153 protein-coding genes are annotated in these 179,153 nt (G+C 38.3%); 71 read left to right on the top strand and 82 right to left on the bottom strand.

Annotation, left to right across the window (positions count from 1 at the left end):
• The 12 genes from AAGF08_RS12580 to AAGF08_RS12525 form a co-directional block, all read right to left on the bottom strand.
• The coding region (locus tag AAGF08_RS12580) for a hypothetical protein (RefSeq protein ID WP_343511543.1) at nucleotides 1-282 on the bottom strand (282 nt) is incomplete at its 3' end.
• Between the two features lie 337 nt (nucleotides 283-619).
• The gene (locus AAGF08_RS12575; RefSeq protein WP_343511542.1) at nucleotides 620-805 is read right to left on the bottom strand and encodes a hypothetical protein; all 186 of its coding nucleotides are present in this window, start codon (nucleotides 803-805) and stop codon (nucleotides 620-622) included.
• A complete protein-coding gene (locus tag AAGF08_RS12570; protein ID WP_343511541.1) occupies nucleotides 802-5,553 on the bottom strand; it encodes an ATP-binding protein in 4,752 nt (1,583 codons plus the stop codon). Before AAGF08_RS12570 ends, AAGF08_RS12575 begins: the two co-directional genes overlap by 4 nt.
• A gap of 475 nt (nucleotides 5,554-6,028) precedes the next feature.
• Nucleotides 6,029-6,661 (bottom strand): hypothetical protein, encoded by a 633-nt coding sequence (locus AAGF08_RS12565; protein WP_343511540.1) that lies wholly within the window; start codon nucleotides 6,659-6,661, stop codon nucleotides 6,029-6,031.
• A gap of 12 nt (nucleotides 6,662-6,673) precedes the next feature.
• Entirely contained in the window at nucleotides 6,674-6,835 is a 162-nt protein-coding gene (locus AAGF08_RS12560; RefSeq protein ID WP_343511539.1) for a DUF6090 family protein, read from the bottom strand.
• Nucleotides 6,828-7,535, bottom strand: a complete 708-nt coding sequence (locus AAGF08_RS12555) for a DUF6090 family protein (protein ID WP_343511538.1) — start codon at nucleotides 7,533-7,535, stop codon at nucleotides 6,828-6,830. Before AAGF08_RS12555 ends, AAGF08_RS12560 begins: the two co-directional genes overlap by 8 nt.
• Before the next feature lie 94 nt (nucleotides 7,536-7,629).
• Nucleotides 7,630-8,091 carry an IS200/IS605 family transposase gene (gene tnpA / locus AAGF08_RS12550; protein WP_343511537.1) on the bottom strand — a complete coding sequence of 154 codons (462 nt, stop codon included), beginning with the start codon at nucleotides 8,089-8,091 and terminating at the stop codon, nucleotides 7,630-7,632.
• Between the two features lie 214 nt (nucleotides 8,092-8,305).
• The gene (locus AAGF08_RS12545; protein WP_343511536.1) at nucleotides 8,306-9,049 is read right to left on the bottom strand and encodes a DUF6090 family protein; all 744 of its coding nucleotides are present in this window, start codon (nucleotides 9,047-9,049) and stop codon (nucleotides 8,306-8,308) included.
• A gap of 4 nt (nucleotides 9,050-9,053) precedes the next feature.
• Complete coding sequence (locus AAGF08_RS12540; protein ID WP_343511535.1) at nucleotides 9,054-9,584, bottom strand: VOC family protein; 531 nt, start codon at nucleotides 9,582-9,584, stop codon at nucleotides 9,054-9,056.
• Nucleotides 9,581-10,306 carry a hypothetical protein gene (locus AAGF08_RS12535; protein WP_343511534.1) on the bottom strand — a complete coding sequence of 242 codons (726 nt, stop codon included), beginning with the start codon at nucleotides 10,304-10,306 and terminating at the stop codon, nucleotides 9,581-9,583. The genes AAGF08_RS12540 and AAGF08_RS12535 overlap by 4 nt, the downstream gene beginning before the upstream one ends.
• 4 nt (nucleotides 10,307-10,310) lie before the next feature.
• Nucleotides 10,311-11,036: a DUF6090 family protein gene (locus AAGF08_RS12530; RefSeq protein WP_343511533.1), complete on the bottom strand. Its 726-nt coding sequence runs from the start codon at nucleotides 11,034-11,036 to the stop codon at nucleotides 10,311-10,313.
• A 26-nt stretch (nucleotides 11,037-11,062) separates the two neighbouring features.
• Nucleotides 11,063-11,806 carry a DUF6090 family protein gene (locus tag AAGF08_RS12525; protein WP_343511532.1) on the bottom strand — a complete coding sequence of 248 codons (744 nt, stop codon included), beginning with the start codon at nucleotides 11,804-11,806 and terminating at the stop codon, nucleotides 11,063-11,065.
• A gap of 230 nt (nucleotides 11,807-12,036) precedes the next feature.
• On the opposite strand from AAGF08_RS12525, the gene AAGF08_RS12520 reads away from it, so the two are divergent.
• Nucleotides 12,037-15,288, top strand: a complete 3,252-nt coding sequence (locus AAGF08_RS12520; RefSeq protein ID WP_343511531.1) for a S41 family peptidase — start codon at nucleotides 12,037-12,039, stop codon at nucleotides 15,286-15,288.
• A gap of 47 nt (nucleotides 15,289-15,335) precedes the next feature.
• On the top strand, nucleotides 15,336-16,079 hold the full coding sequence (locus tag AAGF08_RS12515; protein WP_343511530.1) for a hypothetical protein: 744 nt from the start codon (nucleotides 15,336-15,338) through the stop codon (nucleotides 16,077-16,079).
• 89 nt (nucleotides 16,080-16,168) lie between these two features.
• On the opposite strand, the gene AAGF08_RS12510 is transcribed toward AAGF08_RS12515, so the two are convergent.
• The 18 genes from AAGF08_RS12510 to AAGF08_RS12425 form a co-directional block, all read right to left on the bottom strand.
• Nucleotides 16,169-16,360 (bottom strand): hypothetical protein, encoded by a 192-nt coding sequence (locus AAGF08_RS12510; protein WP_343511529.1) that lies wholly within the window; start codon nucleotides 16,358-16,360, stop codon nucleotides 16,169-16,171.
• Nucleotides 16,361-16,415: 55 nt separating this feature from the next.
• Complete coding sequence (locus tag AAGF08_RS12505) at nucleotides 16,416-18,641, bottom strand: molybdopterin cofactor-binding domain-containing protein (protein ID WP_343511528.1); 2,226 nt, start codon at nucleotides 18,639-18,641, stop codon at nucleotides 16,416-16,418.
• A 5-nt stretch (nucleotides 18,642-18,646) separates the two neighbouring features.
• Nucleotides 18,647-19,129 (bottom strand): (2Fe-2S)-binding protein, encoded by a 483-nt coding sequence (locus AAGF08_RS12500; RefSeq protein ID WP_343511527.1) that lies wholly within the window; start codon nucleotides 19,127-19,129, stop codon nucleotides 18,647-18,649.
• A gap of 328 nt (nucleotides 19,130-19,457) precedes the next feature.
• On the bottom strand, nucleotides 19,458-20,129 hold the full coding sequence (locus AAGF08_RS12495) for a hypothetical protein (protein WP_343511526.1): 672 nt from the start codon (nucleotides 20,127-20,129) through the stop codon (nucleotides 19,458-19,460).
• A gap of 74 nt (nucleotides 20,130-20,203) precedes the next feature.
• Complete coding sequence (locus tag AAGF08_RS12490) at nucleotides 20,204-20,662, bottom strand: nuclear transport factor 2 family protein (protein ID WP_343511525.1); 459 nt, start codon at nucleotides 20,660-20,662, stop codon at nucleotides 20,204-20,206.
• 9 nt (nucleotides 20,663-20,671) lie between these two features.
• Complete coding sequence (locus AAGF08_RS12485; protein WP_343511524.1) at nucleotides 20,672-21,208, bottom strand: DsrE family protein; 537 nt, start codon at nucleotides 21,206-21,208, stop codon at nucleotides 20,672-20,674.
• A gap of 21 nt (nucleotides 21,209-21,229) precedes the next feature.
• Nucleotides 21,230-23,263, bottom strand: coding sequence for a S9 family peptidase (locus AAGF08_RS12480; RefSeq protein WP_343511523.1), 2,034 nt, complete (start codon nucleotides 23,261-23,263; stop codon nucleotides 21,230-21,232).
• 120 nt (nucleotides 23,264-23,383) lie between these two features.
• Complete coding sequence (locus AAGF08_RS12475) at nucleotides 23,384-24,700, bottom strand: APC family permease (RefSeq protein ID WP_343511522.1); 1,317 nt, start codon at nucleotides 24,698-24,700, stop codon at nucleotides 23,384-23,386.
• Between the two features lie 45 nt (nucleotides 24,701-24,745).
• Complete coding sequence (locus AAGF08_RS12470; protein ID WP_343511521.1) at nucleotides 24,746-26,050, bottom strand: APC family permease; 1,305 nt, start codon at nucleotides 26,048-26,050, stop codon at nucleotides 24,746-24,748.
• A gap of 230 nt (nucleotides 26,051-26,280) precedes the next feature.
• Nucleotides 26,281-28,035 carry a gamma-glutamyltransferase gene (gene ggt / locus AAGF08_RS12465; protein ID WP_343511520.1) on the bottom strand — a complete coding sequence of 585 codons (1,755 nt, stop codon included), beginning with the start codon at nucleotides 28,033-28,035 and terminating at the stop codon, nucleotides 26,281-26,283.
• Between the two features lie 27 nt (nucleotides 28,036-28,062).
• Entirely contained in the window at nucleotides 28,063-30,522 is a 2,460-nt protein-coding gene (locus AAGF08_RS12460) for a CehA/McbA family metallohydrolase (RefSeq protein WP_343511519.1), read from the bottom strand.
• Nucleotides 30,523-30,604: 82 nt separating this feature from the next.
• Nucleotides 30,605-32,260, bottom strand: coding sequence for an arylsulfatase (locus AAGF08_RS12455; RefSeq protein ID WP_343511518.1), 1,656 nt, complete (start codon nucleotides 32,258-32,260; stop codon nucleotides 30,605-30,607).
• A 74-nt stretch (nucleotides 32,261-32,334) separates the two neighbouring features.
• Nucleotides 32,335-33,405, bottom strand: a complete 1,071-nt coding sequence (locus tag AAGF08_RS12450; protein ID WP_343511517.1) for a DUF3500 domain-containing protein — start codon at nucleotides 33,403-33,405, stop codon at nucleotides 32,335-32,337.
• A 16-nt stretch (nucleotides 33,406-33,421) separates the two neighbouring features.
• A complete protein-coding gene (locus tag AAGF08_RS12445) occupies nucleotides 33,422-34,306 on the bottom strand; it encodes a catechol 1,2-dioxygenase (RefSeq protein ID WP_343511516.1) in 885 nt (294 codons plus the stop codon).
• A gap of 12 nt (nucleotides 34,307-34,318) precedes the next feature.
• Nucleotides 34,319-35,083: a hypothetical protein gene (locus tag AAGF08_RS12440; RefSeq protein WP_343511515.1), complete on the bottom strand. Its 765-nt coding sequence runs from the start codon at nucleotides 35,081-35,083 to the stop codon at nucleotides 34,319-34,321.
• 282 nt (nucleotides 35,084-35,365) lie between these two features.
• Complete coding sequence (locus AAGF08_RS12435) at nucleotides 35,366-36,406, bottom strand: methyltransferase (protein WP_343511514.1); 1,041 nt, start codon at nucleotides 36,404-36,406, stop codon at nucleotides 35,366-35,368.
• 212 nt (nucleotides 36,407-36,618) lie between these two features.
• A complete protein-coding gene (locus AAGF08_RS12430; protein WP_343511513.1) occupies nucleotides 36,619-37,035 on the bottom strand; it encodes a DUF3052 domain-containing protein in 417 nt (138 codons plus the stop codon).
• 2 nt (nucleotides 37,036-37,037) lie between these two features.
• On the bottom strand, nucleotides 37,038-38,129 hold the full coding sequence (locus AAGF08_RS12425) for a P1 family peptidase (protein WP_343511512.1): 1,092 nt from the start codon (nucleotides 38,127-38,129) through the stop codon (nucleotides 37,038-37,040).
• Between the two features lie 191 nt (nucleotides 38,130-38,320).
• Here AAGF08_RS12425 and nth point away from each other — a divergent pair, with 191 nt between their 5' ends.
• The 3 genes from nth to AAGF08_RS12410 are packed head-to-tail and all read left to right on the top strand — an operon-like array spanning nucleotide 38,321 to nucleotide 41,981.
• Complete coding sequence (gene nth / locus AAGF08_RS12420; RefSeq protein ID WP_343511511.1) at nucleotides 38,321-38,986, top strand: endonuclease III; 666 nt, start codon at nucleotides 38,321-38,323, stop codon at nucleotides 38,984-38,986.
• Complete coding sequence (gene asnB, locus AAGF08_RS12415) at nucleotides 38,986-40,761, top strand: asparagine synthase (glutamine-hydrolyzing) (RefSeq protein ID WP_343511510.1); 1,776 nt, start codon at nucleotides 38,986-38,988, stop codon at nucleotides 40,759-40,761. The genes nth and asnB overlap by 1 nt, the downstream gene beginning before the upstream one ends.
• Nucleotides 40,758-41,981: a glycosyltransferase family 4 protein gene (locus AAGF08_RS12410; protein WP_343511509.1), complete on the top strand. Its 1,224-nt coding sequence runs from the start codon at nucleotides 40,758-40,760 to the stop codon at nucleotides 41,979-41,981. Before asnB ends, AAGF08_RS12410 begins: the two co-directional genes overlap by 4 nt.
• On the opposite strand, the gene gldB is transcribed toward AAGF08_RS12410, so the two are convergent.
• A complete protein-coding gene (gene gldB / locus AAGF08_RS12405; protein ID WP_343511508.1) occupies nucleotides 41,944-42,948 on the bottom strand; it encodes a gliding motility lipoprotein GldB in 1,005 nt (334 codons plus the stop codon). The genes AAGF08_RS12410 and gldB overlap by 38 nt on opposite strands.
• Before the next feature lie 107 nt (nucleotides 42,949-43,055).
• Here gldB and AAGF08_RS12400 point away from each other — a divergent pair, with 107 nt between their 5' ends.
• From AAGF08_RS12400 to AAGF08_RS12345, 12 genes are all read left to right on the top strand, one after another.
• Nucleotides 43,056-44,060: a radical SAM/SPASM domain-containing protein gene (locus AAGF08_RS12400; protein ID WP_343511507.1), complete on the top strand. Its 1,005-nt coding sequence runs from the start codon at nucleotides 43,056-43,058 to the stop codon at nucleotides 44,058-44,060.
• A gap of 129 nt (nucleotides 44,061-44,189) precedes the next feature.
• Nucleotides 44,190-46,778: an SLBB domain-containing protein gene (locus tag AAGF08_RS12395; protein WP_343511506.1), complete on the top strand. Its 2,589-nt coding sequence runs from the start codon at nucleotides 44,190-44,192 to the stop codon at nucleotides 46,776-46,778.
• On the top strand, nucleotides 46,778-47,845 hold the full coding sequence (locus AAGF08_RS12390) for an exopolysaccharide biosynthesis protein (protein ID WP_343511504.1): 1,068 nt from the start codon (nucleotides 46,778-46,780) through the stop codon (nucleotides 47,843-47,845). Before AAGF08_RS12395 ends, AAGF08_RS12390 begins: the two co-directional genes overlap by 1 nt.
• Nucleotides 47,846-47,857: 12 nt before the next feature.
• Nucleotides 47,858-49,147, top strand: a complete 1,290-nt coding sequence (locus tag AAGF08_RS12385; RefSeq protein WP_343511503.1) for an oligosaccharide flippase family protein — start codon at nucleotides 47,858-47,860, stop codon at nucleotides 49,145-49,147.
• Nucleotides 49,131-50,066 carry a glycosyltransferase family 2 protein gene (locus AAGF08_RS12380; protein WP_343511502.1) on the top strand — a complete coding sequence of 312 codons (936 nt, stop codon included), beginning with the start codon at nucleotides 49,131-49,133 and terminating at the stop codon, nucleotides 50,064-50,066. Before AAGF08_RS12385 ends, AAGF08_RS12380 begins: the two co-directional genes overlap by 17 nt.
• Complete coding sequence (locus tag AAGF08_RS12375) at nucleotides 50,057-51,475, top strand: O-antigen ligase domain-containing protein (protein ID WP_343511501.1); 1,419 nt, start codon at nucleotides 50,057-50,059, stop codon at nucleotides 51,473-51,475. The genes AAGF08_RS12380 and AAGF08_RS12375 overlap by 10 nt, the downstream gene beginning before the upstream one ends.
• On the top strand, nucleotides 51,444-52,319 hold the full coding sequence (locus AAGF08_RS12370; protein WP_343511500.1) for a methyltransferase domain-containing protein: 876 nt from the start codon (nucleotides 51,444-51,446) through the stop codon (nucleotides 52,317-52,319). The genes AAGF08_RS12375 and AAGF08_RS12370 overlap by 32 nt, the downstream gene beginning before the upstream one ends.
• A 45-nt stretch (nucleotides 52,320-52,364) precedes the next feature.
• Nucleotides 52,365-53,495, top strand: a complete 1,131-nt coding sequence (locus tag AAGF08_RS12365; RefSeq protein ID WP_343511499.1) for a glycosyltransferase family 1 protein — start codon at nucleotides 52,365-52,367, stop codon at nucleotides 53,493-53,495.
• The gene (locus tag AAGF08_RS12360) at nucleotides 53,492-54,391 is read left to right on the top strand and encodes a class I SAM-dependent methyltransferase (protein WP_343511498.1); all 900 of its coding nucleotides are present in this window, start codon (nucleotides 53,492-53,494) and stop codon (nucleotides 54,389-54,391) included. The genes AAGF08_RS12365 and AAGF08_RS12360 overlap by 4 nt, the downstream gene beginning before the upstream one ends.
• The gene (locus AAGF08_RS12355; protein WP_343511497.1) at nucleotides 54,384-55,544 is read left to right on the top strand and encodes a glycosyltransferase family 4 protein; all 1,161 of its coding nucleotides are present in this window, start codon (nucleotides 54,384-54,386) and stop codon (nucleotides 55,542-55,544) included. The genes AAGF08_RS12360 and AAGF08_RS12355 overlap by 8 nt, the downstream gene beginning before the upstream one ends.
• Nucleotides 55,520-56,695 carry a DUF1972 domain-containing protein gene (locus AAGF08_RS12350; RefSeq protein ID WP_343511496.1) on the top strand — a complete coding sequence of 392 codons (1,176 nt, stop codon included), beginning with the start codon at nucleotides 55,520-55,522 and terminating at the stop codon, nucleotides 56,693-56,695. Before AAGF08_RS12355 ends, AAGF08_RS12350 begins: the two co-directional genes overlap by 25 nt.
• A gap of 88 nt (nucleotides 56,696-56,783) precedes the next feature.
• On the top strand, nucleotides 56,784-57,197 hold the full coding sequence (locus AAGF08_RS12345; RefSeq protein WP_343511494.1) for an OsmC family protein: 414 nt from the start codon (nucleotides 56,784-56,786) through the stop codon (nucleotides 57,195-57,197).
• Between the two features lie 94 nt (nucleotides 57,198-57,291).
• Here AAGF08_RS12345 and rlmF read toward each other — a convergent pair whose 3' ends face one another.
• From rlmF to AAGF08_RS12325, 4 genes are all read right to left on the bottom strand, one after another.
• Complete coding sequence (gene rlmF, locus AAGF08_RS12340; protein ID WP_343511493.1) at nucleotides 57,292-58,245, bottom strand: 23S rRNA (adenine(1618)-N(6))-methyltransferase RlmF; 954 nt, start codon at nucleotides 58,243-58,245, stop codon at nucleotides 57,292-57,294.
• A gap of 128 nt (nucleotides 58,246-58,373) precedes the next feature.
• Nucleotides 58,374-58,865, bottom strand: coding sequence for a CIA30 family protein (locus AAGF08_RS12335; RefSeq protein WP_343511491.1), 492 nt, complete (start codon nucleotides 58,863-58,865; stop codon nucleotides 58,374-58,376).
• 75 nt (nucleotides 58,866-58,940) lie between these two features.
• The gene (locus AAGF08_RS12330; RefSeq protein ID WP_343511489.1) at nucleotides 58,941-59,672 is read right to left on the bottom strand and encodes an SIMPL domain-containing protein; all 732 of its coding nucleotides are present in this window, start codon (nucleotides 59,670-59,672) and stop codon (nucleotides 58,941-58,943) included.
• A gap of 102 nt (nucleotides 59,673-59,774) precedes the next feature.
• Entirely contained in the window at nucleotides 59,775-61,256 is a 1,482-nt protein-coding gene (locus AAGF08_RS12325; RefSeq protein ID WP_343511488.1) for a M14 family zinc carboxypeptidase, read from the bottom strand.
• Between the two features lie 89 nt (nucleotides 61,257-61,345).
• Here AAGF08_RS12325 and AAGF08_RS12320 point away from each other — a divergent pair, with 89 nt between their 5' ends.
• Nucleotides 61,346-62,356, top strand: a complete 1,011-nt coding sequence (locus tag AAGF08_RS12320) for a dipeptide epimerase (protein WP_343511487.1) — start codon at nucleotides 61,346-61,348, stop codon at nucleotides 62,354-62,356.
• Between the two features lie 42 nt (nucleotides 62,357-62,398).
• Here the strand turns inward: AAGF08_RS12320 and AAGF08_RS12315 are convergent, their stop codons facing one another.
• Together AAGF08_RS12315 and AAGF08_RS12310 are read right to left on the bottom strand one after the other, a co-directional pair.
• Nucleotides 62,399-63,094, bottom strand: coding sequence for a response regulator transcription factor (locus AAGF08_RS12315; protein WP_343511485.1), 696 nt, complete (start codon nucleotides 63,092-63,094; stop codon nucleotides 62,399-62,401).
• Nucleotides 63,091-64,806, bottom strand: a complete 1,716-nt coding sequence (locus tag AAGF08_RS12310; protein WP_343511484.1) for a HAMP domain-containing sensor histidine kinase — start codon at nucleotides 64,804-64,806, stop codon at nucleotides 63,091-63,093. The genes AAGF08_RS12315 and AAGF08_RS12310 overlap by 4 nt, the downstream gene beginning before the upstream one ends.
• A gap of 201 nt (nucleotides 64,807-65,007) precedes the next feature.
• Between AAGF08_RS12310 and lysA the strand changes: the two genes are divergently transcribed.
• On the top strand, nucleotides 65,008-66,240 hold the full coding sequence (gene lysA / locus AAGF08_RS12305; RefSeq protein ID WP_343511483.1) for a diaminopimelate decarboxylase: 1,233 nt from the start codon (nucleotides 65,008-65,010) through the stop codon (nucleotides 66,238-66,240).
• A gap of 232 nt (nucleotides 66,241-66,472) precedes the next feature.
• Complete coding sequence (locus AAGF08_RS12300; protein WP_343511482.1) at nucleotides 66,473-67,516, top strand: type IX secretion system membrane protein PorP/SprF; 1,044 nt, start codon at nucleotides 66,473-66,475, stop codon at nucleotides 67,514-67,516.
• A gap of 128 nt (nucleotides 67,517-67,644) precedes the next feature.
• Here AAGF08_RS12300 and AAGF08_RS12295 read toward each other — a convergent pair whose 3' ends face one another.
• The 3 genes from AAGF08_RS12295 to AAGF08_RS12285 all read right to left on the bottom strand — a co-directional run bounded on the left by AAGF08_RS12295 (nucleotide 67,645) and on the right by AAGF08_RS12285 (nucleotide 69,616).
• Nucleotides 67,645-68,571, bottom strand: coding sequence for a mechanosensitive ion channel family protein (locus AAGF08_RS12295; RefSeq protein WP_343511481.1), 927 nt, complete (start codon nucleotides 68,569-68,571; stop codon nucleotides 67,645-67,647).
• 207 nt (nucleotides 68,572-68,778) lie between these two features.
• A complete protein-coding gene (locus tag AAGF08_RS12290) occupies nucleotides 68,779-69,132 on the bottom strand; it encodes a hypothetical protein (RefSeq protein WP_343511480.1) in 354 nt (117 codons plus the stop codon).
• Between the two features lie 262 nt (nucleotides 69,133-69,394).
• Nucleotides 69,395-69,616, bottom strand: coding sequence for a hypothetical protein (locus AAGF08_RS12285; protein ID WP_343511479.1), 222 nt, complete (start codon nucleotides 69,614-69,616; stop codon nucleotides 69,395-69,397).
• A gap of 425 nt (nucleotides 69,617-70,041) precedes the next feature.
• On the opposite strand from AAGF08_RS12285, the gene AAGF08_RS12280 reads away from it, so the two are divergent.
• Complete coding sequence (locus AAGF08_RS12280; RefSeq protein ID WP_343511477.1) at nucleotides 70,042-71,433, top strand: transglutaminase-like domain-containing protein; 1,392 nt, start codon at nucleotides 70,042-70,044, stop codon at nucleotides 71,431-71,433.
• Nucleotides 71,434-71,469: 36 nt separating this feature from the next.
• Here the strand turns inward: AAGF08_RS12280 and AAGF08_RS12275 are convergent, their stop codons facing one another.
• Nucleotides 71,470-71,712 (bottom strand): hypothetical protein, encoded by a 243-nt coding sequence (locus AAGF08_RS12275; protein WP_343511476.1) that lies wholly within the window; start codon nucleotides 71,710-71,712, stop codon nucleotides 71,470-71,472.
• Nucleotides 71,713-71,946: 234 nt separating this feature from the next.
• Nucleotides 71,947-73,056 (bottom strand): hypothetical protein, encoded by a 1,110-nt coding sequence (locus AAGF08_RS12270; RefSeq protein WP_343511475.1) that lies wholly within the window; start codon nucleotides 73,054-73,056, stop codon nucleotides 71,947-71,949.
• 68 nt (nucleotides 73,057-73,124) lie between these two features.
• Between AAGF08_RS12270 and AAGF08_RS12265 the strand changes: the two genes are divergently transcribed.
• Nucleotides 73,125-74,369: a M28 family peptidase gene (locus tag AAGF08_RS12265; RefSeq protein WP_343511473.1), complete on the top strand. Its 1,245-nt coding sequence runs from the start codon at nucleotides 73,125-73,127 to the stop codon at nucleotides 74,367-74,369.
• Nucleotides 74,370-74,642: 273 nt separating this feature from the next.
• On the opposite strand, the gene AAGF08_RS12260 is transcribed toward AAGF08_RS12265, so the two are convergent.
• A complete protein-coding gene (locus tag AAGF08_RS12260) occupies nucleotides 74,643-75,677 on the bottom strand; it encodes a glycoside hydrolase family 43 protein (RefSeq protein ID WP_343511472.1) in 1,035 nt (344 codons plus the stop codon).
• A 402-nt stretch (nucleotides 75,678-76,079) separates the two neighbouring features.
• On the opposite strand from AAGF08_RS12260, the gene ileS reads away from it, so the two are divergent.
• The 5 genes from ileS (at nucleotide 76,080) to AAGF08_RS12235 (ending at nucleotide 85,324) form a co-directional block, all read left to right on the top strand.
• Complete coding sequence (ileS, locus tag AAGF08_RS12255) at nucleotides 76,080-79,454, top strand: isoleucine--tRNA ligase (RefSeq protein ID WP_343511544.1); 3,375 nt, start codon at nucleotides 76,080-76,082, stop codon at nucleotides 79,452-79,454.
• Nucleotides 79,455-79,470: 16 nt separating this feature from the next.
• On the top strand, nucleotides 79,471-80,136 hold the full coding sequence (locus AAGF08_RS12250) for a lipoprotein signal peptidase (RefSeq protein ID WP_343511471.1): 666 nt from the start codon (nucleotides 79,471-79,473) through the stop codon (nucleotides 80,134-80,136).
• A 201-nt stretch (nucleotides 80,137-80,337) separates the two neighbouring features.
• On the top strand, nucleotides 80,338-83,262 hold the full coding sequence (locus tag AAGF08_RS12245; RefSeq protein ID WP_343511470.1) for an SNF2-related protein: 2,925 nt from the start codon (nucleotides 80,338-80,340) through the stop codon (nucleotides 83,260-83,262).
• Between the two features lie 185 nt (nucleotides 83,263-83,447).
• Nucleotides 83,448-84,794, top strand: coding sequence for a PhoH family protein (locus AAGF08_RS12240; protein WP_343511469.1), 1,347 nt, complete (start codon nucleotides 83,448-83,450; stop codon nucleotides 84,792-84,794).
• Between the two features lie 284 nt (nucleotides 84,795-85,078).
• The gene (locus AAGF08_RS12235; RefSeq protein WP_343511468.1) at nucleotides 85,079-85,324 is read left to right on the top strand and encodes a hypothetical protein; all 246 of its coding nucleotides are present in this window, start codon (nucleotides 85,079-85,081) and stop codon (nucleotides 85,322-85,324) included.
• 79 nt (nucleotides 85,325-85,403) lie between these two features.
• Here AAGF08_RS12235 and AAGF08_RS12230 read toward each other — a convergent pair whose 3' ends face one another.
• The 7 genes from AAGF08_RS12230 to AAGF08_RS12200 all read right to left on the bottom strand — a co-directional run bounded on the left by AAGF08_RS12230 (nucleotide 85,404) and on the right by AAGF08_RS12200 (nucleotide 94,174).
• The gene (locus AAGF08_RS12230) at nucleotides 85,404-86,156 is read right to left on the bottom strand and encodes a response regulator (protein WP_343511467.1); all 753 of its coding nucleotides are present in this window, start codon (nucleotides 86,154-86,156) and stop codon (nucleotides 85,404-85,406) included.
• A 133-nt stretch (nucleotides 86,157-86,289) separates the two neighbouring features.
• On the bottom strand, nucleotides 86,290-87,024 hold the full coding sequence (locus AAGF08_RS12225; protein ID WP_343511466.1) for a response regulator: 735 nt from the start codon (nucleotides 87,022-87,024) through the stop codon (nucleotides 86,290-86,292).
• A gap of 17 nt (nucleotides 87,025-87,041) precedes the next feature.
• Nucleotides 87,042-88,094 (bottom strand): histidine kinase, encoded by a 1,053-nt coding sequence (locus AAGF08_RS12220; protein WP_343511465.1) that lies wholly within the window; start codon nucleotides 88,092-88,094, stop codon nucleotides 87,042-87,044.
• 80 nt (nucleotides 88,095-88,174) lie between these two features.
• Complete coding sequence (uvrA, locus tag AAGF08_RS12215; protein ID WP_343511464.1) at nucleotides 88,175-91,006, bottom strand: excinuclease ABC subunit UvrA; 2,832 nt, start codon at nucleotides 91,004-91,006, stop codon at nucleotides 88,175-88,177.
• Nucleotides 91,007-91,158: 152 nt separating this feature from the next.
• A complete protein-coding gene (locus AAGF08_RS12210; protein ID WP_343511463.1) occupies nucleotides 91,159-92,436 on the bottom strand; it encodes a Xaa-Pro peptidase family protein in 1,278 nt (425 codons plus the stop codon).
• 65 nt (nucleotides 92,437-92,501) lie between these two features.
• On the bottom strand, nucleotides 92,502-93,443 hold the full coding sequence (locus AAGF08_RS12205) for a lytic transglycosylase domain-containing protein (RefSeq protein ID WP_343511462.1): 942 nt from the start codon (nucleotides 93,441-93,443) through the stop codon (nucleotides 92,502-92,504).
• Nucleotides 93,443-94,174, bottom strand: coding sequence for a TIGR00730 family Rossman fold protein (locus AAGF08_RS12200; RefSeq protein WP_343511461.1), 732 nt, complete (start codon nucleotides 94,172-94,174; stop codon nucleotides 93,443-93,445). The genes AAGF08_RS12205 and AAGF08_RS12200 overlap by 1 nt, the downstream gene beginning before the upstream one ends.
• Nucleotides 94,175-94,368: 194 nt before the next feature.
• Between AAGF08_RS12200 and AAGF08_RS12195 the strand changes: the two genes are divergently transcribed.
• From AAGF08_RS12195 to AAGF08_RS12180, 4 genes are read left to right on the top strand one after another with little or no spacing between them, the layout of a single operon-like run.
• Nucleotides 94,369-94,935 (top strand): YkgJ family cysteine cluster protein, encoded by a 567-nt coding sequence (locus tag AAGF08_RS12195; protein WP_343511460.1) that lies wholly within the window; start codon nucleotides 94,369-94,371, stop codon nucleotides 94,933-94,935.
• Nucleotides 94,936-94,995: 60 nt separating this feature from the next.
• A complete protein-coding gene (locus tag AAGF08_RS12190) occupies nucleotides 94,996-95,367 on the top strand; it encodes a phage holin family protein (RefSeq protein WP_343511459.1) in 372 nt (123 codons plus the stop codon).
• Nucleotides 95,351-95,740: a hypothetical protein gene (locus tag AAGF08_RS12185; RefSeq protein WP_343511457.1), complete on the top strand. Its 390-nt coding sequence runs from the start codon at nucleotides 95,351-95,353 to the stop codon at nucleotides 95,738-95,740. The genes AAGF08_RS12190 and AAGF08_RS12185 overlap by 17 nt, the downstream gene beginning before the upstream one ends.
• On the top strand, nucleotides 95,712-96,494 hold the full coding sequence (locus tag AAGF08_RS12180) for a geranylgeranylglyceryl/heptaprenylglyceryl phosphate synthase (protein ID WP_343511456.1): 783 nt from the start codon (nucleotides 95,712-95,714) through the stop codon (nucleotides 96,492-96,494). The genes AAGF08_RS12185 and AAGF08_RS12180 overlap by 29 nt, the downstream gene beginning before the upstream one ends.
• On the opposite strand, the gene AAGF08_RS12175 is transcribed toward AAGF08_RS12180, so the two are convergent.
• The 6 genes from AAGF08_RS12175 to panC form a co-directional block, all read right to left on the bottom strand.
• Nucleotides 96,480-97,406 (bottom strand): AraC family transcriptional regulator, encoded by a 927-nt coding sequence (locus AAGF08_RS12175; RefSeq protein WP_343511455.1) that lies wholly within the window; start codon nucleotides 97,404-97,406, stop codon nucleotides 96,480-96,482. The two genes, AAGF08_RS12180 and AAGF08_RS12175, sit on opposite strands and share 15 nt — an antisense overlap.
• A 140-nt stretch (nucleotides 97,407-97,546) precedes the next feature.
• The gene (locus AAGF08_RS12170; RefSeq protein ID WP_343511454.1) at nucleotides 97,547-98,686 is read right to left on the bottom strand and encodes an acyl-CoA dehydrogenase; all 1,140 of its coding nucleotides are present in this window, start codon (nucleotides 98,684-98,686) and stop codon (nucleotides 97,547-97,549) included.
• Nucleotides 98,687-98,783: 97 nt separating this feature from the next.
• Nucleotides 98,784-99,470 carry a zinc metallopeptidase gene (locus AAGF08_RS12165; RefSeq protein WP_343511453.1) on the bottom strand — a complete coding sequence of 229 codons (687 nt, stop codon included), beginning with the start codon at nucleotides 99,468-99,470 and terminating at the stop codon, nucleotides 98,784-98,786.
• Nucleotides 99,471-99,498: 28 nt separating this feature from the next.
• Complete coding sequence (locus AAGF08_RS12160; RefSeq protein ID WP_343511452.1) at nucleotides 99,499-100,503, bottom strand: lysylphosphatidylglycerol synthase transmembrane domain-containing protein; 1,005 nt, start codon at nucleotides 100,501-100,503, stop codon at nucleotides 99,499-99,501.
• Complete coding sequence (gene panD / locus AAGF08_RS12155; RefSeq protein WP_343511451.1) at nucleotides 100,503-100,850, bottom strand: aspartate 1-decarboxylase; 348 nt, start codon at nucleotides 100,848-100,850, stop codon at nucleotides 100,503-100,505. The genes AAGF08_RS12160 and panD overlap by 1 nt, the downstream gene beginning before the upstream one ends.
• A 21-nt stretch (nucleotides 100,851-100,871) precedes the next feature.
• Nucleotides 100,872-101,720, bottom strand: coding sequence for a pantoate--beta-alanine ligase (gene panC, locus AAGF08_RS12150; RefSeq protein WP_343511450.1), 849 nt, complete (start codon nucleotides 101,718-101,720; stop codon nucleotides 100,872-100,874).
• A gap of 130 nt (nucleotides 101,721-101,850) precedes the next feature.
• Here panC and AAGF08_RS12145 point away from each other — a divergent pair, with 130 nt between their 5' ends.
• The 3 genes from AAGF08_RS12145 to glmS all read left to right on the top strand — a co-directional run bounded on the left by AAGF08_RS12145 (nucleotide 101,851) and on the right by glmS (nucleotide 105,955).
• A complete protein-coding gene (locus tag AAGF08_RS12145; protein WP_343511449.1) occupies nucleotides 101,851-102,663 on the top strand; it encodes a glycogen/starch synthase in 813 nt (270 codons plus the stop codon).
• A complete protein-coding gene (locus tag AAGF08_RS12140; protein WP_343511448.1) occupies nucleotides 102,623-103,993 on the top strand; it encodes a DUF4270 family protein in 1,371 nt (456 codons plus the stop codon). Before AAGF08_RS12145 ends, AAGF08_RS12140 begins: the two co-directional genes overlap by 41 nt.
• Nucleotides 103,994-104,113: 120 nt before the next feature.
• Entirely contained in the window at nucleotides 104,114-105,955 is a 1,842-nt protein-coding gene (gene glmS, locus AAGF08_RS12135; protein ID WP_343511446.1) for a glutamine--fructose-6-phosphate transaminase (isomerizing), read from the top strand.
• 31 nt (nucleotides 105,956-105,986) lie between these two features.
• Here the strand turns inward: glmS and AAGF08_RS12130 are convergent, their stop codons facing one another.
• The gene (locus tag AAGF08_RS12130) at nucleotides 105,987-106,211 is read right to left on the bottom strand and encodes a Kazal-type serine protease inhibitor family protein (RefSeq protein ID WP_343511444.1); all 225 of its coding nucleotides are present in this window, start codon (nucleotides 106,209-106,211) and stop codon (nucleotides 105,987-105,989) included.
• A 113-nt stretch (nucleotides 106,212-106,324) separates the two neighbouring features.
• Between AAGF08_RS12130 and prfA the strand changes: the two genes are divergently transcribed.
• On the top strand, nucleotides 106,325-107,401 hold the full coding sequence (gene prfA / locus AAGF08_RS12125; protein WP_343511443.1) for a peptide chain release factor 1: 1,077 nt from the start codon (nucleotides 106,325-106,327) through the stop codon (nucleotides 107,399-107,401).
• A gap of 85 nt (nucleotides 107,402-107,486) precedes the next feature.
• On the top strand, nucleotides 107,487-108,017 hold the full coding sequence (locus AAGF08_RS12120) for a GNAT family protein (RefSeq protein ID WP_343511442.1): 531 nt from the start codon (nucleotides 107,487-107,489) through the stop codon (nucleotides 108,015-108,017).
• A gap of 7 nt (nucleotides 108,018-108,024) precedes the next feature.
• Here the strand turns inward: AAGF08_RS12120 and AAGF08_RS12115 are convergent, their stop codons facing one another.
• Nucleotides 108,025-110,835 (bottom strand): YCF48-related protein, encoded by a 2,811-nt coding sequence (locus tag AAGF08_RS12115; protein WP_343511441.1) that lies wholly within the window; start codon nucleotides 110,833-110,835, stop codon nucleotides 108,025-108,027.
• Nucleotides 110,836-110,993: 158 nt separating this feature from the next.
• On the opposite strand from AAGF08_RS12115, the gene AAGF08_RS12110 reads away from it, so the two are divergent.
• The 9 genes from AAGF08_RS12110 (at nucleotide 110,994) to AAGF08_RS12070 (ending at nucleotide 125,568) form a co-directional block, all read left to right on the top strand.
• Nucleotides 110,994-111,638, top strand: a complete 645-nt coding sequence (locus AAGF08_RS12110) for a DUF3365 domain-containing protein (RefSeq protein ID WP_343511440.1) — start codon at nucleotides 110,994-110,996, stop codon at nucleotides 111,636-111,638.
• 325 nt (nucleotides 111,639-111,963) lie between these two features.
• The gene (locus AAGF08_RS12105) at nucleotides 111,964-115,116 is read left to right on the top strand and encodes a TonB-dependent receptor (protein WP_343511439.1); all 3,153 of its coding nucleotides are present in this window, start codon (nucleotides 111,964-111,966) and stop codon (nucleotides 115,114-115,116) included.
• A gap of 11 nt (nucleotides 115,117-115,127) precedes the next feature.
• On the top strand, nucleotides 115,128-116,987 hold the full coding sequence (locus tag AAGF08_RS12100) for a RagB/SusD family nutrient uptake outer membrane protein (protein WP_343511438.1): 1,860 nt from the start codon (nucleotides 115,128-115,130) through the stop codon (nucleotides 116,985-116,987).
• Nucleotides 116,988-117,229: 242 nt separating this feature from the next.
• The gene (locus tag AAGF08_RS12095) at nucleotides 117,230-120,382 is read left to right on the top strand and encodes a VCBS repeat-containing protein (RefSeq protein ID WP_343511436.1); all 3,153 of its coding nucleotides are present in this window, start codon (nucleotides 117,230-117,232) and stop codon (nucleotides 120,380-120,382) included.
• Between the two features lie 58 nt (nucleotides 120,383-120,440).
• Nucleotides 120,441-121,400, top strand: a complete 960-nt coding sequence (locus tag AAGF08_RS12090) for an SUMF1/EgtB/PvdO family nonheme iron enzyme (protein ID WP_343511435.1) — start codon at nucleotides 120,441-120,443, stop codon at nucleotides 121,398-121,400.
• A 17-nt stretch (nucleotides 121,401-121,417) separates the two neighbouring features.
• Entirely contained in the window at nucleotides 121,418-122,728 is a 1,311-nt protein-coding gene (locus AAGF08_RS12085) for a Gfo/Idh/MocA family oxidoreductase (RefSeq protein WP_343511434.1), read from the top strand.
• Nucleotides 122,729-122,731: 3 nt separating this feature from the next.
• On the top strand, nucleotides 122,732-123,649 hold the full coding sequence (locus AAGF08_RS12080) for a TIM barrel protein (RefSeq protein WP_343511433.1): 918 nt from the start codon (nucleotides 122,732-122,734) through the stop codon (nucleotides 123,647-123,649).
• Nucleotides 123,650-123,657: 8 nt separating this feature from the next.
• Complete coding sequence (locus AAGF08_RS12075; protein WP_343511432.1) at nucleotides 123,658-124,689, top strand: YCF48-related protein; 1,032 nt, start codon at nucleotides 123,658-123,660, stop codon at nucleotides 124,687-124,689.
• 144 nt (nucleotides 124,690-124,833) lie between these two features.
• Complete coding sequence (locus AAGF08_RS12070; protein WP_343511431.1) at nucleotides 124,834-125,568, top strand: 1-(5-phosphoribosyl)-5-[(5-phosphoribosylamino)methylideneamino] imidazole-4-carboxamide isomerase; 735 nt, start codon at nucleotides 124,834-124,836, stop codon at nucleotides 125,566-125,568.
• A 61-nt stretch (nucleotides 125,569-125,629) separates the two neighbouring features.
• On the opposite strand, the gene AAGF08_RS12065 is transcribed toward AAGF08_RS12070, so the two are convergent.
• On the bottom strand, nucleotides 125,630-125,980 hold the full coding sequence (locus tag AAGF08_RS12065) for a hypothetical protein (RefSeq protein ID WP_343511430.1): 351 nt from the start codon (nucleotides 125,978-125,980) through the stop codon (nucleotides 125,630-125,632).
• Nucleotides 125,981-126,060: 80 nt separating this feature from the next.
• Between AAGF08_RS12065 and AAGF08_RS12060 the strand changes: the two genes are divergently transcribed.
• Nucleotides 126,061-126,399, top strand: a complete 339-nt coding sequence (locus AAGF08_RS12060) for a tRNA-binding protein (RefSeq protein ID WP_343511429.1) — start codon at nucleotides 126,061-126,063, stop codon at nucleotides 126,397-126,399.
• Here AAGF08_RS12060 and AAGF08_RS12055 read toward each other — a convergent pair.
• Nucleotides 126,396-126,719 (bottom strand): Rieske (2Fe-2S) protein, encoded by a 324-nt coding sequence (locus AAGF08_RS12055; protein WP_343511427.1) that lies wholly within the window; start codon nucleotides 126,717-126,719, stop codon nucleotides 126,396-126,398. The two genes, AAGF08_RS12060 and AAGF08_RS12055, sit on opposite strands and share 4 nt — an antisense overlap.
• A gap of 108 nt (nucleotides 126,720-126,827) precedes the next feature.
• Between AAGF08_RS12055 and AAGF08_RS12050 the strand changes: the two genes are divergently transcribed.
• Nucleotides 126,828-127,580 carry a hypothetical protein gene (locus AAGF08_RS12050; RefSeq protein WP_343511426.1) on the top strand — a complete coding sequence of 251 codons (753 nt, stop codon included), beginning with the start codon at nucleotides 126,828-126,830 and terminating at the stop codon, nucleotides 127,578-127,580.
• Between the two features lie 54 nt (nucleotides 127,581-127,634).
• On the opposite strand, the gene AAGF08_RS12045 is transcribed toward AAGF08_RS12050, so the two are convergent.
• The 3 genes from AAGF08_RS12045 to AAGF08_RS12035 are packed head-to-tail and all read right to left on the bottom strand — an operon-like array spanning nucleotide 127,635 to nucleotide 130,497.
• The gene (locus tag AAGF08_RS12045; RefSeq protein ID WP_343511425.1) at nucleotides 127,635-128,777 is read right to left on the bottom strand and encodes a cysteine desulfurase family protein; all 1,143 of its coding nucleotides are present in this window, start codon (nucleotides 128,775-128,777) and stop codon (nucleotides 127,635-127,637) included.
• 38 nt (nucleotides 128,778-128,815) lie between these two features.
• Nucleotides 128,816-130,210 (bottom strand): phosphoglucosamine mutase, encoded by a 1,395-nt coding sequence (glmM, locus tag AAGF08_RS12040; protein WP_343511424.1) that lies wholly within the window; start codon nucleotides 130,208-130,210, stop codon nucleotides 128,816-128,818.
• Nucleotides 130,211-130,266: 56 nt separating this feature from the next.
• Nucleotides 130,267-130,497 carry a hypothetical protein gene (locus tag AAGF08_RS12035; protein ID WP_296698292.1) on the bottom strand — a complete coding sequence of 77 codons (231 nt, stop codon included), beginning with the start codon at nucleotides 130,495-130,497 and terminating at the stop codon, nucleotides 130,267-130,269.
• A gap of 72 nt (nucleotides 130,498-130,569) precedes the next feature.
• On the opposite strand from AAGF08_RS12035, the gene mazG reads away from it, so the two are divergent.
• The 4 genes from mazG to fumC all read left to right on the top strand — a co-directional run bounded on the left by mazG (nucleotide 130,570) and on the right by fumC (nucleotide 133,818).
• Nucleotides 130,570-131,370, top strand: a complete 801-nt coding sequence (mazG, locus tag AAGF08_RS12030; RefSeq protein ID WP_343511423.1) for a nucleoside triphosphate pyrophosphohydrolase — start codon at nucleotides 130,570-130,572, stop codon at nucleotides 131,368-131,370.
• Nucleotides 131,371-131,475: 105 nt separating this feature from the next.
• The gene (locus tag AAGF08_RS12025) at nucleotides 131,476-131,856 is read left to right on the top strand and encodes a RidA family protein (protein WP_343511421.1); all 381 of its coding nucleotides are present in this window, start codon (nucleotides 131,476-131,478) and stop codon (nucleotides 131,854-131,856) included.
• A 5-nt stretch (nucleotides 131,857-131,861) separates the two neighbouring features.
• Nucleotides 131,862-132,347, top strand: coding sequence for a hypothetical protein (locus AAGF08_RS12020; protein ID WP_343511420.1), 486 nt, complete (start codon nucleotides 131,862-131,864; stop codon nucleotides 132,345-132,347).
• A 70-nt stretch (nucleotides 132,348-132,417) separates the two neighbouring features.
• The gene (gene fumC, locus AAGF08_RS12015) at nucleotides 132,418-133,818 is read left to right on the top strand and encodes a class II fumarate hydratase (protein WP_343511418.1); all 1,401 of its coding nucleotides are present in this window, start codon (nucleotides 132,418-132,420) and stop codon (nucleotides 133,816-133,818) included.
• 90 nt (nucleotides 133,819-133,908) lie between these two features.
• Here fumC and AAGF08_RS12010 read toward each other — a convergent pair whose 3' ends face one another.
• The 5 genes from AAGF08_RS12010 to AAGF08_RS11990 all read right to left on the bottom strand — a co-directional run bounded on the left by AAGF08_RS12010 (nucleotide 133,909) and on the right by AAGF08_RS11990 (nucleotide 139,735).
• On the bottom strand, nucleotides 133,909-135,237 hold the full coding sequence (locus tag AAGF08_RS12010; protein ID WP_343511417.1) for a dicarboxylate/amino acid:cation symporter: 1,329 nt from the start codon (nucleotides 135,235-135,237) through the stop codon (nucleotides 133,909-133,911).
• An 18-nt stretch (nucleotides 135,238-135,255) separates the two neighbouring features.
• Nucleotides 135,256-136,332: a chorismate synthase gene (gene aroC, locus AAGF08_RS12005; protein ID WP_343511416.1), complete on the bottom strand. Its 1,077-nt coding sequence runs from the start codon at nucleotides 136,330-136,332 to the stop codon at nucleotides 135,256-135,258.
• Nucleotides 136,332-137,774 (bottom strand): BatD family protein, encoded by a 1,443-nt coding sequence (locus AAGF08_RS12000; protein WP_343511415.1) that lies wholly within the window; start codon nucleotides 137,772-137,774, stop codon nucleotides 136,332-136,334. The genes aroC and AAGF08_RS12000 overlap by 1 nt, the downstream gene beginning before the upstream one ends.
• 360 nt (nucleotides 137,775-138,134) lie before the next feature.
• Nucleotides 138,135-139,364, bottom strand: coding sequence for an ammonium transporter (locus tag AAGF08_RS11995; protein ID WP_343511414.1), 1,230 nt, complete (start codon nucleotides 139,362-139,364; stop codon nucleotides 138,135-138,137).
• Nucleotides 139,365-139,396: 32 nt separating this feature from the next.
• On the bottom strand, nucleotides 139,397-139,735 hold the full coding sequence (locus tag AAGF08_RS11990; RefSeq protein ID WP_343511413.1) for a P-II family nitrogen regulator: 339 nt from the start codon (nucleotides 139,733-139,735) through the stop codon (nucleotides 139,397-139,399).
• 278 nt (nucleotides 139,736-140,013) lie between these two features.
• Between AAGF08_RS11990 and AAGF08_RS11985 the strand changes: the two genes are divergently transcribed.
• Nucleotides 140,014-140,919: a sugar phosphate nucleotidyltransferase gene (locus AAGF08_RS11985; RefSeq protein ID WP_343511412.1), complete on the top strand. Its 906-nt coding sequence runs from the start codon at nucleotides 140,014-140,016 to the stop codon at nucleotides 140,917-140,919.
• 23 nt (nucleotides 140,920-140,942) lie between these two features.
• On the opposite strand, the gene AAGF08_RS11980 is transcribed toward AAGF08_RS11985, so the two are convergent.
• Nucleotides 140,943-142,043 carry a DNA replication/repair protein RecF gene (locus AAGF08_RS11980; RefSeq protein WP_343511411.1) on the bottom strand — a complete coding sequence of 367 codons (1,101 nt, stop codon included), beginning with the start codon at nucleotides 142,041-142,043 and terminating at the stop codon, nucleotides 140,943-140,945.
• Between the two features lie 91 nt (nucleotides 142,044-142,134).
• On the opposite strand from AAGF08_RS11980, the gene pdhA (AAGF08_RS11975) reads away from it, so the two are divergent.
• The 5 genes from pdhA (AAGF08_RS11975) to AAGF08_RS11955 all read left to right on the top strand — a co-directional run bounded on the left by pdhA (AAGF08_RS11975) (nucleotide 142,135) and on the right by AAGF08_RS11955 (nucleotide 146,375).
• On the top strand, nucleotides 142,135-143,154 hold the full coding sequence (gene pdhA / locus AAGF08_RS11975; protein ID WP_343511410.1) for a pyruvate dehydrogenase (acetyl-transferring) E1 component subunit alpha: 1,020 nt from the start codon (nucleotides 142,135-142,137) through the stop codon (nucleotides 143,152-143,154).
• 114 nt (nucleotides 143,155-143,268) lie between these two features.
• Nucleotides 143,269-143,982, top strand: a complete 714-nt coding sequence (locus AAGF08_RS11970; protein ID WP_343511409.1) for a tetratricopeptide repeat protein — start codon at nucleotides 143,269-143,271, stop codon at nucleotides 143,980-143,982.
• 85 nt (nucleotides 143,983-144,067) lie between these two features.
• Nucleotides 144,068-144,544: a 6,7-dimethyl-8-ribityllumazine synthase gene (gene ribH / locus AAGF08_RS11965; protein WP_343511408.1), complete on the top strand. Its 477-nt coding sequence runs from the start codon at nucleotides 144,068-144,070 to the stop codon at nucleotides 144,542-144,544.
• Nucleotides 144,545-144,667: 123 nt separating this feature from the next.
• Nucleotides 144,668-145,987: an aspartate kinase gene (locus AAGF08_RS11960; protein ID WP_343511407.1), complete on the top strand. Its 1,320-nt coding sequence runs from the start codon at nucleotides 144,668-144,670 to the stop codon at nucleotides 145,985-145,987.
• Nucleotides 145,988-146,048: 61 nt separating this feature from the next.
• Nucleotides 146,049-146,375, top strand: a complete 327-nt coding sequence (locus AAGF08_RS11955) for a DUF6787 family protein (protein ID WP_343511406.1) — start codon at nucleotides 146,049-146,051, stop codon at nucleotides 146,373-146,375.
• On the opposite strand, the gene recG is transcribed toward AAGF08_RS11955, so the two are convergent.
• From recG to AAGF08_RS11930, 5 genes are all read right to left on the bottom strand, one after another.
• Nucleotides 146,376-148,469, bottom strand: coding sequence for an ATP-dependent DNA helicase RecG (gene recG / locus AAGF08_RS11950; protein ID WP_343511405.1), 2,094 nt, complete (start codon nucleotides 148,467-148,469; stop codon nucleotides 146,376-146,378).
• A gap of 79 nt (nucleotides 148,470-148,548) precedes the next feature.
• Nucleotides 148,549-149,613, bottom strand: coding sequence for an aminoglycoside phosphotransferase family protein (locus AAGF08_RS11945; protein ID WP_343511404.1), 1,065 nt, complete (start codon nucleotides 149,611-149,613; stop codon nucleotides 148,549-148,551).
• A gap of 95 nt (nucleotides 149,614-149,708) precedes the next feature.
• Nucleotides 149,709-150,530 carry a hypothetical protein gene (locus tag AAGF08_RS11940; protein ID WP_343511403.1) on the bottom strand — a complete coding sequence of 274 codons (822 nt, stop codon included), beginning with the start codon at nucleotides 150,528-150,530 and terminating at the stop codon, nucleotides 149,709-149,711.
• On the bottom strand, nucleotides 150,531-150,815 hold the full coding sequence (locus tag AAGF08_RS11935; protein ID WP_343511402.1) for a hypothetical protein: 285 nt from the start codon (nucleotides 150,813-150,815) through the stop codon (nucleotides 150,531-150,533). It abuts the gene before it with no gap.
• A complete protein-coding gene (locus tag AAGF08_RS11930) occupies nucleotides 150,787-151,227 on the bottom strand; it encodes a hypothetical protein (protein WP_343511401.1) in 441 nt (146 codons plus the stop codon). Before AAGF08_RS11930 ends, AAGF08_RS11935 begins: the two co-directional genes overlap by 29 nt.
• 348 nt (nucleotides 151,228-151,575) lie before the next feature.
• On the opposite strand from AAGF08_RS11930, the gene AAGF08_RS11925 reads away from it, so the two are divergent.
• On the top strand, nucleotides 151,576-153,351 hold the full coding sequence (locus AAGF08_RS11925) for a sodium:solute symporter family protein (RefSeq protein WP_343511400.1): 1,776 nt from the start codon (nucleotides 151,576-151,578) through the stop codon (nucleotides 153,349-153,351).
• On the opposite strand, the gene AAGF08_RS11920 is transcribed toward AAGF08_RS11925, so the two are convergent.
• Nucleotides 153,352-153,924: a gliding motility lipoprotein GldD gene (locus AAGF08_RS11920; protein ID WP_343511399.1), complete on the bottom strand. Its 573-nt coding sequence runs from the start codon at nucleotides 153,922-153,924 to the stop codon at nucleotides 153,352-153,354. It abuts the gene before it with no gap.
• 77 nt (nucleotides 153,925-154,001) lie between these two features.
• Here AAGF08_RS11920 and AAGF08_RS11915 point away from each other — a divergent pair, with 77 nt between their 5' ends.
• A complete protein-coding gene (locus AAGF08_RS11915) occupies nucleotides 154,002-154,532 on the top strand; it encodes a DinB family protein (RefSeq protein WP_343511398.1) in 531 nt (176 codons plus the stop codon).
• 53 nt (nucleotides 154,533-154,585) lie between these two features.
• Here AAGF08_RS11915 and AAGF08_RS11910 read toward each other — a convergent pair whose 3' ends face one another.
• From AAGF08_RS11910 to AAGF08_RS11900, 3 genes are all read right to left on the bottom strand, one after another.
• On the bottom strand, nucleotides 154,586-155,188 hold the full coding sequence (locus tag AAGF08_RS11910) for a nitroreductase (RefSeq protein WP_343511397.1): 603 nt from the start codon (nucleotides 155,186-155,188) through the stop codon (nucleotides 154,586-154,588).
• 68 nt (nucleotides 155,189-155,256) lie between these two features.
• Nucleotides 155,257-156,771 (bottom strand): peptidase S10, encoded by a 1,515-nt coding sequence (locus AAGF08_RS11905; protein WP_343511396.1) that lies wholly within the window; start codon nucleotides 156,769-156,771, stop codon nucleotides 155,257-155,259.
• Nucleotides 156,772-156,804: 33 nt separating this feature from the next.
• Entirely contained in the window at nucleotides 156,805-159,045 is a 2,241-nt protein-coding gene (locus AAGF08_RS11900; RefSeq protein ID WP_343511395.1) for a TonB-dependent receptor, read from the bottom strand.
• Between the two features lie 219 nt (nucleotides 159,046-159,264).
• Between AAGF08_RS11900 and AAGF08_RS11895 the strand changes: the two genes are divergently transcribed.
• The 10 genes from AAGF08_RS11895 to AAGF08_RS11850 all read left to right on the top strand — a co-directional run bounded on the left by AAGF08_RS11895 (nucleotide 159,265) and on the right by AAGF08_RS11850 (nucleotide 173,663).
• Nucleotides 159,265-162,369 (top strand): PVC-type heme-binding CxxCH protein, encoded by a 3,105-nt coding sequence (locus tag AAGF08_RS11895; protein ID WP_343511394.1) that lies wholly within the window; start codon nucleotides 159,265-159,267, stop codon nucleotides 162,367-162,369.
• 60 nt (nucleotides 162,370-162,429) lie between these two features.
• A complete protein-coding gene (locus AAGF08_RS11890; RefSeq protein ID WP_343511393.1) occupies nucleotides 162,430-163,608 on the top strand; it encodes a VCBS repeat-containing protein in 1,179 nt (392 codons plus the stop codon).
• A gap of 108 nt (nucleotides 163,609-163,716) precedes the next feature.
• Nucleotides 163,717-165,765: an alpha-L-fucosidase gene (locus AAGF08_RS11885; RefSeq protein WP_343511392.1), complete on the top strand. Its 2,049-nt coding sequence runs from the start codon at nucleotides 163,717-163,719 to the stop codon at nucleotides 165,763-165,765.
• A gap of 112 nt (nucleotides 165,766-165,877) precedes the next feature.
• A complete protein-coding gene (locus tag AAGF08_RS11880) occupies nucleotides 165,878-166,450 on the top strand; it encodes a gluconate 2-dehydrogenase subunit 3 family protein (protein ID WP_343511391.1) in 573 nt (190 codons plus the stop codon).
• Complete coding sequence (locus AAGF08_RS11875; protein ID WP_343511390.1) at nucleotides 166,443-168,152, top strand: GMC family oxidoreductase; 1,710 nt, start codon at nucleotides 166,443-166,445, stop codon at nucleotides 168,150-168,152. Before AAGF08_RS11880 ends, AAGF08_RS11875 begins: the two co-directional genes overlap by 8 nt.
• Nucleotides 168,153-168,523: 371 nt before the next feature.
• Complete coding sequence (gene acsA / locus AAGF08_RS11870; RefSeq protein WP_343511389.1) at nucleotides 168,524-170,239, top strand: acetate--CoA ligase; 1,716 nt, start codon at nucleotides 168,524-168,526, stop codon at nucleotides 170,237-170,239.
• A gap of 4 nt (nucleotides 170,240-170,243) precedes the next feature.
• Nucleotides 170,244-171,230, top strand: coding sequence for a pyruvate dehydrogenase (acetyl-transferring) E1 component subunit alpha (gene pdhA / locus AAGF08_RS11865; RefSeq protein ID WP_343511388.1), 987 nt, complete (start codon nucleotides 170,244-170,246; stop codon nucleotides 171,228-171,230).
• A complete protein-coding gene (locus tag AAGF08_RS11860) occupies nucleotides 171,227-172,213 on the top strand; it encodes an alpha-ketoacid dehydrogenase subunit beta (RefSeq protein WP_343511387.1) in 987 nt (328 codons plus the stop codon). Before pdhA (AAGF08_RS11865) ends, AAGF08_RS11860 begins: the two co-directional genes overlap by 4 nt.
• Nucleotides 172,210-173,418 (top strand): dihydrolipoamide acetyltransferase family protein, encoded by a 1,209-nt coding sequence (locus AAGF08_RS11855; protein WP_343511386.1) that lies wholly within the window; start codon nucleotides 172,210-172,212, stop codon nucleotides 173,416-173,418. The genes AAGF08_RS11860 and AAGF08_RS11855 overlap by 4 nt, the downstream gene beginning before the upstream one ends.
• Nucleotides 173,415-173,663, top strand: a complete 249-nt coding sequence (locus AAGF08_RS11850; RefSeq protein WP_343511385.1) for a phosphopantetheine-binding protein — start codon at nucleotides 173,415-173,417, stop codon at nucleotides 173,661-173,663. The genes AAGF08_RS11855 and AAGF08_RS11850 overlap by 4 nt, the downstream gene beginning before the upstream one ends.
• Before the next feature lie 28 nt (nucleotides 173,664-173,691).
• Here the strand turns inward: AAGF08_RS11850 and AAGF08_RS11845 are convergent, their stop codons facing one another.
• A complete protein-coding gene (locus tag AAGF08_RS11845; protein ID WP_343511384.1) occupies nucleotides 173,692-174,642 on the bottom strand; it encodes a pyridoxal-phosphate dependent enzyme in 951 nt (316 codons plus the stop codon).
• A gap of 199 nt (nucleotides 174,643-174,841) precedes the next feature.
• Between AAGF08_RS11845 and AAGF08_RS11840 the strand changes: the two genes are divergently transcribed.
• Entirely contained in the window at nucleotides 174,842-175,510 is a 669-nt protein-coding gene (locus AAGF08_RS11840; protein WP_343511383.1) for a peptidoglycan DD-metalloendopeptidase family protein, read from the top strand.
• On the opposite strand, the gene AAGF08_RS11835 is transcribed toward AAGF08_RS11840, so the two are convergent.
• Nucleotides 175,507-176,277, bottom strand: a complete 771-nt coding sequence (locus AAGF08_RS11835; protein ID WP_343511382.1) for a type III pantothenate kinase — start codon at nucleotides 176,275-176,277, stop codon at nucleotides 175,507-175,509. The two genes, AAGF08_RS11840 and AAGF08_RS11835, sit on opposite strands and share 4 nt — an antisense overlap.
• A gap of 76 nt (nucleotides 176,278-176,353) precedes the next feature.
• Here AAGF08_RS11835 and AAGF08_RS11830 point away from each other — a divergent pair, with 76 nt between their 5' ends.
• The gene (locus tag AAGF08_RS11830) at nucleotides 176,354-176,830 is read left to right on the top strand and encodes a GNAT family N-acetyltransferase (RefSeq protein WP_343511381.1); all 477 of its coding nucleotides are present in this window, start codon (nucleotides 176,354-176,356) and stop codon (nucleotides 176,828-176,830) included.
• Between the two features lie 145 nt (nucleotides 176,831-176,975).
• Here AAGF08_RS11830 and guaB read toward each other — a convergent pair whose 3' ends face one another.
• Together guaB and AAGF08_RS11820 are read right to left on the bottom strand one after the other, a co-directional pair.
• Complete coding sequence (gene guaB / locus AAGF08_RS11825; protein ID WP_343511380.1) at nucleotides 176,976-178,454, bottom strand: IMP dehydrogenase; 1,479 nt, start codon at nucleotides 178,452-178,454, stop codon at nucleotides 176,976-176,978.
• A gap of 128 nt (nucleotides 178,455-178,582) precedes the next feature.
• Nucleotides 178,583-179,041 carry an ABA4-like family protein gene (locus tag AAGF08_RS11820; RefSeq protein WP_343511379.1) on the bottom strand — a complete coding sequence of 153 codons (459 nt, stop codon included), beginning with the start codon at nucleotides 179,039-179,041 and terminating at the stop codon, nucleotides 178,583-178,585.
• Nucleotides 179,042-179,153: the final 112 nt, after the last annotated feature.

Here is a 179,153-nt window from a genome sequence, read left to right as displayed (position 1 = left end):
ACTAACGGATGAGAAATTCATGCCCTGTTCCCTATCCAGGTATTGAATGCCTGCTATCGCATCATCTTTAAACCTTGCCGGTAGCGCGGGCTTGGGTTGGGGTTGGGTGGTAGGAACGGTTTTGCCCTGTACCTGTACAGGTATGCCGGTTCTTACCGTGTCACCCGTGGAGTTTATCAAGTAATGGGTGGTGTCGTTTTGGGCTATTTCTTCTAGTAAAATAGTGGTTAAGGCATCCTTATTTACCTGAATAATAGTAAGGTCATCCGGTATGGTGTACACATTGGGGTGGGCATTGTAACTGCTGTCGGGGGGCGTCAGCCGTACCACCCTGGGTTTGGCTACACTGTCAGGGTGAATGACTTTGCCTTTTACCGGAATAGGGATTCCGGTTTTTAAGGTATCACCCGATGAATTTACAAGGGCTTGTATGGTATCGCCTGTTACCACATTGGTGATGTAGCTGCCAAGTTCTACGGTTTGGGGTTGCGGAAAAAGGGGCGGGGGGAACGAGTTGTCCTTATCCCCGGACCCACCAGTGCAGCCCGCCAGTACAATCAAGGGCAGGAATACCTTCATCGCCCGAATAATGGGCATAAATGGCGATAGTATTATTTGCTTACACATACAATTCGATTTTAAATGTGATGGCTTGGTTTTTCCCGAAGCTGTAAGGTTTTCTTTCGTCCACTTTCGACTCTACACCACGTACTTTGATACTATCATCAATGGTCTGAATCACGCCTTCCTGCCGGCGAGACAGGGATTTGTACTGATTTTTGGATTGCGCGGATTTCCATCTCATGATCGTGGTATTTGGATGCTGAATGTAGTTCCCTCGCCCTTGGTAGTTTCTACTGTTAACTCCCCACCATGTGCCTTCACAATATCATGGCTGATACTCAGCCCAAGCCCCGTTCCTTCTGTCCCTTTTTTGGTAGTGAAAAAAGGCTGTAGGATTTTGTCTTTGATCTCATCCGGGATGCCAAAGCCGTTGTCCGTTATCGAAAAGATGATTTTATCTTTTTGAAGCGCTGTTTTCACGCTGAGCTTTGGTAAATATTCTTCTGATTCCCCTGACTTGAGCTTATCCCGCATGGCATCAAATGCATTGTTGCAGAGGTTCAAAATCACTCTTGAAAAATCTTCACTGATCAAGTTCACCTCACCCACTTTTGGGTCTAGTTGAAAATCCAGATCTACATTGATAGGAGATTTTCCGGCCCGCATGCCATGAAAGGAAAGGTTTACAAATTCCTTGACTAAAGGGTTAAATGCTTTTGGTTCACGCTTGCTTCCTGTAGCCCGACTATGCTGCAACATGGATTTGACGATACTATCTGCTCTTGTACCATGTTCATGGACTTTGCTGAGATTGGATTTTACATCGTTTAGAATGGCGATGATTTCTTCCTTGGCATCCGATTCGTCCATATTCCCCAACTCCTCAAATACCTCCTCGATAAGCTCTCTGCTGAGGTCGGAGAAATTATTCACAAAATTGAGCGGGTTTTTAATCTCGTGGGCAATGCCAGCGGTGAGCTGGCCAAGGGAGGCGAGTTTTTCCTGTTGTACCAGTTGTTCCTGAGCAGCTTTCAGTTCTTTAAGCGCTTTTTCAGCCCGGGCTTTAGCTTTTTTAAGCTTCTTCAAATCTTCTCTGGCTTGGGAGAGATCCTTAAATCTTGAATAAGCTAAAGAGAAAACCGATGAAGCTCGAGCTAATAGTTCCCAACTTTCAGCGGAAATCTCTCCTGGGGTTGCAGCTCCGATTGCCCCATTAGAAAATTTGGTCAAATGATAGGTGCGTTCCGGTATTTCGGTGCCGTAGTAGCCTTCGAGTTTCGGGGATTGGTTTGCACAGTAATTGATCCACTCTCTTCGATTTTCTCCTTTCATTACGATCGAGGTTTTCGTCTCTTCGCTCTGATAGAAGTTCAGCATTTGTCTTCCCACCCAGGTATCTTGATAATTTAGATCAAAATGGTCTGCTAAATAAGTTTTTGCTCCATCGCGAATATCTTTGATGGAATACCAGCATTCAGCCATACCGCCAGTAGTTTTATTGATATAGATCGAGCTGGTTTCCAGTTCTTCTACCCCCACTAATCCCATTTCCTCACGCATGACTTGCGCTACTTCTATGAGTTCTTCCGGTTCTTGCATAGCCAAAGCCCGGGCTCTGACCCGCTCTAATGCTAGCTCAATTTTCGCTTTTCTGTTTTGCTTTTCAGCAGTGAGCAAGTCTTCAAATCGTCTGTAGGCCAAGTCAAAAACCCCCGCAAAGCGAATCAGTGTTTCGGTTGACTCTTGAGGAGGATAAGGCACTTGGCCTGGCAAACTGAAACCAATCTCACCATGAGTAGTCCGCGCTATGACGAAAGTCAGCCCACCAATGGCCAAGATATCTTCTTCGGAAGGAGCATGGGGATCGGCCTGTTCATACTTGCCATAGGTATTCATTTTGTCAATGTAATCCCAGGCCTCTGGTCCATTTAAATCCAATGCAATGATGGGGGAATCACTCTTTTCCCATTCCGCCAGTCTTGGAATCTCATCGTGTACAAATTTGGGTACGGAGATGATCATGCCTACTCTTTCTCCATCCTCTGAGGTCATTGACATCTGGTAGTTTTCCGGAGTCCATTTCATATGCCAGAAATAGTCAGCTTCATGACCCAACGAGATAAATTCCTTTCGCATAGCTACCACGATATCAAAGAGTTCATCAGACTGCCTCATGGCCGTGACCTGGGCCCGGATTCTCTCCAGAGAGAGTTCGATTTGTCCTTCTCTCGCTTGTGCTTCAGCTTTTTGAAGATCTAAGAATCGAGTATAGGTTTGTTGGAAAACCTTCCCAAATCGCATCACTATTTTGTTTTCTGCCTCTGTGTAAGGAATACCCGAGAAGTTTTCGATATATAAACTAACATTAGTTGACAATACTGTAGTGATAGCCAAACCAGGACAGTTTAAATAAAATGCTTTTACTTCCTCAGATAATCCAGGTACGTGGGTTAAAAGCTCTTTATAGAATTTATTCTTTTCTTCAAAATCAAGATTGGTAGTAAAAAAATCGACCCCATTCTCTTTGGCTTCATTGAATTGAGTTGCCCATACAGATTCGAAATAAGGATGAGTTATTTTCGAGGGAATTTGCTGCTCATCCGCGATCCAAAAATGCCAATCCCCTTGAGGAGTATAGTCCACTACGAATCCCGCATGATCTAGCTTTATATTTAAACTAATGAGTTGCTGATAAACTAGTTTGATTACCTCTTGTAACTCATTACTTTTTTGCATTCCCATGCTTCTGCTTCTGACCCGTTCCAATGCCAATTCAATTTGGGTTTCACGGGTCTGATGCTCCGCTTTTTTCAAATCCTCAAATCGCTTGTATGCCAGATCAAATACCTTCGCAAAGCGGACTAAGGTATCCATAGATTCCTGAGGAGGATTTGGTACAGATCCTGGGAGACTAAATCCAATTTCACCATGGCTCGTACGGGCCATGACAAAGGTCAAACCCTGAATATGTCGAATATCATCCAAGGTTGGAGCTTGAGGATCTACTCGTTCAAAATCACCCCAAGTGATCATTTTATGGACATAGTCAACTGCATTCTCAGTCTCCATTGCTAAAACTAAGATAGGATCGGAGCCTTTTTCCCATTCTGCTACCGACTTGATTTCTCCATGAATACGTCTCGGCAGGCTCATCACCATTCCAATCTGAGTACCATCTCCTGAAGTCATAGCTTTTTCATAGGATTCAGGATGCCAGCGCATATGCCAGAAATAATGTGCCTCATGCCCCAAAGCCACAAACTCACTTCGCATCGTCACCACAATTTCCAGAAGCTCTGTTGACTCTCTCATTGAAGCCACTTGCCCTCTTATCCTCTCAAGAGCAGCTTCGATCTGTGATTCTCTGGCTTGTGCCTCAGCTTTTTGGAGGTCTAGGAAGCGAGTGTAAGCTTGATTAAAAACTTTGGCAAAGCGAATGAAAATATCATGGGCTTCTGGAATTGGCTTATAGGTAATGAACAATAAATGTCCATGGTTAAAAAATGCCACGTGGTCAATTTGATTCTCGGGGAGCGGTACTCCTGAATTGTGTAAATCGGTTAGAGCCTCACCTAAAACCGGCAAAGTTTTGAGGTAATCGTAATGTTGTTTGATTACTTCTGGACCAAACTCTTGGATATAAAGTGGATTACCTTTTTTACTCTCGTTATAATATTGTAGGAATACATTTTCTCTGGGAGTTTTATAAAATGGAAGAAAACCAGCAGATGAAGTGAACCATTCTAAATCCCAAGGTTTGCCACTTGTAGTTTCTTCATCGTAAATATGAAATGCACAGCCCCAATTCTCGATTCCCAGTTTTCTAACTTCTTCTTCTAAAAGGATGGAGGCTTCAGCCAGCTCCTCACTTTTTTGCATAGCAAGAGATCTTGACCTCAGGCGTTCCAAGGCAGCTTCGATCTGAGCTTCTCTGGCTTGTGCTTCTGCTTTTTGAATATCCCGAAATCGCTGGTAAGCAAGAGAAAAAACCTGATGAAATCGCTTAAAAATAGTTAGACTTTGCTCATCCAGAGATTTGTAAAGAGTTAATCCCAAACCTCCTTCACCAATGGAAAGAAAACAGTATCCCAAATTATCCGACTCTTCCAAAAGAGGATCTTTGAAGTGATTTTCCTTCTTGCGATGACTTATGAAATCTTGAAGTTCCTTTCCAGTCAATTCACCCAAAAAATGACTGTCTTTTGCGGCAAGCATTTGATTGACCATTTGCTGCTCCACAGGATTTTTCCGGTATTCAGTACGCTCGATAATATCTCGATCGTAGCTAGGGAAATATTGATAGCATAGATAAATCTCTTCCTGAGCTTCAATAATAGCAGTTTGTACATTTCGGATTTGATCCAACCCGATGACTTCTAATTGCTGAGCGATAACTCGGCAAACCTGGAGCATATCATTCGGGGTATTCATCCCCATGGCCGCGGTTCGCACTTTTTCGAGGGCTGCCTCGATTTCCAACTCCCGGTTTTTCAAAAGAAGTTCGGAAGTTCGCTGATCGACTGCTTCTTGAAGACGTTTGTTTTCAGCTTTGAGTGCATCTGCAGCAAAGGCCTCTCCTTCACTGGCTTTCATGTCTGGGTAGGATCCGTGTTGATGCAAAGCGATCCATCCTGTTTCTGTTTTTGCCAAAAGAGATGACATGCGAAAAGGCCCGTAGAAAATCCATTCTCCATCTATTTTCACATAGAGGTCGGTGAATTCATTGACCATCAAATAATCGTCATAGGGAAGAACTTCAATGGTTCGGTTGCGAATCTCCGCCTGACCGACCATCTGATCTTGCAAGGCATAGCTGTATTCCAAAATTTCCTGTTTGCTATGCCAGATCTCTTCTTTGGTCCCACCGATATTATAGTAATCATCCGCAACAAATGTGGCCCAGTGCTCATAGTCACCTTTGATGTAGGTAGTCCAGAAGGTTTCAAGCCATTCGGCTAACTCTGCTTTAAGTGATTCGGTAATTTTCATTTAGGCATTCTAGGTGTTGATTATTATAGGGCAGGTTTCGCTTTCTATTAATCAAATTCATTTGATGATCATCTTTAAAAAACTTTGAAACCAGCAACCTACTTTAACAAATAGATGCCAATTCTAAGTGGTGCCACCTGAAAAGAAGCCTATTATTCTAATTCTAGAAAATAAAGGTCTAGAAAATCTCAAAATTATAACCCGTAAAAATTCAGTTTGGCATTGACAAAATACAAATTCTTGGGTATAAATCAACCAGAAAATGTTTCCAATTTTTAAATGATTCAGTGATTTAGCCATTGGGGATTTTCTTTAAAAAATCCTGTTCCTAAAAATGTTGTTTCAACAAAAAGGAGATCCCTCAAAACTAACTTTTCTATATTCTATACCCTCAAGAATGATAATTAGAAAAGTCTATTTGGTACTTTCTCCTAGGTTCATATAAGTTGGGTATTCAAGTCTATTATTTTTTAATTTATAAATTCGGGTTTTCTTTGGTTACTATTTCAGAATCTCTTGATTCCAGAATATCAAGTATTTTTGACCGTAAGGATTGTGATTCCACGTTAACTCCTACATTAATTAAGATAGCACTGGATAAAATACCCTCGAGTTTGACATCATTTAATATTTCTTTCACAGATGGCGTGTTTTTCGAGGGTTTCAGGTTGATTCTCGGACTGTTGCTCTTATCCATCAGATAGTTTAGGTTTCTGGGATCATCAAAAAAATAAATATTAAGATCTCGGGAAAGCCAAATATCTATCAAATAGGGGGCTGTATAACCACTATAAAGATTTACCCATTCAGTTTCTTGTTCCTTTAATTCTGTCACATAGGAAGGCCAGTTTCCGAGCATCCTGCGCAATCTGCTATTAGAAATCAACTGGATCTTATCAGATTGTAAGATGTCATTTTGAATAGGGTCAAAAGTAGGTGCTATTAGTATAATACTCATTTTCTGCAGAAGCGTATCTTTGCTAATATCCTTTTCGGTATCAATATAATCCAGAACCTCTGCTGCCTTCGACATAATATTCTCTCTCAATTCTACTTTAATGTCGAGCTGTTGAAGGTTAGATTCAAACTCTTCTTGAAGTTGTTTCAAAATGGCTTGTTCTTAAATTCGCTCTGGTCTGTTGGTGTTCCAATTATTTATAGTCAAGGCTATCAAAATACCGATGACCACCAGCAGAATTTCACCAAGAGCATAAATTAGGTAGCGAGTCACCCGGTTTTGGGAAAGGAGTTTTTGGCGGATTTTACGAAAGAGACTAATCATGGATTAGCTCCTTTCTGATTAGAACCAAAGTCTCATTGCAATTTTGCTGAGCGGCAGTAACAGCTTCCAATTGGGTAACCAAGTAGTTCATTAAAGTTTGATTCACATAAAATGGGTCTTCCAAAAGGCGGTCAATCTCTTCGTTTGTTGGCTGGTTAATGTTTTTTACTTTTTGACTGACATAGTTTACCACAGTTTGTCCCTTTTCCTGGCCAACTTTTAATTTCAAGATCAGGTCATTGTAGTTGTTGTAGAGTGCAACAATTTTTCGTCTCAAGGAGGAATTGGAAATAAGGCTGAGGCTATTTCCACTAGTTAATTCGTCCATCGAGGTGGAATTAGGAATAAAGTCTACCAATATATTATACTGTCCCCTGAAATTGGCATTTACAGAATCTTGATCACTTTCTTTTCCATTAATCCGATTTTCAAAAACCCGTTTGAAACTGACTGCGGATTGCAAAGTGTTGTTTAATTCTTGAAGTCTAAGGGAGTCTGCTCTCAAATCTTCTCGAAGGTTAGTTAAAAATGCTTTTTCTCTTTTTTGATTTTTTACCTCTTCATTCCAATTGTTGATAGCCAAGGCAATCAAAATCCCAATCACCACCAAGAAGATCTCTCCCATTGCATAGATTAAATACCGGGCGACCCGATTCTGAGATAGGAGTTTTTGGCGGATTTTGCGGAAGAAGGAGATCATAGAATCATTGTGTTTGTTTTGTCCCTTTAGGGACTTTATATGGGTAGAAAATTTTATAGCGATGATGACCTGTGCCGTTAGGTACAGGATATAATCATTCGATGGGTTTGAAAATGTAACGTTGATCATATTCCACCCCATGAATCTTCAGAAGCTCTTCATATTCTTCGAGAAAGGATCTTTTCGAATGATGGTTTTCTTGTTCCTGAATGTATTTTACTACCCTTGCTACCTGATCTTTTGAATAGGAAAACGCGCCATATCCTGATTGCCAAGAGAATTTTCCTTTGACAAGACCTTTAGCATTAATCCATTTTGATGAATCTTCCTTTACCATTTGCATCAAATCTGATAATGCTTGGGTAGGCCTGAACCCCATCAGTATATGGATATGATCGGGCATACCGTTGATTTGCAAAACCTTGTGATCATATTTTTGGACAATACCGGTAATGTATTTATAGAGTTCATTTTTCCAATCAGTTTGGATTAGAGAAATACGGTTTTGGACTGCAAAGACTGCTTGAATATGAATTTGGGTGTAGGAGTTTGCCATGATTAAAATTTTATATTCCGTACCTAAAGGCACGGAGGGGGCTTTGCAAAATGGTTTGTTCTACCCATATCGAGTCCCTAAAGGGACTGTTTTTACCAATCATATTGGAACCAATTTTCCTTGCGGAATAAGCCAAATTCCGGGTCACCCGGTTTTGTGAAAGGAGGTTTTGGCGGATTTTGCGGAAAAATGAGATCATAATTTTTGCAGGAAATCAATTCTGGGGCATAGTGCATTTGTTGTCAAGCAGGGGAGTAAGGTCCTTTATTTTGGTCAAAATAGAGCCATAGTGGAGGTTATTTCTATAATTGACCGCGATCAGTAAGGATGCCACGTGTTTGAGTTCTTTCAGTTGAAGAGGGGTTAGTGGGTTTCGGTCGAGCAATTCTTGCCTTACAATGGTCGTGTCTAGCCCTTCTTTCAGAAAGGTGTTATCGATAAAACCTATGGCATGGAAGTCATCTATTTCGAACATTTCGTCAAGGCCAATTCGACCATTGGTGGAGATATTATTCGCTAGACCTTCCGCTTCTTGGAGATATGTCCCTACCTGATCCACGATAGTCTGATCGGTAAATGTATTGAGATTTCCACTAGATTTTAGATCGCTATATCCGGCAGAAATAGGGGTGAACTCGTAACTTATCTTCGATGTAGCTTGAAGCATTAACTGGATAGATTTTTCCTTTTCAGGAGAATCTAATAGTAGCTCTCGAAGTAATTCATTGCTTTTGGTCAATCGGAGTTTGCTTTCCTCCAGTAGGATATTCAGCTGGATTTCATCCTGCTTGAGATCTGCCAAAAATCTGCAATAATAGTCCTGTACAAGGTTTCTGTTTTTAGAGTTTTCATTCCAGTTATTCAGTGCAAAAGCCCCTAAAATGCCGATAGTAATCACCAGAATTTCTAAGATGTATTCTGGCCATTTTTCTTTGAGAATGGAGAGGATTCTTTTCATATTTCTAAAAATCGCCTGAAATAAGCTGCATCAATTCAAGGGTTTCTCCATCAGGTCCTGTAAAGAACGCATTCTTCACAATAGTATCCTCTGTTTCTACCAATGACACTGGTCGGATCATTACCCCACCGGCTTTCAAAATTCGTTCGCTCGCAGCCTCAATATCATCCACATCAATTCCTAAATGGGCGTAGTTGGCCGAGCTATTTTCAGATTGGGAATCAAGATTTTCCCCAATTTCCAAAACAAAGTCCTGTCCAGGAAATTTTAAAAAAGAAAGGGAAGTTTCGAATTCTTCCACAGTACCTTCTACCGATGTTCGTTTTAATTTCTTGATTTGCTTTTCTAGTTTTAGTTCAAATGCAGTGGTATAAAAAGCCACGGATCTGTCCAAATCAGAAACGTTTAAGTAAACATGGTTGAATCGTGGAGAAAGCAATACCTCTTTTGCTTCTTTGGTCTGGCAGCCAAGCAGACCCATTAACAAGAGGAAAAAGGAGGTTGGTTTTTTAAGGCAATTGAGAATTCTTTTCATGGATCTAGTCTTTTAATTTCTTGATCCAAATCATTTATCAGGGACTCTACCGATTTTCTTAGGTTTTCGTAAAAGTAGCTGAGATAAGATTTGGTGCGATTTTGTTGGGTTTTGATAAAATAAATGTACTCCTGATCAGTTTTGAGGGATTCAAAGTCCATTGGTACCATGCTCCCTTCAAAAGTATTTTCCTTACCCTCAAAATTATACCCGGATTCAAACCGACCCGGCAATATTTGCCTCATATGGTATTGCACTTCAGCCAATTCCTCATCCTCCGCTTTTAGGAAAAAATCATATTGGGAATCATAGACAGCGATCAGCTTATTGCGGATTTCATTGTTGGAAATGATATCCAAACCCCTCGATTTAGCTGTTTCGAAGGAACTGGTAGAATGAACGAAATGCATAGGTAGAAGCGTATAAATGAAATGAGAGGCTAGGGAATCGTGGTAGGAGCCATCATTTTCCAAAACTTCAAGGATCACCTTTAGGGCGATCTGGCTTTTCCTGAGCTCATTCATGTTGAAATTGATTTCCACCAGATCGGTCATCAGTTCTGTTTTACAGCCTTTAAGGATTTCGATTTCTGCCCGTTTTCTTGCCTGGTTCTGACCATAGTTTGACAACTCAAAAGCTCCATAAATACCGATGATCAGCACTAGGATCTCAAAAAAGTATTCCGGCCATTTTCCCTTGAGGGTGGTAAGGATTCGTTTCATAAATTCAAGATTTGTCGATCACCTTATTTTCTTCAAGAATAATTGGGTCCAAACTATCTATCAATTTTTTAGTTTGGGTTTGGCACTCATTGTATCTGGACCTTAGTACTCTTAGTAGTTGAACTCTAAATTCGGTCATTGCTAAGTATTTGACTACAAAATCCCGTTCATTTTGAATATTCCACATTACTTTACCTGCGTAGCCGCTACCCTCTTCATTTCCCCAGGTATAATCAAGTTTAAATTGGGAAGTAAGTGTGAAGTAGTTAGTTATCATATCATCCGCGAATGTTTGTTTTTGTATAGCATCAAGAAGAAGTATTTTTCGTTTCAAATCCAGATCCAATAGACTCAGTGTACCTGCAGATACCATCGAGTTAAATGTGCTATTGTTATATGCAAAAACCATATTTATAAATGGATCATGCTCAAATTTAGCGATGTGTTTTACCGTATCGAATGTGGCATTTTCTCCCTTAATTCGGGCGATATTATTTTCTGCAGATTCAATTCGTGGGTCAAGCCAATCAATGTAGTATTTTAGCATAATTGTATCCTTGCCGAGATCATCACGATAGTCTACTAATAATTTTATTGCTTTTTGCTGGTCTTTTTTTTGTTCATTCCAATTATTGAGCAAAAAAGCGCCCAAAATACCAAGGGTAATCACGAGGATTTCCAGAATATATTCGGGCCATTTTTCTTTGAGGGTGGTGAGGATTCGTTTCATTTAGTTTAAGCTAGTGAAAGAATTGTTCATTTGGCCAATTCCTCCATGATCAATTCCTTTAGTTTTTGGTTTTGCGTCAGGACTGTTTCAATGTTGAATTCGGTGTTTTTGCATTTGATGGATGATTCCAAAATCAGTTGTTGAAATTCCGGTGTTTTGGAAAGAAGGGCTAAATCTGCTTCATCAATAAAATCAATGGGTACTTCTCCTTTAGTTTTGAAGCCATTATTATCAAACCAGCTGGACAATTGGTGGACTTTTTTGTCGCTCAAAAAAAACCGAATTCTATTTTCTACCAATTGGGAAAATTCCGAATAAGCATCATCGAGATCTTTTAAATTCCTGGCATAAGTGACAATCTCTTTTCGAATTACCTCATCCGAGATTTTACCAGCAACAGAAGGATCATTCTTTATCGCTACAGGATTATAGTAGATCATGAACCTGATCATATTGGGGTTTTCAATCTCCAAATCCATCCCTTTCACTCCGATTTCATAGAGTACCTTATGCAGGTTATTTATTTTAGTTAGGCTTGCAAGGTTTTCAGTAAATGAGAGAGAATCGGCTCTTAAATCCTGAATAAGATTATTTAATACTGCCATCTCTGAAATTCTTGCTTTGCGGGCCTCATTGGCATTGTTGATTTGTAGGGCTATCAAAATTCCTATAACTACTAAAAAGATTTCCCCAATCGCATAAACCAAATAGCGGGTGACCTGACTTTGAGACAGGAGATTTTGACGGATTTTTCTAAAAAATGAGATCATGGTTAAAAAATCAATTTAGAGGGCTTCATTAATAATCAAGTTTTGTCAAAATACGAGATGAAACTTAGATAAAGTACATCTTTATTAGATTTTTTATATTTTTTCTTTGCTTGGATTGATGCCTTTTGTAAAACCTCTCAAAAATTGCTTCCATTGAATTTTATACCAAAGGCATGGGGAATTCTAGCAGATCAGTTAGATTGAGTACTTTCTGATAAAATCTAGAAACCATGTCAAAATTCTTTCTTCCTCTTTTACTCCTTATTTGCAATTTTTCTATTGCCCAAACTACTCCAGGCTATTTTAGGCATCCGGATTTCAAAGGAGATCAATTGGTATTTGTCGCCGAAGGTGATATTTGGAGAGTGCCTACTTCCGGTGGAAACGCCGTACGATTGACTTCACATCCCGGTGATGAATCTGATCCAAAGATTTCTCCAGATGGGAAATGGGTTGCCTATGCTGCCAGTTATGAAGGACCTACTGAAGTCTATGTGATGCCAATCGCTGGTGGGCTTCCAAAGCGATTGACTTTTGAACCTTCGTCCTCGATTCCCACGGCTTGGAAATCTGCGACGGAAATTGCCTATGTCACTAACCAATATTCTACTCTTCCGAAACTCAACACAATTACGGTTAATGTGGCAAATGGGGAGAAAACACTTCTTCCATTGGAAATGGCAGCTGAGGGAAGCTTTTCTGAAGATGGTTCTACGTACTTTTTTGTTCGGCCGACTTTCCACAATAACGTCACCAAACGCTACGAAGGAGGAACTGCTCGTCAACTTTGGAAGTATACTGAAGGAGCAGCTGAGGCAGTAAAACTGACTAAAGACTACAAAGGCGAGGATCATCATCCAGTGCCACATCAGGGCAAAGTATATTTCCTGTCTTCTCGCGATGGCATCGTGAATGTTTGGAGCATGGATGAAAATGGGGGCTCTCTTACCCAAATCACCCAAGAGCCAAGCTACGACGTGCGGGAGTTCTCGATTTCTGGAAATCAACTGGTTTATCGGGTTGGGGCAGATCTAAAATTGATGGATTTAGGAAATGAAAATGCAAAGACCATTGCCATTCAGCTTATCTCAGACTTTGATCAGCTCCGTGAAAAATGGGTGGATAACCCCATGTCTTATTTAAGTGCTATGGCAGTTTCCAATGATGGCGAACGAGTGGTAATGACTACTCGTGGCCGGGTATTTTCTGTTCCAGTAAAAGAGGGACGAACCGTTCGCCTCAGTCGAAAAGATGGAGTTCGCTATCGAGATGCGATTTTTTCTCCTGACGGGAGGTCGATTTTAACCTTCTCTGATGAAAGTTCGGAGTTTGAAATTCATGAGTACAACAGTCTAGGAATGGATCAAGGAAAGCAAGTATCCAAGAATGGGACCACCTTGAAGTTTGATATGCTTCCTTCTCCAGATGGATCAAAAATAGCCTATCGGGATTTGAATCAGACTATTTGGGTGATGGATAAAGCCACAGGATCTCAGATAAAAGTCACAGATTCAGATGAAGATATCACCTCGAGTATGGCTTGGTCTCCCGACGGCAAATGGCTGGCCTATGCACAAGCGGCAAGCAATACATTTTCGCAAATTCATGCCTTTAATATCGACAGCAAGAAGCGAATTGCTATGACTTCTGATCGGGCAAATAGTCTAAGCCCGCAGTGGAGTACAGACGGAAATTGGTTGTACTTTCTTTCTGATCGTAATTTCCAATCTGTGATAGGTAGCCCTTGGGGTACACGTCAGCCAGAACCTTTCTGGGAAAAGCAGATGAAAATCTATCAAATCGGTTTAAAGCCTGGCTTGGTTTCTCCTTTCTTTTTCAACAATGAACTGCAAAAAGAAGCGGAAAAAACTCCTGAAAAAGTAACGGTGACCATTGAAGAAAATGGGCTTCAGGCTAGACTTCGGGAAGTCCCTGTTCCGGCAGGGAATTATACCAATCTTATAGTGACAGATAAGGCCATTTATTACCATGAAATTGGTACTGGAATGGGTGTCATCTATGGTGCAGGTGCTAGTGGCAATGACAAAGCACCACTCATGATGGTACCGATTTCCAACAAGCCTGAACCAAAAGCTTTTATCGAAAATGCCAGAAACTATACTGTTTCGCTTAACAATAAATACCTCCTTGTCAGAAGCGGATCAAATTATTCTGTCGTGGAATTGGGTACCTCGCCAGTTTCTGACTTGTCCAAAACCAAAGTTGACTTCAGTGGAGTGACTTATTCCATTGATCCTCGGGAGGATTGGAAGCAAATCTACACCGATGCCTGGAGAATGGAGCGCGATTACTTTTATGATGTCAATATGCACGGCGTGGACTGGGATGCAATGTACCAGAAGTACCTTCCCTTGGTGGATCGGGTAACTACTCGAGCTGAACTTTCGGATGTGATCGGAGAACTGGTGGGAGAACTTTCTGTCCTCCACACTTCTGTGAGAGGCGGTGATTTGAGAGATGGGGAAGACAACATCAATTTTGGAATGCTTGGAGCAAAACTTAGTCGAAATGAAAAATTGAGAGGCTATTCGATTGATCATATCTACTTGTCTGATCCAGATTATCCCGATGAGATGTCGCCGCTTGCCCACCCGGATTTGACTATTTCTGAAGGCGATGTCATCACACATATTGATGGAGTGGCGGTGATGGAAGTTCCAGATCTCTATTATTTATTGAGAGACAAGGCAGGTAAGCAAGTTCGAATCTCCCTTCTTTCTGCAGATGGCAATGCCAAAACAGATCAGATTCTAAAGCCGATGACCGCTAGAGCAGAATCAAATCTTCGCTATAACGAATGGGAATATACCCGAAGATTAGAAACAGAGGCTAAATCTGATGGAGCTTTAGGCTATGTCCACCTTCGAGCAATGACCTCGGGAGATATTGGGCAGTGGTATCGGGACTTTTATCCTCAGTTTAAAAAGGAAGGCTTGGTGATCGACATGCGCCAAAACCGTGGAGGGAATATTGATTCCTTTATACTGGAAAAGTTGATGCGCGAGGTGTTTTTCTACTGGAAAGGTAGAACGGGTGAACCCTATTGGAATATGCCGTATGCCTTCCGAGGTCATTTGGTCTTGCTGGTTGATGAGTTTACCGCTTCTGATGGAGAAGCTTTTGCAGAAGGCTTCCGAAGACTGGGCATGGGTAAAGCAATTGGAGCTAGAACCTGGGGTGGAGAAGTTTGGCTATCAGGTTCGAATACACTTACTGACAATGGAATCGCCCGAGCGCCGATGAATGGCGTTTACGGAGAAGAGGGAGAATGGCTCATCGAAGGAGTCGGGTTTATTCCAGATATCGAAGTGATCAATTTACCGAAAGCAACTTTCGAAGGAAAAGATGCGCAGCTGGAGGCTGCTATCGAGCATTTGAAAGAATTAATCAAATCCGATCCAAGACCTGTCCCTCAGGCGCCAGCTTATCCCGACAAAAGCTTTAAAAATGGAAAGAATTGATAATTAGCAGTTCTCGGAAATGCCAGAAATCGGAATAGTTTAATTTTATGCCAAAATCCTTAAACTTAAATCAGGCTTTATATCAAAGAAGTGCGATCTATTTGATCGCCTTCTTTGTATTTATATTACTTGCGTTTTGGAGTAATTACTTTTCGATTTTGGGTCAGGAGATGACATTTTACGTCCATTTTCATGGGGTATTCATGACTTTATGGTGTCTGATGTTGATCGCCCAAGCTATCCTGATTAGGATCAAAAAATATAGGATTCATACAATTGTTGGAAAGGCATCCTATCTGATTTTCCCAATTTTGTTCGTATCAACAATTCTTCTGATTCATGCCACAATACGAAAGAGTCCAGAGGTAAATTTCGGAACTTATTTTTCCATGTCCCTTATGCTTAACGCATCGGTTATTTTATTGATTATTTACGGACTTGGCATCTATTTTCGAAAAGACCGGTTCACTCATGCCCGATACATGATTTGTACGATTTTCCCCTTGTTCACTCCCATTACTGACAGGATTATTTACAAGTACATTTCCCCCATGGTTGAGTTTGCGCCAAAGTTGGAAGGGTTTCCAGTTGTTCCCTTTTTCGGGTTTTTATTAGCGGATATTTTGGTGATTGGATTAGCTATTTGGGATTGGAAAACACACCATAGGAAAGATGTTTTTCTGATAGTCTTAGCCCTGCTCCTGATTTATCATATTTCTTTGTTCACATTCTATAAATTTCCTTTCTGGCAGGATTTCTCAGCATGGTTTTACCAATTAAATCTTACCTGAAAACTATTCTATCTAAGTTTTCCGAGGAGATAAAGTATTTATTAGTTTTTTTTAAACGCAACCATTGATTTTTTAATTCTTGGTTAGGTTTATCCTAACTTTCCATCCCCATCAATATCCTTCCCGATTTCTTTTTCGAGTAAGTGCAAGGTTTTTATTAACAAGAGTCTGGTCTTTTCAAGCTCTTCCTCTAAATAAAGAACGCGCTGCTCTAGAGAAACTGCCTTTTCTTTTTGATCTTCTATTTCGCTTTGCTGTAATAAATCCCAAAACATTCCCATGATTTCTTAATTTTTTGGTTAATATAAACTTCTTCTGAATTTTTCAGAAAATCCATTATGTAGTTTGCCGAATCGATTCTTTCAAATCATTTTTAGAAATCGGCAATTGACGAATTCGTTTTCCAGTTGCATTAAAGATAGCATTTGTCACAGCTGGGGCTATAACGGGAGTGCTGGGTTCACCACCCCCGCCTGGAGGATTGTCAGAATTGATAATATAGGTTTCGATTACCGGTGCCTCGTTCAATCTGGTCACTGGATAATTATGAAAATTATTTTGGGACACAGCTCCATTTTCAATGGTAATTTCTCCTGTCATTGCTGCTGACAAACCATAAATGATTCCACTTTCCATTTGAGCAATGAATCCATTTGGATGAACTACCAAGCCAGCGTCAACTGCACAAACAACCCGATGGACTTTTACATTTCCATCGACGGTAATTTCTACTTCAGCCACTTCCGCCACGATAGTCCCAAAAGATTGAGCGATTGCTATCCCTCTTCCCCAATTAGAAGGAAGAGCTTTTTCCCAGTTGGACTTTTCTTTTGCTAAATCCAAAACAGCTTGAAACCTTGAATTATTCTTACTTAAGTTCTTTCGAAATATAAGTGGGTCCTTTTTTGCTGCGAAGGCCAGCTCATCTATAAATGACTCGGTCAAAAAGCCATGTGTAGAATGGTCCACACTTCTCCAGTTTCCCCAGGGGACATAAGAGGGTGGACTAGAATATCTGATCAATTGATTCGGAACATCATAAGGAATATCTGCAGCCTCTGGAGGATGGTGCTTAAATATAAATTGATGATCATATGCAATCGGATTCCCTGCTTGATCTAATCCAGCCTTTATTCTGCTGAGAGTCGCCTCCCTATACACATCATGCTGCGTGTCTTCTTCTCGGGACCAGATTAGTTTCACAGGAAAATCAACCTCCTTGGCTATCAAAACTGCCTGCTTCATCACATCTGACTCAGATCGACGACCAAAACCTCCACCGAGCAACTGATTGTTAACGATCACATTTTCAGGATCGAAGTCAAGTAGGTCTGCAATTTCTGCTCTGACTCCGAGTGGATTTTGACTTCCGCACCATAGCTCACATTTCCCATCATGAACCCAGGCTGTACAGTTAATGGGTTCCATTGTAGCATGTGCTAAAAATGGGAGTTGGTACTCAACTTCTATAATAGAATCCGCTTCCTCAAAGGCAGCAGAAACATCTCCTTTTTTCGAATGGGTATCTAGATTTCCATCTGCCAAATCCGTAGTCATTGCATTGCGATATCCAGAGATAATTTGATCTTGGCTTAAGGTGTTATTTTCTGTAGTATGAAACTCAATAGCCAAATTATCAAGTGTTGTTTTTGCCTGCCAGTAGCCATCACCAATAACTGCCACAGCATTTTCAAGATTAATAATTTTTAGAATCCCAGATATAGCTGATGGAATTGAAGTATCTACTGATTTTACCTTTGCTCCAAAAACAGGAGAGGATCTAATGGTGGCATATTTCATTTCAGGAAGTACGACATCTATTCCAAATTGGGCTTCTCCCGTGACTTTTTCAGGAATATCAAACCTTGGTTTGGAAGTGCCTATGATGGTGAACTCATTCCGGGATTTTAACTTTGGGTGAGTTGGCTTTTTTATCTTGGCAGCAGCAGGGGCCAGTTCCGCATAAGTTGCTGTCTTCTTGGTAGCCTCATGAGTAATCCTACTGTTTTGAGCTTTTAGTTCGGCTACCGGAACCTTCCAAGACTCGGCAGCCGCTTGAAGAAGCATGGATTTTGCAGCTGCACCTGCTATTCGCATTGCTTGCTGTCCTGTAAACCTTACAGAGGCAGATCCCCCAGTAATTTGAAAATTTAAGGACTTTACTGCAGTTAGAAATACACCATTGATTGACTCATCCAAAAACTTGGGAAGTTCTGAATTTCCAACAATAAAGCCTTTGAGAAATGTAAAGTTTGCATATTCCTTATGAGCCGGAGCTTCCAAAAACCGAACGGTTGACCAGTCTGCATCCATTTCATCAGCAAGCATCATCGCTAGAGTGGTATGAACTCCTTGTCCCATTTCAGCATGGGGAATTATGGCTGTGACTGTATTGTCGGGGGAGATTTTTAGCCAAATATTCATGACAGTTTCACCTTCGTCGGCAATAAATCCGGCAACTTTGGAAGATCTGTTTCCAGGTCGGATAGCTATTCCCAATACCAAGGTACCTCCAGCTAATACTCCCGCACTGATAAATGCTCTTCTAGTCCATTTTTTCATAGCTTTTAAGTTTTAGGATTAGAAGAAGATTGAAGATTTTCAGACGCAAGCTTTATGGCAGATTTGATTCTGGAATACATGCCGCAACGACAGATATTTCCAGACATGGCCTGTTCGATTTCCTCATCGGAAGGTGCAGGGTTTTCATTTAAAAGAGCCACTGCAGACATGATTTGACCGGATTGGCAATAGCCACATTGGGGAGTTTGCTCAGTGATCCAGGCTTGCTGAACGATGTGCAAAGTTCTTTCATCAGGTGCAATGCCTTCTATCGTGGTAATGTTTTTGCCTTCTGCCGAGGTAGCAGGTGTGATGCAAGAACGTATAGGCTTTCCATCCATGTGTACGGTGCAAGCTCCACATTGGGCTATTCCGCAGCCGAATTTTGTTCCTGTTAGCTCACATTGTTCACGAATTACCCAGAGTAAAGGCATTCCTTGGGGAGCATCTACGGAATGATCTTTTCCGTTAATGGTAAGTTTAATCATAGTCTATTCTATGGTAATACTATCAATATCAGTATTTTCCGGGATTTCACCGAGTTTCCAAAGCTCAAATAAATTGATGTGCTTAAACAAGTTGTGTTTTATATGCCATCAAATGCTCCTAGTCTTGATTTAAATGCTCCAATCTATACTTTGCCACTATGAATGTGCCACTTTACTTTCTGGAGGTTTACTTTTACTTAAAATTAAAAAACTTAAATGATTACTGGGAAGAGTATGAACAACTCCTTGATCAAAGAAGCCTTACTCATAGGGTTTTGGGAAAGAAACCTGAATTCTTGATCTATTCTTTTTTTTAGGTTCAGTAAAGCTAGTCCAGTTTATATTCTGACTCAATCAATCCCAATAGATTGACAGCACTGGTTCGAAGTGAAGCAGCGCGCTTACTATTTCCAAAACACATTTTTGACAAATAATGAACTTGGAAAGCCATCTCATTCAGCGTTTGGAAATCGTCCGTGATCAATTGAGGATTATCTTTCGGGACCACAAAATTCATCTCATCATTCATTGTGGCATTTAGTGCTTGAGAGTCAAAAACCCTTCCACCCATTTCCCGAAAAGTGGATTTAGTAAGGCTTTCATTTTCCTCCCAATCAATTAATACTTTTACCTGTTTCTCATATTTGAGTAATTCTTCTACGATGACACGTTTTTTGATCAAGCGAAGGTTTCCAGCATTTTTTAGTTGCTGAATAGTTCCATCTGAATAAACAAATGGGCTTTCATAAAAAACTTGTCTGGCTAAGTAATAAATCTGATTTCCAAAAAGGTGATGATTTCTGTTTACTAGCATTATTGCCAAAGAATCCATCAAATGGCCTTTCACCTTTTTAAATGAAACGTAGCTGTTCAGATTTGCTGTGTCTACTTTCAGGTCCTCGACTAAAGATAATATGTATTCTTTTTCTATGGTTTCATTAGTCAAAGACTCCCGGTAGTTTTCAGCAAGAAATCCACAAAAAACCGCTAGAAAGAGCATAAAAAATTCCTTGAAATAGGATTTCCAATTTCTGGATTGGTGCTGTTGGTTTGGAATTCTCGCCTTGTTCCATGCTATTCAATTGGTAAAGTCACAAACAGTTGGGACTGGATCAACCATGTTCCCGATTTCTTTGTCCATTGGGCAGAATATTTTCCACCTACGACTGATTCTGTAGATCCTTCTACAAACCCTTTCCAGGTACCAGTTTCCCAGGCCAACTTGGTTTCAGGATTCACTTTTATCTCATTTGGAGTTCTTACCCAATACATCCGAGGACCGGTTGCATTTTTTATATAATCCATCAATTCAGCTTTTCCAGACAGTAAAGTTCCTGCTCCTGTGGTGATCAAAACGTCATCTGTAAGGAAAGTACTATTCAGCTCTTCATTAAAATTTCTAAGTGCTAAATTGGAGGACTCTCTTTGGGATTGGATTTCAGTAATTTCAGCCTCTTGCCCGAATAAATCCAAGGGTATCCAAAATAGACACCCTTGTAAGAATAAAATTAGTATTGCCTTTGAGATCTTCATGGCTTTCACTTATAGGACAAACAATAAGTACCCCTTGTTCAGCAGATCTGTAGTTGCTGTAAATCTTGAAACTGCCATTTCAACTCCGGGATAGATCATGCTAGGCTCTAGATTTTGCTTCATCATTGATTGTCCACAGACGATGATTCTTACTCCATTTTTCTTGAACTCCTCTAATATTTCAGCATTTGGGTTGGCTACACCAAATCGCTTTTTGTATTCTTCATTGCTTAGAGCAATTGGAGTAGAACCTGAAAAAACAACAAATACAAACGCAAGATTTTCCTTTGGCACACCAGCATAAATATGCAAATTATACATCCTGGCTGCATAGTCTAAATCACCCGAAATCTTTTTTTTGTCTTCAATTCTTTTGTCGAATTCTACTACGAATTTGTATTGTTGATTTGGATCCGGTTTGATAGTTTCAAATGGAACTTCCTCAACTCCACCATACCCTTGAATAGCCGGGTAAACAATTCCTTGTGCTTGCGTCATTGCTATGAAAGCAACCAAGCTAATTATTGAAAACAGGCACTTTTTCATAGGCAATGTATTTAAATGAATTTATTTCTGGTCTCTATAGTGATTAAACCAACTTAGAATTGAAGCTGATTTACTCATTAGCATACTTGGACGATTGACTAATCCATGGGAGGCATTGGGAATTCGAACCATCGCTGATTCTACTCCTTGGAGCTTCAGCGCAGCATAATATTGTTCAGACTCGGAAATTGGGGTTCGGAAATCCTGCTCACCAGTCAAAAGCATGGTAGGAGTGCTTACATTTCCAACTAGCGAAAGTGGAGATCTTCTCCAATAATTCTCAATATCTTCCCAAGGCATCGCCCCAAACCAATACTTAGCAAAGAAGGCAGCTCCATCTGCATGCAAAACAAAGCTGGTCCAGTTGATAACGGGCTTAGCCACTACAGCCGCTTTGAATCGATCTGTTTTTCCAACGATCCAAGCAGTCAATACTCCCCCTCCAGAACCTCCAGTTACAAAGAGATTTACAGTATCTACATAGCCTTTCTCAATCACCGCATCTACTCCAGACATCAAATCTTCGTAGTCATGGTTGGGATAGTCGTGATGGATTGAGTTTCCGAATTCTGCTCCATATCCCGTACTTCCCCTTGGATTTGAATAAAGCACTACATAACCAGCTGCTGCATATTGCTGGATTTCGTAGGAGAAGGAATTGCCGTACATTGCAAATGGCCCGCCGTGTATCTCCAAGATGAAAGGATATTTCTTGCTTGGATCAAAATTAGGAGGAGTCACGATCCAGCCTTGGATGTCTTTCTGGTCATAGCTGGATTTCCACCAGATTTCTTCTACCTTTCCGATTTCCCGATATGAAAATACGTCATCATTCACCGAGGTAATTCGATTGCTTGTACCGTCCACCCAAACGGCTAAATCGGCCGGATGATCTCCACCTCCAAGCGTGTAGGCAAAACGATTGTTGGAAGAAGCCGAATAGGAACCGGCGTTGTATGGTCTTCCCAAATCCAATCCACCAAGCCCTTCTACAACTGTTCTGACTTTACCTGTCAATGCAACATGTCCAATTTTCGTATCTCCCTTTTCATCATATTGGAAATAGATTCCTTTTCCGTTTGCTTCCCATTGGGGATTGCTTGCACTGCGATCAAGATCTTCAGTGAGGTTTTTCACTCCGGAGCCATCTGCATTCATCACATAGAGATTTCGAACTTGGTAACCTTGGAACGTATCATCAAAACCGATATAGGCAATTTGTTTACCATCTGGAGAGATAGCTGGGTTTCCATCTGGTCCAAAACGGGAGGTCAAGGCTGTGATTTTTCCATCTACCAAGCTAAGCTGGTAAATCTCCGAATTGTTGGGAACCAGCTCATTGTCTTCGTGAAGATTAGCTGAGAAAATCAGGCTTTTTCCATCTACCGACCAAACTGGCGATCCATAATCCTGATCGTCAGAAGTCCACTGCCTAGCGGTTCCGCCAGTTAATCCTATCGTGAAAATCTGTTGATAACCTGGCTTCAAATAGCCTGCACCATCACCTCGATAATTCAACTCATCAATAAAAATCGGAGAAGCATTCCACTCTGCTCCGGCAGGTTTTGCTGGAATAGTCAATAATGATTTGGGGTTAGAAGGAACAAACTGGGTAAAAGCCAAGCTTTGTCCATCCGGTGACCAGCTTACCGAGCCGGGTGCATTGGCTGAATTAGTCAGGGACACAGACTCTCTTGTATCAAGATAAAGAACAAATAGCTTTACCCGATCATCCTGACTATTGGAACGATAGGCAATTTTGCTTCCATCAGGAGACCAAACAGGTCCAAAGTCTCGGTGATTACCTTGGGTCAAAGGGCGGTTTTGTGTCCCATCGATATTTGTAATCCAGAGATTGGAATAATCCCGATCTGTCATGATGTCTTTGAAGTTTCGGACATAAACCACCTTGCTTCCATCTGGTGAGATACTTGGATTTGTTACATATTCCAGATCGAAGATATCTGTTAGTTCCAAATTGGTTTTTTGCTGCGCATTAAGCTGAAAGCTTACAAAGATCGCAAGGATAACAACTAGGGAAATTTTGATTTTCATATTTCGTTTTCTTTTAAAGAATTGAATCGGGATTGTGGTTTTTAACTTGTGCTTAGATCAATGTTTATAAATTTATTTAATACTTTCCTTATAGTATTGCCTATTTGTTTTTGAAAAAAACTAAGGTATTTCTCTTTTTCTTTTGACTTTTAAAAAGTTAAGGAAATAGTAAATGAAGATAAGAACTCCGAGAGAAATAAAGACTCCCTGAATTTCTGTCCATTGCAATCGAGAAAAAACCCACATCAAAGCAATCAAGGCAAAGGTGCCAATGATATATCCCCCCTTTACTTTAAATACTTCAGGACCTGGGTTTTTCTCGCCTATTCTAAATTTGAAAAAGGCCAGAATTACTCCTATATAAATCAGAATAGATACGGCTGTGACCAAAATCAACAAATACTTGAAGCTCCCCGTACTCGCAATCACCAATTCTAAAATTGCTAAAAAAAGAATCGCTAATGCCGGGGTACCATATTTGGGATGAAGTTTTGCGAATATTTTAGGCAAAATACCATCTACGGCTCCGGCATATAATATCCTATTCTTTAGCAAAAAAATGGAACTGAATGTACTCCATACTGCGATAAAAGAGACGATAATGATTAGAAGAAACCCAGTATTTCCTGCCAAACTTTTGGCTAATTCTGCAAGTGGAGCTTCTTGATTTTCGATCAGAGCCTGGCCAAGTACTCCTTGAACAGACAAATGGATCAGACAGAATATCAATACAACTCCGAAAATCCCTATCACAAATCCAATGGGAGCTGTCCGCTTGGGATTTTTCATTTCACCCCCGATACTCAATGCTAATTCACCACCAAGAAATGCGAAGATCAAGAGAAGTGTTGCTTCACCGATTTTGGAAAATTCAGGAAAACCTTTCCATGAAATATTATCGAGGTTTAAAGCAGAAAGTCCAAAGATCACAAGGGCTATAATTGCCAAAACCTTGGAAAAAGTAAGCAGTTTCACGAAGACCATGCTGTCTTTAATTCCCCGAACACTGAGGAAAGATATAACTCCTAAAATCACAGAGAAAAATAGAATTCTAGCCCAACCTTCCTGAAAAATCGGGAAAGAGGTGGAGGCGATATCTGCCATGGCATTAAGTAGTGCAGCACATGCCAAAACACCTACTCCAAATAAATATAGAATATTGGCAAGAAAACCTGCCAGAGGACCAAAAGCCCGTTCAATATAAACATACATCCCTCCAGTATCGGAAATTCTACTACTCACTTCTGCAAAGCAAAGCCCGAGACCTAAAAAGATCAGACCACAAAAAACATATGCTAGGATACTTCCATTGCCCAAAATAACAAATACCAAAGCCGGCAAGAGGAATATTCCACTTCCAATAGAGATGCTTAGTACGTTGGTAACTACACCTAAAATTCCAATCTCTCGTTTTAGGTCTATTTGGGGGTCTTTCATTAATTCATAATTATTTAGGATTGGATCTGTGAAATATATGTTGATTTAGGATTTTGTTTTTTTATCTCTGACGGCTTTTATAAGGAAATAAATGACTGTCAAAGCAACAAAGAATACTGTAAGACCTGTCTTTTCATACCCTGTCAAGTTGGAAAGGAAAAACAGGATAATTAGTGATGATAAAATAGGAACCACTGGTCCAAATGGGATTTTAAAATCTCCAGGTTTGGAAGCCTGCTTTTTTCGCAACCAAATGACAGAGAGGCAAACCCCAAAATACACCAAGAGCATACTGGCAGATGCGATTACAGCGAGTTGACGGAAACCACCTAGGGCTGCCAATGTGAAGCCGAGTCCCGCGTACAATAAGATGGCTAAATACGGGGTTTTAAATCTTGAATGAATGGCAGCTAATTTGTCAACTGGAACTATTCGATCACTTGCCAATCCAAAAATCACTCTTGGCATGTTCAGTATTTCTCCGCTCAACATGCCAAACATAGAGATTCCAGCTCCCACCAATAAAGCTGTGTATCCAATAGGGCCAAAAACAATATTTGCTACTGCTGCCAAAGGCGCTTCTTTATTTTCAGGTAGTGAATCTCCCATCACTCCTTGTGCAACAGTTTGAATTAAGACGTAAAGGATTAATACAAACAGAATACCTATAAAAATCGCTCTAGGGACTGTTTTTTGTGGCTTTTTGATCTCACCTCCGACTGATAATCCTGCATCACCTCCCTGAAAGGCAAAGAATAAAATCAAGCAAGCTTGTCCAAATTGATCCAAAGAAGGAGCCGACTCCCAATACAAATTCGAAAATGAAACATCCTTCCAGCTAAAGCATATCAACAAGATAATAGGCGTGAGTTTTGCAACCGTATTGATTTTAACCAAGCCGATTCCTTGTTTAACGCCAATGACATTTAGGAGCGCCAAACTTGAGAAAAAGACTAGTAATAAGAGGAATCTATTGACTGGGTCTGTAAAAACAGGAAAAGCCAATCCTATTAATTCTACTAATGCATTAGCAACTGCAGCATCAGAAAACACACTTCCAGTGACCATAAAGATGGCTGCTAAAAAACCAGTATAAGGACCAAATGCCGTTTCCACATAAGCATAAGCACCTCCTGACCGGGTGATTTTACTTCCTGCTTCAGCAAAACAAAGCATCACCAGAGCAATCAAGAATCCACAAAAAAGGTAAACTATGATACCTGTAGAACCCATGATTTCCGCTACAATGGCGGGCAACACAAATATTCCTGCGCCAACAATGATATTGACGATGTTGGCAGAAAGTCCCCAGACTCCAATTTCCCTTTTTAACCCTGTTTTGCTTTCCACTCGTGTATTTGACGTTTGATTAATTCTTATTTATTTTTTCTAATGTTTGCCCACTTTAACTTTTTTATCTCTCAACTCATGTTTCAAGCTTTTCCCTTGATTTTTCTATAATCCTCTAGCCTCCTTTTATCAATGCGAGATTGCCGCGTCGTCGTTCCTCCTCCTCGCAATGACGTTTCAAATTTCGAATCTTCTCACTGCCCACTGCACAGTGCTTCCTGTTCACTGACCTAATACCCTCTTGCTCCTCCGTCTTCACTCGATGAATCCGAAGCCCCTACCCATGTTCCTAATTCCGGATCATAGGTAATGCCCATCAAAACACCAAGATTAGTTCTTGGTCTTAAAGTATGTCCCATTTCTTCCAAGGCTTTTCTGGTATCAGGAGAAAGTAAATTTTGCTCATAGAGGATTTGGTCTGGAAGCCACTGATGATGGATCTTCATCGCTTCGATAGCACGGTCTATCCGCATATCATAAACCAAAACATTTAATACCGTCTGAAATACCGTGTTGATGATTGTTCTTCCTCCTGGACTTCCGATCACTAAATAGGGTTTCCCATCTTTAGCTACAATCGTCGGAGTCATGCTGGAAAGCATTCGTTTTTCCGGAGCCACGAGATTTGGATTGGAGCCGATTAACCCCGTGGAGGTGGTTACCCCTGGGATCGGATTGAAATCTCCCATCTCATTATTGAAAATGAAACCCAATTTGGATGAGCCCATTTTCACCCCGTAAGAATTTTCTAAGGTGTAAGTAAGGGAAACAGCATTTCCATCTTTGTCAGTCACTGAAAAATGAGTGGTGTGATCTCCGCCATAGAGTTGTCCGTATTTTGAAGAATCACTTTTCGAGGCATGCTTTAAATCCAGGTTTTCAAATCTTGCTTTTGCAAAATCTTTTGAAATCAACTTGTCTATGGGCATCTCAGGATTAAAATCAGGATCACCTAAAAATTCCGCCCGATCCGCAAATGCCCTTCTCATAGATTCCGCTACCAAATGCACATAAGCTGTGGAGTTGAATTCAACATCCGAAATATCCGCAGCTTCCATCAGGTTCATCATTTCAATCAATGCCACACCTCCTGAACTTGGTGGAGGCATTGAAAAAATCTCATACCCATCGAAAGTAGTACTAACAGGCTTTCTTTCTACTGCCTCGTATTTGGCAAGGTCTTCTTGAGTGATGATTCCTCCATTGGCTTTCATGTAAGCTTCAATTTCTGCCGCTACTTTCCCCTTATAAAATCCATCTCTTCCATGATTACGGATCTCTGTTAAGGTTTCTGCCAAAGCTGCTTGCTTCCAAAGTTCCCCTGGTGCCACAATCTCACCATTAGAATTTCTAAAGTAGTTTTTCATGATGTCCCAGGATTCGTCCGCTTCGGAAATTCTAGTGGCAACTCGATACAATCCCCAAGACATGGGGAATCCTTTTTTTGCAAGTTTAATAGCAGGGTTTACCAGATCCTTCCAGGGTAGTTTTCCATATTTCTGATGTGCTTGATAGAGACCTGCAACAGTCCCGGGAACACCAACGGAAAGTAATCCACGGTGATTAGAATTGTCTTTGATTTCACCGTTTTCATCTAAAAACATGGTGGGACTTGCTGCCAAAGGAGCTTTTTCACGGAAATCAAAAGTGGTCACATCCCCGTCAGATTTCATGAAAACGATAAATCCTCCACCTCCGATATTTCCTGCTTCAGGATGCGTGACAGCCAAAGCAAATGCTGTTGCGACGGCAGCATCAATGGCATTTCCTCCTTTTTTTAGGATTTCAACTCCCACTTCAGAGGCTAAATAATGGTCAGATACGACCATTCCATTTTGTCCGTAGGTTTGTGCTATCGATTTCTCAACTGTTAAGATGAGAATAGCGAATAGAGATAGGAAATACTTGATTCTAGGGTTCATAAATTCTAAGGCAGAAAATGTTTTTAATAGTGTTTTAGGTAATAATTTCTCGGGAAGTGCCATTTCTTATTATTGAAGCTTAACTACAAATCAGTTGTCCATCATTCCTTTCAATTTTCTACGAGCTTCTTCAAATCGACCCAGCATTCGGTCTATCTTTATTTCGCCGTAAGACCTTCTCGCAATTTTTTCGGAAGCGTCTATGGCTCGAATCAGATCATCAGCGGCGGCTTTTCGGGCCATCGGATCGGTACTGCCAATAGCATTGATCCAAATAGGTGAACTATGGGCAAATGGCCTAGCATGCATGGTAGGCCAAGTATCTTCCTTAAGTTCGCTGGAATAGGCACGGATCGCTATCCATCCACCTTCAGGAAGGACGATTTTCCCTTGGTATTGTCGGGTTTCTCCCGCTTTTATTCCAGTTAATTTCTCAACTACTTTTCCATTGACTATAAGTTCTACTACATCTATATCGTTGGTGCTGGCTAGAGTAGCATTCCAATCTTGCCTTCCGTTGCCAATCACATCGCCAGGCTGAGCATCCTGACCAACCTGAAAAAGCAAGGCAGGACCTGTGGTAACAAATCCTTTACCAGCCATCGCTGCCTCAAGAACAGACTGGGCAGACATCTCAGCTCCTTCAAGACGAACATAGTTTCTTCCTGTTCCTGCAGCCATCGTTCGGTGAAAATCCACCCACATATCTGTCCCTGACATGGCAGCAACCTGCTGTCCGATATTAAGCAGACGATACCAAACCTCACTGTTCCCTAGAGGACTTGTCCAGGCGCAAACCATCTCCATACCGATCTGGTCGGCTAGGACTGCATCTGAAATTAGCTCGATGGGAATAGGACCGGTTTCCAGCTGGTCAAAAGGATCAGAGTCTATTTCTATAGGGTGAACATAGGTCATAAATCCTCCCATGCTATCAGCAAAATCCAACACCTCACCATTGCTTCGATCTGGATCTCCGAGTTTTGGATTTGTAGGTCCCCAAAACCAAGGGGAATAAGCCTTGTCAAGACCAAGTAAGCTTACATGACCATGGAAATGCGAGCGTACTTCTTGGCTTTGGTCGATGATACGTCCATCTTGGATCGTTTCTTTTCCAAGAATGGAAGCATCAATCCGTCTTTCCCATCTATTCCAGGACATCGGGGCAAGTAAGTCAAGATCTTCACCAGCTACTACTCGAAGTGCATCAGCATGTGTAGCGCGATGGTGCCCGTCCCCGTTGAGATGAACGTGATGATCAGCTGAAACATACCCTGCTGCTGATGCATCCCAAATAGGCACGAGATTAAGGCTTACTTCTTTTTTAGTATTGGTTTCAACTGAAACGGTTGATTTTACTGCGGATGTCATGGGACCGCGAGCAGCCGATATCTCATAATTTCCAGTAGGCAAATTGAATTCTGCTTTTTCTTTTATATAAAAGTAATGACGACCCGTCTGTGGATCAGCATAGGTAGCATCCTTATGGAAAGCGACAGGAGATCCATCTTCCCGTACAATTGAAACTCGTGCAGTGACTGGCTTACCAGCTGCATCTTTAACTTGAACAGTCAAACTGCCACTTGCTTCACCCAGATCCCAATTTGAAATCATGACCTGTTCAGGCAATCCGCCGTAGGTAGAAATCCGCATCAATCGAAACTGGCGATTTTCGTCCAACTCAACGAAATAAACTTGGTTTCCATCTGCGCTAAATGCTGGTGTCAATGCGAAAGCAGCTCCTTCCGTAAGTCGGTTTTTCACCCGAGGATCGTCCAAATCCATGGTCCAAAGGTGGTAATCATTGTCGATCGGAGCACTGAAAACAATCAGTCGCTGATCAGGATGGGCATCAGCTGTGAAGTGATAAGTCAAAGTCTGTTCCAGGGCAATCGTGTCTGTTCCAGAATCCATGTCTTTTATGCGAAGTACACGATTCGCACCGAGGCCATGAAGGTACATGAGACTTTTACCATCTGCTAGAAGTCGCGAATTACGCTCCACTTGTCTTAAATCAGTAAGTTGCTCATCCACTCCTGTTGTAAGATTTCTTCGTCTAAGATTGATCGAACCACTGTTACCGGAAGAGTAATAGATTGACTCGCTATTGGCTGAAAATTCCGGATCTAACTCAATGGCTTCGGTATCAATCCGGATTTCTGCTCCACTTTTCAAATCCAAAACAATTACTGCCGTATTTTTCCCTTCATCCCGGACGAATGCCAGCTTATTGCCATCGGGGGACCATCGGGGACGTGAATCTATTCCCGGACTTTTGGTCAGTCTTACGGCTTTACCCGTCTCCAGATCCAAGTTCCAGAGCCATCCTCGTGCTGCAATTGCAAGATGTTTTCCGTCTGGAGCGGGGGCCGGGTCTGTTGGGCCGTAGGCGAGAATAGGAAGTTCATGCTGCTCCAGATATACATGATGTCCAAAGTCATTGAGCTTGCTGTATCGATTAGTCCACTGTGCATTTGCCACATTGGAAGAAATGAAAAAGGCTAAAACTGAAATCAGTACTATTGCAAAAGATTGAGTATTAAATCGCATTTCTTATTAGTCAAGGGTTAATTTGAAGAGAATAGCTCTGCAAAATGAGAAGGAAGAATATGCTTCTTTCATAAATTTAAATTTAATCAATATCTACTTTGGGAGTGGGTAGGACCACTCCAACATTTTTAGAATAATTATCCCACTCCGAGAGAAGATCTTGATATTTTTCAGGAAACTCCTCTTTCAGGTTATTTTGCTCCGCCAGGTCGTTCGAGAGATTATACAATTCAAAATTTTTTCTTTCAAAAGGTTGTTTATGGTTCACCAGTTTCCAATCACCCTTTCTGATCAAGACATTGCCTCGATGCTCAAGCCCAAAGACATAATTTGCCACATGAATTTGATCTGTTTTACCAGAAAGGTAAGGGACGAGGGAATTCCCTAGTTGTGGTTTTACAGGTATTTCATTCCATTTCTCTGGGTAAGTAATGCCTGCCAGTTCGAGGAAAGTGGGAGCCAAATCCATAACAGTCAAAAATGAGGCATCGATTTCCGCGGATTTTTCTACGCCTTTACCGGAAATAATCAGAGGAGTTGTAATTCCACCTTCTGTAGTAAATCCTTTGAAATAACGAAAAGGTGCAGATCCAGCTTCTGCCCATTGAGGGCCATAGGAAATGAAACTTTTTTCGGTTCCCATTTCTTCAAACGAATCGGTGTAATGCTCCTGGAGGTAGGGTCCATAGAATGAGCTGTAGTAAAAATCATTTCCTGCGGCTCCGTTATCTGACAAGAAAATTACCAAAGTATTTTTATACAAGTCTTTACTTTTAAGGTAATCAAGAATTTTCCCAATATTCTCATCAAGATTGTCAACCATTCCGGCATAGAGTTCCATTTTTCGAGCTTCTTTGGCTTTTTCCTTGGAGCTTAAACTTTCCCAAGGCTTTATTGAAGGGTGCAAGACAGGCAAATTCATGTTCTGGGAAATCAAACCTGCTTTTTTTAGATTTTCGAGTCTCTTTTCCCGGAGAATTTCGTAGCCTTCATCATACCGTCCCTGATATTTTTTCCAGTATTTTTCTGGCACTTGGAGTGGCCAATGAGGTGAAGTGTAAGCAGCAAAGCCAAAAAATGGTTTACCAGTTTCCAGATTGGAATCTATGTAAGAAATCAATTTGTCAGTGTAGAAATCAGAGGAATAAGCTCCTTCTGGCCAATCGGAGTTCTCTCCGTTTTCTGTATAAAATGACTTGTCCCCATAGATTATTTTGGGACTGTCAGGAAAAAGGAGTCGGCTGCTGAAATGATTTGCTCCACCTTCCAACGTTACAAAGGATCTTTCAAATCCCTTTTTAGCTGGATCATCTTCGGGCCTTAGACCTAGATGCCATTTGCCGGCTATGAAAGTGAAATAACCTGATTGCTGTAGCAGTTCTGGAAACGGAATAATTCTATCAGTCAGGTGCCCTTCGTATCCGGTTACATCTGTTACCAAATCCTGGGAACCCATTCCGGCAATATGATTGTCATTTCCGGAAAGCATCATGGCTCTGGTAACAGCACAGACAGGTCCAGTATAAAATCTACTAAATCGAATTCCATTCGCCGCCAAAGCATCTAAATTTGGTGTGTCAATATCTCCACCAAAAGCTCCAATATCCGCATAGCCTAAGTCATCTGCGACGATTAGTAATATGTTCGGTCGGTTTTCAGATAAGGTGTCCTCCGCTTTTGGATTGCAGAATGAGAAAATGAAGATCATTCCAAAAATTAGGAGCAAAGGATATTTCATAGAAAAGACTAAGGTTTGGCATTTAAAATTTACTGTAAATATCTTAGGGAAGTCCTTTTGGCTTACAAGCTATTTTAATTGTGCTCATGATCCATTCGGTGCTTTCGAAGAATATCTGCTCCGAAATCGCCATCGTTCTTTCTTAAGATTGAATGAATATGGTTGGCATTATCCAAAAAGCCTACGTTGTCATATTCAATAAGGAAATCCGGACTATGAATCAGGTAATAATGGGCTTTCATCGGTTCTAAGCTTCCGATCCAGGAAAAATAGACTTCGTCTAATCCCCTATCATGAAGAATTGCCATATATTCCTCTGCTTTTTGGGTTTCTAAATTTCCGATGTATTCTTCAATAAGATAATGCAGGATTTTCTGCTGTGCAGTGGTCATTTCTGAGCCTTTGATACCTCTGAACTCAGAGATCCATTGTGGCCTATCCGGACTGGTGATGATGTCACCCGGAACTTCGTCTTTAAATACAGCTTTTGCTTTTTGTTCTTCATCCAGTAGGTTCACCAACCAGAAACCATAATCTTCCTCCTTACTTAAGGGTCTTAGGCCGGCATATTGGGTTTGCTCCACCACCGCGGGATCAGATCCGAAAAACAAAGGGGCCAAAGAATACTCTGAATCTGCCATTGTCAGATTGATGGAAATATGGTGACCCTCGAATTTTAATCCCCAAATCCCATTGGCTGATGGTTCTCCCCAGACTACAGCATAATAATTGCCATAATCCCAATTTAGTCCCCGGATCATTTTTATAGTGTTTTCAGGGATTTTTCCTTCTTTATATTGGATTTCAAACAATTCATGCAAAATATCATCCACCTGCATGATACTGAAAGTTTTCAGATAGCCTTGAGAGCTAAATATGGCGCTTAAAATCTTGTGAAATTTGATTTTAGACTCATCAGAGAAATCTCCATATCGGAGACCTACTCTGGGGGCAAGACCCAAAGGTAAATTGGTCCATTTGGTTCTCATGCTGTCTTCCATGGATAGCATCACTTGATTTTTCTGATCCATATCCAAAGTGCTCAAGAAGTCTTGCGTAGTACTAATTAGTTTTTTGGCTGTTTGAGCCTTCAAATTCAATCCTACTAAAAGAAGAAAAGCTAGAGGGAAAATTATTTTTTTCATAAAATAATAAAGTAAGTTAAGAGGCTTTGATAAAGGCTTGGGTTTGTTTATCAGAACCTGGCCGAAACATTTCTAACTTGAAACTGCCGTCGGGTTGGAATATCATCCTTCGATAAGATCCATCATGTAAACCCGGGTATTCGAAAGTATTGTCTCCTAAATAATCGAAGGCGGTTCCAAAGACTTCATTTTTAATCCAGAGTTTCCCTTCTTTTTGGAACAGTTCTATTTTTCCATCCTCTCCACCTTCAGGCTTATAGATACCGACTAATTTTTCAAGAGAAGCCTTTTCCATTCCCAATTTTTTGGAAAGCCCTACATTAAAAGAAACAATGCTCCCGTTATTACCATCGGGTGTGACTTGCAACACTCTGTTTTTTGCAGCATCATTAGAAGCCCAAGGATCGTTTTTAATGTTTTCGTCTCCTGAAAAATATAGTTGTGTTACCAAGGTTTGATACCCAGGTGCTGTTACCATTAGGTGGTAATGAGCGGGACGGATCAATCCTCCACCGGCATCATAAGGAACAGGTAATATGGTGTCGAATGAATATTGCCCTTTAGAGTCCGTCATAACTGTTCCGCGGTAATTATAAGCAGGAGTAGAATTATCATATACCCCATCTGCATCACAATGCCATAATTCAACCTTTGCATTTGGATAAGGAGTGACACAATCTTCATTCATTATCTTCCCGGAAAGGTGAATTGGTTTTCCTTTTTTGCCAGGAATATTCAGATCATTCCTCATGGGACTATCAGGCCTGTAGAAAGGTCCTAAAATATCGGTTGTTGTTTCACAATCGCCCACAAATTTTTTTCCATCGAATTTGATAAATCCGAATGAGCTAACAGCCACAACGCTAATTGCAGAGGCTTCTATAAATTTTCTTCGTTTCATTGTTATTAGGGTTTAATTCAAAAGGAAGTTTACCAGCTTGGAAAAAGGCTCTGTCTTTTGAACAGTTGTATAAAGGATTTGAAATAGGATGTAAAAGCTTAATGCAAAAGTGATTGGCCAAATAGATCTGCCTTTTCTTATGTCAATCATTAGTAGAAAAAGCAAGATTAAATCAATGAGTAAAAAAGAGGCATATTCAGCAGGAACACCCGGTAAAATATATGCTAAGTCAAAAACGAAGTACAATATTCTATCTAGTGTAGGTCCCATAAAAGTCAAGACAGCAGCTATCATAAATCGGGCATGTATCATAGGAGTCTTTCTAAAATAGATAGCCAATCCATAAAAGGTCCCTAACCAAATCAAATAAACAAAACCAATCGCCTGAAAAGATGCCAATAATGATAATCCTTCTTTAATGGACATGCTTTCGTTCCCAAGAATCAAATTTTCTGTTAATGATGAGAGTTGAGATTGATAACTGTATCTCATCATTAAAAAAGAGGTAAAAATCACCAAAGGTATAACCAGGTAGCTCAGCTTTCCCACTTTCTGGTGGAGATTTATTTTTTTATACCGAATTAAAAGAGGTTGTGATATTGCAATTATCATCCATAAACTCATCAGTCCAAAATGAATATGCGTGACACTTGGTAAAGATTCTGTCAGCTTTGAAAAGTAAGTAACATAAAAGCCTCCAAAGACTCCAAGAATAAATAACATCATCCAAAATCCCATTGAAGGGAAAATAGAAGTAATGGATTGTTTGACTTGCATGGTCAGACATTTAGTTCTAGTCGATCCAGTTTTCTTGGATCAAATTTTAAAGTAGTGGTCTAGCTATTAGTTGAAAAAAGGTGGTGTTATATCGATTTAAAAATTCTATATAAAATTTTAAATCATCGATAATATACTAATAAATGCAATTCATATTCAAATAGTCCAAAAATATGAATATTTGTATTCAGCTTTACCCTCTATTCTATTTGATTAAATAAAAGAAAGGATAGAGAAAGTCGATTACCGAATTTTTCCTTTCAATTTTATAATCATATAGGATCATTTATAGGCGACAGCAGCACTTGCAGGTCCTGCTAGAGGGATTAATTTAAATGATTTGAAGCCTACTTTCTTACCCCAATTACTGAAGTCGTTAAAGGTATAATCAAAGCCTCCTTCTGTTTCTATTAGCATGTTTAGGCTCATCATTAATCCAAAGACATTTTGTTTTCTCTCCTCGTCAATGATGTTTTCTATCACGACGAAAACTCCATTTTTAGGAAGCGAATCATAGGCATTTTTCATCAATTTTAATTTTTCTTCTTCGTTCCAATCATGAAGAATGTTGCCCATAACGATAATATCTGCAGTTGGAATTGGTTCGGAAAAGAAGTCTCCACTTACACTTTGAACTCTATCTTCAAAGTTAAATTTTTTAATAGTTGAGTTCGAAATTGGATCAATAGGGGGAAGATCAAAAGTGGTACAAGTCATATGCGGGTTTTCTTTTGCTACCATTAAGGATAAATAGCCCGCTGATCCGCCCGCGTCTGTTAATGTTTTATAATTTGAAAAATCAAATTTTTTAGAGAAAGCCATGAAATTACCAATTTGTACTCCTGTCATTCCATTAACAAAGGTTTCCAGTATTTTAGGATCTTTATAGATTTCAGCAAATATGTTAACTCCATCTTTTGCTTCGTTCTGAGGCTTTCCCGTTTTCAGGCCTTCTTCGAGATTTCCCCAAAACCCATATAATCTCTCATTCATCATTTCCAAAATACCTCCTATATAGGAAGGCTTATTTTTGTCAAGAAAAACTTCGGTATCTGATGAATTGGAATATACAGCGTTTTCCAACAAACCTGCACGCGTAAGAAACCCAAAACCAGTTAAGGCATCCATAAAATCATAAAAATGTCTCTCTGAACAGTTCAGGTCCAATTGTTTCTTAAGCCCTAAAGCTGTTTGATCAGGGTGTGCTGAAAGTTTTGTGAATAACTGGAATTTTACAGCAGTCAATAAAATTTTACAGGCCATAAAGCTAGATCCGATTTTTAAGATGTTTTCGGGGTTAGGTTGATGTGATGAAGTTTCCATAAGCGTTTAATTTGGAGTTTGAGGAATTGGAAAAAGTACTTTATGTATATTAGGTTAGTTTGTATTAGAAGAAAAAATACAAGCCTACACTGATTTAACAACCTTAAAAATTGGGTTATTAGTTTATTAAGTTACCTGTTTTTATTAGAAAAGTTAAATTTCAGACTATAAATATGTCAATTTAAAAAAAAATGGAAGATAGAATTTGCTGTTCACCTGTCTTTGATACGATACATAAATTTTAATCCGCTCCATGATTCATCAATGGCTGCAACTTTGACATCAACTAGCCGAGATTCAAGCCCATAACTCATGATTTGGTACTTATCCACTTCAGTAGGAATACCAGAAGTCTTCTTTGGCCAACTGACCCAAAAGGCTCCTGATTTATTGTGGAAGCGGTGGGCATGTTTAAAACCGACCTCCAACTCCTCCTCACTTTGCACAAATAGGTGAATTAAGTCAGCTTGCTCCGAATATTCCGGTTTGGTCTCCAAATTGACATCGGGTCGGATGGCACCAAAAAAGGAAATATATGGTTTTGGACTAAACAATACCTGAACTAACATCCCTGATTTAATCCCAAGTTTTTTTACCAAAGAGGTTCCCGAATATTCTGCAGCCTCCATGGTTAGTTCTTATTTTTAATCCACTCCAGGACTTTTTCTGTCGGTAATTTTTCTATTACTCTTCCATCTTTCCCTTTCATTGTTTCAGCGGCGAAAAGCGAATTGATAATCGCCTCTTCTGTCGCTTCTATTACTCCTAGAAATAAGGAAGTCATATCATCATTTTGAAGGAATTCACCTTTTAGTAATACTTGGGAAGGTGAAGAATAGGGAATCCTCAGTCCCTTGGCAGTACTAAATGCAATCACATAATCACCAGATCCATTTGAGGCGATTCCACCTGTTTTTGCCAAGCCCATCATTGCTCTTTTTGCCAACCTTTCTAGATTTCTGTCTGAAAGTGGTGCATCTGTTGCTACAACAATCATACAGCTTCCATCTGATTTCTCTAAGGCATCTTTGAACGGATACTTTCCTAATTTCTCACCAACTGGCACTCCGGCAATCTGTAGATTTCCTCCAAAATTGGTTTGCACCAATACTCCAACAGTATATCCTCCAAGACTTTCAGGAAGCTTCCTCGAAGAAGTTCCAATACCACCTTTCCAACCAAAACAAACTGTTCCCGTTCCAGCTCCAACATTCCCTTCTTTCACTGGGCCGGATTCGGCTGATTTAATTGTCTTTATTACCTCTTCAGAAGAAATATGCATACCCCTGATATCATTTAGGTAGCCATCGTTCGTTTCTCCAACTACAGCATTGACCGACTGTACTTTTTCATTGCCAGGCAGATTTAGGTTGTATTTTACTGTCCCCTCGATTCCAGCGGCAACGCTTAGAGTATTTGAAAGAATTATGGGTGTCTCAATAGTACCGAGTTCTTGAACTTGCGTACTGCCAGCTAACTTTCCAAAACCATTTCCAACATAGATAGCTCCTGGAACTTTTTCTTGAAAAATATTTCCACCATGCGGTAAAATTGCGGTTACTCCTGTTCGGATTTCAGTTCCTTGGATTTTTGTGAGGTGACCGACTTTTACACCAGGGACATCTGTAATGGCATTCAGAAATCCGGGAGGTAATATCCCAAAATGGATACCTAGTTCTCTTGGCATTTGTTGGGCAAAATTCGGCGTTGAAATGAAAATCATGAATAACAGGATGAAAAGCCTAAAATGACTGGAAGATTTGAAATTATGTAGCATGTTGAAATATAAATATTTGTGGAGGGTCTTTCCCTTATTGATTTAAAGTTTTCTTAAAGTTCTCTTTAATTTTTGGTATTGACCCTCCTATTTTTTTCAATTTAGCTATCTTCAAATTTCAAAGAGAATTCAACCACATGCTTAAAAAAGAACGGTACGAAGCGTTTATTAAACATTTTTCAGAGAATATGCCAGTAGCCGAGACTGAGCTAAAATATGAAAACCCTTTTCAATTACTTGTTGCTGTTGTACTATCAGCTCAGTGTACTGACAAAAGAATCAATATGGTAACCCCAGCCTTATTCAAAGACTTCCCGGGACCTGAATATCTGGCAGCTTCCAATTTCGACGAACTCTTTCCATATATCAAGTCCGTTTCCTATCCTAATAATAAAACCAAACACCTTTTGGGGTTGGGCAAAATGCTAGTGGAAGATTTTGGCGGTGAAGTTCCGGAGACTGTAGCAGAGCTGATCAAGTTACCAGGGGTTGGAAGAAAGACAGCAAACGTGATTACTTCAGTGGTTTGGAATCAACCCAATATGGCTGTTGATACGCATGTATTTCGAGTTTCTAAGCGACTGGGGTTAGTTTCACAGACGGCAAAGACCCCCTTAGAAGTTGAAAAGCAATTAATTCGCCATATCCCAAAAAAATATGTTCATGTGGCCCATCATTGGTTGATTCTTCATGGTCGATACACCTGTCTGGCTAGAAAGCCGAAATGTGAGGAATGCTCCATTACCCACATTTGTAGATATTTTGAAAAGAATTATGGGAAAGTTTCTAAGACAGAAAAGTAATGTGTGGCATTCATCTGATTTGGGGTAAGGGATCCAATAAGACTGCAATCAATAAATTATTAACCCAAAGTAAACATCGAGGTCCAGATCAGAAAGCTTCGATAAGTCCTTGGCCGGGAATGTGGATCGGAGTTAATAGACTTAAGATCTTACACCCAGGGCCTGATGCAGATCAGCCTTTTTGGTCGACAGATGGAAGTTCTCTATTGGTCTGGAATGGTGAGATTTATAATTACAAATCCTTAAGGAGTCTTTTGGAGAAGATGGGGATTGAATTTATTACGGATTGTGATACTGAAGTATTAATCAATTGGATTAGGATTTTTGGAGCCAAAGGTCTGGAAAAGCTGGAAGGAATGTTTGCTTTGATCTATATAGACCTTAAGGATAATTCCATTTTAGTAGCAAGGGATCCAAATGGAGAGAAGCCTCTTTATTATTCGCAAAATCAGGACCGTTTAATTATCTCTTCAGAAGCTTGTGGAATTGCGAAAATCACAAATGAACAATTAGATCAGCAACAGATTGAAAACTATTATTTTTTAAGATTCCCACTTCCGGGAAAGACATTATATAAAGGAGTGAAAGAATGGAAATCCGGGCGCTATAGCCATATTTTCCAACATTCTACCTTTCGCTGGGATAATATCCAAACAATAAAAACCAAAGTTCAGAAACTTGGAAAGGACGAATTTAAAGAGATACTCAATAAAAGTGTTAGAACTCAGTTTCATGCGGATGTACCGTTAGGAATTATGCTCAGTGGAGGGATGGACAGTAGTTTATTGTATTCAACTTGGTACAATCAAACCGGAACTCCATTACCTGCCTATACCATCCAGGTTGAAAAAAAATATAGGAAAAAGTATGGAGATGGAGATGCTGCAATCGGCTTGGTTAAAAAAATTCCAGCGCAGCATCATGTAATTGAAATGGACCAAAAATCCTTTTGGGAGAATTGGGAAGATTATTTGAATTCTATTGATTTTCCTATAGGGGATTCTGCAGGATATTTAACATGGATGATTGGGAAAGAAGCCAAAAAAGATGTTAAAGTTTTAATTTCTGGAGCTGGTGCAGATGAACTTTGGGGAGGGTATAACAGACATTCAGCATATGATTTCTATCTTCAAAACCAGAAACCTCTTTTAATGAGTAAGCCTTTTTTTCAAGCTCTGCCCTTAGGAAGGAGTATGAAGAAATTTTTCAATTCTATAGACCCTAACGAGAGTAAGACTTTTTTGAATTTTTCGGCACTTCAGCCGGTAAGCGATGATTTGGCGTCTGATTATGAGCGCATATTTAATCCAAAATTAAGCTCTTATAAGAGAACCTTGGATTTCGATAGGCAGGTATATTTGGTTCAGGACGTGCTTAAAATCCATGATCAATCTCTTATGGCACATAGTATTGAAGGGAGAGCACCATACTTGTCGGGGTCAATGATTTCATTTTGGAAGGAGATTACTGACGAAGCTTTCCTGAAAAAGAAAATTTGGATCAAGGAATTATTAAATGAATCAGGATTGGAGCAAGTAACCCAAAGAGAAAAATTTGGCTTTGGTTTGCCTATTCAGGAATGGCTCTCTGAAAAGGGAGAATTTTCAAACAGAGTATTCAATAAGATAATGGCCTTTGAGAAAAGTCATGGTGAGTTTTTCCCACCCGAAATGAGAATACTTGCCAAAAACCCGGAATCTGGAATCAAATTTCATTTTTTAGCACTTTATAATATTTTTCTATTGGCAGAATGGGTAGAATTGAAAAAGCTATGAAAGTCATATACATCCACCAATATTTCCGTACTCCACAGGAAGGGGGAGCAGTGCGTTCGTATCACCTAGCTAAAGGGCTAGTGAAGGCGGGAATTGAAGTGGAGATGATTACAGCTGGAAATCAAAACAACTACGATCAAAAATGGATCGATGGGATCAAAGTTCATTATCTACCGATTCCATACGATCAAAAATTTAATTTTTTTAGGCGTGTGAAGGCCTTTTTGGACTTTAGTGCTCAAGCAAAAAAACTTCTGAAGAAACTCGCTAGGCCAGATCTGCTATACATCACTTCCACACCATTGACAACTGGATGGATTGGCTTATGGGCGAAGAGAAAAATGGCAATTCCATATATTTTTGAAGTTCGGGACCTCTGGCCTCAGGCGCCGATTGAGGTGGGAGCCATCAGAAATAAATTCCTAATTCACTACCTGCAAAAGTTAGAAGCTAAGATTTATAGAAATGCCCTGAGTTTAGTTGCCCTATCTCCTGGAATAGCGTCACACCTGCGGAAAACAAGCCCAAATTCGAATCTGCATTTAGTGCCAAATTTCTCAGACCTTCAAACTTTTTATCCACAGAAAAAGGATCCAAAAGTCTTACAAAAATATAACCTCTCCTCTGAACTGACCATCGCCTATACAGGTGCTTTGGGAAAGGTAAATGCAGTAATAGAGCTTTTGGAACTAGCTAACCTAGCCCAGGAGAAAGATAAGATATGGCAGTTTCTAGTCATGGGAAAAGGCAGTGCCGAAAGGGAGTTGAAAAAATATGCCAAAGAAAATGAGTTGAAGAATCTGAAGTTTATAGAATTTGGATCAAAAAAACTGGTAAATGAAGTTTTATCGGTATCTGATTTTGCGTGGATATCTTTCGCTCATTTACCCGTACTTAAAACCAACAGCCCCAATAAATTTTTTGATGCCATTGCTGCGGGAAAAGCAATTTTGGTCAATCATAAAGGATGGGTTTACAACCTTACAAAAGAGTATGATTTAGGAATTCCATTTCTACCTGAAAAATTGGTAATTGGTTTTAAGCAATTGGAACAACTGGAAAATAATCCTGAAAAATTGCTTCAAATGAAACAAAATTCACGAAAATTAGCGGAAAGGTATTTTTCAAAAGAAATGGCAGTTAACAGAGTTCTTCGAGTCTTAGATCCCGATAAATTTCCTGCTAATTCAGGGGACGAGGTCTATATCCTGACTGCCTAAAGATCTGTTCAGCATCTGGGTTTGCCATCAATTCAGGAAGTGTAACATCCTGATTGAATTGATAATCATCTACAATATTCCAGCCTAACCAGCGACCCAATCTTCCTGGAGCTTTGGTGCTGATCGCATCCGTAAAGGGAGCTTCTCCCAAGTATTTTGTAATGTCAAAAGGATTGGTTTCGTAGAGTAATTCGTTCTCCACAAAATGAGCCCAGATATACTCTTCATTGGCATAACATTCTGCAATTTCATCCTCTGTGTAGCCTATGATAAATTGATCTGAGGTACATGGCAAGATAGCTTTCGTGAAATGGTAAGCCTTTCCATAATAAATCATCTCTGCCAACATGGTGTTGTCTTGAGGATTAATTTCATTAAACCTAGAAGATAGTGCAGTGACAATCATAGGTACTATAAATGGTCTATCATAGCGCTCAGCCATGTAGCGGGGAAGATCTGGCTGGAATTCATGAGTAGTCGGTAAATAGTAATCCAATCCAATCACGATCATATTTTCTGATATGATCAAATCAGAATTAAAACCACTCAGGAATGTGTAGACTTTTGGAACTTTGAATTCCGGGAAATAATATTTGATAGCTTTTAAAGCATTTTCTAAATCTGTTTCTATATCAGAAATATCCTGAAACTGAACTTTGACTGAATCATAGAGAACCGTCATCGCAGAATCTTGATGGATTGCGATCAATTCGGAGATTAAAGAATCAGGACTTGCATAAAGGCTCTGTCCCAAATAGTCTTCCGCAAAGTCCGGATATTTTTCAAGCAGGAACTGGAAGTTTTCTTTTGAGGAAGCGTTGAAAAACTCATCTTCCAGCCTCGTAATTTTTAAGGTGAGGTCTAGATCTAAAATTTCCTGATCGATCTTGCACTCTTCAGTTTTTTTCTCACAGGAGAGAGCTAAAATGATGATAGAGAAAAGAAAAGAAAATCTGACGAACTTCATATTGGGTGCTTTTTCTGGTTCAAAAGTAATTAAACGAACGGAAGTACTTTTTATTAATTCAAATAAATACATTTTGCTGCACCAAGTCATTTCATTTACTTGCCGACGTGAAAAACAAATTCTTAACAGCTTTAGCAATTTTCAATTACCTGACTTTTTCAAAAGTCTGGAATTATTTTCTCTTGCTGGTTTCATTTCAGCTTTCACGTCTTTTTGAGAAGCCCATTTTATGGGGTAAACCAACTACTTTATCAATAGAGCCAACCACGAGTTGCAATCTGAGGTGTCCAGAATGTCCGTCAGGACTCCGTTCTTTTACTCGACCTACAGGGATGCTTCAGGATCAATTATTTGAAAAAGTAATTCTTCAGTCCAAAGCATATTTGACTTGGTTACATCTATATTTTCAAGGTGAACCATTTTTAAACCCTCGGTTTTTAGATATGGTCAAATTTGCAGACCAAAACAAAATCTTTACCTCAACTTCTACCAACGCACATTTTTTAGATGAGGCAAAAGTTGATGAAGTTTTGGAAAGTGGATTGAAACAGTTGATTATATCTATGGATGGGATTACTCAGGAAGTTTATCAGCAGTATAGAGTGGGTGGAAGTTTGGAGAAAGTTAACAATGGGCTTCAATTATTAATAGAAAAGCGGGAGAAAGCTGGGCGAAGTTTCCCACGTGTAGTCCTTCAGTTTTTGGTCACCGGACAAAATGAACATCAGATTCCTGATTTAAAATATTGGGCTAGGAAGATGAAAGTGGATGAATTACAGTTTAAAACTACACAGATTTATGACTATGAAGAAGGTTCAGAATTGATTCCTTCTGACTTGGGTTATTCTAGATATATTCCAGCAGGTGATGGGAAATGGAAGCTTAAAAGGAAGTTAGAGAATAAGTGTTGGAGAATGTGGCAAGGTGCAGTGGTGACCTGGGATGGGCAGGTAGTCCCTTGTTGTTTTGATAAAGATGCGAATCATGTTATGGGGGAATTAAAAAATCAATCTTTGATAGCTATCTGGAATTCTAAAGCTTACCAAACCTTTAGAAATCAATTATTTCTGGATCGATCTGAAATAGAAATTTGTAGAAATTGCACCGAATAGAGTTTTTTTGACTTTTCGGGAAAGCAGGTTTTTGGAACTATATTTGGTAGAATTAAGAAATTGACGGATTTTTAATGTCCATATTTGTTCGACGTACACCCGGGTTGATCGGTACACCAAGCCAATAACATGATTTTAAAGAAAAGATTCTGGTACTTTTTTGCCTTGCTTGCCTTCCTTGGTTTGGCAATTCCTACTTCATATGCTCAGCAAAATACTGATATGACCAGAATACAGGTCGATGAAATGAGTGATGCCGAAGTGCAAGAATTGTTGAATCGAGCCGCATCTGCAGGATTATCCATTGAGGAGTTTTTAGAATTGGCAGAGCTCAGAGGAATGCCAGCTTCCGAAGTTGCAAAATTAAAAGCAAGAATCGGGGATTTAGATCTAGGAGAGCCAGGCTTGAAAAGATCAGCAGATGCTTCAAAAAGGGATCCCAGAAAGCAGGCAGATTTCGATCTGATAACGGCAGGAATGTTTCAGCCACAAGAAGAATTTGAGATAGCAGATCCGGAAAATGAAATTTTTGGAACTGCGATCTTTTATCAGAAAAACAGGAAATTAAGTTTTGAACCAAGCCTTAATCAAGCCACTCCCAATAGCTATATCTTAGGTCCTGGAGACCTTATTTATGTAGACATCTACGGAGAGTCTGAGCAGTACTATGAGGCAACAGTAAATCCTGATGGATTTGTGCTTTTAGATAATATCGGCCCAGTTTCCGTCTCAGGTAAAAGTATTGAAGAAGCAACTGGAATTATTAAAAATCGGGTTGGAAGATACTACTCTGGCTTAAATGGAAGTAGCCCTACGACATTTTTGAAAGTAACCTTGGGTGATGTAAGAACCATAAAAGTCCATATTCTAGGAGAAGTAAGATTGCCTGGTACATTTACCTTGAGTGCTTTTTCTACTGTTTTCAATGCACTTTATGCTGCCGGCGGTCCAAATACCAACGGTACCATGCGAGCTATTAAATTGGTAAGAAACAACAAGCAGATTGCTGTGATCGATGTCTATGATTTATTGATCAATGGAACAGCAGATCTTGATAGACAGCTTCAAGATCAGGATGTGATTTTGGTAACTCCTTTTCTTTCCAGAGCGAAAATAAGAGGAGAAGTGAAGCGCCCGATGACTTTTGAAATAGCTGCTGAGGATACCTTTGAAGATCTTTTAAATTATGCCGGAGGATTTACCGATGAAGCATTTAAGGATCGGGTTGCAATCTCTAGAATTACAGGAAATCAACGATCTGTATCTGATTTATATCAAAGTCAATATAAAATGTTTCCTTTAAAAGGCGGAGATGAAATTACTGTTCAAAGGATTTTGAATCGCTATTCCAACCGGGTACAGATCAAAGGGGCTGTTTACAGAGAAGGAACTTTTGCCTTGACTGAAGGTCTTACGTTATCTCAGTTGGTGAAAAATGCAGAAGGTCTCAGAGGAGATGCATACACCAATCAGGCAAGCATTTTAAGAACCAAAGATGATCTAAGTACAGAAATGGTCCAGGTAAACCTCAAGGCAATTTTGGATGGAACTTCGGCAGATATTCCTCTGCAACGGGAAGATGTGGTGAGAATAGCCAGTATCTATGATATAAATAATGAGAAGTATGTGCAGATTCTTGGAGAGGTCAAACGGCCCGGCGTTTATCCTTATTCTGCTTCCATGAAAGTGGAGGAGTTGATTGTGATGGCAGGGGGGCTTCAGGAATCAGCCAATATCAATGATATAGAAATTGCCAGAAGGTTGGAAGATGCGGACCTAGGGACCTTATCTGAGATTATTCCGATCCAGGTAAATCCTGACCTTTCAATGAATATGGATGGAGAAGTTTTACAGGCATACGATCAAGTAATCGTCAGAAAGCGTGCTAATTTCAATATGCAAAAATTAGTTGCTGTTGAGGGGCAAGTAAATTCACCAGGTATTTTTGCTATCCAAACGAGTCAGGAAAGAATTTCTGATTTAATCAAAAGAGCTGGGGGGTTAAACCAATTTGCTTATTCAAAGGGAGCTACTCTAATCCGTAGAACTGAATTTTTCAATACTGAGTCAGAGCAATTAAGAAGACAGCGCAATTTGGAAGATCTTAGATTACAGCTTTTGGCTGATCCAAATAATTCAGAGGCACAGGAGGAATTGTTGGCAAGGTTATTTAATGATTTGCCAAAAGAGAAAGACTCTCCGGTTGATACTCAATTGGCCCAGAACAAAAAGGAATCATTAGACCAGATTGCTTCCGAAACTCCGGGATTTGCAGTAAAGATCAAACAAACCGAAGCAGTAGCAATTAATCTACAGGAGATTTTGGATAATCCGGGTTCTGAGGATGATTTGCTATTAGAAGAAGGAGATATATTAACCGTTCCAAAGCTGTTACAAACAGTCAGAATGCGAGGAGATGTGGTTTATCCAACTACCCTGAGACATGAATCAAATAAAAGTTTGAAGCATTATATCAATGGTGCCGGTGGATTTGAAAGGAGAGCAAATAAGAAGCAGACATATGTAGTTTATGCCAATGGTGCCGTGAAAAGAACAAAAGGTTTCTTAGGGATTAGAAATTTTCCTCCAGTAGAGCCTGGAGCTGAGGTTATTGTTCCGACAAAAGGACCTAAAGTTCCATTGAGACTGGGAGAAATAGTAGGAATTACCACCGGACTTGCTACCATGGCACTTGTCATATCTCAAATAAATTGGTAATGGCAGGAAATAAGCATTTTTCAGATAATCAATTTACGCTCAAGGAAGTTTTTCAAAATTTCGCAAGTTGGATTAGCTATTTTCTATCTCAATGGAAAATATTGATTCTTGCCGGAGTTATTGGAGTAGCTTTAGGAGCATTGGTTTCCATATTCAAAAAGCCAGTATTTCATGCTAATACTTCTTTTGTACTGGAGGAAGGAGAAGCAGGAGGAATGGGACAAATGTCTGGATTGGCATCTTTAGTTGGGGTAAATCTAGGATCACTGGGTAGTACGAGCGGGTTATTTCAAGGGGATAATATAATGGAGCTCTACCGATCAGATCGGATGCTTGACGAGGCATTATTAAGTCCTTTTGATGAAAGTGAATTATTGATAGAAAGGTTTATTTCTTTTGAAGAGCTTGATCGAAAGTGGTCTTCCAAAGTTGATTTTTCTTCTATGGACTTTTCCATACCTAGAGAAAGCTTTACAGTTTCACAAGATTCTGTGGTAAAGGAAATCTCAAAGCTTATCCGGGAAAAACAATTAAGTGTCGCAAAGCCAGATAGGAAATTAAGTATCATTGAAGTGACTGTCTCTTCAAAGGATGAGTTATTTGCAAAGGTATTTAATGAAAGGTTGGTGGAGAACGTAAATGAGTTTTACAAAGAAACAAAGACAAAAAAGACCAGTGAAAATCTTGCAATTCTTCAATCTCAGGCCGACAGTGTCCGATCTATTTTAGATCAAAGCATTGGTGCCTATGCATCAGAATCTGATAAAATCCCAAATGCCAACCCCTTGCTTTCTTCTGCGACGGTCGATATCAAGAAAAGACAAATTGATGTTCAGGCAACGGGTGCGGTTTATGAGGAAATCGTGAAGAATTTAGAAATTGCCAAGGTAAATCATCGTAATAATTCTCCTTTAATCCAGATTATTGATTCTCCCAGATTACCATTAGAAAGGACTGAGATCAGATTGGTTAAAGGAATGGTTTTCGGAGGTGCAATAGTGGGGTTATTAACATTATTAGTGATCTATTTCCGTCGATTGTATCAAAAGCATGCGCAGGAAAGCTAAATTAAAGCTGCCATGTTAGAAAAACTTTTACTTCTTCCTTTAGGTAATTTCATCAAGAATAAATCCATTCAGAATTTTCTGTTTTTGGCGATTATTCAATCTTCCAATGTGCTGATTTCGATTATTAGCATGCCCTTGCTAATTCAAAATATAGGAGTTGATCAGTTTGGACTTGTAAATCTTGCCCTTTCAGTAATTGTATTGATGAACGTCATGGTAGTCTATGGCTACAACCTTAGCGCACCTAGAGAGGTTGCTATCAATCAAAATGATAAAACCGCTCTTTCCCATGTAGTATCCAATGTTTTCTCAGCGAAGGTCTTGCTTGCTTCGATTGCTACTCTGATCATACTGATAGCCGTTTTTGGTCTTAATCTTTTTAAAGGGTATCAGATCATTCTTGTTTTTTCTATTCTGATGCTATTTTCTGAGGCGACCCTTCCACTTTGGTTTTTTCAGGGGATGGAAAAAATGAAGTTGGTCAGCATTGCCAATATATTCTCAAAACTTTTGTTCCTAATGGGCATTGTGCTTTTTATCCACAGTCCTGAACAAAGTAGATGGGTGAATTTCATGATGGGATTTTTTGGATTGAGTATTAATCTTAGCCTACTGATTTATATCCATTTTTTTCTGGGAATAAAATTTTTTAAACCGGATTGGATCGCTATAAGAAAAAGTCTACAGGAGAACTTCCTTTTGTTTTTAAGTAGTGCTTCCAGCTATATTTCTGTTAATGGAGGCTTAATTATTTTGAGCTTTTTCGCAGCTGCTGAGACGTTGGGAATGTACAGCTTGGCAGAAAGGGTTATCATGGTATTGAGGATGTTTCCAGCTCTGATTATTCAGGCTATTTATCCAAATGCAGCAAAGCTTTATACAAATGATGAGAAAAGATTTTTTAAATTTTTAAGAAATGTTTATTTCCGGGTTTTGGCTTTAGGCGCTTTTATTTCAGGGATTACTTTCTTCTCTGCTCCTTTTATTATTAAAGTTCTATCCAGATCAGATTTGCCTGATTCAATAATCTATCTTCAGATTTTAGCTTTTGTTCCTTTTCTAGCCTGCTTGAATATTGCGAATGTTGTTATGATGCTAGTTGCTGATTTAAAAAATTTACTTTTTAGGGCTTCCTGGATGATGTGTTTGTATATGATAGTTGTTGCCACTATCCTGACTTCCTTATTTGGAGGCATAGGTGTTTCTCTTGCAATTATCTCTACAGAAGTGATCGTCTTTTTGATTTGTATGGTATTGTTATACCGAAATAACAGAAAATTTATTCATGGCTTTTATACCTAATTCATCGGTCGCTATAATTTTAGTGAATTGGAATGGGTTTGATTTTACGAAAGCCTGTTTGAATTCACTCAGGAAAGTTAATTTTCCGGATTATCAGGTAATCCTTGTGGATAATGCCTCCTCTAATTCGGAAGGGAAAAGACTATTATCCACATTTCCAGAAATTATTTTATTGGAGAATAAGGAGAATTTGGGTTTTGCTGGCGGGAATAATGTTGGTATTATCAGGGCATTAGAAGACGGGTATTCTCATATTATGCTTCTCAATAATGACACAGAAGTTGGGCCTGATTTTCTAGGAGAAATGATGTTAAAAATCCAAAAGGAAGAAAAACTTGGTGTCATTCAACCTTTAATCACTTTTTTAAATAAAAGAGACATTATATGGAGTGCCGGGGGAAAATGGAACAATCTATTTGGAAGGGCAATAACATTGGGTGATAGAAGACCAGTTTCTGAATATCAACCAGAAGATTCATATTTGGATTGGGCGACGGGTTGCTGTATGTTGGTAAGTAGAGAGGCGATTTTGAAAGCCGGCTTGTTGAATGAAAGCTATTTCGCCTATTTTGAGGATGTAGAATGGTCTTTGCGCTTTCGTCAGTTTGGTTTTACGATTGCTTTGGCTTCAAAGGCGCTGGTTTTCCATGAGGCTGGAGCATCTTCAAAGAAGGAACATTCCGAAGGGATTCTAAGTCCTCGTGTGTTTTATTTTCATGTTAGGAATCAGTTTTTTTTAATCCGACAACACCTCAAGGGAGCAGCATTTCTTCTTTCCATGATGTATCATACTTTCAGATTTTTGGCTTGGATGGGTTATTTTTGTTTTCGTGGTAGATTTCAAAAATTGAAAGCAGTGGGAAGAGGAATGAAAGATGGGTTGGGAAATAGGTTAGAAAAAGCTCCAATATGGCCTTAATTCTATTTATAATTTTATCGGTGGTGATTGGAATCGCTTTGCTTTGGGTATTGGAGCAAATGGTTTTCAAGGGGAATTGGAGCTACTTCATATTTTTTTTAATTATCTATTTACCTTTTTACATCACCACTCTTAGTGTGGTTTATTTGACCACCAGATCCTCCTCTATCGTCAGTTTATTCCAGATATTGAAGGAATTAGTAGTATTAATTGGAGTTTTGGTATTCCTCTTTTATCAAAAAAAGATCGCAGAGTATCCCATTCGAATGATGGCAACTGACTGGTTCCTTTTAGGGTTCTTGAGTTTGGGTTTTTTGTACTTGCTCCTTCCATTAGGGCAGGCATCGCTTATTAATAAAGTGCTGTATTACAAGAGTATGATTATTCCTGGCTTCGTATATTTTTTGGGGAGAAATACCCGGTTTAATAAGCAAGAAATCCACCTTCTATTTAAAATAATCTTCGGAATCGCGATAGGAGCTTTTCTGGTAAACTTATTAGAGAATTACATTCTGAATGCCCATCTTCAACAATTTACAGGCTATTCTTTGTATAATTTAGTAATCAATCAGATTGAGCCGACTGGGAATTTTGGGCTTACCTGGACCTTTGAAACCCAAGCTGTAACAAAACGTTTGGCTAGTTTTTTCTCGGATCCTTTAGAAATGGCCAGTTCGGTATTGATGGGCTTTGCAGCGGGATTAATTTGGTTTCTGACCACTAAAAAAGAGTATAATTGGTTTTATATTCTAGTGATGTTTTGCTCCCTGGGAAGCTTAGTTTTTTCAGCATCTAGGGCGGCATTTGGTGCTTTTTTCTTAATGATATTCTTTATTGCCTTGGTTTTTGGGCTTTATAAATTGATTGCAGCGGGATTTTTAAGTCTTTTGGCATTTGCGATCTACGTGATATTCTTTGCTTCTGAGGATTTTTACTTTTTTGTTTTGGATACCATCACGTTTGAAAACAGTTCCAGTATTGGGCATGTAGTCGAATGGTTACTTGCCTTGGATTCGATGATAGGTAATCCTTTGGGAATAGGTCTGGCAATGAGTGGAAATTTTGGTAGTGTCAGCGATGAATTGAGGGTTGGTGGAGAAAATCAGTTTTTGATCTATGGAGTTCAAATGGGCTGGTTGGGAATGCTATTATATATTTTTGCACTTGGGTCTGGAATAGTATTAAGTTTGCGGACGTTTTACCGGACAAATAATACGCAAATTGCACGGGTTGCATTCGTCGGCTCAGTAACGAAAGTAGGACTACTATTACCCTTATTTACCGCAAATGTGGAAATCTATACTTATGTCTCATGGATAAGTTGGTGGATGATTGGTTTTTCGGTTCAGGAGTATTCTTATTTAAGAAATTTGACAAATGATTCTATACAAAAAATGCCCTCTTTGTAATTCAGATAGCTTAGCTGGTTTTGCGATTGATACTGTCAGAAAAGGGCCTCATATTTCTCGGGTTTCTTGCAACAATTGTCATTTGGTATTTGCAAATCCTATGGCAGATAGCGAAGAGCTTACAGAATACTATAGCAATTATTACGACAAAGAACACTACGAAGCGGTTGATTATAAAAATCTTATTTTAGAGCATTTTGGGCGAATCAAAAACCTTGAAATTCCATCCATAAAAAAGGAAGCTAGGTTTTTAAAGGCATTGAAAAGCGGAGATAAATTTTTGGATGTAGGGTGTGGATTAGGTTTAGGATTAGCATACGCGCAACAGCTGGAATGTGAGCTTTTTGCTACTGAGTTTGATAAAGGTGCGCTCGAATTTGTAAAGAGCCATTTTCCGGTAAAGACCTATCAAGGGGATATTTGGGATGCGAATTACCCAGATAATTTCTTTGATTTTATTCATATTTCTCACGTGATAGAGCATGTTTTGGATCCAAAAGCTTACATCAAAGAAATGAAGCGAATTTTAAAGCCTGGAGGTAGAGTAGCAATTGGAACTCCAAATATGTCCAGTAATCTTTATCGTTTTCATCGATGGTCAAAATTACTAAGGCTTCAAGTCCCAGATATCATTGATGGCGTTGAGCATACTTTTATTTTTCCCAAAGCATTATTGAGAGATTTATGTGAGGAACAAGGTTTAACTATTGAAGATCATTACACTCATTCTTATGGAGAGAAAATGAGGAATTTAATTAAATATGATTTACCGATTTCAAAAAAGCTCGCTCGATTAATTCAGAACTTTTTTCAGGTTAACCAATGGATAGTCTGTAAGAAATAGTGGAATAAAGATGCTTGTCTGTATATTTTAAAAAATAAAAGTCTAATGAAAGTCCTACTTGATCTACAATATCTCAATGTGGCGACCACAGGTATTAAAACCTATATGATGGAGCTTGCAAATGCAGCTAAGTCTTATCCACATCCAGAAATTGAATGGATTTTCTCTCATGACCCAGACAAACAGTCTAGAGACGAAACGTTTAAAAACCCTTCTTCTAAAGTTCAAAGACTCAATTACCATTTAGACTATTTCCGCTGGAAGGAATTTCAATTACCCGATTTAGTTAAAAAGCATAAACCGGATTTATTGATTTGTTTGGATTTTGTTTCTCCAGCTGCATCACTTCCCTGCAAAAGAATGACTGTCATTCATGATGCATTTTTCTGGCAAATGCCCAAAAATTATCCGCTTTGGTGGAGAAAATATTTTTTGAGTTTGATATCAAAAGGGCTGAAACAAGATTCCAAGATAATTACCACCACCAATTATGCTAAAAATGCCCTAATAGAACACTTAGGAAATAACTTTCCTATCGAGGTGGTTTACCAGAGCCCAAAGAATTTATCTGAAAAGCGCGATACAAGTTTGATCGAAAACAACCAGTTAGATAAATCCCCCTTTTTTCTTCATATCGGTACTTTTGACAAAAGGAAAAACTTGCCTTTGCTTGTCGAAGCTTTTGAAGAATTTATAGAAAAACAAAACAAGGAATTCAAATTGGTTTTGGCAGGAGGTCAAGGCCAAAGTGCGCAGATGAATGATTTCCCTGTAATTCAAAAGTTGATTTCTGAGAGAGGGCTGGAGGATAAAGTAATCCTTCCAGGATATATTTCCGATGCACAGATACGAAGTTTATATGAAAATGCATTTGCTTACATTTTCCCTTCAGAAAATGAAGGTTTTGGAATCCCGATAGTTGAGTCGATGGGTGTTGGACTACCTGTTATCCATTCAGATCAACCTGCATTACTTGAGGTAGGAGGAGGTGCAGGTTTAGTTTTCAAAAAAGGTGATTTAACTGATTTGGTAGAAAAAATGGTACTTTTGGAACGGGATAAGGCGTTGCGGGAAGAACTAATTCAAAAAGGGCTTTCGCGGAGCAAAAATTTTTCCCCTCAAAAATTTATAGAAGATTTTCAGCATTTGATTTTGAATGCCGCTCCAAAAATATGAGGCAAATTGCATGTCCAGTCTGCAAAGTTAAACCTACCGAAACTAGGAAGGAATTTTCAATTATTGATTGCATCAACTGTAAAACATCTTGGACCTACATCCCTAATGAATTGGACGTGGATGCACTTTATGAAGATGAAGTGTATGCGGTTGTAGACAATAGAGAGTCTATTTTTGAGAAGGTAATCTTTAGAGAGGCAAAGGGAGTCTTAAATCGAGCAAATGCCCTTCTCGATAAATCTCATAAAAAAGCATTGGATTTTGGATGTGGAAAAGGACAATTCTTGGCCCAAGCTAAAAAATTAGGTTGGAGTGGAGTAGGTATAGAAACTGCAAAAGATCGGGCAAAATTTGCAGCCGAGAAATATCAAGTAAAAGTGATTAATCAGTTTTATTCGGAGGGAAAGGTTCAAGAAGGAGATTTCCATCTGATCTGTTTGAATCATGTTTTAGAACATTTGCCAGAGCCTATTTCATTAGTGAATGAATTGCTGGAATCCAATTTAGCAAAGGGCGGGTTGCTTTATATCGAGGTGCCAAGAGCTGATTCTTGGCAAGCAAAAATCGCTGGAGATAATTGGATTCATTGGGATATTCCAAAACATTTAACCCATTGGACTGAATCAGGACTACTAAACCAATTTGAAAGTATTGGGTATATAAAAGTCGGAGCGAAACCTTTCTCCATTCATTTAGGTGTATTAGGAATGCTTCAATCGTTATTTAGTCTTTTTGGTTATAGAAAACATTTGATTTTGAGCCTGAAAAAAAAGAAAACAGCTGGGTTAATGTTGGGAGTGGCTCTTTTAACACCTTTCGCATTTTTAATGGAATCGATAGCAGCACTTTTTTCAAAAAGTGGGGTAATCGGTATTTATTTAAAAAAGAATGGCTAAGGAAAGAAACGTACTTTTTCTACAGACCAGCTCAGAGTTATATGGCTCAGGTAAAATCATTCTTCAAGTGCTAAGAATTTATCGAGAACAGGGGTTTAATCCTGTGGTCGTAATGACAGGAAAAGGGCCCCTTACTGATTTATTGGTAGAAGAAGGTTTTAAAGTGAAAGTTCAGAATCTCGGAATTCTTAGAAGAAAATATGTCAATCCTTCTGGAATTGTCAACCGATTTAACAAGAAACTAAAAGCCTATAAGTTTTTAAATAAACTTCACGAGGAATATAAATTTGAGTTGGTTTACTCAAATACCTTGGCCGTGATTGTTGGTTCTTACTGGGCAAAGAAAAATAAGATTCCTCACATTTGGCATATTCACGAAATACTTTTTGGCCCCAAACCTCTCGTGAAATTATTAAGATCCATGTTGGATAAGAATACTCCTTACCCAATTGTGGTATCTGAAGCCGTAAGGAGGCATTGGGAGCCAATGCTAAAAATTGCAAAGCCAGAAGTAATCCATAATGGGATCCCTTATGAGGATCATCTGAAGCCTTTTCCAGATGCAAAAGAGAACCTAGGCCTACCCGTGGATAAGTTAATAATCACTATGATAGGTCGAATCAATCCAGGGAAAGGGCAGCGTTACTTTTTGGAAATCGCTAAAAGAATTTTGGAGATTTACCCAACCTGTCATTTTCTCCTTGTGGGAGATCCATTTCCGGGATATGAATACATTCAAGAGGAATTAAAGTCTTTTGTTCAAGAAAATAGGATGGAAGAATCAGTCAGTGATTTTGGTTTTAGAAAAGATATACCTGAAGTTTTAGCTGCATCTGATATTTTTGTGTTGCCTTCTGTTTTACCTGATTCATTTCCAACTGTAATTTTAGAAGCTATGGCTTCCAGTAAGCCAGTAATTGCTACCCGATCAGGTGGTGCAGAAGAAATGGTGGATAATGGAAAAACCGGGTTTTTAATACCTATTGATGATGTGGAGAAAGGAGTAAAAGCTATTTCTGATTTAATAAATGACCCTTCCAAAATTAAAAGCTTTGGTGAGGCTGGGAGACAGAAAGTACTTAATAGTTATAATTTGAATACCTTTAAAGAAAAAATAGAAAAACATCTATGGAGGCACCTAAGAAGAAGTTAAAAGTAGCAATTATGGGTGCAAAGGGCTATCCTTATGTCTATGGTGGCTACGATACCTTAGTGAAAGAACTTGGGGAGCGATTGGTGGCAAAAGGCGTTCATGTGCGTGTTTATAACCATAAATCACTTTTTAAGGAGAGGCCGAAATACGTAAATGGAATTGAGTGTGTTTATATGGGTGCTGTTGAGTCAAAAATAGGCACTCAACTTTCACACACTTTCTTTTCCATGATCCATGCCTGTTTTTCTAATGTGGATGTGATTTTTGTTGTTAATTCCGGAAACGGACCTATTGGCTGGGTTTCCCGATTTTTCAAGAAGGCTTCCGTAATTAATGTTGATGGTCTAGAGTGGCTACGTCCCAAATGGAAAGGAATTGGTTCAAGGTATTTCTTTTGGGCTTCTCGACTAGCCACCAAGTATTTTGATCAGATCATCAATGACTCGGATGAAATGCAACGAGTTTACAAAGAACTTTTTAATGCTGATTCTAAGGTTATTGCTTATGGAGCTGCAGTGAAAGAAGATGTAGAGGTAGCCCCTATTGAGAAATGGGGGATTGCTCCTCAGGATTATTTTCTGATCGTGGGAAGATTGGTTCCTGACAACAATGCAGATCTCATCATCAAAGGATTTTTAGAATCCGATTCCAAAAAGAAATTGGTAATCGTGGGTGATGTCCCATTTATGGATGAATATGCTACTGTTCTTAAAAATCTTGATGATGAGCGATTATTGTTTTTGGGCTATGTAACCGATCCTCATGAATTAGGAGCATGGTACACACATTGTTATGCATATTTTCATGGGCATGAATACGGAGGTACGAATCCGGCTATGTTAAAAGCTTTAGGGTATGGCTGTGCAATCTTGGCCTTGGATACTCCTTTCAATCAGGAAATGCTTCAAAACGGGAAACATGGATGGTATTTCCAAAAGACCGTTGATTCTGTGAAGGATATTGTAGAGACTGCTGAGGCAAGCAAGGAAAGGATGGAATACTTCAGGAAGACTGCAAGAGAGGGGCTGACTCAAAAGTATAATTGGGACTATGTTACTGAGCAATATCTTGAAGTTTTTGAAAAAGTGGCAGGCTTTAAAGCTACTAAAGATAAAAACCCGAAGAGGAAATTAGAGAAGATAGATACTTAGAATAAAGAAGTAAAATTGAAGTTTTTCTGAACTTTGAATCTCTTAATTTGCTTATAAAGACAATACTTTTAACCCTAAATTAAAAACCATGATTAGAAAAGCAACAGCCGTTTGGCAAGGATCAGGAAAAGACGGAAAAGGTCATTTGACGACTCCCAGCTCTGTTTTGGATAAAACACAATATTCTTTTAAATCACGATTCGAAGATGGCGTAGGTACCAACCCAGAAGAGTTAGTGGCAGCAGCTCATGCGGGTTGTTTTGCGATGAAATTAAGCTTTAACTTACAAGAAGCTGGTTTCACGGCGACTGAATTAGATGTTACATCCAATATTACTTTTGAAGATGGTACTTTAAAGAAATCTCATTTGGTTTTAAAAGCGAAAGTAGATGGAGTTGCTCAGGATAAATTTGATGAATTGGTAAAAGATGCAGAAGCAAATTGCCCAATCTCCAGAGCATTAAATATGGAAATCTCTGTGGAAAGTACCTTGAATGCTTGATCTTTTCTAAAAATCAAGAAATCAGATTTAAAATCGGCACTTATTGGTTAATTTAAGTGCCGCTTTTATTTCTAAAGGGAGTCAATTTCAAATTTTATCCCCAACGTCTTTTTCTCCAGTTTTCTTGCTTTTCTGGATTCAGAAATGTCCAGGCCAATATCCTACTTTTTTTATTTCCTTGGGCCATCTGAATGACTTTCCGCTCTGCAACTCTGGCTTTTTTTAATGCAAGGATCAGTTCTTTTAAATGCTCTTCTTTACTGACCAAAGTAGTAAACCAGAAGCAATTGTATTTGTACACCATGCTTTCCCTGATCATTTTCTGGATAAAAGTAAGTTCGCCTCCTTCACACCAAAGTTCATGGCTTTGTCCTCCAAAATTTAAGGGTGCTTTCTTGCCCACTTTGCCTTTTAGATTTTTCACTTTGCGAATGCTCCCTGCTTCTGCTTCTGCTTGCGATCCATGAAAAGGTGGATTGCAAATGGTAAGATCAAAAACATCATCAAATCGGATGATGTTTTCTAAAATATGCGTTGGGTCTTCCTGGATTCGTAAAATGATTTTTCCGCGAAATTGTGTGTTTGCATACAAATTATCCTGGGCTGCATCCAGTGCTTTAGGATCAATTTCAGTCCCTACGAAAGACCATTGATAAATGGAGTTTCCCAACATAGGATAAATGCAATTTGCCCCAGTGCCAATATCAAGAACTCGTATCTTTTCGGGATTGGGAAGCTTTCCTTCATTGCATTGGCTAAGTAAATCGGCCATGTAGTGAATGTAATCCGCTCTTCCTGGAATAGGTGGGCAAAGATATCCGGTTGGAATATCCCATTCGGAAATTTCATAAAAATGCTTGAGTAAAGCTCTATTTAGCTCTTTTACTGCTTTTGGATCCGCAAAATCAATGCTTAGGTCGCCGTATTTATTTTCAGATACAAACTTTCCCAGATCAGCATGAGTATTAATCAATCTTGGAAAATCGTATCGATCACGGTGGGTGTTTCGAGGGTGAAGACTGGACTTTTTGTTTTCTTGGTTTTTCAATTCAATCTACTAATTGAGAATGCGAGCAAATTAGTGTTAATCCACTGGATTGAAGGCACAGTTCCAAAAGTAATCTACCCTTTTAATTTAAAATTCAAATTTCAGCCTTTACTCTTACACTCAAGTGTTCAGATCAATTGAATAGACTTTATTTCCAGATGAAATTCTTGTTCTTTTTTATTACCAATCAAAAAGGCCAACTCCTCGATTCTATCCTTATCGAAATTTGGAATTGAAAGGATCCTGCCTCGAAAAGCAGGGTACATTTTTGAGAGTTCGATTTCTATTGTTTCCCAATCCCCACTCGTTTTAAATTCAGCGATATAGGAATGGCGGTCATACGCGCTTGCCTTCACTCTAAATTGGTAGACGCTGCCATCTCCTTTCAAATGAATTTTAATCGTTTTTTGAGACTTAATTTGGAAAGTTTCTCTATATCTCACGGAAGAAAAACCTCCATTATTTTCTAAGGATACAAAGCCTTCAAATACACCGTTTCCGGATTCATTGATATAGAAATAACCAGATGATTTACCTCCCATTACTCCATCAACAACAACTCTCCAATCATTTTTTGAAGAATTTTTATCAAATTCATATAGGGTAATATTCGAGGTCATAAGGATTAAAATAAGAAGAGCTTTCACCTACTGTTAAGGCGCTAGGTATCAAAATTGTTTGAAACAAAAGATTTCTTAATCCACTTCAAAAACCAGCTTCATGGTTATGGAAGCAGTTTTGTTTTTATCTGCCGTATTGAATGTGCCACCCCAGGAATAATCTTCTCCAGAGTTTTGTCCTGTAATCTGGAAGATACCCATGTTAGCCGAAATCAAGTCGCCTAATTCTCCCTTAGAGTTTTCCGCAATTCGTTCAGCTCTAATTCTTGCGTCTTCGGTAGCTTTGGCGATCATTTCTAATTTCAGAGATTCTAATCCCGTGTAATAATATCTTGGTGTTTGGGAATAAAATGCAATTCCTTGATTTAAGAGTTCAGTAATTTCTCGACTGATCTTTTCTACTTTCTCTACCTCTGTAGATTCTATCTTAAGGGACTGATTTAAAGAATAACCATCAAAGGTCTGTCCGAGATAACGCCCATCATCCGAGTAGTTTTGCTGATATTTTGGATTGGTATTGACCGCATTGAAAATAAGCTTCTCGGCAGGGATTCCTTTTGAAATCAAATAATCTGAAACCAGTTTTTTATCTTTTTCGAGATCGGAATAGGCTGATTTCAGGTCAAAGCTTTCTCTGGTAAAGTTCCCTTCCCAAACGACCAGGTCAGAGGAAAAGTTGCTTTCCCCTAAACCAGTAACATTAATTGTACCTTGGGGACGATTTCTGTTCATTATAGCATTCCCCAAAACAAGAGATGCGATGACGATAGCTAAGGCAAAGAGTATTGCGGATAGGTTGTTTTTCATAGGGCAGAAAAATCAATACTTGAAAATAAGAATAATAAGCTTCAATAATCAAAAAACCCGCCAAGAAGCGGGTTTTAAGTTTGGAAAAACATTAATTAACAATTAATAAATTCTTTGCATAAAGAGTTGCTCTTTAGGATTTTCCAGATCAATTAGGTATCCGTTTACAATTGCATATTTTAAGTCCCCTTCTTTTGCAAGGTAGAAATTTGGAGCTGATCCGGTCGTCCATACACTAGGGAAGGTGTCAACACTTTTTAAAACTAAAATTGGTAAATGATGCAGCTCTTTTGGCTCACCGTTTTTCACTCTTATAGCCAAGAATCCCTGCTTCAATAAATCCATTGATTTGGTTTCATCTAATTCCGAAATATTCCCAAACGGAATTTCATAAACTTTCCCTTCTACGAATTCAAGTCCGTTAGCATCTAATGTTTCCTGTGCAAAGTAAACCTGCATATCACCCAGATCATCAATCGAACCCGAAACATAATAGCTACCGGGTATTTCGGACTCTCTTCTTCGGATGACCATATCAATAGGGTATTTTTTCCCCTCTACCGTCACTTGCATTTCATTGATCAGTAAATCAGCCAGCTGTGAATCATTATCCGGAATAGCAAAATATTGCTCCGTAGTATATTGCTCGTAACCTTTTGTTGCAATCTGATACAACGCATCCAAAATAATCATGAAATTAAGTTGTCTGATGTATTGCTTATCTGGATCTCCCCAATAGCCCCCTGATTCGATGAGAATGGTACTAGTGCCCCATTTCTGAATGTTATCCCCAAAAGCTCTAGGTTCAAATGCATCATCGTATTTTCCAACTTGCCCAGGCACCACTTGTTGTAAAACCGCATTCATTCCCACGATGGTTTGCATTGCTCTTTTTCGAACCTCATTGATGTCGGTCTCTTTATTAAATGCTGGTGCCAAAACGGAAATAGTTGCCTGCTTTGGAGTACCTTCTACATTGTAATAAACTTGCTGATCATGAAGATTAAATCCAAATTCTGGTTCGAAATCATCTCTCGCTTTTTTGAGAATTATAGCTTCTGGAGATATTTGCGAAATTGCATCCCTATTCAAATCTATATCCAAACTATTTCTTCTTTTGAAAGCTTCAGCACCGTCGGGATTAATCATTGGGATGAACTTGATGTTTAATCCACTTTTTAAGGTGTTTCTGATCTCATCGAATTCATCTCCGCTTCCTTCCAGAAAATTAAACAAGTCAAAAAGGGACATGGTCGCAGTACTTTCGTTTCCATGCATCTGGGACCAAAGCATCACTTTTGTTCCTCCCGTTCCCCAATCCAGACTTGATATACTTCTTCCATCTATAGAGCTGCCCAAATTGGTGACATTAAATTGAGAAGCATGTTTTTGAATCAATGGCTGGAGATCTGCATGATTAAATCGGCGATGTGTGATAGCAGATTCTTTAAATTTTTGGTGTGCCGACTCTAAAGTTGAAATAGAAAGTGGTTCGGTTGCATTTTTATTTGCAGTTTTACACCCAATTAGTGAAATTAAAAACAGCAAAAAAATGCTGTAATAAAAGCCCTTAGAATAACTCATGATGGTAGGATTTTCTTTGAATTGAAAAGTAAAACTAGCCAATGTCATTTAAAATATACATGTCCAAAGCTCAAAAATTAAATTAACTGATGAAGCTATCTTATTTTGTCGAAGATCTCCCCTTAAAACATACGTTTACTATTGCTCACCAAAGTAGAGATATTCAGGATACCTTGATTGTCAAACTTGAAGAGGATGGTTTAATCGGACTTGGCGAGTCTACTACTAATCCCTTTTATGGCATGACCGTCGAGAATATGAGTAAAAGTCTGGATGATTCCCGTGACATTGTCGAAGCTGGAGAATGGGATACACCAGAACATCTTTGGGAGTTGGGAAGGAATAACTTTAAGGTAAATCCTTTTGCCCAATGTGCCTTGGATATGGCAGCATGGGACTTATTTACCAAGAAAAAAGGCAAAAAACTGTATGAGTATTTAGAGTTGAATCCTAAAAATATTCCTACTACAAACTTTACTATTGGTATTGATACCGTGCCAAAAATGGTGGCTAAAATGAAGGAAGTGCATTGGCCTATTTATAAGATTAAATTGGGAACAGACGATGATTTGGAAATCGTGCGCGAGTTGAGAAAACATACAGATGCTATTTTTCGCATAGATGCCAATTGTGCATGGACAGCAGAGCAGGCGATTTCATACTCGGGCGAACTCAAGAAACTAGGCGTGGAGTTTATGGAACAGCCATTGGGTAAAGACGATTTAGATGGAATGAAGGAAGTTTTTATCCATTCTGAATTACCTGTTATTGCAGATGAAAGCTGCATCATAGAAGCTGATGTCAAAAAATGTCATGGTTTATTCCATGGAATAAATGTGAAGCTAGTTAAGGCAGGAGGAATCACTCCCGGTCTTAGGATGATTCATGAAGCAAAGTCATTGGGGATGAAAACCATGGTTGGCTGTATGACTGAATCGTCCATTGGAATCACGGCCATAGCCCATATTGCACCATTGTTGGATTATGTAGATATGGATGGTGCAATGCTTTTGTCAAAAGACCCGGCCAGAGGGGTTACTATTACTCCTGAAAAAGTAACTTTTCCTGAGGGAAATGGTATTGGAGCGAGTTTAGTATAAGGATCAAACAAAAGCGGAGATGAATCCATCTCCGCTTTTGTTTTATTCTTCACTGACAATCAGTTTAAATCCTTCACCATGTACGGTAATGATTTGAACTTTAGGATCGTCTTTCAGTAGTTTTCGGATCTTACTTAAATAAACGTCCATACTTCTCGCATTGAAGTAGCTATCATCTCCCCAAATTTGTTTTAATGCATGGCTTCGATTTACAAGCTTATTGATTTCAGAAGCCAAAAGCCGAATCAACTCATTCTCTTTTGAAGTAAGCTTATGCTTTCCCTTTGGACCTTCTAGGTATTGTTCATCATAGTGAAGGACAAAATCACCAAAATTGTAGATTTTTAAAGGGCTGATTTCTGTGCTTTTTTGTGTTCTTCTTAAAATTGCTGTTACTCTAAGCAGCAGTTCTTCCATACTGAAAGGCTTGGTAATATAATCATCAGCGCCTATTTTAAGTCCTTCAATAATGTCATCCTTTTGATTCTTTGCTGTCAAAAATAGAACTGGCAAATCCTCCTGGACTTTCTTTATTTCTTTGGCTAAGGTAAAACCGTCTTTTTTGGGCATCATAATATCCAAGAGACATAGGTCATATTTATCCTTTTTGAATTTGTTCCAGCCCTCCTCACCATCTCTACAGAGAGTGGGTTCATAGCCTTTCATTTCTAGATATTCTTGGAGAATATCTCCCAAGTTTGTATCGTCTTCGACGACTAGTAGTTTCGCTTTGCTCATTGCTTTTTGGGTAAGTTTATGGTGAACGTGGTTCCTTTTCCAACTTCACTTTCCACTTGAATGCCTCCTTGATGTGCTTCAAGCATGGTTTTTACATATGATAATCCCAATCCAAAACCTTTCACATCGTGAACGTTTCCTGTGGGGACTCTATAAAATTTATCAAAAATCTTCTTTTGGGCATCTTTAGTCATCCCAATGCCATTATCCTGAATTTTAATTATGAAATGATCATAATCTTCAAAGGCCTCTACTTTAATTTTAGGGGCATTTGGAGTGTACTTGAGCGCATTGTCCAACATATTATTGAAAATATGTGTCAGATGAAATGCATCCCCTTCAATAGTTGGGTTTTTAAGCCTATCCCTGAATTCGAGGGTACCCCCTTTATTTTCAACCTGAAGGCTGATATGCTGCATATTTGATTCCAATAATTCACTTAGATTCAATGGTTCAATCTTTAATTTGAAGTCCTGTTTATCCAGTGCGGCAGCTTGTAAAACCTTTTCTACTTGTGCTGTCAATCTTTTGTTTTCATCTTTAATAATCCCCAAGTACCGGTTCCTGAATTTATCCTGAGTGGATAGTTCAGGATCTTGTAGCGCTTCCACTGCAAGACTTACTGTTGCTAACGGAGTTTTGAACTCATGGGTCATATTGTTGATAAAATCATTTTTGGTATCAGATAGCGCTTTTTGCCTAATGATTACTTTAATGGCGTATATAAAACAAAAAATAATGACTCCGATAAAGACGATCGAACTGGAGATAGGTGCCCAAACCTGTTTAATAACATGATAGTTTTTTTCCGGGAAAAAGATATAGAGGAAATTTTCTTTGCCTAAAATATCATTGGGGAACAATTTAGCCTTAATCCCATCCTGAAGTAAAGTTTTTTGATCAGTAACCGGACCCAAAGGCAAAACTTCCCCATTATCTTTCATCAGTCCTAATTCAAAAGATTCTTCAATTCCTCTTTCTAATAAATGATTCCCGAGTAGTTCTCTTACCTGAAGGGTATCAAGTCGATCTAGGATAGCTTTTTGACCTGCTGCTAATTCATTCCAAGTCCTTTCCACCATATCGATTTTTAAATTTGCTCTCCTGATTTTATCTAGAATATCATCTGTAATATTTATTTCTGTCATTACTTCAGGAACTGGAGTTACCATCCTATTTGGCCTGTTTGGAGCAGATTCTACTTTGCTGAGGTAGCTTAATTGTCTTTCCTTCTCTTCTAAAAGAATGGCCATTTCATCCGGTGTGAATAAACTTGAGGCAAGCTCAGGCGTCATGTAGGCAAAAAACATTTCCAATTCCTTCAACGCACTCATATCAAAACCTCTGGACTCCAATATTCTTCGAAAGGTAGGACTTACTTCAGGAGCTTTATCTGTTAGCATCGTATCAACTATGGAGGGGCGACTCCTATACACTGATCTTTGCTGCACCTGAAAAGTAATGGGTTCAATTTTTTCAAATAAGGATTCTTGTAAAACAGGGTCTTTCATTAATGAGCTTAATAAAACATCAGAAGTTTCCCCTTTTTCCAGTTGTTCTACCGTCCCTGATAAAGCCATGTAAACGTTTTGATCAAAACGTTCTCTATTTATCCGGACGGCATTTCTAACCCAATAGTATTGAAAGCCCATTAAGCCAAAGCTGGCCAGGGACATCAAAACAATGATAAGAATTATGTTTCCTTTAGACATTATACAAATTTAGCCTGATTATAAAGCGCGATAAATTGCTTAACAATATTTAACTGGTAATCATTAAGAATGGGTTCGCTCTTGTGTAAACAAATTGAAATTTGATTCCGTTCTTTAAGGCATGATTTCTTAATTACATTTAAGGGGGCTTATGCCTCCTTTTTTTGTTATTTGGCTATCTTTGATCGCAAATTTAAGCACATGCCAGTATCTCAAAATCCTATTTCTATTCAGGGAGTTTCCTTGGAGTCTATTTCTAGAAAATTCGGTACGCCTGTCTATGTTTATGACGGGGAGAAAATAATATCCCAAATTGAAACACTGAAACAGGCATTTTCAGAGGTTCCCTTAAAAATAAAATACGCTACAAAAGCTCTTACCAATGTCAATATATTGAAACTGGTAAAAAGAGCTGGAGCAGAGGTTGATGCAGTTTCGATTGAAGAAATTAAGATATGCATGGAGGCTGGTTTTTCTGCTGCTGAAATCATGTATACTCCAAGCGGGGTGAACTTCCGGGAAGTGCAGGAAGCGGTGGAATTAGGAGTCATGGTAAACCTAGACAGTATTTCCTTAATGGAGGATTTTGGAGCTGCCTATGGAAATTCTATCCCTGCTTGTATTCGGATCAATCCCCATATTATGGCTGGTGGAAATGAAAAGATTTCTGTGGGTCATGTTCAAAGCAAGTTTGGGATTTCGATAGAGCAGCTGACCGATATCTTAGTGATTGTGAAAAAATTTGATTTGAAGATTGTAGGTCTTCATATCCATACTGGATCTGATATTTTAGATGCTGAGATTTTCCTGAAAGGTGGAAATGTGTTGTTTGAGGCTGCTACGAATTTCCCGGATCTCAGATTTCTGGATTTCGGTGGTGGTTTCAAAGTGACTTACAAAGAGGGTGATCCTTCCACAGATGTCCATGAAGTTGGTCGGATTGTATCAGAGGCATTTCAGCAGTTTTGTACGAAGTATGGGCGAAAATTAGAGCTTTGGATCGAACCGGGGAAGTTTCTGGTAAGTGAGTCAGGTTATTTGATTGTGGAATCTAATGTGGTAAAAAATACGCCACAGCTTACTTTCGTAGGAGTGGATTCGGGTTTAAACCATCTGATAAGACCTATGATGTACGATGCTTTTCATGATGTGTATAATCTCAGCAATATCGATGGGGATCAGGAGACCTACAATGTGGTAGGCTATATCTGTGAAACCGATACGCTGGCCAAGAATCGTAAAATTGGAAAAGTTAAAAAAGGGGATTTCTTGGTGTTTAAGAATGCGGGTGCATATGGATTTAGTATGGCCTCAAACTATAATTCAAGACTCAGACCTGCTGAAGTTTTGGTTTGGGAAGGAAAAGCTCATTTGATACGAAAAAGAGAAGAATTTCATGACCTTTTGCGTCATCAGGTAATTTTGGATATTTAGCCAGAATTATTTTAATAATAAACTTCTTTGGTATAATTATTGAACACCGATCATAAGTATTGGCACTTGAAATGCATTAAAATTGTGTTTTGTCAAGATGGTTTGGAACCCAATAAGATTGTAAGCCTCAATCATAAGCCCTAGTAGTTTCACAACCTACATTTCAATTTAAATTCACGGTTTTCCGTTACACTTAGTTTAACTTTGCCGTAATGGGATCGTGATGAAGATTATGTTGAGGAAGACCTTAGGCATATGTGTGTTTTTAATCGTACAATTTTTTGTACAGTTGGATATCTATGCTCAGGATACGCAGTATTCTCAATTTTATGCTGCGCCACTTTATTTAAATCCTGCATTAACCGGCTCAAGTGAACTTACCCGAATTGGAATTAATTACAGAAATCAATGGCCAGGTTTGGATCAGAGTTTCAACTCCTATTCAGCCTACATAGACCATTATATTTTCGATTATAATTCTGGAATAGGGTTGATTTTTAATGGGAGCCAAGAAAGTATGGCTCAACTCTCCACCAATGAAATTGGCTTGTCTTATGCCTATCGATTACAAATTAGTGAAGATTTGTTTTTCAGAGTAGGAGGCCAAGTCAGTTACATGCAGCGAAATGCTTTTTTCTCTGACTTGGTTTTTGGAAGTCAGATAGATATCATTAATGGGACTGTTGGTGGGATTACAGATGAACTCGACGGAGTCCCGCTAGACTCTAAATATAGTTTTATGGACTATGCAGTAGGAGGGATGATTTATTCTGATAAATATTGGTTTGGGGTTTCCGCTCATCATTTATCTGAGCCAAACAGATCTTTTGTAGAAGGACAAATTTCAAAACTTCCCATGAAGCTATCTGCCCAAGGAGGAGTTAAGTTTGATTTAGGAAATGGAGAAAGAGATTATTTTACCCACGCCTATTCTGAAAGATCCATTTCTTTCGCCTTTAATTATAAGCAACAAGATCCATTTAGCCAGTTAGATATAGGGGCTCAGTTATTTCTTGAACCATTGGTTCTTGGACTTTGGTATCGAGGATTACCTACCAAAAATTCACTTCCAAATAATGAAGCAATTATTGGGTTAGTTGGAGTTTCGCTAGAAAGCGGTTTGGATATAGGGTATTCCTATGATGTAACTACATCCAAACTGGGATTAAAGAACAGTGGTGGAGCTCATGAAATATCAATTCGATATACCTTTTTATGGGGAGATCAGAAGAGCAGAAATCAAAGAGGAAGAGTTATCCCTTGTTTCAAATACTAAACGCTTCATAGGGGTTTTGTCATTGAAGAATTCCAGGATTTTTCACTAGGGATGATTAAGAAAACAAAAAAGGATAGGGTCAACCTAAAATTGAATACCTAGGATGAATGTAGAAGATATAATTTAGCCTATGAATTTTTAAAGTTCGGGTTTTCCATTTCCACCCGTGTTTTAGGAAGACATTCTGGGTAATTCTTTTGAATAAATTCTATCATCTTTTCTCTTACATATACTCTTAAATCCCATGCGGTTGGAGAGTTTTTTGCACTGACTAAGATTCTTGTTTCGACAGTATGTTCTTTTGTATCACTTACTTGTAATACCTTTACTTTTTTATCCCAGAGGTCAGTTTTTTCTAGGATTCGATCCAACTCTTTTCGGAGTTCATCAAATGGAATCGTGTAGTCGGTGTATAAAAATACCGATCCTAATAAGTCTGCGGAAGTTCGAGTCCAGTTTTGAAATGGTTTTTCAAGGAAATAAGTTGTCGGTAACACGAGTCTTCTTAAATCCCAAATTCGAACCACTATGTAGTTTAAGTTAATTTCCTCTATCCAGCCCCATTCACCTTCCACCACAACCGCATCTTCCAATCGGAAGGGTTGGGTTATAGCTATTTGAATACCTGCTATCAATGTTCCGATAGCTTTTTGAGCGGAAAAACCAATAATAATTCCAGCTACACCTGCCGAGGCGAATAAGCCTACACCGATCTGCCGTATGGAGTCAAATGACAACAAGACAACCCCCACACCGAATATTATAATAATAAAATTGGCGACCTTCTGAAGTATATTTATCTGGGTATAAACTTTTCTAGCCTTAAGATTATCCTCCTTTGAAATGTCAAATTGCTTCAAAAAAGTAATCTTAAATATTTTAATTAGAATAATAAGTGACCAGGCTATACCCGAAATTATTAGAACAGTATTTAGGTGGGGCAGATATGAAAAAATACCTTCCCAATCTTTAGAATATTCCTTTAAGTAAATTTTTAGAATAATTAGTGTTAGGGTAACGAGGATAGGCAGTATTAGCTTGGTATATCTTTTCATAGGTGTAAGATTGAATAATAAAAAGTCTTAAATCGACGATTGAAGAATAAAATCCGAGATATTTTGGGCTAAAGAGGGTCAGAAAATAGGCAAATAGGTTTAGAATATCAAAGAATCACCTATTGTTAATTATTTATCCCGTTAATTTAAAAAAGGAATGACCACTAGATTTTATCTAGTGGTCTAAGATTTTAAGGTGATCAGCTTTTATTTCCGTGCCATTCCATTCTTTTTCCATTCTTCAAAAAGTGCAATCTCCTCTTCCGTCAAAGCAGGCTTTTTTAACTTAAATGGCATGAAGTCCTCATTATCCTGTGGCAATTTTATTCTTTTAATAATATCATCAATATTTGAAGCTACTGAATTATAGGTGTCAAGATATTTTTTCTTTCCTTCCTCAGGGAAGTGGCAAGGTGTGCAGCTTGCAATCATAATTGGCTTAATATCCTTATCATAAGTAACTTCAGAAAGTGAGGATGTAGTCGCCTTTTTTGTACTTGTACAAGATTGATATATGATCAATCCAAATGCTGTGATCAGTAATAGGTAACGTGTTTTCATAGAGCTTTGGTTAGGGAGTTAAATTCATAAAGTTCATTGGGTTATATAGTTCAAAAATTTGAGCCCAAATGGAAAATTTTTGAAATGTAGTGATTTGTCTGAAAATTAGAAATAAATAACTGTCAAAAAACTATTACCGTTATAATATTTTGCCTAACCTTTTCATATCGAATTAAAATATAGATAAAGATTCCATATCTATAATATTAATTTCAAAAGCAAATAGGATCAGTTTACTTTATTTTTGCTCTCAATTGTGCAATTATTTTTCAAGCATCCCATCTTCCATCCATTTAAAAAATATCGCTAATTCCCCTTCTCTTAGCGCTGGTTTCTTAAGTTTAAATGGCATGAAGCCCTTTCCAGCAGTATCTCTTTGCGTTCGATCTAAGATGTCATCAATTCTTGATAATACTCGATCGTAAGTATCGAGTTGATCTTTTTCACCCCCTGGGAAGTGGCAAGGTGTACAATGGGCCAGCATGATAGGCTTTATTTGTCTTTCAAAAGTGACAGGACACAAGTCATTATTACTAGCAGCTTTTTTTGAACTTAGAACAGCTAATCCCCCTTTGCCAATTATTTTTTTTCTCGAAGATGTCTTTTTATATGATTTAATTCTATCGTGACATTAATTTTTCCCATTCATACGAGATTGGAATAGATTAAATATTCAATTTTGATTTTTAAAGTTTGGTAAAAGAAACCAATCGCTTTCAATCAATTGATTAAGTATAAGCTTTATTCACTTTCCTCGCGAAAGAAATAAAACTATTTGAATGTAAGGGTTTAATGGAAATAGTGCTTTAGTTTAATAAATTAAAATATAGCATCCAGCGAACTGAAAGTGAACGAGAATTTATTTGGCTCACTAATGATTATTATCTTTGATTTAAATCGGATGAAAATATGAAACATAAGATTAAATACATTCTACTTTTTCTAATTGGATCAATATTCTCTTTTAGTTGTAATCAATCTGCCACTAATAGTGAGTCAAATGATACGATGTCTAAACAATTAGAAGATGAGAAATCACTGAAACCAACCAAAAAAATTAGCATTGCGGAAATTGAAGAAGGTATTAAGGCTTTTATAGCAGATAAAACAGAGGAGAATGGTGGAGTATTCCCTGTAAAGGATGAGCAACACGATTTAAAAATGAAATTAGTAAGAGTACATACCGAATATTTATCGAATCTTGGTCCAAATAGTCATTTTGCCTGTGTGGATTTAGTTGATGAGAGCGGAGATGTTTATGACGTTGATTTTTTTATGGAAGGTGAGCCAGGATCCATGTACGTTACATCTACGTCTGTTCATAAATTCAATGGAAAGCCTTTTTATTCTTGGAAGCAAAACAAGGAGGATAAAACTTGGTTTAAGCTACCTTTAGAACAATCCAATAATGATTTGCTTGGAGTAGTGGAAGGAAGAGATGAGTTTGAATTCTACTATTCTGCTCAAATTCCCCAACTGGAAGGATCAGCCAAAATGTGGATTCCTTTAGCTGAGTCTGATGATTTCCAAGAAATCGAGCTTTTAAGCATGGAAATACCTGACGGGGCCAAACAAATTAAAGAAGAGAATTTTGGCAATACCTTGTTGTTTTTGGAACTGGGCCCTGAAAATTCTGGCGAAGAGATCAATTTAAAGTATACTGTAAAAAGAAAGGAAAAGGGTCCATATAATGCTTCAGAACCAGATCTCTCTATTTATTTGGCATCTACTAAGCTTATGCCCACCGGGGGTCGTTTTGAGGAGATAGCAAAAGAAGAAATCGGTGATAAAATAAATGATTCACATCTGATACAGGCGCGTGTACTTTACGATTATATTATCGATAATATGCGCTATATGAAATTTGGTAATTATGGTAACGGAGATTCTAACTATGCCTGTGATTCCAAAACTGGAAACTGTACTGAGTTTCATTCATTCTTTATTTCTTTAGCACGGTCTGTAAATATTCCGGCAAGATTTGCAATCGGAGCTTCAATCCCCTCAGATCGAAATGAAGGAGGAATAGACGGATATCATTGTTGGGCCGAATTTTATGCCGATGGAAAATGGTGGCCTGTAGATATCAGTGAAGGGAATAAATACACAGCACTTGCAACATACTATTTCGGGAGGCATCCTGCTAACAGGATAGAGTTGAGTCGTGGGAGAGATCTAAAAATCAATCCGGGTCCAAAAGCAGGAGCCATCAATTTTTTGGCCTACCCATACCTGGAAATAGATGGAAAAGAAGTTAAAGTAAACTCTCGTTTTTCGTTTCAACGAAAAATAGAATCATAAAAAGAGCTCCAAACGGAGCCCTTTTTTTTATTCAAATTAATTATCTGTTGGGTGTTCTTCACCAGATGAAGGATGTTCTGTGCTATCAGTTTCAGTAGGATGTTCACTTTCTTCATTTGTCGGATGTTCACCTTCTTCTGACGGATGCTCACCACCTTCTGATTGCTCTGTTTGGTTTTCACTTTTAGCATCTTTTTTACCTCCACATGAAGTGAAAGTTAATGCTGAAATTGAAAGGATAATAAAAGCTATTCTGAAATTTGATTTTATGATTTTCATTTTTTCTAGTATTTGGGTAGATAAAAAGGGATTCTTTTAATATTTGAAATATACGGATAAAATATTTTTTAATTTTTATTTCATGCCAAGGCTTGTTGAAATCGAAGTAACAATTATAAATGATTTTCATTTTTTCCCGAAATATTCTTGGTCAGCCATGGGAATAGGTATTATGTTAGAATGTCCTCTGATACTATGAAGATAGAGCTGTCTTAGTGCAATTCTACTTAATAATCAATCACCAATCCATTCGGCTACAAAAAGGTTGGTATCCCTTGTTCCTCCATTATTTCTATTCGAAGAAAACACTAAGTATTTCCCATCATTTGAGAAAACCGGAAATGCATCAAATGTGCCGTCATGGGTTATCCTTGTCAATCCTGTTCCATCAAGATTTATCATAAATAAATTGAACGGATACCCTCTTTCAGTTTGATGGTTTGAAGCAAAAATTATTTTTTCACCAGAAGGATGAAAGAATGGAGCCCAGTTTGCCTTTCCCAGATCAGTGAGTTTTTTCACATTTGACCCATCAGCATTGGCAACGTATAGTTCCATGCTTGTTGGCATTACTAATCCTTCAGACAATAGATCCTTATATTCTTTTATTTCCTCCTCAGAAGATGGCCTGGAAGCCCTCCAAATGATCTTGCTTCCGTCAGGGGAGAAAAATGCGCCGCCGTCATAGCCAAGATCTGACGTGATTTGTTTTACATCCGAACCGTCAAGATTCATAGTGTAGAGTTCTAAGTCACCGGATCTAATAGAAGTAAAAACAATTCTATCTCCTTTTGGGGAAACAGTAGCTTCCGCATCATAGCCAGGTTCGTCTGTTAATTGAGATAGGATATTCCCTTCCATATCTGCTGTGAAAATATCGAAGCTTTCATAGATTGGCCAAACATATTTACCATCGGTTCTATCCTCTGGAACTGGAGGACAATTGTCTCCTCCTAAATGAGTTGATCCATAAACAATGGTTTTATTATCAGGAAGAAAGTAAGAACAGGTAGTTCTCCCCAAGCCCGTACTGAGCCGTTTTGGATGATTGTTTTTTAGATCATCTTCCCTCCAATTGGTATAAAAAATCTGATCACATTCAACACCCCATTCAGAATAATCAGATTGAAAAACCAACATACTGTCATCAAATGACCAATAAGCCTCGGCATTATTACCACCAAAAGTCAGCTGTTTGATGTTTTTCAAATATTTCATCTCTTCCGTGGTAAGTAAAAGAGAGTCAGAAGCTGAATGAACCTCGGTTTCATTCTCGATTTGTACCTCGGTTTTTTGGTTGCAAGCAAAACTCAACAGCACCAAAGCAACAAATAATTGTTTCATAGGATTAAAATTTTTAATAGCAGGGCGAAGATAATGATTATTATCTTTGCCGTAAATATTCAAAAAGCATGAAAGAAAAAGCCAGATATACGCTCGTTATTCTATTAGGATCACTCCTTACTTTTGGTTGTGATCAGACTCCAACTGACACACAATTAAAAAATGGATTGGAAAAAGATGTTTCGTATTTGGCAGCGGATGAGTTAGGAGGCCGGGCAATTGGTTCGGAAGGAGAGGTAAAAGCTGCAGATTATTTAGCTGATCAATTCCAAAAAATTGGTTTGGATCCAAAGGGAACGGAAGGTTTCTTTCAACCATTTACTGTATCGAAGCCTACCAATCCACATGAAGAGGCAGTAATCGGTACGGATGGAGAAGGAATTACAGGAAGAAATGTTGTTGGGTTTATTGATAATCAATCAGAAAATACCATTGTGATTGGAGCTCATTTTGACCATTTGGGAATGGGGGGAAGCGGCTCCCTGCATAGAGGAGATTCGGCAATTCATAATGGAGCTGATGATAATGCAAGTGGCACAGCAGCTTTGCTTGCTTTGGCAAAAATTTTAAAGCATGAAAAACATAATTCTAATTTCCTTCTGATCGCATTCTCAGGCGAAGAAAATGGTCTTTGGGGCTCAAACTATTTTGTGAAGAACCCAACGATTGATCTTTCGACTGTGAATTTTATGATCAATATGGATATGGTGGGAAGAATGAATGAAGAAAAAACACTCGCTATAAATGGGGTAGGGACCAGCCCTTCATTTAATCCTGTATTTGATCAGGTGAATTCGGATAGCTTAAAAATTGTAACTTCAGAATCGGGTGTTGGACCATCAGATCATACCTCTTTCTATTTACAGGATTTGCCAGTTCTACATTTTTTTACTGGTCAACATGAAGATTATCATAAACCCTCCGATGATTCGGAATTGATTAATTATGATGGGTTGCTTCTAGTTGTAAAATATATTGATCGATTAGTTGATCAGTTGGATTCGGAACCAAAATTAGCTTTCACCAAAACTAAAGACAGTACTGGTGATTCTCCTAGATTTACGGTTTCTCTTGGTGTGATTCCCGATTATCTCTATGATGGGAAAGGTATGAGGATTGATGGTGTTTCGGTCGATAAGCCTGCTGAAGCAGCCGGGATGATGAAGGGAGATATTGTGGTACAGTTGGGGGATTCAACAATTGTGGATATGATGAGCTATATGAATGCATTAAGTGCTTTCAAAAAGGGAGATGAGACAACAGTTTCTTTTGAGCGGGATGGTCAAAAAATTGAAGCGAAGATTGTTTTCTAATCTTAGTATTGCTTTTGCATGTTTGGCCAGCTTCATATTAATCAAAAAAAGATTTGAGCCAAGCTGCTTCTTTTAAACCATTTATGATATAAGAGTAAACTAATCTTGATTTAAAATAGAGCTGATATCTAAATGATAATGGCATATTTTTGAAAAATGCAGTTACGTTATAATAATAAATAGTTTAAATATAAAATACTTAAACAGTAAAAAGGAAAAAATCCAGTTGCGTATAAAACAACTGGATTGATTATTGTGCTTTTTATCTAGTTTTTATTCCATTATTGGATTAGCTGCCACCCCTTCGAATGTCATTTTGATTGGCTTGATCGTTCCATCTTCATTAAATTCCATCACATCGATACATGTAACCCGATGGTCTCTTCCTTCATTTGGAATCGGTCTTCTGTGATATACCATATACCAATCATCAGTTCTAGGCTTTTGGAAAGCGGAATTATGACCAGCACCAGTTGCTACGGTTGTGTCGGATTCCAGAATAGTTCCGATTCTTTCCCAAGGGCCATTGATATTATCTGACATGGCGTAGGCTACTTTGTAGCTGTCATTTGTCCAGCCGCCTTCTGACCACATAAAGTAATATTTTCCTTTTCTGATAAATACAAAAGGTCCTTCTACATAACCTTCCGGAGTGATTTCATGAAATAATTCTCCATCTTCCCAAGGTTCAAAACCCGTAAAGCCGGCATTGAGCTTTCCAATGTTACAATGGCTCCAACCACCATAAAGCATGTAATAAGTTCCATCCGTGTCCTTGAATACAAACTGGTCTATTGGCTGTGCATCATTGTAAAATTCCGAAAGTAATGGCTTACCTAGATGATCTTTGAAAGGTCCTCCCGGTGAGTCTGCCACCGCAACTCCCAATCCACCGTAGTGGTTAATGTCATTATTTGGATCCCAGCCTGGACGACTTGGTCGTTGGATGTCATTTGCAGAGAAGAAAAGGTAATATTGTCCGTCTTTTTCAATGGCTGCTGGAGCCCACATGGCTTGTCTTGCCCATTTGATCGCTGCGGTGTCTAGGATATTTTCATGTTTTTTCCAGGTTACCAAGTCTTTAGAAGAGAAAGCGTCAAAGTGTAATTGGTCAGTATATCCTGCCGAAAAAGTAGGGTAGACCCAATATTCGTCTCCAAATACAATCCCTTCTGGGTCGGCATACCAGCCATCTACAATTGGATTACCTGAAAGTTCTGGGGTTTCTGATTCTTCAGTTGTTTTTGGAGAAGAGCAGGCAAAAGCTAAAGCCAAAGAACCTGTAAATAAATAAAAGCTAAGTTTCATAATACTAATTGAAGTCAATTGAATCGAAATTTAAGCAGCACTAATCAAATGAAGATGCGTCTGGTGTAAAAGTGCTGATAAAAAAAGATTTTCTTAGATTGAGCTTTATATCGTCTATTTGGCTCATTTAGTTAACTATTGGTAGCCAAATAATTTTTGTAATTCAGATCGTCTAGATAAAATTAAGACTGCTATATATAAAACATAAAATTACAGAATCTCCATTTTTTACGATTCACCCTCCCAAAAAGGGGGATTTCTACTATCTTTGTGCCTGCTTTTGAGGAGCATGGAAACCTTAGGGTTTTCTTTGCAGTTTTAGACTCTCAGGTTATTTGGAGTCAAATTCTAAAAAGCACTAATCAGAATCAAATCACCTACTTGCCTACAAGAAAGGATATTGTGAAAACATATAAAGAGTTTAAACAAGTTGACTACCCTGCTATAGGGGAGAATGTACTTCAGTATTGGAAAGACAACCAGATTTTCGAAAAATCCATCGCTAACCGTGAGGGAGCCGAAACTTTTACATTTTTTGAGGGACCACCTTCGGCAAATGGTACTCCTGGTATCCACCATGTGATGGCCAGAACGCTAAAAGATATCTTTTGCCGGTATAAAACTTTGCAAGGCTACCAAGTAAAAAGAAAAGGGGGATGGGACACCCATGGTCTTCCTGTAGAACTGCAGGTAGAAAAAGAATTGGGGATCACTAAAGAAGATATCGGTAAGAAGATTTCTGTAGAGGAATACAATAAGAAATGTAAGGAAACTGTCATGCGATTCAAAAATGAATGGGATGATTTGACGGAAAAGATCGGCTATTGGGTTGATCTGGATGATCCTTATATCACTTTTGACTCGAATTATATTGAGACGCTTTGGTTTCTACTAAAGAAATTTTACGATAAAGGACTTCTTTATAAAGGTTACACCATTCAACCATTTTCCCCTGCTGCAGGAACCGGTTTGAGTTCGCATGAACTGAATCAGCCAGGAACCTACAAGGATGTTAAGGATACATCCATCACTGCCCAGTTTAAATTAAAGGGTCAGAATAACACCTATATCTTAGCCTGGACGACTACTCCTTGGACGTTGCCTTCTAATTCAGCTTTGGCTATTGGAGAAAATTTGGATTACGTAAAAGTGAAAACTTTCAATCCATACACCTACGAGCCTTGCAATGTGATTTTGGCAAAGGCTAGGATAAATGCCTATCTCAATCCAAAAGCAAAGGATCTGGAAATCGGAGATTACAAGGCTGGAGATAAATTGATTCCTTTTGAAATCATCGAAGAGTTCAAAGGAAAGGACATGCTTGGCTGGGAGTATGAGCAGCTTTTCCCTATCGAAGCTTTAGCTCTTCCAAGTCCTGCTTTCACGGTAGTTTCAGGAGATTATGTAACTACTGAGGATGGTACTGGAATCGTACATTTGGCAAAAGCTTTTGGTGCGGATGACTTTAGGACTTTGGTGCAAAATAATGTACCTGGCATTTTTATTAAAGATGAGCAAGGGAATGAAATTCCTGTGGTGGACAGACAAGGAAAGTTCATTCCTGTAGTCGGTGAATATCTTCTTGCTAAAATGAAAGAGCATGGAATCACAGCTCATAAAGAGTATGGAGTAAATGATTTCTATGTTAAGAATTATACAGAAGATGATGAGAGTGCGGCCGATTTTAAAAATACGGATGTCATCATTTCCATCATTTTGAAGAATGAAAATAAAGCCTTCAAAGTAGAGAAATATGAGCATAGTTACCCTCATTGCTGGCGAACAGATAAACCAGTTCTGTATTATCCTTTAGAAAGCTGGTTTATCAAAACAACAGCATACAAAGACCGACTGGTAGAATTGAATAAGACCATCAATTGGAAACCGGAAGCAACTGGAACTGGACGTTTTGGAAACTGGTTGGAAAATCTGGTTGATTGGAACCTGAGCAGATCAAGGTTCTGGGGTACGCCTCTACCAATCTGGAAAACAGAAGACGGTAAAGAGGAGAAATGTATTGGTTCTATCGCTGAACTTCAAGCTGAGATTGAAAAATCGGTAGCTAAAGGCTTCATGAATAAGTCACCTTATGAAGGGAAAGAATTGGATCTTCATAGACCTTATGTGGATGATGTGATCTTGGTTTCTGAAAAAGGAGAAAAAATGTTCCGTGAACCAGACTTGATCGATGTTTGGTTTGATTCTGGAGCTATGCCATATGCTCAGTGGCATTTCCCATTTGAGAATCAAGATATTTTCAAGGCCAATTATCCTGCAGATTATATAGCCGAAGGAGTAGATCAAACGAGAGGATGGTTCTTTACCCTTCATGCTATTGCGGTGATGTTATTTGATAGCGTGGCTTTCAAAAATGTAATTGCCAATGGTTTAGTCCTTGATAAAAATGGGAATAAAATGTCCAAGCGCTTAGGCAATGCCATTGATCCTTTCAAGACTTTAAAAGAATACGGGCCTGATGCCGTTCGCTGGTATATGCTCAGTAACGCAAACCCTTGGGATAATCTAAAATTCAATCTTGATGGAGTTGCTGAAGTGCAAAGAAGATTTTTCGGAACACTTCAAAATACTTATAACTTTTTCGCCCTATATGCGAATTTGGATGAGTTTATTTACGATAAATCCAAAGCAGTTCTAACCGATGATCGAGCGGAGTTGGATCAATGGATTATTTCTAAACTTCAATCATTGATTGAAGAAGTGGAGGAGGCCATGGATAATTATGATGCAACTAAAGCGACTCGAGCGATCATGAGCTTTACAGTAGATCAATTGTCAAATTGGTATGTAAGATTGGCTAGAAAAAGATTTTGGAGAGGTGAAATGAACTCAGATAAGCAAGCTGCATATGAGACTTTGTATGAGTGTCTGCTTACTCTTACTCAATTAATGTCCTCTTTCTCGCCTTTCTATTCTGACTGGATGTATCAAAATCTGACCGAGTCAAGTAAGGAAGCAAAAGAATCCATCCATTTGACCAATTGGATGAAAGCGGAGAGTTCTTTAATTAACAAAGATCTTGAAGAGAGCATGGAATTGGCTCAAACAATATCTTCCTTGGTTCACTCTTTAAGAAAGAAGGAGAAAGTAAAAGTACGTCAGCCTTTACAACGAATTTTAATTCCTGTTTTAAAAGAAAAAACAAAGAGTCAAATTCAGCATTTGGAGGAACTGATTAAATCAGAGGTGAATATCAAGGAAATTGAATTTATCGATGATGCATCTGGAATTCTTGTAAAAAGTGTTAAACCTAACTTGCCGATTTTAGGTAAAAAGTTAGGACCAAAGATGAGGTTTGTTGTTGCAGCAATTAATTCTTGGGGGCAAAAAGAAATTGCTACGATCGAAGGTGAAGGGAAGATTTCAATAGATGTAGAGGGAGAAGCTCTTGAGTTACTGCTGGAAGAAGTATTGATCAGTTCTCAGGATATTCCTGGTTGGTCAGTTGCTTCTGATCTTGGAGTTACGGTAGCTTTGGATGTAACAATTTCAGATGAATTGAAACAAGAAGGAGTGGCTAGAGATTTAGTGAACAGAATACAAAATCTGAGAAAAGACATGGGCCTAGAGGTTCAGGATAAAATTAATATTTCAATTGATTCCTCCCTAAACCTTGTCAATGCATCAGTGGAAAGTTTTGGTCAATATATCCAAACGGAAACACAAGCTTTGGAAATATCCTTGGTAGATGAACTCAAAGATGGAATAACTTTGGAGATGGATGATTTTGAAATTGCTGTAAAAGTGGAAAAGGCCTGAGGTCAAAAAGAAAAGAATGAATAAATACGTTAAATATTTTGGCATCTCGTTACTTGTGATTTTGATAGATCAGGCAGTAAAAATGCTAGTCCATTTTGAAATGGACTTTGGTTCGCCTGGGCAGATTCCAATTTTTGGGGATTGGTTTAAGCTTCATTATACTACTAATCCGGGAATGGCTTTTGGGATGGAAATAGGGTCTGAATATGGTAAACTGATATTGACTTCCTTTCGTCTAGTTGCAATGGCCGGTATTGGTTATTATTTATATCACATTATATCAAACAAGAGCCATCCTGTTTTTATAGTATGTATTGCTATGATTCTTGGAGGAGCCATAGGAAACCTAGTAGACTCTATTTTTTATGGTGTTTGGCTAAACAATGCACCTTATAATGCTCCATCTCCTTGGTTTCACGGACAGGTGGTCGACATGTTTTATTTCGATATTTGGGAAGGTTACATTCCTGAGTGGGTTCCCATTTGGGGCGGAGATTATACTGCTCTATGGCCGATCTTTAATGTGGCGGATGCTTCCATTTTCATTGGAGTGGCAATTATATTGATTTTCCAAGGGAGATTTTTCCCTGAGCATAGCGAGAAAAAATCTGAGATCCCTGCTGTTGAAAACCCAGATTCTAAAGTAGAAACTAGTGAAGAGAGTGATATTAAACAAAGTTGAAACCCTAAAATCGTTTAATTTATTTTTTTACTTTTTTTCAACTTTTCTTAAAAAATGGGTCCTTTTCATCGTTTGTGATCAATTTTTATGTAATTTTCAAGCTGCATTTAAAACAAAATGTAACCTTTAACTCATTTTTGGTCGCTTTTATTGAATTCGAGTTTTGATAATTGACCGTACTTTTATTCTTAGATCTCACATATGATAGTTGATCCAGAAAAGCCATTTGAAATAATTTACTCGCTTTTTAGTCATGAATACCTTGGTCTAATACTCGATTCATTTGTGATTCAGTTGGATGAGCAAGGGAGGCTTTCTTTAGCTCATCAAAATATAAGTTATGTTAATGCACACGAGTTTTCCTCAAAATTGGATAAGGCTGATTTTGAATTAATAAAGCTCATGGATAATATGCAGCAAGATGCTGTGGTAAAAAAGTACAATAAACGCAATCTTAAGGCAAAGGAATACCTCCGTAAGATTTATGATGAGAATGGCGGAAATGAGGCCATGCAAAAGCTGATTGAAGATAATCTGGAGACTACCAGAGCAAAGATTTTTCCTCTTCTAAAAGGGAAAAGACTTTTTGAAATGGGGAATGATGGGAACCCAATTTGGAAAGAAATAGAAGTGACAGATCAAAAAGCTACGGTACTATTTCATTTTAGAAAAAATGAAGAAAACACACATTATTTTCCGACCATTAAATATAAAGGGGCAAAACTAGACTGGCAGTACAAAAATGGTTATCTAGTTTGCCATAATCCTGCTTGGTTAGTAGTGAACCAGATGCTATTTAGTTTTGAAAAAGGGATCGATGGAAATAAACTTAAGCCTTTCTTAAAAAAGAAATTCATAGTCATTGATAAGCGTTTTGAACGAGAATATTATAGAAAGTTTATTACTCAGCTTCTGTCCGTATTTGACGTGTATGCACAAGGTTTTGATATCAAAGTCGAAAGGGGAAGTCCGGAACCCGTTCTTTGTATTACTGATTTGCCTGCCAATTCTGGGCAAAATCTTTTTGGAGAGGGAATCGAAAATTCAAATGAGGACCAAGTGGTCTTTTCATTAAAATATAAATATGGGGACTATGTTTTTGATTCGGCCGAATCGATCAATAACTCAGTGAGGTTGGAAGAAAATGGAGAGCATTATATTTTTCATAAGGTAATTAGAAGCAAGGAAAAGGAAAAAGCAATAATAAATTACCTGGCCGATAGGGAGCTGACTTTTGTTCATGGAAAATGTGCCATGAGCAAGACGACTGCCTTTGATTGGATCAGTGAGCATTTGGACAGACTAGAGATTGAAGGGTTTAAGTTTGAGCAAAAAGAAAGTTCAAAAGGTAAAATATACCATATTGGAAGGGCTCAGATTTCCATTGAAGTGCAAGAAAATATTGACTGGTTTGATGTAAATGCTCAAATAAAGTTTGGGATTTATATTGTGCCTTTTGCGAAGCTTCGAAAATTATTGGTGCAGGGCAAAACTGAGTTTGAGCTTCCGAATGGAGAGTTTGCAGTTATTCCAGCCTCTTGGTTTGTCAACTATTCCGAGTTGTTCTCTTTCTTGGAGGACAAAGGAAATACAGGCCAGCTAATGATGCGTAAACATCACTTGGCTTTGGCGAAGACTTTGGAATCTGGAAACCTTGTTCAATTGACTTTGAGCAGAAAACTTGAACAGTTGCGGGATTTTGATTCAATAGAAGACTATGAGGTTCCAAATAAGTTTGCCGGTACTTTAAGACCCTATCAGCACGCAGGATATAATTGGCTCAGATTTTTAAATGAATTTAAGTTTGGTGGTTGTTTAGCGGATGATATGGGATTGGGTAAGACCGTCCAAACGCTGGCCTTGCTGGCACATGAGGCGGAGGTTAATCAAGGACAAACTTCGTTATTGGTCATGCCAACATCCCTGATTTACAATTGGGAGTTGGAAGCAAGAAAGTTTACACCTGATTTGAAAATCCTAGTTTATACTGGAACCAATCGAATAAAAGATCCTTGGAGGTTTAGCGATTATGATTTGGTCCTAACTTCCTATGGTATCATCAGATTAGATATTGAAATTCTAAAAAGCTTCTTTTTCAACTATGTGATATTAGATGAATCACAAGCAATTAAAAACCCTGGTAGTAATATCGCTGCAGCTGTCAATCAATTAAAAAGTAAACAACGCCTGATATTAACAGGTACGCCAGTAGAGAATGGTACGATGGATCTTTGGTCCCAGATGAACTTTGTAAATCCTGGATTATTAGGAACACAAAATTCATTTAAAAAACAGTTTTTATTGCCAATTGAAAAGCAAAATGATAAGAATAAAGCGACTAAGCTCCATTCTATGATTAAGCCTTTCATTTTACGGAGACTTAAATCCCAAGTAGCGACAGATCTTCCGGAAAAAATCACGAATGTGAAATACTCCGCAATGACAACCGAGCAAGAAAAAGTTTACGAGGAAGTCAAGAGTTATTATAGAGAAAAAATAATTTCTGATATCAAAGCTACTGGAAGAAACTCCCAGCAGTTTACCCTACTAAGAGGACTGACACAGCTAAGACAAATTGCGAATCATCCCAAATTAGTCAGAGATGATTATGATGGGGAATCTGGTAAGTTAGAAGATATCACTTACATGCTTCAATCTACCATTTCGGAGGGGCACAAAGTGTTGGTTTTTAGTCAATTTGTTAGACATCTTTCAATTGTAAAAGAGTACTTAATCAAAGAAAAAATCCCGTTTTCGTATCTAGATGGGTCGACAAAAGACCGTCAGGGCCAAGTTGAAGCCTTTCAGGAAAAGGATGAAATAAAGGTCTTCCTTATTTCCTTAAAAGCAGGAGGGGTGGGATTGAATTTGACCAAAGCGGAATATGTATTCCTTCTAGACCCTTGGTGGAACCCTGCTGTAGAAGCTCAGGCGATAGATCGGGCACACAGAATCGGGCAAGAGAATAAGGTGATTATCTATAAATTTATAAGCAGAAATTCTGTAGAAGAGAAGATTATGGCACTCCAAAACAGGAAACTTGCCCTAGCAGGAGAATTGATAAGTACAGAGGAAAGCTTTATGAAAAGTCTGGATCAAGAAGATATAGCAGCATTGTTAAATTAAATTCTAAAAATCTAAGTAAAAGAGGATGATTAAATTATTTGTCGCCCTTTATTATTGGCTTGATAGTCAAATAAATAGGTTTTTTTTAATTTTTTTTAAGGATAATTAATTGTAAAAATCGCAAGAATACAGACATTATTTATCTAAATTAAACCTACTCAGTACCATTACAACCTACCGTACACATGCCAAGAGCAAAAGCCGAGAAAGATCGGAAAATCTTTGTGCTGGATACTTCAGTAATCCTTTATGCACATAACTCAATAATGAATTTTGCCGAACACGATGTGGTCATTCCGATCACAGTTTTGGAGGAACTTGACCAGTTCAAGAAAGGCAATGATACCAAGAATTTTGAGGCGAGGGAGTTTATTCGGCTTTTGGATAAATTATCTAAGGATCAAATGATTCATAATTGGACTCCTCTCAATGGGAAGACCAAAGGAAGCTTTAGAGTTCTGATGAATCCTGAAAATCACATTAACGCCAATGAAATTTTTGGAGAGGAAAAGAATGATCATAAAATCCTAAATGCTGCATTATATCTAAAACAACATGAGAAAAATCGTAAGGTTATTCTTGTAAGTAAGGATATAAATCTTCGCTTAAAGGCTAAGTCCCTAGAGCTTTTAGCTGAGGATTATGAAACTGGTAAAATCAAGAATATATCTGAACTTGAGAATACCGGGAAATATGTACTTGAAAATGTAGATCCTGAAGCGATAAATAAGCTTTATGAAATAGGTTATATCGAGGCAAAAACAGTTCTAGGTACAAGAAAGCGAAAAGCGAATGCTTATTATATTCTGAAAAGTGACAAAAATTCCGTGTTGGCTTATTTCAATCCTGAAGAAAATATTTTAGAAAGGGTTGATAAGAAGTTAGCTTATAATATTAAGCCTAAAAATGCAGAGCAAACCTTCGCCTTAGATGCAATTACAAACCCTAGAATTAGATTGGTTTCTATTCAAGGGGTGGCAGGTACAGGGAAGACATTATTAGCTTTGGCTGGGGCATTGGAACAAAGAAGGGATTACAAACAGATTTTTCTAGCAAGACCGATAGTGCCTTTAAGTAATAAGGACATTGGATATTTGCCTGGAGATATAAAATCAAAGTTGAATCCTTATATGGAACCACTTTGGGACAATTTGAAATTTATTCAGAATCAGTACAAAGACACGGATAAAGAATTTCAAAAGATCACCGAATTAGTAAATCAGGAAAAATTGGTTATTCAGCCATTGGCATACATCCGAGGACGTTCTTTGTCCAATATTTTCTTTATAGTCGATGAGGCGCAAAACCTGACTCCACATGAAATTAAAACGATTATTTCAAGAGCTGGAGAAAATACCAAAATCGTATTTACAGGGGACGTGTTCCAGATTGATACTCCTTATTTGGATTCTCAATCTAATGGACTTTCATATTTAATTGACCGGGTAAAAGATCACCCATTGTATGCGCATATCAAATTAGAAAAAGGGGAAAGGTCTGAATTGGCTAATCTTGCAAATGAGCTGCTTTAAGCATTAACTCTATTTAAGGAAAAAAGATGTTTCTGTAATGGAAGCATCTTTTTTTGTTTTAAAAAATAAAATTTTGTTAAATCGGCAAAAAATTGAATTTTTTTGTAACCTCTAATATGCTCTGATAATTGGTATTTTTTGTTCGAACCCGACAGAGAAGTGTTCACTTTTGTACATCCTATTTTTCGCATACTCACATAAATACCTGTAAATCAGTATTTTGAAAAATTGGGTCGTTTTTTGGCATATAGTAAACATCGAATTTAAACCAACTTATTACTGCCATGATAGCTTCATATTTATCCCAAAAAAACATTTGTGCTGCACTTGGCTTACTAATGGCTTTCACCATAGTTTGGAAAGCGAAAACAGAAGCAAGCTCATACACAGATATACATACTGCCCGATTTGAAAATACTAAACCAACAAATACTATCGGACAAAGGAGTGATGTTTACCACATTTCTCATGAAACATTAAAGCCTGAGATATTAGAAGAAAATCTAGTATTCAGGCCTGTAGAATCTTAAAGAAAATTACTCGTAAGGGTTAATTTGGTTGATTGTTTGGTTATCAAAAGAGGTGAGTTTTGCTCACCTCTTTTGTTTATTAACTTTCTGTAATTGTGTTTAGCTTAGATAGGAAACTATTATAATACTGTCTTCCAACTTGCACTACGGCACCTTGTTTTAACGTAATTTCTTTGGTGTTGAAGAATTCAATCTGACCTAAGTGAACAATGTAAGATTTTTGCACTCGAAGAAAATATTGAGAAGGTAAAATATCCTCGATTTCTTTCATTGATTTACGAATGCTAAACTCTCTTTTTTTAGAAAATATTTTAACCATATTTCCATTTGCTTCAACATAGTAAATGTCATTATAAGGAACCCTTTCAAAGGCATTGTCTGCTTTTATAAAAACCGCATCCGTAACTAAATAAGGACTTTCATTTCCTGAAACTGCAGCTGTTTCCGTACTTGGCTTCGTTCTTTTGTTGTAGAGTACAATCTCAACGATCGCATGGATATCATTTGTATTAAATGGCTTTACGATAAAACCAGCTGGGTTAATCCTTTTAGCTCTTTCAATTATAGTTGGATCACTGTAAGATGTAACATAAACTAAAGGGGCGTCAACCATTTGTTTTACGATCTCCCCAAGTTCGATTCCATCTTTATCACCTTTCAACTTGATATCCATAAATATCAAATCAGGTCTATATTTTTTGATGACCTTGATACATTGATTTGCCGAATTGGCTATATCAATGTTTACATATCCGAGAAGTTCCAGTATTTCTTGGATATTCTCCGCAATACTTAATTCATCTTCTACTATTAAAATCCGCTCTTCTTTCATTAGATGCTTTGAGATATTCGGTTAAGATTAATTTGAGTTAATTTAAAAATTAAAAACATTTATTTTACTTAAATGCAGAATTAAATTTTGAAAAGTAATATTAATATTTTGTTCTTGGTTAAAAGATCACCGATTAAAGACTCATCATTTCTTTAAATCTTGCAGCTTGTCTTCTGCTTACTTCAATTCTATCTCCGCCCTTAAGTGTTACTACTAACCCTCCATTGAACCAAGGCTCTATTCCTTCTACCCATCCTAAATTAATGATGTGCTTCCTGCTCGCTCTAAAAAATGATTTTTCATCCAATCTTTCATCTAAAGCATTGAGTGACTTATGGATCATCGGTTTAAAATTGTCAAAATAAACTTTGATGTAGTTTCCATCTGATTCAAACAGCCGCACATTAGAAAGTCGCACAAACCAACATCTATCCCCATCTTTTACGAAGACCTGATCTTCTAGAGTTAGTTTTTTCTGATTCGCTGAATAGTTAAACTCTTCTTTTTTGGAACTGGCATCTATTTTTAAAGAAAGCTTATTGATAGCTTCCTCCAATCTTTTTGGCTCAATAGGCTTTAATAAATAATCCAAAGCATTTACTTGAAAAGCTTTTAGGGCATATTCATCGTAGGCTGTAGTGAAGATTACATGAGGAACTTGATCTAATTCTTCCAATAATTCAAAACCGGTTTTTTCGGGCATTTGGATGTCTAGAAAAATTACATCAGGGTTAAGCTGATCGATTTTTTCCTTGGCATCGTCAACATTAACAGCTTCACCGACTACTTCTACACTTTCCAATTGATTTAAAAGGGTGATTAGCTCCTTTCGAGCTAGTCTTTCATCATCTATTACAATTGCTCGCATTATATATTTTGATTTTGTTATTTTAAATTAACCCTATGTTTTGGGATTTTAATTTCAGTGATTACATATTGACTTCCCGAGTTAAAGATACGTAATGTACCTTTATTTCCATAAATGAGTTTTAACCTCTGAAGGGTGTTGCTAAGGCCATGCCCTCCTTCCCCTTTCGCTTTTAAAGTCGGAGTGGAATGAAGTCTACCACTATTTTTTACCTGAATATAAAGGTCATCGTCAACTCCCTCACGACATTTAATTTCAATTACTCCCCCTTTGACTAAATTGGATATGCCATGTTTGATCGCATTCTCAACTATAGTTTGAAGCATCATTGGCGGTATTTTATAGCTGTAAGATTCGTCTTCAATAATATACGATACCTCTAATCGTTCTTCAAATCTAATAGTTTCAAGTGCTAAGTAATCCTTAACTGTATTTAATTCATCTTCAAATTCAATTACTTGCTTTTTATCCATCATTAATGAAAACCGCAGAATGTTTGAAACTCTGGTAATTGCAGTTTTTGCTTTCATCGGATCTTCGTCGACGAGAGCCCTTACACTGTTTAATGCGTTAAAAATAAAGTGTGGATTGAGTTGACTTTTTAGGTGATTTAATCTGATTTCATTGATTTTAGCCTCATACTTTAGCGAGGTGTTATAATTATCCAAAAAGTGGAATAAAAAATACGACAAAAACCATATTGCATAAAATAAGAAGCTCAAAAATAGATTTACAGAAATAACAAGAAACTGAAAGTCTTCGGCGGGATTTAAAGTACCAAAAGCCAGATTAATGAATACTTGAGCAATGGTGTTTATTAGGCTTAATGCAAGTAATGCCAATAAGGCCTGGAGTAATAACTGGGAAATTTCAAGTTTAAACCAATGATATGATTTAATTATAAATCTTAAAAAATGAGTCGAGATTAAATAAAAGGCTGCTAGTACTACGAAAGCCCAGATTTGAACGGGAGTGATTCCTTTAGATAAATTGGCAAAGAAAATATTTACAAAGGCAAACAGCCCCCAACCAAAAACTTGTAAAATCCAATATAATCTGAATCTATTCATTCCCTGCCAAAGATAGAAATCACAGAAGATTGATTTCTTTTATTGTGATAAATGGAGTAAAGGCTTGATTTTAATTGAGATCACTGGTTTAATTCTAATCGTAGGAATTTAGCAGTATGACTTTTTTGGTTTTTTGAAACTTGCTCAGGTGTTCCTTCTACCACAATATTTCCACCTTTATTTCCGCCTTCTGGACCAAGATCAATAATATAATCTGCCATTTTAATAACATCCATGTTGTGCTCAATAATCAACACAGTATTCCCCTTATCCACCAATCGATTCAAAACTAACATCAGTAAATCAATATCCTGGAAATGTAAACCGGTGGTAGGTTCATCCAAAATGTAAAAAGTTTTACCAGTGTCTTTTTTGGAAAGTTCTGTCGCAAGTTTTACCCGCTGGGCCTCTCCACCTGAAAGGGTCGTTGCATGTTGTCCTAGGGTAATATAGCCGAGTCCTACATCATTTAGGGTCGTAATTTTCCGAAGGATTTTAGGTTGATTTTCAAAAAACTCTACAGCTTGCTCTACGGTCATATCCAAAACATCTGAAATGGATTTTCCTTTGAATCTTACCTCCAAAGTTTCTCGATTGTAACGTTTTCCTTTGCAGGTTTCACATGGAATATGAACATCAGGAAGAAAATCCATTTCTATCAATTTCATTCCTGCCCCTTCGCAATCTTCGCATCGCCCGCCTTTGACGTTGAAAGAAAAGCGCCCAGGTTTATAACCTCTAATTTTTGCCTCCGGTAGTTCTGTAAACAAGGTTCTGATATCCGAAAATACTCCTGTATAAGTTGCTGGATTAGACCTTGGAGTCCTACCGATAGGAGATTGATCTACCTCAATAACTTTATCGAGTTCTTTTAGCCCATCTATACTTTTGAAAGCCATCGGCTCTTTTTTGGATCTATAAAACTCTCTGCTCAGTAGGGGGAATAGCGTTTCATGGATAAGCGTACTTTTACCACTTCCTGAAACTCCAGTGACACAAATCATAGTGCCTAGTGGCAGTTTCAGGTCTATGTTTTTTAGGTTATTTCCACTAGCACCTTTAAGGATTAAAGATTTACCTTTTCCATCTCGTCTTACTTTTGGAATTGGCAAACCAAGTTCCCTAAGGAGATATTTTGCGGTAGTTCCCGATGTTTTTAATACCTCCTTTGGATTGCCTGCAGCCACAATATGCCCCCCATGCCTTCCTGCCCCAGGTCCCATATCCAGCACGAAGTCGGATTCAAGCATCATGTCTTTATCATGTTCTACAACGAGGACAGAATTTCCGAGATCACGAAGATTTTGTAAAGCTTTAATCAATTTGACATTATCTCTTTGATGAAGCCCGATACTAGGTTCATCAAGTATATAAAGCACTCCTACAAGTTGGGTCCCAATTTGTGTTGCTAGTCTAATCCTCTGAGCCTCCCCTCCAGAAAGTGTCCGAAGAGGCCTATTGAGCGATAAGTAATCCAACCCAATGTCAAGAAGAAAACCAATACGCTTTCGAATTTCTTTTAAAACCTCACTGGCAATAATGTTTTGTTTTTCAGTCAGTCTATCTTCTAAATTATCAAACCATTCTCCTAGACCAGATATATCCATCACAGCAAGTTGCCCGATGTGTTTATTGTCAATTTTAAAGTTTAGGGATTCCTTTTTTAAGCGATAACCTTCACAGTCAGGGCAGACTTGAGTGGTAGTAAATTCACTCACCCATTGCTGGATCTTATCCGACCCTCCTTCTTGGTATTTTTGTAGAAAATTGAGAATTCCTTCGAAGGTCGTATGCCACTTAGTACCAGGGTATTTTACTGAATCTACCGCCACTTCCATTTTGTCTCCATTGAGCAAAATTTCCACTACTTCCTCTGGAAGATTTTTTATGGGCGTACTCATCGAGCATTTATAATGCTTGAGAATAGCTTCAATCTTTTTGAAAATCCAGATGTCACGATATTCTCCTAGAGGAGCTATTCCGCCTCGCGTAATGCTCAAGTTAGGATCCGGAATAATATTTTCTCTTGTGATTTCTTCAATAATTCCCAAACCGTTGCAAGTAGGGCAAGCGCCATAGGGACTGTTGAAAGAAAAGTTATTTGGTGCAGGTTCATCATAGGAAAGCCCTGTCTCAGGATCCATGAGGTATTTTGAAAAATGGTGAATCTCTCCTTCCTCATCCCGGATCATAATCACCCCTTTTCCGTGCTGCAAAGCAGACTTCAGAGATTGAGTGATTCTAAACCGATCTGATTCTTCTGCTACAATTCGATCAACTACTATTTCTATATCATGGATTTTATATCGGTCCACCTGCATTTTAGGAACCATCTCCATAACTACCCCGTCCACTCTCACTTTGGAAAATCCCATTTTTCTGATTTGCTCAAAAAGCTCTCGATAATGGCCTTTTCTACCTTTTACAACTGGAGCAAGGATGTATAATTTTTTGTTTTCAAATTTTGAGAAAAGTTGTTCAATGATCTGATCCTCCGTTTGCCTGATCATTCTTTTTCCTGTGAGATAAGAAAAAGCCTCACCTGCTCTTGCATATAGCAATCGCATAAAATCATAGATTTCAGTAACTGTTCCTACAGTTGATCTTGGATTTTTTGATGTGGTCTTTTGTTCTATGGCAATTACCGGAGAAAGACCATTTATTTTATCTACATCCGGCCTTTCCAATCCACCTAAAAATGATCTGGCATAAGCAGAAAATGATTCCATGTAGCGTCTTTGACCTTCAGCATAAATGGTATCAAAAGCCAAAGAACTTTTTCCGCTACCACTCAGTCCAGTTACTACCACCAACTTATTGCGTGGTATTTTTAGGTCCAGATTTTTCAAATTGTGCTCTCGAGCACCAAAAATTTCTATAAATTCTTCCTGATTAGAAGTAGTTTGACTCATAAATTGATTGGCAAATTCAATCGGCAAAGGTATGAAATTTAGAGGGTAAGCGGTAGCCGAATTCTAAATTGTAACCTAGTTTATGAATACATAGTTTGAATTCAGACAGAATACGCCCGAAAGATTTTTTATATGTGCCTAAAAAGGCGGATTTACTCAAAAGGCTGTGTGATAGAAGGGCTTGGTTTTGAAAACCACTTTGGGCCTGATTCGGTCATAAAAACACAATCTTCATGTCTTATGCCGAATTCCCCTACAATAGAAATATTAGGTTCAATGCTAAAGCACATGCCAGGCTCAATAATCCTTTTGTTTCCTTTCACAGCATTTCCCCATTCATGCCCATCCATTCCTATTCCATGACCCGTTCTGTGAGGTAAGCCGGGCAAATTATACCCAGGTCCGAAGCCTGCATCTGTGATAACTTTCCTAGCGGCTGCATCGACATCTCCTAAAGGAGCACCTATTTTGGCCGCTTCAAATCCGGCTGCCTGAGCTTCTTTCTCCAAATTCCAGATTTCTATTTGTCTTACTGTTGGTTCCGCACCAAAAACAATGGTTCTGCTTATATCCGAATTATATCCTCCAACTTCACATCCACAATCGACCAAAACGATATCGCCTTTTCTTAGTATTTGTGGTTTAATGCTTCCATGGGGGAACGCTGAGGCTTCACCAAAATTAGCCAGGGCAAATGCATGTCTTGCTCCCATTTTTTGATGTGCTTGTGCCACAGCCGATGAAAAATCTGAAGGACTTCCTCCTTCTTTTAAAAATGTTAATCCAAATTTTATTGCCTCAATTGTGATTTCAGTGGCACGCTGCATCAAAGCTATTTCCGCCGGTGATTTGATAATTCTGCAAGGAATAGTAATTGGATCAGCGCTTGTAAGTTCTAGATTAGGAGCAACTTTCCTAAGTCCATCCACTATAAAAAAACGAACGCGTTCCTCTATTCCAATATTGCCACTATTTACCCCAGAATCTTCTAATGCTTTCTTGATTACTAGATAAGGACTTTCATCTTCTTGCCAAGGATAGACTCGATCCCCTATTTTAATAAGCTCATTTAAACGATCTTCTTCAAAACCAGGGCAGACATAGCTTACCTCTCCATTTGCCGGAATAATCGCAATCATCGGGCGTTCACTTCCACCCCAACGTATTCCCGTATAGTAGTCTAATGAAGTTCCAGCATCCAAAAGAATAGCTTTCATCCCGATTTGATTCATCAATTCTTGAGCTTTTGCAACTCGAGACTTCCTTTCATCAACCGTTATATACTGAACATCTGCTGTTCTTGAACTGAATTGATCAACTGGAAGTAGACTTTGCTGTGGATTCTGCGTCGAATCACATGCGGCTGTGCTACCTATAATGGATGCTCCCGCACCCATTAAAGTTACATTCATGAACTTCCTTCTTTTCATTTTTTTAAGGTAGGTGGTTGTTTCAATTAGATTCTAAAATGGAAACTTAAAAAAAGACAAGCTATCTATTTTGGAAGAATAAGGTCATAACTTCTACCTCTTCTGACATTTAAATCTTTATCTCTTAACCAAGGATTATATAATTTTAATTCTTTGTAGGTGCTTCCTTGTTCCTTTGCCCAATTTGCTAAATTCTTAATATCTGAGGTAACATGGATCGATTTCATTTCAGGTTCATTATAATAATCTGACTCCCTTAGATGGAATCCAAATGCTCCCGGGTTTTCAAAAATCACCTTGAATGCTAAGATTCGAAACATATATCTGCTTGTTTCATCATTGAGGTGGAGATCATAATAATCAGTTTGGAGTTGTTCTGACTGTCTCCTTGCAAAACCAGATTGCCCCATATTATAACTGGCAGCTACAGATGTCCAATCTCCAAATTTATTATGGGCTTTCTTTAAATATTTGGAAGCGGCAATAGTTGCTTTTTCTAGGTGATACCGCTCATCTACATCTTTTGATATTTCCAATCCATATTCTTTGCCGGTAGATTCCATGAATTGCCAAAACCCTCTTGCCCCAGCTGGAGAAGCGACATTCATTAGCCCTGATTCTGCCATTGCCAGATATTTAAAATCATCTGGTACACCATTCTCTTTAAGTATAGTTTCAATTTTAGGAATAAACTTGGAGGACCTTTTCATTAAAAGGATCATGTTGGACTGCCAATATGCATTGACGTAGATTTCGCGCTCAAGCCTTTCTTTTACATCCGGTATTTCAAGGGGGACTTTTTCTCCTGCAAAAGACAGTTCAGCTGGGAGATCAAATAACATTAATGAATCCCTGGAAGGTCTAGGCATTGATTCCAACATTCCCACTCCAGCAATAGAATTTGAAATAGGATTGATGGAATTGGGAGTTTTAAAAATAGCATAAGAGGCCATTCCAATACTGACAAAAAGTAAGAAATAAAGCGTAAGTAGATTGTATTTACTCATTAGAAATTTGGACTAAGAAGATATTTACTATAAAATTCATCTATTACTTTTACCGCTTCTGTGGCATCTTCCACGATGCTAAATAATTCTAGATCCTCCTCATTTATATAGTTATTTTCCAGAATTGTATTTTTAATCCAATCTAATAGCCCAGTCCAGTATTTTTTCCCTACCAATACAATAGGAAACCTTCCTATCTTATTCGTCTGGATTAAGGTCAAAGCTTCAAAAAATTCATCCATAGTACCGAATCCCCCTGGTAGTACCACAAAGCCTTGTGAATATTTAATAAACATCACTTTTCTGACGAAGAAGTAGTCAAAAGTCAGCAGTTTATCCCGGTCAATATAGATATTGTTAAACTGCTCAAAGGGTAAAACGATATTGAGGCCCACTGATTTACCACCTTCGGAATGAGCACCTTTATTACCTGCCTCCATAATTCCCGGTCCACCTCCAGTAATTACACCGTATCCATGTCTTACTAGTTTGGCGGCTATTTCCTCAGCCATTTTGTAATGTGAATGATCTCTAGGTGTTCTAGCAGATCCAAAAACAGAAACGCATGGACCTATTTTAGCCAGTTTTTCAAATCCTTCAACAAATTCAGACATTACTTTAAAAATCACCCAAGAGTCCGAACTTTTTATCTCATTCCAGTCCCGTTCTTTAAAGGCTTGCCTAATTCTCTCTTCTTGAATTTTATCGTCTTTTGTATCCATATCACTCATTATTTATTAAAGAAAACGATCTCTGGTTAAAAATGGACAGCCACTAATAAATTATTCCCAGAATAAAAAAGATAAACACTTGATAATCAAAGAAAAAATAAATTTCAACAATAGAATTTTATGTTCATACTTTGTGTAGCTTCGCGGTCTATTTAGACATATCGGTGAATCTCGAAGAAAAATCTCTAGTTGTAATGAATGTTTTCAAAGAGCTGGAGGAGGAAGCTAAGCAATTTACTTCCGAGAGTGGTTTGGGATGTATTTCAGGTTGTGGAGCTTGTTGTGCCAACCCGCAAATACCTGCATCTCCTTTAGAATTCTTGCCACTTGCTTTTGATTTTTATTATAAAGGGATCGCCGAATCTATACTTATTCTTCTTGAGACAGATGAGGAAAATAGTAACTGTATCGTTTACCGGGCAAACTCAATCGATAAAAAATCAGGCTATTGCACAAATTATAATTTCAGAGGAATGATTTGTAGGCTTTTTGCAGCATCTGCCCGAAAGAACAAATATGGGATGAAAGACATTATCATCTGTAAAAATCTAAAAGAAGGAAAAAATGAGATCTTTCAGGAAGCAACTAAAAGAATAAATGAAGATCTTCCTATTCCAAACGCTTCGAAATTCTATATGCTATTGGAGGAGATAGACAATTCACTTACTCAACAAATGCCCATAAACAAAGCAATTGCATTTTCTCTAGAACTTGTTCTGAGATTTAAATTTTATGAGGAGGGCATAGAGGAAGGAGTCTAATTTTTTTGCTCTTTCGATTTCGAGTATATTGTGGTTAGAATTTGAAACTAATTTTAACCTATGCTAAAAATTGGAGAAATAGTCCAAACAATAAAAGGAATCGTCGAGACTAAAATAGACCTGTTAAAACTAGAAATTCAAGATGAATTTCTGGGAATTATTTCGAGAGTTCTCTTGCTCTTTTTTATGAGTGCAATGTGTTTACTCGTTTTGCTTTTCTTCAGTTTCTCTTTGGCGTTCTTTCTGAGCCAATATACCAATTCACCTTACATGGGTTTCTTGTTAGTAGGGTTGATTTATCTTGCGCTACTTGTCTTTATGTATTATACCCGATATTCTAAATCCATCCAGAATAGTGTTCAGAACGGATTAAAAGTTTTTATTTTTAACGCGCGAAAAAATAAAGCGAAAGAAGATGAAAAAGGAACTTGAAAACAAGGCTGAAGAATTAGAACAGACTTTAGCAAAACAGCTTGAGCTTTTAAAGACAGATTCTGGAGATTGGATTAAAATTGGTGGGATAGCAATCGCTGGAGGACTCATTGCATTAGCTATTTTGAAAATTAATAAAAGAAAGAAAAATCGTAGTACAGAAAAAGCACTTGAGGTATTGGAAAGAGAAGGTCTGTTAAATGAAGAAATAGAAAATAAACTTAGAAATCATTCAAATTCGAGAGGTTTTTGGCCGACGCTTAGTCAACGGCTTTTGATCTTAGTTTTGGCATATGCTAAGGAAAAGTATCTTCCTAGTTTATTTAGTAATGAAGACGCCGAAGATGCAGAATCAAAAAGTGAACAGGGTTAGAAGTATTTTAAAAGCACTTCATAAGTCTAGAAAAAAAGGCGTTGCTTGGTTGATTGACCCTGAGAAATGTCCAATAGAGAACTCATTCATTTCACAATATGATTGGGTGAAAAATTCTGATTTGGATTTAATTTTTATAGGAGGAAGTCAGTTCAGTGATAGTAATTTTCATGATGTTGTAAAGTTTGTCAAGCAAATTGCAGGCAATGTTCCTGTAGTCATTTTTCCTGGATCCCATATTCAAGTTACCTCAGGTGCTGATGCCATTTTATTTTTATCCTTAATCTCTGGGAGAAATCCGGAATATCTAATCGGTCAACAAGTAGCAGCTGCACCTAAAATAGCGAGTATGGGAATGGAAGTTCTACCTACTGCATATCTTTTGGTCAATGACGGGGAAATAACCAGCGTAAATTCGATTAGTCAAACCTTACCTATTCCAAATAGAAATCCACAATTTGTTAGAGATACTGCTTTAGCGGGTTATTATTTGGGGATGAAATATGTTTTTATCGATGCAGGAAGTGGGTCAAAAAGTCCTGTATCTAAAGAAGTTATTAAATCAGTAAAAAATAAAATCCCTTGCCCTTTAATTATCGGAGGCGGAATTAATAGCACAGAAAAAATGAAAGATGCTTACCAGGCAGGTGCAGATCTAGTTGTTTTGGGGAATTCTATAGAAAAAGACCCCGGATTTTTGGCCGAGGTCTTAGAATTTAAAGCAACTTATAATTTATGTTTAAACGTTAATTAAGGATTCTCTCCTTCTCATTTTTCCTGCTGGCACACCATACATCATTTTGAATCTTCTACAGAAATAGGCGGTGTCTTTATAACCTACTTCCTTGCCGATGTCTCTAATAGATTTTTTGGTAGTCCTTAGAAGTTCGACCGCAGCTTCCATTCTTTGATATTCGATGTAGTCTTGAGGATTAATTCCTGTAAGCATTTTAAAATATTGGCCTACATAGTCTTCGGAAACATTCGCCACTTTTGCCAGAATTTTATTGGAAAGATCTCCACCAAGATTTGTCTTAATATAATTGAACAAATCAATTAGCCTTGGATCTTTAAAGTAGGTAGAGTTGGTTGAAAGTTCCTCGAGGAATAGTCTGTTTTTTAGAATGTGGCGAAGTAGTTCAATGACCAATATTTCAGTTTGTGCTTTGAGCGCTCTTTCTCTTCCTACATGAGTTTGCTCCATTTCTTTCATCAAGTCCTCAATAATGGTAGCTAATCTATCATTAAACCGGATGATAAAAGGAGGAATATCTAATGAATTAAAGAAGTTTACAACGTCAAAGACTTTTGATTCAAAACTTACCATTGAAATACAATCATCTTCGGTATTCTTGATTTCTCTAAAACTTAAACTTTGAAGATGTTTCTTTTTCGATTCAGTAAACTGATCGAGATCAATCTCGATTTTCTTGGCACTCCCTCCGATAGTAAGTGGAGTTTTTTGTCCTCCTGGTAAGAAAAGGACCTCTCCCTCATTAACCAACTCTTGGTCCTCTCCAAATTTAAGTGTGCCATGGTGCAGTAATACAAGTGTATTGTCAGTTTCTTCGTAATTGACAATTGTCACAGGCTTTTCTACACGATAGTTATTTCCTCTTAAGAAGCGAACATTTATTGATTCAATGACCTTGTTGTAATATTCCATTATTTTTTAGTAAAAAACCAGAATTCAAAAATATGATTTTTCTTACATAATCACTTAAATATTTGATAAAAGGTGTAAAAAAATAAAAAAAGGGGATAATTAGTTGTAATTATACCCTCAAAATTGTCAGGAAAAATGGATTATCTTAATATACTTCTGGATATTACGATTTTTTGTATTTCAGAAGTACCCTCATAGATCTGGGTTATTTTAGCATCTCTCATAAGACGCTCTACATGGTATTCTTTTACATAACCGTATCCTCCGTGTACTTGAATAGCCTCTACTGTTACATCCATTGCAACTTGAGAAGCATAAAGTTTTGCAATCGCTGAGGCTTGTGCATAATCTTCTCCATTATCTTTTAACCATGCAGCCTTGTATACTAAAAGTCGAGCCGCTTCAATTTGAGTGGCCATATCAGCTAATTTAAATTGAATTGCCTGATGCTTACTAATCGGTTTACCAAAAGCTTTTCTTTCCTTTGAATACGACAATGCTAATTCATAGGCTCCGGCTGCAATTCCTAAGGCTTGAGCGGCAATCCCAATCCTGCCTCCATTTAGAGTTTCCATCGCGAATGTGAACCCAAAACCTTCCTCCCCAATTCTGTTTTCAACTGGAACTTTCACATCCGTAAACATTAAAGAATGTGTATCAGAACCTCGAATTCCTAATTTATCTTCTTTTTTTCCAACCACAAATCCTTCCCAATTTTTCTCAACTATAAAAACTGAGATTCCTTTATGTCCTAACTCTGGATGAGTTTGGGCAATAACTAAATAAAAACTTGCTGATGAACCATTTGTAATCCAGTTTTTGGTGCCATTCAAAATATAATGGTCGCCATCTAAAATAGCTTCAGTTCTTTGTGAGGTAGCGTCAGATCCAGCCTCAGGTTCAGAAAGGCAAAAAGCACCGAGTACTTCTCCTCCAGCAAGAGGCTTAAGGTATTTTTCTTTTTGCTCTTCAGTTCCATATTTTTCAAGACCCCAGCAAACCAGGGAATTGTTTACCGACATAGCTACAGAAGCAGAGGCATCAATTTTGGAAAGCTCTTCCATGGCAATTACATAGGATAAAGTATCCATTCCACCTCCATTGTATTTTGGGTTTACCATCATTCCCATAAATCCCAATTCTCCCATCTTTTTTACTTGATCCTTAGGGAAAATAGCGTTTGTATCTCGGTCTATAACACCAGGTAAAAGCTCATTTTGGGCAAAATCTCTGGCAGCTTCTCTAACTGCTAAATGTTCTTCTGTTAATTGAAAATCCATAACAAATTGTCAGATATAAATTATTGGATGGAAGATATACCAAAAAAAGAAGAGGGGCAAAAGCTTGCCCCTCTTCAAATTTCTTATTTGATCTGGATCAATCTCTTCCACCAAAAAAGACCATAATATAATACGCCAAAGTGGTAATTGAGGCTAAAGCTGCAACCACATATGTCATTGCTGCCCATTTTAAGGCATCTTTAGACATTTCATATTCAGAGGAATTAACGATATCTCTCGTTTTCACCCAAGCTAATGCCCTACTACTCGCGTCAAACTCCACCGGCAAAGTTACAATTGTGAAAAGCGTAATTACTGAATAAGAACCTACAATGATATAGCCTATAAAAGGAACAGGTAAGCCTAGAGCAAAGCCACCAAATAAGGAGGCTATCAATACAATATTCAAAATCTTGCTTGCACTATTTTGAATAGGGACTAAAGTAGATCTAACATTTAGCCAAGCATAAGAAGTTGCATGCTGAACCGCATGACCGCATTCGTGAGAGGCAACTGCTGCAGCGGCAGCATTTCTTCCATAAAAAACATCTGGACTTAGATTCACAGTTTTATTAGCAGGATTATAGTGGTCGGTAAGTTGACCTTCCACACAAACCACTTGAACATCATGGATATTATTGTCTGCCAGCATTAACTTGGCAATCTCAGCACCTGATAAGTTTGCCTTTAGGGCGGTCTGAGAATATTTTTTGAATTTGCTCTTCAATTTGCTGCTGACTGCAAAGCCAGCGATTGCAAAGACGATAACAATTAGGATAATCATAGTTTATTAGTTTGCTTTTTATAACGATTTAAGCTTGTTCAGGTTGTTTCCAAGTTGGTAATTTCATCATTACTAACCAACTTATGATACCCAGTATTAGAACAAGAATTAACTGAGTCCCATGAATAATAGCTGCAAATATTTTACCGTCAACTTCACTCACTCCAAATTGGATCAAAATAAAGGCCACAAGTGCGTGGAAGGTACCGATACCCCCTTGAACCGGGGCTACCATGCCAATACTGCCCATCACCATGACTAAAAGAACTTCTCCTGAAGACAAATTGGCAGTGCTTTCGATTCCTAGTGAAACTGTATACATGGTAAGAAAGTAAATGATCCACATCAAAATTGAACTACCCCAGAATCCAATTGGGTTCTCCATTTTGTTGATTCTTTTTAGTCCTCCCCCGATTTCTCTGAAAAAATGCTGAATCTTATTAATCAAGCCATTATCTCTAAACCTCTTCAGTAAGAACCGGATAAAAATAATTGTTATAACTAAAATGCCAATTGCAATAGGAAGGTTTGATTTTAAGCTGTTAAGTAGGGTTTCGGTATTGACTAGTTGCCCTGCTAGCTCAAGAAATAAAGTGTTTTCTAAAATGAAAGCCAAAAAAATAGTCCCCACCAAACAAAGTAAATCGACACTTCTTTCTAATATAACCGTTCCAAGTAAGTGTCCCAGCGATATACCATTAGTCCTGGTTAACACGCCGCATTTTGCGACTTCTCCAGCTCTTGGGACAACCAGGTTAGCAAGATATCCTATCATAGTGGCATGGTAAGCGCGATTAGGCCTTACTTTTTCCCCTTCTTCTGATTGAATCAATAAGGTCCATCTCCAACCACGTAAGAAATACCCGAAAAATGAAATAAAGATAGAAGCTCCAATCCAAACCCAATTGCTGGTTTTGATTTGATCTATAAGACTATCGATTGCTATATCTTTATATAAATACCAAAAGATCCAGACAGCAATCGCCAAAGAAATTGCAACCTGGATCCATTGTTTAAGTTTTTGATTATTCATCAAATAATTTTATTTCTATCATCAGGAAAAATTAGAACAGGTTTATGATTTTTCGCTTCTTCCATCTCCATTCCTGCATAAGATATGATAATTACCACATCTCCAACTTGTGCTTTTCTAGCTGCTGGTCCATTGAGACATACCTGGCCAGATCCTCTTTCGCCAGTAATTACATAAGTTTCCAGTCGTTCACCGTTATTTACATTCACTATTTGAACCTTCTCATTTTCAATAAGATTCGCAGCGTCCATTAGGTCTTTATCAATTGTGATAGATCCCACATAATTAAGTTCTGCCTGCGTAATTTTAACTCTGTGAATTTTAGACTTTAATACCTGAATTTGCATCGTTAGAAATTTGCCGCAAAATTAAGGAATTATTGGAAGGTTGTCTATTAATCTGACATTTCCAATAAATGAAGCCACGCAAATGAATGACTTTTCACTGCGGTCAAATTCCTGATATATCTGAAATGTTTCCGGGTGAACAAGTTCAAAATAATCCAACTTTGCTAAAGGTTCAGCCTCAAATGCAAGCATGATTTGTTTTCGAATTGCCAACCAATTCTTACCGGATAAAAGTTCATTTTTCGCAAATTCAAGATTGTTAAAAAGAATTAAAGCTTTTCGCCTCTCTTGAGTAGAAAGTCGCATATTTCTGGAAGATAACGCCAAGCCATCTTTTTCTCTAACGGTAGCCACAATATTAACCTTTAATGGGAATGATAAATCTCCGACTACTTTTTTTATTACAGCTACTTGTTGTAAGTCTTTTTGTCCAAAAAAGGCAATGTCTGGTCGTATAATATTAAAGAGTTTAGAAACAATAATTCCCACTCCGCTAAAATGGCCAGGTCTAAATTTTCCTTCAAGGACACGCTCTAAATACCCAAAATCAAGATTTATAATTGGCTTTTTAGGATAAATTGCTTCCTGGTTTGGCAGAAAAACGAAATCAACGTTTTCCTTTTGAAGCAATTTCAAATCTTGAGTTGTTAAAACGGGGTATTTATCAAAATCTTCTTGATTGTTGAATTGAATTGGATTAACAAAGATAGAAACTACTGTAAGATCAGTTGATTTTTTAGAAGCTCGAATGAGCTCTAAATGCCCCTCATGAAGAGCCCCCATTGTTGGGACAAAACCTATTGTTTTATCCGTTTTTAGAGCCTGGAGCCATTTTTTTTGCCATTCGGCCCCATGATTGAATACCTGCACAGGATAAGGGTGTTTAATAGGTAAATAGCAGCAAAACTAGATTAATATTTAGAAAAACAAGGCTTTTAAGCCTTTTTTTATTATCTTTGTGCCGTTGTTTATCACCTAATAACGCTAAAATCCAAAGAGCATGTCAAAACTACGTATTCTCTACGTTGCCAGTGAAATCAACCCCTTTCTCCAAACTTCCGAAGTAGCAAATTTCTTAAGATCTCTTCCTCAAGCTATGCAAGAGAGAGGTATGGAAATTCGTATTTTGGTTCCAAGATTCGGATTGATTAACGAAAGAAAAAACAGATTACATGAAGTAGTCCGTCTTTCAGGAATCAATATTGCAGTAGGCGAAGAAGAAAAGCCCTTAGTCATAAAGGTTGCATCTATTCCAAACGCAAAACTTCAAGTTTATTTTATCGATAACGAGGACTACTTCCAGCGTAAGAGTGTTTTCCACGATAAGCATCAGAAATTTTATGAAGATAATGACGAGCGTGCCATTTTCTTCTGCAAGGGTGTAATCGAAACTGTAAAAAAATTAGGTTGGGCTCCAGATATTGTACATTGTAACGACTGGATGACCAGCTTGATACCGATGTATTTGAAAACAACTTACAAAAATGAGCCTTTATTCAAAGATACTAAATCAGTATTTGCGATATATAACAACGGATTTTCTCATACCTTTGGCGATGATTTGTTAAACAAGGTTAAGATGGTGGACATAGATGACACAATTTTAGCACCTTTGAAAAGCAAAGACTTTGAAGGCTTTATAAGCATGGGTATGCAGTACGCAGACATGGTTGTTAAAGGTGGAGAAGTTTCAGATAAATTGAACCAACTAATAGAGGATTTCTCAAAAGACAAGAAGTTTGAAATCAGCATCGAAGCAGAAGAACAGGCTCATGAAGAGCTCTACGGCATATACACAAGTCTCGCCGGTTAAATTGGCCTTTTTGGCCCTCTTGTCCATTATTCTAACAAATTCTTGTAGTGACCCTGCCACAGTAGGTATAGAACTTGCTCCGGAAAATAACCAAATTGGTGTGTTTTTCCAGGACATTGAGTTCTCTGCTGAGGTTGTGTTATTGGATTCGTTTAATACTACCAACAAAGGAAACTTGATAGTTGGGGTGGAAGAGGACAGCTATTTTGGTAAAACCGAAGGAACAGGTTATTCAAGGTTGTATATAGATATTTCGGATGAAAGACCCGAATCTGAAGCTTTTCTTGACTCCATGCTATTTGATGTGGAGATCATAGGAGTGAATGGTTCCGATTTGGATGAACCAAAGTATTTATCAATTCATAGACTTTCTGAGCAAATTTTAGATACAGCTTACTATAATTTTGATAGACTTCAGTATGAATCTGAGCCTATTGCCTCTGGTGAGTTTATTTATGATGTCGTTCAAGATACTATTGTTTCGCTAAAGATAACAGAGGAATTTAGAGAAGAGCTTTTCGGTAAAATTAAAAGAGGATTAGAATTTGAGGATCTCTTTAAATTTCGAGAATACTTGCCAGGTATGGCCTTTAAGGGCAGAGAAGGGGATAATACTTCGCTGCAAATTGAGTTAGGAGAGAATACAAGGATAGCTACCTATTACCACTATGCCGGAGATACTAGCTCTACTTTATACGAGATAAATACAACCTCATCTCGGTATTTTAGCGGAATTGAGAGTGATCGATCGGGTACTCCCACAAGTATAGTCACTGAGCCAGGTGAAAATTATTCTACCGGTACCATGGTAGGTCTAAAATCTGGTTTGGGTATGGTAATCAAACTAGATACTAGTCCATTAGACGCCTTTTTGGACACACTTTCCGGAATTACCTTCAATCAAGTTAATTTATCGATTGGAGAAATTGAATCACGCTCTGAAGGTCAGAATCCACCACAGGCTTTGTCAATCTATTTTACTGACGATAGTAACTCTTTCTTAGAAAGTAGGGGTTCGGTATATTTTACGGTACAAGCTGATGGGCAGTCTCAAGTTTTTATCAATGATGATGGAGATGAAGTGCCCAATGTAACTGCTCCTGCTTCTTTAAACTTTGATTCTGAAAGTAATACATACAGCCAATTAATCACATCTCATGTTAATGCTATCTTTCGCGGTAAATTAATTAGAAAGGATTGGTTACTTTATGGAGGATATATTAGTAGCCGTCTTGGAACTAATAATGACCCTTTTAGACAGTCTATGAGACAATTTAAAGTGGGTACCGATAAAGTTAAGGTGCAAGTCATTTATTCGAAAATTAGATAATAAGACATTTAAATAAATTGACATTAGTCTACTTTTTAATTTTTAGGAAGTAGGCTATTTTTTTTGGTACGATTGCTGTTTATTTGCGTAAGTTTTAAAATCAATTAAGAATTTTTCAATATGTGTGGAATTGTAGCGTACGTAGGACAGCAAGAAGCTTTACCTATAATTATCAAAGGTCTCAGAAGATTAGAATACCGAGGTTATGATAGTGCTGGAGTTGCCCTTCTGGATGAAAGCGGACTTAGTATTTATAAAAGGAAGGGGAAAGTTTCTGAATTAGAGAAGTATTTGGAAGCAGGTGGAAACCTAAAATCTAAGATTGGGATTGGTCATACAAGATGGGCAACACACGGGGAGCCGAATGATGTCAATGCACATCCGCATTATTCCTCTTCTGAGCACTTGGCAATAATTCACAACGGAATCATTGAAAATTATGAGGTATTAAAAAAGGACTTAGAAAAGAAAGGATATCATTTCCAAAGTGATACTGATACAGAGGTGTTCATTAAGTTCATAGAAGATATTTATGCAAATAATGATTGCAGTTTAGAAGAAGCTCTCAGATTGGCACTCCATAAAGTGGTAGGTGCATATGCGATAGTATTGATAAACAAAGATGAACCAGACACTTTGATTGCTGCAAGGAAAGGATCTCCTCTTGTGATAGGTGTTGGCGAGGATGAATATTTTTTAGCTTCTGATGCTACTCCAATTATTGAATATACCAATAAGGTAGTTTACTTGGATGATTATGAAATTGCTGTAATCAGGAATAATAGGCTTCAGGTTAAAACGATTGAAAATGTTGAAACTAACCCTTATATCAATCAACTTGAACTGGAATTAGAAGCAATAGAAAAGGGTGGTTACGAGCATTTTATGCTCAAGGAAATTTATGAGCAGCCTAAATCAATTGCAGATTGCCTCAGGGGAAGACTGGATGCCAAATCGGGTAGATTAGTTTTAGGTGGTTTGAGGGATTATATGAATAAATTCCAAAATGCTGAAAGAATCATCATCACTGCTTGCGGTACTTCATGGCACGCTGGTTTAGTTGCAGAATATCTTTTTGAAGAATTTGCAAGGGTTCCCGTTGAAGTTGAATATGCCTCGGAATTCAGATATAGGAATCCTGTTATTAGTGAAAAAGATTTTGTCATTGCAATTTCACAATCGGGTGAAACTGCAGATACACTTGCAGCAATTGAACTTGCAAAGTCAAAAGGAGCCACCATTTTTGGAGTTTGTAATGTGGTAGGATCTTCAATTCCAAGAGCTACTCATGCCGGATCATACACCCACGCAGGTCCTGAAATCGGTGTTGCATCAACGAAAGCTTTTACCGCTCAGATTTCTGTCTTGGCTATGATGGCATTAAAGTTAGGGTATCAAAGAGGCACGCTTCCAGAAAGTAGATATATTCAATTACTTCATGAGTTGGCTTCTGTACCATCAAAAGTGGAAAAGGCCTTAAAATCGAATGAAGCCATAAAATACATTGCCAGTGAATATAAGGATGTTCGAAATGCCTTGTATTTGGGAAGAGGATATAATTTTCCAGTCGCCTTAGAAGGGGCTTTAAAGCTTAAAGAAATTTCTTATATCCATGCAGAAGGTTACCCTGCCGCTGAAATGAAGCATGGGCCTATCGCTCTTATTGATGAGGAAATGCCAGTAATATTTATAGCTACTCAAGATAGTTCTTATGAAAAAGTAGTTAGTAATATTCAAGAAGTGAAAGCTAGAAAAGGAAAGGTTATAGCAGTAGTGACCGAAGGTGATACCACTGTGAAAGGAATGGCAGATCATGTGATAGAAATACCTGCAATCCATGAAGCTTTTGTTCCGTTGGTAGCAGTAGTTCCTTTACAATTACTCTCCTACCATATCGCAGTCATGAGAAATTGTAACGTGGATCAACCACGAAACCTTGCGAAATCTGTAACGGTAGAATAATTAAAAGGCTGTCACTTAAGGGCAGCCTTTTTTAATTACAAGCGCCTTCTTCCCAAGAAGTAAGACCTGCTAAATCTGCTTCACAAGCATTTCCGTAAGTTTTGCCATCGCAACCACAGACTGGCATATATTCTAAAGTACAGGCACCTGACCTGATTTTTTCAGGATAAATGCAGCTTTTAATTGGTTCTTCATTTTCGCAACCAGCAATGAAAAGGATGCCAAATAAAAGATGAAATAGATGTATTTTTTTCATGCCATATAAACGTATCGTTATTATAATTTTCTACAAAACAACATGCGTTTAGTTTTTTTTGATTTTCTGGCAACCGATAAAATTCCCTACTTTTGCAAAGCGAAAGAAAAATTATGCTGGATAAATTACAAGCCCTAAAAGATCGATTTGAAGAGGTTGGCCAACTGATCGTATTGCCAGAAAGTATGGCAGATATGAATAAATACGCTAAGCTCACAAAAGAATATAAAGACCTTGAAAAGATTGTAAAGGTTTATGACGAATATAAATTAGTTCTTCAAAATATAACTAGCTCTAAAGAAATCCTTGACAAAGAAAAAGACCCAGATTTCAGAGAGATGGCGAAAGCCGAGATAGATGAATTAAAAGAAAGAAAAGAGGTCTTGGAGGCTGATTTGAAGCAATTATTAATCCCTAAAGATCCAAATGATTCAAAGGATTGTATATTGGAAATCCGCGGAGGAACAGGCGGGGATGAAGCTGCAATTTTTGCTGGTGATTTATTTAGGATGTATGAACGCTTTTGCGAAATGCAAGGCTGGAAATTGACAGTGCTGGATTTGACTTTTGGATCTGCTGGTGGTTATAAAGAGATCATTGCCACTGTTTCTGGAGCTGATGTCTATGGTATGCTCAAATATGAATCTGGAGTACATAGAGTTCAGAGAGTTCCGGCGACCGAATCACAGGGTCGAGTCCATACTTCCGCAGCCTCAGTTGCGGTCCTTCCTGAAATGGATGAAGTAGAAGTGAATTTGGATATGAATGATGTACGAAAAGATACTTTCTGCTCTTCAGGTCCAGGAGGTCAATCTGTAAATACTACTTATTCTGCAGTTCGGTTGACGCATGCCCCGACGGGATTGGTAGTGACTTGTCAAGACGAAAAATCTCAGATTAAAAACTTTGAGAAAGCATTGAAAGTATTGCGATCAAGAATCTATGAGATCGAACTGGCAAAGCATAATGAATCTGTCGGTGCTCAACGAAGATCGATGGTAGGAAGTGGGGATAGGTCTGACAAAATCAGAACTTATAATTATTCGCAGTCCAGAGTTACAGATCATAGAATTAATAAAACAGTTTACAATCTTCCTGATGTTATGGATGGGCATATTGAGGATTTTATATCCGCATTGCGAATGGCGGAAAACCTCGAGAAGATGCAATCTTCCGGAATGGAAGAATAGGCAGGATGTTTGCGTTAATAATCTTATCAATTTTATTTTTTTTGAGATAAGCCTATTATCTTGAAGAATAAATCAAACGACTTTTATGAATATCGCAGGAGAAAGAGAAATAAGTTTAGTGACATGGAACGAGTCACATTTTCACCAGCTTTACCCTCTTGCAAACAATCCTAAAATTGCGATGAATCTGAGGGATAGTTTTCCTCAACCTTACACTATTCATGATGCAAGACATTGGATAGAACATAATCAGAAGTTCAATCCGCCACAAAATTTTGCTATTGAGTTTGAGGGAAAATTGGCAGGTGCAATTGGAGCAGAAAGAGGAAAAGACGAACTGAGGACTAACATGGAGCTGGGTTTTTGGGTTGGGGAACCGTTTTGGGGAAAAGGTATAGCAAATGAGGCTGTAAAACTTTACACGAAATACATTTTTGAGAAATTTGACATCCAAAGGCTATATGCCCAGATTTTTGACTTCAATGGCCAATCGATGAATGTATTGGAAAAAGCCGGCTACATTCCCGAAGCAATTTTGAAAAAGGGATTTATAAAAAATGGAGTGATTGGCGATATATTCCAATATGTAATAGTAAGAGGAGAACAGAATCTCTAAATAAATTCTAATTAATTACTATTCTTTTAATAATCGTCTTTGATTGATTTCGAAATCTGATTAACAATAATCCTTTAGGAAGTTCTGTCATAAATACTTCTGTTTGACCTTCCATTATATCTCTCTTTAGAAGCTCTTGTCCAAAAGCATTGAAAATCACCATTTCACTATAATCACCGAGGCTTTCGGATGATATAGTTAAAGTTCCTTGACTAGGATTTGGGAATATTTTTAATGTCTCATCCCAATTCGGCTCTATCCCTGTAATAATATTCACATTAACTTCTAGCTCTCTTGGAAGGCCTATATTACAATTGTTTTGAGGTGTTACTTTCAGAATGAAGTCTCCTTCAACCAACCATTCAACACTAACTTTATTTGTGCCTTGGCCAGAATTGATTATTCCTCCATCACCGCTGATCTCCCAATGATAATTAATTCCCTCTATATTTTCGATCTGATAAATGGACTCTCCTAATCCTACTTGGTCATCTCCTGCAATTGAACTGGGTTGATCTGGAGGAGAATTAACATTAATATTTTTGATGATGGGAGCAGATTCTCCACACTTGTTTTCTAATACTACAGTGATAGTTTTTTCTCCAACTTCGTTCCATTGGATTATTACTTCAGAACTGCTTTGACCGGAAATTATTTCTCCTCCCTCAATCATCCAATTATAGATCACACCTTCTTCCATTGGTATAGAATAAGTTTCGTTCATATTAGTACAAACAGAACCGAGTCCTTGGATTTCTTTTTCGTCATCGGGTTTTGATAGTACCTCTACTTCCAAAGCCGAAGTTTCACCATTTCCGCAAAAATTTTGTCGACTTACAAAAACACCTTGCCTTCCCGAGTCTGTCCAATTTACGTCAATAGAATTTGTTCCATGACCTGAGATTATTTCACCTCCATCTACTCTCCAGACAATTTGGGAACCAGAGATATCAGCATCTTCCACGCTATAAGAAGATAGGCCTAAACAGACATTTGTTTCGCCTGAAATTTCGCTGATACCAGGAGGCGTGACACAATTATATTTCAAAAGTGTTCCATCATCTCCAGCCGCAAAGGCGATCAAAGAATTTCCCATACTGATAGAATTCAATTTTCTGGAGGTACCTGTTTTTATCTGAAGCCAAGTTTCTCCTCCATCTTTTGATTGGAGAGTTAAGCCGTTATCCCCTGCAATGATCCCAATATTTTCATCCCAGAAATCTACTGAATTTAAATCTTCAGTTATTTCCGTGTCAATTAATCGCCAAGTCTGTGCTTTATCTGAAGATTTTAAAATAACCCCTCCATCCCCTACAATTATGGCAGTACTAGAATCTAGCTTTGAAAGTGAGTTTAGGTTTTGATTAGTTAGTTTGGGGAGGTTTTCCCAAGTATTTCCTCCATTCGTCCAACTTATTTGTCCATTATCACCAATTGCAAAACCTACCTGAAAATCAAAATAGGTCACATCTTTTAAATTTTCAGTGGTATTTGTGGCAATATTAGAATCCCAGGTAATTCCTGAATCAAAAGATCTTGCTATGTATCCATTGGTTCCTGTATTATATAGGACAGAGGGTGCAAATAAGTAAAAACCGGTAATATCTTTTGTTGTTTCTGCATCTACAGAAACCCAAGATCTTCCAGCATTTCCTGTCCTAAACATTTGTCCGGCCTTACCAGCAGCGTATCCAAAATTGGTATTCCAAAAATCAATGTTAGATATATCCATGCTCTCTGGCAAAGATCTATCTATCAAAGTCATGGCTCCATTTGAAGTCAGGTAAAGAGATCCATTTAATCCTGAAATAAAACCAACTCGATCAGATTTAAAATCAAGAGAACTGAAGTTGTTTCTATAACCAGCCAGCCTAGTTACCCAACTTGTTCCCGCATTGGTGGAGCTAATTAAATAACCATCTTGTCCAACTGCGGTAACTTGATTTGTTCCCGGTATAAATTCAAGGCCTATTAAATTTCTAGTGTTTCCTGCGCCAAGGTTTGCCTTGGAAAAGGAAGCTCCAGAATTAGTTGATTTTATTGATGTCGCAAAATCACCTACACTTACAAGGATTCTCGGATCAATGGGACTGATATCAATTTTTTTCAATTCGACATTCACCCCTGAATTAATAATTGACCAATTGATTCCTTCATCTTCAGTTTTGATAATTACTCCTGATTCTCCCACTGCATATCCAATTAATTCACTCGAAAAAGCTAAGGAATTTAAGTTGCTATTAACTGGAAGACTTATTTTGGAAAAGTTTTCTCCGCCATCAGATGTTATTAATAATGTCCCGTTATCTCCCACTATAAACCCTTTTTCCGGGTTTAAAATTATAATCTCGTTTAGGGAAGAATTAACAGATGATGTAATAGACTTCCAAGAAATTCCAAAATCTACAGATTTATGTATTTCACCTGATTCGCCAACCATAATTAGGCTGTTTTCATCAAAAAACGATATACTTTGTAAATCAGAATTTGTTGGGCTATTGATTAGACTCCAATTATTTCCACTATTTGTTGTTTTTAAAATTATTCCACCGGCCCCTACTGCTAAACCTATATTCTCATTCCAAAATTTAATCTCATTTATGCGATTTATGTTTGGAATATTCAACTCTTGCCAGGTAATTCCCCCATCTGAAGACCTAATAAGTAAGTTTTCGCCAGCAGCAAAACCTAACGAGCTATTAACCCAAGTAATTGATTCGAGATCTAACCCCCAACTTTGCATTCGTTGCCAAGTTTGCCCAAAAAGTAAATTACCCCAACAGAGAAAAATGGCAAATAAGAAAAAAGGCTTACGCATAGAGTTAATGCAAGTTATTTAGCAAAAATACGCTAATTCCTTTCTTAGCAAAGTGAAGTAAAAAATGTCTTTTTGGTTTAGCTTGACATTTCTAATTGAATTAACTAAAATCCATTTATGATTTGTACTTTTAATAATACAGTAGAATTCAGGAATATATGAAAAACAGAAGCACATTTATTTTATTGACAGCTCTCATAATTTCATGTGGGCCAAGAGAAAGGGTGTCGAAAGAGGTCTTTGATGAGGTAAATAAAAACATGGAAGTAAAGAGGTTGACTGAATCGGAAATTATTCAGGAAGCAATGATTTGGGGCGATTCTATCAGTGCTTCAGCACAAAAAAAATTGATTTCAAATCTTCAGAAAGCGATAGAAGAAGGTGGGATAGTTCATGCGATTGAATTCTGCAATGAAAATGCAAATCAGCTCACTAATAATTTGGAGGGCATTTTAATAAGAAGAGTTTCAACCAAAAATAGAAATCCTACTAATTTCCCTGACTCTCAAGAATCCCCTATTTTGGATGCATACACGTATAATTCAGAAAATAATCTGGAAAGCGAACCCAATATCCAGAAAATTGAAAATGGAGAAGTTTATTTATATACTAAAGCCATTATTTTTCCTGGAGGTATTTGTTTGAATTGCCATGGCGAACCGGGATCTGAAATTTCGGACCCTGTGCTGAAAGCACTTGATGAACTTTATCCATTAGACAAGGCAAAAGGGTATAAAGCAGGTGAATTACGAGGAATGTGGTCCTTACGGATCCCTAAGAAAAAAGTGGTTAACAGATTATAACACATTTATTTTGTAGAATGTTTTTTTATGATGTTTAAAATCGCCAATATTTATGGATTATTTAAAAAAAGTTAACATTTTTTAATAATAATTAATCAGAAACAGGTATTGATTTTCGATTCAATAAAAAAGAGTTAGTTCTATTACCTTGATTATCCTATCTCCTTGCAGAAAAACACAATTTACGCCCTTTTTTAAGCATTGCAATCGATTGAACAAGATGAAATACAGTCAGAATTAAAAAGTATTCAGTGAGAAATTGATTAGTTTTAATGACAATTTTAGTAGTTAATTTTATTAGTGCAACCCAAACCAATGACCGTGTATGAAAAACTCTACTCGATTTAAGCTTTTTGGCTTAACATTTTTAATGTTTCTGGGCATAATGGGCTCAGTAATGGCACAGACCCGGGAGGTGTCTGGAACCGTGATTTCAGGGGAGGATAATTTGCCCCTTCCAGGTGTTTCCGTTTTAGTTAAAGGAACCACAGTTGGTACTGTAACTGATATAGACGGAAAATTTAATGTAAATGTAAGTGGATCCGACGCTACTTTAGTTTTATCATTTATCGGATTTACGACGCTTGAAGTTCCAGTTGGAGATCGGAATTCTTTTGATTTAACACTTTTGCCAGACACAAAATCACTTGAAGAAGTAATTGTGGTTGGTTATGGAGAGCAAAAGAAAGAGACCATTACTGGTTCTGTTGCGACTGTAAAAGGTCAGGATCTTGTTAAGTCTCCTGCAATGAACTTATCCAACTCACTTGCTGGTCGTATGGCCGGTGTGGTTGCAGTGAACAGAAGTGGAGAGCCAGGCTATGATGGATCTGGAATTCGTATTAGAGGTAGTAATACGCTGGGTAACAATGAGGCCTTGGTTGTAATCGATGGTATACCTGCTAGAGCTGGTGGATTGCAAAGATTGAATCCAAACGATATTGAAAGTATTTCTGTATTGAAGGATGCTTCTGCTGCTATTTATGGTTCAAGAGCTGCTAATGGTGTAATCCTTGTGACTACCAAAAGAGGTTCGACTGGTGCACCTGAATTAACATTCCAAGCCAACCAAGGTTGGGCACAGCCTACTGTTGTTCCTGATTTGGCAAATGCCGCTCAGTACGCTGAAATGCTAAATGACTTGGATATTTATGCGTTGCCTACATCAGAATGGGCTGCAGCAAATGAAGCCTATAAGCAAACTGGTGAATATACAAGACCAAACGGCCAAGTTCGTTCTGCTCCCTATTCTCCGGATGAATTAGAATTATATAGAAATGGTTCTGATCCATGGTTTTATCCAAATACTGATTGGTATGATGCGACCTTGAAAAACTGGTCTCCTCAAAGTAGATATAACCTGCAATTGGTTGGTGGTAGCGACAATGTGAAATATTTGACTTCATTGGGATATCAAAACCAAGATGCGTATTATAAAAATGCTGCTACTGGATACAAGCAGTACGATTTCAGAATTAACTTGGATGCTAATGTTAATAAGTATGTGAAAGTTGGTCTTGGTATTTTGGCTAGAGAGGAATATAGATTTTTCCCAACTAGAGGTGCTGGCGCTATCTTCCGTATGCAGATGAGAGGTAAGCCAAATCAGCCAGCTTACTGGCCAAATGGTAAACCAGGACCAGATATCGAAAACGGAGAGAACCCTGTGGTAATTACTACAAACCAAACTGGATATGACCGTGATAAGAGAGACTATATTCAAACTACGGGTAATTTAGAAATTAAGATACCAGGAGTAGAAGGATTGAAATTTACAGGTACAGCGGCTATAGATAAGTATATCCAAACTACCAAAAGATGGGAGATTCCATGGACGCTATACCAATTAGGTAATGGTTTTGAAGATGATGGTGTAACTCCCGTGTTAGTTCCTAGTAAAAGAGGACCTGCTGAGCCAAGACTTAGGGAGTCTAATAGCAACCAATTGAATATCTTATTAGGAGGGGTTTTCTCTTATGATAAAAAGTTCGGAGAAGATCATACCTTAAATGTTGTTGCTGGTGTGAACAGAGAGACTGTTGAAGGAAATAACTTCAATGCATATAGAAGATTCTTTATTTCCACAGCTATCGATCAGATGTTTGCTGGTGGTGATTTACAAAAAGATAATGGTGGTGGCGCCTTTAATAGAGCTCGTCTGAACTACTTTGGTAGAGTCGCTTATAACTATAAGGAGAAATATCTTGCAGAATTCCTTTGGAGAAATGATGGTTCCTACATCTTCCCAGAAGACACTAGATTTGGTTTCTTCCCTGGTATCATGTTAGGATGGGTAGTTTCTGAAGAAAACTTCTGGAAAAATTCTCTTGGTGGTACTTTTGACTTCTTCAAAATTAGAGGTTCTTGGGGACAGCTAGGTAATGATCAAATTGCTGAATATCAATTCTTGTCAACTTATGGGTTTAGTTCCTATATCATAGGTGGTGCAGAAACTAAAACACTTTTTGAAACTAGAGTTCCAAACGAGGCAGTTACCTGGGAGGTAGCAAACAACTCTAACTTGGGTTTTGAGGGTCAGTTTTTACAAGGTAAGGTGTTCTTCGAATTCGATTTATTCTACAACAAAAGAACAAATATCCTTTGGCAAAGAAATGCCTCAGTTCCACAAAGTACTGGTCTTTCTTTACCAGCAGAAAATATCGGAGAGGTTGAAAATAAAGGATTTGACTTGAATCTTGGATTAAGAGGTGGAAAAGGAGAATTCCAATATTCTGTTAGTTTGAATGGTGGTTATGCTAAAAACAAAATTCTTTTCTGGGATGAGTCTCCAGGAGCACCAGAATGGCAGCAATCTACTGGAAGCCCAATGAATACCTTCTTAGTATATCAATATGCTGGTGTATTTAGAGATCAGCAGGATATAGATTCTGAAACTTTAGATTACACAGCAATTACTAATGCTTTGCGTCCAGGTGATATGAAGTATGAAGATTACAATGGAGATGGAAAAATTACTCCTGATGATAGAGTAAGGATGGATCAGAATAATATCCCAACCTTCCAGGGAGGTTTGAATTTCTCTGCAAACTGGAAAGGTTTCGATTTGGCAATCTTGTTCCAAGGAGCATTGGGAGCTAGACAGTATGTAAGTGCTGGTGAATCAGGAAATATTGGTAACTATTTGTTAGATATTTATGAAAACAGATGGACAATCGATAATCCAAGTAGCACTGACCCAAGAATTGCAAACAGATCTGATCAGTACTATTCTAATGGGAATACCTATTGGTTTAGAAAAACTGATTATATCAGATTGAAAAACTTGGAAATTGGATATAATATACCTGTATCTCTTACTGAAAAAATCGGTGTAAGAAATGCAAGAATTTATGTGAACGGTTTAAACTTATTGACATGGGATAAGTTAAAAGTCTATGATCCAGAATCTAGCAATGCAACTGGTCAATATTATCCACAAGCTAGAGTTATCAACACTGGTATTTCTGTTTCATTCTAAAACTTGACAACATGAAAAATAACTTAAAACATTTAATAATAGTATTGACAGCATGTTTTACCATGCTGAGCTGTAATAGTGATTTCTTAAATACGGATCCTCTTGGTGAAGTTTCACAGGCAGCTGTTTGGAGTGATCCAGCATTGGCAGAAGCTTTTGTGACTGGAATTTATCAAGGTTTTGGAAACGGTGGTTTTGATGAGCAGATGCTAGCTTCTCTTACTGACGAGGCCATCTTTACGCACCCAGGTCGTGGGATTACAACGATCACTGAAGCAAGAACTAACTCTGCAGATGATGGATGGGTAAACAACACTATCTTTTGGGGTAATATGTATAGCTATATCAGAAGAGCTAATATTGCGATCGAAGAACTTTCTGAGCCTCAATTTCCTAATGATGGAGGAATAGTAGACAGATTATTGGGCGAAGCTAAGTTCATGAGAGCTTATTATTACCAACAATTGGCTAGATACTATGGTGGAGTACCAATAGTTGACAGACCTTATGGTCTTGGAGAAGAAACCTACGAAGCACCAAGAAATACTTGGGCTGAAACAATAGATTTTATTGTTTCTGACTTAGACGATTCTGCTTCCTTATTGGCTGGAAAATCTATGGCAGCTGGTAGAGCTTCAGAATTAGCAGCACTTGCATTGAAGTCTAGAGTATTACTTTACGCGGCTAGTGATCTGCATGATGGACCTACTGCTAGTGCTAAGTCTTCACTTCTTGCAGGATTTTCAGATTTAGATTTGCTAGCTTATCCAAGCGGAGATAGAACACAAAGATGGCAACAAGCTCAGGCTGCTGCTAAGGCGGTTCTTGACAAAGCTTCAGGTAATTTATATGGATTGTCTGAACCAGTTTCTCATGAAGAAGGTATTCAAAACTATATCAATAACTCCCTCTCCAGAAATGGTGGTGAGAATGAATTGATCATGGCTAGATACTTCATCAATATGAAGCAAGAAAATGGTGGTCGCCAAGGTTTATTTAATGGTCCAAATGGTTATAACAACTGGGCTGGAAATAGTCCTGTTCAGTTATTGGTTGACGATTACGAAATGATGGATGGATCTAAGTTTGACTGGAATAACCCAGAGCATGCAGCAAATCCATACGAAAACCGTGATGCTCGATTCTATGCTTCTATTCTTTATGATGGAGCTCAGTGGAAACCAAGATCTTCTGCAAATCAGCCAAGAGATCCACTAGGTCAAATCCAAACTGGTACTTATGAGGTAGTTGACGCTTCTGGAGCTAAAGTAACCCACTTCGGTTTGGACACTAGAAATAGCCCTATTGAGGATTGGAATGGTAGCTACACAGGATACTATGCGAGAAAATTCATTGATCCAGATCCAGCTATCGTAGATCAGAATACTTGGCAGGAAGTTCCGTGGCCAATCTTAAGATATACAGAAGCTGTTCTAAATTATGTGGAAGCTTCTATCGAACTTGGTCAAGAAGATGTAGCGAGAGACTGGTTAAACCAAATTCGTTTCCGAGTTGGTCAACCGGCTATTACTGCAACTGGTCAGGATCTTGTTGAGGCATACAGAAATGAAAGAAGAATCGAAATGGCTTATGAAGAACAAAGATATCATGATGCGCGTCGTTGGATGATTGCTGAAGAGACTTTGGGAAGAAAAGCCAATACGATCAGTATCACAGGAACATTGAAACCTGGAGCATCTGTATCAGTTTACAGATATGATCCAGAATTGTATAATTATGTATACAAAGTTGTTCCAATCGATCCAGGTAAAGAAAATAGAACTTGGTTAGATAAAATGTATTATATCCCGATTTTAAGGGATGAATTAAACCGAAACACAAATTTGATCCAGAACCCTGGATTCGAATAAGTTTCTTAAATTTCCGAGCCATCCAAATTAAGGTGGCTCGGATCTTTAATTCTATTATGAAAAAATTATTACCCTGCATTACCTTAATAACATTCTCAATTTTTTTTTCTTGTTCTAACAAAACAGAAGTCGAAAAACCAGACAAACCCACAACTCCTCCACTCTTTAAGCTTATAGATTCGAATTACTCAGGAGTTAATTTTCAGAATACCTTAAATGAATCCCTTAATTTAAACGTACTAATGTATGAATACCTCTATAATGGTGGAGGTGTAGCCGTAGGGGATTTGAATGGAGATGGACTTGAGGATATTTACTTTTCGGCCAATGTGTCTGGAAATAAGCTTTTCCTTAATAAAGGAGAGTTAAAATTTCAGGACATTACAGAGCAATCTGGTGCACAAGGCAGACCAGGACCTTGGAAAACAGGGGTTACCATGGTGGATATAAATGGTGATAATCTTCTGGATATTTATCTATGTTACTCTGGAAATTTAATTCCTGAAAAAAGAAAGAATGAACTCTTTGTCAATCAGGGAAACAATGATCAAGGTGTCCCCACTTTCAAAGAAATGGCAGAAGAATATGGAATTGCTTCTGGGGCACCAAGTACCTCTGCAAGCTTTTTTGACTTTGATAAAGATGGAGATCTTGATCTTTTTCTTTTAAATCATAATACAAAATCAACACAAATATTAGATGAGGCAGTGACTAAATCAGCCCTCAAGGAAAAGCATGAAGCAGGACCTCAACTCTTTGAAAACAGAGATAGTAAATTTATTGAAATAACTCTTGAGGCTGGAATTTCGAGTTCAAGTTTATCCTATGGTTTGGGGCTTGCTATATCTGATATCAATAGAGATGGTTGGCCTGATATTTATATTGGAAACGATTATACCATTCCAGATTACCTATATATAAATCAAAAGGACGGTACTTTTAAAGATCAAATTCTAGAAATGATTGACCATGTTTCTAATTTTTCCATGGGTAATGATATTGCTGATATTAATAATGACGGGCTTGTGGACATCATGACTTTGGATATGATGCCAGAAGATAATACAAGGCAAAAATTGCTATTAGCTCCCGATAATTATGAAATATTTGACTTGAATGTCAGAAAGGGATTTCATCATCAATACATGAGAAATATGCTTCATATTAATAATGGTGATGGAACATTTTATGAGATTGGCCAAGTTGCTGGTATTTCAAATACCGATTGGAGTTGGGCTTCGCTATTTGCAGATTTTGATAATGATGGCTGGAAGGATTTATTCGTCAGTAATGGTTATTTGAGAGATTATAACAACATGGATTTTCTCAAATACATGGATAATTATGTTCAGACATCAGGAGGGAAATTGAAAAGAGAAGATCTTTTGAACATGGTAAAGAATATGCCTTCCTCCAATCTTACTAATTACATCTATAAAAATAATAATAACCTGACTTTTGAGAATGTAACAAAAGATTGGGGTTTAAGCCAACCAGCTAATAGTAATGGCGTGGCTTATTCAGACCTTGACAATGATGGTGATTTGGATTTAATAATCAATAACATAAATTTAAAAGCCTTTTTATATCAAAACCAAAGTGTAGAAAAGGATCAAACCAATTATCTCAAAATCAGATTAGTTGGAGATGATAAAAATACCCTTGCACTTGGTGCTTCTGTAAAGCTTTATAATCAAGGCCAAATTCAATTTTTAGAGCAAAATATTCATAGAGGATTTCAGTCTTCTGTCACTCCTATTTTACATTTTGGTCTAGGTAGTGAAAAGAAAATTGATTCCCTGATAGTTTTTTGGCCAGATGGCACCATGACCAGGGAAAAGGAAATTCAGGCGAATCAACTTTTGGAATTAAACCAGTCTGAAGCAAGTAAGAACTCTACTTCGGATGATTCCTCCTCTTTCCAATTGCTTGTAGCTTCATTTAAGCTTTCAATTCCTGGAGGAAGAACCATTAACGATTTTAAAAGACAACCACTTTTAACTAATGCTATTTCAGGTAATGGCAAAGCAATGGTAGCTCAGGATTTTAATGGAGATGGTAAGATAGATTTATTTGTAGGAGGAGGTGTAGGTATAAGTGGTAGGCTATATTTCCAAAATTCATCAGGAAATTTTTCTAAAGTCGACTCAACAGCTTTTCAAGAAGCAAGGAATTCGGAAGATTCTGATGCCATAGCATTTGATGCAAATGGAGATGGTTTTTTAGATCTTTATGTCAGTAGTGGTGGGGTTTATGATTTCCAAGAAAATGATCCGAAACTAAGAGATAGATTATACCTCAATGATGGAAAAGGTAAGTTTACTTTAGAAATAGATGCATTGCCTACTGAAAATATTTCTACCGGAGTTGTAGTGGTAATTGATATAAATGGAGATGATGCGCTTGATTTATTTATAGGAGGGCGAATTATCCCAGGTCAATATCCTCTTTCTCCCGGTTCGAGAGTCTTCCTTAACGATGGGGATGGACAGTTTTCTGACCAGACTCAAGCTTTGGCGCCAGAACTCAAAAATTTAGGAATGGTAACTGATGCCAAAGTCGCTGATTTGGATGGAGATGGTAATGAAGAAATTGTTGTAGCTGGAGAGGCTATGCCTATTCAGGTATTTGGGAATAAAGAAGGGAAAATCACAGATATAACTTCTGATTACTTTGATCAATTGGAAGTAGGATTTTGGAATAATTTATCCATTGAAGATTTTAATGGGGATGGAAGCCTAGATATTTTAGCTGGAAATTTGGGTTTAAATTCCCAATTGAAAGTTTCTGACGAAAAGCCAGCGGAATTACTTTATAAGGACTTTGATGGGAATGGATCAATTGATGCCATATTAAGTTCTTATATAGGTTTAGAAAGGTATCCTACTGTAAGTAGAGATGAATTATTAGGACAGATTAACTTTTTGAAGAAAAGATATCTGGATTTTAAATCTTTCGCATCTGTTAAAACAGATGATATTTTTACAAAAGAGGAGCGTGAAGGATCTGAAAAAATTTACATAAATCAGCTTGAGACAACGCTATTTGTAAGAAGTCCTAGTGGTAAATATGAAGCGAAAAATTTACCATTACAGGCACAATTTTCTCCGGTCTTTACCAGCGTTTTTAGGGATTTAGATGGTGATGGCAACAAAGATCTGATTTTGGCAGGTAATATGAATCAGACTAAACTCAGATATGGAAAATATGATGCAAATCACGTGATGGTTTTTCTAGGAAATGGGAAAGGTGATTTTACCTATCAAAGCAAAAATGCTTCAGGCATATCACTGAAAGGAGATATTAGAAACCACAAGGTTATCGATAATAAATTGCTTTTTTTGGTAAAAGGAAGTGGTGTTTTATCCTATTCTTTCCTTTCGTCAAAAGATTAAGTGTTTTTAAATAAATACTGATTAATTTACTTTCTAAATTTATTCCAGTTCTATTACAATGAAAAGAGTAGTTGCTCCGGTGATTCTTATCGGTATTTTGGCTTTTTATGCAATTGAAAAGCCATTGTTTGAGGAGTATAGTCAAAAAATCCCTGGGACTCCGGTTACTTTTGATATGACTCCCATTGAAGGAGGGACTTTTAAAATGGGGTCATCTTCAAGTCCAAATTCTGATGAAAAACCGGTTCATGAAGTGAAAATTGACCCATTTTGGATGGGAACCCATGAAGTTACTTGGGATGCTTTCGAATTGTTTCTAGATAAGAATTATGAACTGGCAATTTCTGAGGAACCAATTGGCGAAATTGTGGATGGTTTGACGCGGCCGAGTTTGCCTTATTTAGATATGACTTTTGGAATGGGTAAAGAGCATAAGCCTGCAATAGGAATGACCCAATATGGAGCTATTCAATTTTGCCATTGGCTTTATTTAAAAACCGGGGTCTTTTATAGACTTCCTACAGAAGCTGAATGGGAATATGCTGCACGAGCAGGGACTGATACCAAATATTTTTTTGGAGATGATTTTTCGGGCATAAATGAGTATGCATGGACAGCAGAAAATAGTGAAGGGATGACTCAAATGGTAGGGAAAAAGAAACCGAATCCATGGGGTCTATATGATATATATGGGAATGTTTTAGAATGGACAGCAGATCAATATGATGCAGAATTTTATCAAAAATCGCCAGTTGATAATCCATTAAATCCTGCAACATCTTTATATCCAAGAACTGTAAGAGGAGGAAGTTTTAAAACTCCGGCGCAGGAGATAAGTTCAGCGAAAAGGTTTTTTAATGATCCAAAATGGAAACAACTAGACCCTCAAATTCCTAAAAGCCAATGGTGGTTTCCAGAGGCACCTTTTATTGGATTAAGGCTGGTTCGGCCACTTAATCCTCCAAGCCCAGAAGAAATTAATGCTTATTACACCGCAGCACCCATTGCGGACTATTAACCTAAAATGACAATACTATGAAAAACACGAGGAGAGATTTTATCAAAACTTCGGCACTTGCTACTGGAGGGGTACTTGCTGCCAATTCTTTTGTTATACCTGGTGCATATGCTGCTCCTGAAACGCATTTAAAACTTGCTTTAATCGGTTGTGGAGGAAGAGGTACCGGAGCTGTTTTCCAAGCAATGGAAACTGGACATCCTATTAAATTGGTAGCTATGGCAGATGCCTTTAGAGATAGACTGGACGGTAGCCTAAAGCCTATCTTAGATAAATATGGGTCAGAAAAAGTAGATGTTCCAGAAGACAGAAAATTTGTTGGTTTTGATGCATATAAACAAGCAATAGCTGAAGCTGACGTTGTTATTTTGGCAACACCTCCGGGTTTTAGACCTGATCATTTCACTGAAGCAGTAAAACAAGGAAAGCAGATTTTCATGGAAAAACCTGTTGCAACTGATGCAGTAGGAATCCGAAAAGTTTTGAAAGCTGCGGAGAAGGCAAAAGCAAAGAAGCTAAATGTGGTAGTTGGTTTACAACGTCACTATCAGGATAATTATAGAAAAACCATCGCAAAAATTCACAATGGAGAAATTGGGGACATTATAGGTGGTCAGGTTTATTGGAATGATGGAGGTGTTTGGGTAAGACCACGTAAACCTGAGCAGACTGAAATGGAGTACCAGATGAGGAACTGGTATTATTTCAATTGGCTATGTGGAGATCATATCACTGAGCAGCACGTCCATAATATTGACGTAGCTAATTGGGTGAAAAAAGGATATCCTGTAAAAGCTGAGGGAACTGGTGGAAGAATGGTTAGGACCGGAAAGGAATTTGGTGAAATTTTTGATCATCATACAGTTCAGTTTACCTATGAAGATGGAACGGTGATTCACAGTGAATGTCGTCACTTCCCAGGTGCAGCCAACCGTGTTGATGAAACGTTCCAAGGAACAAAAGGAACCGCCTATCTTAGTGCAGGAAACCATGGGGTTTTAACAGATTATTCTGGTAAAAAATTATATGAGCACGATAGAGAGAATAATGTTAATCCATATCAGCAAGAGCATAATGAATTATGGGCAGCAATAGTAAATGGAGAGTATAAGTTTGCGGATGCTGAAAACGGTGCGAGAAGCACGATGACATCACTTTTGGGAAGAGCTGCAACGTATTCAGGAAAAGTAATTACTATGGATGAAGCAATTAATTCTGAAATTAGCTTATTCCCTGAAACTTTGGCTTGGGATGCCACACCTAAATTAGTTCCTAATGCTGATGGTTTCTATCCTCATGCAATTCCTGGAAAAACTATTACCGTATAAGTCATGCAGAGAAGAAAATTTATAAGAAATCTTGGTTTAGGAGGTTCGGCCTTTACTTTGGCGGCAGGTTCTGTTTTACCCACTTTTGCGGAGAGCAAAACAATGGCTGAACCTACTTTCAAAATGGATTTTGCTCCTCATTTTGGAATGTTTAAAAACTCAGCTCCAGGTGGTATTGAAGATGAATTGAAATTCATGGCCGATCAAGGCTTCCGATCTTTAGAGGATAATGGAATGTTGAGGAGATCTGTCGAGGACCAAACTTTAATTTCCAAGACAATGGAGTCTTTGGGCATGAGGATGGGTGTATTTGTAATCGATGGTGGCGATAACTGGAAAGTTTCTCTTACCTCTGGGAAACAAGAGTTTATGGATAAGTTTCTAGAAACATGCAGGCAATCTGTGGAAGTGGCCAAACGGGTCAATGCTACTTGGATGACTGTAGTACCAGGTTATTTTGAGAGAAACCTACCGATGGGAGTTCAGACTGGAAATGTTATTGAGGCTTATAAACGTGCTGCTGAGATTTTTGAACCACATGGTTTAGTAATGGTCATGGAGCCACTTAGTGATAATCCTGATCTCTTTTTAAGGCATGCTGATCAATCCTATATGATTTGCAAAGCTGTGGATAGCCCAGCATGCAAAATCCTCTACGACATATACCATATGCAGCGAAACGAGGGAAACTTAATAGCTACCATGCAAAAGACATGGGATGAGATTGCATATATCCAAATTGGAGATAATCCAGGAAGAAAAGAGCCAGGTACAGGTGAGATTAATTATGGCAATGTTTTTAAATTCATTAATGAAAAAGGATTTAAAGGGATATGCGGTATGGAGCATGGAAATGCCAACCCTGGAGCTGAAGGAGAAAAAGCTTTAATTGAAGCTTATAGAAAAGTAGATATATCTTAAAACCGCTTATGCGAAGAATCTCAGTCATCTTGTCTATAGGGATTTTATTTTCCTGTCAGACAAAAGAAAAAAAAATCCCAGATAGTCCGTTGGGATGGGAAATATTTGAAGTGCCAGTGAAAGCCTCCTTAAGGGGGCTTTCTCCGGTTACAGATGAAATAGCTTGGGCTACTGGTAGTGGAGGGACTTGGTTGAAAACTACCGATGGGGGCTTAACATGGGATCATGGAGTCATAGCAGGACTTGATACAGTAGATTTTCGATCGATCCATGCCTTTGATGCAGTTAAGGCTTTAGCTGTGTCTGCGGGCCAACCAGCAGTTATTTACAAGACCATAGATGGTGGAGAAACGTGGGAATTGAAACACCAAGAAGAAAATGATGCATTTTTGGATGGGATTTCTTTTTCAAATCCAGATCAAGGATTTGTAGTTGGTGATCCTATAGATGGTAAGTGGATGATTTTACAGACTTCAAACCAAGGTGATTCTTGGTATCCGATTAGCAATGCACCTATAGCATCAGAAGGTGAGGCAGGATTTGCTGCGAGTGCAACATCACTTGTTGTTAATAACAATAATCTTTGGTTAGGAAGTGGAGGTATGGAAGCTAATTTACATTTTTCACCTGATCTGGGAGAAACTTGGAAGAAATGGAAGTCCCCTATCATGCATGGTGAATCTTCAAAAGGAATATTTTCAGTAGCTGTCATTGGAAAAGGAGAGGTTTTTTTGGTAGGTGGCGATTATATCGAAATGGAGGACACCACTTCTAATGCAGCATCTTTTAGTTCTGAAAAAGAAGAATGGGGTATTCCGAAATCAGCGCCAAAGGGTTACAGGTCGGGAGTGGTTTATTTTCCAAGATTTCATTGGCTGGTAGCTGTAGGGCCAACTGGTTCAGATTTTTCAAATGATGGAGGTTTAACATGGGAGAATTTTTCTTCGGAAGGATTTCATGCAGTGAAACTTGGACATACTGAAGAAGCAATATGGGCATCTGGATCAAATGGTAAAATTGCTAAGTTGAAAATCCCGTAAAACAAGGTTAGGATTTATATTTTGATGAATAGAGGGTGAATTTTTACTAGTTTTTATTTATAGCAGGATATGATTACCTCTTCTGTATTATCTTTATGATAAATTTTAATAACTAGCAGCTCTAAAAACCTATAATTTTATCACATGTTTGAAATAATTCCGTCGATTTGGTTGATAAATGGCAAATGTGTCCGTCTTAAAAGAGGCGATTTCGCTACAGAAGAGGCGATTTCCAATAACCCTTTGGAGATTGCTCAAGAATTTGAATCTATCGGAATCGAGAGACTTCATTTGGTTGATTTAGATGGTGCCAGAAGGGGTGAGCCTAAAAATTATCATATTCTTGAAGCCATAGCAGGTTATACAAATCTGAAAATTGACTTTACAGGAGGAATTACTACAGATGGAGATGTAATTAAATGTTTTGAATTTGGAGCAAAGACTGTAACGATTGCTACGGCAGCTGCTAATTACCCTGAAAGGTTCAGTCAGTTTATTCTATCCTATGGTAGGGAGAAAATCAATCTTGCAGCAGATACGAACCCTGAAGATCAGAAAATAAAAATTAAAGGTTGGTTAAAGAAAACAGAAATAGATCTTTATGATCACATTGAGTTTTTTTATGAAAGAGGATTAAAATTTCTTAAGTGTTCCGATGTAACAAGAGACGGAGTAATGCAAGGTCCAAATTTTGATCTTTATGCTAACTTAGTTAAGAAATTTCCTAACCTAAATATTGCAGCAAGTGGGGGTGTCAGAAATATTGATGATTTTAAAAAATTAAAAGAAATTGGTCTTGGAGCTGCAGTATTTGGAAGAGCTTATTATGAAGGAATGTTAAAACTAAGCGACCTAGAAAAATTTATTTCAAAAGGCTAATATTAAACAAGCAAAAAAAAATGAGGCTCAAACCTCATTTTTTGTGAATATCTATGATTAATTAATCTGCCTTGAATTTATCTACTATGTAAAGAAAAATATTAAATGATAATGTAGATGGAGAAGATTCTTCTTTCTTAATTTCTTTGTCAACACCACCAGCCGGCAGATCCCTCTTTACCAAAACCTTATTTGAAGGATTGGACAATATTTTAGAAGGAGAAATTTTTGGATTGTTTAACTCAGAATTTTGGATTTGATCCTCGATTATTGGCTTTTCTGTTTGTTTTACATTTTCTAAATCTACTTTTTCTTGCTCACCCTGTGCGAAAGATTCACCTGCTAATAAGCAAAATACCATCAAGGATAATGCTGAAATGCCGATTTTCTTAAAAGGAAATGAAGGTTTCATGAAGATTTTTAAAATTGTATACCTACTAAGTTAACTATAGAATTTGCAAAAGGTTCATAAAATTATAAAAAAAATTGTCTATGCAAACGATTGACTACAAAGAATTTGATAAAATTGAGCTTAGAGTTGGAACCATAATACGTTCAGAGTTTTTTGAAGAAGCTCATAAACCTGCATATAAAATTTGGATAGATCTTGGACAAGAAATCGGGGTGAAAAAATCTTCGGCCCAAATTACTGTACATTACACTATTGAAAATTTAATCGGTAGACAAGTGATTTGTGTTTGCAATTTGAAGCCAAGACAAATAGCTAATTTCATTTCAGAGGTTTTGATTACTGGGTTTTTAGCAAAAGAGGGAGGTATAATTTTAGCAGGAGTCGATAAAAATGTTCCAAATGGCTCAAAACTACATTAAGGAAGAGTGATTTCTAATCCCATCTCTGTTAAAGTTGCAGGGTAAATTTCGAGATTTGGACAAGAGCCAGCCCTTACATATCCAAATTCCAAATCAAATCTATATTCATGAAGGGGGCAAATTATTTCCCGAGATGAATTTATGTTCCCGTTTATCAAAGAGGCACCTCGATGGGGACATTGAGATTGAAATGAATAAAAGTCTAATCCGATTCTGACAACTGCTATCTTTTTTTCTCCGACCAATACTGTTTTGATGCTTTTTTCTGGAAACATCAATAGGATTCCTTCTTTAGAATTACCAAGAGTGTATTTTTTCATAATTCTTAAATATTTTAATTCATATTAATTTTGAATTAGCTGAAAAATGATTGGTTTTCTGGTAATTCTTACGGAATTTTCAGAATAAGGAAGTTTAAACACAAAAAAATGAAAAGACTTGTATTGCTCCCGCTACTTCTAATTTTTGCTTGGACACAAGCCCAAGACTTAGATGGTGCTTGGAAATTAACACATCAAAATGGAAATGAAATTACGGAAGAGGAGTATGTTAAGATTTATGAAGACAATTATTTTGCTTTTGGAGCTAAAAAGTTAGCTGATAACCATTTTATCGGTGCAGGAGGAGGACCAATTGAATTTAAGGATGGATTTTACTTCGAAACTTTAGATTTTTTCACGCTAGACCCTTCTCAGGTTGGCACCACTAATAAATACAAATTAGACTTAGCAAATGGGAAAATGGTAATTTCCTCTGAAATAAATGGGAGGATGCTAGTAGAAATATGGGAAAAACTTCCAGAAAGAAATGATGCATTGGCTGGAAACTGGGTGATTACTGGCAGGAAAAGAGATGGTAAGATTTCAAGATCTACCCCAGGAGCTCGTAGAACTATCAAAATCCTTGGTGGAGGAAGATTTCAGTGGGTCGCATTTAATTCTGAAACAAAAGAGTTTTCAGGATCGGGTGGGGGAACCTATACCGCTGAAAATGGAAAATATGTGGAAAATATTACTTTCTTCTCAAGAGATGATAGCCGCGTTGGAGCTAGTTTAAGCTTTGATTTTGAAGTAATTGATGGAGAATGGCATCATTCTGGAAAAAGCTCTACAGGAAACCCGATCTATGAAATCTGGACCCCTTATTCTATAGGATACAAACCCGTTCAGGCTCAGCAATAAAAAACACCCCTAAAAAATGTAAGATTCTTTTTTTGGGGGTGTTTTCATTTTCTATTATGCCTCTACTGCATAAAGTTCTTTTAATTTCGAGATCGTATAATCAATTTCTTCAATAGTATTATATCGACTAAAGGAGAATCTAACGGCATCTCTTTCTGGGTTATGATTTAATGCTCTAAGAACATGAGAACCTACGGTAGCTCCAGAGCTACAAGCAGAGCCCCCAGAAGCTGAAATTCCCGCTAAATCTAGATTAAACAGAAGCATTCCTCTGTTTGCTTCGGAGGGGGGGAGACTTACATTTAATACAGTATATAAGCTTTTTTCCAAATCATTTGAGAGTCCATTAAATGCAACGTCTGGAATTGCTTCAGACAAGCTTTTAATAAAATGCTTCTTTAATGAAATCACATGGCTTTGATGACTTTCCATTTCTGAATAGGCAAGTTCAAGTGCTTTTGTTATACCGATGATTCCGATTACATTTTCAGTTCCACCGCGCATATTTCTTTCTTGTGCACCGCCATGGATGAAAGGATGTATTTTCTTGTCCTTCCTTACGTATAAAAAGCCAGAACCTTTTGGTCCATGAAACTTATGACCTCCAGCCACGATTGAATCAACGGGTAAAGATTTAAGGTCATGCACATAATGTCCCGTGGTTTGAACAGTATCGGAATGAAAGAATGCTGAATATTCTTGGCAAAGGTTTCCGATTTTACTAAGGTCGTTTAGATTGCCAATCTCGTTATTAGCGTGCATTAAAGAGACCAAGGAATTAGGATTTTCTTTGAGAAGATCTTCCAAATGATCAAAATCTATTTCCCCTTTATCATTGACATCAAGAATACTGAGCTTGATATGTCCTTTCTTCTCACAAACTTCCAAGGTATGTAACACTGCATGATGTTCCAATGGAGAGGTGATCGCATGTTTGATTCCATGGCTTTCAATCCCACAAACTATTGCAGTGTTGTCTGCCTCCGTCCCCCCAGAGGTGAAAAAAATTTCAGAAGGGGTTGTGTTTAATAATTCAGCTACTTTTTTTCTGGCCCTTTCTATTGCTGTCCGCACTTCTCTACCCTGGCTGTGAACAGAAGATGGGTTCCCATAATGAGATTTCATGAACGGCAACATTGCCTCGATCACTCTATCGTCCATTGCAGTTGTAGCTGCATTATCTAAATATACTTTCATCTTAACTTAAAACGGATTAATAATCTCATTGAGGGTATTTATAGAAGTGATTCACTTACAATTTCTTTAATATCCTGCATGATCTTTTTTGCGAGATGTTCAGCAGTAGCTTCAGATTCAGATTCTGAATAAATACGGATAATAGGTTCAGTATTAGACTTTCTCAAATGTACCCATTCTTTTTCAAACTCTATTTTTACCCCATCGATGTCGTTGATAGGCTGCTTTTTATATTTCTCTTTTATTTCAACAAGTATTATATCAACATCTATTTCTGCTGTGAGTTCTATCTTGTTTTTAGAAATATAATAGTTCGGGTATGTCGCTCTTAATCTGGAAATAGTTTTTCCAAAATTTGCTAAATGAGTAAGGAATAAGCCAATTCCAACCAAAGCATCTCTACCATAATGTGATGTAGGATATATAATACCTCCATTACCTTCTCCGCCTATTACAGCATCTACTGCTTTCATTTGGTGGACCACGTTTACCTCACCTACTGCAGCGGCTGTGTAAGTACCCCCATGTTTTTCCGTAACATCTCTAAGCGCTCTGGTAGAACTTAAGTTAGAGACTGTATTTCCTTTAGTTTTAGATAATACATAATCTGCTACTGCTACTAAGGTATACTCTTCTCCAAAGGCAGAACCATCCTCGTTGATAAATGCAAGTCTATCCACGTCAGGATCAACCACAATGCCAAGGTCAAAACTTCCTTTTTCGAGTTTTTGGGAAATATCTCTTAGGTTTTCAGGAAGTGGCTCAGGATTATGGGGAAAATGACCATCAGGAGTACAATACATTTCTTCAACCTCAGTGACGCCTAATGCTTTGAGAAGCTTTGGTACAGCAATACCTCCTGTTGAATTTACCGCATCTACCACGATTTTAAAATTTCGTGCAGCAATAGCATCTTTATCAACCAATTCCAAATCCAATACATGCTGGATATGACGATCTATGTAATCATCAATTTGAGTATATTCTCCAATCTTTTTTACTTCAGCAAATGTGAAGTCTTCCTTCTCAGCTTTTTCAAGTATATCTTTTCCCTCAGAATCAGAGATGAATTCGCCTTTTGAATTCAAAAGTTTTAATGCATTCCATTGGATAGGGTTATGGCTTGCAGTTAGGATAATACCTCCCCCCGCCTTTTCTAGCGGAACAGCAAATTCGACTGTCGGAGTGGTGCTTAATCCTAAATCCACTACATGGATTCCCATTCCTTGAAGTGTGGCAGAAACTAGTTTGGAGATCATCTCTCCTGAAAGTCTGGCATCTCTTCCAATAATTATTTTGGGGTTTCCGGTATTTTCAAGTACCCAGGCTCCGTATGCAGAAGTGAATTTTACAACATCGACTGGAGTAAGTCCTTCGCCTGCTTTTCCTCCAATTGTCCCTCTTATTCCAGAGATAGATTTTATTAACGACACGTATGGTAATTAATTATGTGAAAAATGTGATTCTCGAATTTTACTAGAGTGTGTATTTATTTGAATTTGGCCAATACTTTATCCACTTCATTATCAGGATTGCCACAGCTACTCGTTGAATCAACGGTTTTGCCACAATAGCTGCAAGTTTCACCATCTTTGTTCAAATAAGGGTTTTGGGAAGCACAAGTGCCTTTAAACTCCCCATTCTTCAAGAAAATCAGCCTAACTGACATCAAAATAAAGAATAGGGCCACAAAACCAAGGGTAAGATATACTGTTGCCATAACGAATAAATTTGCGCAAATTTAAAGCTTTACTTCGAAAACGTCCACAATTTCAGCTTAGTTTCCTTCACTATGTCAAATTTAAGTTCCAGAGCACAGCAATTGGCTTCTTTTGATAGATTATTGACCATCATGGATGAGCTTAGAGCTCAGTGTCCTTGGGATAAAAAGCAAACGACAGAAAGTCTGAGGCATTTGACTATTGAAGAAACATTTGAGCTTTCAGATGCTATTTTGGAAGGTAATCCCGAGGAAATAAAAAAAGAATTGGGAGATATCTTACTTCATATTGTTTTTTATGCGAAAATAGGTTCTGAAAATAATCATTTTGATATCAGTACTTTGATTGATTCTTTATGTGAGAAATTGGTAAGAAGACATCCACATATTTATGGGGATACAAAGGTTGATGATGAGGAAGAAGTAAAACAAAATTGGGAAAAGATTAAGCTTAAGGAAAAAGGAAATACTTCTGTATTGGGGGGAGTTCCAAAATCTCTACCAGCCTTGATTAAGTCAATGAGAATTCAGGAAAAAGCAAGAGGTGTTGGTTTTGATTGGGAAGAGAAGCAACAGGTTTGGGAGAAAGTAGAAGAGGAGATGCAAGAGTTTAAAGAAGAATTTAATGCCTCCTTAGATACAGAAATAAATAAAGAAAAAGCCACTGCTGAATTTGGTGATTTGCTTTTCTCACTGATAAATTATGCTAGATTTATAGATATCAATCCTGAAGAAGCACTGGAAAGGACAAACCTTAAGTTTATCAAGCGGTTTCAGTATTTAGAAGATGCAGCGAGAGAATCTGGTAAAAGCCTTGCAAATATGTCTCTTGCGGAGATGGATATATACTGGAATGAAGCTAAAAAGCAGTAATCTTTTTTTAATGAAAAGTAGAAATAAGCAAAAAGTAAATTTTCTAGTTAAATAAAACTAGGAACTAGTTCCAGAATACCAATTACCAAATATTAGTTAAATAAAATGTCAAATAAAATCATATTTACAAAAGAGGCTCCAGGTCCAATTGGCCCTTATTCTCAGGCAGTTTTAGCAGGGAACACCTTGTATGTTTCCGGTCAGATTGCTTTAGAATCAGAGACTGGTGAACTAATCAATGAGAACATTACAGAGGAGACCCATGCAGTGATGAAAAATTTAGAGGCTGTATTAAGTGCTGCTGATTTTTCGTTTTCAAATGTGGTAAAGTGCACCATATTTATAAAAAGTATGGATGAATTTGGTACAATAAATGAAGCGTATTCAAAATATTTCAAAATAAACCCTCCGGCCCGAGAAACAGTTGAAGTAAGTAAGCTTCCAAAAAATGTAAATGTAGAAATATCCTGTATTGCAGTAAAATAGAAAAATTGAACATTTCTCCCTTCCATAGTGAAACCTTAGTTAGTGCTCTTTCAAAACAAGAAGTACTGGGACACTTGATCCGAGTGACTGCTGAGGTAAATTATTTGGATAAAAGAACTGTTGGCAATAAAAGAATCTTATTCAATGGAATGGTTGGGCAAAAAGGGTTTCAAATTTCAAGAGTGATAGATAGAGGAAATACATTTATTCCTTTGGTTGTTGGACACGTGGAAGAAACACCAAGAGGGAGTATTATATTTTTGAAATACAAGCTATTTCCAGGAGCTAAATTTTTTCTAGCATTTTGGTCTGTTATTCTGGTGGGATTATTTGCTTACTTTTTTGCTATCGCTCAAAACTTTGGTTTTGGAGCGATTTGTTTAGCGCTAGCTCTGATTAATTATGGTATGGCTATCTTTTTTTTTAATAGACAAGTTAAAGCTTCCAGAAAAGTATTTCACAAACTGATCAATTTTCAGTTGAAGGATTAATTTGCCTTGTTAGGGAAAAATGACCAGAAGCCTTAATTTTGGTCAAAATCAATTTCAATAATCCGAAAATATGAGCAAACGTATTGAACATGACACCATGGGGCCTGTAGAGGTGCCTGCTGATAAATATTGGGGAGCCCAAACTCAGCGTTCCATCAACAACTTTAAAATTGGTGGAGAAAAAAATAGAATGCCTATTGAGATTATTAAAGCATTTGCCATTCTCAAAAAAGCAGCAGCTTTTACAAATGCCGAACTTGGGGTTTTAGACAAGGATAAGGCAGTTATTATCGGTGAAGTCTGTGATGAGATTCTTGCAGGGAAATTAGATGACCAATTTCCTTTGGTAGTTTGGCAGACTGGATCGGGCACTCAATCTAATATGAACACAAATGAGGTAATTGCCTACAGAGCTCATGTTTTAATGGGTGGTTCATTAGAAGATTCGAAAAAGAAGATTCATCCAAATGATGATGTAAATAAATCTCAATCATCGAATGATACATTTCCTACAGCAATGCATATTGCTGCTTATAAAATGGTGATGGAAACAACGTTGCCAGGAATCCAAAAACTTAGAGATACACTTCATGAAAAGGCTGAATCTTTCAAAAAAGTCGTAAAAATAGGCCGTACCCATTTTATGGATGCTACACCTTTGACCCTTGGACAGGAATTTAGTGGATATGTAGCTCAATTGGATCATGGAATCAAAGCCATTAAAAACACCTTGTCTCATCTTTCCGAGCTTGCACTTGGAGGTACAGCCGTTGGTACAGGTTTAAATACTCCAAAAGGATACGCAGAGCTTGTAGCTGAAAAGATTGCTGATATTGCGGAGCAGCCTTTCATAACTGCACCAAATAAATTTGAAGCACTAGCTGCTCATGATGCCATGGTGGAAACTCATGGTGCATTAAAACAAGTCGCTGTAAGTTTGATGAAAATAGCAAACGATATTCGAATGCTTTCTTCTGGCCCAAGATCTGGAATTGGTGAAATTTTGATTCCTGAGAATGAACCTGGGTCGTCTATCATGCCTGGAAAAGTAAATCCTACACAAGTGGAGGCTATTACAATGGTGGCTGCCCAGATTATGGGAAATGATGTGGCAATCTCTATTGGTGGGGCAACTGGCCATTTTGAATTAAACGTATTCAAGCCATTGATTGCAGCCAACTTCTTACAATCTGCTAGATTACTCGGAGATGCATGTGTTTCATTCAATGATAACTGTGCAGTGGGAATCAAGCCAAATGATGCAGTAATAAAAAGACATTTAGAGAATTCTCTTATGCTTGTAACGGCACTTAATCCACATATAGGCTATGAGAACGCAGCAGCCATTGCCAAAAAAGCTCATAAAGAAGGAACTAGTTTAAGAGAAGCTGCGATTGCATTAGGCTTACTCACTAGCGAACAGTTTGATGAATGGGTAAAACCAGAAGATATGATCGGAAGTCTAAAATAATAATTGGTTTCCTACCTGACGAAAAAAGTCTGTGAGGATAATTTTAAATTGCATCGGGTACGGACCCGGTGCTATTTTTTTAGTTATTAGTTAACCATTTGAGGTTAAAGGATTGGATTTCCTTATTAATCCATCTGGGAGCTCACCTTCCGTACTTGCAACAATGGTACAGACAGTGGCATCCCCTGTCACATTAACAACAGTTCTAAACATATCCAAAATTCTATCAGGGGCAATAATAAGTGCAATTCCAGCGGCAGGAACTCCAATCGATTCTAAAACGATAATCAGCATGATCAATCCTGCACCCGGAACACCAGCTGAACCTATAGAAGCCAAGGTGGCAGTAAGTACGATCATTAGTTGTTGAGCAAGGCTTAGGTCCATTCCTAAAGCCTGAGCTATGAAAACTGCAGCTACACCTTGGTATAGGCTAGTTCCGTCCATATTGACCGTTGCTCCAAGGGGGAGAACAAAACTTGAAACCTCTTCAGAGACTCCTAACTCTTCCTCCACTTGTTTCATGGTAACAGGCAAAGTTGCTGAACTCGAACTTGTAGAAAAAGCAAGTAGTTGCGCGGGTCGAATGGCTTTAAAAAAATCCAGGTATTTCACTTTTGTAAATGCCATTAAGATCAATGGATAAACAAGCAGGATCATTGTCAAAAGACCTCCAACAACTACCAGACTATATTTCAACAAAGCTAATAAGAGCTCAATCGCTGAATCAGGATTTTCACCGGCAATTTCTACTATTAAAGACGCCATTAAGGCAAAAACACCATATGGTGCGATAAGCATGATATAATTGACAATCTGAATGATTACATCATTCATTCCATCAAAGAATGCGATAACAGGTTCAGCTTTTGATTTTTGAATTTGAAGTAAAGAAATCCCTACAATGATGGCAAAGAAAACAACTTGAAGCATAGCTGCATTATCGGTAGTTGCTTGAAATACATTTTGAGGAACTATATCCACTAAAGGCTGTAAAGGACTCTGTTTCTGTAATTCTGCTGCTTGTCCTACCCTAGAGCCTGCATCCCCTTCATACATGCTCATTAAGTTCTCCCGAGTTTCAATTGGTAGGCTTTTGCCTGGAGCAAAAATATTAACCAGCAACAATCCAATTGATACAGCGATTACTGTTGTAACAAGATAGGTTCCAATTGTCTTTCCGCCGATTCTACTCAGTTTTGATATATCACCTAGATTTGATACCCCTACAATCAATGAGGCTAAGACTAAAGGTACAGCTATCATTTTTAGGGCATTAATGAAAATTGTACCAATAGGCTTGATGTAGTCCAAGGTAAAGGAATTTGGTATTGAGGTTTTAATAACGAGTAATCCAAAACCCAACCCGAGAACCAGGCCTATTATGATTTTTGTGTGTAAAGGTATTTTTTTTAACATCTAGAGTTTCTTTATGCCTTAAAGTTTGTTGCTTTTTGCCAATAATATGTTATCCGCTATGACCAAAGCTGCCATTGCTTCCACAATCGGTACAGCTCTAGGTACTACACAAGGGTCATGACGGCCTTTTCCTGATACCGTGATAGTTTCACCCGCTTCATTCAATGATTCCTGATCTTGCATGATAGTGGCGACCGGCTTGAATGCTACACGAAAATAAATATCCTCGCCATTTGAAATGCCCCCCTGGATACCTCCTGAAAAATTGGTTTTGGTTTTTACTTTGTCTCCTTCTTTTATAAAAGCGTCGTTGTGCTGAGATCCTCTCATGGTTACCCCATCAAAGCCACTTCCGTATTCAAATCCTTTCACAGCATTGATTCCTAACATTGCTTTGCCTAGTTCTGCATGCAGTCGATCAAATACCGGTTCTCCTATACCAACTGGTGTATTCTTAATCACACAAGTAATCACTCCACCAATGGTATCCCGATCCAGTCTCACGGAATCAATCAACTGAATCATTTGATTAGCCAATTCTTGATCCGGGCATCTCACAATATTTTCTTCAGCTAGCCTCAAATTTAAATCTTGGTAGGGCTTTTCTAATTTTAAGTTTCCTACCTGAGAGACAAAAGCCTGAACCGATACTCCGTAATGATCTAATAATTGTTTTGCTATAGCTCCTGCTGCAACTCTAGCTGCAGTTTCTCTAGCACTACTTCTCCCACCACCTCTGTAGTCCCTGATGCCATATTTTTCGAAATAGGTATAATCTGCATGAGAAGGGCGGAATTTATCCGAAATGTGAGAGTAATCTTTACTTTTCTGGTCAGCATTCCTGATTACTATTCCTATAGGTGTACCTGTACTTTTCCCCTCAAAAACTCCAGAAAGTATTTCAATTTCATCTTCTTCCTTTCGCTGCGTAGTGATTTTGGACTGTCCGGGCTTTCTGCGCTGCATTTCTAAACGGATTTTATCCTCATTTATATCTAATCCAGCCGGACATCCTTCTAAAGTTACTCCTAAAGCTATACCATGTGACTCACCAAAGGTGGTGATCTTGAATAGCTTTCCAAATGAATTACCCATTACTTCTTTCTTATGATCAAAACCGCCAACAAAATGACTGCTGCCAACAATAGCAGATTGATTGCCGTGGTAAAATAGTACTTATATTGCTCGTTTAAAAACCGGTTATCTTCCACATCAATTCGATCATAGAGTCCTCCCAGTCTTTGGTTTGATAATGCTTGATTGACTTTACTCTCACCAACCACTTTTACTTTTGCTTGTGGACGAAGTGTGTCATAAACTTCCCTAGTGGGATCGAAATAAATCCATTCAAAGTAGTTAGCCAATTCTATATCACCAGCCTCATTAAAAGTGATATAATAGTTGAATTCTTTTATTCCAGATACACGTCCATATCCTCGGTTTATTTGCTGCCTTACATTAGGCTCGTAGGTATTTAGGTTTGCCACAGATAGTCTTCTTGGAGGCTGTATAGCATTAATATTACCAACACCACTTATACCAAGACTATAATCAAATCCTTGGCCGGTCTCTACCTCAATGTCTTTGATGTTTTCACGTAGCTGATATTCTCCAACACTCACTTCATTTTTCAATGGATGGGGAGGAAGTGGATTGACCTTAATTGTTTTTGCGCTGGAGTAAAAGGTTTTAAAATCCTCTTGCCTGTTTGCACCAAAGAAGGTCGGGTTTTTGGCAACCCGGTATTTAATCATTTCCCAAGAAATCCTTGGGATTTCAATTTCGCCTTCTGAAAATGGATAAAATGTGGCCTCGAATACTTTATATCTTGTCCATCGCTTTCCGTTGATACTAACCTGTTCTGGTTCTATGTTGGTTATATTATAGTTTTCTTCCCAAACATTGCTCGGTTTCACCTTTTTGAGAATCTCATCTAGTTGCCTCCCAGGCTCATAAAATTGGAAAGGAGCTTGATTTGCTTCCGACATATAAAAGGCCAAACTAAGATTAAATCCTTCACCGACATAAACGTCTTCTTTATCAACAGATAAAGAGAAAAATGCATCATCTTCCAATTCAACATACTCTGGTTCCTCTACTGGAGATCTCCCGAAGAAATCAGCAAATGGATCTTGTGCTCTGGAGGGGGAAGAGCTTGCTGGATCACCTACAGTAATGGTTTTTCCAGCTGATGAATATGCATTTCCATTAATCAGTATATCGAAAGAAGGAAGAGTGAATTCACCTTTTCTAGTTGGTTTGTAGTATTGGATGATACTATTTGAACTGCTCATCTGTCCATTTATTAAATTCATGGAAGATGACTGAGAAATTCCTTGTTTCTGAAAACTTGGGATTTCAGGGAACTGATCGTAGGACTTTATTTTGTCGTTAGATAATGTTACTTTAATCGTGAATGTTTCATTCAATCCAATTTCATCAGGACCCAGTTCTATTTGAACAGCCTGGCCATAAGCATTCCCCAAAAATAGTAATGCTGCGAATACCAAAGTTGTTTGAAGGATCGTTTTAATCATGGTTGCGAAATTAGGGAATATTCTATTTTTAGTAACCCTTAATTAACGTAACATCTGAATAAATACTTTCGTACTTTAAATTAATTTCAGTTAATTAACCCTAAACTCTTTAAACTATGATAGAATATGTGAAAACCATTCTGCAAAAAGTAAGCTTCAGTGCCTATTTATTTGAACGAGAACTGAAGAAAGGTTTAAAACTTATTTTACCATCAGAATTTGAGGAATTTAGACAATGGTGCTATGAAATGTTTGGTAAAATTCACCAAAGTACCCTCAATCGTTATTTCCAACCCGTTTAAAATTAGAAAGCCCCGTTCCAATTAAGGTTCGGGGCTTTTTTGGTTGGTGGTAGTTTTTTTAATCTTTAATATTAAAATCAGGATAGGCACTCATCGAATGTTCGTTTATATCCAGACCTTCAGTTTCTTCTTTTTCATCAACTCTAATTCCAATAGTTTTCTTCAGTGTAAAGAAAATCAACCAGCTGAATGCTACACAGAAGGCACCTACTGAAACTACTCCGATCAGCTGAGAAACAAATTGTCCCATTCCGGAAAGATCTCCAAATATTCCGACAGCTAATGTTCCCCAGATTCCACCTACAAGGTGAACAGAAATTGCTCCCACAGGGTCATCCACTTTAATTTTGTCAAAGAAAACAACGGCAAATACAATCAATCCTCCACCGATAAAACCGATAATAGCAGATTCGCCAACTCCCATTTGATCAGCTCCTGCTGTAATTCCAACAAGGCCTGCCAAGATGCCGTTTAGCACCATCGTAATATCATAAGTTTTGAATTTTAAGAAAGAAACAATTAAAGCACCAAACGCACCAGCTGATGCAGCAATACAAGTAGTGACGAAAACCTTAGATACTAACCCAGGGTCTGCACTCAATACGGAACCGCCATTGAATCCAAACCATCCGAACCAAAGTAAAAATACTCCTACTGTAGCCATAGGAATGTTATGTCCAGGAATCGCCTTCATCCCACTTTCAGTATATTTTCCAATCCTAGGACCAAGTAAGTAAGCTCCTATAAGAGCACCCCAGCCACCTACGGAATGTACAATGGTAGAGCCTGCAAAGTCATAAAAAGGAGTCTCAAGAGTATTTAGGAATCCACCACCCCATTTCCACATCCCAACGATGGGGTAGCATATCGCCACATAAAGGATAGAAAAGAAGATAAATGGTCCAAGTTTTACCCGTTCTGCTACTGCACCGGAAACGATGGTGGCAGCAGTAGCGGCAAACATTGCCTGAAAGATAAAATCTGTAAAGAAAGTATATCCTTCATTGTAATTACTGGTATCCCATCCCTCAGGTAGGGGTAATCCAAATCCCGCAAACCCAATGAAAGATCCTGCAAAATCTGCTCCTGGGTACATGAGGTTAAACCCAACAAAGGCATAAGTTAAAAGGCCGATAGCCGGGATAATGGTATTTTTAAAAAGGATGTTTACGGTGTTTTTTGCTCGAGTCAAGCCAGCTTCTAAGCTTGCAAATCCTAAGTGCATGATGAAGACCATTGTTGTTGCCACCATCATCCAAAGGTTATTGATAGTAAATAATTCTTGCATAGGTTTGAGTATTCTTTGGGTGAAAATGAAAGTTAAAGGGCGTTCTCTCCAGTATCTGTATTTCTAATTCGATAAGCATCTAGCACATCGTAAACAAAGATTTTCCCATCGCCTATTTCACCTGTTTTTCCCTCGGTAAGGATACACTTGATTACAGGGTCCACAAGCTCTTCAACGGTAACAATTTCCAACTTCGTTCTTGGGATATAAGCAGGTTCATAGGCAACTCCACGATAAGTCTGCTGGCGTGCATGTTCTAAACCCATTCCCTTCACTTCATAAAAAGTAAGGAACTTAACGCCCAATGCTGCTACACAAGCATGTATTTGGTCAAATCGAGAAGTTCGAATAATCGCCTCTATTTTTTTCATTTTTTACAATAGATTTAGTGGTTTATTGAAATAATGGCATGAAGTTAATAGAAAAATTAAATCAAATTCTATAGCTGATTAAAATAATAACTGGAAAATTCAAAAAAATCAGAATTTTTTAAAACGGAGGGTTTAATTATGCCTTAAAATTAAAAATAAGTATATGTTTTTTTGAAAAGTTGGTTCTATTACATACTAAATTGATAGAATTAGATTCATTTTTTGGTTTGTCCCCTATCAATAAAAAATTATTTTTGCGAGCAGATTATGAATAAACTATGAATAAGAAACCAACACTTTTAGTATTAGCTGCCGGAATGGGGAGTAGATATGGGGGGAACAAACAAATTGATGGGTTTGGGCCTAATGGAGAAACGATTTTAGAATATTCTATATATGATGCGATCCAAGCTGGTTTCGGCAAAGTGGTTTTCATTGTTAGAAAGGAGATTCTGGAAGAGGCTAAAGAGATCTTTATTCCTAAAATGGGAGGGAAGATAGAAGTTAACTTTGTAGTTCAATCTTTGGATAGCTTTGTTCCAGAAGAATTAAAGCAAGCTGATCGTAAAAAACCATTTGGAACTGCACATGCTGTACTTTGTGCAAAGGATGCCATAAAGGAACCCTTCGCTGTAATCAATGCAGATGATTTTTACGGTAGAGAGGCTTTTATCGAGGTTGGAAAATTTCTTTCTAATAAGGTAAAACCTGATTTGAATGCTATGGTTGGTTATGCCATCCAAAATGTGCTTTCTGCAAATGGAACTGTCAGCAGAGGTGTCTGCGAAACGAATGATAAAGGCCACTTGGTTGGTATGGTTGAGCGTACAGCTATAGCTCGAGAAGGAGATAAGATTTTGAGCAAAGGGGAAAACGAAGTTTTGGAAATAGCTGAAAACACACCTGTTAGCATGAATTTCTGGGGTTTTCACCCAGATGTTTTTGTTGAAATTAAAAAAATGTGGGATGAATTTCTTCCTGCAAACTTGGATAACTTGAAATCTGAGTTTTATATCCCCACTGTTGCCAATAATCTGATTCAATCTGGAAAATCTGATTTTGAGATTTTAAAAGGAGGAAAAGTCTGGTTTGGAGTAACCTATACCGACGATAAACCGGTGGTGATTCAAGCACTAAAAGAATTACATGATGCTGGGGAATATCCAGCCAATTTATGGGAATAATGAAAGAGGCTTCGGCCTCTTTTTTATGAAATCACCTTTCCTTTTTCCAAGCTGAAAAAAGCAACCTCTGAGTCCAGTTCATTCAAAATCTTCTTTGATCGTTCTGGTCGGGCATCTGTCAAAAATATTTGCCCAAAAGTATGTTGAGAGATAAGCTCCATCATTTTGGCAATCCTTAAATCATCCAGTTTGTCAAAAATATCATCAAGCAATAAAAGAGGCTTTTCCCCTTTCCCTTTTTCGAATATTTTAAACTGAGCTAATTTCAGAGAAATAATAAAAGACTTCTGCTGGCCTTGACTTCCGATTTTACGGATCGGATGATCTCCGATAAGGAAGTTGAAATCATCCTTATGTATTCCAGCATTGCTGTTTTTTGTGATCAAATCCTTTTTCCGAACGCTTTTAAAATATTCCTGAAAATTATCTCGTAGTGCTTCGGTGTCATAAATAATACTTACATGCTCCCGCCCTTGAGAGATATCGGCATAGTGACTTTGTAAAAGTGGCGCAACTTCTTGGAGTAATTCATTTCTTCTTAACGAAAGAGTGGCACTTAAGGAAATTAACTCACTATCATAGCTGTCCAATAGTGCGAAATCCCTTCGTCCTGTTTCTGCAAATTGCTTCAGCAATGCATTTCTTTGTTTTAAAAAATGATGATATCGAATTAGCTGATGGAGGTAATTTTTATCCAATTGCGATAAAAGTCCATCAAAAAATTTCCTTCTGCCTTCACTTCCTCCCTTGATCAGGTCGGTATCATCTGGAGCAATTAGAACCAAAGGAATCAATCCTACATGCTCGGAGGTTTTGTCTAAAGCTTTTCCGTTTTGATAAATCAGTTTTTTCTTTCCTAACTCTACCGTGCATCGGACTTCAAGAGGTTTTTCCAAAAGTTCAAATTGACCCTTAATCGCGAAAAAATCTTTTTTGTGCATTACATTTAAGCTGTCACTGGATTGAACTGCACTTTTTGTAAGAGAGAGATAGTGTATTCCATCCAATACATTGGTTTTTCCACTCCCATTCAATCCAGCAATGCAATTTATTTGAGGAGAAAATTCAAGCTTAGTCTTCTCATGATTTTTAAATTGTAATAGCTCCAGGGACTTGAGGTACATGAGTTTGGGGAATTATTTTGGTCCTAGCCTGATTTTTAGGTCGGGATGATTATATTTGAGGCCTAAAATAGCATATTTTGATCATTACGATATGGCAAAGAAAACTGCAGCGACCAAGTCTAAAGTAAAATATTCGAAAGAAACCTATTCCTATTGGTATGAGAGCATGCTGTTAATGAGGAGGTTCGAAGAAAAAGCGGGACAACTTTATGGTCAACAAAAAATCAGAGGATTCTGTCATTTATATATTGGACAGGAAGCTTGTGCATCCGGAGCAATTACAGCTTTGACAAAAGATGATAAATGGATAACAGCTTATAGATGTCATGCGCATCCACTAGGATTGGGAACTGATCCAGGAGCGGTAATGGCAGAGCTTTTCGGAAAAGCAACAGGTACTACCAAAGGTAAAGGTGGCTCAATGCACATTTTTGACAAAGAAAGGAATTTCATGGGAGGTCATGGAATCGTTGGAGCTCAGGTTCCGATGGGTCTCGGTATTGGCTTCGCAGAAAAATATAACGGCACAAAAAATCTTTGTATTACTTATATGGGTGATGGGGCAGTTCGTCAAGGAGCTTTTCATGAAGCAATGAATTTGGCTATGCTTTATAAAACACCTGTAATTTTCGTGATAGAAAATAATGGATATGCCATGGGTACTGCTGTTAAGAGATCATCCAATGTAGATGATTTGTCAACACTAGGTGAATCTTATGACATGCCTTCTTTCGCAGTAGATGGAATGAATGTGGAGGCAGTACATGAGGCAGTAGCTGAAGCAGCGGAAAGAGCTAGAAGAGGTGATGGTCCTACCTTACTTGAGATGAGAACCTACCGCTACAAAGGACACTCCATGTCTGATCCTCAGAAATACAGAACTAAGGAGGAAGTGGAAGAGTACAAGCAGCGTGATCCGATTGAACAAGTTCTGTCTACCATTAAGGAGAATAATATCCTGACGGAAGAAGAAATTTCAGAAATTGTTGATCGGGTGAAGAAAAAAGTGACTGAAGCAGTGAAATTTGCTGAAGAATCCCCTTGGCCTGATGGAATGGATGCTTTCAAGGACGTTTACGTTCAGGAAGACTACCCATTTGTGATGGAATAAATCGAAAAAAAGCATTGATCAGATAGCCATGAAGTTATAAATGCTTCATGGCTTTTTTATTTGGCTTTGTGTAATTCATAAAAAGCGTATATTTGCGGTCGAAATTTGAGTATCATGGCAACGAAACAATCTAAAAAAGTAAATCCTCATCATCAGACTGATCTTTTGGAGAATCCAGAAGAAATCGCAGAAAGGTTAACCAGAGGCGAAGCTTTTTTAAAGAAGAACAGTAAAATATTAGCAGGGGTCTTGGGAGCTGCAATCATTTTGATTGGTGGAATTCTGTTTTTCCAATTCAATACCCAGAACCAAAATAAGGCTGCTCAGGCAGAAATGTTTCAGGCAGTTTATTATTATGAGCAAGATTCAGCAGAATTTGCTTTGAACGGTGATGGAATCAATCCTGGGTTCTTGTCTATTTTGGAAGAGTATCCGAGAACTGATGCTGCTAATTTGGCACATTTCTATATCGGCTCTATTTATCTTTCTGAAAGAAAGTTTGAAGAAGCAATATCAGAATTAGAGCAATTTTCTTCTGATGATTACTTGATCCAGGGGCAAGCTTATTCTTTGATAGGTGATGCATATTTGGAATTAGGTAATAATGATCAAGCTATTTCTTTCTTCAAGAAAGCGGCTTCTTACGAACCAAATAAATACTTTACACCTAAGTATTTAGCCAAATTGGCGGTCGCATATGAAGAAGCAGGTCAGATCCAAAATGCAATAGATACGTATGGTGAGATCGAAGAAAAATATTTTGAATCTTATGAGTTTTCTGCAGCACGAAAACACAAGGCTCGACTAGAAGGCCTTGCTGCTCAATAATGCTGCTCTAAAAGCATACTAAAGAGAAGAGTAAGGCCAATAGTCTTACTCTTTTTTTGTTTATACAATTAAATTATTTGTTAAAATGGCAACTTCCTTAAAAAGCCTAAGCGATCATTCTTCTAAAAATATAACAGATATCAGTTCCAAAACTTTTGGAATTATTGTTTCTGAATGGAATGAAGAAGTGACAGAAGCACTTTATTCTGGAGCTATCCAAACTTTGTTACAGCATGGAGCAAAAAAAGAGAACATCATCCGAAAAAATGTTCCTGGTTCGTTTGAGCTTTCTTTAGCGGCGCAGTGGCTGGCTCAAGAGGAAAGTATCGATGCCGTTATCTGCTTGGGTTGTGTGATTCAAGGTGAGACGAAACATTTTGATTTCATATGCGATGCAGTAGCACATGGAATTACAAATGTCGGACTGAAATATAATAAGCCAGTGATTTTCGGAGTACTGACTCCTAATACTCAACAGCAAGCCTTGGATCGTGCAGGAGGAAAGCATGGCAATAAAGGCGATGAAGCTGCAATCACAGCAGTGAAAATGCTAGGATTCTAATACCCCCTTTCAAACCTATACAATTTACCCTTTATGAAATCAAGCATTATAACCTTCTCCCTGATTGAGGAGGAAATACTAGATGCGAGATTCCATGTGACCAATTTAAATCTATTATAACACATGAAAATCATGAAATTCGGAGGGACCTCAGTGGGTCGCCCCGAGCGAATGCACCAGGTAAAAGACCTGATAACTAGAGGTGATGAACCTACTATTGTGGTTCTTTCAGCACTTTCTGGCACTACCAATGCCCTTGTTGGGATTGGCGAAGCTTTAGCAACTGCCGATAAACCCTTGGCGAAAGAAAGAATAGATTCACTTCATGCACATTATTTAGTATTCTACAAAGAGTTATTGAAGACTGATGAGGCCCGCGAAAAAGCCGAAAATATTATAAAAGAGCATTTTGAGTTTTTAAATATTCTCCTGAAAATTTCTTTTAACGAGGCCATTAACAGGGATATCTTAGCTCAGGGAGAATTACTTTCTACTAAGCTCTTTTATACACTTTTGGAAGAATTAAATATTCCGGCAGTGTTCCTTCCAGCTTTGGATTTTATGAGTATCGATGAGAATTCAGAACCTGAATTAGGTAAGATCTCTGAAAAGCTGAAAGCGATTTTGGCAGAGAATGCAGGCGAAAGAATATTCATAACACAGGGTTATATCTGCAAAAATCATAGAAATGAAGTTGATAATCTGAAGCGTGGAGGAAGCGATTATACTGCTTCTTTGGTTGCTGCAGCTATCCAAGCGTCTGCTTGTGAAATCTGGACAGATATTGATGGGATGCATAATAACGACCCAAGAATTGTAGACAAAACCCGTCCTATTGCTGAGATGTCATTCGACGAAGCGGCCGAGCTAGCTTATTTCGGAGCGAAAATTCTACACCCAGCTTCCATCTGGCCAGCACAATTATATAACGTACCTGTAAAATTACTCAATACCATGCAGCCTGAGGCTCATGGAACGTTGATCAAAGCTGAGGTTGATGCGATTGGTGTAAAAGCGATCGCTGCCAAAGATGGAATTACAGCAATTAAAATTAAGTCTAGTAGAATGCTTTTGGCTTATGGTTTCTTAAGAAGAGTTTTTGAGATTTTCGAAAAGTACAAGACGCCAATTGACATGATCACTACTTCTGAGGTGGCGGTGTCAGTGACTATTGACGATCTGAGTCATTTGGATCAAATCTTAGCAGAGTTAGATACTTTAGGGTCTGTAGAAGTAGATAGAAATCAAGCGATAGTCTGCATTGTGGGTAACCAAATCTCTGAAACCAAAGGAGTAATCAAAGCAGTGATGGATTCTCTGGAAGATATTCCTGTTAGAATGGTTTCTTATGGAGGAAGTAGACACAACGTTTCACTACTTGTAGATGCGAATTTTAAAAATGCAGCTTTGCAGAAATTGAATTCAGGAGTTTTTTCCTGGTAAAAAAATAGAGCCGGTTTTATGCCGGCTCTTTTATTTAGAAGCATTCTGACTATTTTTGCTTATGTCAAAACCAAAAGACCGCCCTGGTTTCCTTCATAGACTTCAAGCCAAGTGGCAATTGAAGAGTATTTTTCAGGTGGTCATGGTATTGATGGTTTTTGCTTGTACCGGTTTTACCATCCTTTTTATTAAAGCACCGATCCTTGATTTTTTTGGAGTGGAAAAAGGGGGCTTTTGGAATACATTTCTTTATCTCCTATTAGTGTTGCCCCTTTATCAGATTTTCCTGCTGATTTATGGGTTTCTTTTTGGTCAGTTTAATTTCTTCTGGGAAAAGGAAAAGCAGCTTTTCAAACGAATAACCGGCTTATTTTCAAAGAGAAAATAATCAGGAAATCCTGCTCCAGTTCACGGCAGTTTTCTTTTGTTGCTTCACTTGCCTAAGTACTGGGGCGTTTTCCGGTAAACTCAAACTAGGATCTTGTGCTAATAATTGCTGGGCAGCATCTCTTGCCAAAGTCAAAATCGGAGCGTCTTTACTCAGATCTGCAATCAGCAAATCCGTTATCCCACTTTGTTGGGTGCCCATCAAATCTCCAGGACCTCGAAGCTTCAGATCTACATCAGCGATTTCAAATCCATCATTCGTCCGAACCATCGTTTCCAATCTGACTCGTCCTTCTTTGGATAGCTCGTATTTGCTCATCAGGATACAATAGCTTTGCTCTGCGCCTCTTCCCACTCTTCCTCTCAGCTGATGCAATTGTGAAAGTCCAAATCTCTCCGCATTTTCGATTACCATTACCGAAGCATTCGGAACATTCACTCCAACTTCGATGACGGTAGTAGCCACCATGATTTTGGTTTCTCCTTTCACAAATCGCTGCATTTCGTAATCTTTGGCTTCCGGCTTCATAGAGCCGTTCACGATGCTGATCGGGTAGTTGGGAAATGCCCTGGAAATACTTTCAAAGCCATCCATGACATTTTTTAAATCCAATGTTTCAGATTCCTCGATCAATGGATAAACAATGTAAACCTGTCTTCCTTTTTTGATTTCCTCATTGATAAATCCAAAGACTTTTAGACGGTCCTTGTCATATCGGTGAACTGTCTGGATAGGTTTTCTACCTGCAGGTAATTCATCAATGACCGACACATCCAAATCTCCGTAGAGCGTCATCGCTAAAGTTCTTGGAATTGGTGTTGCAGTCATCACCAAAACATGTGGGATGAATTCTTCATTTTTTGCCCACAATTTTGCCCGCTGAGCTACGCCAAAGCGGTGCTGCTCGTCCACAATGGCCAACCCAAGATTTTGGAATTGTACCACATCTTCTAAAAGAGCATGCGTTCCAATTAGGATTTTTAATTCTCCAGAAAGAAGTTTTTCATGGATAACTTTCCGCTTGGATTTTTTTACTGAACCTGTCAGGATTTCAATTTCCATACCCATCATATCAGCATATTCCTTGAGTCCTTCGAAATGCTGATTGGCCAAAATCTCTGTTGGCGCCATCAAACAGGCTTGAGATCCGGAACCAATTGCGATCAACATGCAAATAAATGCTACCATGGTTTTACCACTTCCCACATCACCTTGAATCAGGCGGTTCATCTGCTTTCCAGATTTCATATCAGCGAAAGCTTCCCGAATTACCCGTTTTTGAGCATTAGTCAGTTCGAAAGGGATGTGATTTTGATAGAAATCTGTCAGTAATTCCGTGTTTCCAAGGGGTTGACCTCTGAATTTTTCTGTTCGCGTTACTTTCAGCATCAATAGCCTCAACTGAAGAAAAAAGAATTCTTCAAACTTCAGACGTTTGCGGGCCCGATGAAGTAGCTCTGGTTTACTAGGGAAATGAATTTGTTGGATCGCTTCTTTTTTACCGATCAATTGATATTGATGAAGGGTTTCGGCTGGAAGTGTTTCCTTGATATGAGGAAAACAAGCCTGTACCAGCACTTCCATGATTTTGGAAATCCCGTGGGAATCCAGAAAACGCGCTCTTAACTTCTCAGTAGTGGAATAAACCGGCTGAAAATTATTTCGCTGTTCATTTGCTGAACTTAACGGCTCCATTTCCGGATGTGCTATACTCCATTTACTTCCATAGCGGGTAGGTTTGCCGAAGAAAATATAAACAGTTCCTGCTGGCAACTTTTTCTGAACCCATTGGATGCCCTTAAACCAGGTCATTTCCATTTCCCCTGTCTCATCTGCGACATGGGCTACCAGCCTTCGTTTGTTTCCGACTCCAATGAGTTCTATTTTTCGAATTTTTGCGATGATCTGTACATTTTCAAGACCAGGGTTTAATTCTCTTATTTTAAAAAACCGGGTTCTATCCTCGTATCTGAAAGGATAATGTTGAATGAGTTCCCCATAAGTAAAAATATTCAATTCCTTATTGATCAGTGCCGCACGCTGTGGGCCCACACCTTTTAGAAATTCAATTTTTGTGTCAAAAATACCAGACAAAAGGGATTGCGATTAGAGAAGAAGCAAATTAAAACCAGGATGTTCAATTGCCAATTTATATGACAAGAAATGTCAAGGCTCAGCCGATTAATCCTGTAATCTTACTCCAGATATTTTTTAACTGAGATCTTTGCTCTTGTTGACTTTTTAAAAATATCATTTGGTTTTTGGCTCGATGCAAATTCTGAAGTGGATAAGCCACCTTATAGTAAATATTACCTTGTAAATGGTCTGTCAAAAAACGAAGCCCCATAATACAAGTCATTACTTCTCCGGCAATCAATAGTGATTTAGCCTCTTCATTGGTTGCCATGTCACGAACACCTTCCCAATATCCTTTCAACAATTCTTCAAAAATCTCAGGTCTATGGACCAGATTGCCCCAGTTTTGACTGGTTTCTACCTCCGAACATGCGACGGTCCTGATCAGGTCACCAAAATCATATAATAAAAGCCCACCCATCAGTGTATCCAAATCAATAATTGCCGCTACTTTTTCCAAGTTTTCTTCGAATATCAAGTTATTGATCTTTGTGTCGTTATGAGTGATTCTTTTTGGGCAACTGGTTAAAAATTCTTTATAGGATTCGACTAGCGTTTTTTGACTAAAATAGTAATCCAAGATCTCTTTTTCTTCCTTTCCTAAAGAGCGTTCTTCACTTGCCGCTTTTTCCAGATTTTCAAATCTCCAATCAAGTCTATGGAATTTTGGGATGGATTCCTTCATTTCTGAAGCTGGAATATCTTTAGCCCATTCAGCAAAAACGCCATAAGCTTTTGCAGCCAGGCAGGCTTGATTTGAATTTTGGATTTCCTGTAGTGTCACTCCTTTAACGAAGTCAAAAAGACGATAAAGTTTTCCTTCGAAGTTTGTCAATGAATCTCCGGAATTATTCAGTCGAGGAAGTGGTAGCGCAAAAGGGAGTTTGGAAACATCTCCTTTTTCTCCCATGATAAAATGATTGTGGGCGATTCTCTCAGGGTACTTAAAAACCGAATTATTAAATTCCTGTAAGATGAATTTGGAATCTGGGCTTTCTATCAGATAAGTGCCATGGATCAAACCTGATCCAAATGTATGGCACTGGTAACTTTTTCCTTCTAAAAAGCTGTACTGCTTTAGAATAGCTGAGATCTGCTCCATTTTCATCCTGCAAAGCTAATTCATCTCAAAAAATTAAAAAGTTCGAAACAAAAAAAGCCGACCTAATGGCCAGCTTTCCTTGGATTTTTTTACTGTTAATTTTGATATATTGTGATTTTTCCATCTCCTTCTGAGCTCACGATGAATAAAGCACTGTTTGTTGGGCTTTCTTCCGCAGGAATAAATAATAATCCTTCTGGAGCATCATGACCACTTTCACCGATTCCGGAAATTTCATCCAACACCTGAAGAAATCTCAAATTAGAAGGGCCATTCAACTGATAGACCATAATAGCGTCAGATCGTTCCAAGCCAATAAATACTAACATCTTTCCATTCACATATCCGATTTCAACTCCTTCTGGCTCCACACCTTTGTTATCACTTCTTCCATCATCAAAAAGACTTGGATTTGCTGCATATAAGTCTGCAGCCAAATTCGGGTAGTCACGTATTAAAGCGCCAGTGCTGCTATCCCAAATAGAGAAGGATCTACCACCAATTCCATAGATCATATCAAAATCACCGTCACCATCCACATCACCTTTACTGGTGGTGGTATATCTTCCCAAATTCTCATCTTCTAGTAGCCACTCTGCGTTTGGGAATGCAGTTGGATCCAGAGAAAGATCTTTTCCCCATTCTTCCTCACTGTACCCATCATAATCTCTTGTGTCACCTTCATTTGCAGTGATCAGGTAGTTCGTTTTACCCACTTGGAAAGACTCTATCGCGTCAGGCATGTAGTATGCAAGAATTGGCCAGTTTTGGAAGTTGCCATCAATATCATCTCTATCACTTACATCTATCTCATTTCCTTCAAGCATGTGATCTTTTAGACCAACTGGGAAAATATCAGTAATAGATTTCGTGTTCAGATCTACCTTAGCTATGCCGCTATTTTCCTGAAGGGTCACTCAAGCAAAATCCGAAGATGGATCAATGGTAAAATATTCTGGCTCGATATCTTGGGCGAAACTTGCGTTTGGGCCAAAAATTCTGAATCCATTTTCTTCTAAAGCAGCTTGCTGGCTTTCAAAAGGAGAAAAGTCTAACGTTGTGACCTGAAAAGCTATTTGTGTGTCAATAATCGAAACTGAACCTTCCGGGTCGATGGTATATTCATCATTTGGCTCCCCTTCATTTGCAGAGACAAGGTATCTTCCATCAGGGCTAAAAAGGCACCAGATCAGGCAAAGCACCTACAGTAACATTTGCAATTGGAGAGGATAGATCAGAGGTTTTATATACCACAATAGACCCGAGATCGGTTTTGGTGAAGGCTTCAATTGCCATCGCCAGCATCCCATTTTTGACTGCCGCCGAGTTAACACCACCTCCAAAAACTGAGATGTCGATTGGGCTTTTGACAAGAAGATTTTTGGGGTCAGAAAAATCTATCACATCCACTTGTGATAAGCCTTCGCTGTTATTCACAATGAAAAGCTGATTTGTAAGCGGATCAAATGCAGCAATTTCTGCTGCTGCTTCTCCACCTATTTTGAGGCTACTGATTTCTTTAAAAGTAGCGTTGACTGGTCCTGGTGCAGAGATCCTTTCTCTACAGCTGAATGCCAAAGCACCAACTAAAAATACGAGGCTAATTTTTTTCATTTCATTTTAAGATTGATGAACAATTTTTAAAAATGAAATTACTTTCCTCCTTTCAGATGCTTGGCAGAAAGGTAATTATGATTTTTTTATACAAAATGTGAAAAAAGTCCTGAAAACTTCATAAGTAATTAGCTTTGAATTAATTTGAAAAAGTAGACTTTGGAGCTGAGACATTGGTCAAGGAGATAAAATTCAATTTGAAAACACTAATTTTTTTCTTTTTACCGCTAAATCCTGCCAATATTATATTTATATAAAAAAAAATTAAATACATTAGTGAAAAATATTAATAAAGTTCTTTTCATTTATGAAAAAAATGAGAGAAACTTAATTTAAAAACTCAGAACTATGAATGTAACAGCCATAGATTGGGGCATCATTGCCGCCTTCTTTGTCATTTCACTTTTGATTGGACTATTCACTGCAAAAAAAGCCGGATCCTCCGCAAAAGAATTCTTTCTCTCAGGAAGAAATATGCCATGGTGGCTGTTGGGTGTATCCATGGTTGCGACTACTTTTTCTGCTGATACCCCAAACCTGGTCACGGATATAGTTCGAAAGAATGGTGTTGCTGGAAACTGGGCTTGGTGGGCATTTCTTCTTACGGGAATGCTTACAGTTTTTGTTTATGCAAAGCTTTGGAGAAGATCAGAAGTTACGACTGACTTGGAATTCTATGAGCTGAGATATGCTGGGAAAGGAGCTGCATTTTTAAGAGCTTTTAGAGCGCTCTATTTAGGAGTTTTCTTTAATGTGGTTATTATGGCTACGGTTTCTTTGGCAGCAATTAAAATTGGAGGTGTAATGCTAGGACTTAGCCCTATTCAAACCTTATTAATAGCCTCCATAGTAACGGTTGTGTATAGTTCATTAGGTGGTTTGAAGGGAGTACTCCTCACAGATTTTTTCCAATTCTTCATTGCTTTGATTGGCTCTTTTGGAGCGGCATATTTTATACTTGACCTACCTGAAATTGGCTCATTGAGTAATTTGCTTGCTCATGAAAATGTGGCAGAAAAGTTAGATTTCTTTCCGGATTTTGATGATCCAAATATTTATGTTCCTTTATTTATCATGCCAATAGCGATTCAGTGGTGGGCAACTTGGTATCCTGGTGCTGAGCCTGGAGGTGGAGGGTATATCGCACAGCGAATGCTTTCTGCAAAAGATGAAAAAAATGCGATGGGTGCAACTCTTTTCTTCAATATTGCACATTATGCCATTAGACCTTGGCCATGGATATTGATTGCATTGTCCTCCTTGGTAATCTTTCCAAATATTTCAGATTTACAGGCTGCTTTCCCAGATATTCCGGTTGATAAATTGGGTGACGATTTAGCTTACTCTGCTATGCTAACCTACCTTCCAACAGGTCTGATCGGAATTGTTTTGGCATCTTTAATTGCTGCGGTGATGTCAACACTCTCCACTCACTTAAATTGGGGGTCTTCCTACATCGTAAATGATTTTTATCTGAGATTTTTAAAACCACAAGCCACGGATAAAGAGCTGGTTGCAGTAGGAAGGATTTCTACTGTTTCTTTGATGGCGCTCTCAGCAGTCTTGGCTTTGGCACTTTCTTCTGCTTTAAACGCATTTAATATCTTACTCCAAATAGGGGCAGGCACAGGATTGATTTTTATTTTAAGATGGTTTTGGTGGAGAATTAATGCATATACCGAGATTTCAGCGATGGCCATTTCATTTGTTGTGGCAATCTTCTTTGAAGTAATTAATCCAAAAGTCAACTGGATTATAATCCCTGAACACCAAGCTTATTTAAAACTTATATATAGTGTAAGCATTACAACATTAGGCTGGCTACTTGTCACTTTTCTAACTCAACCGGAGAAAGATGAAGTATTACTTTCATTCTACCGAAAAGTAACTCCAGCTGCATTTGGATGGAAAAAAGTTTTGGATAGATATCCTGCAGAGAAGCAAGTTATTGGTCAGCTGCCAAAAGAAATTGGATTAATGGCCATAGGCTCTGTAATGATTTATGCTGCTTTATTCTCTACCGGATTTTTTATTTATGGAAATGTCCTAAGTGGATTTATTGCAGCCGCTGTTGCTATCGCAGGCGGTGTCTTTGTAATAAGTTCTTGGAAAAACCTAAAGTAATTATTCTATAAATTTTACGGAATTCATCAAGTGGGCCATGTCCACTTTGATGTATTCTATCACGGGGGCGAGAGAATCATTTTTCATGGCAGTGTTAAAATACAGAGCCCCTCTAAGAAAATTTTCTGTTGAGTCGGTAACAAAAAACTGAAATTGAGTTGGGACTTCTCCTGTCAACTCTGCGATTACACCAGTATACCCTTCAGGAGTTAAAGCCACAGACTCCTGGATTCCATAGGCCTTAATCTGATGCTTTGCTGTCAGCTGAAAGGCATCGTTTGAAAGCTTTTTAAAACTAACATCTCCTCCTATTTTTTTATAGGTTAAATGGACTTTAGCTCCAAAATCCACATAGTGTAAATTAATCCAGTCATTCTCTTTAATATTAAAAGAGTCAGCTTCAACTTGACTATGAACAGAATATTCAAGCTGGTATGGATATCCTTCGGCCAGCTTTTCAAAATCATGATCAGGGAGATCTATCCTGTTAAATCCGGGTGGTTTTGGGAGGTAAGTTTCTCCACAAGCTGCCAAACCTAATATTACAGGTATAATCAAAAGAAATTTCCGCATGCTTTAAAATTAGGTAATAGGTTTGAATTGATAGGAGAATACATGAAATTTAACAAAAGAACAAAACTGTAAAACCCATGAAAAAGTTAGTACGAATATTCTCAGGAGCAATTTTCGCTTCATTTTTGATGCTTGCAGCTGGAGCTGTCAATGCGCAAACCACAATGGAAGAGTATATGGTCAAGTGGGATAACGCCAAAAAATACACACTTGATATTTTGGACAAAATGCCAGATTCAGGTATGGATTACAAAACTGATGCAGGAGCAATGACTTTCAAAGAACAAATTCATCATGTTGGAAATGCTATTGTAGGGATCTCTCAGGGATTTTTGAAAGGAACCGATCCAGGATTTGAGATCAATCTAGAAACAGCCTCTAGAGCAGAATTGGCAGCATATGTTGGTAAATGTTTTGATTATGGTAAGAAAACCATTGCTGCTTTGTCTGCACAAGATGCAGGTGAAAAACTTGAGGTTTTTGGTAATACTGTATCAAGAAGACAAGTTGCAGCATTGTTGATGGACCATACTTCCCATCACAATGGATCTGCGGTGGCTTACATTAGAACTCAAGGTGTAGAGCCTCCTGCATACGTTGGCTTCTAAATTCCTGAATTAATAGGATTTAAAAAGGCCGATCATTTGATCGGCCCTTATTTTTATTCTGTAATCCAAGCTACTTTTTCTTCCACGGAATCTCTTTTTCCTGCTGGCCAATTGTCTGTGGCAGGTTTGGCAAGATAAAAGAAGCCCATAAGCATATCTTCTCCTTCAAGTCCAAAGTCTTCTCTTGCTTCTGGCCAAAAGGTTGGGCCACCTGTTCCCCAATAGGCTGCGAGACCATGAGCGGAAGCAGTTAAATACATGTTTTGAACAGCCATTGCTACTGCAGAAATCTCCTCCATAAGAGGAATTCCTTCTGATCTTTTCATTAAAATAGCAATGACATGAGATGCTTTCTGTGGATTGTTTATGAACTTTTCATAAGTAGCTTCTATAAATGGAGTTCCATTTTTTTCTGCTCTCATTTTATACATCTCTGCTTGATACTTCCCAAATTTTTTAAGACCATCACCTTTATAAACTATAAATCTCCAAGGTTGAGTGAGTTTATGCGTAGGAGCCCATCTGGCATTCTCTAGCATTTCTTCAATAATGCTATCCTCTACAGGGTCATTTTCTTTGAATTGGGCAACAAACATGGATCTGCGTCCACGGATAATTTTATTGACTTCTGCTATGTTGAAATCGGGTTTCTGCATATTGATTTATTTATTCTTTATTACAAATCGAAATTTAGAGCTTATAAGTTCACAGTTTATAGAAGGTTTTATTTGGTCATCTTGACAATGAATTCACGGATGTCTTTAGCTAATGCATCAAAATCTTCCTGACGGTTATACATCATATGTCCAGCTTCGTAATATTTCATCTCAATCCTTTCTTGTGGAAAGTTATGTCTTGCAAAAGTATATTCTGCATCAAAAAATGGAGTGATCAAATCATAATAACCATTAGCAACCATGACTCTCATTGCTGTATTTCTATGCATCGCTTCACTTAACGATCTAGCGGTACTTACATACTGTGGTTCCCAATACGATCCATCCGGTACAGGTTTCCAATTCCAATTCCCGTCCATTCCCACTGAGGAAGTGTAGTATGGTCTTTCAATTATTACTCCTAATTCACGCGTTAAGTAATCATTCCAAGTTGCAGTATAAGCAGCCCCTGTCATATAGCTACTAGGGTCTCCTAATACAGGTCCTTCAGCTGCTTTATCAGTTTCTGTCGCCAAATATCGGCCATCCAAGGTGCCTATAGCTTTCCCTTGATCACGTAATAATTCCTTTTTGAACCTGTGCATCAGGATTTGATTGTCTGATCTAAGGATGAAATCCTTGTCTAATCCAGTGAAGTAAGTCAGCTTATCAGCAATACTTGATTTTTCACTCTCAGATTGTTTCTCTCCTTTGTATAAAGCCGTCAAATAATCACCATATGCAAAGTTCCTCGCTTCTTGGACAAATTCTTCCAAAGTTTTTCCTTCACCAGCTCTTTTATGATACCAGGCGGTCGCAGCCATAGAAGGCAAATAGGTGAAAAATGAAGTCAAATTATCTTCCCAAGAGGAAGATCCTGCGTAATCCAAGGCTTGTGAAATTAAGACTATTCCATTGATGGCCATCGTCTGACCACCACCTTCCAAAACTTCAGCAATTTTCGCAGCTCTTGTGGTTCCAAAGCTTTCTCCAGCTATAAATTTAGGAGCTTGCCATCTTCCGTTCTTAGTCACCCAAATTCTCATAAATTGAGCGATGGAACTAGCATCTTCATTGAGTCCCCAAAAATCTTCATTTTTACCAACACCTTCCACTTGGCTGAAACCTGTTCCAACAGGATCAATAAAAACCAAATCTGTAATGTCCAACAATGCCTGAGGATTATCCACAAAAGTATAGGGAGCTGAGCCATCATCAATTTTGGCTCCAGAGTCGGTTTTTACCACCTTAGGACCAAAAAAGCCCATATGTAGCCAAACAGAGGCTGAACCTGGTCCACCATTAAAAATGAAGGTAACAGGTCGTTTGTAGGAATCGACTCCTGATCGAATGTAAGAAGTACTCCAAAGTCCTGCGGTTACTTCGCCTTTGGAATTTCGCAGGAATGTTTCACTAACTACTGCTTTGTAATCGACTTTTTGCCCATTGAAAGTCCCAGTAAGTGATTTTTCAAATTTTATGGGATCCCGGGTTACTTCCTTGGTCTCGCTAGTTTCTTCTTGAGCAAAAGCTGAAAAGAATAATGCCAGAAAAAATGGCAAAAAGTAAACTGTCTTTTTCATGATTGGTGGATTTTTTGGAACTGAAATTTACGCTTAATAATTGAATGCCACTTTTAGCCCACCATACCAATTTCTTGTAGGCGCAGGCTGGTAATATCTTCCTCCAAAGGGATTGAGATCATTTCCCAAGGAGTAGCTTTCATCCAGTAGGTTGTCTACTCCTCCAAAGACTTCTAGTTCCCATGCTTTTCCTATCCATTTTGCCCATCCAAATCTCAAGTTCACCAAGTTATAGGAATCCTGATAGACTGTATTTGCATCATTTAGTGGAATTTCATCTGTGAATTGATGGGTGAGATTTAAGTAAATACCGGGTGCAGTACGCACATCAATTCTACTTACTAATGTGTTTGGCGAAACACCTGTGAGATCATTTCCGGAATAGTCGTTATCTCTTTTTTGATAGTCTTTAAATTTAAAATAGTGTCCTGTAAAAGCTGTACCAACTTTCAGATCTCTTATAAACCCTGAATAGTTTTTAAGTAACGCGTAATCTATTGCTATTTCAATACCCTTTTGATTGGTTGAACCTGCATTTCTAAAAAGAACGACTCCTTGCTCATTGGTATAGGTTGTAATCGTTTGTTTCAGTTGAAAATAAAATGCTGTAGCATCAATATTAAGTCTTTCTTTACCCAAGCGATATCCGATTTCAGTATTTAGACCTTTTTCGGCTTCCAAGTCTAGATTCAAGCTGCCTTCATTCGTTCTTACCTCATCAATAGTTGGGGGTGAAAAACCACTGCTTAAACTGGTAAAGACCGAAGAGGAAGAATTTAGTTGATAATTGAAAGCTAATCTAGGGACCAGAATAGGATCAAATTTTCTTTTTTGCAATCCCAAGGGACCACCTGCAGCATCTATCTGTCTGTCAATTTCAAAACTCGAAAAATTTTCGCTAAGGCCTAAAGTAATAAGTAGTTTTTCACTTCCTTGCCACTCCGCCTGCTGGAAAAGGAATCCTTGGGTAGCTCTCAGTTTATCCACAAAACGAACAGTATCTGCAACGCCTCCTCTGTTCCCAAAGTTTTGAGCATCTGTAAAACTCGTCTGATATTCACCTCCTGCAATGATTCTTAAATCTTTTCCTCCTAGTTGCGTATCAAAGTTGAATTTGCTTCGTCCCCCAAAACCGAATCCTAATTCCTTTTTATAGTCCAGATTAAAAGGATTTTCAAAATCATTTGTATTAAGATAGAGGACAGTATTGTTGTTGATTCGATTAGAAAACTTATATAAATGCGCAAAGGAAGCAAATACCGATTGCTGGGAAATGGAGCTATTTTGTGCTACCGACCCAGGCCTTGCTTGTGTAGGATCTTCAGCCAGCTGATCTGCATTTAAACCACCTGGAATTTGATAATTCAGGTCAGAAACTAAAAACTGTGTTCTTATTTCCTGTTTATCCGAAACAGAAAAGTATCCCCCCAATTGAAATACTTTTCTATCCATAGCTGACTGTTCTCTGTAGCCATCAGATTTTTGCTGAACAAATGAAGCATCAAACCCACCATTTCCAACTTGTTGTGATACCCCAAGCCTGAATCGACTCATTCCAAAACTACCAGTCATATAATCTGTGCTGATTCTTCCTCCTTGAGGATCCGCTTTGCTTGCCAGATTTACTACTCCGCCATTTCCTGCACCATAAATACTTCCCGAGGGTCCTTTGATCACTTCTGCGGTACGGATGTTTGTGAGATCGAGTAAATTCAATGCTGTTGTTCCATCGGGAGAGGTAAACGGCACATCATTCCAATAAACTTTCACATTTCTAACGCCAAAAGGAGCTCTTAAAGAACTGCCACGAATAGAAATTCGATAGGATGCAGGAGCTCTTTCTTCAATCCGGATTCCAGTTTTGGTGTTAAAAGAATTGACGATTGATGTTTCATTGAAGCGGTTAAAATCCTGCTCCGTGACTAAAGCAATAGAGGCTGATTGTTCCAATAGTGGTCTTTCCGACTCAAAAGCTGAAACTGTTATTTCCGAAAGGGATATTCTTACAGGAATTAAAGCAACCTCATTTTCTCCCGGGCTAAAATTATTTTCAAATAATTCATAACCCTCTCTTGCAAAAGAAATTACAATTGGTTCTTCAGAAGGAATGGATATTTTTCCTTCGGCATTTGTCTGAAGGATTGGTGTACCATAAGCTTTTACCCGTACATTCTCCAATGGTAATCCAGTCCTCTGGTCAATTACTTTCAATTGGATTTGGGCACTGAGGTTTAGACTCAAAAGGAAAACTAGTAGCGCTATTGCTTTTTTCATAGTGGAAAAATAAAAGGAAACTTGCAGAGATAAGGAAGAATCTTTACCAAAGGTTTAAATAGATTCCTTTTTTTCTAAAATCTTTTTGAACACTTGAGACTTATCACTTGGCTTTGTTTGGAAATTCAGGTGAAAAAAGATATTTTCTATCGTTTTTATACCTGGGCCAAAATCCCTACATGGTAAAACAGATTAAACCCGAATTACCCGAGAAAGCCTATGAAATTCCGAATCCCTTTTTATCTAGGGTTTATTCTTCTATTTGCTTGTCAAAATAAAGAGCAACAAGAATATGATCCTGATTCATTTATTGATCCAGAACTTTTCAAAGATCATATTCGAGTCACAGATTATCAAACGCCAGAAGAGGAAATGGCAGGATTTCATTTGCCTCCTGGTTTTGAAATAAATCTATACGCTTCCGAACCTGATATTACCAAGCCTATCAATATGGAGTTTGATGATCAGGGGAGGCTTTGGGTGACACATTCCATTGAATATCCTTATGAAGCTTCAACTGGGTCGGGTACGGATAAAATCACAATCTTAGAAGACACGAATGGAGATGGAAAGGCCGATAAATTCACGGACTTTGCAAGTGATCTAAATATTCCAATTGGTATCATGCCGGTGAAAGGGGGCGCAATCGCTTACAGCATTCCCAATATTTATTTTTTTAAAGACACAAATGGAGATGATCGCTACGATGAGAAAAAAATCCTCTTGGGGCCTTTTGGGCACGAAGACACTCATGGGATGATCAATAATTTTATGCGGGGAATTGATGGTTGGATTCATGCTTCTCATGGTTTTCGGAATACTTCAAATGTGGCAGGGGCAGATGGAGATAGTATTCACATGACTTCAGGGAATACGTTTCGCTTTAAGATAGATGGGAGCCGAGTGGAGCAGACGACTTATGGAAGGGTTAATCCGTTCGGATATGCAGTAGATGATTTAGGGTATGTCTATTCAGCGGATTGCCATTCTATGCCGATTTACCAAATCATCAATCAAGGTGAATATCCACATTTTGGCAAGAAAGCTCCGGGGTTAGGGTTTGGCCCTCAAATGATGGATTATCAGATTGGTTCCACAGCTCTTTCAGGATTGGAATATTACACCGGATTGGATTTTCCTGAAGAATACCGGAACAGTTTTTACTCTGGAGATGTGGTAGCCTGTCGGGTGAGTAGAAATTCGGTAGAATATATGGGTTCTACACCTCAGGCGATCAAAGAAAAAGATTTTTTAGTCAGTGAAGATCCTTGGTTTAGACCTGTGGATATCAAAATTGGTCCTGACGGCGCCTTATACATTGCGGATTTTTACAACCGAATTATTGGGCATTACGAAGTGCCTTTAGATCATCCGGGAAGGGATAGGAAAAGTGGAAGAATTTGGAGAATCACTTACAAAGGTGATTCGGGAGAAAAAATAGATTGGTCTCAGGCAACCATAGATGAGTTGATAGAAGGATTGGGAAGTGAGATTTTTCATCATCGAGTGTTGGCTTCGAATCGTTTGGTAGATTATTCTGGCGAAGACGCTATTGCACCGATGAAAGAAGTTCTGGCAGAATCGAAATCCAATTCAAAACAAAAAGTCCATGCACTTTGGGTATTGAAAAGATTGGATAATCTAGGCTTTGATGAGTTGCGTAAAGCAACGGAAAGTCAAGATCAAGAAGTAAGAGTTCATTCCTTTCGGATTTTGGGAGAGCATCCTACTTTGGAAGAAGAGTATAAAAAGCTGGCTTTAGCAGGACTTAAAAATCCAGATCCGCATACGCAACGTGCGTCGGCTGATGTGTTGGTAAAGCATCATGATCGGATGGATATTCAGCCTTTGATTGAAGCAGTTGAAAAAACGCCAATAAATGATTCCCATTTGAAATATACCTTGTTGATAGCATTGCGGGATCATCTCAGGGAGAGTGATATCCTAGATCAGACAGTGGCCAAAAACTGGAGCACAGAAGATGCGGCGGTGCTGATGGATGCTATGACAGATGTGCCATCATCCAAGGCTTCTGAATTTATTTTTACCAATCTCAAAACTCAGAATCCAAGTCATGATCGTACCGTTGCCTATCTGGAACATGTGGGCAGATATATTCCTGAAGAGCAACTCAATCAGGCTATTTCTTTTATTCAGGAGAAGTTTAAAAATGATCCTGCTGCTCAATATTCCTTGTACCAAACCATACAGTCTGGAATCGGTCAGCGTGGAGGGGATGCGGGTACCAATCAAATGAAAAGTTGGGCAATATCTTTTGCGGGTGATTTTCTGAAAAATCTGGAAAAGAAGCCAACAGGCATCAAAGATCAGCCTTCTGCGCATGCAGATGAAGAATATGAGTATTATGAGGAGATAGCAAGACAGCAGGTGTTTGCGACAGAAATTGCAAGGGAAAACAAACTGAATTCCTATGAACCTGGACTTCAAGATTTATTCAATTCCTCCTGGGCAAAAAATCGTCCCAGAGCAATGGCTGCCCTGGCTCTGTTGGATTTAAACCCTTCAGAAAATGTGGGTTTGATTGAGAGCATACTTTTGGACAAAGATGCTGATCCTGCTTTTCGGGAAGAATTAGCGAGAGCGATAGGAAGTTCAACTTATTCCGGAAGTTTTACCATGCTTAATAAAGCGCTTCGAGAAGCTCCAACTGGACTTCAAGTGGCAATAGCAACGGTATTTGTGAATTCAAATGAAGGAAGAAATAGTCTTCTTCAAGCTGCAAAAGATGGGATAATTTCACCCCGAGTGCTTTTGGATAGACGCGTGAATGAACAATTACTATCGAAAATGAATACGGCTCAATCTCAGTCTTATGAAGCTTTAACGAGTGGAATGGCTTCGGTAGTTGAGGAAAGACAAGAACTGATTGATGCTCGATTGGCAAGGTTTGTACCTAAACCTGACATCGAGAAAGGGAAGGCAATTTTTATCAACACCTGTACGGTTTGTCATCAAATAGAAGGTCAAGGAGGGATTATTGGTCCTCAATTGGATGGGATTGGAAACTGGGGAAGAAGGGCTTTGACCGAAAAGATTTTGGATCCGAATAGAAATATTTCCCAAGCTTTTAAAACTTATACCATTACCAAACAGGGTGGAGCTGTGCTTACTGGCTTGTTTAGAAGAGAAGAAGGTGAACAGGAAATCTATGCAAATGCAGTAGGGCAGGAATTCACTGTGACCAAAAAGGATATCAAGGATAAAAAAGTATCCCAATACACACTGATGCCTGATAATTTTAATGAAACCATCTCAGAGGATGATTTTGATGCCTTAATTGGGTTTTTATTGACTCAAAAGTGATTACCAAACGGTTTGTTGGAACCCCAATGTTTTATTCAGGATAGTTAAATCACGAAAATCATGAAAAATCTAGGATGTCTTTTTCTGCTTCTGATTTCCAGCAATATTTATTGCGAAGCGCAACTTATGGCTGAGCGGGATAAAAGTCAGGATATTCCATTCAAAAAGACCATTTTATTCGCAGATTTTGTGTCTGAAGGAGTTGCTATGGGAGATGTAAATAAGGATGGGAAGTTTGATGTGATGGCTGGACCATTTTGGTTCGAAGCCCCCAATTGGGAAAAGCATGAGATTTATGAGCCGAAATTGTATGCGCCTGAAAAAGAATGGAGCAACTCAATGTTGAATTTCGACCTTGATATGAACCTTGATGGATGGGTAGATTTGATTCGTGTGGATTTTCCTGGTAAAGCGGTGTATTGGCATGAAAATCCAAAAGGAGCAGATGAGCATTGGAAAGTTCACATGATCCATGAAACAGTCGGGAACGAGTCTCCTAATTTTGTGGACATGGATGGGGACGGGAGGATGGATATCCTCTGTGGAGATGTAGCCAATAAACAAATGATATGGTTGAAAGCCCCCACTAGGCCGGGTGAGATGGAATGGCAAAAATTTACAATAAGTCAACTGGGAACCCCGGGAAGTGAGAATTTTTCACACGGGCTTGGATATTCAGATGTAAATGGAGATGAAAACGCTGATGTGATTATCCGTGAAGGATGGTGGGAAAACCCAGGTGATCCTACCCAATCAAATTGGAATTGGCATCCTTCCAATCTGGGCGAACCTGCTTCGCACATGTATTCCTATGACTTCAATCAAGACGGATTTGCGGATGTATTCGCAGCCTCAGCCCATGAGCGAGGGATCTGGTGGTATGAAAATGTTGGAGATGGATCCAATCAACAGTTTAAGAGACATTTGCTTACCGAAGAAATGTCTGAAACCCATGCGGTCGCTTTCGAAGATATGAATGGAGACGGAAAAAAGGATTTTGTTACCGGGAAACGGTATTATGCCCACATGAGAGAGGGAACTGGTGCTTTGGAACCAGCTTACTTGTATTGGTTTGAGTTTGTACCGGGGGCAAGCCCGAAGTGGGTAGCTCATCTGATTGATGATGACTCAGGAGTTGGGCTTAATGTTGTCGCGAAAGACATCAACGCAGATGGTTTGCGGGATGTGGTGATTGCTAATAAAAAAGGGATTTTCATTTTTCATCAAATGAGAAAGTAAAACTGAATTGTTTTATTATTTTTTCGAAAAACCATCTAACTCTTCTTGTAATTTTTTCTTTATTTTCTGCTGTATTTTAGGTAGTATGCTGCCCCAAATTCAGAATTCATGAAAAAGTATGTTTGGCCATTTTTGGCATTTGTTTTAAGTTATTGTCAAGAAAAAGGCACTCTTCCAGCTCCCGTTGAACCAACTCCCGCCCCTAGGCAAATTGCTTGGCAGGAATTGGAGTATTATGGTTTTCTTCATTTCAATATGAATACATTCTCAGATCGGGAATGGGGCTTTGGGGATGAAAAACCAGAACAGTTTAATCCGACAGCATTGGATGCCATGCAATGGGCAAGGGTAGCAAGTGAAGCGGGTATGAAAGGGTTAATCATCACTGCCAAGCACCATGATGGTTTTGTACTTTGGCCTTCAGCTTACACAGAGCACTCAGTAAAAAACAGTCCTTGGAAAGATGGGAAGGGTGACTTGATCAAGGATTTATCCGAAGCTTGTAAAGAGTATGGTTTGAAATTCGGTATTTATTATTCTCCATGGGATAGAAATCACCCTGATTACGGAAAGCCGGAATACATTAATTACATGAGAAATCAGTTGACTGAGTTGCTGACGAATTATGGAGAAATTTTTGAAGTCTGGTTTGATGGAGCAAACGGTGGCGATGGTTATTATGGCGGTGCCAACGAAACCCGAAAGGTAGATAAGCTGACCTATTATAACTGGCCGGAAGTTTATGAATTAGTGAGGGAATTACAGCCTAACGCAGTGATGTTTAGTGATGGAGGACCAGATGTGAGATGGGTTGGAAATGAGCATGGAGAAGCTTTTGAAACGAACTGGGCCAACTTAATGCGGGATTCAGTCTATGCAGGAATGCCTGATTATCCTCAGAAATATGCACCAGGTCAAGAAAATGGGACGCATTGGGTACCTGCTGAGACCAACGTTTCGATTCGTCCGGGATGGTATTACCATACCTATGAAGACCATAAAGTTAGAAGCTTGGCCAACTTGGTGGATATCTATTACAATAGTATTGGCCGCAACACTTCTTTGCTAATCAATTTCCCGGTCGATACACGTGGATTGATTCATGAAAATGACGAGGAAGCCATATTGAAGTTGGGAGAAAAGATTAAAGAAGATTTTGCGGTGAATTTGGTCTCCCAGGCGGTTGTATCTGCTTCAGTTGAAAGAGGTTCAGATTATCAGGCAGAAAATGTGCAAGATGAAGATTATGAAACTTATTGGTCAGTTCCTGATGGTCAGAACACTGGGAGTTTGGAAATCGATTTTGGAAAGCCGACTGTATTTAACCGGCTTTTGATTCAGGAATATGTGGTATTAGGACAGCGAATCAAGGCGTTTTCTTTAGAAAAAGAAGTGAATGGAAACTGGGAGAAAATTACAGAAGCCACAACAGTAGGGCATAAGCGCATTCTGAGATTTCCGGATGTGGAGGCTCAAAAAGTAAGAGTCAACTTCTTGGATTCCAAGGATGTTCCTGTAATTGCTGAGGTTGGGATTTACCATGCACCAAAATTGTTACTTCCTCCCGCGACTAAGCGTTCAACCTCCGGCGAAGTGACTTTGACAGCTCCTGATACTGATTTGGAATTGTATTACACCTTAGATGGCAGCACTCCTACGAAAGAAAGTCAGGCTTATGTTTCCCCAATTCCTGTAAATCAAGCTACCACTTTGCTGGCAAGCTCTTATGATCCTTCCACGGAGAAAATGAGTGACCCTGTTCGTTTAGATTTGGATTTGCCAAAAGCAGGATGGAAAGCAATAGGAACAGCAGATATGAAAGCCATCGATGAAAACTCCAACAGTTATTTCACCAGTGAAAATGGCTTGCTGACGATTGATTTGGGGCAGACAATTGAGATCCAAGGCTTTAGCTATATGCCGATGCAAGCAAGATACCCAAGTGGCATCATTACTAATTTTAGCTTTGAAGTCAGTGAAAATGGTTCTGTTTGGAAAACTGTTGCTGCTGGCGAATTTTCCAACATAGTCAATAGCCCGATCGAGCAATTGGTGCGTTTTGAGCCAGTGAATGCTAAATTCATTCGATTAAAGGCTACCAATACTGCCGATGGAAATGGTGCTACATTTGGAGAAGTGGGAGTATTAACAAAATAGTCAGGAGGTAAAGCTGGGGAGTTTTGAACCAATGGTCATAAAATAATAGATTTTCATTTCCTTTTTGGTTACATTATTTGCCCGATTTAATCTTACCCAAAATAATTAATTTATGAATAGAAGGATTGCCCTGAGGCATCTGGCTCTGATTTCAGGAGGATTGGCATTTATTCCTTCCTGCGATTTTAGTTCGGATGATATCCTCACTGCTTACGAAAATCTGAAAATCACCCAATCCCAAAAGCAACTGCTTGGGGATATATCCAATGTCATTATTCCAGCCGGAGAAATAAAAGGAGCACTTGATATTGAAGTGCCGGATTTCATCTTGGTCATGGTCAATGATTGTCTGAATTCAGAACAACAAACTTTGTTTTCTACCGGCTTGGCAGCATTTCCAGGCTTCGCGAAACAATCCGGAGGTGGAAATTTCGCCAAATTGAATACAAAAGAAAAAGAAGCTTTAATTGTCTCCGGTCAAAACTTAGAAGTGGATGAAACCGAGAAAGGTGCTGAAAATAAAGCGATTTCCTACTTTTTGAATACGACAAAAAGATTGACGATCCAAGGCTATATGGCCTCTGAATATATTCAATCTGAAGTAATCCCTTATTCCTTGATCCCCGGAGCTTACAATGGTTCTGTGCTGATTTCGGATATCCAAAAACCTAGAATCAATGGCTAATTTAAATATCAGAAACAAACAGGAGCGGACTTACGAAGCTATCGTAATCGGTTCTGGAATCAGTGGGAGTTGGGCAGCAAAGGAACTCTGCGACCTTGGGGTAAAAACCCTTATGTTGGAGCGGGGTAGGAATGTAGAGCATATCAAGGATTATCCAACTACTAATATGCTTCCTTACGAATTTGAACATCGTGGACAAATTACCCAAGCGGAAAAAGAAGCAAACCCGATAGTTAGTAGGTGCTATGCCTTTCGTGAAGATGCCAAACATTTCTTTGTCAAAGATGCAGAGCATCCCTATGTGCAAGAAAAACCATTCGACTGGATCCGCGGCTATCAAGTGGGAGGAAAGTCTTTGCTTTGGGCCAGACAGGTTCAGCGATGGTCAGATTTTGACTTTGAAGGCCCGGCTCGAGATGGTTTTGCCGTGGATTGGCCAATCAGATATAAAGATATAGCACCTTGGTATAGTCATGTAGAAAAGTTTGCGGGGGTTTCTGGGAATAAAGATGGATTAGATGTTCTTCCCGATGGAGAATTTCTACCAGGATATGATTTGAATATTGTTGAAAAACACTTTCAGGAACAGCTAAAGAAAAACTATGGCAATGACCGTCATATGATTTCTGCTCGATGTGCACATATCCATGGGAATTCAGAATTCTATGCTGAGCAGGGTAGAGCTATGTGTCAAAATAGAAATCTTTGCCAAAGAGGATGTCCTTTTGGAGGTTATTTTAGTTCTAATTCCTCTACGATTCCTTGGGCTCTTAAAACAGGAAACCTTACTCTCAGGCCCGATGCAGTGGTTCACTCTATTATTTATGATGAAGAACTTGGCAAAGCTACAGGAGTAAGGATAATCGATGCCCATAGTAAAGAAATGGAGGAGTTTTTTGCCCCTGTGATTTTCTTGAATGCAGCAGCTTTGAACTCTAATTTGATTCTGTTGAATTCTACTTCCTCCAGATTTCCCAATGGATTGGGGAATGATAATGGGTTGCTAGGGAAATATGTAGCATTCCATAATTATCGGGCAGGAGTTTCAGCTCAACATGAAGGCCATGCGGAGTATACCACTTCAGGAGGGAGACCTACAAGCGGTTATTTTCCTAGATTTCGAAACGTGTATAAGCAAGAAACGGATTTCCTTCGTGGCTATGCAGCAGGATTTTCAGCTGGCCGAAATGTGAGGTCGAATACAGATGGAATCGGAATGGATTTGAAAAATAATCTTCTCAACCCTGATCAATACGGTCCTTGGTATGTAGGTTCTCATATGATGGGTGAGACCATTCCAAAGGAAAGTAACTATGTAGCTTTGGATCCTAACTTGAAAGATCCTTACGGTATGCCTCAGTTGAAGATCAACGTTGACTATGATGATAACGATGAGAAGATGGTGAAGGATTATTTGGAACAGATGACAGAGATGTTCGAAAAAGCAGGCTTTACTAATATCCGTACAAGAGATGATCATAGAGCTCCAGGTCTGGATATTCATGAAATGGGCGGTGTGCGAATGGGTAAAGACCCTAAAACATCTTTGCTCAATGCCAATCATCAGCTTCATGCCGTACCAAATGTCTATGTTACGGATGGAGCAAGTATGACTTCCACTTCTACGCAAAATCCTTCTTTGACTTATATGGCTTTTGCGGCGAGAGCAGCGCATCATGCGGTTGCTGAAAGCAAGAAGTAAAGTCAGAAGGCTAAAGTCTGCCTACCGGAGGTAGGTGAAAAGTCAAAAAATTAGAAAACCCTCTTGGAAGCGATTCTGGGAGGGTTTTTTATAGGTAGCTTTCCTAAGTTCAAATTTCTACTGAAAAGGATAATCCTATCATTTTTTAGCAATAAGATTATCTCCTTCTCTACAAAACATCACATTTCGACACCAAAAAATATGATATAAGTCATTAAGCCCTAAATGATTGGGTTCAAATTGGGTTTGACTTTTATTAAAATGTTAAATTATGAATAGATCAATTCCTCATTTGATTTTTAGGGGATTGATAGATTTTAAAACTGGCTGATAACCAGTCTTTCTAAAATTTCAAATTTGAAGATCTATTTATGAAAGAGCCCAATTTAACCGATTATACTAAACTTTATCAGGATTTTGATTGGCGAAAGGAGCGAAATCAATTATCAGGATTGCCTAACGGAAAAGGATTGAATATAGCAAATGAAGCAATAGATCGGCATGCTTCTGGTCAATTGAAAAATACGGTTGCGCTTCGTTTTATAGGAAAAGAAGAAAAGACAGACGATTACTCCTATGGAGATTTAAAAACCCAAACTTCAAAGTTTGCCAATCTTCTCGCTGGCTTAAAATTACAAAAAGGAGAACGGGTTTTTTCATTATTGGGCCGAGTGCCAGACTTGTATATTGCTGCTTTGGGAACGTTGAAATATAAAGCAGTTTATTGTCCATTGTTCTCTGTTTTTGGACCGGAACCTATATTTCAACGATTGAGTAAGGGAGATGCTAAAGTGTTGGTCACCAATACGAGTTTTTATGAGAAAAAGATCAAAGAACTTCTCGATCGACTCCCTTCCTTAGATTTTATCTTACTGACAGATTCAGCTGATCATTTGGATAAGAAAGCTCTTTCATTGACCAAGCTCATGGAGAAAGCTTCCGAAGAATTTATCATTCCTCCTACAGATCCTGAAGACCCAGCTTTGTTGCATTTTACGAGTGGAACAACAGGAATGCCGAAAGGTGCTTTGCATGTTCATCAAGCGGTACTTACCCACTATACCACCGGAAAATATGTATTAGATTTTCATGAGCGGGATGTTTTTTGGTGTACGGCAGATCCCGGATGGGTGACAGGTACTTCTTATGGGATAATTGCTCCCTTGGTCAATGGTGTAACCAGCATCATAGATGAAGAGGAATTTGATGGCTTGCGCTGGTATTCCATTCTGGAAAAGCAGAAAGTCAACGTGTGGTATACAGCTCCTACAGCCATCCGAAGATTGATGCGAATGGAGATTGTCCCCAAAGAAAAATACAACCTTTCTAATTTGAGGTTGGTGCTGAGTGTAGGCGAACCACTTAATCCAGAAGCAGTAATCTGGGGACAAAAAGCTTTTGGAGTTCCAGTGCTGGATAATTGGTGGCAAACCGAAACCGGTGGGATTATGATTGCCAATTACCGTTCGATGGAAGTAAGACCAGGTTCCATGGGCAAACCACTTCCCGGAATAATCGCGGCGATTGCTGAGGTAGAGGGTGAAGATATAAAGATCTATGATCAGCCGGATAATCAAGGTCATCTGGTTTTGAAAAAAGGGTTTCCTTCTCTTTTTAGGGGGTATCTCCACGAGGATGAACGCTACCGAAAATGCTTTAAAGGAGACTGGTATATCTCAGGAGATCTGGCCAAAACTGATAAGGATGGTTACTTCTGGTTTATTGGAAGAGCAGATGATATTATCAAAACTTCTGGGCATATGGTCGGTCCATTTGAAGTGGAAAGCACTCTTATGAAGCATCCGGCAGTGGTAGAAGCTGCGGTAATCGGAAAGCCTGAGCCATCCATTGGGGAACTGGTCAAGGCATTTGTTGTCCTGAAAGAAGGCTTCGAGCCTACGGATGAGATGCGCCAAGAGTTGATTGGCTTCGCCCGAAAGACAATGGGACCAGCAGTAGCGCCCAAAGAAATTTCTTTTATAGAAAGTCTTCCCAAAACCAAAAGCGGAAAGATTTTGAGAAGGCTGCTTAAAGCCCGTGAATTGGGATTACCAGAAGGGGATTTGTCAACGCTTGAAAAAGGATAAAATTATGGAGAAGAAGAGAAAATTAGATTCAAAAGAAGGACAGCGGCTTTTGCAACAAATGATACTTATTCGCAGGTTTGAAGAAAAATCTGCTGAAGAATATACCAAGTCCAAAATCCGGGGCTTCCTTCATCTTTATACCGGGGAAGAGGCAGTTGCTGTTGGTGTTATTCAAGCATTAACTGAAGAGGATAATATTCTTTGTACCTATCGGGAGCATGGACATGCATTGGCGAGAGGAGTGGATCCTAATTCAATCATGGCTGAGATGTATGGAAAGCAAGAAGGTTGTAGCAAAGGGCGCGGAGGTTCTATGCATCTTTTTGATGCGACCAAGAATTTTTTTGGTGGGAATGCTATCGTAAGCGGTCACCTTCCATTGTCAGTAGGAATGGCTTTGGCAGCAAAAAAGCAAAAGAAAAATAATGTGACTTGTTGTTTTTTTGGTGAGGGTGCTGCAGCAGAAGGTGAATTTCATGAATCGATGAATCTTGCTTCATTATGGCAAGTGCCAGCACTTTTTGTTTGTGAAAACAATCTTTATGCAATGGGAACTGCAATTAAATTAACACATGCTATGCAGCAATTGGAAAAGAAAGGTGCCGCATATGGAATAGAATCAGCAGCAGTTGATGGGATGGATCTTTTAGCAGTGATGGAAGCCGCAGAGAAAGCGGTGAAGACGATCAAGGAAAAAGGGAAGCCCTATTTTCTGGTTTGTAATACCTATCGATTTCGGGCGCATTCGATGTTTGATGCTGAATTGTATCGGGAAAAATCAGAGGTTGAAGAATGGAAAAAGAAAGATCCGATTCCAAAGTTTCAGGAATTTTTACTGAAAAGGAAACTCATTACAGCTAAGAAAATAAGTGAAATAGAAAAAGCTGTAGAAGGACAGATTCAAGAGGCGATTGAATTTGCGGAAAACGGAACTTGGGAAGATGTTGAAAACTTAACGCGATTTGTATACTCTGAAACGGAATCGATATGAGCGACACGATCAAAATAACTTATCGGGAGGCCATTAAACAGGCTATTCGAGAAGTCATGCAAAAAGATGAGCGGGTTTTCCTGATGGGAGAGGATGTTGGTAATTATGGAGGGGCATTCGCAGTAAGTAAAGGTCTGTTGAAGGAATTTGGAGCAGATCGAATTATGGATGTCCCACTCTCAGAATCCGGATTTACCGGAGCGGGAATTGGTGCTTCACTTGCCGGGATGAAGCCTATTGTAGAAGTGATGACTGTTAATTTCAGTCTTTTGGCGATGGATCAGATTTTCAATAATGCAGCTACGCTTTTGCATATGTCTGGGGGGCAATTGAATGTTCCAGTGGTGATTCGAATGGGTTGTGGTATAGGACGTCAGTTGGCTGCGCAGCATTCCCATAGTTGGGAACCATTTTTTGCCCATGTGCCAGGATTGATTGTACTTTCTGTGGGTACTCATGAAGATGCAAGAGGAATGTTGCTTTCTGCTATGGAAAGTCCTGATCCGGTAGTCATATTTGAATATACCTTCATGCTGAATCTGGAAAAAGAAATTCCGTCAAATTCAGGAGCAGTGGAAATTAAAAAAGCCAAGGTTTTACGGGAAGGAAAGGATATTTCGTTGATCACCTACGGAGCGGGAGTTTACAAATGCTTGGAAGCTGCCGAAGCTCTTAAAGAAGAAGGAATAGATGCCGAAGTGGTTGATTTAAGAGTATTGAGACCGATGGATGAGGAGACTTTTCTTGCTTCGGTGAAGAAAACACATCGGGCTTTAGTGGTCGAAGAAGCTTGGAAATCAATTAGTATTTCATCGGAAGTGATTTCCAGAATTATGGAAAAAGCCTTTTTTGACTTGGATGGACCTGTGGAAAGACTCTGCGGTGTGGAGGTTCCTATTCCGTACCCCAAGGATTTGGAAGATGCTTCTATTCCTCAGGTATCTGATATTTTGGAGAAAGTTAAAAAAATGCTAAAGCCATGATCAAGTTTCAAATGCCCAATTTGGGTGCCGATATGGAAGCAGGCACGCTAGTGGAATGGAGAAAGCAACCAGGCGAACTCCTCCATCGAGGAGACATCATCGCCGATGTTGAAACCCAAAAAGGATTGATCGAAATCGAGGTTTTTGACGAAGGAACCTTAGAAAAATTTCTAGTGAAAGAAGGAGAAAAAGTTCCTGTCGGTACTGTTTTGGCTTTGATCAATGACGGAAAAGCTGAAGTATCGGAATCTGCTGTTCCTGAGGAGGAAGCCGCAAAACCCGAAATTCATCCTATTGAGGAGAGACCTGAAACACCTCAGAAGAAAACTAAAAAAGGAGAACGAATAAAGATTTCCCCTTTGGCAAGAATAATAGCTGAAGAAAATCATGTTGACATTTCCTTGTTGAAAGGAACTGGTCCGGAAGGTTCTATTGTGAAAAAAGATATAGAAAAAGCTATTTCCGAAGGGGTACAGCAAACTCAAGAAACACAAAAGAAAACTGATGAAGTAAAAGAAGTTTCAGCAAAATCTGCTGCGCCAAATGCCAATGCTATGCGGATGGCAGTTGCTGCTGCTATGAGTAAGTCAAATCGGGAAATTCCTCACTATTATCTGGAAAAGAGAGTGGACATGTCCAAAGCCATGGATTGGGTGAAGGAAGCTAACAAAGAGCGACCGATTCAAAAACGCCTATTACCCGTAGCGCTTTTGATCAAGGCAGTTGCAAAAGCATTGGATGACGTTCCGGATCTCAATGCAACCTGGGAGAATGGGATTTTGCGAAAAAACGAAATCAACATTGGTTTTGTGGTTTCCTTGCGATCTGGAGGGATTGTCGTGCCGGCTATCCTTCAGACAGATTCTAAAACTGTTGATGAAATCATGGAAAATCTAAACGATATTATCCCTAGAGCTAGAGCTTTTAAATTGAAAAGTTCAGAACTTAGCCAATCCACTTTTACAATCACGAGTATCGGAGAAGGAGGGGCAGATAAAGTATTTGGATTGATCTATCCACCACAGGTAGGTATTGTTGGTTTTGGAGAAATCAGTGAGCAGCCATTTGCGGACGAAGGCATGTTGGGAATTAGGCCGGTTGTAGATGTTACGTTGGCAGCAGATCATCGAGCTACAGATGGAATAATAGGAAGCAAGTTTTTAGCATCACTCAATAGACACTTACAAAATCCAGAAGAATTATGACCGAAGAAGAAATCAAGAAAACAGTTTTTCAATTATTGCAAAGGATTGCCCCAGAGACAGATCCTGCGAGCCTGATGCCTGAAGAGAATATCCGGGAGGCATTGAATATTGATTCTTATGATGCACTTCAGTTTATCGTTTCTATCAGTGAAAAACTGAATGTGGATATACCGGAGGAGGATTATGGAAAAACCAGCAATCTCAAATCACTTATAGCTTATTTGGGTAAGAAGTTGAATGGGTGATTCTTTTTCAAGTTGTATATAAATCCTTTTAAAAAGGCAGTTTCCCCAAATCCACATTCCCACCTGACAGAATAATACCTACTTTCTTTCCTTGAAAACGATCTTGATTGGCTAATAATGCTGCTAATGGTACGGCGCAAGAAGGTTCGATTACAATTTTCATACGCTCATAAATCAACCTCATCGCTTCTATAATCTGTGGATCAGTAGCCAATAGAATATCGGAAACGTAATTTTGTATCAATTCGAAATTCAATACTCCCAAGGATGTCAACAATCCATCTGCAATGGTATTAGGTCCTGACTGTGGAATGATTTTTCCTGCTTGAAATGATTGAAATGCATCGTCTGCTCCTGCTGGTTCTCCTGCGATTACTTCAGTTTTTGGAGAAAGATAATGAGTCGTCAATGCAGTGCCTCCCAACAAGCCACCACCTCCCACTGGAGCCATAATGACGTCTAAGTTGGGTTGGTCCTCAAGCAGTTCCAAAGCACAGGTAGCCTGTCCTTCGATCACATCCATAAAATCATAAGGGGGAATAAATGTTGCTCCTGTTTTAGCGACCACTGCCTCCAACGTAGTTTCTCTTGCTTTGAGATTCGGTTCACATTCGATGATTTCTCCTCCATAGCCTTTTACCGCTTTCTTTTTGATTTCCGGTGCATTGGATGGCATCACGATGTAAGATGGAATACCCGCCACACTCGCTGCTCTAGCCAAGGCTGCTGCGTGATTGCCGCTACTATGAGTTGCCACTCCTTTAGTTTTTTGCGCTTCAGTCAATTTCATTACTGCATTTGCAGCTCCACGTGCTTTGAATGCTCCGACTTTTTGGAAGTTTTCGCATTTAAAGAAAATCTCGCAACCTGCAATTTCATTGATAGCTGAGGAAGTCAGAATCGGAGTACGATGAATAAAAGGCTGAATTAGGGCATGTGCTGCTTTGATGTCAGCAAGTGAAGGGAAAGTATGGCTCATGCCCTGAAATTAGGGAATTGGAGAGAATTTGTGAATTAATTTTTTTAAGGATTGCCTGCACATCAGGATTTAAAATCATCTGATTAAAGTTCAGAATTACATCCTTGATATAAATCGGGACCTGAACAGCAATGGTAGCCAATTCAATTTTGTTTTCTATAAACATTCATTCAATTCCCCAGAGTTTTTATCTTCAGGCATGAATTGGAAAAGGATTGAATTTTTCCCAGTGGTAGGAGAAGCTTTGACAGAAAGTAATACCATGAAACTGGATTTTAGTCCAGCAAATCTGGAATTGGATAAGGTTGACTTGAGCAATACACAAGTTTTCAATGATTATGTCTTTAAGCAACTTTCAGATCAAAATAAGAGATATGGGATTGGAGGCTATTTCGAGCACCGGGCGATTTATAGAAGATCAGAGATGTTTGCTACCCAAGAAACTGATTTTAGAAATATCCATTTAGGAGTAGATATTTGGGCAGCTGCTGGAACTCCTATTTATGCCCCTTTTGGTGGTTCTGTTTTCAGCTTTCAGGATAACAGGGGCTTTGGGAATTATGGAGCTACTATCATTCTAGAGCATAAGATCTTCGATGAAAAGTTATATTCCCTTTATGGGCATTTGACGTTACGTGATCTGGAAAATCTTAGTGTAGGACAAAAATTCCAAGCTGGAGATCTTCTTTGCCATATCGGTCCATTTCCTGAAAATGGTGATTGGCCACCACATTTACATTTTCAAGTGATGTTTGACATGCTAGGAAATGAGGGCGATTTTCCGGGTGTTTGTTCGCAAAGGGAAATAGAAAAGTATCGAGCCATTTGCCCGAACCCAAATTTGATCTTGAATTGTCCTTTGATTTAGGTATTGGCCTTGGTGATCAGTCGTAAACCTTCCAAAGTTAGATTTTTGTCAATTTCATCAAAAACCTCTGCTAATGGTGTGAGTACTGTAGATAATCCACCGGTAGCAACAATTTGATATTCCGCTTTAGTTTCCTTTTCTATGGTATCAATCATCCCCTTTACCAATCCTGAATAGCCATAGAGAATTCCCGCTTGGATTGCATGAATAGTATCTTGCCCTATGGATGATTCTGGCATTTTTAATTCTACATTAGGTAGTTTAGAAGTGTTTTGAAACAAAGAATTAATAGCAGTTCTCAGACCCGGTACAATATTTACTCCTTTTATTTTTCCACTTTGGTCTACTACAGTAAAAGTGAGGGCTGTCCCAAAATCCACTATGATTACTGGCTTTTTGTATTTCGAAAAGGCTGCCATCACATTGCACATCAAATCAGTTCCGATTTCATTAGGTCGCTTAGAGGTGACAGGAAGCTTTTCATAGCTTTTAGGTTGAATGAGATAAGGATCTGTTCCAAAGTAGTTTTGACAAAATTCTATGATGGTTCCATTAATTTCAGGTACCACTGAGCTAAAACCTATCTCAGAAATATCAGCGGGAGAGATCCCATGTTCCAAAAAATAAAGTGGGACTTTCTTGCTGAGTTGGGAATTAAGCTTTTGGCCTTTTGTTTCTACACGGAATTGATTGGTCCATTTTTTCTCTTTTTGATCAAAAAGGGCAAAAACTACATTGGAATTCCCGGCATCTATTGCTAAAAACATTGTTTCTTTGATTTCATTAAATTTAGCTTTTCAAAAAAGGAAATTCCAAATAATAACCTCCTAATCAAAAAAAGAAATGTATTCATTACGTGAAGGTCAGATTGAAGACCTCCCAAGGGTTTTAGAATTAATTGAAGAATTGGCGCTTTATGAAAAAGCACCAGAACAGGTTACCAATACGGTGCAGATGATGGAGGAGGATGGGTTCGGTGCAAATCCTGTTTATGGTATGTTCATTTGTGAAAAGTATGAGACCAAAGAAATTATAGGGATAGCGGTTTACTATTACCGATATAGTACTTGGAAAGGGAAAAGACTCTATTTGGAAGATTTGGTAGTAACCCAGTCGGAAAGAGGAAAAGGGGCAGGGAAACTGCTTTTGGAAAGAACTATGGCTAAATCCCTGGAAGATGGCTGTACGGGAATGATGTGGCAGGTATTGGATTGGAACGAGCCTGCTATAAATTTCTATAAGAAGTATGGGGCGTCCATCGAAGGAGGCTGGTACAATGTTCACCTTCAGGATTATGAGATAAAAAAGATTTTATCTTAATATTTCAATTAGCTATTTCAAGATAGCTTCGAAGATATGGCTAACGCCAACATAATTTCTGTAAAGAAATTTTTAGGGATTAGTTTACAATTGAAACAAAAAATCCGGCCCTTCAGCCGGATTTTTAATTTGTTTATAATTCTTATTAAGATTTGATACTGTAATTAGGAGCTTCTCTTGTAACGCTCACATCGTGTGGATGAGATTCTTTCACTCCTGCAGCAGTGATTTTTACGAATTTTCCTTCCTTCTGTAGGTCCTCAATAGTTTTTGTTCCACAGTATCCCATACCCGCTTGAAGTCCACCGACAAGTTGATATAGTACTTCCGCTACCAAGCCTTTGTAAGGAACTCTTCCTACAATTCCTTCAGGAACTAATTTCTTGATATTATCTTCAGCATCCTGGAAATAGCGATCTTTTGATCCTGACTCCATGGCTTCCAAAGAACCCATTCCCCGATAAGATTTGAATTTTCTTCCTTGGAAAATGATCATTTCGCCGGGAGCTTCTTCCGTTCCTGCGAGTAGTGAGCCTATCATAATAGAACTTCCACCTGCAGCAATAGCTTTCACCAAATCACCGGAATATCTAATACCACCATCAGCAATAACTGGAACTCCACGACCTTTTAAGGCTTCGGAACATTCAAAAACTGCTGATAATTGCGGCACTCCTACTCCTGCAATAATTCGAGTGGTACAAATAGACCCTGGACCCACTCCAACTTTTACCGCATCAGCCCCTGCTTCTGCCAATGCAATCGCAGCTTCTGGAGTGGCAATATTTCCCACGATTACTTCCAAGTCTGGAAAAGCTGCTTTGATTTTTTTACAAGTTTCGATCACTCCTTTGGAATGACCATGCGCTGTATCGATGGATACTACATCCACTCCTGCATTTTTCAATGCTTCCACTCTTTCTACAATATCTGCAGTAACTCCAACTGCAGCACCTACTCTTAGTCTTCCGTACTCATCCTTACAAGCATGAGGCTTGTCTTTTCTTTTAAGAATGTCTTTGTAGGTGATTAGTCCAGTAAGCTTGTTGTCTTCATCGACTATAGGAAGCTTTTCGATTTTATATTCCTGGAGGATCTCCTCTGCTTGTTCCAAAGAAACCCCCGACTTTGCCGTAATCAAGTTTTCAATCGTCATAATTTCCCTGATAGGACGATTTTGATCTTTGATAAAACGAAGATCTCTATTTGTGATAATACCCTTTAACGTTCTGTTTTCATCAACTACAGGAATACCCCCAATATGGTATTCACGCATAATTGTTTCTGCATCTCGAACTTTCGCATCGATATGTAATGTGATCGGATCCAGGATCATCCCAGCTTGAGATCGCTTTACTTTTCGTACTTGTGCAGCTTGCTGCTCAATAGACATGTTTTTATGGACGAATCCTAAACCGCCTTCAAGGGCAATCGCAATTGCTAATTCGGCCTCAGTAACCGTGTCCATAGCAGCGGAAACCAAAGGAATATTTAATCTGATTTTTTTGGTAAGTTGGGTGGAAGTATTCGTGTCTCGTGGGAGGACTTCTGAATATCCAGGAACTAAAAGCACATCGTCGTAGGTGAGTGCTTCGTAAAGGAACTTGTCGGAGTTTCTATTCATGGCAAATATTGGTTGTAGGTAACCCTATTTGCCCGTCAAAATTACAAACAAAATTCTTTACGAAACTAATCCTAGACAAAATTAATATTGAAAAAGAGCAGATTTTGTAATAAAAAGGAAATATCCTTCTATGATTTGGAAACAAATGCCTCATTAAAAGGCTCTTGAATTAGTTTCTTGGAATGGATCATCCGGATAATAATGTATAATAGAAGTCCTGTCGGACCAGCAATAAAAGTCAATACCAAACAGGGGAGTAAGATCCATCGATTAATACCACGTCGATCAGCATTATGGCAAACCCACATTCCAACAAACAAATCAAAAGTTAAATAATGAATCCAGCCTGCTAATAAAGCCTGATCGCTCGAAAACAGAAGCTTAACCTTGGCTAGTGTATCGAATCCTCCACCCGTTTCATCTCCCAGTCCTTGCGTGATAAAGAAAAAATAGGTACCGCTCAATAGAATAAAAATGAAACTATAAAGAAACTGATATACCCAACGTTTTTGATAAAGGATAAAAAGAAATATCCAGCATAAAAACGCGATCGAATTAACAATTGTAAAAATCAGTTCTAAATTCATTGCTTTTAAAAATTAAGCAATAAAAATAAATAACTTTTTGATTTTGAGATGTATAACTGATGAAACTATTTTTTAAGAAGTCTAGCAATGTAAAACCCATCAAAACCACTTT

This window comes from Algoriphagus sp. SE2, assembly GCF_039563885.1.
In the GTDB taxonomy this organism is placed as follows: Bacteria; Bacteroidota; Bacteroidia; order Cytophagales; family Cyclobacteriaceae; genus Algoriphagus.
Note: the sequence above shows the minus strand (reverse complement) of the source record. Positions and strands in the feature narration are given on the sequence as shown.

Excerpts from the sequence above, each read along its gene's own strand:
- AAGF08_RS12575 (WP_343511542.1), bottom strand. The coding sequence starts at position 805 with ATGAGATGGAAATCCGCGCAATCCAAAAATCAGTACAAATCCCTGTCT.
- AAGF08_RS12570 (WP_343511541.1), bottom strand. The coding sequence starts at position 5,553 with ATGAAAATTACCGAATCACTTAAAGCAGAGTTAGCCGAATGGCTTGAA.
- AAGF08_RS12560 (WP_343511539.1), bottom strand. The coding sequence starts at position 6,835 with ATGATTAGTCTCTTTCGTAAAATCCGCCAAAAACTCCTTTCCCAAAAC.
- AAGF08_RS12555 (WP_343511538.1), bottom strand. The coding sequence starts at position 7,535 with ATGATCTCCTTCTTCCGCAAAATCCGCCAAAAACTCCTATCTCAGAAT.
- tnpA (WP_343511537.1), bottom strand. The coding sequence starts at position 8,091 with ATGGCAAACTCCTACACCCAAATTCATATTCAAGCAGTCTTTGCAGTC.
- AAGF08_RS12545 (WP_343511536.1), bottom strand. The coding sequence starts at position 9,049 with ATGAAAAGAATCCTCTCCATTCTCAAAGAAAAATGGCCAGAATACATC.
- AAGF08_RS12540 (WP_343511535.1), bottom strand. The coding sequence starts at position 9,584 with ATGAAAAGAATTCTCAATTGCCTTAAAAAACCAACCTCCTTTTTCCTC.
- AAGF08_RS12535 (WP_343511534.1), bottom strand. The coding sequence starts at position 10,306 with ATGAAACGAATCCTTACCACCCTCAAGGGAAAATGGCCGGAATACTTT.
- AAGF08_RS12530 (WP_343511533.1), bottom strand. The coding sequence starts at position 11,036 with ATGAAACGAATCCTCACCACCCTCAAAGAAAAATGGCCCGAATATATT.
- AAGF08_RS12525 (WP_343511532.1), bottom strand. The coding sequence starts at position 11,806 with ATGATCTCATTTTTTAGAAAAATCCGTCAAAATCTCCTGTCTCAAAGT.
- AAGF08_RS12520 (WP_343511531.1), top strand. The coding sequence starts at position 12,037 with ATGTCAAAATTCTTTCTTCCTCTTTTACTCCTTATTTGCAATTTTTCT.
- AAGF08_RS12515 (WP_343511530.1), top strand. The coding sequence starts at position 15,336 with ATGCCAAAATCCTTAAACTTAAATCAGGCTTTATATCAAAGAAGTGCG.
- AAGF08_RS12510 (WP_343511529.1), bottom strand. The coding sequence starts at position 16,360 with ATGGGAATGTTTTGGGATTTATTACAGCAAAGCGAAATAGAAGATCAA.
- AAGF08_RS12505 (WP_343511528.1), bottom strand. The coding sequence starts at position 18,641 with ATGAAAAAATGGACTAGAAGAGCATTTATCAGTGCGGGAGTATTAGCT.
- AAGF08_RS12500 (WP_343511527.1), bottom strand. The coding sequence starts at position 19,129 with ATGATTAAACTTACCATTAACGGAAAAGATCATTCCGTAGATGCTCCC.
- AAGF08_RS12495 (WP_343511526.1), bottom strand. The coding sequence starts at position 20,129 with ATGCTCTTTCTAGCGGTTTTTTGTGGATTTCTTGCTGAAAACTACCGG.
- AAGF08_RS12490 (WP_343511525.1), bottom strand. The coding sequence starts at position 20,662 with ATGAAGATCTCAAAGGCAATACTAATTTTATTCTTACAAGGGTGTCTA.
- AAGF08_RS12485 (WP_343511524.1), bottom strand. The coding sequence starts at position 21,208 with ATGAAAAAGTGCCTGTTTTCAATAATTAGCTTGGTTGCTTTCATAGCA.
- AAGF08_RS12480 (WP_343511523.1), bottom strand. The coding sequence starts at position 23,263 with ATGAAAATCAAAATTTCCCTAGTTGTTATCCTTGCGATCTTTGTAAGC.
- AAGF08_RS12475 (WP_343511522.1), bottom strand. The coding sequence starts at position 24,700 with ATGAAAGACCCCCAAATAGACCTAAAACGAGAGATTGGAATTTTAGGT.
- ggt (WP_343511520.1), bottom strand. The coding sequence starts at position 28,035 with ATGGCACTTCCCGAGAAATTATTACCTAAAACACTATTAAAAACATTT.
- AAGF08_RS12460 (WP_343511519.1), bottom strand. The coding sequence starts at position 30,522 with ATGCGATTTAATACTCAATCTTTTGCAATAGTACTGATTTCAGTTTTA.
- AAGF08_RS12455 (WP_343511518.1), bottom strand. The coding sequence starts at position 32,260 with ATGAAATATCCTTTGCTCCTAATTTTTGGAATGATCTTCATTTTCTCA.
- AAGF08_RS12450 (WP_343511517.1), bottom strand. The coding sequence starts at position 33,405 with ATGAAAAAAATAATTTTCCCTCTAGCTTTTCTTCTTTTAGTAGGATTG.
- AAGF08_RS12445 (WP_343511516.1), bottom strand. The coding sequence starts at position 34,306 with ATGAAACGAAGAAAATTTATAGAAGCCTCTGCAATTAGCGTTGTGGCT.
- AAGF08_RS12440 (WP_343511515.1), bottom strand. The coding sequence starts at position 35,083 with ATGCAAGTCAAACAATCCATTACTTCTATTTTCCCTTCAATGGGATTT.
- AAGF08_RS12435 (WP_343511514.1), bottom strand. The coding sequence starts at position 36,406 with ATGGAAACTTCATCACATCAACCTAACCCCGAAAACATCTTAAAAATC.
- AAGF08_RS12430 (WP_343511513.1), bottom strand. The coding sequence starts at position 37,035 with ATGGAGGCTGCAGAATATTCGGGAACCTCTTTGGTAAAAAAACTTGGG.
- AAGF08_RS12425 (WP_343511512.1), bottom strand. The coding sequence starts at position 38,129 with ATGATTTTCATTTCAACGCCGAATTTTGCCCAACAAATGCCAAGAGAA.
- nth (WP_343511511.1), top strand. The coding sequence starts at position 38,321 with ATGCTTAAAAAAGAACGGTACGAAGCGTTTATTAAACATTTTTCAGAG.
- asnB (WP_343511510.1), top strand. The coding sequence starts at position 38,986 with ATGTGTGGCATTCATCTGATTTGGGGTAAGGGATCCAATAAGACTGCA.
- AAGF08_RS12410 (WP_343511509.1), top strand. The coding sequence starts at position 40,758 with ATGAAAGTCATATACATCCACCAATATTTCCGTACTCCACAGGAAGGG.
- gldB (WP_343511508.1), bottom strand. The coding sequence starts at position 42,948 with ATGAAGTTCGTCAGATTTTCTTTTCTTTTCTCTATCATCATTTTAGCT.
- AAGF08_RS12395 (WP_343511506.1), top strand. The coding sequence starts at position 44,190 with ATGATTTTAAAGAAAAGATTCTGGTACTTTTTTGCCTTGCTTGCCTTC.
- AAGF08_RS12390 (WP_343511504.1), top strand. The coding sequence starts at position 46,778 with ATGGCAGGAAATAAGCATTTTTCAGATAATCAATTTACGCTCAAGGAA.
- AAGF08_RS12385 (WP_343511503.1), top strand. The coding sequence starts at position 47,858 with ATGTTAGAAAAACTTTTACTTCTTCCTTTAGGTAATTTCATCAAGAAT.
- AAGF08_RS12380 (WP_343511502.1), top strand. The coding sequence starts at position 49,131 with ATGGCTTTTATACCTAATTCATCGGTCGCTATAATTTTAGTGAATTGG.
- AAGF08_RS12375 (WP_343511501.1), top strand. The coding sequence starts at position 50,057 with ATGGCCTTAATTCTATTTATAATTTTATCGGTGGTGATTGGAATCGCT.
- AAGF08_RS12370 (WP_343511500.1), top strand. The coding sequence starts at position 51,444 with ATGATTCTATACAAAAAATGCCCTCTTTGTAATTCAGATAGCTTAGCT.
- AAGF08_RS12365 (WP_343511499.1), top strand. The coding sequence starts at position 52,365 with ATGAAAGTCCTACTTGATCTACAATATCTCAATGTGGCGACCACAGGT.
- AAGF08_RS12360 (WP_343511498.1), top strand. The coding sequence starts at position 53,492 with ATGAGGCAAATTGCATGTCCAGTCTGCAAAGTTAAACCTACCGAAACT.
- AAGF08_RS12355 (WP_343511497.1), top strand. The coding sequence starts at position 54,384 with ATGGCTAAGGAAAGAAACGTACTTTTTCTACAGACCAGCTCAGAGTTA.
- AAGF08_RS12350 (WP_343511496.1), top strand. The coding sequence starts at position 55,520 with ATGGAGGCACCTAAGAAGAAGTTAAAAGTAGCAATTATGGGTGCAAAG.
- AAGF08_RS12345 (WP_343511494.1), top strand. The coding sequence starts at position 56,784 with ATGATTAGAAAAGCAACAGCCGTTTGGCAAGGATCAGGAAAAGACGGA.
- AAGF08_RS12335 (WP_343511491.1), bottom strand. The coding sequence starts at position 58,865 with ATGACCTCGAATATTACCCTATATGAATTTGATAAAAATTCTTCAAAA.
- AAGF08_RS12330 (WP_343511489.1), bottom strand. The coding sequence starts at position 59,672 with ATGAAAAACAACCTATCCGCAATACTCTTTGCCTTAGCTATCGTCATC.
- AAGF08_RS12325 (WP_343511488.1), bottom strand. The coding sequence starts at position 61,256 with ATGAGTTATTCTAAGGGCTTTTATTACAGCATTTTTTTGCTGTTTTTA.
- AAGF08_RS12320 (WP_343511487.1), top strand. The coding sequence starts at position 61,346 with ATGAAGCTATCTTATTTTGTCGAAGATCTCCCCTTAAAACATACGTTT.
- AAGF08_RS12315 (WP_343511485.1), bottom strand. The coding sequence starts at position 63,094 with ATGAGCAAAGCGAAACTACTAGTCGTCGAAGACGATACAAACTTGGGA.
- AAGF08_RS12310 (WP_343511484.1), bottom strand. The coding sequence starts at position 64,806 with ATGTCTAAAGGAAACATAATTCTTATCATTGTTTTGATGTCCCTGGCC.
- lysA (WP_343511483.1), top strand. The coding sequence starts at position 65,008 with ATGCCAGTATCTCAAAATCCTATTTCTATTCAGGGAGTTTCCTTGGAG.
- AAGF08_RS12300 (WP_343511482.1), top strand. The coding sequence starts at position 66,473 with ATGTTGAGGAAGACCTTAGGCATATGTGTGTTTTTAATCGTACAATTT.
- AAGF08_RS12295 (WP_343511481.1), bottom strand. The coding sequence starts at position 68,571 with ATGAAAAGATATACCAAGCTAATACTGCCTATCCTCGTTACCCTAACA.
- AAGF08_RS12290 (WP_343511480.1), bottom strand. The coding sequence starts at position 69,132 with ATGAAAACACGTTACCTATTACTGATCACAGCATTTGGATTGATCATA.
- AAGF08_RS12285 (WP_343511479.1), bottom strand. The coding sequence starts at position 69,616 with ATGCTGGCCCATTGTACACCTTGCCACTTCCCAGGGGGTGAAAAAGAT.
- AAGF08_RS12280 (WP_343511477.1), top strand. The coding sequence starts at position 70,042 with ATGAAACATAAGATTAAATACATTCTACTTTTTCTAATTGGATCAATA.
- AAGF08_RS12275 (WP_343511476.1), bottom strand. The coding sequence starts at position 71,712 with ATGAAAATCATAAAATCAAATTTCAGAATAGCTTTTATTATCCTTTCA.
- AAGF08_RS12270 (WP_343511475.1), bottom strand. The coding sequence starts at position 73,056 with ATGAAACAATTATTTGTTGCTTTGGTGCTGTTGAGTTTTGCTTGCAAC.
- AAGF08_RS12265 (WP_343511473.1), top strand. The coding sequence starts at position 73,125 with ATGAAAGAAAAAGCCAGATATACGCTCGTTATTCTATTAGGATCACTC.
- AAGF08_RS12260 (WP_343511472.1), bottom strand. The coding sequence starts at position 75,677 with ATGAAACTTAGCTTTTATTTATTTACAGGTTCTTTGGCTTTAGCTTTT.
- AAGF08_RS12250 (WP_343511471.1), top strand. The coding sequence starts at position 79,471 with ATGAATAAATACGTTAAATATTTTGGCATCTCGTTACTTGTGATTTTG.
- AAGF08_RS12245 (WP_343511470.1), top strand. The coding sequence starts at position 80,338 with ATGATAGTTGATCCAGAAAAGCCATTTGAAATAATTTACTCGCTTTTT.
- AAGF08_RS12240 (WP_343511469.1), top strand. The coding sequence starts at position 83,448 with ATGCCAAGAGCAAAAGCCGAGAAAGATCGGAAAATCTTTGTGCTGGAT.
- AAGF08_RS12235 (WP_343511468.1), top strand. The coding sequence starts at position 85,079 with ATGATAGCTTCATATTTATCCCAAAAAAACATTTGTGCTGCACTTGGC.
- AAGF08_RS12230 (WP_343511467.1), bottom strand. The coding sequence starts at position 86,156 with ATGAAAGAAGAGCGGATTTTAATAGTAGAAGATGAATTAAGTATTGCG.
- AAGF08_RS12225 (WP_343511466.1), bottom strand. The coding sequence starts at position 87,024 with ATGCGAGCAATTGTAATAGATGATGAAAGACTAGCTCGAAAGGAGCTA.
- AAGF08_RS12220 (WP_343511465.1), bottom strand. The coding sequence starts at position 88,094 with ATGAATAGATTCAGATTATATTGGATTTTACAAGTTTTTGGTTGGGGG.
- uvrA (WP_343511464.1), bottom strand. The coding sequence starts at position 91,006 with ATGAGTCAAACTACTTCTAATCAGGAAGAATTTATAGAAATTTTTGGT.
- AAGF08_RS12210 (WP_343511463.1), bottom strand. The coding sequence starts at position 92,436 with ATGAAAAGAAGGAAGTTCATGAATGTAACTTTAATGGGTGCGGGAGCA.
- AAGF08_RS12205 (WP_343511462.1), bottom strand. The coding sequence starts at position 93,443 with ATGAGTAAATACAATCTACTTACGCTTTATTTCTTACTTTTTGTCAGT.
- AAGF08_RS12200 (WP_343511461.1), bottom strand. The coding sequence starts at position 94,174 with ATGAGTGATATGGATACAAAAGACGATAAAATTCAAGAAGAGAGAATT.
- AAGF08_RS12195 (WP_343511460.1), top strand. The coding sequence starts at position 94,369 with ATGAATGTTTTCAAAGAGCTGGAGGAGGAAGCTAAGCAATTTACTTCC.
- AAGF08_RS12190 (WP_343511459.1), top strand. The coding sequence starts at position 94,996 with ATGCTAAAAATTGGAGAAATAGTCCAAACAATAAAAGGAATCGTCGAG.
- AAGF08_RS12185 (WP_343511457.1), top strand. The coding sequence starts at position 95,351 with ATGAAAAAGGAACTTGAAAACAAGGCTGAAGAATTAGAACAGACTTTA.
- AAGF08_RS12180 (WP_343511456.1), top strand. The coding sequence starts at position 95,712 with ATGCAGAATCAAAAAGTGAACAGGGTTAGAAGTATTTTAAAAGCACTT.
- AAGF08_RS12175 (WP_343511455.1), bottom strand. The coding sequence starts at position 97,406 with ATGGAATATTACAACAAGGTCATTGAATCAATAAATGTTCGCTTCTTA.
- AAGF08_RS12170 (WP_343511454.1), bottom strand. The coding sequence starts at position 98,686 with ATGGATTTTCAATTAACAGAAGAACATTTAGCAGTTAGAGAAGCTGCC.
- AAGF08_RS12165 (WP_343511453.1), bottom strand. The coding sequence starts at position 99,470 with ATGATTATCCTAATTGTTATCGTCTTTGCAATCGCTGGCTTTGCAGTC.
- AAGF08_RS12160 (WP_343511452.1), bottom strand. The coding sequence starts at position 100,503 with ATGAATAATCAAAAACTTAAACAATGGATCCAGGTTGCAATTTCTTTG.
- panD (WP_343511451.1), bottom strand. The coding sequence starts at position 100,850 with ATGCAAATTCAGGTATTAAAGTCTAAAATTCACAGAGTTAAAATTACG.
- AAGF08_RS12145 (WP_343511449.1), top strand. The coding sequence starts at position 101,851 with ATGTCAAAACTACGTATTCTCTACGTTGCCAGTGAAATCAACCCCTTT.
- AAGF08_RS12140 (WP_343511448.1), top strand. The coding sequence starts at position 102,623 with ATGAAGAGCTCTACGGCATATACACAAGTCTCGCCGGTTAAATTGGCC.
- glmS (WP_343511446.1), top strand. The coding sequence starts at position 104,114 with ATGTGTGGAATTGTAGCGTACGTAGGACAGCAAGAAGCTTTACCTATA.
- AAGF08_RS12130 (WP_343511444.1), bottom strand. The coding sequence starts at position 106,211 with ATGAAAAAAATACATCTATTTCATCTTTTATTTGGCATCCTTTTCATT.
- prfA (WP_343511443.1), top strand. The coding sequence starts at position 106,325 with ATGCTGGATAAATTACAAGCCCTAAAAGATCGATTTGAAGAGGTTGGC.
- AAGF08_RS12120 (WP_343511442.1), top strand. The coding sequence starts at position 107,487 with ATGAATATCGCAGGAGAAAGAGAAATAAGTTTAGTGACATGGAACGAG.
- AAGF08_RS12115 (WP_343511441.1), bottom strand. The coding sequence starts at position 110,835 with ATGCGTAAGCCTTTTTTCTTATTTGCCATTTTTCTCTGTTGGGGTAAT.
- AAGF08_RS12110 (WP_343511440.1), top strand. The coding sequence starts at position 110,994 with ATGAAAAACAGAAGCACATTTATTTTATTGACAGCTCTCATAATTTCA.
- AAGF08_RS12105 (WP_343511439.1), top strand. The coding sequence starts at position 111,964 with ATGAAAAACTCTACTCGATTTAAGCTTTTTGGCTTAACATTTTTAATG.
- AAGF08_RS12100 (WP_343511438.1), top strand. The coding sequence starts at position 115,128 with ATGAAAAATAACTTAAAACATTTAATAATAGTATTGACAGCATGTTTT.
- AAGF08_RS12095 (WP_343511436.1), top strand. The coding sequence starts at position 117,230 with ATGTATGAATACCTCTATAATGGTGGAGGTGTAGCCGTAGGGGATTTG.
- AAGF08_RS12090 (WP_343511435.1), top strand. The coding sequence starts at position 120,441 with ATGAAAAGAGTAGTTGCTCCGGTGATTCTTATCGGTATTTTGGCTTTT.
- AAGF08_RS12085 (WP_343511434.1), top strand. The coding sequence starts at position 121,418 with ATGAAAAACACGAGGAGAGATTTTATCAAAACTTCGGCACTTGCTACT.
- AAGF08_RS12080 (WP_343511433.1), top strand. The coding sequence starts at position 122,732 with ATGCAGAGAAGAAAATTTATAAGAAATCTTGGTTTAGGAGGTTCGGCC.
- AAGF08_RS12075 (WP_343511432.1), top strand. The coding sequence starts at position 123,658 with ATGCGAAGAATCTCAGTCATCTTGTCTATAGGGATTTTATTTTCCTGT.
- AAGF08_RS12070 (WP_343511431.1), top strand. The coding sequence starts at position 124,834 with ATGTTTGAAATAATTCCGTCGATTTGGTTGATAAATGGCAAATGTGTC.
- AAGF08_RS12065 (WP_343511430.1), bottom strand. The coding sequence starts at position 125,980 with ATGAAACCTTCATTTCCTTTTAAGAAAATCGGCATTTCAGCATTATCC.
- AAGF08_RS12060 (WP_343511429.1), top strand. The coding sequence starts at position 126,061 with ATGCAAACGATTGACTACAAAGAATTTGATAAAATTGAGCTTAGAGTT.
- AAGF08_RS12055 (WP_343511427.1), bottom strand. The coding sequence starts at position 126,719 with ATGAAAAAATACACTCTTGGTAATTCTAAAGAAGGAATCCTATTGATG.
- AAGF08_RS12050 (WP_343511426.1), top strand. The coding sequence starts at position 126,828 with ATGAAAAGACTTGTATTGCTCCCGCTACTTCTAATTTTTGCTTGGACA.
- AAGF08_RS12045 (WP_343511425.1), bottom strand. The coding sequence starts at position 128,777 with ATGAAAGTATATTTAGATAATGCAGCTACAACTGCAATGGACGATAGA.
- AAGF08_RS12035 (WP_296698292.1), bottom strand. The coding sequence starts at position 130,497 with ATGGCAACAGTATATCTTACCCTTGGTTTTGTGGCCCTATTCTTTATT.
- mazG (WP_343511423.1), top strand. The coding sequence starts at position 130,570 with ATGTCAAATTTAAGTTCCAGAGCACAGCAATTGGCTTCTTTTGATAGA.
- AAGF08_RS12025 (WP_343511421.1), top strand. The coding sequence starts at position 131,476 with ATGTCAAATAAAATCATATTTACAAAAGAGGCTCCAGGTCCAATTGGC.
- fumC (WP_343511418.1), top strand. The coding sequence starts at position 132,418 with ATGAGCAAACGTATTGAACATGACACCATGGGGCCTGTAGAGGTGCCT.
- AAGF08_RS12010 (WP_343511417.1), bottom strand. The coding sequence starts at position 135,237 with ATGTTAAAAAAAATACCTTTACACACAAAAATCATAATAGGCCTGGTT.
- aroC (WP_343511416.1), bottom strand. The coding sequence starts at position 136,332 with ATGGGTAATTCATTTGGAAAGCTATTCAAGATCACCACCTTTGGTGAG.
- AAGF08_RS12000 (WP_343511415.1), bottom strand. The coding sequence starts at position 137,774 with ATGATTAAAACGATCCTTCAAACAACTTTGGTATTCGCAGCATTACTA.
- AAGF08_RS11995 (WP_343511414.1), bottom strand. The coding sequence starts at position 139,364 with ATGCAAGAATTATTTACTATCAATAACCTTTGGATGATGGTGGCAACA.
- AAGF08_RS11990 (WP_343511413.1), bottom strand. The coding sequence starts at position 139,735 with ATGAAAAAAATAGAGGCGATTATTCGAACTTCTCGATTTGACCAAATA.
- AAGF08_RS11985 (WP_343511412.1), top strand. The coding sequence starts at position 140,014 with ATGAATAAGAAACCAACACTTTTAGTATTAGCTGCCGGAATGGGGAGT.
- AAGF08_RS11980 (WP_343511411.1), bottom strand. The coding sequence starts at position 142,043 with ATGTACCTCAAGTCCCTGGAGCTATTACAATTTAAAAATCATGAGAAG.
- pdhA (WP_343511410.1), top strand. The coding sequence starts at position 142,135 with ATGGCAAAGAAAACTGCAGCGACCAAGTCTAAAGTAAAATATTCGAAA.
- AAGF08_RS11970 (WP_343511409.1), top strand. The coding sequence starts at position 143,269 with ATGGCAACGAAACAATCTAAAAAAGTAAATCCTCATCATCAGACTGAT.
- ribH (WP_343511408.1), top strand. The coding sequence starts at position 144,068 with ATGGCAACTTCCTTAAAAAGCCTAAGCGATCATTCTTCTAAAAATATA.
- AAGF08_RS11960 (WP_343511407.1), top strand. The coding sequence starts at position 144,668 with ATGAAAATCATGAAATTCGGAGGGACCTCAGTGGGTCGCCCCGAGCGA.
- AAGF08_RS11955 (WP_343511406.1), top strand. The coding sequence starts at position 146,049 with ATGTCAAAACCAAAAGACCGCCCTGGTTTCCTTCATAGACTTCAAGCC.
- AAGF08_RS11945 (WP_343511404.1), bottom strand. The coding sequence starts at position 149,613 with ATGGAGCAGATCTCAGCTATTCTAAAGCAGTACAGCTTTTTAGAAGGA.
- AAGF08_RS11930 (WP_343511401.1), bottom strand. The coding sequence starts at position 151,227 with ATGAAAAAAATTAGCCTCGTATTTTTAGTTGGTGCTTTGGCATTCAGC.
- AAGF08_RS11925 (WP_343511400.1), top strand. The coding sequence starts at position 151,576 with ATGAATGTAACAGCCATAGATTGGGGCATCATTGCCGCCTTCTTTGTC.
- AAGF08_RS11920 (WP_343511399.1), bottom strand. The coding sequence starts at position 153,924 with ATGCGGAAATTTCTTTTGATTATACCTGTAATATTAGGTTTGGCAGCT.
- AAGF08_RS11915 (WP_343511398.1), top strand. The coding sequence starts at position 154,002 with ATGAAAAAGTTAGTACGAATATTCTCAGGAGCAATTTTCGCTTCATTT.
- AAGF08_RS11910 (WP_343511397.1), bottom strand. The coding sequence starts at position 155,188 with ATGCAGAAACCCGATTTCAACATAGCAGAAGTCAATAAAATTATCCGT.
- AAGF08_RS11905 (WP_343511396.1), bottom strand. The coding sequence starts at position 156,771 with ATGAAAAAGACAGTTTACTTTTTGCCATTTTTTCTGGCATTATTCTTT.
- AAGF08_RS11900 (WP_343511395.1), bottom strand. The coding sequence starts at position 159,045 with ATGAAAAAAGCAATAGCGCTACTAGTTTTCCTTTTGAGTCTAAACCTC.
- AAGF08_RS11895 (WP_343511394.1), top strand. The coding sequence starts at position 159,265 with ATGAAATTCCGAATCCCTTTTTATCTAGGGTTTATTCTTCTATTTGCT.
- AAGF08_RS11890 (WP_343511393.1), top strand. The coding sequence starts at position 162,430 with ATGAAAAATCTAGGATGTCTTTTTCTGCTTCTGATTTCCAGCAATATT.
- AAGF08_RS11885 (WP_343511392.1), top strand. The coding sequence starts at position 163,717 with ATGAAAAAGTATGTTTGGCCATTTTTGGCATTTGTTTTAAGTTATTGT.
- AAGF08_RS11880 (WP_343511391.1), top strand. The coding sequence starts at position 165,878 with ATGAATAGAAGGATTGCCCTGAGGCATCTGGCTCTGATTTCAGGAGGA.
- AAGF08_RS11875 (WP_343511390.1), top strand. The coding sequence starts at position 166,443 with ATGGCTAATTTAAATATCAGAAACAAACAGGAGCGGACTTACGAAGCT.
- acsA (WP_343511389.1), top strand. The coding sequence starts at position 168,524 with ATGAAAGAGCCCAATTTAACCGATTATACTAAACTTTATCAGGATTTT.
- pdhA (WP_343511388.1), top strand. The coding sequence starts at position 170,244 with ATGGAGAAGAAGAGAAAATTAGATTCAAAAGAAGGACAGCGGCTTTTG.
- AAGF08_RS11860 (WP_343511387.1), top strand. The coding sequence starts at position 171,227 with ATGAGCGACACGATCAAAATAACTTATCGGGAGGCCATTAAACAGGCT.
- AAGF08_RS11855 (WP_343511386.1), top strand. The coding sequence starts at position 172,210 with ATGATCAAGTTTCAAATGCCCAATTTGGGTGCCGATATGGAAGCAGGC.
- AAGF08_RS11850 (WP_343511385.1), top strand. The coding sequence starts at position 173,415 with ATGACCGAAGAAGAAATCAAGAAAACAGTTTTTCAATTATTGCAAAGG.
- AAGF08_RS11845 (WP_343511384.1), bottom strand. The coding sequence starts at position 174,642 with ATGAGCCATACTTTCCCTTCACTTGCTGACATCAAAGCAGCACATGCC.
- AAGF08_RS11840 (WP_343511383.1), top strand. The coding sequence starts at position 174,842 with ATGAATTGGAAAAGGATTGAATTTTTCCCAGTGGTAGGAGAAGCTTTG.
- AAGF08_RS11835 (WP_343511382.1), bottom strand. The coding sequence starts at position 176,277 with ATGTTTTTAGCAATAGATGCCGGGAATTCCAATGTAGTTTTTGCCCTT.
- AAGF08_RS11830 (WP_343511381.1), top strand. The coding sequence starts at position 176,354 with ATGTATTCATTACGTGAAGGTCAGATTGAAGACCTCCCAAGGGTTTTA.
- guaB (WP_343511380.1), bottom strand. The coding sequence starts at position 178,454 with ATGAATAGAAACTCCGACAAGTTCCTTTACGAAGCACTCACCTACGAC.
- AAGF08_RS11820 (WP_343511379.1), bottom strand. The coding sequence starts at position 179,041 with ATGAATTTAGAACTGATTTTTACAATTGTTAATTCGATCGCGTTTTTA.